This is a genomic window from uncultured Nocardioides sp. (assembly GCF_947488025.1).
In the GTDB taxonomy this organism is placed as follows: Bacteria; Actinomycetota; Actinomycetes; order Propionibacteriales; family Nocardioidaceae; genus Nocardioides.
In genome coordinates this window covers 280926-511611 of the sequence record NZ_CANKYS010000002.1, presented here as the reverse complement: position 1 = coordinate 511611, position 230686 = coordinate 280926, and the positions used below count along the sequence as shown (strand labels likewise).

The 230686-nt window shown below is 71.5% G+C and carries 220 protein-coding genes, 2 tRNA genes and 1 riboswitch (2 of these 223 only partly in view); of the genes, 151 read left to right on the top strand and 71 right to left on the bottom strand.

Annotation, left to right across the window (positions count from 1 at the left end; all coding sequences use genetic code 11):
* On the bottom strand, positions 1-523 hold the 5' portion of the coding sequence (locus Q1B24_RS05850) for a class I SAM-dependent methyltransferase (RefSeq protein WP_299924626.1). 44 nt of this gene lie to the left of the window's left edge; only the first 523 of its 567 coding nucleotides appear in the window; its start codon is at positions 521-523; the stop codon falls past the left edge of the window.
* A gap of 424 nt (positions 524-947) precedes the next feature.
* Between Q1B24_RS05850 and Q1B24_RS05845 the strand changes: the two genes are divergently transcribed.
* The 5 genes from Q1B24_RS05845 to Q1B24_RS05825 are packed head-to-tail and all read left to right on the top strand — an operon-like array spanning position 948 to position 5911.
* Positions 948-1088 carry a hypothetical protein gene (locus tag Q1B24_RS05845; protein ID WP_172259057.1) on the top strand — a complete coding sequence of 47 codons (141 nt, stop codon included), beginning with the start codon at positions 948-950 and terminating at the stop codon, positions 1086-1088.
* A gap of 10 nt (positions 1089-1098) precedes the next feature.
* A complete protein-coding gene (locus Q1B24_RS05840) occupies positions 1099-2187 on the top strand; it encodes a 3-isopropylmalate dehydrogenase (protein ID WP_299924622.1) in 1089 nt (362 codons plus the stop codon).
* Positions 2188-2222: 35 nt separating this feature from the next.
* Positions 2223-3311, top strand: a complete 1089-nt coding sequence (locus tag Q1B24_RS05835; RefSeq protein WP_299924620.1) for a branched-chain amino acid aminotransferase — start codon at positions 2223-2225, stop codon at positions 3309-3311.
* Entirely contained in the window at positions 3308-5173 is a 1866-nt protein-coding gene (gene nhaA / locus Q1B24_RS05830) for a Na+/H+ antiporter NhaA (protein ID WP_299924617.1), read from the top strand. The genes Q1B24_RS05835 and nhaA overlap by 4 nt, the downstream gene beginning before the upstream one ends.
* 57 nt (positions 5174-5230) lie before the next feature.
* Positions 5231-5911 (top strand): DUF2306 domain-containing protein, encoded by a 681-nt coding sequence (locus Q1B24_RS05825; protein WP_299924614.1) that lies wholly within the window; start codon positions 5231-5233, stop codon positions 5909-5911.
* On the opposite strand, the gene Q1B24_RS05820 is transcribed toward Q1B24_RS05825, so the two are convergent.
* From Q1B24_RS05820 to Q1B24_RS05810, 3 genes are read right to left on the bottom strand one after another with little or no spacing between them, the layout of a single operon-like run.
* Entirely contained in the window at positions 5887-6531 is a 645-nt protein-coding gene (locus Q1B24_RS05820; RefSeq protein ID WP_299924611.1) for a response regulator transcription factor, read from the bottom strand. The genes Q1B24_RS05825 and Q1B24_RS05820 overlap by 25 nt on opposite strands.
* Complete coding sequence (locus Q1B24_RS05815; RefSeq protein WP_299924609.1) at positions 6528-7673, bottom strand: histidine kinase; 1146 nt, start codon at positions 7671-7673, stop codon at positions 6528-6530. Before Q1B24_RS05815 ends, Q1B24_RS05820 begins: the two co-directional genes overlap by 4 nt.
* 59 nt (positions 7674-7732) lie before the next feature.
* Positions 7733-8077, bottom strand: coding sequence for a TraR/DksA C4-type zinc finger protein (locus tag Q1B24_RS05810; RefSeq protein WP_299924607.1), 345 nt, complete (start codon positions 8075-8077; stop codon positions 7733-7735).
* A gap of 88 nt (positions 8078-8165) precedes the next feature.
* Between Q1B24_RS05810 and Q1B24_RS05805 the strand changes: the two genes are divergently transcribed.
* From Q1B24_RS05805 to cimA, 4 genes are all read left to right on the top strand, one after another.
* Positions 8166-9890 carry a protein kinase gene (locus Q1B24_RS05805; RefSeq protein WP_299924604.1) on the top strand — a complete coding sequence of 575 codons (1725 nt, stop codon included), beginning with the start codon at positions 8166-8168 and terminating at the stop codon, positions 9888-9890.
* Positions 9891-9961: 71 nt separating this feature from the next.
* The gene (locus tag Q1B24_RS05800; RefSeq protein WP_299924601.1) at positions 9962-10519 is read left to right on the top strand and encodes a DUF5709 domain-containing protein; all 558 of its coding nucleotides are present in this window, start codon (positions 9962-9964) and stop codon (positions 10517-10519) included.
* A gap of 143 nt (positions 10520-10662) precedes the next feature.
* Entirely contained in the window at positions 10663-11697 is a 1035-nt protein-coding gene (locus Q1B24_RS05795; RefSeq protein ID WP_299924598.1) for a zinc metalloprotease, read from the top strand.
* A gap of 347 nt (positions 11698-12044) precedes the next feature.
* Positions 12045-13625 (top strand): citramalate synthase, encoded by a 1581-nt coding sequence (gene cimA, locus Q1B24_RS05790; protein WP_299924595.1) that lies wholly within the window; start codon positions 12045-12047, stop codon positions 13623-13625.
* Between the two features lie 12 nt (positions 13626-13637).
* On the opposite strand, the gene Q1B24_RS05785 is transcribed toward cimA, so the two are convergent.
* Positions 13638-14228: a TetR/AcrR family transcriptional regulator gene (locus tag Q1B24_RS05785; RefSeq protein ID WP_299924592.1), complete on the bottom strand. Its 591-nt coding sequence runs from the start codon at positions 14226-14228 to the stop codon at positions 13638-13640.
* Between the two features lie 72 nt (positions 14229-14300).
* On the opposite strand from Q1B24_RS05785, the gene Q1B24_RS05780 reads away from it, so the two are divergent.
* Both Q1B24_RS05780 and Q1B24_RS05775 read left to right on the top strand, forming a co-directional pair.
* Positions 14301-14855, top strand: coding sequence for an NAD(P)H-dependent oxidoreductase (locus tag Q1B24_RS05780; RefSeq protein ID WP_299924589.1), 555 nt, complete (start codon positions 14301-14303; stop codon positions 14853-14855).
* Between the two features lie 20 nt (positions 14856-14875).
* Entirely contained in the window at positions 14876-16285 is a 1410-nt protein-coding gene (locus Q1B24_RS05775; RefSeq protein ID WP_299924586.1) for an amidase, read from the top strand.
* A gap of 15 nt (positions 16286-16300) precedes the next feature.
* Here the strand turns inward: Q1B24_RS05775 and Q1B24_RS05770 are convergent, their stop codons facing one another.
* From Q1B24_RS05770 to Q1B24_RS05760, 3 genes are read right to left on the bottom strand one after another with little or no spacing between them, the layout of a single operon-like run.
* Positions 16301-16909, bottom strand: coding sequence for an energy-coupling factor transporter transmembrane protein EcfT (locus Q1B24_RS05770; RefSeq protein WP_299924583.1), 609 nt, complete (start codon positions 16907-16909; stop codon positions 16301-16303).
* Between the two features lie 10 nt (positions 16910-16919).
* Complete coding sequence (locus Q1B24_RS05765; RefSeq protein WP_299924580.1) at positions 16920-17609, bottom strand: ABC transporter ATP-binding protein; 690 nt, start codon at positions 17607-17609, stop codon at positions 16920-16922.
* A complete protein-coding gene (locus Q1B24_RS05760; protein ID WP_299924577.1) occupies positions 17606-18223 on the bottom strand; it encodes a biotin transporter BioY in 618 nt (205 codons plus the stop codon). The genes Q1B24_RS05765 and Q1B24_RS05760 overlap by 4 nt, the downstream gene beginning before the upstream one ends.
* A gap of 116 nt (positions 18224-18339) precedes the next feature.
* Between Q1B24_RS05760 and Q1B24_RS05755 the strand changes: the two genes are divergently transcribed.
* Positions 18340-18891, top strand: coding sequence for a TetR family transcriptional regulator (locus tag Q1B24_RS05755; protein ID WP_299924574.1), 552 nt, complete (start codon positions 18340-18342; stop codon positions 18889-18891).
* Positions 18892-19026: 135 nt separating this feature from the next.
* Here the strand turns inward: Q1B24_RS05755 and Q1B24_RS05750 are convergent, their stop codons facing one another.
* Entirely contained in the window at positions 19027-19635 is a 609-nt protein-coding gene (locus Q1B24_RS05750; protein ID WP_299924571.1) for a pentapeptide repeat-containing protein, read from the bottom strand.
* Between the two features lie 52 nt (positions 19636-19687).
* Between Q1B24_RS05750 and Q1B24_RS05745 the strand changes: the two genes are divergently transcribed.
* Both Q1B24_RS05745 and Q1B24_RS05740 read left to right on the top strand, forming a co-directional pair.
* Positions 19688-20329 carry a sulfotransferase family 2 domain-containing protein gene (locus Q1B24_RS05745; RefSeq protein WP_299924569.1) on the top strand — a complete coding sequence of 214 codons (642 nt, stop codon included), beginning with the start codon at positions 19688-19690 and terminating at the stop codon, positions 20327-20329.
* A gap of 10 nt (positions 20330-20339) precedes the next feature.
* Positions 20340-20750 (top strand): hypothetical protein, encoded by a 411-nt coding sequence (locus Q1B24_RS05740; protein ID WP_299924565.1) that lies wholly within the window; start codon positions 20340-20342, stop codon positions 20748-20750.
* A gap of 10 nt (positions 20751-20760) precedes the next feature.
* On the opposite strand, the gene Q1B24_RS05735 is transcribed toward Q1B24_RS05740, so the two are convergent.
* On the bottom strand, positions 20761-21657 hold the full coding sequence (locus tag Q1B24_RS05735) for a 3-methyladenine DNA glycosylase (RefSeq protein ID WP_299924562.1): 897 nt from the start codon (positions 21655-21657) through the stop codon (positions 20761-20763).
* 83 nt (positions 21658-21740) lie between these two features.
* Between Q1B24_RS05735 and Q1B24_RS05730 the strand changes: the two genes are divergently transcribed.
* The 17 genes from Q1B24_RS05730 (at position 21741) to Q1B24_RS05650 (ending at position 45676) form a co-directional block, all read left to right on the top strand.
* Positions 21741-23102, top strand: a complete 1362-nt coding sequence (locus tag Q1B24_RS05730) for an aminotransferase class V-fold PLP-dependent enzyme (RefSeq protein ID WP_299924559.1) — start codon at positions 21741-21743, stop codon at positions 23100-23102.
* Positions 23103-23150: 48 nt separating this feature from the next.
* Positions 23151-23963: a fumarylacetoacetate hydrolase family protein gene (locus Q1B24_RS05725; protein WP_299924556.1), complete on the top strand. Its 813-nt coding sequence runs from the start codon at positions 23151-23153 to the stop codon at positions 23961-23963.
* 7 nt (positions 23964-23970) lie between these two features.
* Positions 23971-25449 (top strand): glutamate--tRNA ligase, encoded by a 1479-nt coding sequence (gltX, locus tag Q1B24_RS05720; RefSeq protein ID WP_299924553.1) that lies wholly within the window; start codon positions 23971-23973, stop codon positions 25447-25449.
* Positions 25450-25453: 4 nt separating this feature from the next.
* Complete coding sequence (locus Q1B24_RS05715) at positions 25454-26458, top strand: CPBP family intramembrane glutamic endopeptidase (protein ID WP_299924550.1); 1005 nt, start codon at positions 25454-25456, stop codon at positions 26456-26458.
* A 72-nt stretch (positions 26459-26530) separates the two neighbouring features.
* A tRNA-Gln gene (locus tag Q1B24_RS05710) sits at positions 26531-26602 on the top strand.
* Positions 26603-26690: 88 nt separating this feature from the next.
* A tRNA-Glu gene (locus Q1B24_RS05705) sits at positions 26691-26766 on the top strand.
* 98 nt (positions 26767-26864) lie between these two features.
* On the top strand, positions 26865-28286 hold the full coding sequence (gene xylB / locus Q1B24_RS05700) for a xylulokinase (protein WP_299924547.1): 1422 nt from the start codon (positions 26865-26867) through the stop codon (positions 28284-28286).
* 105 nt (positions 28287-28391) lie between these two features.
* A complete protein-coding gene (locus Q1B24_RS05695) occupies positions 28392-29663 on the top strand; it encodes an ROK family transcriptional regulator (protein ID WP_299924544.1) in 1272 nt (423 codons plus the stop codon).
* A complete protein-coding gene (locus Q1B24_RS05690) occupies positions 29660-31171 on the top strand; it encodes a sugar ABC transporter ATP-binding protein (protein ID WP_299924541.1) in 1512 nt (503 codons plus the stop codon). The genes Q1B24_RS05695 and Q1B24_RS05690 overlap by 4 nt, the downstream gene beginning before the upstream one ends.
* 122 nt (positions 31172-31293) lie before the next feature.
* Positions 31294-32247 (top strand): ABC transporter permease, encoded by a 954-nt coding sequence (locus tag Q1B24_RS05685; protein WP_299924538.1) that lies wholly within the window; start codon positions 31294-31296, stop codon positions 32245-32247.
* 99 nt (positions 32248-32346) lie between these two features.
* Positions 32347-33423, top strand: a complete 1077-nt coding sequence (locus tag Q1B24_RS05680; RefSeq protein WP_299924536.1) for a substrate-binding domain-containing protein — start codon at positions 32347-32349, stop codon at positions 33421-33423.
* Between the two features lie 189 nt (positions 33424-33612).
* Positions 33613-34806, top strand: coding sequence for a Gfo/Idh/MocA family oxidoreductase (locus Q1B24_RS05675; protein WP_299924533.1), 1194 nt, complete (start codon positions 33613-33615; stop codon positions 34804-34806).
* Entirely contained in the window at positions 34803-35963 is a 1161-nt protein-coding gene (gene xylA / locus Q1B24_RS05670) for a xylose isomerase (protein ID WP_299924529.1), read from the top strand. Before Q1B24_RS05675 ends, xylA begins: the two co-directional genes overlap by 4 nt.
* 261 nt (positions 35964-36224) lie before the next feature.
* Positions 36225-42608, top strand: coding sequence for a ThuA domain-containing protein (locus tag Q1B24_RS05665; protein WP_299924526.1), 6384 nt, complete (start codon positions 36225-36227; stop codon positions 42606-42608).
* Between the two features lie 302 nt (positions 42609-42910).
* Positions 42911-43918, top strand: a complete 1008-nt coding sequence (locus Q1B24_RS05660) for a sugar phosphate isomerase/epimerase family protein (RefSeq protein ID WP_299924523.1) — start codon at positions 42911-42913, stop codon at positions 43916-43918.
* 73 nt (positions 43919-43991) lie between these two features.
* Positions 43992-45128 (top strand): inositol-3-phosphate synthase, encoded by a 1137-nt coding sequence (locus Q1B24_RS05655; RefSeq protein WP_299924520.1) that lies wholly within the window; start codon positions 43992-43994, stop codon positions 45126-45128.
* Positions 45125-45676, top strand: coding sequence for a copper resistance CopC family protein (locus Q1B24_RS05650; protein WP_299924517.1), 552 nt, complete (start codon positions 45125-45127; stop codon positions 45674-45676). The genes Q1B24_RS05655 and Q1B24_RS05650 overlap by 4 nt, the downstream gene beginning before the upstream one ends.
* Positions 45677-45693: 17 nt before the next feature.
* Here Q1B24_RS05650 and Q1B24_RS05645 read toward each other — a convergent pair whose 3' ends face one another.
* Genes Q1B24_RS05645 through Q1B24_RS05630 form a run of 4 tightly spaced genes read right to left on the bottom strand, consistent with a single transcriptional unit; the run spans position 45694 to position 49179 of the window.
* On the bottom strand, positions 45694-46104 hold the full coding sequence (locus Q1B24_RS05645) for a universal stress protein (RefSeq protein ID WP_299924514.1): 411 nt from the start codon (positions 46102-46104) through the stop codon (positions 45694-45696).
* Positions 46101-47645, bottom strand: coding sequence for a tripartite tricarboxylate transporter permease (locus Q1B24_RS05640; protein ID WP_299924511.1), 1545 nt, complete (start codon positions 47643-47645; stop codon positions 46101-46103). The genes Q1B24_RS05645 and Q1B24_RS05640 overlap by 4 nt, the downstream gene beginning before the upstream one ends.
* A complete protein-coding gene (locus Q1B24_RS05635; protein ID WP_299924508.1) occupies positions 47645-48187 on the bottom strand; it encodes a tripartite tricarboxylate transporter TctB family protein in 543 nt (180 codons plus the stop codon). Before Q1B24_RS05635 ends, Q1B24_RS05640 begins: the two co-directional genes overlap by 1 nt.
* Complete coding sequence (locus Q1B24_RS05630) at positions 48184-49179, bottom strand: tripartite tricarboxylate transporter substrate-binding protein (RefSeq protein ID WP_299924505.1); 996 nt, start codon at positions 49177-49179, stop codon at positions 48184-48186. Before Q1B24_RS05630 ends, Q1B24_RS05635 begins: the two co-directional genes overlap by 4 nt.
* Positions 49180-49292: 113 nt before the next feature.
* Here Q1B24_RS05630 and Q1B24_RS05625 point away from each other — a divergent pair, with 113 nt between their 5' ends.
* Together Q1B24_RS05625 and Q1B24_RS05620 are read left to right on the top strand one after the other, a co-directional pair.
* Positions 49293-50912 carry an ATP-binding protein gene (locus Q1B24_RS05625; RefSeq protein WP_299924502.1) on the top strand — a complete coding sequence of 540 codons (1620 nt, stop codon included), beginning with the start codon at positions 49293-49295 and terminating at the stop codon, positions 50910-50912.
* Complete coding sequence (locus tag Q1B24_RS05620; RefSeq protein ID WP_299924498.1) at positions 50909-51601, top strand: response regulator; 693 nt, start codon at positions 50909-50911, stop codon at positions 51599-51601. The genes Q1B24_RS05625 and Q1B24_RS05620 overlap by 4 nt, the downstream gene beginning before the upstream one ends.
* Before the next feature lie 22 nt (positions 51602-51623).
* Here the strand turns inward: Q1B24_RS05620 and Q1B24_RS05615 are convergent, their stop codons facing one another.
* Positions 51624-52094, bottom strand: coding sequence for a hypothetical protein (locus Q1B24_RS05615; RefSeq protein WP_299924495.1), 471 nt, complete (start codon positions 52092-52094; stop codon positions 51624-51626).
* Complete coding sequence (locus Q1B24_RS05610; RefSeq protein ID WP_299924492.1) at positions 52085-52672, bottom strand: sigma-70 family RNA polymerase sigma factor; 588 nt, start codon at positions 52670-52672, stop codon at positions 52085-52087. Before Q1B24_RS05610 ends, Q1B24_RS05615 begins: the two co-directional genes overlap by 10 nt.
* A gap of 152 nt (positions 52673-52824) precedes the next feature.
* On the opposite strand from Q1B24_RS05610, the gene Q1B24_RS05605 reads away from it, so the two are divergent.
* From Q1B24_RS05605 to Q1B24_RS05585, 5 genes are read left to right on the top strand one after another with little or no spacing between them, the layout of a single operon-like run.
* Positions 52825-53295: an Asp23/Gls24 family envelope stress response protein gene (locus Q1B24_RS05605; protein WP_299924489.1), complete on the top strand. Its 471-nt coding sequence runs from the start codon at positions 52825-52827 to the stop codon at positions 53293-53295.
* The gene (locus Q1B24_RS05600) at positions 53285-53593 is read left to right on the top strand and encodes a hypothetical protein (protein WP_299924486.1); all 309 of its coding nucleotides are present in this window, start codon (positions 53285-53287) and stop codon (positions 53591-53593) included. The genes Q1B24_RS05605 and Q1B24_RS05600 overlap by 11 nt, the downstream gene beginning before the upstream one ends.
* The gene (locus Q1B24_RS05595; RefSeq protein ID WP_299924483.1) at positions 53590-53988 is read left to right on the top strand and encodes a hypothetical protein; all 399 of its coding nucleotides are present in this window, start codon (positions 53590-53592) and stop codon (positions 53986-53988) included. The genes Q1B24_RS05600 and Q1B24_RS05595 overlap by 4 nt, the downstream gene beginning before the upstream one ends.
* The gene (locus tag Q1B24_RS05590; RefSeq protein WP_299924480.1) at positions 53985-54161 is read left to right on the top strand and encodes a DUF2273 domain-containing protein; all 177 of its coding nucleotides are present in this window, start codon (positions 53985-53987) and stop codon (positions 54159-54161) included. Before Q1B24_RS05595 ends, Q1B24_RS05590 begins: the two co-directional genes overlap by 4 nt.
* The gene (locus Q1B24_RS05585) at positions 54154-54522 is read left to right on the top strand and encodes an Asp23/Gls24 family envelope stress response protein (protein ID WP_299924477.1); all 369 of its coding nucleotides are present in this window, start codon (positions 54154-54156) and stop codon (positions 54520-54522) included. The genes Q1B24_RS05590 and Q1B24_RS05585 overlap by 8 nt, the downstream gene beginning before the upstream one ends.
* A 38-nt stretch (positions 54523-54560) precedes the next feature.
* Here Q1B24_RS05585 and Q1B24_RS05580 read toward each other — a convergent pair whose 3' ends face one another.
* Entirely contained in the window at positions 54561-54863 is a 303-nt protein-coding gene (locus Q1B24_RS05580; RefSeq protein ID WP_299924474.1) for a hypothetical protein, read from the bottom strand.
* Positions 54864-54873: 10 nt separating this feature from the next.
* On the opposite strand from Q1B24_RS05580, the gene Q1B24_RS05575 reads away from it, so the two are divergent.
* The 4 genes from Q1B24_RS05575 to Q1B24_RS05560 all read left to right on the top strand — a co-directional run bounded on the left by Q1B24_RS05575 (position 54874) and on the right by Q1B24_RS05560 (position 57719).
* Entirely contained in the window at positions 54874-55071 is a 198-nt protein-coding gene (locus tag Q1B24_RS05575) for a hypothetical protein (RefSeq protein WP_299924471.1), read from the top strand.
* Positions 55068-55655 carry a hypothetical protein gene (locus Q1B24_RS05570; protein WP_299924468.1) on the top strand — a complete coding sequence of 196 codons (588 nt, stop codon included), beginning with the start codon at positions 55068-55070 and terminating at the stop codon, positions 55653-55655. The genes Q1B24_RS05575 and Q1B24_RS05570 overlap by 4 nt, the downstream gene beginning before the upstream one ends.
* A 65-nt stretch (positions 55656-55720) precedes the next feature.
* A complete protein-coding gene (locus Q1B24_RS05565; protein ID WP_299924465.1) occupies positions 55721-57235 on the top strand; it encodes an AlkA N-terminal domain-containing protein in 1515 nt (504 codons plus the stop codon).
* 1 nt (position 57236) lies between these two features.
* The gene (locus Q1B24_RS05560) at positions 57237-57719 is read left to right on the top strand and encodes a methylated-DNA--[protein]-cysteine S-methyltransferase (RefSeq protein WP_299924463.1); all 483 of its coding nucleotides are present in this window, start codon (positions 57237-57239) and stop codon (positions 57717-57719) included.
* Here the strand turns inward: Q1B24_RS05560 and add are convergent.
* Both add and Q1B24_RS05550 read right to left on the bottom strand, forming a co-directional pair.
* Positions 57716-58747, bottom strand: coding sequence for an adenosine deaminase (add, locus tag Q1B24_RS05555; protein ID WP_299924460.1), 1032 nt, complete (start codon positions 58745-58747; stop codon positions 57716-57718). The genes Q1B24_RS05560 and add overlap by 4 nt on opposite strands.
* A 90-nt stretch (positions 58748-58837) precedes the next feature.
* Positions 58838-59560, bottom strand: a complete 723-nt coding sequence (locus Q1B24_RS05550; protein WP_090972091.1) for an IclR family transcriptional regulator — start codon at positions 59558-59560, stop codon at positions 58838-58840.
* A gap of 84 nt (positions 59561-59644) precedes the next feature.
* Between Q1B24_RS05550 and leuC the strand changes: the two genes are divergently transcribed.
* The 3 genes from leuC (at position 59645) to Q1B24_RS05535 (ending at position 62539) form a co-directional block, all read left to right on the top strand.
* Positions 59645-61057 (top strand): 3-isopropylmalate dehydratase large subunit, encoded by a 1413-nt coding sequence (leuC, locus tag Q1B24_RS05545; protein WP_299924454.1) that lies wholly within the window; start codon positions 59645-59647, stop codon positions 61055-61057.
* A gap of 50 nt (positions 61058-61107) precedes the next feature.
* Entirely contained in the window at positions 61108-61707 is a 600-nt protein-coding gene (leuD, locus tag Q1B24_RS05540; protein WP_299924452.1) for a 3-isopropylmalate dehydratase small subunit, read from the top strand.
* A 115-nt stretch (positions 61708-61822) separates the two neighbouring features.
* On the top strand, positions 61823-62539 hold the full coding sequence (locus Q1B24_RS05535; RefSeq protein WP_299924450.1) for an HU family DNA-binding protein: 717 nt from the start codon (positions 61823-61825) through the stop codon (positions 62537-62539).
* A 48-nt stretch (positions 62540-62587) separates the two neighbouring features.
* On the opposite strand, the gene cofC is transcribed toward Q1B24_RS05535, so the two are convergent.
* Complete coding sequence (gene cofC / locus Q1B24_RS05530; RefSeq protein WP_299924448.1) at positions 62588-63250, bottom strand: 2-phospho-L-lactate guanylyltransferase; 663 nt, start codon at positions 63248-63250, stop codon at positions 62588-62590.
* Positions 63251-63382: 132 nt separating this feature from the next.
* Between cofC and Q1B24_RS05525 the strand changes: the two genes are divergently transcribed.
* Together Q1B24_RS05525 and Q1B24_RS05520 are read left to right on the top strand one after the other, a co-directional pair.
* Positions 63383-64174, top strand: coding sequence for a lysophospholipid acyltransferase family protein (locus Q1B24_RS05525; protein WP_299924445.1), 792 nt, complete (start codon positions 63383-63385; stop codon positions 64172-64174).
* Complete coding sequence (locus Q1B24_RS05520) at positions 64171-65172, top strand: NAD(P)H-dependent glycerol-3-phosphate dehydrogenase (RefSeq protein ID WP_299924442.1); 1002 nt, start codon at positions 64171-64173, stop codon at positions 65170-65172. Before Q1B24_RS05525 ends, Q1B24_RS05520 begins: the two co-directional genes overlap by 4 nt.
* Before the next feature lie 209 nt (positions 65173-65381).
* Here Q1B24_RS05520 and Q1B24_RS05515 read toward each other — a convergent pair whose 3' ends face one another.
* Positions 65382-66467 carry an aminotransferase class I/II-fold pyridoxal phosphate-dependent enzyme gene (locus Q1B24_RS05515; protein WP_299924439.1) on the bottom strand — a complete coding sequence of 362 codons (1086 nt, stop codon included), beginning with the start codon at positions 66465-66467 and terminating at the stop codon, positions 65382-65384.
* 32 nt (positions 66468-66499) lie between these two features.
* Here Q1B24_RS05515 and Q1B24_RS05510 point away from each other — a divergent pair, with 32 nt between their 5' ends.
* Positions 66500-67657, top strand: a complete 1158-nt coding sequence (locus Q1B24_RS05510; protein WP_299924436.1) for a D-alanine--D-alanine ligase family protein — start codon at positions 66500-66502, stop codon at positions 67655-67657.
* A gap of 3 nt (positions 67658-67660) precedes the next feature.
* Here Q1B24_RS05510 and Q1B24_RS05505 read toward each other — a convergent pair whose 3' ends face one another.
* On the bottom strand, positions 67661-68188 hold the full coding sequence (locus Q1B24_RS05505) for a DUF3515 domain-containing protein (protein WP_299924433.1): 528 nt from the start codon (positions 68186-68188) through the stop codon (positions 67661-67663).
* Entirely contained in the window at positions 68185-68421 is a 237-nt protein-coding gene (locus tag Q1B24_RS05500; RefSeq protein WP_135840790.1) for an Lrp/AsnC ligand binding domain-containing protein, read from the bottom strand. Before Q1B24_RS05500 ends, Q1B24_RS05505 begins: the two co-directional genes overlap by 4 nt.
* Positions 68422-68538: 117 nt before the next feature.
* On the opposite strand from Q1B24_RS05500, the gene Q1B24_RS05495 reads away from it, so the two are divergent.
* Entirely contained in the window at positions 68539-69501 is a 963-nt protein-coding gene (locus tag Q1B24_RS05495; protein WP_299924430.1) for a thiamine-phosphate kinase, read from the top strand.
* Between the two features lie 171 nt (positions 69502-69672).
* Here the strand turns inward: Q1B24_RS05495 and rpmB are convergent, their stop codons facing one another.
* On the bottom strand, positions 69673-69858 hold the full coding sequence (rpmB, locus tag Q1B24_RS05490) for a 50S ribosomal protein L28 (RefSeq protein ID WP_056602600.1): 186 nt from the start codon (positions 69856-69858) through the stop codon (positions 69673-69675).
* Positions 69859-70001: 143 nt separating this feature from the next.
* Between rpmB and Q1B24_RS05485 the strand changes: the two genes are divergently transcribed.
* From Q1B24_RS05485 to Q1B24_RS05440, 10 genes are all read left to right on the top strand, one after another.
* Complete coding sequence (locus Q1B24_RS05485; RefSeq protein WP_299924416.1) at positions 70002-71717, top strand: DAK2 domain-containing protein; 1716 nt, start codon at positions 70002-70004, stop codon at positions 71715-71717.
* Between the two features lie 17 nt (positions 71718-71734).
* A complete protein-coding gene (locus Q1B24_RS05480) occupies positions 71735-73942 on the top strand; it encodes an ATP-dependent DNA helicase RecG (protein ID WP_299924413.1) in 2208 nt (735 codons plus the stop codon).
* 61 nt (positions 73943-74003) lie between these two features.
* The gene (gene rsmD, locus Q1B24_RS05475; protein WP_299924410.1) at positions 74004-74573 is read left to right on the top strand and encodes a 16S rRNA (guanine(966)-N(2))-methyltransferase RsmD; all 570 of its coding nucleotides are present in this window, start codon (positions 74004-74006) and stop codon (positions 74571-74573) included.
* Between the two features lie 54 nt (positions 74574-74627).
* Positions 74628-75113: a pantetheine-phosphate adenylyltransferase gene (gene coaD / locus Q1B24_RS05470; protein ID WP_299924407.1), complete on the top strand. Its 486-nt coding sequence runs from the start codon at positions 74628-74630 to the stop codon at positions 75111-75113.
* Between the two features lie 109 nt (positions 75114-75222).
* Positions 75223-75789, top strand: a complete 567-nt coding sequence (locus Q1B24_RS05465; RefSeq protein ID WP_299924404.1) for a YceD family protein — start codon at positions 75223-75225, stop codon at positions 75787-75789.
* Positions 75790-75848: 59 nt separating this feature from the next.
* The gene (gene rpmF, locus Q1B24_RS05460) at positions 75849-76034 is read left to right on the top strand and encodes a 50S ribosomal protein L32 (protein ID WP_129454709.1); all 186 of its coding nucleotides are present in this window, start codon (positions 75849-75851) and stop codon (positions 76032-76034) included.
* A gap of 7 nt (positions 76035-76041) precedes the next feature.
* Positions 76042-76791 carry a ribonuclease III gene (rnc, locus tag Q1B24_RS05455; RefSeq protein ID WP_299925114.1) on the top strand — a complete coding sequence of 250 codons (750 nt, stop codon included), beginning with the start codon at positions 76042-76044 and terminating at the stop codon, positions 76789-76791.
* Positions 76792-76794: 3 nt separating this feature from the next.
* A complete protein-coding gene (mutM, locus tag Q1B24_RS05450; protein WP_299924392.1) occupies positions 76795-77676 on the top strand; it encodes a bifunctional DNA-formamidopyrimidine glycosylase/DNA-(apurinic or apyrimidinic site) lyase in 882 nt (293 codons plus the stop codon).
* Positions 77677-77769: 93 nt separating this feature from the next.
* Positions 77770-77964 (top strand): hypothetical protein, encoded by a 195-nt coding sequence (locus Q1B24_RS05445; RefSeq protein WP_299924389.1) that lies wholly within the window; start codon positions 77770-77772, stop codon positions 77962-77964.
* A gap of 59 nt (positions 77965-78023) precedes the next feature.
* The gene (locus tag Q1B24_RS05440) at positions 78024-79268 is read left to right on the top strand and encodes an MFS transporter (RefSeq protein ID WP_299924386.1); all 1245 of its coding nucleotides are present in this window, start codon (positions 78024-78026) and stop codon (positions 79266-79268) included.
* A gap of 6 nt (positions 79269-79274) precedes the next feature.
* Here the strand turns inward: Q1B24_RS05440 and Q1B24_RS05435 are convergent, their stop codons facing one another.
* The gene (locus Q1B24_RS05435; RefSeq protein WP_299924383.1) at positions 79275-80339 is read right to left on the bottom strand and encodes a methyltransferase domain-containing protein; all 1065 of its coding nucleotides are present in this window, start codon (positions 80337-80339) and stop codon (positions 79275-79277) included.
* 59 nt (positions 80340-80398) lie between these two features.
* Between Q1B24_RS05435 and Q1B24_RS05430 the strand changes: the two genes are divergently transcribed.
* A complete protein-coding gene (locus Q1B24_RS05430; protein ID WP_299924380.1) occupies positions 80399-81760 on the top strand; it encodes an FAD-linked oxidase C-terminal domain-containing protein in 1362 nt (453 codons plus the stop codon).
* A gap of 28 nt (positions 81761-81788) precedes the next feature.
* Positions 81789-82895, top strand: a complete 1107-nt coding sequence (locus Q1B24_RS05425) for an alanine--glyoxylate aminotransferase family protein (RefSeq protein ID WP_299924378.1) — start codon at positions 81789-81791, stop codon at positions 82893-82895.
* A 17-nt stretch (positions 82896-82912) separates the two neighbouring features.
* Here Q1B24_RS05425 and Q1B24_RS05420 read toward each other — a convergent pair whose 3' ends face one another.
* Positions 82913-83551 (bottom strand): hypothetical protein, encoded by a 639-nt coding sequence (locus Q1B24_RS05420; protein WP_299924375.1) that lies wholly within the window; start codon positions 83549-83551, stop codon positions 82913-82915.
* A gap of 127 nt (positions 83552-83678) precedes the next feature.
* Between Q1B24_RS05420 and smc the strand changes: the two genes are divergently transcribed.
* From smc to ftsY, 5 genes are all read left to right on the top strand, one after another.
* The gene (smc, locus tag Q1B24_RS05415; RefSeq protein ID WP_299924372.1) at positions 83679-87233 is read left to right on the top strand and encodes a chromosome segregation protein SMC; all 3555 of its coding nucleotides are present in this window, start codon (positions 83679-83681) and stop codon (positions 87231-87233) included.
* Positions 87230-87685, top strand: coding sequence for a thioesterase family protein (locus tag Q1B24_RS05410; protein WP_299924369.1), 456 nt, complete (start codon positions 87230-87232; stop codon positions 87683-87685). Before smc ends, Q1B24_RS05410 begins: the two co-directional genes overlap by 4 nt.
* A 103-nt stretch (positions 87686-87788) precedes the next feature.
* The gene (locus Q1B24_RS05405) at positions 87789-87965 is read left to right on the top strand and encodes a hypothetical protein (RefSeq protein ID WP_172259152.1); all 177 of its coding nucleotides are present in this window, start codon (positions 87789-87791) and stop codon (positions 87963-87965) included.
* A 68-nt stretch (positions 87966-88033) separates the two neighbouring features.
* Complete coding sequence (locus Q1B24_RS05400; RefSeq protein WP_299924364.1) at positions 88034-88948, top strand: class I SAM-dependent methyltransferase; 915 nt, start codon at positions 88034-88036, stop codon at positions 88946-88948.
* A 13-nt stretch (positions 88949-88961) separates the two neighbouring features.
* On the top strand, positions 88962-90116 hold the full coding sequence (gene ftsY / locus Q1B24_RS05395) for a signal recognition particle-docking protein FtsY (protein WP_299924362.1): 1155 nt from the start codon (positions 88962-88964) through the stop codon (positions 90114-90116).
* Between the two features lie 84 nt (positions 90117-90200).
* On the opposite strand, the gene Q1B24_RS05390 is transcribed toward ftsY, so the two are convergent.
* Together Q1B24_RS05390 and Q1B24_RS05385 are read right to left on the bottom strand one after the other, a co-directional pair.
* Positions 90201-93221, bottom strand: a complete 3021-nt coding sequence (locus Q1B24_RS05390) for a glycosyltransferase (RefSeq protein WP_299924359.1) — start codon at positions 93219-93221, stop codon at positions 90201-90203.
* Positions 93211-94155 carry a rhamnan synthesis F family protein gene (locus Q1B24_RS05385; RefSeq protein ID WP_299924356.1) on the bottom strand — a complete coding sequence of 315 codons (945 nt, stop codon included), beginning with the start codon at positions 94153-94155 and terminating at the stop codon, positions 93211-93213. The genes Q1B24_RS05390 and Q1B24_RS05385 overlap by 11 nt, the downstream gene beginning before the upstream one ends.
* 213 nt (positions 94156-94368) lie before the next feature.
* Between Q1B24_RS05385 and Q1B24_RS05380 the strand changes: the two genes are divergently transcribed.
* The 5 genes from Q1B24_RS05380 to Q1B24_RS05360 all read left to right on the top strand — a co-directional run bounded on the left by Q1B24_RS05380 (position 94369) and on the right by Q1B24_RS05360 (position 100344).
* Complete coding sequence (locus Q1B24_RS05380; RefSeq protein ID WP_299924353.1) at positions 94369-95700, top strand: ammonium transporter; 1332 nt, start codon at positions 94369-94371, stop codon at positions 95698-95700.
* Positions 95697-96035, top strand: coding sequence for a P-II family nitrogen regulator (locus Q1B24_RS05375; protein WP_210438240.1), 339 nt, complete (start codon positions 95697-95699; stop codon positions 96033-96035). Before Q1B24_RS05380 ends, Q1B24_RS05375 begins: the two co-directional genes overlap by 4 nt.
* 25 nt (positions 96036-96060) lie before the next feature.
* Complete coding sequence (locus tag Q1B24_RS05370; protein ID WP_299924343.1) at positions 96061-98283, top strand: [protein-PII] uridylyltransferase; 2223 nt, start codon at positions 96061-96063, stop codon at positions 98281-98283.
* 118 nt (positions 98284-98401) lie between these two features.
* Complete coding sequence (gene ffh, locus Q1B24_RS05365; RefSeq protein ID WP_299924340.1) at positions 98402-99985, top strand: signal recognition particle protein; 1584 nt, start codon at positions 98402-98404, stop codon at positions 99983-99985.
* Entirely contained in the window at positions 99982-100344 is a 363-nt protein-coding gene (locus Q1B24_RS05360) for a hypothetical protein (protein ID WP_299924337.1), read from the top strand. The genes ffh and Q1B24_RS05360 overlap by 4 nt, the downstream gene beginning before the upstream one ends.
* 9 nt (positions 100345-100353) lie before the next feature.
* Here Q1B24_RS05360 and Q1B24_RS05355 read toward each other — a convergent pair whose 3' ends face one another.
* Positions 100354-108030 carry a DUF4082 domain-containing protein gene (locus tag Q1B24_RS05355; RefSeq protein WP_299924335.1) on the bottom strand — a complete coding sequence of 2559 codons (7677 nt, stop codon included), beginning with the start codon at positions 108028-108030 and terminating at the stop codon, positions 100354-100356.
* Positions 108031-108191: 161 nt separating this feature from the next.
* Here Q1B24_RS05355 and Q1B24_RS05350 point away from each other — a divergent pair, with 161 nt between their 5' ends.
* Positions 108192-109274 carry an amidohydrolase family protein gene (locus Q1B24_RS05350; RefSeq protein WP_299924332.1) on the top strand — a complete coding sequence of 361 codons (1083 nt, stop codon included), beginning with the start codon at positions 108192-108194 and terminating at the stop codon, positions 109272-109274.
* 62 nt (positions 109275-109336) lie between these two features.
* Here the strand turns inward: Q1B24_RS05350 and Q1B24_RS05345 are convergent, their stop codons facing one another.
* Positions 109337-109645: a hypothetical protein gene (locus Q1B24_RS05345; RefSeq protein WP_299924329.1), complete on the bottom strand. Its 309-nt coding sequence runs from the start codon at positions 109643-109645 to the stop codon at positions 109337-109339.
* A 118-nt stretch (positions 109646-109763) separates the two neighbouring features.
* Between Q1B24_RS05345 and Q1B24_RS05340 the strand changes: the two genes are divergently transcribed.
* The 13 genes from Q1B24_RS05340 to Q1B24_RS05280 all read left to right on the top strand — a co-directional run bounded on the left by Q1B24_RS05340 (position 109764) and on the right by Q1B24_RS05280 (position 120355).
* Complete coding sequence (locus tag Q1B24_RS05340; protein WP_299924326.1) at positions 109764-110420, top strand: GNAT family protein; 657 nt, start codon at positions 109764-109766, stop codon at positions 110418-110420.
* 191 nt (positions 110421-110611) lie between these two features.
* Complete coding sequence (gene rpsP, locus Q1B24_RS05335) at positions 110612-111154, top strand: 30S ribosomal protein S16 (RefSeq protein ID WP_299924323.1); 543 nt, start codon at positions 110612-110614, stop codon at positions 111152-111154.
* Between the two features lie 5 nt (positions 111155-111159).
* Positions 111160-111402: an RNA-binding protein gene (locus tag Q1B24_RS05330; protein WP_299925111.1), complete on the top strand. Its 243-nt coding sequence runs from the start codon at positions 111160-111162 to the stop codon at positions 111400-111402.
* A 208-nt stretch (positions 111403-111610) separates the two neighbouring features.
* Entirely contained in the window at positions 111611-112192 is a 582-nt protein-coding gene (gene rimM / locus Q1B24_RS05325; RefSeq protein ID WP_299924320.1) for a ribosome maturation factor RimM, read from the top strand.
* Positions 112189-113367 carry a tRNA (guanosine(37)-N1)-methyltransferase TrmD gene (gene trmD, locus Q1B24_RS05320; protein WP_299924317.1) on the top strand — a complete coding sequence of 393 codons (1179 nt, stop codon included), beginning with the start codon at positions 112189-112191 and terminating at the stop codon, positions 113365-113367. The genes rimM and trmD overlap by 4 nt, the downstream gene beginning before the upstream one ends.
* 199 nt (positions 113368-113566) lie before the next feature.
* Complete coding sequence (gene rplS / locus Q1B24_RS05315; RefSeq protein WP_299924314.1) at positions 113567-113917, top strand: 50S ribosomal protein L19; 351 nt, start codon at positions 113567-113569, stop codon at positions 113915-113917.
* 147 nt (positions 113918-114064) lie between these two features.
* Positions 114065-114832 (top strand): signal peptidase I, encoded by a 768-nt coding sequence (lepB, locus tag Q1B24_RS05310; RefSeq protein ID WP_299924311.1) that lies wholly within the window; start codon positions 114065-114067, stop codon positions 114830-114832.
* A 41-nt stretch (positions 114833-114873) separates the two neighbouring features.
* Positions 114874-115575: a ribonuclease HII gene (locus tag Q1B24_RS05305; RefSeq protein ID WP_299925108.1), complete on the top strand. Its 702-nt coding sequence runs from the start codon at positions 114874-114876 to the stop codon at positions 115573-115575.
* A complete protein-coding gene (locus Q1B24_RS05300; protein ID WP_172259171.1) occupies positions 115572-115880 on the top strand; it encodes a DUF2469 domain-containing protein in 309 nt (102 codons plus the stop codon). Before Q1B24_RS05305 ends, Q1B24_RS05300 begins: the two co-directional genes overlap by 4 nt.
* Positions 115881-116198: 318 nt before the next feature.
* Complete coding sequence (locus Q1B24_RS05295) at positions 116199-116600, top strand: YraN family protein (RefSeq protein ID WP_299924301.1); 402 nt, start codon at positions 116199-116201, stop codon at positions 116598-116600.
* Complete coding sequence (locus Q1B24_RS05290; protein ID WP_299924298.1) at positions 116600-118201, top strand: YifB family Mg chelatase-like AAA ATPase; 1602 nt, start codon at positions 116600-116602, stop codon at positions 118199-118201. The genes Q1B24_RS05295 and Q1B24_RS05290 overlap by 1 nt, the downstream gene beginning before the upstream one ends.
* A complete protein-coding gene (gene dprA / locus Q1B24_RS05285; protein ID WP_299924295.1) occupies positions 118198-119373 on the top strand; it encodes a DNA-processing protein DprA in 1176 nt (391 codons plus the stop codon). Before Q1B24_RS05290 ends, dprA begins: the two co-directional genes overlap by 4 nt.
* A gap of 28 nt (positions 119374-119401) precedes the next feature.
* Positions 119402-120355 (top strand): tyrosine recombinase XerC, encoded by a 954-nt coding sequence (locus Q1B24_RS05280; protein ID WP_299924292.1) that lies wholly within the window; start codon positions 119402-119404, stop codon positions 120353-120355.
* A 123-nt stretch (positions 120356-120478) separates the two neighbouring features.
* Here Q1B24_RS05280 and Q1B24_RS05275 read toward each other — a convergent pair whose 3' ends face one another.
* Positions 120479-121051 carry a M23 family metallopeptidase gene (locus tag Q1B24_RS05275; protein WP_299924289.1) on the bottom strand — a complete coding sequence of 191 codons (573 nt, stop codon included), beginning with the start codon at positions 121049-121051 and terminating at the stop codon, positions 120479-120481.
* A gap of 431 nt (positions 121052-121482) precedes the next feature.
* Here Q1B24_RS05275 and rpsB point away from each other — a divergent pair, with 431 nt between their 5' ends.
* The 10 genes from rpsB (at position 121483) to Q1B24_RS05225 (ending at position 130053) form a co-directional block, all read left to right on the top strand.
* Positions 121483-122526, top strand: coding sequence for a 30S ribosomal protein S2 (rpsB, locus tag Q1B24_RS05270; RefSeq protein WP_299924286.1), 1044 nt, complete (start codon positions 121483-121485; stop codon positions 122524-122526).
* Between the two features lie 115 nt (positions 122527-122641).
* Positions 122642-123454 carry a translation elongation factor Ts gene (gene tsf / locus Q1B24_RS05265; protein ID WP_299924283.1) on the top strand — a complete coding sequence of 271 codons (813 nt, stop codon included), beginning with the start codon at positions 122642-122644 and terminating at the stop codon, positions 123452-123454.
* Positions 123455-123591: 137 nt separating this feature from the next.
* Positions 123592-124311, top strand: a complete 720-nt coding sequence (gene pyrH, locus Q1B24_RS05260) for a UMP kinase (RefSeq protein ID WP_299924280.1) — start codon at positions 123592-123594, stop codon at positions 124309-124311.
* A 62-nt stretch (positions 124312-124373) separates the two neighbouring features.
* On the top strand, positions 124374-124928 hold the full coding sequence (gene frr, locus Q1B24_RS05255; RefSeq protein ID WP_299925105.1) for a ribosome recycling factor: 555 nt from the start codon (positions 124374-124376) through the stop codon (positions 124926-124928).
* Between the two features lie 10 nt (positions 124929-124938).
* Entirely contained in the window at positions 124939-125847 is a 909-nt protein-coding gene (locus Q1B24_RS05250) for a phosphatidate cytidylyltransferase (RefSeq protein ID WP_299924277.1), read from the top strand.
* Positions 125847-126623, top strand: coding sequence for a sugar nucleotide-binding protein (locus Q1B24_RS05245; RefSeq protein WP_299924274.1), 777 nt, complete (start codon positions 125847-125849; stop codon positions 126621-126623). Before Q1B24_RS05250 ends, Q1B24_RS05245 begins: the two co-directional genes overlap by 1 nt.
* Positions 126620-127132 carry a histidine phosphatase family protein gene (locus Q1B24_RS05240; RefSeq protein WP_299924271.1) on the top strand — a complete coding sequence of 171 codons (513 nt, stop codon included), beginning with the start codon at positions 126620-126622 and terminating at the stop codon, positions 127130-127132. The genes Q1B24_RS05245 and Q1B24_RS05240 overlap by 4 nt, the downstream gene beginning before the upstream one ends.
* 78 nt (positions 127133-127210) lie before the next feature.
* On the top strand, positions 127211-127558 hold the full coding sequence (locus tag Q1B24_RS05235) for a hypothetical protein (protein ID WP_299924269.1): 348 nt from the start codon (positions 127211-127213) through the stop codon (positions 127556-127558).
* Between the two features lie 53 nt (positions 127559-127611).
* Entirely contained in the window at positions 127612-128736 is a 1125-nt protein-coding gene (rlmN, locus tag Q1B24_RS05230; RefSeq protein WP_299924266.1) for a 23S rRNA (adenine(2503)-C(2))-methyltransferase RlmN, read from the top strand.
* 105 nt (positions 128737-128841) lie between these two features.
* Complete coding sequence (locus Q1B24_RS05225) at positions 128842-130053, top strand: glycosyltransferase family 1 protein (RefSeq protein ID WP_299924263.1); 1212 nt, start codon at positions 128842-128844, stop codon at positions 130051-130053.
* Here Q1B24_RS05225 and Q1B24_RS05220 read toward each other — a convergent pair.
* Positions 130016-131125, bottom strand: a complete 1110-nt coding sequence (locus Q1B24_RS05220; RefSeq protein ID WP_299924259.1) for an LOG family protein — start codon at positions 131123-131125, stop codon at positions 130016-130018. The two genes, Q1B24_RS05225 and Q1B24_RS05220, sit on opposite strands and share 38 nt — an antisense overlap.
* A gap of 56 nt (positions 131126-131181) precedes the next feature.
* On the bottom strand, positions 131182-132090 hold the full coding sequence (locus tag Q1B24_RS05215) for an RIO1 family regulatory kinase/ATPase (protein ID WP_299924256.1): 909 nt from the start codon (positions 132088-132090) through the stop codon (positions 131182-131184).
* Positions 132091-132277: 187 nt separating this feature from the next.
* Between Q1B24_RS05215 and Q1B24_RS05210 the strand changes: the two genes are divergently transcribed.
* The 8 genes from Q1B24_RS05210 to Q1B24_RS05175 all read left to right on the top strand — a co-directional run bounded on the left by Q1B24_RS05210 (position 132278) and on the right by Q1B24_RS05175 (position 140213).
* Positions 132278-133717 carry a M1 family metallopeptidase gene (locus tag Q1B24_RS05210; protein WP_299924253.1) on the top strand — a complete coding sequence of 480 codons (1440 nt, stop codon included), beginning with the start codon at positions 132278-132280 and terminating at the stop codon, positions 133715-133717.
* A 2-nt stretch (positions 133718-133719) separates the two neighbouring features.
* Entirely contained in the window at positions 133720-134328 is a 609-nt protein-coding gene (locus Q1B24_RS05205) for a hypothetical protein (protein WP_299924250.1), read from the top strand.
* Positions 134329-134374: 46 nt separating this feature from the next.
* Positions 134375-135460: a 1-deoxy-D-xylulose-5-phosphate reductoisomerase gene (dxr, locus tag Q1B24_RS05200; RefSeq protein WP_299924247.1), complete on the top strand. Its 1086-nt coding sequence runs from the start codon at positions 134375-134377 to the stop codon at positions 135458-135460.
* A gap of 37 nt (positions 135461-135497) precedes the next feature.
* The gene (locus Q1B24_RS05195; RefSeq protein WP_299924244.1) at positions 135498-136844 is read left to right on the top strand and encodes an RIP metalloprotease; all 1347 of its coding nucleotides are present in this window, start codon (positions 135498-135500) and stop codon (positions 136842-136844) included.
* A gap of 171 nt (positions 136845-137015) precedes the next feature.
* Positions 137016-138167 carry a flavodoxin-dependent (E)-4-hydroxy-3-methylbut-2-enyl-diphosphate synthase gene (gene ispG / locus Q1B24_RS05190; RefSeq protein WP_299924241.1) on the top strand — a complete coding sequence of 384 codons (1152 nt, stop codon included), beginning with the start codon at positions 137016-137018 and terminating at the stop codon, positions 138165-138167.
* A gap of 58 nt (positions 138168-138225) precedes the next feature.
* Complete coding sequence (locus Q1B24_RS05185; RefSeq protein ID WP_299924239.1) at positions 138226-139077, top strand: GNAT family N-acetyltransferase; 852 nt, start codon at positions 138226-138228, stop codon at positions 139075-139077.
* 87 nt (positions 139078-139164) lie between these two features.
* Positions 139165-139758 carry a sigma-70 family RNA polymerase sigma factor gene (locus Q1B24_RS05180; RefSeq protein WP_299924236.1) on the top strand — a complete coding sequence of 198 codons (594 nt, stop codon included), beginning with the start codon at positions 139165-139167 and terminating at the stop codon, positions 139756-139758.
* Positions 139755-140213 (top strand): hypothetical protein, encoded by a 459-nt coding sequence (locus tag Q1B24_RS05175; protein WP_299924233.1) that lies wholly within the window; start codon positions 139755-139757, stop codon positions 140211-140213. The genes Q1B24_RS05180 and Q1B24_RS05175 overlap by 4 nt, the downstream gene beginning before the upstream one ends.
* A gap of 15 nt (positions 140214-140228) precedes the next feature.
* On the opposite strand, the gene Q1B24_RS05170 is transcribed toward Q1B24_RS05175, so the two are convergent.
* Complete coding sequence (locus Q1B24_RS05170; protein WP_299924203.1) at positions 140229-141503, bottom strand: S8/S53 family peptidase; 1275 nt, start codon at positions 141501-141503, stop codon at positions 140229-140231.
* Positions 141504-141583: 80 nt separating this feature from the next.
* Here Q1B24_RS05170 and Q1B24_RS05165 point away from each other — a divergent pair, with 80 nt between their 5' ends.
* Entirely contained in the window at positions 141584-144166 is a 2583-nt protein-coding gene (locus Q1B24_RS05165) for a CHAT domain-containing protein (RefSeq protein ID WP_299924200.1), read from the top strand.
* An 82-nt stretch (positions 144167-144248) separates the two neighbouring features.
* On the opposite strand, the gene Q1B24_RS05160 is transcribed toward Q1B24_RS05165, so the two are convergent.
* On the bottom strand, positions 144249-145223 hold the full coding sequence (locus tag Q1B24_RS05160; RefSeq protein ID WP_299924196.1) for a hypothetical protein: 975 nt from the start codon (positions 145221-145223) through the stop codon (positions 144249-144251).
* 120 nt (positions 145224-145343) lie between these two features.
* Here Q1B24_RS05160 and Q1B24_RS05155 point away from each other — a divergent pair, with 120 nt between their 5' ends.
* The 6 genes from Q1B24_RS05155 to Q1B24_RS05130 all read left to right on the top strand — a co-directional run bounded on the left by Q1B24_RS05155 (position 145344) and on the right by Q1B24_RS05130 (position 153759).
* Complete coding sequence (locus tag Q1B24_RS05155; RefSeq protein ID WP_299924193.1) at positions 145344-147122, top strand: proline--tRNA ligase; 1779 nt, start codon at positions 145344-145346, stop codon at positions 147120-147122.
* Positions 147123-147355: 233 nt separating this feature from the next.
* Positions 147356-148009 carry a hypothetical protein gene (locus Q1B24_RS05150; RefSeq protein ID WP_299924190.1) on the top strand — a complete coding sequence of 218 codons (654 nt, stop codon included), beginning with the start codon at positions 147356-147358 and terminating at the stop codon, positions 148007-148009.
* Positions 148010-148164: 155 nt separating this feature from the next.
* Positions 148165-149727: a hypothetical protein gene (locus Q1B24_RS05145; protein ID WP_299924187.1), complete on the top strand. Its 1563-nt coding sequence runs from the start codon at positions 148165-148167 to the stop codon at positions 149725-149727.
* A complete protein-coding gene (locus tag Q1B24_RS05140) occupies positions 149724-152525 on the top strand; it encodes a hypothetical protein (protein WP_299924184.1) in 2802 nt (933 codons plus the stop codon). The genes Q1B24_RS05145 and Q1B24_RS05140 overlap by 4 nt, the downstream gene beginning before the upstream one ends.
* A complete protein-coding gene (locus tag Q1B24_RS05135; protein ID WP_299924181.1) occupies positions 152522-152959 on the top strand; it encodes a hypothetical protein in 438 nt (145 codons plus the stop codon). The genes Q1B24_RS05140 and Q1B24_RS05135 overlap by 4 nt, the downstream gene beginning before the upstream one ends.
* 59 nt (positions 152960-153018) lie before the next feature.
* Positions 153019-153759 (top strand): HAD family hydrolase, encoded by a 741-nt coding sequence (locus tag Q1B24_RS05130; protein WP_366916431.1) that lies wholly within the window; start codon positions 153019-153021, stop codon positions 153757-153759.
* Between the two features lie 225 nt (positions 153760-153984).
* On the opposite strand, the gene Q1B24_RS05125 is transcribed toward Q1B24_RS05130, so the two are convergent.
* Entirely contained in the window at positions 153985-154419 is a 435-nt protein-coding gene (locus tag Q1B24_RS05125) for a ferritin-like domain-containing protein (protein WP_299924175.1), read from the bottom strand.
* Positions 154416-154931 (bottom strand): hypothetical protein, encoded by a 516-nt coding sequence (locus Q1B24_RS05120; RefSeq protein WP_299924172.1) that lies wholly within the window; start codon positions 154929-154931, stop codon positions 154416-154418. Before Q1B24_RS05120 ends, Q1B24_RS05125 begins: the two co-directional genes overlap by 4 nt.
* Positions 154932-155047: 116 nt before the next feature.
* Between Q1B24_RS05120 and rimP the strand changes: the two genes are divergently transcribed.
* The 8 genes from rimP to Q1B24_RS05080 all read left to right on the top strand — a co-directional run bounded on the left by rimP (position 155048) and on the right by Q1B24_RS05080 (position 163384).
* Entirely contained in the window at positions 155048-155563 is a 516-nt protein-coding gene (rimP, locus tag Q1B24_RS05115; protein ID WP_299924169.1) for a ribosome maturation factor RimP, read from the top strand.
* Positions 155563-156558: a transcription termination factor NusA gene (gene nusA, locus Q1B24_RS05110; RefSeq protein WP_299924166.1), complete on the top strand. Its 996-nt coding sequence runs from the start codon at positions 155563-155565 to the stop codon at positions 156556-156558. Before rimP ends, nusA begins: the two co-directional genes overlap by 1 nt.
* 132 nt (positions 156559-156690) lie before the next feature.
* Positions 156691-157038, top strand: coding sequence for a YlxR family protein (locus Q1B24_RS05105; RefSeq protein ID WP_299924163.1), 348 nt, complete (start codon positions 156691-156693; stop codon positions 157036-157038).
* Positions 157039-157138: 100 nt separating this feature from the next.
* Positions 157139-159961, top strand: coding sequence for a translation initiation factor IF-2 (gene infB / locus Q1B24_RS05100; RefSeq protein WP_299924160.1), 2823 nt, complete (start codon positions 157139-157141; stop codon positions 159959-159961).
* Positions 159962-160095: 134 nt separating this feature from the next.
* Positions 160096-160593, top strand: coding sequence for a 30S ribosome-binding factor RbfA (gene rbfA, locus Q1B24_RS05095; protein WP_299924158.1), 498 nt, complete (start codon positions 160096-160098; stop codon positions 160591-160593).
* The gene (truB, locus tag Q1B24_RS05090; RefSeq protein ID WP_299924155.1) at positions 160593-161450 is read left to right on the top strand and encodes a tRNA pseudouridine(55) synthase TruB; all 858 of its coding nucleotides are present in this window, start codon (positions 160593-160595) and stop codon (positions 161448-161450) included. Before rbfA ends, truB begins: the two co-directional genes overlap by 1 nt.
* 21 nt (positions 161451-161471) lie before the next feature.
* The gene (locus Q1B24_RS05085) at positions 161472-162407 is read left to right on the top strand and encodes a bifunctional riboflavin kinase/FAD synthetase (RefSeq protein WP_299924152.1); all 936 of its coding nucleotides are present in this window, start codon (positions 161472-161474) and stop codon (positions 162405-162407) included.
* Positions 162404-163384: a hypothetical protein gene (locus Q1B24_RS05080; RefSeq protein ID WP_299924149.1), complete on the top strand. Its 981-nt coding sequence runs from the start codon at positions 162404-162406 to the stop codon at positions 163382-163384. Before Q1B24_RS05085 ends, Q1B24_RS05080 begins: the two co-directional genes overlap by 4 nt.
* A 102-nt stretch (positions 163385-163486) precedes the next feature.
* Here the strand turns inward: Q1B24_RS05080 and Q1B24_RS05075 are convergent, their stop codons facing one another.
* From Q1B24_RS05075 to Q1B24_RS05060, 4 genes are read right to left on the bottom strand one after another with little or no spacing between them, the layout of a single operon-like run.
* Entirely contained in the window at positions 163487-163729 is a 243-nt protein-coding gene (locus Q1B24_RS05075; protein ID WP_299924146.1) for an HPr family phosphocarrier protein, read from the bottom strand.
* Positions 163730-163777: 48 nt separating this feature from the next.
* Positions 163778-165919 (bottom strand): fructose-specific PTS transporter subunit EIIC, encoded by a 2142-nt coding sequence (locus Q1B24_RS05070; RefSeq protein WP_299924144.1) that lies wholly within the window; start codon positions 165917-165919, stop codon positions 163778-163780.
* Entirely contained in the window at positions 165916-166881 is a 966-nt protein-coding gene (locus Q1B24_RS05065; protein ID WP_299924142.1) for a 1-phosphofructokinase family hexose kinase, read from the bottom strand. Before Q1B24_RS05065 ends, Q1B24_RS05070 begins: the two co-directional genes overlap by 4 nt.
* On the bottom strand, positions 166878-167645 hold the full coding sequence (locus tag Q1B24_RS05060; protein ID WP_299924139.1) for a DeoR/GlpR family DNA-binding transcription regulator: 768 nt from the start codon (positions 167643-167645) through the stop codon (positions 166878-166880). Before Q1B24_RS05060 ends, Q1B24_RS05065 begins: the two co-directional genes overlap by 4 nt.
* Before the next feature lie 103 nt (positions 167646-167748).
* Here Q1B24_RS05060 and ptsP point away from each other — a divergent pair, with 103 nt between their 5' ends.
* From ptsP to Q1B24_RS05040, 4 genes are all read left to right on the top strand, one after another.
* Positions 167749-169440, top strand: coding sequence for a phosphoenolpyruvate--protein phosphotransferase (gene ptsP, locus Q1B24_RS05055; RefSeq protein ID WP_299924137.1), 1692 nt, complete (start codon positions 167749-167751; stop codon positions 169438-169440).
* A 55-nt stretch (positions 169441-169495) separates the two neighbouring features.
* Positions 169496-171232, top strand: coding sequence for an alcohol dehydrogenase catalytic domain-containing protein (locus Q1B24_RS05050; protein WP_299924134.1), 1737 nt, complete (start codon positions 169496-169498; stop codon positions 171230-171232).
* A gap of 139 nt (positions 171233-171371) precedes the next feature.
* A complete protein-coding gene (locus Q1B24_RS05045) occupies positions 171372-172889 on the top strand; it encodes a PTS mannitol transporter subunit IICB (protein ID WP_299924131.1) in 1518 nt (505 codons plus the stop codon).
* 158 nt (positions 172890-173047) lie between these two features.
* Entirely contained in the window at positions 173048-173482 is a 435-nt protein-coding gene (locus Q1B24_RS05040; protein ID WP_299924128.1) for a PTS sugar transporter subunit IIA, read from the top strand.
* Positions 173483-173600: 118 nt separating this feature from the next.
* Here the strand turns inward: Q1B24_RS05040 and Q1B24_RS05035 are convergent, their stop codons facing one another.
* The gene (locus Q1B24_RS05035; RefSeq protein WP_299924125.1) at positions 173601-175751 is read right to left on the bottom strand and encodes a molybdopterin-dependent oxidoreductase; all 2151 of its coding nucleotides are present in this window, start codon (positions 175749-175751) and stop codon (positions 173601-173603) included.
* A 130-nt stretch (positions 175752-175881) separates the two neighbouring features.
* Between Q1B24_RS05035 and Q1B24_RS05030 the strand changes: the two genes are divergently transcribed.
* The 4 genes from Q1B24_RS05030 (at position 175882) to Q1B24_RS05015 (ending at position 180588) form a co-directional block, all read left to right on the top strand.
* Complete coding sequence (locus tag Q1B24_RS05030; protein WP_299924122.1) at positions 175882-176148, top strand: DUF6458 family protein; 267 nt, start codon at positions 175882-175884, stop codon at positions 176146-176148.
* A gap of 172 nt (positions 176149-176320) precedes the next feature.
* Positions 176321-176596, top strand: a complete 276-nt coding sequence (rpsO, locus tag Q1B24_RS05025) for a 30S ribosomal protein S15 (protein ID WP_056906479.1) — start codon at positions 176321-176323, stop codon at positions 176594-176596.
* Between the two features lie 342 nt (positions 176597-176938).
* The gene (locus tag Q1B24_RS05020) at positions 176939-179176 is read left to right on the top strand and encodes a polyribonucleotide nucleotidyltransferase (protein ID WP_299924111.1); all 2238 of its coding nucleotides are present in this window, start codon (positions 176939-176941) and stop codon (positions 179174-179176) included.
* A 98-nt stretch (positions 179177-179274) separates the two neighbouring features.
* Positions 179275-180588, top strand: coding sequence for a pitrilysin family protein (locus tag Q1B24_RS05015; RefSeq protein WP_299924108.1), 1314 nt, complete (start codon positions 179275-179277; stop codon positions 180586-180588).
* Positions 180589-180787: 199 nt separating this feature from the next.
* Here Q1B24_RS05015 and Q1B24_RS05010 read toward each other — a convergent pair whose 3' ends face one another.
* Positions 180788-181303, bottom strand: coding sequence for a class I SAM-dependent methyltransferase (locus Q1B24_RS05010; protein ID WP_299924105.1), 516 nt, complete (start codon positions 181301-181303; stop codon positions 180788-180790).
* 79 nt (positions 181304-181382) lie between these two features.
* On the opposite strand from Q1B24_RS05010, the gene dapB reads away from it, so the two are divergent.
* Entirely contained in the window at positions 181383-182150 is a 768-nt protein-coding gene (dapB, locus tag Q1B24_RS05005; RefSeq protein WP_299924102.1) for a 4-hydroxy-tetrahydrodipicolinate reductase, read from the top strand.
* Between the two features lie 156 nt (positions 182151-182306).
* Here the strand turns inward: dapB and Q1B24_RS05000 are convergent, their stop codons facing one another.
* The 5 genes from Q1B24_RS05000 to Q1B24_RS04980 form a co-directional block, all read right to left on the bottom strand.
* Positions 182307-182603 (bottom strand): AzlD domain-containing protein, encoded by a 297-nt coding sequence (locus Q1B24_RS05000; RefSeq protein WP_299924099.1) that lies wholly within the window; start codon positions 182601-182603, stop codon positions 182307-182309.
* On the bottom strand, positions 182603-183334 hold the full coding sequence (locus Q1B24_RS04995; RefSeq protein ID WP_299924096.1) for an AzlC family ABC transporter permease: 732 nt from the start codon (positions 183332-183334) through the stop codon (positions 182603-182605). The genes Q1B24_RS05000 and Q1B24_RS04995 overlap by 1 nt, the downstream gene beginning before the upstream one ends.
* Before the next feature lie 45 nt (positions 183335-183379).
* On the bottom strand, positions 183380-183607 hold the full coding sequence (locus Q1B24_RS04990) for a hypothetical protein (protein ID WP_299924093.1): 228 nt from the start codon (positions 183605-183607) through the stop codon (positions 183380-183382).
* A gap of 117 nt (positions 183608-183724) precedes the next feature.
* Positions 183725-184294, bottom strand: coding sequence for a GNAT family N-acetyltransferase (locus Q1B24_RS04985; RefSeq protein ID WP_299924090.1), 570 nt, complete (start codon positions 184292-184294; stop codon positions 183725-183727).
* Positions 184295-184304: 10 nt separating this feature from the next.
* Positions 184305-184886: a DUF3043 domain-containing protein gene (locus Q1B24_RS04980; protein ID WP_299924087.1), complete on the bottom strand. Its 582-nt coding sequence runs from the start codon at positions 184884-184886 to the stop codon at positions 184305-184307.
* 193 nt (positions 184887-185079) lie between these two features.
* On the opposite strand from Q1B24_RS04980, the gene Q1B24_RS04975 reads away from it, so the two are divergent.
* Genes Q1B24_RS04975 through Q1B24_RS04955 form a run of 5 tightly spaced genes read left to right on the top strand, consistent with a single transcriptional unit; the run spans position 185080 to position 188840 of the window.
* Entirely contained in the window at positions 185080-185886 is an 807-nt protein-coding gene (locus tag Q1B24_RS04975; RefSeq protein ID WP_366916427.1) for a PspA/IM30 family protein, read from the top strand.
* Positions 185883-186161: a hypothetical protein gene (locus tag Q1B24_RS04970; RefSeq protein WP_299924085.1), complete on the top strand. Its 279-nt coding sequence runs from the start codon at positions 185883-185885 to the stop codon at positions 186159-186161. Before Q1B24_RS04975 ends, Q1B24_RS04970 begins: the two co-directional genes overlap by 4 nt.
* A 13-nt stretch (positions 186162-186174) precedes the next feature.
* Entirely contained in the window at positions 186175-187089 is a 915-nt protein-coding gene (gene htpX, locus Q1B24_RS04965) for a zinc metalloprotease HtpX (protein ID WP_299924082.1), read from the top strand.
* Positions 187090-187101: 12 nt separating this feature from the next.
* Positions 187102-187674: a hypothetical protein gene (locus Q1B24_RS04960; RefSeq protein WP_299924080.1), complete on the top strand. Its 573-nt coding sequence runs from the start codon at positions 187102-187104 to the stop codon at positions 187672-187674.
* Positions 187671-188840 carry a GAF domain-containing sensor histidine kinase gene (locus Q1B24_RS04955; RefSeq protein WP_299924077.1) on the top strand — a complete coding sequence of 390 codons (1170 nt, stop codon included), beginning with the start codon at positions 187671-187673 and terminating at the stop codon, positions 188838-188840. Before Q1B24_RS04960 ends, Q1B24_RS04955 begins: the two co-directional genes overlap by 4 nt.
* A 231-nt stretch (positions 188841-189071) precedes the next feature.
* Here the strand turns inward: Q1B24_RS04955 and Q1B24_RS04950 are convergent, their stop codons facing one another.
* Positions 189072-190256 carry a winged helix DNA-binding domain-containing protein gene (locus tag Q1B24_RS04950; protein ID WP_299924074.1) on the bottom strand — a complete coding sequence of 395 codons (1185 nt, stop codon included), beginning with the start codon at positions 190254-190256 and terminating at the stop codon, positions 189072-189074.
* Positions 190257-190275: 19 nt separating this feature from the next.
* Positions 190276-191448 (bottom strand): quinolinate synthase NadA, encoded by a 1173-nt coding sequence (gene nadA / locus Q1B24_RS04945; protein WP_299924071.1) that lies wholly within the window; start codon positions 191446-191448, stop codon positions 190276-190278.
* A 123-nt stretch (positions 191449-191571) separates the two neighbouring features.
* On the opposite strand from nadA, the gene Q1B24_RS04940 reads away from it, so the two are divergent.
* Entirely contained in the window at positions 191572-192798 is a 1227-nt protein-coding gene (locus Q1B24_RS04940; RefSeq protein ID WP_299924068.1) for a glucose-1-phosphate adenylyltransferase family protein, read from the top strand.
* Positions 192799-192841: 43 nt separating this feature from the next.
* Here Q1B24_RS04940 and Q1B24_RS04935 read toward each other — a convergent pair whose 3' ends face one another.
* Both Q1B24_RS04935 and Q1B24_RS04930 read right to left on the bottom strand, forming a co-directional pair.
* Positions 192842-193729, bottom strand: a complete 888-nt coding sequence (locus Q1B24_RS04935) for a GNAT family N-acetyltransferase (RefSeq protein ID WP_299924065.1) — start codon at positions 193727-193729, stop codon at positions 192842-192844.
* Positions 193726-194142 carry a hypothetical protein gene (locus Q1B24_RS04930; protein WP_299924063.1) on the bottom strand — a complete coding sequence of 139 codons (417 nt, stop codon included), beginning with the start codon at positions 194140-194142 and terminating at the stop codon, positions 193726-193728. The genes Q1B24_RS04935 and Q1B24_RS04930 overlap by 4 nt, the downstream gene beginning before the upstream one ends.
* Before the next feature lie 55 nt (positions 194143-194197).
* Here Q1B24_RS04930 and Q1B24_RS04925 point away from each other — a divergent pair, with 55 nt between their 5' ends.
* A complete protein-coding gene (locus tag Q1B24_RS04925) occupies positions 194198-195280 on the top strand; it encodes a glycerate kinase (RefSeq protein ID WP_299924060.1) in 1083 nt (360 codons plus the stop codon).
* Positions 195281-195371: 91 nt separating this feature from the next.
* Positions 195372-195731 carry an iron-sulfur cluster insertion protein ErpA gene (gene erpA / locus Q1B24_RS04920; RefSeq protein WP_207081919.1) on the top strand — a complete coding sequence of 120 codons (360 nt, stop codon included), beginning with the start codon at positions 195372-195374 and terminating at the stop codon, positions 195729-195731.
* Positions 195732-195995: 264 nt separating this feature from the next.
* On the opposite strand, the gene Q1B24_RS04915 is transcribed toward erpA, so the two are convergent.
* Positions 195996-196250, bottom strand: a complete 255-nt coding sequence (locus Q1B24_RS04915; protein WP_299924048.1) for a hypothetical protein — start codon at positions 196248-196250, stop codon at positions 195996-195998.
* A 64-nt stretch (positions 196251-196314) separates the two neighbouring features.
* On the opposite strand from Q1B24_RS04915, the gene Q1B24_RS04910 reads away from it, so the two are divergent.
* A complete protein-coding gene (locus tag Q1B24_RS04910; RefSeq protein WP_299924045.1) occupies positions 196315-197301 on the top strand; it encodes a carbohydrate kinase family protein in 987 nt (328 codons plus the stop codon).
* 107 nt (positions 197302-197408) lie between these two features.
* Here the strand turns inward: Q1B24_RS04910 and Q1B24_RS04905 are convergent, their stop codons facing one another.
* Both Q1B24_RS04905 and Q1B24_RS04900 read right to left on the bottom strand, forming a co-directional pair.
* On the bottom strand, positions 197409-197666 hold the full coding sequence (locus tag Q1B24_RS04905) for a sulfurtransferase TusA family protein (protein WP_299924042.1): 258 nt from the start codon (positions 197664-197666) through the stop codon (positions 197409-197411).
* Positions 197663-198790, bottom strand: a complete 1128-nt coding sequence (locus Q1B24_RS04900; RefSeq protein WP_299924039.1) for an aminotransferase class V-fold PLP-dependent enzyme — start codon at positions 198788-198790, stop codon at positions 197663-197665. Before Q1B24_RS04900 ends, Q1B24_RS04905 begins: the two co-directional genes overlap by 4 nt.
* Positions 198791-198978: 188 nt before the next feature.
* Between Q1B24_RS04900 and coxB the strand changes: the two genes are divergently transcribed.
* The 4 genes from coxB to Q1B24_RS04880 all read left to right on the top strand — a co-directional run bounded on the left by coxB (position 198979) and on the right by Q1B24_RS04880 (position 203366).
* Positions 198979-199854 (top strand): cytochrome c oxidase subunit II, encoded by an 876-nt coding sequence (gene coxB / locus Q1B24_RS04895; RefSeq protein ID WP_299924036.1) that lies wholly within the window; start codon positions 198979-198981, stop codon positions 199852-199854.
* 83 nt (positions 199855-199937) lie between these two features.
* Positions 199938-201632 carry a cytochrome c oxidase subunit I gene (gene ctaD / locus Q1B24_RS04890; RefSeq protein ID WP_299925103.1) on the top strand — a complete coding sequence of 565 codons (1695 nt, stop codon included), beginning with the start codon at positions 199938-199940 and terminating at the stop codon, positions 201630-201632.
* Complete coding sequence (locus Q1B24_RS04885; protein WP_299924033.1) at positions 201629-202027, top strand: cytochrome c oxidase subunit 4; 399 nt, start codon at positions 201629-201631, stop codon at positions 202025-202027. Before ctaD ends, Q1B24_RS04885 begins: the two co-directional genes overlap by 4 nt.
* Before the next feature lie 109 nt (positions 202028-202136).
* Entirely contained in the window at positions 202137-203366 is a 1230-nt protein-coding gene (locus Q1B24_RS04880) for an Ig-like domain-containing protein (RefSeq protein WP_299924030.1), read from the top strand.
* A 201-nt stretch (positions 203367-203567) separates the two neighbouring features.
* Here Q1B24_RS04880 and Q1B24_RS04875 read toward each other — a convergent pair whose 3' ends face one another.
* The 4 genes from Q1B24_RS04875 to Q1B24_RS04860 are packed head-to-tail and all read right to left on the bottom strand — an operon-like array spanning position 203568 to position 207964.
* Positions 203568-205334, bottom strand: coding sequence for a ubiquinol-cytochrome c reductase cytochrome b subunit (locus Q1B24_RS04875; RefSeq protein WP_299924027.1), 1767 nt, complete (start codon positions 205332-205334; stop codon positions 203568-203570).
* Positions 205331-206383, bottom strand: a complete 1053-nt coding sequence (locus Q1B24_RS04870; protein WP_299925100.1) for a Rieske 2Fe-2S domain-containing protein — start codon at positions 206381-206383, stop codon at positions 205331-205333. The genes Q1B24_RS04875 and Q1B24_RS04870 overlap by 4 nt, the downstream gene beginning before the upstream one ends.
* 56 nt (positions 206384-206439) lie before the next feature.
* Positions 206440-207312 (bottom strand): cytochrome c, encoded by an 873-nt coding sequence (locus Q1B24_RS04865; protein WP_299924024.1) that lies wholly within the window; start codon positions 207310-207312, stop codon positions 206440-206442.
* A 46-nt stretch (positions 207313-207358) separates the two neighbouring features.
* A complete protein-coding gene (locus Q1B24_RS04860; RefSeq protein WP_299925097.1) occupies positions 207359-207964 on the bottom strand; it encodes a heme-copper oxidase subunit III in 606 nt (201 codons plus the stop codon).
* Between the two features lie 110 nt (positions 207965-208074).
* Here Q1B24_RS04860 and Q1B24_RS04855 point away from each other — a divergent pair, with 110 nt between their 5' ends.
* Genes Q1B24_RS04855 through Q1B24_RS04845 form a run of 3 tightly spaced genes read left to right on the top strand, consistent with a single transcriptional unit; the run spans position 208075 to position 210482 of the window.
* Positions 208075-209064: a cytochrome c oxidase assembly protein gene (locus tag Q1B24_RS04855; protein WP_299924021.1), complete on the top strand. Its 990-nt coding sequence runs from the start codon at positions 208075-208077 to the stop codon at positions 209062-209064.
* Complete coding sequence (locus Q1B24_RS04850; RefSeq protein WP_299924018.1) at positions 209057-209473, top strand: hypothetical protein; 417 nt, start codon at positions 209057-209059, stop codon at positions 209471-209473. Before Q1B24_RS04855 ends, Q1B24_RS04850 begins: the two co-directional genes overlap by 8 nt.
* A gap of 4 nt (positions 209474-209477) precedes the next feature.
* Complete coding sequence (locus Q1B24_RS04845; RefSeq protein WP_299924015.1) at positions 209478-210482, top strand: glycosyltransferase family 2 protein; 1005 nt, start codon at positions 209478-209480, stop codon at positions 210480-210482.
* Here Q1B24_RS04845 and Q1B24_RS04840 read toward each other — a convergent pair.
* Positions 210451-211380 (bottom strand): hypothetical protein, encoded by a 930-nt coding sequence (locus Q1B24_RS04840; protein WP_299924011.1) that lies wholly within the window; start codon positions 211378-211380, stop codon positions 210451-210453. The two genes, Q1B24_RS04845 and Q1B24_RS04840, sit on opposite strands and share 32 nt — an antisense overlap.
* On the bottom strand, positions 211377-212195 hold the full coding sequence (locus tag Q1B24_RS04835; RefSeq protein ID WP_299924008.1) for a class I SAM-dependent methyltransferase: 819 nt from the start codon (positions 212193-212195) through the stop codon (positions 211377-211379). The genes Q1B24_RS04840 and Q1B24_RS04835 overlap by 4 nt, the downstream gene beginning before the upstream one ends.
* A 38-nt stretch (positions 212196-212233) precedes the next feature.
* Between Q1B24_RS04835 and Q1B24_RS04830 the strand changes: the two genes are divergently transcribed.
* The gene (locus Q1B24_RS04830; protein ID WP_299924006.1) at positions 212234-213340 is read left to right on the top strand and encodes a glycosyltransferase; all 1107 of its coding nucleotides are present in this window, start codon (positions 212234-212236) and stop codon (positions 213338-213340) included.
* On the opposite strand, the gene Q1B24_RS04825 is transcribed toward Q1B24_RS04830, so the two are convergent.
* Complete coding sequence (locus tag Q1B24_RS04825) at positions 213319-214725, bottom strand: hypothetical protein (RefSeq protein ID WP_299924003.1); 1407 nt, start codon at positions 214723-214725, stop codon at positions 213319-213321. The two genes, Q1B24_RS04830 and Q1B24_RS04825, sit on opposite strands and share 22 nt — an antisense overlap.
* Positions 214726-214748: 23 nt before the next feature.
* Here Q1B24_RS04825 and trpD point away from each other — a divergent pair, with 23 nt between their 5' ends.
* Positions 214749-215777, top strand: coding sequence for an anthranilate phosphoribosyltransferase (trpD, locus tag Q1B24_RS04820; RefSeq protein ID WP_299924000.1), 1029 nt, complete (start codon positions 214749-214751; stop codon positions 215775-215777).
* A 7-nt stretch (positions 215778-215784) separates the two neighbouring features.
* Here the strand turns inward: trpD and Q1B24_RS04815 are convergent, their stop codons facing one another.
* From Q1B24_RS04815 to Q1B24_RS04805, 3 genes are read right to left on the bottom strand one after another with little or no spacing between them, the layout of a single operon-like run.
* The gene (locus tag Q1B24_RS04815) at positions 215785-217191 is read right to left on the bottom strand and encodes a hypothetical protein (RefSeq protein ID WP_299923997.1); all 1407 of its coding nucleotides are present in this window, start codon (positions 217189-217191) and stop codon (positions 215785-215787) included.
* Positions 217167-217796, bottom strand: coding sequence for a hypothetical protein (locus Q1B24_RS04810; protein ID WP_299923994.1), 630 nt, complete (start codon positions 217794-217796; stop codon positions 217167-217169). Before Q1B24_RS04810 ends, Q1B24_RS04815 begins: the two co-directional genes overlap by 25 nt.
* Positions 217797-217839: 43 nt before the next feature.
* A complete protein-coding gene (locus Q1B24_RS04805; RefSeq protein ID WP_299923991.1) occupies positions 217840-221805 on the bottom strand; it encodes an Ig-like domain repeat protein in 3966 nt (1321 codons plus the stop codon).
* Between the two features lie 334 nt (positions 221806-222139).
* Here Q1B24_RS04805 and Q1B24_RS04800 point away from each other — a divergent pair, with 334 nt between their 5' ends.
* Complete coding sequence (locus tag Q1B24_RS04800) at positions 222140-222418, top strand: Lrp/AsnC ligand binding domain-containing protein (protein WP_299923988.1); 279 nt, start codon at positions 222140-222142, stop codon at positions 222416-222418.
* 4 nt (positions 222419-222422) lie between these two features.
* On the opposite strand, the gene Q1B24_RS04795 is transcribed toward Q1B24_RS04800, so the two are convergent.
* The gene (locus tag Q1B24_RS04795; protein WP_299923985.1) at positions 222423-224213 is read right to left on the bottom strand and encodes a DEDD exonuclease domain-containing protein; all 1791 of its coding nucleotides are present in this window, start codon (positions 224211-224213) and stop codon (positions 222423-222425) included.
* A 102-nt stretch (positions 224214-224315) separates the two neighbouring features.
* On the opposite strand from Q1B24_RS04795, the gene Q1B24_RS04790 reads away from it, so the two are divergent.
* The 4 genes from Q1B24_RS04790 to Q1B24_RS04775 all read left to right on the top strand — a co-directional run bounded on the left by Q1B24_RS04790 (position 224316) and on the right by Q1B24_RS04775 (position 227418).
* Positions 224316-224591, top strand: a complete 276-nt coding sequence (locus Q1B24_RS04790; RefSeq protein WP_299923982.1) for a hypothetical protein — start codon at positions 224316-224318, stop codon at positions 224589-224591.
* A gap of 10 nt (positions 224592-224601) precedes the next feature.
* The gene (locus tag Q1B24_RS04785; RefSeq protein WP_299923979.1) at positions 224602-225843 is read left to right on the top strand and encodes an NYN domain-containing protein; all 1242 of its coding nucleotides are present in this window, start codon (positions 224602-224604) and stop codon (positions 225841-225843) included.
* A 67-nt stretch (positions 225844-225910) separates the two neighbouring features.
* Entirely contained in the window at positions 225911-226117 is a 207-nt protein-coding gene (locus Q1B24_RS04780) for a hypothetical protein (protein ID WP_268112511.1), read from the top strand.
* A 118-nt stretch (positions 226118-226235) separates the two neighbouring features.
* Positions 226236-226395: riboswitch (cyclic di-AMP (ydaO/yuaA leader) on the top strand.
* A 96-nt stretch (positions 226396-226491) separates the two neighbouring features.
* Complete coding sequence (locus tag Q1B24_RS04775; RefSeq protein WP_299923972.1) at positions 226492-227418, top strand: C40 family peptidase; 927 nt, start codon at positions 226492-226494, stop codon at positions 227416-227418.
* Between the two features lie 526 nt (positions 227419-227944).
* Here the strand turns inward: Q1B24_RS04775 and Q1B24_RS04770 are convergent.
* The gene (locus Q1B24_RS04770; protein ID WP_299923969.1) at positions 227945-228205 is read right to left on the bottom strand and encodes a hypothetical protein; all 261 of its coding nucleotides are present in this window, start codon (positions 228203-228205) and stop codon (positions 227945-227947) included.
* On the opposite strand from Q1B24_RS04770, the gene Q1B24_RS04765 reads away from it, so the two are divergent.
* Positions 228206-228667 (top strand): hypothetical protein, encoded by a 462-nt coding sequence (locus tag Q1B24_RS04765; protein WP_299923966.1) that lies wholly within the window; start codon positions 228206-228208, stop codon positions 228665-228667.
* Between the two features lie 111 nt (positions 228668-228778).
* Here Q1B24_RS04765 and Q1B24_RS04760 read toward each other — a convergent pair whose 3' ends face one another.
* The 4 genes from Q1B24_RS04760 to Q1B24_RS04745 form a co-directional block, all read right to left on the bottom strand.
* A complete protein-coding gene (locus Q1B24_RS04760; protein ID WP_299923963.1) occupies positions 228779-228949 on the bottom strand; it encodes a Flp family type IVb pilin in 171 nt (56 codons plus the stop codon).
* A gap of 83 nt (positions 228950-229032) precedes the next feature.
* Positions 229033-229215 carry a Flp family type IVb pilin gene (locus Q1B24_RS04755; protein ID WP_299923960.1) on the bottom strand — a complete coding sequence of 61 codons (183 nt, stop codon included), beginning with the start codon at positions 229213-229215 and terminating at the stop codon, positions 229033-229035.
* A 177-nt stretch (positions 229216-229392) separates the two neighbouring features.
* Entirely contained in the window at positions 229393-230040 is a 648-nt protein-coding gene (locus tag Q1B24_RS04750; protein WP_299923957.1) for a response regulator transcription factor, read from the bottom strand.
* A protein-coding gene (locus tag Q1B24_RS04745; protein ID WP_299923953.1) for a histidine kinase crosses the window boundary here: on the bottom strand, positions 230015-230686 show its 3' end. Its footprint extends 900 nt past the window's final position; only the last 672 of its 1572 coding nucleotides appear in the window; its start codon lies beyond the right edge, outside the window; the stop codon is at positions 230015-230017. Before Q1B24_RS04745 ends, Q1B24_RS04750 begins: the two co-directional genes overlap by 26 nt.

Sequence of the window (230686 nt, the reverse complement as noted above, 5' to 3'; positions counted from 1 at the left end):
TCACCTCGACCGCGGTGAACCGCTCGTCGGTGAGCCACTGCTCGCGCAGCGTGTCGACGCGGCCGTAGGTGATCGGCGGCCACGACTCGCACGGAGCGAAGTCGTCGAGCACCACGATGCCGCCGGGCTCGACGAGGTCGATGACGGCGTCGACGCCCACCTCGGACGGCGTGCCGGAGTCGAGGAAGAGCAGGGAGAAGGGGCCGTGCTCGCGCAGCACGCTCCAGTCGGCCGCGAGCACCTCGACCTTCGCGTCGTCGGTGAAGATCGCAGACGCCGCGCCGGCCAGCGACTCGTCGAGCTCGGCGGTGAGGATCCGCGCCCCGTTGCGTACGCCGCTGCGCAGCCACGCGGTGCCGACGCCGCAGCCGGTGCCGAACTCGGCCATCGTCCCGCCCCGCGTCGCGGCGAGGGTCGCGAGGAGGCGCCCGGTCTCGTTGCGGCAGAACGCGACGTAGCCGGCCTGGCGGCACACGTCGAAGGCGCGCTGGACGATGTCGGGGAGATCCGGAGGAGCAGACATGAGGTCGCCGAGTCTGTCACTCCTCGTCCGTGATCCCACTGGACGGTCCGGCGTCTCACGATCTGACACGTTCACGGAAACCCCGTGCGGCGGCCGCTCCGCCGGTCGTACAGTCGTCCCATCATGCGGAGCGTGTTCGTACTTATCGATCGCCGCGGCGAGGCCTGACAGAGAGGCCACCTCGTCGCGGTGTTCGGCGTTGACGAGGTTCCGCCGCCCGGCCTTTCGCCCCTCCGCCGAGCGCCTGCTCGGCCGAGCTCGAAGCCACCGCCTTCGCGGCGGGTCCGCCGCAGTCCTGCGCGATCCGCACGCTCGTCGGCCGGCAGCCGGGCCCGGGCGATCCCCGACGTCCTGCTTCCCTCCCCGCCGCGGTGTCGGCGGCTTCGGGCTCACCCCACCACCAGTCCACACAGGAGTGAGACCCATGTACGCGATGTATCCCGACACCTGGGGCCCGGCGGCCCACGACCCCGAGAACCCGCGCAGCGCCGAGAACACCGCGGTCGCCGTCCAGACCGCGCTTGACCTGCGAGACGGCGGCGGCCAGCGTCCGGACGACAACTAACGTTCGCCGCATGCCTGACTCCGCGCAGACCCCAGCCGCCCGCGACACCGGGAGCCCGACCCTCGCCGTCATCCCCGGCGACGGCATCGGCCCCGAGGTGACGGCCGAGGCCCTCAAGGTCCTCGAGGTCGCCGCGCCGGTGAAGTTCGAGCCGACGCGCTACGACCTGGGCGCCGAGCGCTACCTCGCGACCGGCGAGGTGCTGCCCGACTCGGTGCTCGCGGAGATCCGCGAGCACGACGCGATCCTGCTCGGTGCCGTCGGTGGCAGGCCCAACGACCCCAACCTGCCGCCCGGCATCCTCGAGCGCGGCCTGCTCCTCAAGCTGCGCTTCGAGCTCGACCACTACGTCAACCTCCGCCCCTCGCGCCTCTTCCCGGGCTCGGTCTCACCCCTGGCCGACCACGTGCTGGGCAAGGGCGACATCGACTTCGTCGTCGTGCGGGAGGGCACCGAGGGCCCCTACACGGGCAACGGCGGCGCCCTCCGCGTCGGCACCCCGGCGGAGGTCGCGACCGAGGTGTCGGTCAACACCGCGTACGGCGTCGAGCGGGTGGTCCGGGACGCCTTCGCCCGGGCGGAGAAGCGGCCGCGCAAGAAGATCACGCTGGTCCACAAGACCAACGTCCTGGTCAACGCCGGCTCGCTCTGGTGGCGCCTCTTCGAGCAGGTCGCTGCGGAGCACCCCGACGTCACGACCGACTACATCCACATCGACGCGGCCATGATCTTCATGGCCACCGACCCCGCCCGCTTCGACGTGATCGTCACCGACAACCTCTTCGGCGACATCATCACCGACCTCGCCGCCGCCATCACCGGCGGCATCGGGCTGGCCGCCTCCGGCAACGTCAACCCCGACCGGACCGCCCCCTCCATGTTCGAGCCCGTCCACGGCTCGGCGCCCGACATCGCCGGGCAGCAGAAGGCCGACCCGACCGCCGCGATCCTCTCCGGCGCGCTCCTGCTCGACCACCTCGGCCACGCCGATGCGGCCGCCGCGATCGAGGCGGCCGTGCTGGCCGACCTCACCGAGCGCGACCCGGGCACGAGCCGTCGTACGAGCGAGGTCGGGGACGCCATCGCCGCCCGCCTCTGAGAGCCCGCCGACGGGTTCTGGAATAGGTTGACCCCATGCAGATCAGCACCACCGCCAACCCCGCCCCCGTCGACGACGCCCGGCTCGCGGAGATCCTCGCGAACCCCGGGTTCGGCCAGCACTTCACCGACCACATGCTCACGGTCGAGTGGACGCCCGAGGACGGGTGGCACGCCGCGCGCATCGAGCCCTACGGCCCGCTGACCCTCGACCCGGCCACCGCGGTGCTGCACTACGCGCAGGAGACCTTCGAGGGGATGAAGGCCTACCGCCACGACGACGGGTCGGTCTGGACCTTCCGTCCCGACCAGAACGCCGCCCGGATGGTGCGCTCCTCGCAGCGGCTGGCCTTCCCCGAGCTCCCGGTGGACGACTTCGTCGCCTGCGTGGACGCGCTCGTCGAGGCCGACCAGCGGTGGGTCCCCGACAACGCCTCGGGCGGGGGAGAGGGCGAGAAGTCGCTCTACCTGCGGCCCTTCATGTTCGCCTCCGAGGTCTTCCTCGGGGTCCGTCCCGCGCAGCACGTGACCTTCATGGTCATCGCCTCGCCGGCGGGCGCCTACTTCAAGGGCGGCATCAAGCCCGTCAACCTGTGGCTGTCGGAGACCTTCACCCGCGCCGGTCGCGGTGGCATGGGCGCGGCCAAGACCGGTGGCAACTACGCCGCGTCGCTCGCCGCGCAGCGTGAGGCGATCGAGCAGGGGTGCGACCAGGTCGTCTTCCTCGACGACCAGGAGTTCCGCTACATCGAGGAGCTCGGCGGGATGAACCTCTTCTTCGTCCATGCCGACGGCCACATCGTCACCCCCGAGACCGGGACGATCCTCGAGGGCATCACCCGCGCCTCGATCATCGAGCTGGCCGGCAAGCTCGGCCACGCGGTGGAGGAGCGGAAGTTCTCCATCGACGAGTGGCGCGACGGCGTCGCGTCGGGGGAGATCACCGAGGTGTTCGCGTGCGGCACCGCCGCCGTCGTCACCCCCGTCGGTGAGCTGCGCTCGCCGCACGGCATCACCCCCGCCCCTGCCAGCACCGAGCTCACCATGCAGATCCGGGACGCGCTCGTCGGGATGCAGTTCGGGCGCGCCGATGACACCTTCGGCTGGATGCACCGGGTCGTGTGAGCGAGGACCAGTCCTCCTGCACGGGGTCGGCGGCGTTCGAGGCGCAGAGCTCGCGCTCGCTGCGCGACTTCATCCGGACCGAGTCCGGCTCCGCCGGCATGCTCGTGGTCGCCGCGCTCGTCGCGCTGGTCTGGGCGAACTCGCCGTGGTCGCAGTCCTACGTCGACCTCTGGCACACCGAGGTGTCCCTCCGGTTCGGTGACGGCGGCCTGTCGATGGACCTGCACCACTGGATCAACGACGGCCTGATGGTCGTGTTCTTCTTCGTCATCGGCCTCGAGGTCCGCAAGGAGTTCGCCATCGGGGAGCTCGTCGACCGCAGTCGCGTCGTGGTGCCGCTCGTCGCCGGTGTCATGGGCATGCTCGTGCCGGCCGCGATCTTCCTGGCGCTCAACCCGTCCGGCGAGGCCGCTGCCGGCTGGGGTGCCGTCATCGGGACCGACACCGCCTTCCTGCTCGGCGTGATGGCGCTGGTGGGTCCAGCGGTGTCGACGCAGCTGCGGATCTTCCTGCTGACGCTCACCGTCATCGACGACATCGTGGCCGTCAGCGTCATCGGGGTCGTCTACTCCGACGACCTGTCCCTCGGCGCCCTGGCCGTCGCCGCGGCCTGCCTGCTCGTGCTGGTGGGTCTCGATCGCGCGGGTGTGTGGCAGGCGGCGCCCTACGTGCTGGTGGTGCTGGTGCTGTGGTTCGCCACGCTGCAGTCCGGCGTGCACGCTTCGATCGCCGGCATGCTCAGCGGCCTGCTCGTCCCGGCGCTCGACCCGCGCCGGTCCGACGTCGAGGACGCCGCTCGGAGCTTCCGCGCCTTCCGGCAGTCGCCGATGCCCGGCGTCCAGCGGGCCGCGCGCCGGTCGCTGACGCGCGCCATCTCGGTCAACGAGCGACTGCAGGAGGCGCTGCACACCCCGACCAGCCACGTCGTCGTACCCGTGTTCGCGCTCGCCAACGCGGGGGTCGACCTGCGCGACGGCGTCCTGGGCGACGCCCTCGGCTCGCGGCTGATGTGGGGCATCGTGCTGGGCCTCGTCGTCGGCAAGGCGCTCGGCATCTTCCTGGGCGCCTGGACGAGCGTCCGCCTGGGCTGGGGCCGACTGCCGCAGGGCGTCGGACTCGGTCACACCCTCGCCGGCGGCGCGCTCTCGGGCATCGGGTTCACCGTGTCGCTGCTCATCATCAGCCTCGCCTTCGAGTCCTCCCGGCTCCAGGACCAGGCGCGCGTCGGCGTGCTGCTGGCCGCCGCGCTGGCGAGCCTGGCCGGCTGGCTGGCCTTCCGCTTCGCTGCCCGCTTCCTCGGCCAGCGCGACGCCGCCCTGCCGACCCACCTCAGCCGGCCGGTCGATCCGGCGTACGACCACATCTCCGGACCGGTCGACGCCCCGCTGACCCTGGTGGAGTACCTCGACTTCGAGTGCCCCTTCTGTGCCCGGGTCAGCGGGGTCGGCAACGAGCTCCGCGCCCACTTCGGCGACCGGCTGCGCTACGTCACCCGGCACCTGCCGCTGCCGGTGCACCCGCACGCCGAGCTGGCCGCGCTGGGCGCGGAGGCCGCGGCCCGCCAGGGTCGCTACTGGGACATGCACGACGTGCTCTTCGCGCACCAGGACGAGCTCGAGCTGGCGGACCTCGTCGGCTACGCCGCCGACCTCGACCTCGACGTCGAGGCGTTCCTCCGCGACCTCGAGGACGAGGACCTGGCCCGGCACGTCGCGCACGACGTCGCCTCGGCGGAGGAGAGCGGCGTGCGCGGCACCCCGACGTTCTTCGTCGGCGACACCCGCCACATCGGTCCCCACGACGCCCGGACGCTGATCGCGGCGCTCGAGGCGGCGACGCCGATGACTCGGCCGATCGGCTGATCCGCGCCGGCCTGCGGGCCGATGTGTCGTACGCCCGGCGAGACGAGGCTCGTCGCCATGACGACGACCTCCTCCGACCGCACCGGCCCACCGGTCGCCCGACCCCGTCCCCGCCGCGAGTGGTGGATCCCCGCGAGCCTGCTGGCGCTCACCTTCGTGCCGGTGGTCGCGGGGGCCGCCCGGCTGGTGGACCTGTCATCGGGACGCACGAGCGAGAACGCCCGCTTCTTCGACCTCCCGGTCCCGGTCGTGGTGCACATCATCGGAGCGACGACGTACTGCGTGCTCGGTGCCTTCCAGTTCATGCCGTCCCTCCGTCGCCGACGTCCGCGCTGGCACCGCTGGAGCGGTCGCGTGCTCGTCCCGGCCGGCCTCGCTGCCGCCGTGAGCGGGCTGGTGATGGCGGTGTCCGACGACCTGCCGGTCCACGACAACGCCGCGCTCATGTGGCTCCGACTGGTGTTCGGCACCCTCATGGCGGTCGGGCTCGTGCTCGGCCTCGCGGCGATCCGCAGTCGCGACGTGCGCGGCCACCAGCGGTGGATGGCGAGGTCGTACGCCGTCGCGCAGGGCGCGGGCACGCAGGCGCTCGTCCTCGGGCCGATGGTCCTCGTCGACCAGCCGGGCGGTGCCCTCAAGGCGACCGGGATGGGGTTCGCGTGGGTGCTCAACCTGGCGGTCGCGGAGTGGTTGGTGCGGCGCTCGCAGGCGCGTCAGTCGAGCCGTCGGGTCTGGTAGGCCCACAGCGCGAGCTCGACCCGGTTGCGCACGCCGAGCTTGGCCATGAGCGAGCCGAGGTGCGTCTTGACGGTGCTGAGCGAGATGTAGAGCTCGGCGGCCACCTCGTGGTTGGTCAGGCCGCGGGCGACGGCGACCAGCACCTGCTCCTCCCGTTCGGTCAGGGGCGTCGTGGGCTGCGGGGGAGTGTCACGGCCGGCGAAGCTGCGCAGCAGGCGCGTCGTCACGGTGGGCGCGATCAGGGAACCGCCGTCGGCCGCCGCCCGCACCGCGTGGGTGAGCAGCTGGGGGCCGCAGTCCTTGAGCAGGAAGCCGCGCGCGCCGGCGAGCAGCGCGCCGTAGACGTAGTCGTCGAGGTCGAAGGTGGTCACCACGACCACCGCCATCGGGTCGGCGACGTCCGGTCCGGCCAGCGCGCGCGTCGCCTCGATGCCGTTGAGCCGGGGCATGCGGATGTCGAGCAGGCACACGTCCGGACGCAGCGCACGCGCCTGCTCGACGGCGTCCTGGCCGTCGACGGCCGTGGCGACGACCTCGATGCCGTCCTGGGCGCCGAGGATCATCGCGAGCCCGGTGCGGACGATCTCCTGGTCGTCGGCGACCAGCACGCGCAGGGTCATCGGACCTCCTCGAGCGGGAGCCGCGCGGTGACGCGCCAGCCGACCAGCGGGGCCAGCGACCCGGCCTCGAGACGGCCGCCGAGCAGGGCGGCCCGCTCGGTCATCCCGGCGATGCCGAACCCGTCGCCGCTGCCTGTCGACCCGCGACCGTCGTCGGTGACGACGAGCTCGACGCAGTCCGGCTCGCGGGCGACCCGCACCTGGACGAAGGTGGCGTCACGGGCGTGCCGGCGGGCGTTGGCGACCGCCTCCTGGGCGATGCGCTGGAGCGCGGCGGCGGCGGTGGGGGACAGGCCGTCGAGGTCGCCGTCGACCGCGACCTCCACCGTCGGTCCGGGTCCGCTGCTCGCCAGGCCGAGGAGGTCGTCCAGCGGTCGCTCGCGCGGCTCGTCGTCGGTCCGGAGCATCCGCAGCACCTTCCGGGTCTCGGCCAGCGTGCGCGTCGCCTCCTCGTCGATGCGGCGCAGGGCGTCCGCTGCCGCCTCGGGCTGCCGGTCGGCGACGGCGAGGCCGGCCTGCGCGCTGATCGCGATGGCGGTGAGGTGGTGGGCGACCGTGTCGTGGAGGTCGCGGGCCAGACGCTCCCGCTCGAGACGGCGTACGTCGTCGAGCTGCCGGGTGCGCAGCATGGACCGGGCGCGGCCAGCGGCGCCCAGCGCGACGGCGGCCACGACCACCGCGGTGCCGCCGATGCGGTCGGCGGCCGACACGTCCTGCGACACGAGGGAGATGCTCGCGACGACGAAGAAGAGGGTGAGACCCTCAGCGGCGCCCGCCCCCGACGCCCACCGGGCGAGGCTGTAGGGGATGAGGAGTGCCACGACGGCGGTGTTGAGGTCGCCCGGCGCCGACGCCGCGGTGGTCGACGTCACCACGAGCAGCGCCAGCATCACGGCCGCGAACGCTGACACCGTCAACAGCGGCATGGTCCGGCGCACCAGCAGCGTGGGCAGCCACGCCAGGAAGCCGGCGAGCGACAGCCACCGGAACGGCAGGTCCGTGCGCAGCACCGCCACCTCGATCACGGCCACGACGGCCGCCACGACCACGAAGGCGTAGTCGAGGGGCCCGGCCGGGCGGGCGTCCGGCGCCGCGGGCAACCGCCACACGGACAGGACCAGAGATCGGACGCGGGTGAGCACCCGAGCACGGTAGTGCGCTCTCGCCGTCCGCCGGATCGGCCGGATGGCCGAGGGGCAGCTCACGGCCGCCGGGACGCACAGTGGATGCAGGTGCGCGCGGCGGGCAGCGCGTCGAGTCGCGCGTCCCCGATCGCCGACCCACACACTTCGCAGGTGCCGTAGACGCCCGCATCGACCCGGGCGAGCGCGGCGTCGAGCTCGGCGAGGTGGTGTCGCACCTGGCGCACGAGCGCGCCGATCTGGGACCTCTCGAAGGCGATGGTCGTGCCCTCGGGGTCGTGCTCGTCGTCGGCGTTGGTGTCGAGGGACGCCGCGACGACCGCGTCGTAGTCACCGGTCAGGCTCGCGAGGCGCTGGATGGTCTGCTCGCGCTCGTGCTGGAGTCGCTGCCGGGGGTCGTCCACCACACCATGGTCGCCCACGGGGCCGACAGCGCCCCGCCGCGCGTGCCGGGATCGGGGCGCACCGCGGCTTCCGCCGTATCCTCGTGCCGTGACGACGTCCCCGAAGGCGCCGCCGCCCGGGCTCACCGTCGGCGGCTACGCGCTGCGCGCCCGCCTCGGCGAGGGCGGCATGGGCGTGGTGCACCTCGGGCAGAAGCCCGGGGAGCGTCCGGTGGCGATCAAGGTCCTGCGACCGCACGTCGTCGGCGACGACGAGGCGCGGCGCCGGCTGGCGCGCGAGGTGAGCTCGCTGAGCCGCATCCGCAGCCGTCGCATCGCCGAGATCGTCGACGCCGACCCGTTCGGCGAGATCCCCTTCGTCGCCACGCGCTACGTGCCCGGCCTCTCGCTCCACGACCACGTGCAGGAGGAGGGGGCGCTGCAGGGCGCCGACCTGCTCTGGTTCGCCGACTGCCTCGCCGAGGCGCTCGAGGCGGTCCACTCCGTCGGGGTGCTGCACCGCGACGTGAAGCCGTCCAACGTGATCATGGAGGGCCGCACGCCGATCCTGATCGACTTCGGCCTGGCCCGCGTCGCCGAGGACTCGCGGATCACGATGAACGGCTGGCTGCTCGGCACCCCCGGCTACCTCGCCCCCGAGATCCTCTACGGCGACGACGCCACCGCCGCGTCCGACGTGCATGCCTGGGCCGCCACGGTGGCGTACGCCGGCACCGGTCGCGCGCCCTACGGCCGCGGGCCGTCCGTGGCGGTGATGGACCGCGTCCGGCGTGGCGAGCACTACCTGACCGGCCTGGACCCCGTCGTGGTCGAGCTCGTCGAGGAGGCGCTCGCACCCGACCCCGCGGACCGGCCCTCGCTCGAGGAGGTGCGCGACTGGCTCGAGGACCTCGGGACGCCCGCGGCCGAGGAGCGCCACCACGAGGCGAGCCCGGTCACGCTGCCCTACGTCGCCGGTGTCCGCCAGGACCTGGAGGCCCCGACCCGTGTCGGCAGCGCGGCCGCGCTGGCGGAGCCGGTCCCCGCCGCGCTCCACGCGCCAGAGGGCCACGAGCCGGTCCATGAGCCGGTCGACGAGCCGGTCCACTGGTCCCACGACTGGGACCGCCCCGAGCACGACGACACCGTCGGGTGGGGCGACGCCGGGACGCTCCCGCACCGCCAGACCCGCGTCCTCCCGGACGGTTCGACCGAGCACGTGACCGACTACGGACCGCCCGCCCGACCGCGCGTGCCCGCCGGCCAGCGGATGCGCCGCTCGCTCACGCTCCTCGCGGCCGGTGGCGTCGTCGCCGGCGCGATCACCTTCGCCCCCTACGTCACGCTCGCCGTCCTCTTCGTCCTCGTGTGGCTGCTGCGCAGCGGCTCGCTGGCCGCGGCGTCCGCCGGCAACCGCCGCTACCGTCGCGGCGCGAGGTGGTACGACGGCATCCAGGTGCTGCTCGCCGCCCCGTGGCACGCGGTGGCCGGTCTCGGCGGCTCCCTCGTGCTCTTCCTCTGGAGCGCCGGGATCGCCTGCGCGGTCGCGCTCCTCTGCTTCGCGGCGTCGCTGTCGCTGACGACCTCGCTCGCCGTGATCGGCGCGATGTTCGCGCTGTCGACCTGGTGGGGGCCGGGGTCGGAGCGGCTGCGCTCGCCGGTCCACCGCCTCGTCGACCCGCTCGCTCGTCGCGGCGTGCCGTGGCTGCTCGTCACCCTGCTGGTCGCCGCCACGGGCTCCGGCCTCGGTGCCGCGGCGTCGGCGCAGGGCACCAGCTGGACGCCGTACGACGCCGCCCCCTTCTCCGACGTGAGGCTCCCCGGCTGGCTGTGACGGACCTCGCCGTTCAGGTGGGCCCTCACGGGGTACCTAGCGTGCCCACGCACCTGACAGCAGGAGGACCGATGAGCTCCGACCAGCCCGACATCGCCACCGAGATCGGCACCGACCCGGCAGTGGACGTCACCGGGGACAGCACCGACAACGAGAGCTACCACGGCTACAGCGTCGACGACGAGAACCAGCCCCAGGGCGACGGCGACAGCCTCGTCGACGACCGGGGTCTCGCCGAGCCGCTGGACGAGGGCTACTCGCCGCCGGAGAAGTGGTCGGCGGCGCAGGGCTACGGCAACACCCCGCTCGAGGAGATCCAGGGCGAGTCGCTCGACCAGCGGGTCGACCAGGAGGTCGCCGAGCCCGACCCGTACGAGGTCGCCGACGAGGAGGCCGCGCGTGGTGACCTGGCCGCGATGGTGGCCGAGGACTCGAGCGAGGGCGAGGCCGTCCAGGCCGACGTCGAGGGCGCCGAGGGTGAGCGCGCGGGACGCCTGGTCGCCGCGGACGAAGGTGTGCGGACCGACACCGAGAAGGACCTCGTCGCCGAGGACGTGGGGATCGACGGTGCCGCGGCCGGCGCCGAAGAAGCGGCCGTGCACGTGGTCGAGGACCCCGACCGACCGTAGGCGACGACCACGAGAGCCCCCGACCCGAGGTCGGGGGCTCTCGCGTCGTCCCGACGGCCTGCTCCACCCGAAAGTGGGTCTTCTCCCGACCCGCCGCGCGGGCATACGGTCCCCTCAACCGACTCACGTGAAGGGGACCCCCCATGCGCCTCAGCAGCACCCCTGCCCTACGACGCCTCGGCGTCGCGGCCACTGCCCTCGCCCTCGGGATGGGCATGTCGACGCCGTCGTTCGCGGCGCCCGCCAAGGACAAGGCGACCGACTGCATCGACTACGGCGAGATCGCAGCCGCGCCGGCCGGCACCATCCCGCGCGACGACCTCCACGTCGTGCACAAGGACCCGCTCGCCCAGGCGGCGAAGGCGCGCACGACCTCGCGCAGGTCCGCCAAAGGCAAGCCCGGCACGACAGTGTCGGCCGCTGCGTTCGAGCCCGTCACCGTCCCGGTGCGCTTCCACGTGATCGCCAAGGACCGCGGCCAGGAGGGCGGCGACCTCTCCCGTGCCCGCATCGACGAGCAGATCCGGGTGCTCAACGAGGCCTACGCCCCGCACGGCTTCTCCTTCGAGCTCGAGGAGGTGACGCGCACCTACGAGCCGCAGTGGTTCAACCTGATCTCCTCCAACGGCGCCGAGCCGCGCTACTTCCGCGGTGGCGGCAAGGAGGTGGCGATGAAGAAGGCGCTCTACGGTGACAGCACCTCGGAGACGCTCAACATCTACTCCGCCTCGCTCGGCCAGTCGCTCCTCGGCTGGGCCTACTTCCCCTCCGACTTCGACGTCGAGGCCACGGCCGGCAACCCGCTCCCGCAGTACCGCGACGGCGTCGTCGTCGACTACCGCAGCCTGCCGAGCGTCCCGGGCGACACCGGTGACACCAGCGTCTACCCGACCTACGGCGAGGGCGACACTGCGACCCACGAGGTCGGCCACTGGCTCGAGCTCTACCACACGTTCCAGGGCGGGTGCGCCGAGCCGGGTGACTACGTCGCGGACACCGCCCCCGAGGCGTCGCCTGCCTTCCAGTGCCCGGTCGGGCGCGACACGTGCGCCGGCGGGGGACTCGACCCGATCACCAACTTCATGGACTACACCTACGACTCCTGCATGACCCAGTTCACCAACGGCCAGGCCACTCGCATGCAGATGGCGTGGACGGAGTACCGCGCGCTCGGGTGACCTGACGGTCCGGTCACGACCGGCGGAACTGTACGAGAACTGTGCGGGTCGCTGGTCGTGGTCGGCGTCGGCCGGAGACGGTGGACTGGCCCACATCCGGGGGGATGCACGGGCCCCGGGCGTCACTCGTGGGGGGCGGCGCCCGGGGCACGCGTGTGCGTGCCGACCGGATGCCGAGACGTACGTCTCAGGGGTGAGGGATCGGTGGCACCATGGACTCGTGACCACCTGCACCACCATCATCATTTCCTAGCGCGACGGGACCCCCGCCGCGCCTACCTCCTGCACCCCAGGAGGTTTTTTTCTGCCCCACCGCCGCCCCCACACTCGCGACCGAGAGACCTCCGATGGACCTGCACGGCTCGTTCCACGTCTACGACACCACCCTGCGCGACGGCGCCCAGCAGGAGGGCCTCAACCTCTCGGTCGCCGACAAGCTGTCCATCGCCAAGCAGCTCGACGGCCTCGGCGTGGGCTACATCGAGGGCGGCTGGCCGGGGGCGAACCCCAAGGACACTGAGTTCTTCCGCCGCGCCCGCGACGAGCTCGACCTCGAGCACGCGCGGCTCGCGGCCTTCGGTGCGACGCGCCGGGCCGGCGTACGTGCCGCGGACGACCCGCTCGTCGCGGCCCTCCGCGACTCCGGGGCTGGCGTGGTCACCCTCGTGGCGAAGTCGCACGACCGGCACGTCGAGCTCGCCCTGCGCACCACGCTCGAGGAGAACCTCGCGATGGTGCGCGACACGGTCACGCACCTGCGCGAGGAGGGCCAGACGGTCTTCCTCGACGCCGAGCACTTCTTCGACGGCTACCGCGCCAACCGGGCCTACGCCCTGGAGGTGCTGCGCACCGCCGCCGAGGCCGGCGCCGAGGTGGTCGCGCTGTGCGACACCAACGGCGGCATGCTGCCCGACTGGGTCTCCGACGTCGTGCTCGACGTGGTCGGGACGACCGGCGCCCGGGTCGGCATCCACGCCCACAACGACAGCGGCTGCGCGGTGGCCAACTCGCTGGCCGCCGTCGCCGCCGGCGCGACCCACGTCCAGGGCTGCATCAACGGCTACGGCGAGCGGACCGGCAACGCCGACCTGGTCACCGTCGTGGCCAACCTCGAGCTCAAGCTGGACCGCGCCGTCCTGCCCCAGGGCCTGCTCCGTGAGGCCACCCGCATCGCCCACGCGGTCGCGGAGGTCACCAACGTCCCGCCGGCCTCACGCCAGCCCTACGTCGGCACGTCCGCGTTCGCGCACAAGGCGGGCCTGCACGCGAGCGCCATCAAGGTCGATCCCGATCTCTACCAGCACCTCGACCCGCTCGTCGTCGGCAACGACATGCGCCTGCTCGTCTCCGACATGGCAGGGCGCGCCTCCATCGAGCTCAAGGGCCGCGAGCTCGGCTACGACCTCTCCGACGACAGGGAGCTCGTCACGCGGGTGACCGAACGCGTCAAGGCGATGGAGCAGCGCGGCCACACCTTCGAGGCAGCGGATGCCTCGTTCGAGCTGCTGCTGGCCGAGGAGGTCGAGGGCACCCGGCCGTCCTACTTCGACGTCGAGTCGTGGCGCGTGATCACCGAGACCCGGACGCAGGGCGAGGCCGTCTCCGAGGCGACGGTGAAGCTCCGGGCCGAGGGGGTGCGCTACGTCGTCACCGGCGAGGGCAACGGCCCCGTCAACGCCCTCGACGCCGCGCTGCGCGAGGCCATCGGCCAGGCCTTCCCCGAGGTCGCGAAGTTCGAGCTGATCGACTACAAGGTGCGCATCCTCGACCAGGGGCACGGCACCGACGCGATCACCCGCGTGCTCATCGAGACCACGGACGGGGAGTCGTCGTGGGTCACCGTCGGTGTCGGCGCCAACGTGATCGAGGCGTCGTGGGGGGCGCTCGTCGACGGGCTCACCTTCGGGCTGCGCCGCCACCACCGCTGAGGGGCGGCAGGGTCAGGCGCCGACCACGCGGCGTACGAGGTCGTCCCACCCGGCCTCGATCCGCTCGAGCGCGATGTGCTCGGCGTTGACCTGCTGGTCCAGCACGACCATCTCCAGCGGCGCGAGGAGCGCGGTGGCGAGCATCAGCAGGTCCCCGGTGACCCCGAGCTCACCCAGCAGGTAGCGGACGTGCATGTTGGCGAACGAGACGGCGGCAGCCGACCGGGCGCCGGGACGACCGGCGGCCGCGATGAGCTCGGCGTGGGTCAGGTTGGTCCGCAGGCGGGAGTGCCCGAAGGCGAGCAGCCGGTCCAGCGGTGGGGCGCCGGGCCCCAGCGGCGGCGGACCCGAGATGACTTGTCCCTGCCACGCCGTCTCGGACTCGTTGAGCACCGCGGCCATCAGCCCCTCGCGGCTCTCGAAGCGCCGGAACAGGGTGCCCTTGCCGACCCCCGCCTCGGCGGCGACCGTGTCCATCGTCACGCACCCGACCCCCCGCGTCCGCACCAGGCGCAGCGCCGCTGCGAGGATCGCCTCGCGGTTGCGCGCCGCGTCGGCCCGCTCCGGCGCGGGCTCGTCGGCCAGCGGCAGCAGGTGGGTCACCCCGCCAGCCTAGGTCTCGAGAAACATCGGCCGCACCGGAATAGAAGCGGACCGCGGTCCGTTTCGACGGGTATGACCACTCAGAAGCAGACCCGTGTCGCCGTCCTCCTCGGCTCCAACCGCGCCGGCTCGCTCAACCGTCGCATCGCCGAGCACCTCCGCGACCACGCCCCCGCAGGTGTCACCGTCGACGTCGTCCAGGGCCTCGACGCCGTCCCGTTCTACACCGAGGAGCTCGACGGCGACGCCGCGCCGGCCGCCGCCACCGCCCTGCGTGAGGCCGTCGCCGGAGCCGACCGCGTGCTGGCCGTGACGCCGGAGTACAACGGCACCATGCCGGCCGTCCTCAACAACGCCATCGACTGGCTCTCGCGCCCCTACGGCCAGGGCGCCATCGTCGGCAAGCCCTTCGCGGCCATCGGCGCCACCCCCACGCCGTACGGCGGCAAGTGGTCGCACGAGCACGCCCGCCACTCGGCCACCATCGCCGGCGCCGTCGTGGTGGAGGGCATCGTCGTCGACGAGCCCGCCCTCGAGGGCGACCCGCTGCAGGACGAGGCGGCCGTGCAGCGCTTCCTCGGCGCCCTCGACGCCCTCGTCGCGCACGAGGTCGTCGTCGCCGCCTGACGGGCGCTAGGTTCGGCCGTGTGCTCCACGACCTGACCGCGCTCGAGCAGGGTGACGCCGTACGCCGTGGCGAGGTGTCGCCGCTCGAGCTGGTCGAGCACTACGCCGGCCGTGCCGGCTCGATCGAGGTGGGCGCCTTCATCACGCCGACGCACGAGCTGGCGCGTGAGCACGCGCGACGGCTGACCACCCAGCTGGCGGAGGAGGGGCGCCCCCCGGACGCAGGTCCGTTGTGGGGCGTCCCGACGGGCATCAAGGACCTCCATCCCACGGCCGGGGTCCGCACCACCTTCGGCTCGGCGGCGTACGACGACTTCGTGCCGGATGCCTCCGACGACCTCGTCCTCACCGTCGAGGCCGCCGGCATGCCGAGCCTGGGCAAGACCAACACCCCGGAGTTCGGGTCGCCCTGCTACACCGAGCCCGACGTCGCCCCACCGGCCGTCACGCCCTGGGACACCTCGCGCACCGCCGGCGGCTCGTCCGGTGGAGCCGCGGCGGCGGTCGCCGCCGGGCTGCTGCCGGTCGCGCCCGGGTCCGACGGGGGCGGGTCGATCCGGATCCCTGCCTCGTGCTGCGGCCTGGTCGGTCTCAAGCCCTCACGCGGACGGATCAGCGGAGCGCCCCGCTACGGCGACCCCGTGGGGCTCGCGACCGCCGGGACCCTGGCCCGCACGGTGCGCGACGCCGCCGCGCTGCTCGACGTGCTGGCAGGCCGCCGGGTCGGTGACCCCTACTGGGCGCCCGAGCCCTCGGGCACCTTCCTCGAGGCGTGCGACCGCGCGCCGGGACGGCTCCGGGTCGCCCGCTTCATCGCACCGGTCATCGCCGACGTCGACGTCCACCCGGCGTCGGTGGCCGCGTGGGACGACGCCTCCCGCCTGCTCGAGTCGCTCGGCCACGACGTCGAGGACGTGCCCGTGCCCATCCCGCGCGACGCCGTGGCCGACTTCGAGACCTGCTGGGCGGTGCTGACCGCCCTGTCGCCCGCACCGCCCGGCCGCGAGGACCGGCTGCGTCCGCTGACCCGATGGCTGGGCGGTCTCGGCCACGCCGTCAGCGGACCCGACTTCGGGCTCGCGATCGGCCGCCTGCGGCAGCACGCCGCGGCCGCGCTCGCCGCGCTGGCGTCGTACGACGTCGTCCTCACGCCCACCCTCGCGAGCCCGCCCGTCCAGGTCGGGGCGCTGCGCGACGACGCCGACCCGGCCCGCGACTTCGCCGACCAGAAGGCCTTCACGCCGTGGACCAGCGCCTGGAACGTGACCGGCATGCCGGCCGTGTCGTTGCCGCTGCACTGGACCGACGACGGCCTGCCGGTCGGCGTGATGCTCGCCGCGCGACCGGCGGAGGAGGAGCTGCTGCTCTCCGTGGCCGCGCAGGTCGAGACCGCGGCGCCGTGGGCCGATCGGCGGCCACCCGGCTGGTGACCGGCTGACGCCGGCTCAGTCGCCGATCCCGCGCGCATGCAGGGCGTCACCGGTGTCGCGCGCCCGCGCGACCACGCGGACCACGAACGGGATCAGCCGGGCCCGCGGCGAGCGCTCCAGCCCGCGCGCGAGCGCCGCATCGCGTGACTCCTCGGCGAGCGCGATCGTCGTGGGGATGGCGCGGAGCATCAGGGAGAACGCCAGCGCCACCGCCTCGGGGTCGACGCCCACCCGGCGCAGCGGCCGCAGTCCGCGCGCGACCGCGTCCATCACCTCGTCGACCGGCGTGGTGACGGTCATCGTCGTGGCGAGCAGGATGAGGGTGACCAGGTCGCCGACGACCTCGATCGCGCGCGGCCAGCCGTTCTGCCAGACGGTCCATGCGCCGAGGACCGCCGCGGTCAGCAGCAGCCAGCGCATCGCGCGCAGGGTGAGGCCGAGCCGCGCGCCCGACCAGACCAGCAGAGCCGCGGCGACGGCGACGAAGACCAGTGCCGACACCGGACCCCGGGCCGCGACCACCACGATGCTGGCCACCATCAGGCCGAGCAGCTTGGCGCCGGCCGGGAGCCGGTGGAGCACCGTCGTTCCCGGTTGGTGCAGGCCGAGGAGCTGGGCGCTCATCGTCGGGTGGTCATGCGGTCGCCCGGTAGTGGTCGAGGACCGCGGACGGGTCGCCGTCGCGCTCCACCCTGCCGTCGCGGACCAGCAGCACCCGGTCGCACCGGGCGGCCAGGTCGAGGTCGTGGGTGACGACGACGACCTGCTGCTCGAGGCCGAGCAGCAGGTCGCCGATGCGGCGGCTGTTGCCGAGGTCGAGCAGGGTCGTCGGCTCGTCGGCCACGAGGATCGACGGCTCGGTCGCGAGCACCCCCGCCAGGGCGAGGAGCTGTCCCTCGCCGCCGGAGAGCCCGTGCACGCTGCGGTCCCCGAAGCCGTCCAGGCCGAAGTCGGCCAGCACCCGGTCGGCCGCGGCGAGACGCTCGGCCTTGTCGGGGTGCGTGCGCCGCAGCGACAGGGCGACGTCCTCGCGGGCGGTCGGCATGACGAGCTGGGCCGCCGGGTCGGTGAACACGAACCCCACCCGGCGGCGTACGTCCCGGCCGTCTCGCGCCACGTCGAGGCCCTCGACCACCACCCGACCGGTCGACGGCCGGACGAGCCCGTTGAGGAGCCGCGCGATCGTCGACTTCCCCGACCCGTTGGGGCCGACGAGCGCGACCCGGTGCTCGGTCAGCTCCAGCGAGGTCTCGTGGAGGATGCGCCGCTCGCCGTCGTGGGTCGGGACCGAGACGGTGACCTGTTCGAGACGGATCCCGCTCACGCGGTGGGCGTGCCCTCGGGCTGGCCCTGGTCGGCGGGCTCCCGCGTCGTCGGGCGGTCGAGCAGGTCGGGGAAGGCGCGGTGGACAGCGGTGGCGACGAGCGCCATGGCGATGTTCTTGAGGACGTCGCCGATCCAGAAGATCTTGTCGACGTCCCAGGCCTGGGCCCAGGTGAGGTCGGCGCGCAGGACGAGGCCGGCCATGCCGAGGGTGTGGATGCACAGCGCCGAGCTGACGATCCCGGCGCAGAAGATCGCGACCGGGCTGACCAGCGAGCGGCGGGGGAGTCGTTCGACGATGGCGCCACACAGGCCGGCCGCCAGCGGGAAGCCGATCAGGTAGCCGGCCGTGGGGCCGGTCAGCACGGCGAGACCGGCCGCCCCGCCGGAGAAGATCGGCAGCCCCGCCGCGCCCGCCACGACGTAGAGCAGCACGGCGAGGAAGCCGCGCCGCATGCCGAGCACGGCGCCGGACAGCAGCACCGCGAAGGTCTGCAGGGTGATCGGCACGGGTCCGGCGACCTTGATGGCCGGCAGCAGGGCGCACACCGCGACGAGGGCCGCGAAGGCGGCGATCAGGGCGACGTCGGTGCCGGGGTTGCGGCGAGTGCTCATGGGGTGTTTCCTCTACCTGAACGGTGATCAGTTGAACGGCGTTCAGGTTAGGGTCGCCGGAGCGTCGCGTCAACGCCCGGCGCCGAGGGAGCCGGAGCAGAGGGAGGGGGTACGTCGTGCCGCACCGCCGCGCGGACGTGCTCGAGCAGGCCGTCACCCTGCTCGACACCCACGGGCTCGCCGCCCTCACCATGCGTCGCCTCGGCGCGGAGCTCGACGTCCAGCCGAGCGCGATCTACCACCACTTCCCGAGCAAGCAGGCGCTGCTCGCGGCCGTCGCCGACGAGATCCTGGCCCGCGGCGCACGACCCCGTACGGCGTCGGAGTGGCCCGACCGGCTGCGCGAGGTGTGCTCCGAGCTGCGGCACGCGATGCTCGCGTGCACCGACGGCGCCGACGTCGTCGCGACGGCGTGGGCCTTCGGCCTCGGTGCCGCCGCACCGGTGGCGGAGCTGGAGAAGGTGCTCACCGAGGCCGACGTGCCCGCGGAGCTGGTTCCCGTCGCCTCGCGCACCCTCGTCCACTACGTCTTCGGCCACGCCTTCGAGGAGCAGACCGCCCGGCAGGCCGTCGGCCTCGGCGCCGTCGAGCGCTCGCTCGACTCCCTGCCCGACTTCGACCTCGGGCTCGACCTGGTCATCGACGGCCTGCGGGCCCGCCTCGTCTGAACGTCGCCGCCGCCCCACCCTCGTCATCGTCGGTATCTAGGGACGAAATGGTGGCCACCAGGTCGGTTTGCCTACCGTTTCGTCCCTAGATACCGCCCGGGGGCCGGGGTCAGCCCGTCGTGTCAGCCCGTCGTGTCAGCCCGACGTGTCGACGTCAGCGCCGTGCAGCTCGGCGAGCAGCACGGCGCCGGCGAGGTCGAGCCGCGTCCGCTTCAGCTCGGCCGCCGACAGGTCGACGCCGTCGAGGCTCGCACCGCGCAGGTCGGTGCGGTCGAGCCTCGCCTGCCGCAGCACGGCGCGGTCCAGCCGGGCCCGGGCGAGCGAGGTCAGGGTGAGGTCCGACATCGACAGGTCGGCCTCGCGGAGGTCCACCCCGGTGAGGTTGAGGCGGGAGAGGTTGGCGCCGCGGATCGTCACGCCGAGCCACGACCCGCCGACGACGGTGAGCGGGCGCAGGGTGCACTCGGCGAAGACCGAGCCGACCAGCTTGCACCCGTCGAGCGTCGCGTCGAAGAACGACGTACGCCGGAAGTCGCACCCGACGAAGGCGGTGGCGGTGTGGACCGAGGCGTTGAACCGCCCGCCGTGGAAGGTGCACCGCTCGAAGGTGGCCCCCGACGTCGTGGTCTCGGAGAGGTCGACGTCGGTGAAGGTGCAGTCGACGAAGCGTGCGGCGCCGAGGTCGTCGCCGTACCAGTCCTCGCCGCGGACGTGCTGGCCGGTCGCTGTCCGGGGCTCGGTCACGGCGCCCACCGTAGTCGTGGGGCCGGGGGGCCGGGACGGATAGGGTCGTCCCGTGATCGCGTCCCACCAGCACCGCTTCATCTTCCTCAAGACCCGCAAGACGGCGGGCACGAGCGTGGAGATCGCGTTGTCCAAGGTGTGCGGACCCGACGACATCATCACCGAGATCAGCCCCGAGGACGAGGAGCTCCGACAGGCCGCCGGGGGACGTCCGCCGCAGAACTTCCAGTCCCCGCCGCTGCCGCGCAAGGCCTACAACCACATGGGCGCCAAGGCGACCCGCGACCTCGTCGGCCCCGACGTCTTCGCCGACTACTTCACCTTCGCGATCGAGCGCAACCCGTGGGACGCGGTCGTCTCGCTCTACTTCTGGAAGTACAAGGACCGGCCCGAGCTGCCGGACTTCGAGGCCTACGTCCAGGAGATCTGGATCGAGCAGCTCGCCAACAACCGTCGCCTCTACCGCATCCGCGGCAAGATGGCGCTCGACCGCGTGCTGCGCTACGAGAACCTCGACTCCGAGCTCCGCGACGTCTGGGAGCACCTGGGGCTGCCCGGTGAGCCGGACCTGCCCCGCGCCAAGGGCAACGCCCGGCCGGCCGGTCACTACCGCGAGCTGTACACGCCCGCCTCCAAGCAGCGTGTCGCGACGGTGTTCGCCGACACCATCGACGCCTTCGGCTACGAGTTCTGAGGTGGTGCCCATGACGTCGACACCCGGTCCCCGGTGGGCGAGCCCGACCACCGCGGTGGTCGTCGGCGTCGTGGCCGCCTTCGCCATCGCCACGCCCATTGCGATCGAGCTCGACGCACGGATCGACCGCACCCGGCCGATGTACGACGACCGCGGTCAGATGGAGTGGCTGCAGTACCAGAGCGTGCTGTCCACCGGGCAGGGCGTGGCCCTCGACCTCGCCGCCGGAGAGTCGGCGGACGTCGCCGGCGAGCAGTTCACCCCGTCGGCCGGGGTGGACGTCGAGGTGCGCACCGAGGTCGCCGACCGTCCGTGCGTCCGGGTGAGCAACGACCACGGCGACGTCTCGGAGTGGGCGTGCCTCGACCCCGAGAGCCCGCCCGTCGACCCAGACCCCGAGGTCGTCGACCCCGCCGTCTGAGCGCGCGAGCTCAGCCCGGCACGGCCGCCAGCAGCCGCTCGCACTCCTCGACCAGCCGCGCCCGCAGCGGAGCACCGCGCTCGGCGAACTCGCGCTGCGCCTCGACGTACGCCGCCTTGCCCTCCGTCGTCTCGATCCGCACCGGCTCGAAGCCGAGGTCCGCGAGGTCGTAGGGCGCGGCGCGCATGTCGAGCACCCGGATGTCGCGGGCCAGCTCGAAGCAGTCGGCCACCAGGTCGCTGGCGACCATCGGCGTGAGCCGGAAGGCGTGCTTGTAGAGGTCCATCCCGGCGTGCAGGCAGCCGGGCTGCTCGAACGCGGGCCGGTCGTCACGCGCCGGCTGCAGGGTGTTGAGCGGGCGGGCGGTGGGGGTGAAGAAGCGGAACGCGTCGAAGTGCGAGCAGGCGATCCGGTGCGACTCCACGACCGCGTCGGTGCCCTCGGCGCCGAGGCGCAGGGGCCAGTCGTGCCGGGTGCCGTGCTGCGCCGAGCGGTGCACCATCGCCCACTCGTGCAGGCCGAGGCAGCCGAGCTGCGGCGCGCGGGCGGCGGTGGCGGTCAGCAGTGCGTGCAGCTGGGTGAGCAGCGGCCGCTGCGAGGCGACGTACGCCTCCGCGACCCGGGTCGTGTGCGCAGCCCCGTGGCGATTGCTACCGCGACCGCACTCGACCTGCTCGTAGCCCTTGAGGCCGGCGTGGTCGTCGGCGTCCTCGAGCGCAACGCCGAAACCGGGGTGCCAGCGGCGCAGCTGGGCGGGCCGCTGGGAGTAGTAGGTGAAGAGGAAGTCGTGGACGGGGTGCTTCACCTGGTCGGCACGACGGGTGAGGTGCGGCTGGACGAAGTCGTCGACGCGGGCCGCGTGGGCCTCGGCGAGGGGACGCCACTCGGAGGTCGACAGCACGTGCACTGCGCCAAGGCTAGTGCGGGGGAGCGGTCGCCGCCGCTTCGAGGCCCTCGACGTGCGGCCGATGCTGGGTGGACACTGCCGGGATGGATCGCACCGCCGGCCTCGAGAGGGCGTACGCGCACGCGCTCGGGTGGCTCGACTCGCTCGCCGCGCGACCGGTCCCGCCGGCCATGACCGCCGAGCAGGTGCTCGCCCGCCTCGACCGGCGCCTCCAGGACGGGCCGACCGACCCTGCGGCGGTCGTCGACGAGCTGGCCGAGGCGTGCGAGCCCGGGCTGACCGCGATGTCCGGTGGACGGTTCTTCGGCTTCGTCATCGGCGGCACGCACCCGGCCGCCCTGGCGGTGGACTGGCTGGTCAGCGCGTGGGACCAGAACTCCGGGCTGCGGATGCTGACGCCGTCGCACTCCGCGGTCGAGGACGTGGCGGAGGCCTGGGTCGTCGACCTGCTCGGCCTCCCGGCCGGCAGTGCCGTCGGCTTCGTCACCGGGGGCACGATGGCCAACTTCACCTGCCTCGCCGCCGGGCGTGACGAGGTGTTGCGGCGGGTGGACTGGGACGTCGCCGAGCGCGGGCTGGTGGGCTCGCCGGGCGTACGCGTCCTGGTCGGGGCCGAGCGCCACGACACCATCGACCTCAGCCTGCGCTACCTCGGGCTCGGTGCGCCCGAGCCGGTGGCCGTCGACGACCAGGGACGCATCGAGGCGGCCGCCCTGGCAGCAGCCCTCGACGCGGGTGACGGACGTCCGACGGTGGTGTGCCTGCAGGCGGGCAACGTGCACTCCGGTGCGTTCGACCCCTTCGACGCGGCGATCGCTGCCGCCCACGACGCGGGCGCGTGGGTGCACGTCGACGGTGCGTTCGGCCTCTTCGCGGGCGCCTCGCCGCGCCACCGCCACCTCCTGGCAGGCGCCGACCGCGCCGACTCGTGGGCGACCGACGCCCACAAGACCCTCAACGTGCCCTACGACTGCGGGCTCGCGATCGTCCGCGACCGGGCAGCCCTGCGCGCCGCCATGGGCATGCACGGCGACTACCTCATCCACGACGCCGCGGGCGAGCCGTTCGACAAGGTGCCCGAGATCAGCCGGCGCGGTCGCGCCTTCCCCGTCTGGGCGGTGCTCCGGGCACTGGGGCGCGACGGCGTGGCCGAGCTCGTCGACGGCTTCTGCGACCACGCGGCCGCCTTCGCCGAGGGGATCGCGGCGATCGAGGGCGCGCAGGTCCTCAACGACGTGGAGTTCACCCAGGTGTGCGCCTCCTTCGGCGACGACGAGCGCACCCGGGCCGTGGTCGACGCGATGCTCGCGGAGGGGACGGCCTGGACCACCGGCTCCCGGTGGCACGGCCAGGCGGTGCTCCGGGTCAGCGTGAGCAACTGGTCCACGACCTTCGACGACGTCGCCTCCAGCCTGGCCGCGCTGCACCGCGCGGCGGGCCACTAGCCGCTCCCGACGTCGTCGCGCCTCCTGTCGGTTGGATAGCCTCGGGGCATGCGCATCTGTCGGTTCAGCACGGGCGAGGAGCCCCGCTTCGGCGTCGTCACCGGTGAGGTCGACGAGTTCGGCCAGCCCGCCGAGGACTCGGTCGTCGTGGCCCTCGCCGGCGACCCTCTCTATGCCGGGGTCAAGCTGCTCGAGGAGGAGCACAAGCTCAGCGACGTACGCCTCCTCGCGCCGATCATCCCGCGCAGCAAGGTCGTCGGCATCGGTCGCAACTACGCCGCGCACGCCGCCGAGATGGGCAACGACCTGCCCACCGAGCCGCTGATGTTCCTCAAGCCCAACACGTCGGTGGTGGGTCCCGGCGACCCGATCTTCTACCCGTCGCAGACCAGCAACCTCCACTACGAGGGCGAGCTGGCGGTCGTGATCGGCCGCATCTGCCGCGACGTGCCGGCCGAGCAGGCCACCGACGTCATCTTCGGCTACACCATCGCCAACGACGTGACGGCGCGCGACCTGCAGCGATCCGACGTGCAGTTCACGCGCGCCAAGGGGTTCGACTCGTTCTGCCCGATCGGGCCCTGGATCGAGACCGACCTCGACCCGCAGGCCTTCGCCGACGGTCGTGAGGTGCAGACCTACCTCAACGGCGACCTCGTGCAGGACGGCTCGACCGCCGACATGATCTTCGACGTGCCGACCCTCGTCGCCCACGTCTCGTCGGTGATGACCCTCCTGCCCGGCGACGTCATCCTGACCGGCACCCCCGAGGGTGTCGGGCCGATGGAGGTCGGCGACGAGGTCGAGATCTCGATCGCCGGCATCGGCGCCCTGACCAACCCCGTCGCCCAGAGGAATTGAGCACTCGATGACCACCCCCGACCGCCGGCCCGTCCGCGTCCGCATGGCTCCGTCCCCGACGGGGTCGCCGCACGTCGGCCTCGCCCGCACCGCCCTCTACAACTGGGCGTTCGCGCGACACCACGGCGGCACCTTCGTCTTCCGCATCGAGGACACCGACAAGGCGCGCAACACCGAGGAGTCCTACGACTCGCTCATCGACCTCATGCAGTGGCTCGGCCTCAGCTGGGACGAGGGCGTCGTGGTCGGTGGGGCCCACGGTCCCTACCGCCAGTCCGAGCGCACCGAGATCTACGCCGACGTGCTCGCCCGCCTGCGCGAGTCGTCGTACACCTATGACTGCTTCTGCACGAACGACGAGGTCGAGGCGCGCCGCAAGGCGAGCGGCTCCAAGGTGATGGGCTACGACGGTTTCTGCCGCGAGCTCAGCGACGAGCAGCGGTCCGCCTTCGAGGCCGAGGGCCGCTCCTCGATCGTCCGTTTCCGGATGCCCGACGGGTCGATCACGTGGGACGACCTGGTCCGCGGCGACATCACCTTCGAGACCGAGCACGTGCCCGACTTCGCGCTGTGCCGCGCCAACGGCGACCCGCTCTACACCCTCACTGCGCCGGTCGACGACGCGACGATGGAGATCACCCACGTGCTGCGCGGCGAGGACCTGCTCTCCAGCACCCCCCGCCAGGTCGCGCTCTTCGACGCGCTCAAGGAGCTCGGCGTCGCGAAGGAGACGCCCGCGTTCGGCCACCTGCCCTATGTCATGGGCGAGGGCAACAAGAAGCTCTCCAAGCGCGACCCGCAGGCCCACATGGCGCTCTACCGCGAGCAGGGCTTCCTGCCCGAGGGGCTGCTCAACTACCTCGCCCTGCTGGGCTGGGCCATCGCCGCGGACCGCGACGTCTTCTCGCTCGAGGAGATGGTCGAGAAGTTCGACATCAAGGACGTCAACCCCAACCCGGCGCGCTTCGACCTCAAGAAGGCCGAGGCCATCAACGCCTCGCACATGCGACTGCTCTCGATCGACGAGATCACCCACCGCGTGCTGCCCTTCCTCAAGGAAGCGGGCGTCGTGGGCGACCCGGTGACCGACGCCGACGCCCAGATGCTCGAGCTGGCGATGCCTCTGGTGGCCGAGCGGATCAACAAGCTCACCGAGGCCGCGCCGATGCTCGGCTTCCTGTTCGTCGACGAGGCCGACTTCGAGCGCGACCCCGCCGACGTCGCCAAGCTGCTCGACGAGACGGGCCGCGGCGTCGTCCAGGCGTCGTACGACGCCCTCTCGGGGCTGCACGAGTGGTCGACCGCGGCCATCGAGGAGGCGCTGCGCGTGGCGCTGATCGAGGGCATGGAGCTCAAGCCCCGCGTGGCCTTCGGTCCGGTGCGCGTCGCCGTGACCGGCAAGCGCATCAGCCCCCCACTGTTCGAGTCGCTGGAGCTGCTGGGCCGCGAGCGCAGTCTCGCGCGCCTGCAGTCGGCCCTGGCCTGACGCCGTGCCTGCACCGCTGGCCCCCGACTTCCGGCCGCGCTACCACGAGCTGCACCGGGTGGGCCGACCCGGCTGGTGGCGCTCGGTCGTGGGCGTCGTGCTGCTCCTCGTCCTGGTCTTCGCCGTCGTGCCGCTCGTGGTCGGGGGCATCGCCTTCGTGCTGCTGCTCGCCACGGGGAGCAGCGCGAGCGAGGCCTCGACCGTCCTCGACGTGACGGCGGAGGCGACGCCCGCGGGGCTCGCCCTGCTCAACGTGATCCTCGCCGCGGCGATCCCGCTGACCTTCCTGGTCACCTGGTGGCTGCACCGGCTCAAGCCGCGCTGGGTCTCCTCGGTGGCGCCCCGCCTGCGGTGGGGCTACCTCTTCGTCTGCCTCGGCCTGTCGGTGGTGGCGCTCCTCGCCTCGCTCGGCGTGGCGATGCTGCTGCCCGTGCAGTCCGGCGACATGCCGACGAGCACGGTCAACGACTTCACCTCGCAGACGCGCGACTTCATCCTCGTCATCCTGCTCCTGACCCCGCTCCAGGCCGCAGGCGAGGAGTACCTGTTCCGCGGCTACCTCACCCAGGCCTTCGGATCCTTGGTGTGGGCCAAGCAGCTGTCACAGGCGCTGGCCGTGCTGGGACCGGCGCTGATCTTCGCGCTCTTCCACGGCCTGTCGCAGGACTGGCCGGTCTTCTTCGACCGGTTCGCCTTCGGCGTCGTCGCCGGCATCCTCGTCATCCGCACCGGTGGACTCGAGGCACCGATCGCGATGCACGTCCTCAACAACTTCCTGGCCTTCGGGCTCGCCCTCGCCTTCGGCGACCTGACCACGGCTCTCAACGCGGAGGGCGGCAGCAGCTGGTGGACGATCCTCTCGACGCTGACGCAGTCCCTGGTCTACCTGGGCCTCGCGACGTGGGTGGCGCGGGCGACGGGTCTGGTCACCACAGGACCGCCCGTCGGGGGAGCGTTGCCGCCTGCCGGTGGGGACCCCGTTTTGGCCGTGCCGCCACCCCGCGTGTAACGTTCGGGATCGGTTCCGCAAGGAATCACGTGGGGTCGGGACGATCGCAGGCCGGTCGAACTGATACCCCCATGGGGTATGGTGTAATTGGCAACACGGCTGGTTCTGGTCCAGTTGTTCTAGGTTCGAGTCCTAGTACCCCAGCGGATCCGCCCCACCAGGGGCCGGATTTGGTGCGGAACTCCAACTTCGGTAGAGTTTCGCTCCGCTGCTCCAGGGCAGCAACATGCAAGCCCCCGTCGTCTAGCGGCCTAGGACGTCGCCCTCTCACGGCGGTAACGCCGGTTCAAATCCGGTCGGGGGTACCAACGCATGGAAGGGCCCGGTCTTCGGACCGGGCCCTTCGTCGTCGTCGGGCCCTTCGTCGTCGTGGGGCGGTGCGCCCGGTGGGCTAGCATCCGCGCCCATGACTGACGGACCCCGGCTGGTCGCCGGCATCGACTCATCCACCCAGTCCTGCAAGGTCGTCGTCCGCGACGCCGCAACGGGCGCGCTCGTGCGGCAGGGGCGCGCCGGTCACCCGGACGGCACCGAGGTCCACCCCGACCACTGGTGGGCCGCGCTGCAGGCGGCGGTCGCCGAGGCCGGAGGCCTCGACGACGTGGCGGCGATCAGCGTCGGTGGCCAGCAGCACGGCATGGTCTGCCTCGACGAGGACGGTGCCGTCGTACGCCCTGCGCTGCTGTGGAACGACACGCGTTCGGCCGGCGCCGCGCGCGACCTCGTCGACGAGCTCGGCGGCCCGGAGGAGGGCGGTCGTGCCTGGGCCGAGGCGGTCGGCGTCGTGCCGGTGGCGTCGTTCACGGTGACCAAGCTCCGGTGGCTCGCCGAGCACGAGCCCGACAACGCCCGACGAACGGCCGCGGTGTGCCTGCCCCACGACTGGCTGACCTGGAAGCTGTCCGGGAGCACCGACCTGCGCGACCTCACGACCGACCGGAGCGACGCGAGCGGAACGGGCTACTGGTCGGCCCCGACCGGTGCCTACCGGACGGACCTCCTCGAGCGCGCCTTCGGCGCCGTGCCCCACCTGCCGCGCGTGGTGGCCCCCGGCGAGGTCGCCGGCACCGCGGGCGACGCGGTCCTCGGTGCCGGTGCCGGTGACAACGCGGCCGCCGCCCTGGGGCTGGGGGCGGGGGAGGGCGACGTCGTCGTCTCGATCGGCACCTCCGGCGTCGTCACCGCGGTCACCGGCACTCCGGCCGTCGACCCCACCGGTTCGGTGGCGGGCTTCGCGGACGCCACCGGGCTCTACCTCCCGCTGGTCGCGACCCTCAACGGCGCCCGGGTGCTCGACGCGGCCGCGCGCCTCCTCGACGTCGACCACGACACCCTCTCGCGCCTGGCACTCGAGGCCCCCTCGGGTGCCGGCGGCCTGGTGCTGGTGCCCTACCTCGAGGGTGAGCGCACCCCCAACCTCCCCGACGCGACGGGCTCACTGCACGGGCTCACGCTCGCGACGGCCACCCGGCCGGCGCTGGCACGGGCGAGTGTCGAGGGGCTGGTCTGCAGCCTCGCCGACGGCCTCGACGCCGTGGTGGCCACCGGCGTCACGCCGTCGCGGGTCCTGCTCGTCGGCGGGGCCGCCGCGTCGGAGGCGGTGCGCACGGTGGCCGCCGAGGTGCTCGGTGTTCCCGTCGACGTCCCGCCGCCGGGGGAGTACGTCGCCGACGGTGCCGCCCGGCAGGCAGCGTGGGCCGCGTCGGGCGCGGACGCACCGCCGGAGTGGGTGCGCGAAGGGACCCGGCGCTACGCCGCGGACCCGGTGCCGGCCATCCGCGAGCGCTACGCCGACGGTCGGTCGCGACACCTGGACCGGACCACCTGACATTTCTGCGTCCCGGTCCTTGACGTGACGCCCGTCACCGACTTAGTTTGGCGGTCCGTCAAACTAACTGGGTGACCGAGGTCACACGCAGGATCGAGGACGCTGATGTCGCAGGTGCGGGACGGCTGGTCGACGACCAGCACCGGGGGTGCCGACCAGGGCACCGTCCGCCGCGCGAACCTGTCGCTCGTGCTCCGCAGCCTCCGCGAGGGCGGTGCCCGGTCGCGAGCCAGGCTCGCCGCCGACCTCGGTCTCAACAAGGCGACCGTCTCCAGCCTCGTCACCGAGCTGCGGGAGCGGGGCCTGGTCCGCGAGGGCAGCGCCGAGCGCGGCTCGGTGGGGCGCCCCGGCACGATCGTCGAGATCGACGGCGCCGGCGCCTACGGCCTGGGTGCGGAGATCAACGTCCACCACGTCTCGACCCGCGCGGTCGACCTCGCGGGCACCGTCGTCAGCGAGCGGCGTACGTCGGTGGACACCCGCGGCCTCGAGCCCGACGAGGTGGTCGACCGGCTGGTCGAGCAGCTCAACGGCACGCTGGCTGACCTCGCCGCCCTCGGCGCGACGCCGGTGTCCGCGGTCGTCGGGGTCGCCGGGCTGGTCGACCGCGACCTGGGCAACGTCTCCGTCGCCGCCAACCTCGGGTGGCAGGGCGTCGGGCTGGCCGGGCTCCTGCGTGCCAGGCTCGACGACCCCGCCTACCTCCTCGAGGTGGACAACGAGGCCAACCTGGCGGCCGTCGCCGAGGCGACTCCCGGCGACCCCGAGCGTCGCGACATCCTCGTCATCCACGGTGAGGTCGGCATCGGTGGCGGCATCGTCGCCGACGGCCGGCCCTACCCCGGACGCCGGGGCTACGCCGGCGAGTTCGGGCACATGGTCGTCGACCGCGACGGCAGCGTCTGCGGGTGCGGTCGCACCGGCTGCTGGGAGACCGTCATCGGCCTGAGCCACCTGATCGACCTCGCCGCCGCCGGTGACGACGACCTGCTGCGCTCACCCGTCCTCGACCTCGAGGGCAAGGTCGAGGAGATCAGCCGCCGCGCCGCCGCCGGCGACGAGCGCACGCTCGCCGCGTTGAGCGAGGTCGGCCACTGGGTCGGCGTCGGCGCCGCCGTCCTCGCCAACGTGCTCAACCCAGGCATGATCGTCCTGTCGGGCTACCTCGGCGAGATCGGCGAGTGGATCCGGGCCGAGGTCGAGGCCGAGCTCGCCTCCGGGGTCCTGGTTCCCGACGCGGGCGGCACGCGCATCGCGCTCTCCGAGCTCGGCTTCTCGGCCGCGGTCCACGGCGCCGCCGCGGTCGCCATCGACCACGTCTACGACGACCCGACGCTGGTGCCTCGGGTCGTCCCCACCCTGGAGGTGATGTCATGAACGACACCCCGCTGCTGACGATGCGCGGCATCGTCAAGCGGTTCCCCGGAGTCCTCGCGCTCGGTGGCGTCGAGCTCGAGGTCCGCGCCGGGGAGGTCCACTGCCTGCTGGGCCAGAACGGCGCGGGCAAGTCCACGCTGATCAAGGTCATCTCCGCGAGCTACCAGCCCGACGAGGGGGAGATCCTCTGGGAGGGCAAGCCCGCCGCCCTGTCGACGCCCCAGGCCTCGATGGACCTCGGGATCTCCACGATCTACCAGGAGCTCGACCTCGTCCCCGACCTGAGCGTCGCCGAGAACATCTTCCTCGGTCACGAGCTGAGCACCGCCGGCTTCAGCCAGCGGGGGGAGACGATCCGTCGGACGCGTGAGCTGCTGGCCCGCCTGGGCCACTCGGAGATCCCGCCCACCCGCTCGGTCGGCCGGCTCTCGCCCGCCGCCCAGCAGATCGTCAGCATGGCCCGCGCCCTGTCGCAGGACACGCGCCTGCTGATCCTCGACGAGCCGTCCGCGGTGCTCGACCAGGGCGAGGTCGACAACCTCTTCCGCGTCATCCGCAACCTCACGGCCGAGGGCGTCGCCGTCGTCTACATCTCCCACCGCCTCGAGGAGATCCGCCAGATCGGCGACCGGATCACGGTCCTCAAGGACGGCAGCACCGTCGCCACGGGCCTCGACGTCAACCAGACGCCCACCAGCGAGCTGATCAAGCTGATGACCGGCCGCGCCATCGAGTACGTCTTCCCGCCCCGCGGTGACGCGCCGGCCCCGACCGGTGACCCGGTCCTCGAGGTGATCGGCCTCGAGCTCCCCGGCGTCTTCACCGGCGTCGACCTCAGCGTCCACGCCGGCGAGATCGTCGGTCTCGCCGGTCTCGTGGGCGCCGGCCGCTCGGAGATCCTCGAGACCCTCTACGGCGCGCGCCGTCCCTCTGCCGGCAGCGTCCGGGTCGCGGGCCGCGAGCTGCGCCGCGGGTCGGTGCCTGCCGCGGTCAAGGCCGGAGTCGGGCTCGCCCCGGAGGAGCGCAAGAGCCAGGGCCTGCTCCTCGACCAGGCCATCTACCGCAACATCACCGTGTCCACGCTCGGACGCTTCAGCCGGCTCGGCATGCTCGACAGCCGCTCCGAGCGCAAGCGCTCCGCCGAGGTCGCGGAGTCCCTCGACGTCCGCCCGGCCGGGGTTGATCGCCTCGTGCGCCTCCTGTCGGGCGGCAACCAGCAGAAGGTCGTCCTGGCCCGGTGGCTGATGCGCGAGTGCCGCGTGCTGCTCCTGGACGAGCCCACCCGAGGGGTGGACGTCGGCGCCCGTGCCGAGATCTACACCCTCGTCCGCTCGCTGGCCGACTCCGGCGTCGCCGTCGTGGTCGTGTCGAGCGAGGTAGAGGAGGTGCTCGGTCTCTCTGACCGGGTCCTCGTGGTCCGCGAGGGCCGTGTCGTGCACGAAGGTCCCGCGGACGAGATCGACGAGTCCCGCGTCCTGGACCTGGTCATGGAAGGAAAGGTCGCATGAGCGAGCAGAGCACGAGCCCGGACAGGGGAACGGCGGCCAACACGGTCGCGCCCTCGAGGGACACGGTCACGGTGGAACGAGCCGCCTCGGAGTCCGGACGTGGAGCTGACGGCGGAGGGCTGATGAGCGGCCCGTTCGGGCGCAACCTCGGTCTGGTCGTCGCACTCCTGCTGATCTGCGCAGCCGGGATCATCACCGCGGGCGACCGGTTCGCCAGCATCGACAACACCCTCACGATCCTGCGCTACGCCTCCACCATCGGCGTGGTCAGCATCGGGATGACCTTCGTCATCACCGGTGGCGGCATCGACCTGTCGGTGGGGGCGATCCTGGCCCTCTGCTCGGTCTGGGCCACGACGTTCGCCACCCAGACGATGGCGCAGGACACGCACTGGATCCTCATGGTGTTCGTCGCCCTGGCCGTCGGCTCCGCCTGCGGGCTCGTCAACGGCATCGTCATCGCCTACGGAAAAGTCGTCCCGTTCATCACGACGCTGGCGATGCTGGCCGCCGCCCGCGGTCTCGCCGAGATCATCTCCGAGCGGCGTACGCAGATCGTGACCGTGGACGGCTTCAAGGACTTCTTCTCCGCAGACATCCTCGGCGTGCCGTTGCTCGTCATCATCTTCGCGGTCGTCTCGGTCGCCGGTTGGGTCCTGTTCAACCGGACGACGTTCGGTCGCCGCACGCTCGCCGTCGGCGGCAACCCCGAGGCGGCCCGCCTGGCCGGCATCAACGTCAACCGGCACACCGTGATGCTCTACGTCCTGGTCGGCTTCTGCTGCGGACTCGCGGCGCTCATGCTGGTGAGCCGCACCACCACCGGCAGCTCCACGCACGGCACGCTGCTCGAGCTCGACGTGATCGCGGCCGTCGTCATCGGCGGCACCCTGCTGACGGGTGGTCGCGGCACGATCGTCGGCACCGTGCTGGGTGTGCTCATCTTCGCCACCCTCGGCAACGTGTTCACCCTCAACAACCAGGACACCTCGACCCAGGCGGTCGCCAAGGGCCTGATCATCGTCGTCGCGGTCCTGCTCCAGCAGCGCCTGGCTCGCAACGCGACCTCCACCTAGCCACCCGCACTCGGAACCACCGCACCACCACGCCGGCTCGTCTCGGAGCGCCGGCCGCAGCACCGCACCCATCGAGAACACACACAAGGAGCACGACACATGCGACTGCGCACTCCCCTTCGACGGCACCAGAGCCGCCGCTACTCCGGCCTCGTGGTCGGCGCGGTCGCCGTCCTGTCCCTCGCCGCCTGCACCGGCAGCGCCGAGGATGCCGCTGACGACGAAAACAGCGGCTCCGACTCGGCACCGGCCGCTGCCGACGGCAGCAACGACGAGGAGGGCGACCAGGTCACCATCGGCTTCTCGGCACCCGCCGCGGACCACGGCTGGATGGCCGCCATCACCAACAACGTCCGCGACCTCGCCGAGCAGTACCCCGACATCGACCTCCAGATCGCGGAGGGGACCAACGACGTCAACCTGCAGATCAGCCAGGTCGAGACCTTCATCAACGACGAGGTCGACGCGATCGTCCTGCTCCCGTTCGACGGTGCTGCGATGACGCCCGTCGCGATGAAGGCGATGGAGGCCGGCATCCCGGTCATCAACGTCGACCGCGAGTTCGACGACCCCAACGCCGCGCGTGTCACCGTCCTCGGTGACAACTACGGCATGGGCGTCTCGGCCGGCCAGTACGTCTGCGAGCAGGCCGGTGGCAACAAGGACGCCATCGTCGCCGAGATCGCCGGCATCGACTCGCTGCCGCTCACCCAGGACCGCAGCCAGGGCTTCGAGGACGCGCTGTCCGAGTGCGGCCTCGACGTCGACGCCCGCCAGGCCGCCGAGTTCACCGTCGAGAGCGGCGAGGAGGTCGCGGCGAACCTGCTCCAGGCCGAGCCGCAGATCGACTACCTCTGGAACCACGACGACGACCAGGGTGTCGGCGTCCTCGCCGCCATCGAGAACGCCGGCCGCGACGAGTTCATCATGATCGGTGGCGCCGGCTCGGCCAACGCCATGCGCGCGATCCAGGAGGACAGCGGCGTGCTCAAGGCGACGGTCATCTACCCCTCCACCCAGGGTGCCGACGGCGTCAAGCTGGCCCGCCTCCTGGTCCAGGGCAAGGCGATGAGCGACCTCGTCGAGGTCGAGGTGCCCCGCACCGTCCAGCTCTACGCCCCGGTCGTCACCTCGGACAACGTCGACGAGTTCATCGACTCGGCCTTCGAGTCCTGATCGGTCCCGCGGCGGCTCCCCACCGGGAGCCGCCGCGGCACCCCGGCGCCACCCCCGAGCACCGCACCGAGACACCACATCTGAGCGACCGTCACGACCCGGGTCCGCCGCCCGTCGGCACCCGGGCCCTATGAGCCGCGCCCCGACACTCCAGTCCCGACCCCGACCAGCCCAGAACGAGGAGGTCCGATGACCACCACTCCCGACGCCCCCGACAGCCAGCGTGAGCTGTCGGTCGGCATGGTGGGCTACGCCTTCATGGGCGCTGCGCACTCGCACGCCTGGCGCACCGCCCCGCGGTTCTTCGACCTCCCGCTCCGCCCGCGCATGCGCGCCGTCGCCGGACGCGACCCTCAGGGCGTCCGGGCCGCCGCCGAGCGCCTCGGGTGGGAGTCCACCGAGACCTCGTGGCAGGCCCTCGTCGAGCGTGACGACATCGACCTCGTCGACGTCTGCACCCCCGGCCACACGCACGCCGAGATCGTCATCGCCGCCCTCGAGGCCGGCAAGCACGTCCTGTGCGAGAAGCCGCTGGCCAACAGCGTCGAGGAGGCCGAGGCGATGACCCGCGCCGCCGAGGCGGCCGCCGCCTCCGGCGTCCGCGCGATGGTCGGCTTCACCTACCGACGCGTGCCCGCGATCGCCCTGGCCCGCCAGCTCGTCGCCGAGGGCCGGCTCGGCACGCTGCACCACGTGCGGGCGCAGTACCTCCAGGACTGGATCGTCGACCCGCAGGCTCCGCTCTCGTGGCGCCTGGAGAAGGACAAGGCCGGCTCCGGATCGCTGGGCGACATCGGCGCCCACATCATCGACATCACGCAGTACATCACCGGCGACACCATCAGCCGCGTCAGCGGCCGCCTGCGCACCTTCGTCGAGGAGCGCCCGCTCCCCAGCGAGCACTCCGGCCTCTCCGGCACGGCCGGCTCGGGCACCGGCAAGGTGACCGTGGACGACGCCGCCACCTTCCTCGCCGACTTCCGCGGGGGAGCGATGGGCGTCTTCGAGGCGACCCGCTTCGCGTCGGGCCGCAAGAACGCCATCCGCATCGAGGTCAACGGGTCGAAGGGCAGCATCGCCTTCGACTTCGAGGACATGAACGTCCTCCACTTCTTCGACGGCACCGAGGACGCCCGCACCGCCGGCTTCCGCCGGATCCTCGTCACCGAGCCGCAGCACCCCTACGTCGGCGCGTGGTGGCCCCCGGGCCACGTCATCGGTTACGAGCACGGCTTCATCCACCAGGCCGTCGACCTGGTCCGCGACATCGCGGCCAACAACGACCCCTCCCCATCCTTTGCCGACGGACTCCAGGTGCAGCGCGTCCTGGCCGCGGTCGAGACCAGCTCTGACAACGATTCGTGGCAGGAGATCCCCGCATGACCGACTACACCCCTTCCCCTGAGGACAAGTTCTCGTTCGGCCTCTGGACCGTGGGCTGGCAGGGCACCGACGTGTTCGGCCCCAGCTCCCGCGCGCTGCTGGACCCGGTCGAGGCCACCTACAAGCTCGCCGAGCTCGGTGCCGCCGCCGTCACCTTCCACGACGACGACCTCGTCCCCGACGACGACAAGCGCGACGCCGTCCTCGCGCGCTTCGAGAAGGCGCTCGCCGACACCGGCCTCGCCGTCGAGATGGTGACCACGAACCTCTTCGGACACCCCGTGTTCAAGGAGGGCGCGCTCACCGCCAACAACCGCGAGGTGCGGCGCTACGCGCTCACCAAGGCGCTGCGCAACATCGACCTGGCGGCGTCGCTGGGCGCGAAGACGTTCGTGCTCTGGGGCGGCCGCGAGGGCGCCGAGCACGGTGCCGGGAAGGACGTGCAGGCCGCGCTCGACCGCTACAGCGAGTCGCTCAACCTGCTCTGCGCCTACGTCAAGGAGCAGGGCTACGACATGCGGTTCGCCCTCGAGCCCAAGCCCAACGAGCCGCGCGGCGACATCCTGCTCCCGACCATCGGTCACGCCCTCGCGCTCATCTCCGAGCTCGACGACCCGGACATGGTGGGCCTCAACCCCGAGGTGGGCCACGAGGAGATGGCCGGGCTCAACTTCGCCCACGGCATCAGCCAGGCGCTCTGGCACGACAAGCTCTTCCACGTCGACCTCAACGGCCAGCACGGTCCCCGCTTCGACCAGGACCTGCGCTTCGGCGCGGGCAACGTGCGCGGCGCCTTCTGGACCGTCGACGCCCTGCTGGGCGCGGGCACGGGCAAGGCCTACGACGGCTACGTGCACTTCGACTTCAAGCCCCCGCGTGCCGAGGCCGAGGACGGTGTCTGGGAGTCCGCCCGCGGCTGCATGCGCAACTACCTGATCCTGCGCGACAAGGTCCAGGCCTTCCGTGCCGACCCCGACGTCGTCGCGGCCCTCGAGGCGGCCGAGGTCGGCATGCTCCGCACCCCGACCCTCGCCGAGGGGGAGTCGCTCGCCGACCTCCGCGCGGCGTCGTACGACGTGGAGGGCCTCGGCGCGCGCAGCGTCGGCCAGGAGGCACTCGACCAGCTCGCCCTCGAGCACCTGATGGGCGTGCGCTGAGGAGACCCCGAGGCCCGGCGGGCGCCGAACCCGCCGGGCCCCACCACCCGAACCACCGTCCGTCCGAACCACCGTCCATGCACCACCGATGCACCACCTGACGCACCACCGATCCACCGCACCACCGCGTGACAGGGGCCGAACGCCCGGGGACCCGCCCCGGAACTGATGGAGCGCACATCCGTCACCACAGAAGGGATCGTGATGAACAGACTCATCACGCGACTGCAGAGGCGCTCTCGCGTCGCAGTCGGCTCCAGCATGGCCTTGCTCGTGTCGCTGCCGCTGGGCGCGGGCATCGGGCTGGCCTCCTCGGCAACCGCGGCGCCGAGCACCGAGCGCGCCGCCGCCACCGCCCCCGAGGCGTCGGCCACCGACCGGACCGAGAAGAGGAAGAAGAAGGAGTCCGCGACCACCCTGGGCGACGCGGTCCCGTGGACCGCCGACCCGGCGGCATCGGCTGCGGCGGCCGCGGAGGAGTCGTTCGACGCACTGGTCTTCTCCAAGACCGCGGCGTTCCGCCACGGGAACATCGACGAGGCCACCACCGCCATCCAGGGGCTGGCGGCCGACAACAACTTCACGGTGACGGTCACCGAGGACGGCACCGCCTTCACCGACGCCAACCTCGAGCAGTACGAGGTCGTCATCTTCCTGTCGACCACCGGTGACGTGCTCAACGATGCCGAGCAGGGTGCGTTCGAGCGCTACATCCAGGCCGGTGGCGGCTACGCCGGCATCCACGCCGCGTCCGACACCGAGTACAGCTGGCCGTGGTACGGCGAGCTCGTCGGCTCCTACTTCAACAACCACCCGCCGGGCACCCCCACGGCGACCGTCAAGGTCGAGGACCCCGCGCACCCCTCCACCGCCGGCATCGAGTCGCGCTGGGAGCGCACCGACGAGTGGTACAACTTCCGCACCAACCCCCGCGGCAAGGTCCAGGTGCTCGCCTCGCTGGACGAGTCGACCTACGCCCCGGGCACCGGAGCGATGGGCAACGAGCACCCGATCGCGTGGTGCCAGGACTACGACGGCGGCCGCAGCTGGTACACCGGGATGGGCCACACCGAGGCGTCGTTCACCGACGCCAAGTTCCTCAAGCACGTCCTTGGCGGCATCGAGACCGCGGCCGGCGTGGTCGACTCCGACTGCAAGGCCACCCTGGAGCCGAGCTTCGAGAAGGTCGCGCTCGACGAGAACACCTCGAACCCCATGGAGCTCGCCATCGCCGACGACGGCCGGGTGTTCTACGTCGACCGCAACGGCGACGTGAAGATCATCCTGCCCAACGGCAACGTGGTGACCGCCGGCAACATCCCGGTCTACACCGGGCAGGAGTTCGGCATGCTCGGCCTCGCGCTCGACCCGGACTTCGCCACCAACAACTGGGTCTACCTGTACTACTCGCCCGCGGGCTCGGTGGCCACCGACCGCATCTCCCGCTACACGATGTCGGGCAACACGTTGCAAGTCGACACCGCCACGACGATCCTCGACGTGCCGACGCAACGTGAGCAGTGCTGCCACGCGGGTGGCGCGATGGAGTTCGACAACGACGGCAACCTCTACCTCGCCACCGGTGACAACACCAACCCGTTCGACTCCGGCGGTTACACCCCGATCGACGAACGGCCCGGCCGCAGCGCCTGGGACGCCCAGCGCACGTCTGCGAACTCCAACTCACTGATGGGCAAGGTGCTGCGCATCAAGCCCCTGGCGGCCGGCGGCTACAGCATCCCGGAGGGCAATCTCTTCGACGAGGCCGAGGACGCCGACGACAAGACCCGTCCCGAGATCTACGCGATGGGCTTCCGCAACCCGTTCCGGATCGGCCTCGACGAGCAGAACAACAACCTGCTCGTCGCCGACTACGGTCCGGACGCAGGCTCGGTCAGCGCCACACGTGGGCCCAACGGGCGCGTCGAGTGGAACATTCTCGACGAGCCCGGCAACTACGGCTGGCCCTACTGCGTCGGCGACAACACCCCCTACAACGACTACAACTTCGCCAGCGGCACCGCCGGCGCGGCCTTCGACTGCGCCAACCCGGTCAACGACTCGCCCAACAACACGGGCCTGACCGACCTGCCGCCGGCGAAGGCGGCCGTCATGTGGCAGAGCAACAACGCCTCGCTCACCGGCACGCCGGAGATCGGGTCCAGCGGTGGACCGATGACCTCGGGCACCTACTCCTACGACCCCGACCTGGCCTCCGACCGCAAGTGGCCCGCCTACTTCGACAGCAAGGCGATCTGGGCCGACTGGAACAACAGCCGGCTGTTCACGGTGCAGCTCAACGAGGCCGGGACCGACGACGCCGACATCAACCGCTTCCTGCCGAACCTGCCCATGCGGCGTCCGCACGCCCTGCAGTTCGGGCCTGACGGCGCGCTCTACATGATCGAGTGGGGCAGCGGCTTCAACGGCAACAACACCGACTCCGGCATCTACCGGATCGACTACGTCGAGGGCAACCGTGCGCCGGTGGCCAGGGCCACGACCGACAGGACGTCGGGTCCCGCGCCGCTGACCGTGCAGTTCGACGGCACGACCTCTTTCGACGCCGACACCGGTGACGCCACGGGCCTGACCTACGCGTGGGACTTCGACGGCGACGGCACCACCGACGCCACCACCCCGACGGGCAGCTGGACCTACACGGAGGCGGGTGACTACACCGCGCGCCTCACCGTGACCGACGAGGGAGAGCGGACCGGCACGACCAACGTCGACATCACGGCGGGCAACACCGCCCCGACCGTCGAGTTCGTCCTGCCCCCGGACGGCGGCTTCTTCGAGTTCGGTGACTACCTGGAGTACGAGGTCGAGGTGAGCGACCCCGAGGACGGCACGATCGACTGCGACCGCGTCGTCGTCCAGCCCGGGCTCGGCCACGACCAGCACTCGCACGACTACGAGCAGTACCGGGGCTGCAGCGGCACCCTCGCGCTGCCCGGTGACACCGGCCATGTGGGCGCCAACATCTTCGGCACCATCAAGGCCACCTACACCGACAGCGGTGCCGGCGTGGCCGGCGAGCTGACGGGCGTCGACGGCATCATCCTGCACACCAAGAAGAAGGAGGCCGAGTACTTCGACCGCACCGGTCGCACCGGGGCCAACACCTCGGGCACCCCCGGCGTCACGACCCAGACCACGACCGACACCGACGGCGGCCAGAACGTCAACGGAGTCGAGACCGGTGACTGGTTCGCCTGGGACGTGATGAACCTGACCAACATCACCGGCGTCTCGATGCGTGCGGCCTCCACCACGGCCGGCGCGGCGTTCGAGATCCGGCAGGGTTCGCCCACGGGCACCGTGATCGGCACGCTGGACGTGCCCAACACGGGCGGTGCTCAGACCTACCAGGACGTGTCGACCACCTTCACCGGAGCCTCGACCGACAGCGAGCCGCTGTTCGTCGTGGCCACCACGGGTGGCGCCAACGTCAACTGGCTGCGCTTCAACGGCCGGGGCGTCACGGACAACCAGCCCCCGGCCGTCTCGATCGAGGCCAGCACGACCAACGGCGAGGCACCCCTGCCCGTGCAGTTCACCAGCACGGTCGAGGACGCCGACGGTGACATCCCTGTCACCTACGCGTGGGACTTCGGGGACGACACCAGCTCCACCGACGCCAACCCGAGCCACACCTACACCACGCCGGGCACGTACGTCGTCACGGCGGTCGTGACCGACTCGCGCGGGGCGAAGACCACCCGCACGCTGGAGGTGAGGGTCAGGGCAGCGCAGGACATCTGCTTCAGCGGTCGCTCCGACGACTTCGTGGGAGATGCCCTCGACACCGAGCGGTGGAACCGGAGCGTGCGCGTCGACCAGGCGCTCACCGTGGCCGATGGGACGCTCAACATCCCGCTGACCAACTCCGACATCTACCAGGGCACCAACACCACGCCCAACATCGTCCTCCAGGACCTGCCGGGCGGGGCCTTCGAGGTCACGACCAAGCTCACGCTGCCTGCCGTCCGCGGCTACCAGCAGGGTGGCCTGATCGTCTACGGCGATGACAACAACTACCTCAAGCTCGTCTACTCCGGTCGTTCCACGGCCGCGGCGGGCAGCAAGGCGGCCAACGTCATCCAGTTCGCCAAGGAGGTCAACGGCACGGCATCGGAGTCCAACTCCACCGCCCTCGGCGCGGACTTCCCCGACACCGTGTGGCTGCGGATGACGAGCACCGACGGCAACGTCGTCACTCCGACCTACAGCACAGACGGGGCCACCTGGCTCCCCATCACGACGTCGAACGGCACGGCCGCTCCCCGCGACCTGTCCGGCATCACCGCACCGAAGGTCGGCCTGCTCGCCCTGGGCAGCACGGCAGCGGGTGCGGCCGACAACATCACTGCCGAGTTCGACTACTTCACCCTGACCCCTGACGACACGGCCGTGCCCTGCACCGAGCCCTGCGTCGTCGAGGAGTTCAACGGCCAGTCCCTGGCGTCCCCGCCGTGGACCGTCGTACGACCGAGCGGGAACCTCACGGTCTCCGACGGCTCGGTGAAGATCCCGATGGAGGCGACCGACCTCTACCAGACGACGAACACCGCCCGCGACCTGGTCCTCCGTGACCTGCCCGAGGGTCCGTTCGTCGCCACGACCAAGGTCACCGCACCGATCAACAGGTCCTACCAGTCGGCAGGCCTGCTCATCTACGGAGACGACGACAACTACCTCAAGCACGTCTTCCAGGGACGCAGCGGGGACCCCGACGCCGCGTCCAACATCATCCAGACGGCGCGGGAGACCGCAGCCAGTGCCGTCGAGACCAACACGCCGGGCCTCGGGGCGGAGTTCCCGACCACCGTGTGGCTGCGGCTGACCAGCGAGGACGGCATCGAGGTCCTCGGCAGCTACAGCACCGACGGTGAGTCGTGGACGGACATGGACGCCGGCTACAGCATCGCCGGCCTCACCGACCCGAAGATCGGCCTCCTCTCCGCCGCCAACCAGACGGCCGGAGCCGGGATCACGGCGAGCTTCGACTTCTTCACCCTCGGTGAGGACGACACCTGCGAGCCGGGTGGCGAGGAGCCGGGCGACACCACGTCACCGACGACGACCATCTCCGTCCCGGACGCCACCGGCCAGGCCGGCTGGTACACCACGCGGCCGTCGTTCACCCTGGCCGCTGCCGACAAGACGGACGGGTCGGGCGTCGCCTCGACCGAGTACCGCATCGCCGGGGGCGACTGGACGCCCTACACCGGTGCCGTCCAGGTCACGGGTGAGGGTTCGCGCCTGGTCGAGTACCGCTCGACCGACGAGGCCGGCAACGTGGAGGCGACGAAGTCGCTGACGGTCAAGATCGACACGGTCGCACCGACCGCGACGATCACGGTGCCCGACGCCACGGGCCAGGACGGGTGGCACACCAGCCGTCCGTCGTTCACCCTGGCGGGCACCGACGCTGCGGGCGGGTCGGGCCTCGGCTCGATCGAGTACCGCATCGACGGCGGGGACTGGATGCCCTACTCCATCGCGGTCCCGGTGACCGGCGAGGGTGAGCGCCTGGTCGAGTACCGCTCGACCGACGTGGCGGGCAACGTCTCGGAGCTCGGTTCGGAGACCGTCAAGGTCGACACCGCTCCTCCGGTCGTCACCACGGCCGAGACCGGCAGCACCACCAAGACGGTCACGCTGACCGCCACCGACGCCACCTCGGGTGTGGCAGGCATCGAGTACCGGATCGGCGACGCCACCACGTGGAGCGCGTACGACGCCCCGCTGACGTTCGACGAGCCGGGGACCTACCTGGTGCGCTACCGCGCGGCCGACAAGGCGGGCAACACCGCGGGCGGACAGCTCGAGGTCGTCGTCAGCGAGCCGGGTGAGCCGGTCGAGCCGGCGAAGCCGTCGGTCACCATGACCACGGCACCCGCCGCGGCCAACGGTCGTGCCAACTGGTTCACCGCACCCGTCACGGTCACCCTCGCGGGTGCCGGCGGCGAGGGTCGGGTCTCGATCCAGTACCGCATCGACAACGGCCCGTGGACGGCGTACACCGCGCCGTTCAAGGTCAGCGCCGACGGCGTCACCCGGGTCCAGGCCCGGGCCACCGACGCCGCCGGGACGACCTCGGCGATCGAGACGACCACCATCAAGATGGACGCCACGGCGCCCATGGTGGCCGTCGACGGCATCGCCGACGGCGCCAAGCTCGACGTCGCCGCGGTCCGGACCGCACGGGTCACGGTCTCCGACGCCACGTCGGGTGCCGCCGAGCAGGTGGTCCGACTCGACGGAGAGGTGGTGAACGCTCCGGTGCGCCTCGACGCGATGTCGCTGGCACCGGGCCGTCACACCCTCGAGGTCACCGTCCTCGACGAGGCCGGCAACCAGGCCTCGCAGGCGGTCACCTTCCGGGTGGTGGTCCGGTCCTACGGGAAGGTCAAGAAGCTCGTCAACCGACTCGACGACCAGGGCCTGGTCGGTCCGAAGCTGGCCAAGAAGCTGAAGAAGCAGCTCCAGGCCGCCAACCGTGCCGACCGTCGCAAGGACGCAGGGCAGGCCGTCAGGTCGCTCAAGCGCTTCGAGCGGCTCGCCTCCCGGGTGGGCGACAAGGAGGTGAGGCTCGCACTCAAGCGCCTGTCGCGCACGCTGAAGTCGCAGCTGTAGGCGCCGGCGAGCACGAGGACGTCCGACGTCGGGCGGCTCGGCCACCACAGCACCCTCGGGTGAGGTGAACCGGCGCGTACGCAGGATCGGCCCTGCGTGCGAGCCGGAGGCCGGGCCCCCGACCGGGCGGGGAGTGGTGCCGCAAGACGCCGCCCCCAAGCGGCCGGTGCCGGGACACGGCGCTCCGTCCCGGCACCGGTCCGCGCCGGCCGACCGGCCACCAGATAGCACTGGACCACCCGCACGACCCGCACCATCCGCACGACCAGCCGAAACGCACCACCACTACCTGAGGAGCACACATGCCACGCCCCGTCACCCTGTTCACCGGCCAGTGGGCCGACCTGCCGTTCGAGGAGATGTGCAAGCTCGCCTCCGGCTGGGGCTACGACGGCCTCGAGCTGGCCTGCTGGGGCGACCACTTCGACCCGTGGGCAGCGGTCGAGGACGAGTCCTACGTCCCGGCCAAGCTGGAGATGCTCAAGAAGTACGACCTGCAGGTCTTCGCGATCAGCAACCACCTCAAGGGCCAGGCGGTCTGCGACGACCCGATCGACGCCCGCCACCGCGACATCCTCCCCGACCGCATCTGGGGCGACGGCGACGCCGAGGGCGTGCGCCAGCGCGCCGCGGAGGAGATGAAGATGACCGCGCGCGCCGCGCGCAAGCTCGGGGTCGACGTCGTCGTCGGGTTCACCGGGTCCTCGATCTGGAAGTACGTCGCGATGTTCCCGCCGGCCTCCCAGGCGCTCGTCGACGCCGGCTACCAGGACTTCGCCGACCGGTGGAACCCGATCCTCGACGTCTTCGACAGCGAGGGCGTGAAGTTCGCCCACGAGGTGCACCCGTCCGAGATCGCCTACGACTACTGGACCACCGTGGCCGCGCTCGAGGCGATCGACCACCGCGAGGCGTTCGGCCTCAACTGGGACCCCTCGCACTTCGTCTGGCAGGACCTCGACCCGGTCGGCTTCCTGTGGGACTTCAAGGACCGGATCTACCACGTCGACTGCAAGGACGCGAAGAAGCAGGTCGGCAACGGTCGCAACGGTCGCATGGGCTCCCACCTGGCCTGGGCCGACCCGCGCCGCGGGTGGGACTTCGTCTCGACCGGTCATGGCGACGTGCCGTGGGAGGCGTGCTTCCGGATGCTCAACACGATCGGCTACGACGGCCCGATCTCGGTGGAGTGGGAGGACGCCGGCATGGACCGTCTCGTCGGCGCTCCGGAGGCGCTCGAGTTCGTGCGGCGGCTGGCGTTCGACGCCCCGGCCGCGTCCTTCGACGCGGCCTTCTCGACCTCGTCCTGACCCACCGGACGTCCACCTGGACGTCCACCTGAACGTCCACCGTGCCCCCGCCCACCAGTCCGAGGAGGACGACATGAACACCACGCCCGAGGTGACGGCCAGGACAGGCGTGTGGTTCGTGGGTGCGCGGGGCTCGGTGGCCACCACAGCGGTGGTCGGTGCGTACGCCGTGGCGCATGGCCTCGCACCGACCACCGCTCTCGTGACAGAGCTGCCGGACCTGCGGCCCGACGGCCTGCCGCCCCTGGCGGGCCTGGTCTTCGGCGGCCACGACGTCAGCGCCCAGTCGCTGCTCAAGCGGGCCGAGGAGCTCGCGGCCGGCGGCGTCGTCCCGACAGCCCTGGTGGACGCCGCCCGCGCCCACCTCGAGGCCGTGGACGCCGACGTACGACCCGGCCACGCGGCTGGGTCGGCCACCGCCGCCGAGGCGGTGGAGCGGCTCGCCGCCGACATCGCCGACTTCCGCGACCGGCACCGGCTCGACCGCGTGGTCGTGGTCGACGTCGCCAGCACCCAGCCGCCGGTCCCCGACCCCGACTCGATGACGGCCGTCGACGACGCGCTGCCGGTCGGGGCCGTCTACGCGCTGGCGGCCTTCCGCGCCGGCGCGTCCTTCGTCTCCTTCACCCCCAGCCCGTGCCTGCGGCTGCCGGTCGTGGTCGAGGCGGCGCGACGCGGCGGCCTGCCCTGGGCCGGGTGCGACGGCAAGACAGGGGAGACCCTGCTCAAGTCGGCGCTCGCGCCGATGTTCGTGATGCGCGCCCTCGACCTGCGGTCGTGGACGTCGGTCAACCTGCTCGGCGGTGGCGACGGTGCGACCCTGGCCGACCCCGAGGCGGCGCGGAGCAAGACCGTCGCCAAGCGCAGTGGCCTCGACGCCATGGTCGGCCGGGCGGTCCCGGGGCCGATGCACATCGACCAGGTCGAGGACCTGGGGGAGTGGAAGACGGCGTGGGACCACGTCCGGTTCGACGGCTTCCTCGGCACCCGCATGACGCTCCAGCTCACCTGGGAGGGGTGCGACTCCGCGCTCGCCGCGCCGCTGGTCCTCGACCTCGCACGGCTGGTGTCCGCCGCGCACGCGGTCGGGCGGACCGGTCCCCTCCCCGAGCTCGCCTTCTTCTTCAAGGACCCGGTGGGAGGCACCGAGCACCGGCTGGCCCAGCAGTGGGACGACCTCGTTGCCTGGCGCCACGGGCTCGAGGCATGAGCGCCACACCACCGCCGCGCGCCGGACGCGTCGCCGCCGTCCTCGCGAGCCTCGCCGCCGTCCTGGCGCTGCTCGCGTGGGCTCCGCCCGCAGCGGCGCACGCGGAGCTGCTCTCCTCCGACCCCTCGGAGTCCGGGGTGCTGGAGGCGCTGCCCTCGCGCGCCATCCTCACCTTCTCCGGTGCGGTCAGCGAGGTCCACGAGGTCACCGTGACCGGGCCCGACGGCAGCGTCGCCAACGGCGACGCCACCTCGGTCGGGGCGGAGGTCCGCCAGAACCTGTGGGCGGGGCCCGACGGCGCCTACACCCTCACCTACGACGTGCTGTCCACCGACGGTCACGAGATCGCCGGGGAGATCAACTTCGAGATCGGCGGCGGCACCCTCGCTGGAGACGAGGAGGCCGCGGCAGGCGCGTCCTCCTCGTCCGACACCGCCCCGGAGGGCGTGCTCCGCGGCGTCGTCGTGCCGGCAGCGGTGGTGCTGCTGTCCGGCGCCTGTGCGCTGGTGCTGTGGCACCGACGTCGGGCTCCCGGCAGCACCACCTGACCGGCGCGCGGATGCAGCTAGTCGGCCGGCTTGACCGCCAGCACGGCGCAGTCCGCGCCGAGCAGGATCCGCTGGGCGACGCTGCCCATCAGCAGCTTGCCGACGGGAGAGCGGCGGCGCAGGCCGATCACGACCAGGTCGGCGGCGACGTCCTCGGCGACCGCGAGGACCTGGTCGCCGACGTCGGCGCCCATCGAGCGGCGTACGTCGACCGCGACACCCGCTGCGCCCAGCTCGGTCGCGAGTGCGGCGAGCTGGTCCTCGTCGGCATAGCGCTCATCGACCAGGGCATCACCCCGAGTGGCGTTGACGACGACGACACGTCCGTCGCGGAGCCTCGCCTCCTCCACGGCGCGGTGCAGCGCCGCCTCGCCGTACTCGTCGGGGGACCAGCCCACCACGATCGTCACTGCGTCCTGCTGGCTCATCGCACCTTCTCCTCTTCGTCGGCGGGGGCCTGGAGCTCCTCGGCCACGGCGGCCGGGGTGGGGCGGATCCGACGGACCGCCAGGGGAGCGACCACGGCGATCGCGACGACCACGTAGATCGCGATGGCGAGGGGCTCGCTCCACAGGCCGGAGACGTCGCCTCCGGAGATCGCCATCGCCTCACGCAGCTTGAGCTCCATGAGTGGGCCGAGGATGACGCCGAGGATCAGCGGCAGCACCGGCAGTGCGAACCGCCGCATCATCAGTCCGAGCAGGCCGAGGAGCAGCAGCAGGAACAGGTCGAAGGCCTGCAGGTTGGTGGCATAGGCGCCGAGCGCGGCGAAGAACAGGATGCCGGCGTAGAGCTGGGGCCGGGGGATCCGCAGCAGCTTGGCCCACACCGGGGCGAGCGGCAGGTTGAGCACCAGCAGCAGGACGTTGCCGATCAGCAGGCTCGCGAGCAGCGCCCAGACGAGGTCGGGCTGGTCGGTCATCAGGCTGGGTCCGGGCTCGATGCCGTAGCCCTGGAAGGCGGCGAGCATGACCGCGGAGGTCGCCGTCACCGGCAGGCCCAGGGCGAGCAGCGGCACGAAGGTGCCGGCGGCCGAGGCGTTGTTGGCCGCCTCCGGGCCGGCGACGCCCTCGATCGCACCCCGGCCGAACTCGTCCTGGCCCTTGCGCGCAGCGATCCGCTTCTCGGTGATGTAGGACAGGAACGTCGGGATCTCCGCGCCACCGGCCGGCACCGCGCCGAACGGGAAGCCGTACGCCGTGCCGCGCAGCCACGGGCCCCACGACCGCCTGAGGTCCAGGCGGCTCATCCACGGACGACCGACCGGGATCACGTGCGCCGGGCTGCGTCGCAGGTGGGCGGCCACCCAGAGCGCCTCGCCGAGGGCGAAGATGCCGACCGCCACCACGACGACGTCGATCCGGTCGGCGAGCAGCGGCTGGTCGAAGCTGAGCCGCGGCTGCCCGGTGTTGAGGTCGAGGCCGACGAGGCCGATGGTGAGCCCGATGAACAGGGCGATGAAGCCGCGCAGCGGCGAGCCGCCGAGCACGCTCGTCACCGACACCATCGCGAGGACCATGAGCGCGAAGTAGGACGGTGCCCCGATCTCGACGGCCACCGATGCGAGCGCCGGGGCGAAGAAGACCACGAGGAGCGTGCCGATCGTGCCCGCGACGAAGGAGCCGATGGCCGCGGTGGCGAGTGCCTGCGCGGCCTTGCCTGCCCGCGCCATCAGGTTGCCCTCGAGCGCGGTCATCACCGACGCCGACTCACCCGGCGTGTTCAGCAGGATCGCGGTCGTCGAGCCGCCGTACATGCCGCCGTAGTAGATGCCGGCGAACATGATGAAGGCGGCGACCGGGTCGAGGCCGTAGGTCACCGGCAGCAGCAGCGCGACCGCCATGGCCGGGCCGATGCCCGGCAGCACGCCGACGAAGGTGCCGAGCAGCACGCCGATGGCGCAGTACATCAGGTTCTCCGGGGTGAGGACGGCTCCGAAGCCGCCCATCAGCAGGCTGAGGTTGTCCATCAGAGCACCCCGTCCAGGATCCCGGCGGGCAGGATGACGCCCAGGCCCTCGTGGAAGGCGTACCAGCTGGTCACCGACAGCACGAGGCCGACGATCACGTCACGCACCAGGGTGCGGCTGCCGAGCGACCAGGCCGATCCGACGAAGAGGATCGCGCCGCTGATCGCCCAGCCCAGGGACGAGACCGTCAGGACCGTGAACATGAAGACGCCGACCAGCTTGAGGACGGTGACCCAGTCGGCCGGCTGGCGCAGGTCGACGTCCTCGCCGCCCTCGGCCTCCGGGACGTCGCCGCGCAGGGTCGCGAGCACCAGCAGCCCGCCGAGGAGGACGGTCACGGCGCCGATGACGTAGGGGAAGACGCGCGGCCCGACCGGGTCGCCGAAGCCGATGCGCAAGGTGGTCGCGTCGTAGACGGTGTAGGCGCCGACGACGACCAGTGCGGCCGCGAGGCCGAGCTGCGCCATGTCGCGCCGGGGCTCGGCCGCCGGGGCGGCGGGTGCGCCCGGGGTGTCCGGGTGGGTGTCGAGTGGTGTGCTCACAGCAGGTCCAGCTCCTCGAGGGTGGTGGCGACGCGCTGGTCCTGTTCCTTCAGGAACTGGGTGAAGTCGTCGCCGGTCTTGAACTCGTCGATCCAGCCGTTGTCCTCGAGGGCCTGCTGCCACTCGGGGGTCTCGTGCATCTCTTCGAGCATCGCGATGAGCTCGTCGCGCCGCTCCTCGCTGATGCCGGGGGGCGCCCACACGCCGCGCCAGTTGGTGAAGACCAGGTCGATGCCGGCCTCCGTGAGGGTGGGCGCCTCGCTGATGCCCTCACCCTTGAGCCGCTCCTCGCCGGACACGGCCAGCAGCCGCAGCTCGCCGGACGAGAGCTGGCCCTCGAACTCGCCGACGCCGGAGAAGCCGACGTCGATCTTGTTGCCGAGCAGGGCGCTCGTCAGCGGACCGCCACCGTCGTAGGGCACGTAGGTCACGTCGCGCGGGTCGACGTCCACGGCGCTGGCGAGCTGCATCGGGAACAGGTGGTCGGGGCCGCCCGGGGAGGACCCCCCGCCGACGACGATGGCGGCCGGGTCGTCCTGCCATGCCTGCACGAGGTCGTCGATCGTCTCGTACGGCGAGTCGGCGGGGACGAGGACGCCCTCCTGGTCCTCGATGAGCTGGGCCAGCGGCGTCGCGTCGTCCATCGCGTAGGGCGCACCGAACGAGTAGAGCGACCCGACCACGCCGAGGCCGGCGGTCATCAGTGTGCGCTCGTCGCCGTCGGCGTTCATCAGCCGCGTCATCGCGACCGACCCGCCGGCGCCGATCACGTTGGTGACCTCGAACGAGCCGCCGGTGATGTCGCCGTTCTCCATCACGGCCACCGCCGCGCGACCGGTCTGGTCGTAGCCGCCGCCCGGGCTGTTGGGGATCAGCATGGTCAGGTCCTGGCTCTCGTCGCCGCGGGTCACCCCGCAGCCGGTCGCCAGCACCAGCGCGCTGCCGAGGGCCACCACCGTGGCGATGGCCCGCGTCGTCCTTCGGCGCCTCATGTGCACTCCGCTCTGTCGTCTCTGTCGGCGGCCCTCGCAGGTCCGCCCACGACGATGGTGGAGACTGCGTGTGGTGCCCGTCACGCTTGGGTAAGCAATGGAGGTTGTGGAACTTGTGGTCACGTTCGCGCTGGTGGCCGGCGACCCTCGCCGGGCAGTTCCTGGTGCTGCAGCTGACGGTGCTCCTCGCCGTCGTGGCCCTGGCGAGCATCGTCTCGGTGCAGCAGAGCGACGCGGACTTCCGTGACACCCGCGGTGCCCGGCTGCGCGCGGCGGCCGAGTCGATGGCCAACATCGAGCCGGTGCGCGACCCGTTCCTGGAGGGCGTCGTCGAGCGCCGGCGGGCCTCGCTGACGTCGTACACCCAGCAGGTGCGCACCAGGGTCCAGGCCAGCGGTGTCTACCTCACCGACCCGGACGGCGTCGTCCTGGTCAGCAGCGACTTCGGCGGCCGCGAGCGACGGATCGACCTCGACGACAGCACGGTGCAGCAGCTGCGCACGTGGACCGGTGACGTCGACGACTTCGGCACCCCGTCCATCGCCGCGCAGGTGCCGATCATCGACGACGAGGGCGAGCTCGTCGGCATCGCGATGGTGGCCGAGGAGTACCCCACGTGGGGCGAACGGGCCCGCAGCGTGCTGCCGGACCTGCTGACCTTCGCGGGTCTCGGTCTCAGCCTCGGCGTCGCCGGCGCGTTCCTGCTCTCGCGCCTGATCCGGCGGCGTACGCGCGGCCTCGAGCCGGCCGCCATCGCCGCCCTCGCCGACCAGCGCGAGGCACTGCTTCACTCGATCCGCGAGGGGGTGGTCGCCGTGTCGGACGACGGCACCGTCACCGTGCTCAGCGACAGCGCCCGCGAGCTCATCGGGCTCGAGGGCGACGTGGAGGGACGGCGGGTCGACGACCTGGACCTGGATCCCGCCGTGCGCGACCTGCTGGCCGACGACGCCGAGATCCGCGACCACGTCGTGGTGCTGGGGGAGCGGGTGCTGGTCGTGAACCGCAACCCGGTCGTCGAGGGCGGGCGCCGGGTCGCCTCGGTCACCACGCTGCGCGACCGCACCGAGCTGCTCGCGCTCCAGAGCGAGCTCAGCGCGCGCGAGTCGATCACCAACACGTTGCGCGCCCAGACGCACGAGTTCCACAACCAGCTCCACACGATCTCCGGGCTGGTGCAGCTGGGGGAGTACGACGAGGTGTCCCGCCTCGTCGGCACCCTGAGCCGGCGGCGCCGCGACATCTCCGACGCCGTGACGGCGCACGTCGAGGACCCCGCCGTGGCCGCGCTCCTCATCGCCAAGACCAGCCTCGCCGCGGAGCGCGGGGTCGGCCTGGTCATGGCCCACGACAGCGACCTGCCCCGCCTCGACCCGGAGGCGTCCACCGACGTCGGCACGGTGCTGGGCAACCTCGTCGACAACGCCGTCGACGCCTCCGTGTCGGTCGGCGGCACGACGGTCGAGGTCGACGTGCGTCTCGACGGTGACGTCGTACACCTCGCCGTCGCCGACACGGGGCCCGGCGTGCGGCCCGAGATGGTCGGCGAGATCTTCCGCCGGGGCTGGAGCACCAAGGCCTCGACCGCGGAGGGGCGGGGTGTCGGACTGGCGCTGGTGCAGGTGGTCTGCGAGCGTCGGGGCGGCGCCGTCACCGTCCACCCCGGCCCGGACGGCTCGGGCGCGGTGTTCGAGGCGCAGCTGCCGGGTGCGGAAGTGGGAGTGCAGGCATGACGGGTCCGGCTGGGGCACTGGGCGTGCTCGTCGTCGACGACGACTTCATGGTCGCGCGCATCCACACCCAGTTCGTGGAGCGGACCGAGGGTTTCGTCGTGGTCGGGGTCGCCAGCAGCGGCCAGGCCGCGCTCGACGACACCGCCCGCCTGCGACCCGACCTCCTGCTGCTCGACGTGCACCTTCCCGACATGACCGGCATCGACGTGCTGCGGCGGCTGCGTGCGGCCGGCGACGACGTGGGGGTGCTGATGGTCACCGCGGCCCGTGAGGCCGACACCGTCCGGGCGGCCGCGTCCGGCGGGGCGGTGCACTACCTCGTCAAGCCGTTCGACTACGAGGACCTGCAGGTGCGCCTCGAGGCGTTCCGCGCCGCCCAGCTGGCCCTCTCCGGCACGGGTGCGCCCGGCCAGGACGACATCGACGCGGTGTTCGGGGCGGCCGCTGCCGCGCCGGCGACGGCCGTGAGCCTGCCGAAGGGGCTCAGCCCGGAGACCGCCGAGGCCGTGCACGACGCGCTGCGCGGCGCCGGCGAGCTCTCCGCGGCGGAGTGCGCCGACCTCGTCGGCATCTCCCGCGTCTCCGCGCGCCGCTACCTCGAGCACTTCGTCGCCCGCGGCGTCGTCGTCGTGCGGCTGCAGTACGGCGGAGCCGGGCGCCCCGAGCGTCGCTACCGGCCGGCCGGCTAGCTGCAGGAGGTGCGGTGCGGCCTCAGGACAGGCGTACGTCGCCGACGACGACGTCGGTCACGGCCACGTCGACCGGCGCCCGGGTGCCGGGGCCCAGCAGGTCGGACACGATCACCTCGACCAGCGCACGCACCTGCTCGACCGCGGCCGGAAGCTCGGTGCCGTAGGCGCAGACGAGGTCGATCTCGACGCGTGCCAGGCGTTCGTCGTCGCCGACGGTCAGGTCGATGCGCTCCGGTGTCGCGTCCGCACTGCGCCCCAGCGCCTCGCGCAGCCGGGAGCGCACGACGCGCGAGGCGACGTAGGTGCGCGAGCCGTGCTCGTCCTGGTCGGTGGTGCCGTCGGCAGCGACCACGACGACGGGCCGCGACGGGGTCACGGTCGCGTGGATGCGTCGCTTGACCGAGCGCGACACCGACTCCCAGTCCTCCGGCTCCTCCGCCCGAGCAGCGGCCGCCGCCCGCTCGAGGGGGCCGGTCTGACTCAACGCCATCGTGCCATCCTCTCTGCCAGCTGTCGGCGGCCGCGGTGCAGGTGGCCCCGCACGCTGCCGACCGTCGTCCCCATGGTCCGTGCGATCTCCTCGTACCCCAGACCCTCGACCTCACGCAGCAGCCAGGCCGCGCGCTGGTTCCACGGTAGTTCGTCGAGCGCTCGCTGCAAGGCCTCGAGCAGTTCGGCGTCCAGCACGTCCTGCAGCGGGTTGTCGCCGGACGCCTCGATCACGCGCGAGATGAGCTCGTCGTCGATCGGCGTCGGGCGCCGGTGCCGCTGCAGGTCCACGGCCCGTCGGTGCACCAGCCGGAACAGCCACGTCCGGATCGACGAGTCGCCGCGGAACGTGTCGAGGCTGCGCCACGCCGAGATGAACGCCTCCTGCACCACCTCGCCCGCGTCAGCCTCGCTCCCGCCGACCAGGCGTCGGGCGTAGCGCAGCATCGACGGTCCGTGCCGGTCGACCAGTGCGCCGAACGCGTCGTCGTCCCCGAGCCGGGCCGCGCGCACCAGTGCCACGTCGGAGGCGACCCCCGTGTCGTCCTGCGCGACGACGGGGGAGTGGTCAGTGGGCACGCGGGGAGTCTGCCCGGTTGTCCAACCTTTGTCCAAGGCTAGGCCGACGTGACGGGGCTCACGCCATCTCGGGCGTGACGACGAGCGAACTCGATACGACCAACCCGTGTCCCGACCACCGCGGAACGGGAGCACGTACGAACGGAGAGACCATGACCGAGAAGCAGACGCCGACCACGCCGGCCACGACGACGTCCGTCGCGACGACCGGCACCGGCACCGGAGCGCTCGTGAGCGAGCAGGGCAAGACCTCGATCGCCGACACCGTCGTCTCCAAGATCGCCGGCATCGCCGCCCGCGAGATCAGCGGTGTCCACGACCTCGGTGGTGGCACGGCCCGCGCCGTGGGCGCCCTCCGCGAGCGGATCCCGGGCTCGCGCACCAACCTGAGCCAGGGCGTGGGCGTCGAGGTGGGGGAGCACCAGGCCGCCGTCGACCTCGACATCGTCGCCGAGTACGGCGTCGCGATCGCCGACCTCGCCGCGGCCATCCGTCGCAACGTCGTCGACCAGGTCGAGCGGATGACCGGCCTGGAGGTGACCGAGGTCAACATCACCGTCCACGACGTCTTCCTGGAGGGCGACGAGCCGGACGAGGAGCCGGCGACCACGCGTGTCCAGTGAGCCGACCCCGGCCGAGCTCGCCGACCGGGTGGCACGTGCCGTCCTGGCCGTCCCCGGGGTCCACGACCTGCACGGGGGCGTGCTCGGCGAGGTCGCGACCTACCTGCCGGGACGCCGTGTGACCGGCGTACGCCTGCGCGACGGGGACACCCAGGTCCACCTGGTCCTGTCGTGGGGCGCACCGATCACCGCCACCACCGACGAGGTGCGCGCGCGTGTCGCTGCGATCGTCCCGGGCACGGTGCACGTGGCGGTGGAGGACATCGCCGCCCCCGGAGCCGACCCGGGGACCCCATGACCAGCAGCGCCGACCGGACGGTCCGCGAGCGACGTGCCGCGAGGCGTGCTGCGCTGCGGGCCGTCCACCCCGACCTGGGCGGCGACACCGAGGCGTTCATCGACGTGATGCGCGCCTTCGAGCAGCCCCACCCCGCCGGGGTGGGAGCAGGGTCGGGAACGACGCCGGAGACGGCTACGGGGGTGGCCCCCGGCGTCGGCGCTGCTGCGGCGGGCCCGGGCGCGGGGTGCGCCCGGCCCGCCACCAGCACGGTCACCGTCACCACCACCCTGCGCTCACGCACGTCGCGCCGGGCCCGCCGGGCCCGCCGCCGGCTGCGCGGCCTCGCCGCGCGTCACCGCCCGGCGTCGTGGCCCGCGCGCCACTACACGTACCTGTCAGAGGAGCGAGCATGACCACGTCCACCCTGGGCCTCATCGCAGGCCTGTTGCTGACCATCGCCATCACGACGGGCGGCCTGACCGGGCTGCTCCTGGCCGTGGTCCTCGGGACCGTCGGCTACCTGGTCGGCGGCCACGTCGACGGCGAGGTCGACGTCCGATCGCTCGTGCGAGGTCGACGTGAGTGAGGTGGCCGAGCGCAGCACCACGACGCCCGTGGCCGAGGGGCGCGGCAGCCTCAACGTCCGCGCGCAGGCCCTCCAGCACATCGTCGAGACGGTCGCGCTCGAGGTACCGGGGGTCCGTCGGACCGACGGCGGCCTGGCCGGTGTGCGTTCCGGCAGCCCGCGCGCCTCGGTGCGCGTGCGCGGCACCAACGCCCGCGTCCAGATCGAGGTCGCCTGTCAGTGGCCGGCTCCCGTGAACCGGATCGCCACCGACGTACGACGCCACGTGCTCGACCGTGCGTCCGAGCTGAGCGGGGTCCGCCTCGCCTCGGTCGACGTCACCGTCAGGCTCGACGGCACCGACGACAGGAGGACCTCATGAGCAGCCGCACCGATCGCGCCCTGGCGCGACCGCCCGTCTCACCCCACCGCGCGGTGGCCATCGGCGTCGTCGTGGCGCTCGCGCTCGTCGGCGTCGCCGTCGTCGCCGTCCGAGACCTCGCCGTCGCCCAGGGCTGGGCCACCGGTGAGCCCTGGCTGGGCGCTGGCGTCCGCAGCCTGGACGGCCTCGAGCCGTCTGCCGGCGTGCTGGCCGTCGCCACCGCCGTCGGCGTGCTGGGTCTGCTGCTGGTCCTCGCGGGCCTGCTGCCGGCGAAGCGGCGACGTGCCGGCTGCCGGCGACGCCCGCCTCTGGTCGAGCCCTTCGGCGATCGCCGAGGTCACCCGCGGTGCCGTGGACCGGTCCCAGGGCGTGGTGGCGGCGCGCGTGGCTCGCTCGTCGCGGGGCCGCGTGGTCCTCGACGTCGTGACCCGCGACGGCGCGACCGACACCGCCACCGTGCAGCGGGCACGCGAGGTGGGGAACACCGCCGGCAGCGCACTCGGCGCTCGCCGCGTCGACGTACGACTCGTCGAGGAGGAGATCGCATGACCACCCGTCGCACCCGCGGCACCGACCGCTCCGTCACCGTCCTGCTCGGCCTGGTCCTGCTGGCTCTCGCACTCCTCGCGTGGGAGTGGCGCCTCGACCTGACCGGCCGGCTCGGCGGCACCCTGCGGACGTCGGACGCCGATCCGGTGCTCGACAGCACCTGGTGGCCCTGGGCCTGGGCGGCCGCGGGCATCGCCCTCGGCCTCGTCGGCCTGGCCTGGCTGTCCTCGCACCGCCCGCGGCTCACCCGCGGCACCAGCCGGCTCGCCGGGAGCGACCCGAGCGGACGGCTGGAGGTCGACCGGTCCTCGCTCGCCTCCACCCTGGCCGGGCGCTGGAGCGACCTGGCCCCGGTGACCGGCGCGCGCGGTCGCGTGCTCCCGGACGCACCCGAGGTCGTCGAGCTGTCCGCGCACGTGGAGGTGGAGGCCGAGGCCGACGCCCTCGTCCAGGCGGCCGGCCAGCTCGAGCGCGAGGTGGCAGAGGCCTTCCCCGACGACGCGGTCCGGGTGCGGTTCCTGCTCCGGGGCCCGGCGCGCCAGCCGCTCACCCGGCGCACGACTGATATCGCCGTACAGGAGTAGGAGCGGCTCACGGCGGTGTCCGTTTTCCGCTGGTGCCGGGTGCGCGCGGGTGACAGGCTCGGGTCATGACACCGACCGGGCACCTCGACACCGAGGCCTGCTACCGCGCCGTCCGCAGCCGGGACCGCCGCTTCGACGGGGTCTTCTACACCGCAGTGCGCACCACCGGCATCTACTGCCGTCCCTCGTGCCCGGCGCGGACCCCCGCGCCCGGCAACGTCACGTTCCACCCGACCGCGGCGAGCGCGCACGCCGCCGGCTACCGCGCCTGCAAGCGCTGCCTGCCCGACGCGACGCCCGGCAGTCCGGAGTGGGACGTCGCCGCCGACGTCGCCGGGCGCGCCATGCGCCTGATCGCCGACGGCCTCGTCGACCGCGAGGGCGTCGACGGGCTGGCCCGCCGGGTGGGCTACACCCCGCGCCACCTGGGCCGGCTGCTGACCCAGGAGCTCGGTGCGGGACCGCTGGCCCTGGCACGGGCGCGTCGGGCGCAGAGCGCGCGGGTGCTCATCGAGACCACCGACCTGCCGCTCACCGACGTCGCCTTCGCGGCCGGCTTCGCCAGCGTCCGGCAGTTCAACGAGACGCTCCGCGAGATCTACGCGTCGTCGCCCAGCGAGCTGCGCGGTCGCCGGAGCGGCACCCGCAGCGCCGGCGCCGTCACCATGCGGCTCCCCGTCCGCACCCCCTTCGCCGGCGGCCGGCTGCTCGCCTTCCTCGCCTACCACCTCGTGCCGGGTGTCGAGGTCGCCGGACCCGGCTGGTACGCCCGGACGCTCGACCTGCCCCACGGCAGCGGCACGGTGGTGGTGGAGCTGACCGACCTGCCCGACACGTCCGACCGCCCCGGCGGTGGGACCGGCTTCGTGACCGCCGAGTTCCGGCTCGAGGACCTGCGCGACACCGCGGCCGCGAGCGAGCGCGTACGCCGGCTGCTCGACGCCGACTGCGACCCGCGTGCCGTGGACGGCCACCTCGGGGCCGACCCGGGCCTGGGGCACCTCGTGGGGTCGACGCCCGGTCTCCGCGTGCCCGGTCAGGTGGACGGCGACGAGACGGCGATCCGCACGGTCATCGGCCAGCAGGTCAGCGTGACGGGCGCTCGCACCGTCGCCGGTCGGCTCGTCGCCGCGCACGGGCGGCCCCTCGAGTCGGACGTGCCGGGGCTGACGCACCTCTTCCCCGACGCCGCGTCGCTCGCGGCCGCCGATCCCGCCACCCTGCCGATGCCTCGCGCGCGGGGCCGGGCGCTGGTCGGGCTCGCCGCGGCGCTCGCCGAGGGGAGGGTGCTGCTCGACCGCGGCCCCGACCGCGACGACGTACGCCGCGCGCTGCTCGAGCTGCCCGGCATCGGGCCGTGGACGGCCGACTACGTGGCCATGCGGGCGCTCGGGCATCCTGACGTCTTCCTGCCCACGGACCTGGCGGTGCGCCGGCTCCTGGGCGAGCTGGCCACGTCCGGCAGCGGCGAGCCCGATCCCGACCGGTGGAGGCCGTGGCGCTCCTATGCCCTGATGCACCTGTGGAACACCCTGATGCCCGACACCCCTGCGCCGCCCCGCGCCGATGAGGAGAACTGACATGTGGACCGTGATGCCCTCGCCCGTCGGCGACCTGCGCGTCGTGGAGCGCGACGGCTCGATCGTGGCGATCGAGTTCTCGCCGTTCCGGCAGCCGGCCGACGGGCGCCCGCTCGGTGCGCGCTCCGACGACCTCCCGGTGCTCGTCGAGGCGGTGCGGCAGCTGACGGCGTACTTCGACCGTGAGCTCACGGACTTCGACCTGCCGGTGGCGCCGGTCGGCACCGACTTCCAGCGTCGGGTGTGGACCCAGCTCGGGCTGATCGGCTACGGCGAGACCGCGTCCTACGGGGAGATCGCGGGTCGCCTGGGCATGACCAACGCGGCCTCCCGCGCGGTCGGACTGGCCAACGGTCGCAACCCGATCCCCATCGTGGTGCCGTGCCACCGGGTCATCGGCGCCAACGGCACGCTGACCGGCTACGCGGGCGGACCCGAGCGCAAGCAGCAGCTGCTCGAGCTGGAGCAGGACGCGCTCTTCTAGACCCGCGGCCCCTCGGCCATCACCACCCGGGCGCGCAGGTCGGCCTTCTCCGACTCGTCGAGCCAGCTCGCCTCGATGCCGTCGAGGGCGACCTCCACCATCTGGTTCCAGCCCCAACCGAAGGCCTCGGCCACGGCGGCGTACTCCCGACCGAGGTCGAGGTCGCTCAGCGCCGGGTCGTCGGTGTTGACGGTCGCGAGCAGGCCGGCCGCACGCATCCGCGGCAGCACGTGGTCCTCGAGGCGGTCGAAGCAGTGGGCGATCACCACGTTGGAGGTCGGACAGACGGTGATCGGGATGCGTTCGTCGACCATCTGCGCGGTCAGCACGGCGCTGTCGAGGACCGGCACGCCGTGGTCCAGCCGTTCGAGCCCGAGGGCGTCGAGACACGCGGCGACCTGCTGCGCGGTCGAGTTCTCACCCTGGTGACCGGTCAGCCGGAGGCCGGCGGCGCGCGCCACGTCGTAGGCCGGCGCGTAGGTCGTGGAGTCGACACCGAGCTCGGTCGAGTCCATGCCGACGCCGATCACCCGGTCCGTGCCCGGCGACCGTGCCGACCTGAGCCCGACGAGCTCCTCGACGAGCTGGCGGCCGGCCTCCGGGCCGAACGCCCGGTCCATGTCGGCGATCAACCGACACGTCGTACCGGTCTCGGCCTCGGCGGCCGCCAGGCCTTCGTCGAGCCCCGCGACGATCGCCGCGAGCCGTTGACCGCCTGCGAGGTGGCGCGCCGGGGTGAAGAAGCACTCCTGGTGCACGACGCCGTGCCGGGCGCTGTCGGTGACCGCCTCGTAGGCCAGGCGCGCCCAGTCGTCCCGATCGACGAGGGTCGACTGGACGAGCCAGAAGACGGCGAGGAACTCGTCGAGCGAGGAGTAGGTGTAGAGGTCCGCGGGCTCTGCGGTGGGGAGCGGCACGCCGTTCTTCCTCGCCAGCTCGACCACGGTCGTCGGCCGCATGGTGCCTTCGACGTGGCAGTGCAGGTCGACCTTGGGCAACGCCTCGAGTGCGCGCGCAAGTCCGTCCATGGGCCGCATCGTCCCACCGGCCCGACGCCACGTCACCGCTCCTGCGGAGCGGTCTGGACCCGTGGACGGCGTCAGGCGCCGAGCCGGCGGCTACTCAGACGCGGCGCGGCGCAGCGACTCGGACAGCCGATCGGCCGCGGCGAGCACGGCGGGCGCGTGCATCCGGCCGGGCTGGCGGGACAGGCGCTCGAGGGGGCCGGAGACCGACACCGCTGCGATGACCTTGCCGCCGGGGGAGCGGACGGGGGCCGAGACCGAGGCCACGCCCTGCTCGCGCTCGCCGACCGACTGCGACCAGCCGCGTCGGCGGATGCCGGACAGGGCGGTGGCGGAGAAGGCGGCGTTCTGCAGGCCGCGGTGCATCCGCTCGGGGTCCTCCCACGCGAGCAGGATCTGGGCGGCGGAACCGGCGTTCATGGTGAGCTGCGAACCGACCGGGATCGTGTCGCGCAGGCCGGACGGGCGTTCGGCGGCGGCCACGCACACGCGGTGCTCGCCCTGGCGGCGCCACAGCTGCGCGGACTCGCCGGTGATGTCGCGCAACCGGGCGAGCACGGGCCCGGCAGCGGCGAGCAGGCGGTCCTCGCCGGCAGCCGCCGACAGCTCGGCCAGCCGCGGTCCGAGGACGAACCGGCCCTGCATGTCGCGGGCGACGAGGCGGTGGTGCTCGAGGGCGACCGCGAGGCGGTGCGCGGTCGGCCGGGCCAGGCCGGTGCCCGCCACCAGGCCGGCCAGGGTGGCCGGTCCGGCCTCCAGTGCTGCGAGCACGAGCGCGGCCTTGTCGAGTACGCCGACGCCAGATCCGTTGTCCATATGCCGATATTCTCATCTCAGAGAGTGGGATGCAAGAGGTAGCGTCGTCCCACCGCACGCGGCAAAGGCAAAGGAGTTTGTGTCATGGGCAAGACCCTGTCCGAGAAGGTCTGGGACGAGCACGTCGTCCGGAGTGCCCCCGGGGAGCCCGACCTCCTCTTCATCGACCTCCACCTCCTCCACGAGGTGACCTCGCCGCAGGCCTTCGACGGCCTCCGCCTGGCGAACCGGTCCGTGCGCCGTCCCGACCTCACCCTGGCGACCGAGGACCACAACGTGCCCACCCTCGACTGGGACAAGCCGATCGCCGACCCGGTGAGTCGCACCCAGGTCGAGACGCTGCGCAAGAACTGCGCTGACTTCGGCGTCCGCCTCCACCCGCTGGGCGACGTCGAGCAGGGCATCGTCCACGTCGTCGGCCCGCAGCTGGGCCTCACGCAGCCGGGCATGACGATCGTGTGCGGTGACTCCCACACCTCCACGCACGGTGCGTTCGGTGCGATCGCCTTCGGCATCGGCACCTCCGAGGTCGAGCACGTGCTGGCCACGCAGACCCTGACGCAGGCGCGCCCGAAGACGATGGCCGTCACCGTCAACGGCAGCCTCCCCGACGGCGTCACCGCCAAGGACCTCGTCCTCACCCTCATCACGCACACCGGCACCGGCGGCGGGCAGGGCTACATCGTCGAGTACCGCGGCCAGGCCATCGAGGAGCTCTCGATGGAGGGCCGGATGACGGTGTGCAACATGTCGATCGAGTGGGGTGCGAAGGCAGGACTGATCGCTCCCGACCAGACCACCTTCGACTACATCGAGGGCAAGCCGGAGGCGCCGAGGGGTGCCGACTGGGACGCCGCGGTCGCGCACTGGAAGACGCTGCGCACCGACGACGACGCCGTCTTCGACAAGGAGATCGAGCTCGACGCCTCCACGATGACGCCGTTCGTCACGTGGGGCACCAACCCCGGCCAGGGCGCGCCGCTCGGTGCGACGGTCCCGAGCCCCGACGACTTCGACGAGCCCAACGACAAGGTCGCGACCGAGAAGGCCCTGCAGTACATGGGTCTCGAGGCCGGCACGCCCCTGCGCGAGGTCAAGGTCGACACGGTGTTCGTCGGCTCCTGCACCAACGGTCGCATCGAGGACCTGCGCCTCGCGGCGTCGATCCTCGAGGGCCGCACCGTCGCCGCCGACACCCGCCTGCTCGTCGTGCCCGGCTCGGTCCGCGTACGCCTCCAGGCCGAGGCCGAGGGCCTCGACAAGGTCTTCATCGCCTCGGGCGCGGAGTGGCGCGGCGCGGGGTGCTCGATGTGCCTGGGCATGAACCCCGACCAGCTCGCACCGGGTGAGCGCAGTGCCTCGACGTCCAACCGCAACTTCGAGGGTCGGCAGGGCAAGGGCGGTCGTACGCACCTCGTCTCGGTGCCCGTCGCCGCCGCCACCGCCGTGCGCGGCACGCTCTCCTCGCCCGCCGACCTGCCCGCCCTCGCTGGTTGAGGAAGTCGCGCAGCGACTGTCTCGAAACCGTTCTGAACCAGGAGCTCCCGATGGACAAGTTCACCACCCACACCGGCGTCGGTGTGCCGCTCAAGCGCAGCAACGTCGACACCGACCAGATCATCCCGGCGGTCTACCTCAAGCGGGTGACGCGCACGGGCTTCGAGGACGGACTCTTCGCGGCCTGGCGCAACGATCCCGACTTCGTGCTCAACAACCCCGTGTACGCCGGTGGTTCCGTGCTCGTCGCGGGTCCCGACTTCGGCACCGGCAGCTCGCGCGAGCACGCGGTGTGGGCCCTGCAGAACTACGGCTTCCAGGCCGTCATCTCCTCGCGCTTCGCCGACATCTTCCGCGGCAACTCCGGCAAGGCAGGGCTCCTCGCGGCGCAGGTCGACGAGAAGGTCGTGCAGCGCCTGTGGGACTGGCTCGAGGACAACCCGGGTGGCGAGATCACCGTCGACCTGGAGAGCCGCACCGTCCGCGCGGGGGTGGGCGAGGGCGCCGTCGAGGACTCCTTCGACATCGACGACTACACGCGCTGGCGTCTCCTCGAGGGTCTCGACGACATCGGCATCACCCTGTCCCACGACGCCGACATCACCTCCTTCGAGGCGGGCCGACCGAGCTGGAAGCCCGTCACGGCCTGAAAAACCCCTACAAACAGGGGCTTTGGTGATTGTTCTCACCCTTCCATGTGCCTAGCGTGCCTTGAGAAGGTCGAGCACGAGCTCGGCGTCCGAGGTTCATTGGGAAGGGAAGCTAGTGAACAAGTCAGAGCTCATCGACGCGCTCGCCGCGCGTTACGAGGGGAACCGCAAGCAGGCGGCCCATGCACTGGAGTCCGTGCTCGACACCATCACCCGCGAGGTGGCCAAGGGCGAGAAGGTCGCGATCACCGGCTTCGGCTCGTTCGAGAAGGCCGTCCGCAACGCGCGCTGGGTCCGCAACCCGCAGACCGGCGAGCGGATGAAGTCGAAGAAGAAGGCCGTGCCGAAGTTCTCCGCCGGCAAGGAGCTCAAGGACGTCATCTCGGGCGCCAAGAAGCTGCCGAAGCTGACCGCCGCGACGATGCCCAAGCCGCCCGGCGTCCGGGCTGCGGCCGCAGCCGTGACCGGCGCTGCCGCCAAGAAGTCCGCACCGGCCAGGTCGACTGCCTCCAAGGCGGCCGCACCGGCCAAGAAGACCGCGACGAAGGCGGCCGGCACCGCCAAGAAGTCGACGGCCAAGAAGTCCACCACCGCGAGCACCGCCAAGAAGGCGCCCGCGAAGAAGACCGCCACCAAGGCCGCCAGCAAGTCGACCGCCAGCAAGTCGACGGCGAGCAAGAGCACGGCCAGCAAGAGCACCGCGAGCAAGAGCACGGCCAGCAAGACGGCGGCCAAGAAGGCCCCGGCGAAGAAGACGCCGGCCAAGAAGGCTCCGGCCACCAAGAGCACGGCCAAGAAGACGACGGCGAAGAAGACCGCGAAGAAGTCCTGACGCAGCTCCTTCGCTGCAGTCCTGCTGCAGCCGCGTGACACGGGCGGGTCACCCCGAGTGGGTGGCCCGCCCCTCGCTTGCCCGCGTCGTGTGCGGACCGACCCCGGCGAGCAGGGCCGCGCCGAGGTCGTCGGGGTCGTCGACGTCCGTACGCACGCTGGTCGCGGTGGTGCCCACCTCGACGGCGCCGGCTGCCTCGTGCCGCGTCGCGGACGCGACACCGAACGACGGGTCGAACGCGTCGGCAGGAGCGGCGTACAAGGTGGTGCCCCGGCCGGTGTGGTCGCGCACGAAGGCGACCCGGCCGGCAGCGACCTGGTCGTGCACCTCGCCGAGCACCCCGGCGAGCTCGACGGGTCGCACGCCCGGCAGGTCGGCGCACAGCACCACGGGCACCGCGCCCGGCCAGCGCCGCGCGACCTCGGCGGCCGCCTGCACGAGCGTGGCGTTGAGGTCGTTGCTCACGCCGTCCGGGATCACCTCGCAGCCGAGGGTGCGCACGGACGCAGCGAGTCGGTGGTCGTCGGTGACGACGAGGACGGCGTCGACGCCCGGCGTGGCGGTGGCGGCCTGGACCGTGTCGAGCGCGAAGGCCTCGGCGAGGTCGCGTCGCTGGTCGTCGGGAAGCCCGCTCAACCGCGACTTCCCGTAGGTGGGCGGCTTGACGGGTACGACGACCACGCAGCGCGCGGCCCGGGGATCGGCGGACATCGCGATGATCCTCCCACCCGGGACCAGCGTGCCGGTGGGGTCCCCGCACCCCGCCGACCGAGTAGCCTGCTCGCGACGCAGGGAGCGTCCGGGCCTGGCCCGCGAGCACAGCACGAGGGGAGGGGATGTCGGGTGCGCGTCAGGAAGCTCGAGCAGAAGCGCGGCTGGGCCATCACGGTCGCCGCGACGATCCTCAAGCCGACGCTGCTCAGCGCCACCTCCCGCACCTGGATCGACGGCGAGAAGATCCCGGCCACCGGCGGCTGCATCGTGGTGATCAACCACATCTCCCACGTCGACCCGTTGCTCTCCGCGCACTTCGTCTACGACCACGGCCGCCTGCCGCGCTACCTGGCGAAGTCCGGGCTCTTCGCCAACAAGTACCTCGGCGGCTTCCTGACCTCCGCGGGCCAGATCCCGGTCGAGCGGCTGAGCCGCAACGCGATCGGCGCGTACGACGCCGCGGTCAAGGCCATCGGCGACGGCGAGTGCATCATCGTCTACCCCGAGGGCACGCTGACGCGCGATCCCGGCCTGTGGCCGATGAAGGGCAAGACCGGCGCCGCCCGGCTCGCGCTCGCCACCGGCTGCCCGGTCATCCCGGTGGGCCAGTGGGGCGCGCACGAGGTGCTCCCGCCCTACACGAAGAAGCCGCACCTGGTCCCGCGCAAGAACATCGTGATGAAGGCGGGGGACCCGGTGCCGCTCGACGACCTCCTCGCGCTGCCGTCGTCGACCGAGCGGACGGCGCGAGCGACCGATCGCATCATGGACGCGATCACCGAGATCGTCGCCGACATCCGCCACGAGACACCGCCCACGCAGCGCTACGACCCCCGCAGCAGCGGCGTACGCGAGATCGGCAACCCGCACGACACCGCCCACGACGGGGCACACCGGACGAAGAGGAAGCGCACCCGATGACGAAGATCGCAGTGTTCAGCGCCGGGTCGTGGGGCACCGCGTTCTCGCTGGTGCTGGCCGACGCCGGCAACGACGTGTCCCTGTGGGCACGCCGCGGGGAGGTCGTGGAGGCGATCAACGAGCGCCGCGAGAACACCGACTACCTCCCGGGCATCGAGCTCCCGCCGTCGATCTCCGCGTCCACCGATGCCGAGGAGGTCGCCGCCGACGCGGACGTCGTGGTGCTCACCGTGCCGTCCCAGAGCCTGCGCGAGAACCTCACCGCCTGGGCGCCGATCCTGCCCGAGAAGGCCACGCTCGTCTCGCTGATGAAGGGCGTCGAGCTCGGCTCGCTCATGCGGATGAGCGAGGTGATCCAGGAGGTCACCGATGCGTCGGCCGACCGGATCGCCGTCATCAGCGGTCCCAACCTGGCGCGCGAGATCGCCCGCCGGGAGCCGGCCGCGTCCGTCGTCGCCTGCGTCGACGAGGAGCGCGCCAAGCACCTCCAGGCCGTCACGCACGGACCGTCCTGGCGGCCCTACACCTCGGTCGACGTGCTCGGCTGCGAGATCGGCGGCGCCTACAAGAACGTCGTGGGCCTCGCCGTCGGCATGGCCGTCGGGCTGGGGTTCGGCGACAACACCACCGCCTCGGTCATCACCCGCGGGCTCGCCGAGACCGCCCGCCTGGCCACCGCGCAGGGCGCCAACCCGCTGACGCTGATGGGCCTCGCCGGCCTCGGCGACCTCGTCGCCACGTGCTCGTCGCCGCTGTCCCGCAACCGCACCTTCGGGGAGCGCCTCGGCCAGGGCATGACGACCGAGGAGATCTACGCCTCGACCCGCCAGGTGGCCGAAGGTGCCAAGTCCTGCAAGTCACTGCTCGAGCTGGCCCGCCGCACCGGCGTCGACGCCCCGATCGCCGAGGCCGTCGACGCGGTCGTCGACGGCAAGATGACCGCGCACGACATGATGAACTCCTTCATCGCCCGCGACACCAAGCCCGAGCTGCACTGATGAGACGCCCAGCTCCGACCGAGGAACGAGGTCGGGGCGTGGGGGCGGCCAGATTGAGCAAGCGACGCGACTGAGGAACGAAGTCGCACGAGCGCGCCGAAATCCGGGCAGCCGAGAAGCAGCCTCCGCCAGCCGGGGTTTCGAGACGGTCGCTGCGCGACCTCCTCAACCAGCGATGGGTCGGCGACCTCCTCGACCAGCGGTCGTCGCTACCCCACACACCCGTCGAGCGCGGCGCGCAGGTCGTCCCAGAGGTCCTCGACATCCTCGATGCCGACGGAGAGCCGGACGAGGCCGTCGGGGATGGTGGCGGCCTCGGCCTTCCAGCGGCGGCGACGCTCGAGGCTCGACTCGACACCGCCGAGCGAGGTGGCGTGGATCCACAGCCGCGTCTTGCGGCTGAGCAGGTCGGCGGCCATCTCGCCCTGGGCCAGGACGATGCTGACGATCGCGCCGAAGCCGGGGTAGCGCACCTCCGACAGTGCCGGGTGCTCGCCGAGTCGGCGTACGAGCTCCTGGGCGTTGGCCTGCGCGCGCTCGACCCGCAGGTGGAGGGTGCGCAGCCCGCGCAGCGTCAGCCACGCCTCGAACGGACCCGGGATGGCGCCCACGAGGTCGCGGCGTCCCTTGAGCACGGCCCACAGGTCGTCGTCGCGGGTGATGATCGCGCCCATCTGTACGTCGGAGTGGCCGGCGAGGTACTTGGTCGCGGAGTGCACGACGAGGTCGACGTCGTCCTCGAGCGGACGCTGCAGCAGGGGAGTGGCGAAGGTGTTGTCGACGACGACGTAGGCGCCCGCCTCGTGCGCGGCCTTCGTGATCGTGGGGATGTCCGCGACCTCGAGGGCTGGGTTGGTGGGCGACTCCAGCCACACGAGCGCCGCGCCGTCGCACGCCGCGACCACCGCGTCGGTGTCGGTGATGTCGACCATCTCGGCCGTCAGCCGACCGCGCGACTCGAGGTCGGCGAGCTGCATGATCGTGCCGGTGTAGCCGTGCCTGGGCACGACGACCTTGCCCTCCGCGCCCACCAGGTCGAGCACCGTCGCGACGGCGGCCAGGCCCGAGGCGAAGGTCAGGCAACGACCACCCTCGAGGGCGCCGAGCGCGTCCTCGAGCGCCGTCCAGGTCGGGTTGCCGTAGCGGCCGTACTCCACCTCGCCGCCGGCGACGTAGGTCGCGGCCATGGTGATCGGGGTGTTGAGCGGGGCGTCGGGGACCTTGTCCGGCCGGCCGGCCGTGACGGCGATCGTGCCGGGCCGGAGGGGGGAGCCGGAAGTCGTGTCTGCAGCCATGCGCGCCAGCGTAGGTGGATAGGGTCGAGGCGATGAACCACACCTCCCCTGACAAGACCGCCGACCCCGCCACCGACCCCACCAGCCGCAAGCCGCGCGTCGCAGTCGTCTTCGGGGGCCGCTCCTCCGAGCACGGCATCTCGTGCGTGACCGCGGGGAGCGTGCTGGCCGCGATCGACCGCGAGGCCTACGACGTCGTGCCGGTCGGGATCGCCGCCGACGGCCGGTGGGTGCTGGAGAGCGACGAGCCCACCCGGCTCGCGATCCGCGGCAACGACCTGCCGCAGGTCGACGCCGGCAGGTCGCCGGTGGCCCTGATGGGCGCCGCCACCGGCACCGACCTCGTCGTCGCCGAACCGGCCAGCGTCCCGTCGGTGATCGGCGAGGTCGACGTGGTCTTCCCGCTGCTCCACGGCCCGTGGGGCGAGGACGGCACCCTGCAGGGGATGCTCGAGATGGCCGGCGTGCGCTACGTCGGCTCCGGGGTGCTCGCCTCCGCGATCGGGATGGACAAGGCCTACATGAAGGTCGTCCTGCAGGCCGCCGGCCTCCCGGTCACCCCCGGCATCGTCGTCACCCGCACGGAGCACGAGCTGGACGCGGTCGGCGTACGCGCCCGGGTCGAGGCGCTCGGGTTCCCCTCCTTCGCCAAGCCGGCGCGGGCCGGGTCGAGCATGGGGATCAGCAAGGTCCACGACGCCTCGGAGATCGACGAGGCCCTCGAGGAGGCCTTCCGGCACGACCCCAAGGTCCTGGTCGAGCAGTCGATGGAGGGCGCACGCGAGGTCGAGTGCGGCGTGCTCGGCACGCTCGAGGGCCCACCGGAGACCTCGCGGCCCGGTGAGGTGCGCACCGGCGGCGACCACGAGTTCTACGACTTCGAGGCCAAGTACCTCGCCGACCAGCACACCGAGATCGACATCCCCGCCGACCTGCCGGCCGAGACCGAGCAGGGGCTGCGGGCGATGGCCGTGCGCGCCTTCGAGGCGCTGTCGTGCGAGGGTCTCGCGCGCGTCGACTTCTTCGTGATGCCCGACGGCTCGCTGGTGATCAACGAGCTCAACACGATGCCGGGCTTCACCCCGACCTCGATGTACCCCCAGCTCTGGGCCGCCACCGGGATGTCCTACCCCGACCTCGTCGACCGGCTCGTCCAGCTCGCGCTGCGGCGTGACACCGGCCTGCGCTGAGCCCTATAGGCAGGAGAGCCCCTCGCCGAGGTGCTCCGTCAGCGCCGGCGCCAGCTCGGCCAGCGCCTGGTCGATCCCCTCGGTGCGGTAGTCCGCCGGCACCGAGACCTCGACGTGGGGCCGCAGGCTCAGGGCGATGGGGGTCGCGTCCTCCGACAGGTCGGAGAGCTGGTCGTCGGGGACCCACCAGCCGACGCCCTCGATGACGTTGCACTCGGCGGTCGGCTCGTAGTCGCCGGGCTCGGGGGCCCCGCACGTGAGGACGTACGCCGGATCGCCCCAGGCCGCGCCCAGCGCGTCGGCCGGCTCGACCTCGCGCCGCTCGAGCCCCGCGAGGGTGTCGGGGAGGTCGGCGACCAGGGACTCGCACGCGGCCCGGTCGGCCCCCGAGAGGTCCGCGTCGTCGATGGTCGGGGTGCTGCTGCACCCCGCGACGACGAGCACGAGCAGGGCGGCTCCGGACGCGACGACGCCCCGGCCCGAGGACGGACCGAGGCGTTGACGCAGGTGCACGTGGGCCGGACGGCTCAAATGTGGACGACCGGGCAGGTGAGCGTGCGGGTGATGCCGTCGAGGTTCTGCACCTTGGAGACGACGAGCTTGCCGAGCTCGTCGACGTTCTTGGCCTCGGCACGGACGATCACGTCGTAGGGACCGGTGACGTCCTCGGCGAGCGTGACGCCGTTGACCTGGGCGATGGCCTTGGCCACCTCGGCGGCCTTGCCAACGTCGGTCTGGATCAGGATGTAGGCCTGGACGACCATCGTGGACTCCTCGGTCTCGTTCATCGGGTGTGACCGGCACAACCTACCGCGCCGCGCACCGGCCCCGACAGGGGATGGGTGACAGTGGTCACGGCCCCCGTCTGGTGGGATGGGCCCATGGCACTTGCAGCGGACGCAACCCTCGGCGAGGCAGGCGAGTTCGGCCTGATCGCCGAGCTCATCGCCCAGTCGGGTGAGACCTTCGAGGGCGACGAGCACGTGCTCGTCGGACCCGGTGACGACGCCGCCGTGCTGCGCATCAAGCACGGCCACGTGGTGGTCTCCACCGACCTGATGGTCGAGGGCCGGCACTTCCGCCGGGACTGGGCCAGCGCCGACGACGTCGGCCACCGGGCGGCCGCCCAGAACCTGTCCGACGTCAACGCCATGGGCGGCACCGCGCGCCACCTCACGATCGGCCTCGCCGCTCCGGCCGACCTCCCGGTCGCCTGGGCGCTCGACTTCGCCCGCGGCTTCGCCGAGGAGTGCGCGAGGGTCGGTGCCACCGTGGTGGGCGGCGACGTCACCCGTGCCGAGCAGGTGATGATCGCCGTCACCGTGCTGGGCCAGTGCAGCCAGGCGCCCGTCCTGCGCTCCGGCGCCCAGCCGGGCGACGTGCTCGCGCTCACCGGTCGGCAGGGGTGGGCCGCAGGCGGTCTCGCGGTCCTCGGTCGCGGCTTCCGCTCCCCGCGCGTGCTCGTCGAGGCCTACCGCCGCTCGGAGCCGCCGTACGCCGCGGGCAAGCAGGCGGCCGAGGCGGGCGCGAGCGCCCTCATCGACATCTCCGACGGCCTGCTCGCCGAGGCCGGCCACCTCGCGGAGGCCAGCGGCGTCGCCATCGACGTCCGCAGCGGCGCGTTCGAGATCCCCGAGCCGCTCCAGGCGGTCGGCGCGGCGCTCGGTGCCGACCCGCTGCAGTTCATCCTCGGCGGCGGCGACGACCACGCCCTGCTGGCGACCTTCCCCGACGTGGCCTCGGTGCCGGCCGGCTGGCAGGTCGTCGGCGAGGTGACCGAGGGGGAGGGCGTCACCGTCGACGGCGGGGCCTACGACGGCCCGACCGGGTGGACCCACTTCTGAGCCGACCTGGCGGGGGAGTCCGACACCTCGGGGGGTGGACAACCCCCTCCACGTGGCGGACTCCCCGCATGAGCGGGGAGTCCCCAGGAGCGAGGTCCCCGAAAACTATCGGGGAACGACGAAGCCCCCGTCGCAGCAGCGACGGGGGCTCTCGACGAAGAAGACGTCAGGTCAGCGCGAGACCTTGCCGGCCTTGAGGCAACCGGTGCAGACGTTGAGGCGCTTGGGCGTGCCGTTGACGGTTGCCCGGACGCGCTGGATGTTGGGGTTGAAACGACGCTTGGTGATCTTGCGCGACCAGGGACGGTTGTTTCCGAAGCCCGGCTTCTTGGCGCAGATGTCGCAGACGGCAGCCACCGTGCACTCCGATCCGTTCGAGGTTGATAGATGTTCACGAGGCCCGCACCCCGCAGGAAGCGGCAGCAGGCAACCGCGCAAGAGTAGCCGAGGACCTGCGGGGAGATGAAATCGCAGGGGCCGTGGGTGCCGGGCACTACCCTGTGGCGCGCACCACATCGTACGACGAGGCAGCCGCACGACCCACTCTTCGAGCAGACACCCGGGAGCAGACCGACGCGATGGAGCACGTCACCCACGGCATCACGCTGGACGGCGTCGCGCGCTTCGTCGAGATCGCGACCGACGCGCTGTCCTCGGCCCGCGAGGAGATCGACGCCCTCAACGTCTACCCGGTGCCCGACGGCGACACCGGTACCAACATGTTCCTCACCGTGTCGGCCGCCCGCGACGCGCTGCGCGAGGCCCGGGCGGGGGATCCCGAGCTCTCCCTCGGCGACGGCATGGCGGTGCTCGCCCGGGCCGCGCTCATGGGCGCGCGTGGCAACTCCGGGGTGATCCTCAGCCAGATGCTGCGTGCCTACGTGCACCACCTCGCGGGCGCCGCGATCGCCGACAAGCCGGCCGAGACGATCGCCGCGGCGATGGCCGAGGCGACCGAGGCCAGCTATGCCGCTGTGGGCACACCGGTCGAGGGCACGATCCTCACCGTGTCACGCGCCGCCTCCGACGCGGCGCTGGAGGCGGCCGGTCGCGGGGCGCGCACCCGCGACGTCTTCACCGAGGCGGCAGCAGCCGCCCGGGCCGCCCTCGCCCGCACGCCCGAGCAGCTCGACGTGCTGGCCCACGCCGGGGTCGTCGACGCCGGCGGTCGTGGGCTGTGCGTCGTCCTCGACGCCGTGGAGACCACGGCGACCGGTCGGCGACCCACGCCCTGGTCGGCTCCGATCGGCACCCATCTCATCCCGGTGGCCACGACGGCCCCCGGTGACGACCTCACCGAGGACGGTCCGGGCTACGAGGTGATGTACCTGCTCGACGCCGGCGACGCGCAGGTCGCCGACCTCCGCGCGACCCTCGCCACGCTCGGGGACAGCCTGGTGGTGGTGGGCGGCGACGGCCTGTGGAACGTCCACGTGCACGTCGACGACGTCGGTGCCGCCATCGAGGCCGGGATCACCGCCGGGCGACCGCACCGCATCCGCGTCACCCACTTCGCCGACCAGGTCGCCGGCCGGCGGCGGACCTCGACCCGCACGGGCCGAGGGGTGGTCGCGGTCGCGGCCGGGCCCGGACTGACGGCCCTCTTCGAGTCGGCGGGCGCGGTCGTGGTCACCGGGGGACCCGGGCGACGCCCCTCCACCGGCCAGCTGCTCGAGGCGATCGTCTCGTGCGGCGCGGCCGAGGTGGTGGTGCTGCCCAACGACGGCGACACCGTGCGCGCCGCCGAGATCGCGGCCCGGACGGCAGAGGCGGAGCACGACGTCGCCGTCGAGGTGATCCCGACCCAGGCACAGGTCCAGGGGCTGGCCGCGATCTCGGTCCACGAGCCCGGTCGCGCCTTCGACGCCGACGTGCGGGAGATGACCGCGACGGCCCGCCACGCCCGTCATGGCGCCGTGACCATCGCCGCCAGGCGTGCCATCACGATGGCCGGTCCGTGCGAGCCGGGCGACGCGCTCGGCGTGATCGCCGGCGACTTCGCCGTCGTGGGAGCCGACCTCGAGACCGTGGCCGACGAGGTGCTCGAGCGGTTGCTCGCCGGCGGTGGCGAGCTGGTCACGATCGTCTCCGGCGAGGGCGGGGTCGAGCTCGCCGACCGCGTCGCCGCACGCGTGGAGCAACGACATCCGACCGTCGACGTCGCCGTCCACGACGGCGGCCAACCCCGCTACCCGTTGCTCGTCAGCGTCGAGTGACCGGCCAAGATCACCCCATGGTCGCGATCACCCCGGACAGCCCGATCGGCGCGGTGTTCGGCAACAGCCACAAGAAGCGCAAGCTCGCCGAGGAGGGCCTGGGCCTGACGACGGTCGGCGACCTGCTGCGCCACTTCCCGCGCCGCTACGTCGCCGCCGCCGAGCTGTCGGAGGTCGCCACGCCGGTCGTGGGCGAGCAGCTGACCATCGTGGGTGAGGTCCGGTCCTGCGAGAGCGCGCCGTTCACCAGCGGCAACCGCCGCCAGTTCCGGACGACGGTGCGCCTGCGCACCGACGGTCCCGACTTCTCGGTCACCCTGTTCAGCCCCTACGCCAACCAGGCCGAGCGCCACGAGGCGCAGTTCCGTCCGGGCAGCCGGGCGATCTTCACCGGCAAGGCGAAGCAGTTCCGGGGCAGCTGGCAGCTCGAGCAACCCCACGGCTTCGCCCTCGACGGTGACGAGGCCGTCTCGCTGAGCAGGCTCATCCCGATCTACCCCCTCACCGCCAAGCTCTACTCCTGGGACATCCAGAAGGTCGTCACGGCCGCGCTCGACCTCGTCGCCGGCGTGCCCGACCTGCTCACCCCCGAGCTGCGCGAGCGGTTCGGGGTGCTCGACGTGATGCAGGCGTTGCGCTGGATCCACGCCCCCGACGACTGGGCGCAGGTCGGAGCCGCCCAGAAGCGCTTCCGCTTCGAGGAGGCGCTGGTGCTCCAGCTCGTCCTCGCCCGGCGCCGGGCGGCCCACCGCGCGCAGGGCGCGCGGGCCCGCACCCTCCGCGACGACGGTCTGCTGGCGGCCTTCGACGCGCGGCTGCCGTTCGAGCTCACCGGCGGGCAGCGGGAGATCGGTGACCTGGTCGCCGAGGAGCTCGGCCGGGACCACCCGATGAACCGGCTGCTCCAGGGCGAGGTCGGCTCGGGCAAGACGCTGGTCGCCCTCCGCGCGATGCTGCAGGTCGTCGACTCCGGCGGGCAGGCCGCGCTGCTCGCCCCCACCGAGGTGCTCGCCCAGCAGCACCACCGCTCGATCTCCGCGATGCTCGGTGACCTCGCCCAGGGAGGCATGCTCGGCGGCGACGCCGACGCGACCCAGGTCGTGCTGCTCACCGGGTCGATGGGCAAGGCGGCCCGCCAGGAGGCGATGCTGCGCATCGTCACCGGCGAGGCCGGCATCGTGATCGGCACCCACGCCCTCCTCGAGGACAAGGTGCAGTTCGCCGACCTGGGCCTGGTCGTCGTCGACGAGCAGCACCGCTTCGGCGTCGAGCAGCGAGCAGCGCTCACCGACAAGGCCGGTACGCCGCCCCACGTGCTCGTGATGACGGCGACCCCGATCCCGCGCACCGTGGCCATGACCGTCTTCGGCGACCTCGAGACCTCCGTCCTCACCGAGCTCCCGGCCGGTCGCGCGCCCATCCAGACCAACGTCGTCCCGCTGGCCGACCAGCCCTCGTGGATCGACCGGGTCTGGCAGCGGGTGCGCGAGGAGGTCGAGCAGGGCCACCAGGCCTACGTCGTGTGCCCCCGTATCTCCGGCGACGCCGGCGAGGAGGGCGAGACCGACCAGCTCGACTTCGACGAGGACGGCGCCGACATCACGCCCCGGCGTCCCCTCGCAGCGGTCGAGGACGTCCACGCCGAGCTGGCGGCGGGCCCCCTGGCCGGGGTCCGCACGGCCGTGCTGCACGGACGGATGGCACCCGACGACAAGGACCGCACGATGAGGGCCTTCGCGGCAGGCGAGGTCGACGTGCTCGTCTCGACCACGGTCATCGAGGTGGGGGTCGACGTCCACAACGCCACCGCGATGGTGCTCCTCGACGCCGACCGGTTCGGTGTCTCGCAGCTGCACCAGCTGCGCGGTCGGGTCGGTCGGGGCGGGCTGCCCGGACTGTGCCTGCTGGTGTCCCACGCCGACCTCGGCACCCCCGCCCGCGACCGCCTCGACGCCGTCGCCGCGACCACGGACGGCTTCGAGCTGAGCCGCGTCGACCTCGAGCAGCGTCGCGAGGGCGACGTGCTGGGCGCCCACCAGTCGGGATTCAGGTCCGGCCTCGTCACACTTCGGGTATTGCGCGACGAGAAGACGATCGTCCGCGCCCGAAACGCCGCCGAGGCGTTACTCTCCGAGGATCCTGCGCTCGCAGGGGCGCCCGACCTGGCCGACGCCGTCGCCGAGGTGGAGCGTTCAGCAGCGTCGGCCTACCTGGACAAGGGCTGAGGCAAGGGCCGGAACAAGGGCCGGGACAAGGGCTGGACGGAGAAGGGCACAGCACGGGGACATGACTCGGATCATCGGGGGAACGGCGGGGGGCCGCCGACTGGAGACCCCGCGCGGACAGACGACCCGCCCCACGAGCGACCGGGTGCGCGAGGCCCTCTTCTCGGCCATCGAGTCGCGCACCGGCTCGCTCGACGGTCTGCGCTTCCTCGACCTCTACGCCGGCTCCGGCGCGGTCGGGCTCGAGGCCTGGTCGCGCGGTGCGGGCGTCGTGACGATGGTCGAGCAGGACCGGCGCACGGCCGCCCTCATCACCCGCAACGCAGCCACGCTCGGCTTCGCCCGGGCCCGGGTGGTGGCCACCTCGGTCGCGGCGTTCCTCGCCTCGCCGCCCGCCGCGCCCTACGACATCGTCTTCTCCGACCCGCCCTACCCGATGTCCGACGAGGACGTCGACGCCGACCTGGTCGCGCTGGTCGCGCACGGCTGGCTCGTGCCCGGCGCCCTGGTCGTCGTCGAGCGAGCAGCGAAGCGCACGGTGCTCACCTGGCCGCCCGGCACGGAGGAGGACCGCACGAAGCGCTACGGCGAGACCGCGCTTTGGTACGGTCACGCCACCCCGGCCCCCTGATCCCGAGAAGGGACCAGGAGCCCCGCCAAGTCCCAGCTCGAAGGAAGGACGCCCGTGCGTCGCGCTGTCTGCCCCGGGTCGTTCGACCCGGTGACCAACGGCCACCTCGACATCGTCGCCCGAGCAGCGACGCTCTTCGACGAGGTGGTCGTCGCCGTCGGCGTCAACATGAGCAAGAACCGGTTGTTCACCCCCGACGAGCGCATCGCGATGCTGCGCGAGGCCACCGCGGAGATCGCCAACGTGCGGGTCGCCGGGTTCGACGGTCTCATCGTCGACTTCTGCCGCGAGCTCGAGGCGGTGGCGATCGTGAAGGGCCTGCGGGGGGCGGGCGACTACGAGTACGAGCTGCCGATGGCGCAGATGAACTCCCACCTGACCGCCGTCGAGACCGTCTTCCTCCCCGGCGCCGTCGGCAACGCGTTCGTCTCCTCGAGCCTGATCCGGGAGGTCGCGGCGCTCGGCGGCGACGTACGCGGGCTGGTCCCCGAGCCGGTCCGCGAGCAGCTCGTGGCGCGGCTCGCCGAGCGCGCGTCCTGACCCCGGGGAGACCCACCGCTCCCCGCGAGCCGAGGGTCGTTTTGCCCCGTCGGTGGGGCGGCGGATACGATTCCGAGGTTGTGTTGGTGTCCAGATGTGGGAGCTCGTCGTGAACAGCCTGGACCCGAGGGCGCCGCTCGTGCTCGATACTCGCGAGCTCGGCCGCCGCCCGGGGTCCCAGCGTGAGCTCGAGCTCTCCGTTCCGGCGCCGGCACAACTTGGCATCGAAGTCCTCTCTGTCCCCGAAGGATCGCCGGTCGAGCTCGACCTGCGGCTGGAGGCGGTCATGGAGGGCGTGCTGCTCACGGGCACGGCCACGGCCGCGCTCGAGGGGGAGTGCGTGCGGTGCCTGCAGCAGATCGAGGACGAGGTCCACGTGACGCTGCAGGAGCTCTACGTCTACCCCGACCAGCACGACAAGGCCACGGAGCACCAGGACCGTGACCTCGACGACGAGACCAGCCGGCTCGAGGACGACCTGCTCGACCTCGAGCCCCTGCTGCGGGACGCGGTGGTGCTCGCACTACCGTTCCAGCCGCTGTGCATGGACGATTGCCCGGGATTGTGCACCGAGTGCGGTGCGCGACTCGCGGACGACCCGGACCATGCGCACGACGCGCCGATCGACCCGCGCTGGGCAGGGCTGCAGCAGATCCAGCACGACCCCCAGGACTGACTCCACCGGAAATCCCCGGGCGGAGAAGCAAGCAAGCCACACGTTAGTAGGAGACCACCATGGCTGTTCCGAAGCGGAAGATGTCGCGCAGCAACACGCGCCACCGCCGTTCGCAGTGGAAGGCCGTCGCGCCGACCCTCGTGACGTGCGCCAACCCCGCCTGCGGCTCCAAGCACCTCCCGCACCGCGCGTGCGGCCAGTGCGGCCAGTACGGCGCCAAGGCCGACCGTCGCCAAGTTCTCTGATCGTCCTCTGACCACCGACGAGCTCCGCGCAGCGCTCGGTGATCCGGTCCTGGATCCCGAGCTGCTGCAGCGTGCCCTGACGCACCGCTCGTTCGCCTACGAGAACGGGCAGATCCCGACCAACGAGCGCCTGGAGTTCCTCGGGGACTCCGTGCTCGGGGTCGTGGTGACCGAGACGCTCTACCGCGCCCACCCCGACTTCAGCGAGGGCCGGCTGGCCAAGCTGCGGGCGGCGGTCGTCAACGCCCGCGCCCTCGCGGACGTGGCCCGGCAGATGGGTCTCGGCCAGCACATCAAGCTCGGTCGCGGCGAGGAGACCACCGGCGGACGCGACAAGGCCTCCATCCTCTCCGACACCGTCGAGGCGGTGATCGGTGCGATCCACCTCAGCGGTGGCATCGACGAGGCGGCCAAGGTCATCCACCTGCTCTTCGACCCGGTGATGGAGGCTGCGGCGTCCATGGGCGCCGGCCTCGACTGGAAGACCTCCCTGCAGGAGCTCTCCGCCGACCTCGGGCTCGGCGTGCCGGAGTACCTCATCGAGGACGACGGCCCCGACCACATGAAGACCTTCGTCGCGCGGGTCCGCGTCGGCGAGCAGGTCCTCGGCAACGGCAACGGCCGCTCCAAGAAGGAGGCCGAGCAGGGCGCCGCCGAGACCGCCTACCGTGAGATCGAGGCCGCGCACGCCGACGGGCGGCCCGCGCCGGAGGTCACTCCGGCCGTGACGCAGGCCGTCACCGGCTCCGACGCCTGAGCCGTGCCCGAGCTCCCCGAGGTCGAGGTCGTCCGCGCCGGCCTCGAGCGCCACGTCGTCGGCGCCACCATCGAGGCCGTCGAGGTGCTCCACCCCCGGCCCGTCCGTCGCGACCACCGCGGGTCCACCGGCTTCGCCGCCGCCCTGGTCGGGCAGCGCATCGTCGCCGTGCGCCGCCGCGGCAAGTACTTCTGGCTCGCGCTCGCCAGTGGCGACGCGCTCCTGGGCCACCTCGGCATGAGCGGGCAGATGCTCCTCCACGAGCCCGGTGCCCCCGACGAACGCCACCTGCGGGTGCGCTTCGCGCTCGTCACGGCCGACCCTTCGACGGGCTCAGGACGACGCGGCGGCCGCATCGAGATGCGCTTCGTCGACCAGCGCATGTTCGGCGGCCTCGTCGTCTCGGCAGGTGGCGCGGAGCTGCCGACCGAGATCGTGCACATCGCCCGCGACCCGATCGACCCCGCGTTCGACGACGACGAGTTCGTACGCCGCGCGCGACGACGTACGTCCGCCGTCAAGCGGCTCCTGCTCGACCAGGGCCTGGTCTCCGGGGTCGGCAACATCTACGCCGACGAGGCGCTGTGGCGCGCGCGCCTGCACGGCGAGCGGCCGGGCGACCGGCTCACCGGCCCGGTGCTGCGCGGCCTGCTCGGCCACGTCCGCGACGTGATGGGCGAGGCGCTCGCCCAGGGCGGCACCTCCTTCGACGCCCTCTACGTCAACGTCAACGGCGAGTCCGGCTACTTCGACCGGTCGCTCGACGCCTACGGCCAGGAGGGGGAGCCGTGCCGCCGCTGCGGCACGCCGATCCGCCGGGTGGCCTTCATGAACCGGTCGTCGTTCTTCTGCCCGCGCTGCCAGCGCCCGCCCCGCGCGCGCTGAGCACGGTCGCATTGACCCGCCGCCGGAGCGGTGGGACTCTTGTAGACGGCCGGTTCGCCGGCCCGTCGATCCGTCCTTGTCGAAAGGTTCCCCATGGCCAAGGCGCTGTTGGGTCATCTGAACAGCGATGCGCGGACCACGACGGCACTCGCCGTCGAGAACCGCCGACTCCGGCGTCGAGTCGTCGACCTCGAGGCGCTCGTGCTGCGCCTCCAGGCCGACAACGACCGCCTGGCGACCGCCGCCCGTGAGGCGGAGCTCCTCGTCGAGGACCTCCAGCCCGTCTGACCCCGCCCCCTCGACATCGCGGTGCAGTGGGGCGGCCGCGCACGTAGGGTCACGTGCTTGTGACCCGCCTCGTCGAGACCGTCTTCCCCTCCCGGCTCGGCACCGGGTTCCGCTGGCTCGTCGGGTCGTCGTGGGTGACCAACCTCGGCGACGGCGTGCTCATCGCGGCCGGCCCGCTGCTCGTCGCCTCCCAGACCCGCGACCCGCTGCTCGTCGCGGCGGCCATGATCGCCCTCCAGGTGCCGTGGCTGCTCGTCGGGCTCGTCGCCGGCGCGCTCGCCGACCGGCTGGACCGGCGCCTGGTCATGATGACCGCCAACGCGGTGCGCGGTCTCGTGCTGGCCGGGCTGTGCGTCGTCATCGCGACCGGGCAGGTCGACATCGGGCTGGTCATCGTGGCCATGCTCGCCCTCGGCACCGCGGAGACGTTCGTCGACGCCACGGCGGGCACCCTCACGCCGATGCTGGTCGACAAGCGCGACCTCGGCATCGCCAACTCGCGGCTGATGGCGGGCATGATCACCGGCAACCAGCTGGTCGGGCCGGCGGTCGGGGCACTGCTGTTCTCGGTGGGCATGGTGTGGCCGTTCGTGCTCACCGTCGCCTGCATCGCCGCCGGGGTGGTGCTCGTGTCGCGGATCGGCACGCCGCCGGGCGCGGTGCGCGGCGACGTGGACACCCACATCCGGCAGGACATCGTCGACGGGGTGCGCTGGCTGATGGCCAACCCGCCCGTGCGCACCCTGGCCGTCATCATCGTGGTCTTCAACGTCACCTGGGCGGCTCCGTGGTCGGTGCTCGTCCTGTGGGCCCTCGAGCGGGTCGGGATCGGGGAGGCCGGGTTCGGCCTGCTCACCTCGGCGGCTGCGCTGGGCGGCCTGCTCGCGACGTTCTCCTACGGCCGTCTGGAGCGGCTCGTGCCCCTGGCCACGCTGATGCGGGCGGTCCTGCTGGCCGAGGTGCTCTTCCACCTCGCCATGGCGCTCACGACCTCGCCGTGGGCGGCGTACCCCCTGATGTTCTTCTTCGGCGCGTACGCCTTCGTGTGGGGGACGCTGTCGCAGGCGGTACGCCAGCGAGCGGTGCCCCAGGAGCTCCAGGGGCGCGTCGGCTCGGTCTACATGGTCTGCGTCATGGGCGGGATGCTCCTGGGCGGGCTGCTCGGCGGTCTCATCGCCCGGGAGTGGGGCCTGACCGCGCCGTGGTGGTTCGCCTTCGCCGGCTCGGGCGTCACGCTGGCGCTGGTGTGGCGCTCGCTCGCCCAGATCGCCCACGCCGACGAGGCAGCGACCGCCGCGGCCTGACCGGGGTCAGGGGCGGCGCAGGCGCCGCTCGAGACGCGTGAGCACGCCGGGCCGGTCGGCGCCAACGGAGGACCCGGCCGCCACCGCGCGGTCGCGCTGCCGTCGGGCACGGTCGCGTGCGGCTCGCACCCGGGTGAGCCGCTCACGCGTCTCCGCCAGCCGCTGCTCCACGTCGGCCAGCTGGTGGGCGGGCACCAGGTCGTCGTCGCGGGCGGCCGGCGACTCGTCGGGCAGCTCGGCCCGCAACCGGCCGAGCGCGGCCCGCGCCTCCTCGGCGGCGACCTCGGGCTCGCGCCTGCGGTCGAGGCGTCGCAGGGTCGCGTAGAACTCCTGCTCGCCCACCCGCGTGGCCGTGAGCCGCTCGACGGCGAAGTCCACCTGGCCGAGGGCGAGCAGGTCGTCCATCAGGTCGGCGAACCCCCGGGGCGTCAGCGGCCAGACGTGGCAGTCGACGTAGTCGCCGGCCTGCTGCCGCGCGAGGTGGCGCCGGACGTCGTCGATCGGGTGCAGGCCCTGCGTGGGGGGCTGCACACCGGCCCACGCCTGCTCGGCCGACAGGTCGACGGCCCGCATGAAGTGGTCGAGCACCGCGCGCACCGAGGGCGTGCGGTCGCCGTCGAGGTGCGCCTGGACGACCTGGCCGACGGTCGTGGGGGAGCGGTGCACGTCGAAGCAGTAGCGGCGGTCCGGGACGGCCAGGAGCAGAGCACCGTCCCAGGTGAGCACCTGTGCGACGTCGCGCAGCCAGCCGAGCATGTCCGGCACGTGCTCGATGACGTGGCTGGCCACGACGTGCTGGAAGGGCGCACCCTCCGCGACCGCCTCCGCGAGGGTGGACACGGTGCCGTCGGGTCGGGTGAGCCAGTAGTGCTGCTCCGGGATCGCGTCGGGGTCGACGGCCGGGTTGCCGTCGTAGTGGGCGACCAGGCCCGCGCGGTCGACGACGTCGACGTAGCGGACGTCGGCGACGTCCGGGCTGACGACCGGGTTGGCGAGCGGGCCGATCTCGAGGCACCGCCCCTGCCCGAGGTCGGCGTCGCCCAGGATCCGGGCGCGGCGTGCGGCTCTCATGCCTGCCGACCCTAGGTCGTCGTCCGGCCGAACCTCCGCACCCGTGCCACGATGGGCGCGTGGATGCCCTCGCCGAGCTCGTGGAGTCCCTGCCCGACGGTGTCGTCGCGACCGACCCGGCCACGGTCGCCACCTACCGCCACGACTGGTCGCGCGACGTCGGGGCCGGCACCCCGGCCGCCGTGGTGCGTGCGGAGGACGCCGCACAGGTGCAGGTCGCGGTGCGGTGGGCGGCCCGGCACGGCATACCGGTCGTGCCGCGCGGAGCCGGGTCCGGCCTCTCGGGCGGAGCCAGTGCCGTCGACGGTGGCATCGTGCTGAGCCTCGAGCGGATGCGGGCGATCGAGATCGACGCCGACTGCCAGGTCGCGGTCGTCGAGCCGGGTGCCTTCAACGCCGAGGTGAAGGTCGCCTCGCGCGAGCACGGCCTCTGGTACCCACCCGATCCGTCGTCCTACGAGATCTGCTCGATCGGTGGCAACGTGGCCACCAACGCGGGCGGCCTGTGCTGCGTGAAGTACGGCGTCACCACCGACTACGTCCTCGGCCTCGACGTCGTCCTCGCCGACGGCACCCTGGTCACCCTCGGCGGCAAGCGGATCAAGGACGTCGCCGGCCTCTCGCTGCTCAAGCTGTTCGTGGGGTCGGAGGGCACGCTCGGCATCGTCACGCGGGCGATCCTGCGCCTGGTGCCGCTGCCCCTCCCGCCGGCGACGCTCGTGGCGTCGTTCGCCTCGGTCGTGGCTGCGGCGGAGGCCGTCGTCGCCGTACGCCGTACGCTGCGGCCCTCGATGATGGAGCTGATGGACCGGGCCACGATCAACGCGGTCGAGGACTTCTCCCCGCGCGGCCTCGACCGGACGGCGGGGGCGCTGCTGGTCGTGCAGTCCGACGCCCCGGGCGAGGCCCGCGTCGCCGAGATCGCGGCCGTCGAGGCGGCCTGCGTCGCGGCCGGGGCGACCGAGGTCGTCCTCACCGACGACCCGGCCGAGGGCGAGATGTTCGTCGAGGCCCGGCGGATGGCGTTCCCCGCCGTGGAGGCCCGCGGCAGCCTGCTGCTCGAGGACGTCGGGGCAGCGGTGCCGCTGCTGCCCGACCTCCTGGCCGCGGTCACGGACATCGCCGCACGCCACGACGTCGAGATCCCCACCGTCGCCCACGCGGGCGACGGCAACACCCACCCGATCATCGTCTACGACGCCGCCGACGCGGACTCCGAGCGCCGGGCGCGCGCCGCCTTCGACGACATCCTGCAGGCCGCGATCCGGCTCGGCGGGACCATCACCGGCGAGCACGGGGTGGGGCGTACCAAGAAGGCTGCCCTGCCCGACCAGCTCGGGGAGGACGTGATGGCGCTGTCCCGGCGGATCAAGGACGCCCTCGACCCGGCGGGCATCCTCAACCCGGGGGCGGTGCTGTGAGGCCGATGGGTCGTCTAGGTTCGGTCCCATGATCCGCGAGCGCCACCTCTTCGGTCCCGGCCCCTCCAACCCCTACCCGGAGGCCACCCGCGCCCTGGCCGAGCCGCTGCTGGGGCACCTCGACCCGGAGTTCCTCCGGGTCATGGACGAGACCTGCGGCATGCTCCGCACCGTCTGGGGCACCGACAACGCACGCACGCTGCCGCTCAGCGCCACGGGCTCGGCCGGGATGGAGGCGGCGTTCGTCAACACCGTCCATCCGGGTGACGTCGTCGTGGTCGCGGTCAACGGGCTCTTCGGCCAGCGGATGACCGACGTGGCCGCGCGCTGCGGTGCCGAGGTCGTCGCGGTCGAGCACGAGTGGGGCCAGCCGGTCGACGTGGACCGCGTGCTGTCCGCGCACCCCTCACCCGCGATCGTCGCCGCCGTGCACGCCGAGACCTCGACGGGCGTCCGCTCCGACATCGCCGCACTCGGCGCCGGGCTCCGCTCGCAGGGGAGCGACGCCCTGCTCCTCGTCGACGCGGTCACGTCCATCGGCGGCATCGAGCTGCGCGCCGACGACTGGGGCGTCGACATCGGCTACGCCGGCACCCAGAAGTGCCTCGGCGTCGCCCCCGGCCTGGCGCCGTTCACCATCAACGACCGCGCGTTCGAGCGCCGCGTCGAGAAGCCGCGCTCGTGGTACCTCGACCTCGGCATGCTCGGCGGCTACGTCGGCGAGGCCGGCGTGAAGGGCGGCCAGCGGACCTACCACCACACCGCACCCACGGCGATGGTCGCCAGCCTCCACGGCGGTCTCACCCGGATCCTCGAGGAAGGGCTCGAGGCCGTGTGGGCGCGTCACCAGGAGGCCGGCGACGCGCTCCAGGCCGGGCTCCAGGAGATGGGACTCGAGCTGTTCGCCGCCGAGGGCAGCCGCCTGCCCGACCTCACGACGGTCCGCGTGCCCGACGGCGTCGACTCCGCGGCCGTCCGCACGGAGCTGCTCGACCGCCACGGCATCGAGATCGGTGCGGGGGCGGGGGAGTACGCCGCCACGGTGTGGCGCATCGGCCTGATGGGCCGCAACGCCCGACCCGACGCCGTGCTCCTCGTGCTGGCGGCGCTGGAGGACGTCCTGGGGCGTGCGTGACCCGGATCGCCGGCCGGTCAGCGCAGGCGACCGACCGCCAGCCGGCCGAGCGCGAGGACGCCGCGCGCCGGCGGGCGTACGTCGGTGTAGCTCACGTCGAGCACCGAGACGGTGCGGCCGACCCGCACCGCCAGCACGCGCCGCCAGTCGACGGACCCCCGTGAGAACCAGCCGATCAGCATCCCGGCGGACTCGTCGCCGACCAGCGGGGGGAACCAGGCACGGTTCTTGAGGCGGACGTCGCTGCCCTCTCCGTCGTCGGTGTCGACGTCGCCCACACAGCGCTTGCTGAAGTCGCGGTAGCGGTGCAGGAGGGCGCGGGCCTGGCGCACCGAGTCGAAGCGGACGAGGTTCTGGTCGACGAGCGACACCGAGCGGCGACGCACACCCGGGGAGACGCTGCCCTGGATCCGGCTGCTGCCGCGCACGACCGCGCCCCGGTCCTCGCAGCCGCGGGGTGCGAAGACGGGGGACCGCATGACGGTGCGCAGTGGGTCGCGCATGTCGGGGTGGACGACCATGTGGTCCTCGACCGTGAGGAGGTCCTGGCGCGTCAGCGGCTGGGGCGGTGCCGGTGCGGCGGTGCCGGGGGAGGGCGCGAGGAGCGCGGCGAGGACGAACAGGGCTGCTGCCAGGGGTGCGAGCGGGCTCCGCATCGCCCCAGCATGGCCGGGTGCCACGCCGCGCGCAACGGCCTCCGTCGGCGACCTGTGTCGTAGGGTGAGCCGCGCTGAGCTTCCCCAGTTGTCAGTGGCCGTCTCTCGACCCGGTGAGGAGCCCGCGTTGTACCTGAAGAGCCTGACCCTCAAGGGGTTCAAGTCCTTCGCGTCCTCGACGACCATGCAGCTCGAGCCGGGCATCACGTGCATCGTCGGCCCCAACGGCTCCGGCAAGTCCAACGTCGTCGACGCGCTCGCCTGGGTGATGGGTGAGCAGGGCGCCAAGAGCCTGCGCGGCGGCAAGATGGAGGACGTCATCTTCGCCGGCACGTCCGGACGTCCGCCCCTCGGTCGTGCCGAGGTGCAGCTGACCATCGACAACTCCGACGGCGCCCTGCCGATCGACTACGCCGAGGTCACGATCAGCCGCACGATGTTCCGCAACGGCGGCTCGGAGTACGCCATCAACGGCAGCGGCTGCCGGCTGCTCGACGTGCAGGAGCTGCTCAGCGACTCCGGCATCGGCCGCGAGATGCACGTGATCGTCGGGCAGGGCCAGCTCGACTCGATCCTGCACGCCACCCCGGAGGATCGCCGCGGCTTCATCGAGGAGGCTGCCGGCGTCCTCAAGCACCGCAAGCGCAAGGAGAAGGCGCTCCGCAAGCTCGACGCGACCGACGGCAACCTCACCCGCCTCGCCGACCTGCTCTCGGAGATCCGTCGCCAGCTCAAGCCGCTCGGGCGCCAGGCGGAGGTCGCGCGTCAGGCGCAGACGGTCCAGGCCGACGTGCGCGACGCCCGCGCCCGCCTGCTCGCCGACGACCTGGTCACCGCCCGTACGGCCCTCGAGACCGAGCTCGCCGACGAGTCGGTGCTGCTCGAGCGGCGCGAGGAGGTCGAGGCCCAGGTCGCCGCGGGACGCGAGCAGGAGGCACGGCTCGAGGCCACGCTGCGCGACGACCTGCCCCGGCTGGCCGCCGCGCAGGAGACCTGGTTCGCCCTGTCCGGCCTGAAGGAACGGCTGCGCGGCACGGCCTCGCTCGCCGACGAGCGCATCCGCAACGCCGCCGGCGCGGCCGAGGGCGACACCGTCGACTCCGGGCGCGACCCCGACGACCTGGAGGCCCAGGCCGAGCGGGTGCGCCGCCAGGAGGCCGAGATCGCCGAGCAGGTCGAGCAGCAGCGGGCGTCCCTCGACGCTGCCGTCGTCGCCAAGCGCGCGGCCGAGGAGGCCGCGGCCGAGGAGGACAAGCGCATCGTCGGCCTGCAGCGCGCCGCCGCCGACCGGCGCGAGGGGCTCGCCCGGCTCACCGGCCAGGTCAACGCCCTGACGTCCCGCTCGGAGGCGGCTGACGCGGAGATCCAGCGGCTCACCGATGCCCGCGAGGAAGCCGTCACGCGCGCCGACCGGGCGCAGCGCGACTTCACCGCCCTCGAGACCCGGGTCGCCGGCCTCGACGCGGGCGAGGAGGGCCTCGACTCCGAGCACGAGGACGCGGTGGCCGCCCTCGACGAGATCGAGGAGCAGCTCGCCAAGGCCCGCGACGACGCCCAGCAGGCCGAGCGTGAGCGCGCCGGCCTCGTCGCCCGTCGCGACGCGCTCGAGATCGGGCTCAACCGCAAGGACGGCGCCGGGGCGCTGCTCGCCGCGACCGACGAGGTCGGAGGACTGCTGGGCTCGGTCGCGGCGCTCCTCGACGTCGACCACGGCTACGAGACGGCCGTCGCGGCCGCGCTCGGCGCCGCCGCCGACGCGGTCGTCGTGTCCGACGCCGGCTCGGCCGTCGACGCCATCGCCCACCTCAAGCACGACGACCTCGGTCGCGCCGGGATGCTGCTCGGCGGCGCACCGGCCGCCGACCGCGACTGGCCGGCGCTCCCCGACGACGCGGCCTACGCCGTCGACGTGGTGTCCGCGCCCGACGACGTACGCCCCGCGCTGGTGCGGCTGCTCCACCAGGTCGCCGTCGTCGACGACCTCCCCGCCGCCCGGCGGCTGGTCTCCGACCTCCCCGATGTCGTCGCCGTGACCCGCGAGGGCGACCTGCTCGGTGCCCACTTCGCGGCCGGCGGCTCGTCCAGCCAGCCGAGCCTGATCGAGATCCAGGCGGCCGTCGACGAGGCCGGCACCCGGCTCGCCGAGGCGACCGCCTCCGCCGAGCGGCTCGGCTTCGAGATCTCCCGCCTCGAGGCCGCCCGTCACGACGCCCTCAAGCGCGTCGACGTCGCCCTCGCCAAGCTCCACGAGTCCGACGCCACCCTCGCCGCCGTGGCCGAGGAGCTCGGTCAGTACGGCTCCCAGGCCCGCGCCGCCAAGGGCGAGGCCGAGCGGCTCGAGCGCGCCATCGCCACCGCGCAGGAGGCCCGCGAGGCCGCCCTCGCCGGGCTCGTCGACCTCGAGGCGCGGCTCGCGGCCGCCCAGGACGTCACCGACGAGGAGCCCGACACCGCCGAGCGCGAGCGGCTCGCCGCGGCGGCCCGGGACGCCCGGCAGGCCGAGATGGACGCCCGCCTCGCGCTGCGCACCGCCGAGGAGCGGGCCCGAGCGCTCCACGGTCGCGCCGACTCCCTCCTGCGCGCCGCGCAGGCCGAGCGCGAGTCGCGGGCCCGCGCCGCCGAGCGCCGGGAGCGGCTGATCCGCGAGGGCCGGGCGGCCGAGGCCGTGGCGTCCGCCGTCCGCGTCGTCCTCCACCAGCTCGAGCGCTCGGTCATGCTGGCCGCCGACGAGCGCGCCGCCGTGGAGGAGTCCCGGCAGGGGAGCGAGCAGGAGCTGATGGCCGTGCGCACCCGGCTGCGCGACCTCGGTCGCGAGCACGACGAGCTCGTCAGCTCGGTCCACCGCGACGAGATGGCCCGCACCCAGCAGAAGATGCGCATCGAGCAGCTCGAGGAGCGTGCGCTGGAGGAGCTCGGGCTCGACCCCGACGGCCTGGTGGGCGACTACGGCCCGACCACGCCGATCCCGTTCACCGGCGAGGTGCCCGAGGGGGAGGAGCCGCCGGAGCCCACCGCCTTCGTCCGCGAGGAGCAGGTCAAGCGCCTGCGGTCCGCCGAGCGTGCGCTGTCGATGCTCGGCCGGGTCAACCCGCTCGCCCTGGAGGAGTTCTCGGCGATGGAGGAGCGGCACAAGTTCCTCACCGAGCAGCTCGAGGACCTCAAGCGCACGCGCAAGGACCTCCTCGACATCGTCCGCGAGGTCGACAGCCGCGTGGAGCAGGTCTTCACCGAGGCCTACGCCGACGTCGAGAAGGCCTTCGACCAGACCTTCGCCCGGCTGTTCCCCGGGGGCGAGGGGCGCCTGGTGCTCACCAACCCCGGTGACATGCTCACCACCGGCGTCGAGGTCGAGGCCCGCCCGCCGGGCAAGAAGGTCAAGCGGCTCTCGCTGCTGTCCGGCGGCGAGCGGTCGCTCGTCGCGGTCGCCTTCCTGGTGGCCCTCTTCAAGGCACGGCCGTCGCCGTTCTACATCCTCGACGAGGTCGAGGCGGCGCTCGACGACACCAACCTCGGCCGCCTGCTGGAGATCTACGAGGAGCTGCGCGAGAACTCGCAGCTGCTCGTCATCACCCACCAGAAGCGCACCATGGAGGTCGGGGACGCCCTCTACGGCGTCACGATGCGCGGCGACGGAGTCTCGGCCGTGATCAGCCAGCGACTCCGTGACGCGGAGTCCGCGTGAGCCGCACCCCCCGCCCCACGCGCTCCGACTACGTCGCGTGGCGCACCGCGACGACCCGCTGGCGCGACGACGACGCCTACGGGCACCTCAACAACGCGACCTACTACGAGCTGTTCGACACCGCGGTCAACGCCTACCTCTACGAGGCGACCGGGGTCGACGTGCGCGCGCTGCCGCAGATCGGGGTCGTCGCCGAGACCGGGTGCCGCTACTTCCGCGAGATCGGCTTCCCGGACCCGATCGAGATGGGCCTCGTGGTCGACAAGGTGGGGACGAGCTCGATCGTCTACCGGATCGGCCTGTTCCAGGGCGCGTCCGACGAGGCGGCCGCCGAGGGACGCTTCGTCCACGTGGACGTCGACAACTCACGCGGCGCCGGCGGCCGGCCGGCGACCCCGATGCCCGACGTCGTGCGCGCGGCCGTCGTACCCCTGCTCCGCCCGCAGGGGTGAGCGTCCTCACCCCGACGCGCCCGGGGCGGGCGCCGACGCGAGACGGCCACCTGTCGTGTGCCACCGTGGAGGAGAACCGCCCGGCCCACCTCGGAGGAACCCCGTGCTCGCGATCGTCCTGATGATGTCCCTCGGCGTGCTCGTCGCCGCGGCCGTGGCTGTGTACGTCGCCTACCCGCACCGTGGCGAGGAGATGCCGGTCGCTCCCCAGCTCGGCGACGCCATGCGCAAGGGTGTCGACGCACTGCCGACGCTCGAGGACTCCGAGTCCCGCGTCTGACCCCTGCGACCGGGTGACCCCCGGCGTGGCGCCTCGCGGCGGCCTGCCCGCGGACTAGCGTGCGAGAGGTGACCGGCTCCCGCCAGGACGTCCCCACGGGCTACTGCGCGGCCTGCGGGACGATGGTGTCGCGCAGCTTCCGGCCCGGGCCCGACGGGCGTCCGGATGCGAAGTGCCCCCGGTGCGGCAGCCTCGAGCGGCACCGCTTCCTCTCGCTCCTGCTCGGCGTCCTGTCGCCCGAGCTGCGCGACCTCGACACGGTGGTCGAGATCGCGCCCTCGCGGCAATCGAAGGTGCTGCTCCACCGGCTCGAGGCCCGCCGCCGGGTCAGCCTGGACGCCGGCTACGACGCGCGCGACGTCGACGCGCTGGCCAGCCTGACCCACCTCCCGCTGCGCGACGGCTCGGTCGACCTGCTGGTCTGCTACCACGTGCTCGAGCACGTCCCGGACGACTGCGCGGCGATGCGTGAGATCTCGCGGGTGCTCAGCCCGCGCGGGATCGCGCTGCTCGAGGTGCCCATCAGGACCGGCGTCGCGACCGACGAGGACCCCTCGGCGACGCCCGAGGAGCGCACCCGGCGCTTCGGCCAGCACGACCACGTGCGCTGGTACGGCGACGACTTCGACTCGCGCCTCGCGGACGCCGGCCTGGCGTCGGTGCGGGTCACCCCGCCGGCGCTGGTGGGGGAGTCGGCGGTGCGGTGGTTCCGGCTGATGCCCCACGAGGTCGTGTGGGTGGTGCACCCGGGGCAGGGGACCGCCTCGCCGATGCTGGCCGGAGGCGCCGGGTCCGGGCTGACCGCCGCCTTCGACGCGGTGCTCGCCGACCTGGCGAAGGCCCAGGGTTGGCTCGCGCGCGAGCGTGAGCGGGCCGACCGGCTCGTCGCCCAGCGCGACGACCTGCGGGCTCGGCTGGCGGTCCAGGACCCTCGTCGGGAGGCCGGGGTGCTCACCCGCCTCCGGCGCGTCGTGGCCCTCTGATTGGATTGGCCCCATGGGTGACTGGCTCTATCTGATCATCGCCATCGCGGTCGTCGGCGTGCTCACGCTCGCCGGGCTGCTGACGTCCGGACGCCGGCGCAAGGAGGTGCCGCCGCCCACAGGCCGCACCGACGTCATCGCGCCGCCCCCGACCGAGTCCGACGTCGCGACCGGGGCACCGCCGGAGCCGGCGGTCGACACCGCCGAGCCGGTCGTCGAGGCCCCGGCCGAGCCGGTCGTCGAGAAGCCGGAGAGCACGGCGTCGCGCCTCGTGCGCCTGCGGCAGCGGCTCTCGCGCTCGCAGGGCGGGCTCGGCAAGGGGCTGCTCGCGCTCCTCAGCCGTGAGCGCCTCGACGAGGACACGTGGGAGGCGATCGAGGACACGCTGCTCACCGCCGACGTCGGCGTCGCGCCCACCCAGGCCCTCGTCGAGCGGCTGCGCACCCGCCTGCGGGTCGAGGGCGGCACCTCGCCCGACGCCCGCGAGGTGCTGCGCGAGGAGCTCATCGAGCTCGTCGGCACCGACCTCGACCGCCGCGTGCAGGTGACCGGCACCGACGGCAAGCCCGGCGTGGTGCTCGTCGTGGGCGTCAACGGCGCCGGCAAGACCACTACCGTCGGCAAGATCGCCCGCATCCTGGTCGCCGAGGACCTGTCGGTCACCCTCGGTGCCGCCGACACGTTCCGCGCTGCCGCGGTCGACCAGCTCGCCACCTGGGGCGAGCGCGTGGGCGTCGAGGTCGTGCGCGGCCCGGAGGGCGGTGACCCGGCCAGCGTCGCGTTCGAGGCGGTCAAGCAGGGCGTCGACAACGGCGTCGACACAGTGCTCGTCGACACGGCCGGCCGCCTGCAGAACAAGGCCGGCCTGATGGACGAGCTCGGCAAGATCAAGCGCGTCATCGAGAAGCAGGCCGACGTCACCGAGGTGCTGCTCGTCCTCGACGCCACCACCGGCCAGAACGGGCTCATCCAGGCCCGCGTCTTCAGCGAGATCGTCGACGTCACCGGCATCGTCCTCACCAAGCTCGACGGGTCCGCCAAGGGCGGCATCGTGGTGCAGGTCCAGCGTGAGCTCGGCGTGCCGGTCAAGCTCGTCGGTCTCGGCGAGGGCCCCGACGACATGGCGCCGTTCGACGCGGCCGCGTTCGTCGACGCCCTGCTCGGCTGAACCTGTCAGGCCCTGCACGGGCCGACATCTTCAGGGAGGGCCTGACGACCCGCCCTCCGGGGCCTGCACGGAGCTCGTACGCCGTCAGCGGCGCGCGAGCAGCGCGCGCACGGCGTCGTCGATCAGGGTCTCGGCGCGCTTGTCGAAGCTGTGCTCGGCGATGATCCGGGTCGCGATCTCGCGCCGGGCGGCGTTGTCGGGGAAGGCGTCGTAGGGCGGCTCCACCAGGCGCGCCAGCTCGTGCTCGTTGTCGAAGGGCAGCACCAGGCCGGAGAAGATCTCCTCGAGGCCGTCGATGCGGTCGCTGAGGATCCGGGCGCCGCAGGCGGCAGCGTCGAAGAGCCGGTTGGAGGCGAAGCTGTCGCGCCGCATGTCGAGGTGGTGGTCGTTGAGCACGATCCCCGCCGAGGCGTAGAGCACGCCGACCTCACGGTTGTCGACGCCGCCGGAGGCGATCTGGTCGCGCTCGACGAAGTCGGTCCAGTCGTTGCCGTGCAGGGTGAGGTCGGCGCCGATCGCGAGGGCGCTGCGGACGGCGTACCGGTAGATGCCACGCGAGTTGCCGACGAAGAGGAGCGCCGGACCGGTGTCGGGCTCGGCCCGGTCCGGGTGGAACCAGCGGGTGTCGGTGCACTGCAGCAGCGACGTGACGGGCGTGCCCCACTCGCGGCTCACGCGTTCGGACCAGCTCGTGCTGGCGGCGTACACGAGGTCGAAGCCGGCGACCTCGTCGGGCGTGATCATGTCGGGGTGGCTGATGATCCACTCCACGTTGAGCAGGCCCGGTCGCGGCGTGACGCGGTCCAGGCCCCGGAGCACGAGCAGGACGTCGTCGTGGTCGCGTGAGTCGCGCTGCCGGGCGTCGCGACGGTCGACGGCGACGTGCTGACCGCGGCGCTCGAGGGCGTCGGCCAGCGAGCGTGCGAAGTAGGTGTCGCCCCACCGGTCGCCGCGCTGGGCGGCGGGCGCGGCGATGTCGACGGCCCACCGCAGGCGTGGGGGCGACTCGCGGATGCCCTCGACGGCCCGCACGACGAGCTCGGGGACCAGGACCGACGGTGCGGTCCGGTCCTCGGGGTCGGCGGCGACCCGCCGGCTCCGCTCGTCGGTGACCTCGAGGCCCGCTGCGCGCAGCCGGTCTCGCGACTGGTCGGCCGGCGGGGGCGGTCCGGCGAGGACGGTGGAGCGCAACGACGACATGGCGCCGATGAGCCGTTCGGGCTCGGCGTAGGCGGTGCGGGAGGTGATCACCGCGTCGGGCACGAGCACCGACCCCCCGCGTCCCGCGCGGTGGGCCCGCAGGCCGAGGTCTGTCTCGGCGAGGGCGGAGTGGTAGCGCGCGTCGAGCCCGCCCAGCGCGACGGCCGTCTCGGTGCGCAGGGCCACCACCGGCCCGGCCGGGGCAGGGATCTCGCAGCAGCCGATCCGGAGGGCGTCGCTGGTCGGCAGGCCGGCCAGGAACAGCTCGGGGTGGGGGTTGTCGGATCTGAAGCGCGCACCGGCGCTGAGCACGACGCCGTCCAGGTCGACGACCAGCGGCTGCACCAGGCCGACCCCGGGCTCGCGCAGCACGCCCGCGAGCCGCTCGGCGATCGGCTGGCGCGGCGGCATCGCCTCGGGCCGGACCAGGACCACCGTGCTGCCGGTCGCGTGCGCGAGGCCGACGTTGGTGGCGACGGACATCGAGACCGGGGCGGGGACCGAGACGAAGCGGGCGCCGGAGATCACCGTGGCGATCGAGGCGGCCAGGACGTGGTGGGCCCGGCGCATGCGCACGCCCACGAGCACCAGCTCCGCCCCCTCGCGCGGCACGGAGCCGAGCCACTCCACGGTGCGCCGCGGCTCGGGCCCCAGCGGCATGACGTGGCTGACCACGGCCTCGTCCGTCGCGCGGGTCGCGGCGGCGTCCCAGTCGACGAGCTGGCGCTCGAGGACGACGGAGTCCCAGTCGTCGGCGAACCCGGTCTGCGGGGGATCGGGGCGCCGGAGGACGGGTACGTCGACCGCGAGCGGCTCGTGGTCGCGGGTGAGCCGCAGCACGAGGTCGCGCTCCACCGCCCCGTCGAGGCCCTCGTCGAAGCCGCCGACGTCCTTGACGGCGTCACGCCGCAGGAGCGCGGTCGCGAGGTCGACCGGGCGCCCGCCGAGGAGCTCGTGCCGCGAGCGGGCCACCGCCCCGGCGCCCGCCACCACCGCTGCCGCCCCGCTGTCGTGGGCGTGCGCCAGCAGGTCGCCGAGCATGTCGGGGAGCCACTCGCGCCCGAGCGGGAGGAAGGCGACGTGCTCGGCGGTGCCGTGCTCGAGTGCCACGTTGAGGGCGCGGGCCTCCCCGCAGCGCGACTCGCGCACGACGGTGATGCGGTCGTCGAAGGCCGCCACGCCCTGCAACACGGCGGCGGTGTCGTCGACGGAGCCGCGGTCGACGGCCACGAGGTGCCAGTCGGTGAAGGACTGCGCCTGGAGCGAGGCCACGGTGCGGTGCACGAGCGGGCCGGTGTCCTGGGCGGCCATCACCACGGTCACCGCAGGCGAGGTCACCGCAGGCGAGGTCACCGCAGGGGAGGCTCGCAGCGAGTCGGGGAGTGCGGGGGTGGGGCCGACGAGCTGCGGACGCTCCCGCACCACCTCCTCGCGCCACTGCGTCGCGGCGTCGATGGCGGCGGCACGGTAGGTGGACCACGAGACCTTGCGGGGCAGGATGCGCGTGGGCAACGGGGTGCCCGGCCCGGACGCCGAGAGCCAGTAGGACAGTGCGCCGTAGGGGTGGTGCCGGGCCTCGGGGTAGGCCGCGAAGATGATCCGAGGGTCGACCAGCGGGTGGGGCGCGATGCGGTTGCGGCGCCGGCGCTCGGCGACGTACCAGAGCACGGGGTGCTGGCCCGCGCGCTGCCAGGAGCGGCGGCGGCCGATCCACTGGGCCTCGAAGAGCGGGTGGGGCGAGACGTCACCCGCCGCGACGACGGCGCGGGCCGCCTCGAGGGGCGAGCCGAACGTGGCGCCGAGCTGGGCAGCGACGTAGTCGACGTCGACGAGCCCGGAGGCGACCATCACCTCGGCGGCGTCGTCGAGCCGCACCTGGCTCGGACGGCGACGCTCACCGCGCATCGGAGTACCTCACCCTCGGGAAGAGCGGCTCGAGGGCCAGTGGCGTGGGCAGCAACCGCTCGGTGTCGCGCAGCGGGTAGTACTGCGCGGTCTCCTCGAGGAAGTCGCGCACGCCCTCGAAGCGCTGGGGGAAGCGGCGCTCGCAGAGCTCGAGCAGTCGCTTGGCGTCGAGGTTGTAGGGGTCGTAGCGCAGGGTGTCGATCTTGACGTAGGGGAGCCGGGCGTCGTCGAGCACCCGGTCGGCCAGGCTGCGCGCGGGGTTCCACGGCTCGTTGGCCCGCTCGCGCCACTCGCGGACCTCGGCGCGCGTGCGGGGGAAGTGGGAGCGGTGCGCGGCCCACCAGCGCATCCGCTCGCGGGCGATGCGCCGGTCCTCCGACGTCTCGACGAAGTAGGTGTCGGAGACGAAGCCGGCGTCGTAGAGGCGCTTCGACATCCCGATCTCGTAGCGCCGGATGACCTGCCGACGCTTGGAGATCGGCTCCATCTCCTCCCAGAACGCGGTGAACGCGCGCGAGGAGACGACCCACGGCCGGAACGCGACGAAGAAGGACTGGATGTGCGGCGCGAGGCGCTCGGCCGCGGTGAGACCCCAGAAGTCACACGGGCGGGTCGCCATCTCGTCGAAGACCGGGGCGTAGGAGTCGAGGGCGAACACGTAGGTGTCGTTGCACACCACGACCTCGTCGTAGGCCGAGAGGTCGCCGGCGGCGTCGAGGCCGACCTTGTAGCTGAAGAAGTCGTAGCCGTAGTTGGCCCGCTCCACGACGACCGCCCGCTCGTTGAGCCAGGCGCGCGCGGAGTCCTGCAGGTCGGCCGTCGTGCAGACCAGCAGGGTGTCGACCGACGCGGCCAGCGCCTCCACCTGACCACGCACGTGGGGCCGCAGCTCCCCGGCGACGTCGTAGTGCGCCATCACGGCCAGTCTGGACACGGCCGAACCCTAACAAGGCGCCGTCCGGCGTCGATCCGTTCACACACCCGTAACACGAGGGTCCATTCCGTTGCGTGCACGCAACATCCGTCGCGGCCCGGTGAAACCTCGCCCGCACAGGCTGCGGGTCAACACGTGGGCACCGTCATGACACCGGCGTCATGGCCCGGGTGCCCACCCCGTTTCGTTTCGTGCTCGAACTCTGGAGGTCCTGTGGACGGCTATTACGCCTTCATGCTGGTGGCGACTGCCTTCGTCCTGATGATGACGGTGCCCGCGCTGGCCCTGTTCTACGGCGGCATGTCGCGGTCGAAGTCCGTGCTCAACATGATGATGATGTCCTACGTGGCTGCCGCCATCGTCGGCATCCTCTACGTCGCCGTCGGCTGGTCGATGGGATTCGGCGGCGACGGCACCTTCTTCGCCAACCCCTTCGAGCTGCTGTGGCTCGACGGCGTCACCACCGACACCTACATCGGCGTCATGTTCCAGATGACCTTCGCGATCATCACGGCCGCGCTGATCAGCGGCGCGGTCGCCGACCGGCTGAAGTTCTCCGCCTGGGTGGTGTTCGTCCCGCTCTGGTCCGTGATCGTCTACTTCCCGATGGCCCACATGGTCTTCAGCTGCACCGAGGACTCGCTCGTCTGCGGCCGCATCGGCGCCCAGGACTACGCCGGCGGCACCGCGGTCCACATCAACGCCGGCGTCGCGGCCCTCGTGCTCGTGGTGCTGCTCGGCAAGCGCATCGGCTGGCCGCGCGAGCAGATGCGCCCGCACAACCTGACGCTCACCATGCTCGGCGCCGGTCTGCTCTGGATGGGCTGGTACGGCTTCAACGTCGGCTCGATCGTCTTCGCCGGCGAGGAGGGCGAGGCGTTCACCGAGCGCTTCATGTCCGAGACCGGCCGCACCTTCGCCAACACCACGCTGGCCACCATGGCCGCCATCCTCGGCTGGCTGCTGGTCGAGCGGCTGATCCACAAGAAGGCCACGTCCCTCGGTGCCGCGTCGGGCATCGTCGCCGGCCTGGTCGCGATCACCCCCGCCGCGGGCGCGGTCAACCTCTCCGGTGCCGTGGCGATCGGCCTCGCGGCCGGTGCTGTCTGCGCCTGGGCCGTGGGCCTGAAGTACAAGCTCGGCTACGACGACTCGCTCGACGTGGTCGGCGTGCACCTGGTCGGCGGCGTCGTCGGCACCGTCCTGATCGGCGTGTTCTCCACGGCCGAGGGCGCTGGCGGGGTCGACGGACTGCTCTACGGCGGCGGGTTCGGCTCGCTCGGCGACCAGACCCTCGGTGTGGTCGTCGCGGTCATCTACTCCGGCGTCCTGACCGCCCTCATCGCCCTGGCGATCAAGTACACGATGGGTCTGCGCCTCGACGAGGAGGACGAGGTCAACGGCATCGACCTCGTCGCGCACGGCGAGTCGGCGTACGACCTGCACAGTGGCACCAGCGGCGGCGGCAGCGTCCTTGCGGCCTCCACCGCGCCCGCCGCCGCACCCACCGCCACGAACACCAAGACCGAAGGAGCCAGCGCATGAAGCTCGTGACCGCGGTGATCAAGCCGCACAAGTGGGAGGACGTCCGCGAGGCGCTCGAGACCTTCGGGGTCGCCGGGATGACCGTGTCCGAGGTCAGCGGCTACGGCCGCCAGAAGGGCCACACCGAGGTCTACCGCGGGGCGGAGTACGACATCGCCCTCGTCCCGAAGATCCGCATCGAGATCGTCGTCGACGACGCCGACGCCGACGACGTCGTCGGGATCGTCGTCAAGACCGCGCAGACGGGTCGGATCGGCGACGGCAAGGTCTGGGTCAGCCCGGTCGAGACCGTCGTCCGGGTCCGCACCGGCGAGCAGGACGCGTCCGCGCTCTGATGGCGACCCTCTCGGGGATCCTCCAGTGACCGCAGCAGATCGACAGACCAGGGCCACCTCGGCCGACGAGCTCTGCCGGGAGGCGTACGCCGCCTCCGGCGGGCCCGTCACCGGGGTGGCCCTGGTCGCCGTCGGGGGCTACGGCCGGGGCGAGCTCGCCCCGCACTCCGACCTCGACGTCGTCCTGGTCCACGACGACGGGGTCGACCTCGGCGACCTGGGTGCCACCCTCTGGTACCCGCTGTGGGACTCCGGGCGCCGCCTCGACCACTCCGTCCGCTCGATGGGCGAGGTGCTCGAGGCGGCGACCGACCTGCGGGTCGCGCTCGGGCTGCTCGACGCCCGGCACCTCGCCGGCGACCCGGGGCTCAGCCTCCGGCTGCGTACGACGATGCTGGCCGACTGGCGCCGGCAGGCCCGGACCCGGCTCCCGGAGCTCAAGGTGATGACCCGCAAGCGCCACGACGTCACCGGCGAGCTCGCGCATGCCTCGGTGCCCGACGTGAAGGAGGCCGAGGGCGGCCTGCGGGACGCCGGCGTGCTGAAGGCGATCGAGGCCAGCTGGCTCGTCGACGCCTCCACCCCGGCGCTCGAGGCCGCGCGGCAGATGCTCCTCGACGTCCGCGACGAGGTGCAGGACCTCGCCGGCCGACCGGCCGACCGCATCGCGCCCGAGATGTGGGAGCCGCTGGCCCAGCGCCTCGGGCTCGCCGACGCCGGGGCGGCCCAGCGCCACGTGCGCTCGCTCGGGCGCCGCATCGGGCACCTGTCACGCCTGGCGTGGCGGCGTACGGACGCCGTGATGGCCCGGTCGACGGGGGAGCGGGGGCGCCGCACGCCCGCCCTCGAGCGGATCGCCCCCGGCATCGCCCTCTCGCGCGGCGAGGTCGTCCTCGACGCCGGCACCCGACCGGGTGACGACCCCACGCTGCTGCTCCGCGCCGCGGCGGAGGCCGCGAGCCGCGACGCGGTGCTCGCGCCCACCACCGCCGCCCGCCTCGTGCGGGAGGGTGCCCCCCTGCCCGTGCCGTGGCCGGCTCCCGCCCGTGACGCGCTGGTCCGCCTGCTCGCCAGCGGGTCGGGGCTGCTGCCGGTCTGGGAGACCCTCGACGAGGTCGAGGGCATCGAGACGTTCCTGCCCGAGTGGGAGCAGATCCGGCTGCTCCCGCACGCCTCGGCGATCCACCGCTTCACCGTCGATCGTCACGTGGTCGAGACGTGCGCGGAGGCCGGGGCCTTGATCCGCACCGTCCGCAGGCCGGACCTGCTCCTGGTGTCCGCCCTGCTGCACGACATCGGCAAGGGCTCGCTGCAGGACCACTCGGTGGCCGGCGAGCCCCTGGCCCGCAAGGTCGTGGCCCGGATGGGCTTCACCGACCTCGACGCCGAGGTGGTCGCGTCCCTCGTGCGGTGGCACCTCCTCCTCGCGGACCTCGCGACCACCCGCGACCCCGACGACCCCGCCACCACCGCCGAGCTGCTCACCCACGTCCCCGACGCGGCCAGCCTCGAGCTCCTGCGCGCCCTCACCGAGGCCGACGCCAGGGCGGCCTCACCGGCGGCCTGGACCACGTGGCGGGCGTCCCTGGTCGACCGTCTCGTCTCCCGGGCCGGCCACGCGCTCGGCGCCGAGATCGCGCAGGTCGCCCCGGTCGGGTCGCTGCCCGTCCCCGACGCCGTACGCCGTGACCCGACCGCCGTGTCGGTCGAGGTCACCCCGCACGAGGTGGGCGCCACCGTCACCGTGGTCGCAGCCGACCGGGTCGGCCTGCTCGCCGACGTCGCCGGCGGCCTCGCCGCGCTGCGGGTGCCGGTGCACGCCGCCCGCGCCTGGTCGCAGGTCGACGCCGAGGGCGAGTGGGCCGTCAGCGCGTGGGAGGTGCCCGACGCCTACCTCGACGCCAGCGTCGTGCGCGAGCGGATCAGGCGCGTCGTCGAGGGGACCCAGCGGCTCCCCGACCTGTCCGCGCGACCGGACGGCGAGCTGCCCCCCATCGTCGAGGTCCGTCCGGACGCCTCCCGCGCCTCGCTGGTGCTGGAGATCCGCACCTCCGACCGCCCCGGCGTGGTCCACCGCGTGCTCACCACCCTTGCCGGGCTGGGGCTGACGGTCGCCTCCGCCCACGTCTCCACGCTCGGGCCGCAGGCGGTGGACGTCTTCTACGTCCAGGAGGTCGGCGGGGTGCGCCCGACGGAGGAGCGGGCCGCGGCCGCCGCCCACGCCGTACGCACCGCGCTCGGCGGCTGACCTCGGGGGGTCGACCTCGTCGGCTGAGCCCGGACGGGGTGCGGCCGTTAGTCTTGGTCGTCGTACCAGACCGTGCTCCACCCTGATCCACCACCGATGCGAGGGACAGACCCACACCGTGTTCGCCACACTCTCCGACCGCCTTGCCGACACCTTCAAGAACCTCCGCGGCAAGGGCCGGCTCTCCGAGGCCGACATCGACGCCACCGCGCGCGAGATCCGCATCGCGCTGCTCGAGGCCGACGTCGCCCTGCCGGTGGTGAAGGAGTTCGTCGGCGCCGTCAAGGAGCGGGCCCGTTCCGAGGAGGTCAGCGGCGCCCTCAACCCGGCGCAGCAGATCATCAAGATCGTCCACGACGAGCTCGTGACGATCCTCGGCGGTGAGACGCGCCGCCTGCGCTACGCCAAGAGCGGGCCGACCGTCATCATGCTCGCCGGCCTCCAGGGCGCCGGCAAGACCACCCTCGCGGCCAAGCTGGCGCTGTGGCTCAAGGAGCAGGACAAGACGCCGCTGCTCGTCGCGGCCGACCTCCAGCGCCCCAACGCCGTCCAGCAGCTCGAGGTCAACGGCGAGCGCGTCGGCGTGCCCGTCTTCGCCCCCGAGCCCGGCAACGGCACGGGCAACCCGGTCGAGGTCGCGCGGGCCTCGATCGAGGAGGCGAAGCGCAAGCTCCACGACGTCGTCATCATCGACACGGCCGGCCGCCTCGGTGTCGACGCGACGCTCATGCAGCAGGCCGCCGACATCCGCGACGCGGTGCAGCCCGACGAGGTGCTCTTCGTCGTCGACGCGATGATCGGCCAGGACGCGGTCACCACCGCGCAGGCCTTCCTCGACGGCGTCGGCTACGACGGCGTGGTGCTGACCAAGCTCGACGGTGACGCCCGCGGCGGTGCCGCGCTGTCGATCCGCTCGATCACCGGCAAGCCGGTCATGTTCGCCTCCAGCGGCGAGAAGATGACCGACTTCGACCTCTTCCACCCCGACCGGATGGCCTCGCGCATCCTCGACATGGGCGACATGCTCACCCTGATCGAGCAGGCCGAGAAGGCGTTCGACTCCGAGCAGTCGCTCAAGGCGGCCGAGAAGCTCGCCACCAAGGGCGGCTTCACGCTGGAGGACTTCCTCCAGCAGATGATGCAGATCCGCAAGCTCGGCTCGATGACCAAGATCATGGGGATGCTCCCCGGCATGGGGCAGTTCCGCGACCAGCTCGAGAACTTCGACGAGCGCGAGATCGACCGGATCCAGGCGATCATCCAGTCGATGACGCCGGCCGAGCGCGACAACCCGAAGATCATCGACGGCTCGCGCCGTGCCCGCATCGCGGCCGGGTCGGGCCGCCAGGTCTCCGACGTCAACCAGCTCGTCGACCGCTTCTTCGAGGCCCGCAAGATGATGGAGTCCATGGCCAAGGGCGGTGGCGTGCCCGGGATGCCCGGGATGCCCGGCATGCCGGGCATCGGCGGCGGGAAGCGGGCCGGTGCCCGCCAGGCCGCGCAGGCCGGCAAGGGCAAGAAGGGCAAGAAGCGCGTCTCGGGCAACCCCGCGAAGGCCGCCCAGCAGAAGGCGCAGCAGAAGGCGGCGTCGGCCGACAAGTCCGCCAACCCCTTCGGCAACCCCGACGGCGCCGACGTCGACTACGAGAAGGCCGCCGAGCAGCTCAACCTGCCGAAGGACTTCTCGCAGTTCCTCAAATGACCTCGACGCTGGTCGTCGACGGGGCCAACGTCGTCGGGTCGGTGCCGGACGGGTGGTGGAAGGACCGGGCCGGAGCAGCGCGGCGCCTGCACGAGCGGCTCCTGGTCGCCGACACGGCGTACGACGAGATCGTGCTGGTGCTCGAGGGGCAGGCCAAGGGCGGCGTGAAGGCCGGCCGGGACGCCCACGTGCGCACGGTCCATGCCGCGCGCGACGGGGACGCCGAGATCCGGGAGCAGGCGCGCCGTGCGGGCGAGGCCGGTGGCCACGTGGTCGTGGTGACCGCCGACCGGGCGCTCGCCGCCAACGTCGCGCCGGCGCAGGTGCTCAGCCCGTCCTGGCTGCTCGACCGGCTGTGACGTCGAGGCTCAGTGTCCGGCGCCACCACCGGTGCGCGTGATGCCGATGCCGCGCACGACGGGCAGGGACGTCGTGGACGCGGACAGGTGCACCGCGTACTGCACGTAGCGGCCCTCGAGCCCGACCTCCACCCCTGGCGCCGCGAGCCGCCAGCCCGACCACGTGCCGTCCGGGCTCGGCCGGTCGCCGGACCGGACCCGCACCAGGATCCGTGAACCGGCCGGTTCGTCCCGATCGAGGACCAGCCGCTTCCAGGCCGCCTTGCGCCCGGAGTCGACGACCCGGGAGGTGTAGGTGCCCGAGCCCCGCCCGGTGAGGGTGAGGGAGCCCAGTCCCTGGTCGTCGAGCCGCATCCGGCCGTCGGTCCCGCCGGTGCGGAAGTCCTCCACGGTGAACATCGCCAGGCCGGGCGCGAGGGACCGGAACCGCGTCGTCCGGGCGCGTGCGACGTTGCCGGCGCCGTCGCTCGACCTGACCCGGACGGTGTAGGTGCGGCGCGCCGCGAGGCCCGTCACCACCACGACGTGCCGACGCGACAGCCGGGCGTCGAGCCCGAGGCCACGAGGGATGCGGCCGGACCGGCCGTAGCGCACCCGCGAGGTGGCCGGCTCGTCCGTGCGCCAGGTGATGCGGGCCGTGCCGTCCGGCATGGGTCGGACCCGGACGTCGCGGATGCGGGGTGCTCGACGGTCCGGGCCAGGCGTGGTGAAGGTCGCCGGTGCGGTGCCCCTTGCCGGCCACCGCACGACCTCGCCGTCCGGGCCTCGCGACTCCACCACGTAGTGGTAGCGCGTCGCCGGGTCGAGGCCGTCGAGCTCGGCGAGGTGCTCGGTGGTGCGTCCGTTCACGACCACCGCGTCGCCCAGGTCCGCCGGAGAGGTGCCGAGCCGCACCACGGTCGTCCCGGGGTCGCTCGTCGTCCATGCGAGCGAGGTCGCGCCTGCGTCGTCGGTGGTGGCCCTCGCGGCGGTGACCTGGTTGGTGCCGCCGCCCGGGGTGTACGTCGCCTGGTGGGCGCCGCCCACGGCCGGGAACACGGCGTACTGCTGGCCCTTGACGGTCATCGTCGTGAACGGGACGGCCGTGCCGCCTCGGGTGACGGCGCTGAGGGTGGCGCCTCCCGGCCCCGCGGTGGGCAGCATGGCCGTGAGCCCGGTCGCGCCGGCACCGACTCCGACGGTGAAGGAGAGCGCGCCGCCGCTCCAGCTGAGGCCCGAGAACGAGGAGGCGTTGCGCCCGTCGGTCCAGGTGAGCAGCTGGCGGGCGGCGATCACCGGCACGTTGCGTGCCTGCGCCGACGCCAGCACCTGGGTGTCCTCGAACGTCGAGGCCGCGTCGGTGTGCAGGTTGGCGGTGAAGGCGCCGTAGTAGCCCTGGCTGCCGAGCGCGCGGTCGAGCAGGGTGTTCGGGGTGAAGGGATAGGTCTGACCGGACTCATCGGTCATCTGCGTCGCCGCCTGGTAGACGTCGATCATCGAGCCGTCGGTGTCGGCGAACCGCATCGGCATCCCGGACCCGGTCATGAAGCCCGGGCGGTCGGCGATCCACGAACCCGGGTAGTAGTAGTAGTTGGTGTCGAGCCGGATCCCCGAGGCGAGCTCAGCCTTCGGCTGCGAGGCCCAGTCGCTCCAGACGATGCAGTGGTAGCGGCTGGTCGTCGGCGAGGGCAGCGACGTGTACTTCGCGCGCCACGTGCCGAGCTGGCTGGTGTAGGTGTCCTCCAGGGCCTGGTACGACGTGAAGTTGGTGCAGTTGCTCTGCGGGTGCAGCCCGACCTCGAAACCCTGCGTCTGGAAGCCGGCCGCCTGGGCGTTGGTCATCGGCGTGCTGGGGAAGATGTAGGACGAGAACCGTGGGCACTCCCAGCGGGCGACGGAGCAGCCCGACGGGCTCGCGGACGCGTAGGTGCTGAAGCGCCCGGGCGTGCCGCCGTTGCCGTGGTCGTCGCCAGTGGCGACGACCACGGCCTTGTGGGTGCCTGGGAAGTACCAGAAGCGAGGCACCGGGAACCGGTCGCGTGCCGTGACGGTGACGAGGTTGGCCAGCAGCCGCTGCTGCTCGTCCGCCTGCGGGATGTGCGCCTTGGCCAGGTTGACCCAGTCGGTGGCGGTGCCGCCGAAGAAGAGGTCGTTCGACCGGTTCGGCGTGGCGCCGTCGCGGTCCTGACCGGCCCAGGCGAGGTTGCCCTGACGCGTGGCGATGACCGAGCGGGCCAGGTCGTACGCCAAGGTGGCGACCTGTCCGCCGTTGCTGCCCACGCTCCGCAACGTCACGGCGGGCAGCCCGGTGCTGGTCGTCGCATTGGAGTACAGCGTCGCCACGGCTGTGGCGCCGTTGAGGGAGTAGCGGTTCGCGGTGCCGTGGAACTGCATGGTGTCGGTGGTGATGCCCGCGCCGGGCTCCGTCGCGGCGTCGACGGCGATGTAGCCGTCAGCCACCGTCCCCGACTGCGCCGTGATCCCGGCGAGGCTGTGGAGGCGGCTGTCGGGTCGCATCGTGACCAGGTTGCCGCCCGCGTTGACCCAGTCGGTCAGGGCCGTGACCTGGACGTCGGTGAGGGTCACGTCGCCGAGGACGACCACGGCGTAGGGCGCGAGGGTCGTGGCGCTGAGGGTGGAGACCCGCACGTTGGCGAACTCGTTGAGGCCCTCCGCTCGCAGGATCTCCGACAGGTAGGACGACGACGGATTGCCGGTGCTGGTGACCACCGCGATCGGCCCGCCCGGTCCGTCCTCGATCCCGGGCGGCGGCTCCGCCGCCGTCTGGAACGACCACGAGACCGGGGCCATGGTGTTGCCGGCGGCGTCACGGGCGCCGCTCACCTCGACCGTGTAGGAGGCGGTGTAGGTGAGGTCGGTCGTGGGCGTCAGGGTCGCCGTCGACGTGCCGTTGTCGTACGCCGTAGCGGACGGCACCACCTGGCCATCGGCCGTCCTCAGCACCATGGAGACCGAGGACCCGGTGACGAGCTCGTTGAACGTCGCGCTCGGGCGCGCACCCACGGCGACGCCGGTCGCGTCAGGAGCCGGGACGCGGGAGACCACCGTCGGCGGGACCGTGTCGTTGGCCTGTTCGGAGAAGACGACGTCGACCCAGTAGTTCTCGCTGTTGAAGGACTGGTTGGGGAACGTGCTCGGTGTGGTGGTGTAGCGGTAGAGGCCGTTGCCTCCGTCGGTGCCGTTCTGCAGGGCGGTCAGCGGGCCCCGTGTGGTGCCGCTGCTGGCGAAGTAGCCGCTGTTGACGGCGTAACGGCTGGGGGTGAAGTACGACGCCACGTACGTGGTGTTCGCGTTGACCGGGATCGGAGAAGCGAACGTGGCCTGCTGCCAGCCGCTCGCCGACTCGCTCGTGAAGGTCACCTGGCCCAGCCGGGTCCCGGATGCGGTCCACAGCGAACCGACGTGGGTGCCAGTGCTCTGGGTCGGCTTGTAGTACCGGATGCCAGTGACGTACCCAGCGGTGCTGGTACGGAGCTTCACGCCGAGCTCCACCGCGTTGGTGTCTGGGTCGGTGCCCGCCGGCGTGGCGGTCGACGGCCAGATCGTGCACGGGCAGCTCGAGGTCGTGGCGGCGGTGGTGAAGGTCCACGACACCGGGTCCATCTGGTTGCCCGCTGCGTCACGGGCGCCGCTCACCGCGGCGGTGTAGGTCGTGCTCGCGGCGAGGTTCGCCGTCGGGTCCAGCGTCGCCGTGCGGCTTGCTGCGTCGTACGACGTCGTCCCCGCGACGAGCGCGCCACCAGGAGTCCGCAGCTCGAAGGTGACCGTGCTCGCCTGGACCGGTTCGCTGAAGGTCGCCGTCGGGCTGACGGCCGTCGACACCCCGCCGGCGCCGGAGAGGGGGGAGCGGCTGCTGAGCGTGGGCGTGGTCGTGTCCGGTGCGTCGGTGGTGAAGCTCCACGAGACCGGGTCGATCACGTTCCCGGCGACATCTCGGACCCCGGTGACCGTGGCGGTGTAGGTAGTGCTCGCTGCGAGGGCCGCGCCCGGGTCGAGCGTCGCGGTGCGGGTCGCGGCGTCATAGGTCGTGGCGCCGGTGACCAGGGCGCCGCCGGGCGCGCGGAGCTCGAGGCCGAGGGTCGACTGCTGCACCGGCTCGGAGAAGGTCGCGGTCACGTCGGTCCCGACCACGACGCCGGTTGCGTCGGGGGCGGGGGTCCGTGCGGTCACGGTGGGCTTCGTGGTGTCGGGGCCGTCCTCGAAGACGACGTCGACCCAGTAGTTCTCGCTGTTGAAGGTCTGGTCCGGGAACGTGCTCGGCGTGGACGTGTAGCGGTAGAGGCCGTTGCCGCCGTCGGTGCCGTTCTGCAGGGCCGTCAGCGGCCCTCGGGTGGTGGCCGAGGTGGCGAAGTAGGCCGAGTTGGCCACGTAGCGGCTGGGTGTGTAGTACGAGGCGACGTAGGTGGTGCCGGCGGTGACTGCGATCGGTGTCGCGAAGGTCGCCTCCTGCCAGCCGCTCGCCGTGCCGCCCGTGAAGGTGACCTGGCCCAGTCGCGTGCCCGTCCGGGTCCACAGGCTGCCGACGTGGGTCCCGGTCGACTGGCTGGGGCGGTAGTAGCGGATGCCGGTGACGAAGCCGTCACTGCTGGACCGGAACTTCACTCCCAGCTCGACCGAGCTGGTGTCGGGGTCCGTGCTGGCCGGGACTGCGGACGACGGCCAGATCGTGCACGGGCACCCCGACGTCACGGCGGTGGTGGTGAACGACCACGACGCCGGGTCCATCTGGTTGCCCGCGGCGTCCCGGGCGCCGCTGACCGTGGCCGTGTAGGTGGTGTTGGCCGCCAGGTTGCTGCTCGGGTCGAGGGTTGCCGTGCGGGTCGGGCCGTCGTACGTGGCGGTGCCGGCGACCAGGGCGCCGCCGGCGCCACGGAGCTCGAAGGTGACGGACGCCGGTTGCACGGCCTCGCTGAACGTCGCCGTCGGCGAGACCCCGAGCGCCACCCCGGTGGCACCGGTCGCCGGGGTGCGCCCGGACATCGTGGGACTCGTCGTGTCCGGCGTGTCGGTCGTGAAGGACCACGTGACCGCGTCCATCTGGTTGCCGGCGGCGTCGCGGGCGCCGTCGAGCGCCACGGTGTACGACGTGGTGGCCGCCAGGGCCGACTGCGGGTCGAGGGTGACGGTCCGGGTCGCCGCGTCGTACGACACCGTTGCGGGCACCACGGTGCCACCGGGGGCACGGACCTCGAAGGCGATCGTGGACTGCTGGACCGGTTCGGAGAAGGTCGCTGTGACGTCGGTGCCGACCGGGACCGCGGAAGCCCCCGGTGCGGGCGTCCGGGAGCTGACGCTCGGCTTGGTGGTGTCGTTGGCCTCGGTGAAGACGACGTCGACCCAGTAGTTCTCGCTCTGCCAGGTCTGGTTGGGGAACGCGCCGGGCGTCGTGGTGTAGCGGTAGACGCCGTTGCCGCCGCTGACGCCGTCCTGCAGCGCCGTGAGCGGTCCCCGGGTGGTGCCGGCGTTCTGGAAGTAGCGCGAGCTGACGACGTACCTGGTGGGCGAGAAGTAGGAGGCGACATAGGTCGTCCCAGCGGTGACCGGCACCGGGGTGGCGAAGGTGGCCTGCTGCCACCCGCTGGCGCTCTCGTTGGTGAAGCTCACCTGCGCGAGGCGGGTGCCGGTGCTCGTCCAGAGGGAGCCGACGTGGGTGCCCGAGGTCTCGGTGGGCTTGTAGTAGCGGATGCCCGTGATGAGCCCGTCGACGGAGGTGCGGAACTTGACGCCGACCTCGACGGGATCGCGATCGGGGTCGGTGCGGTCCGGGGTCGCGGTGCCGGGCCAGATCGTGCACGGGCACGAGGTGGGCGCGGTCCCGACGGTGACGCTGGTGGTCGCGGCCGTGCCGAGGTTCGCGCTGTCGTCCACCGCGCGTGCACGCAGCGTCGACGCTCCCGAGGTGGACGGCGTGAAGGTGTAGCTCCATGACCCACGTCCGGTGGCCCGCCGCCACGTCGCCCCGTTGTCGGTCGACACCTCGACACCGCCGATGCGGCCGCCACCGCTGTCCGTGGCTGTCCCGCTGATGGTCACGGGTGAGCCCGCCGGGAGCGTGGCCCCCGACGCCGGCGAGGTGATGGTCGTCGTGGGTGCAGCGGAGTCCGTCGACGCCGTGGCGGTCGTCAGACCGGGCCGGAGCGTGTCCGGTTGGACCCCCATGTCGGCGAAGAGGTTCACCGTTGCCTGCTGCGCCGCCGTGTCGGGCGCGGCCGAGCCGCGGTCGTGGTTGCCGTCGAGCGCCCACGCCCACTGGATGGTGCCGGCACTGAAGACCAGGGCGCCGCTGGCGGCCCGGTACGTCGTCATCGCGTGGGTGGCCTGTCCCTGGCCGTAGGAGCTGCCCTGGTCCTGGAGACGGTCGCCGCTGCCGGTGGTCTGCGACACCCGGAACGTGCCCGGCGGCCGGAACCCGTTGTCGGGGTCCTCGTCCCACTCGTAGCCGATGACGTTGTCGCCGATCGTCGTCGTCGCACCGGCCGCCAGTGTCGCCACGCGGGTGTTGCGCCAGAACCGCATCTGGCCGTCCGCCTGGCCCACCACCATGTCGATCGCGCAGCAGTTCATCGCGAACCAGGTTCCGGTCAGGCCGTTCTCAGGGCGACCGCCGTCTGCCGGCGGGCTGAACCTCGGGTCGCGCCACGTGCCGGTCCAGGTGTTCTGCTGCGGGTCGATCTTGGCGTTGGCGAGCGTCTCCTTGTAGGACACGAGCGTGCGGTGCGAGGTCCCGGAGCCGTCGATGCTGGACTCCCACCGGGTCTTCCAGAACATCTCGTTGCCGGAGAAGAAGGCCAGGTCGACGCCGGCGTCGCGGGCCGCCTCGACGTTCGCCCGCTGGGTGCCGGACCAGTACTCGTCGTGCCCGACGCTCAGGAACGCCTCGTGCTCGAGGAGCTCGGCACCGCGGCGGTCCGTGTCGACGCCGGAGCTGTAGCTGACGTCGTACCCGTTGGCCTCGAGGAACCGCACCGTCGGGTACTCGGCGTTGAACACCCAGTCCTCGGGCGCGTTGCCCCGCGTCGTGAAGGGGCGGTTGTAGCTGACCTTGTAGGCGCGTCCGGCCGGTGCGCCGGTGTACAGGCTGTTGCCGCCGTAGGTGTTGTAGGCCTGCCAGGTGGTGTCGGAGGTCTGGAACAGCAGGTCCGACCCGCCGTCGTCGTCGCGCACCACGAAGAAGACGTGGCTGGCGCCGGCGGTGCCGTCGGTGCGCACCAGCCGCGCGAAGTAGATCCCCGAGACGGCAGTGGTCGGCACGGACCAGGCCGCGTTCTGGGTCCAGTTGCCGCAGTCGACCAGGCCCGTTGCGACGTCGTTGCGGCAGTTGGGTTGATTGGTGAGAACGGTGGGAGTGACGGTCGCGACCCGTCGAGCGCCGTCGCCGCCGTAGTAGCCCATCCGGTAGATGTCGAGCCGGTACGACGTCGCGCTGGTGTCGACCTTGAAGCCGATCGTCTGCCCCTGGTCGACGCTCATGTCGGTCGCGAAGCCTTGGATCGAGGTGGACCCGGCGCCGGTGATCCCCCACTCGCTCTCAGGACTGCCGGGGAGGGTGTTCTCGCACGCCACCGGGTTGGCCACGGGTGGGTCGCACGGCGCGGCCGCTGCGGGCGTCGCTGCGGTGACGATGGCGAGGGCGGTCGACGCGAGGATGAGCGTCACCAGCACGGCAAGACGTCGAGGTACGGGCACGGCAACGCTCCTTCTCCCGGCCCACGGACCCTTTGCGTCCCGAGGATCGATCGCCGCGGACACCGTGCCCTCCATCGTGGTTTCGCTGTCGTCCGACGTCATGCCCATAACTGGGCATCGGCGCGCGCCGGTCCTCAGGGCGTGCGGATAGCGTGCCGACCATGCCCCTCGAGCCAGCCCAGCGCTTCCGCGGACCGGTCCTGCCCGACGGCGAGTCGCGCGACCTCTACGTCGTCGACGGCCGCATCACCTACGAGCCCCAGGCGGGGGCCGACACCGCGGCGGAGGGCTGGATCGTCCCGGGCCTGGTCGACGCGCACTGCCACCTCGGTCTCGACGACTTCGGCGCCACCGACGACACGGACACCGAGCGGCAGGCGATCGCCGACCGGGACGGTGGGGCGCTGCTCATCCGTGACGCCGGCTCGGCAGCCGACACCCGCTGGATCCACGACCGCGACGACCTGCCTCGCCTGATCCGGTGCGGGCGGCACATCGCCGCGACGAAGCGCTACATCCGCGGCTACGCCCACGAGGTGGAGCCGGCCGACCTGGCGTCGTACGCCGCCCAGGAGGCCCGCAACGGCGACGGCTGGATCAAGCTCGTCGGCGACTGGATCTCGCGGGACGAGGGTGACCTCACGCCGTCGTTCCCGGCGCAGGCGTTCGCCGACGCGATCGCGGCCGCCCACGCCGAGGGCGCCAAGGTGACGGCTCACTGCTTCGGCCACGGGGTGCTGCCCGGCCTGATCGAGGCGGGCATCGACTGCATCGAGCACGGCACGGGGCTCACCGAGGACCTCATCGACGCGATGGTCCAGCACGGCACCCGGTTGGTGCCGACCGTCATGCAGCTCGACAAGTTCCCCGAGCACGCTGCGGCCGGGCAGGAGAAGTTCCCGGCGTACGCCGACACGATGACCGACCTCTACGCGCGCATGCCCGCCACGATCATGGCGGCCTACGAGGCGGGCGTGCCGATCTACGCCGGGTCGGACGGCGGCGGCATCAGCCGCCACGGCAACATCGCCGGTGAGATCGAGGCACTCGTACGGATCGGGATGCCCGCCCACGACGCGCTCGGCGCGGCCAGCTGGCGTGCCCGCGAGTGGCTCGGGGTCGACGGTCTCGTCGAGGGCGCGTCCGCCGACTTCGTCGTCTACGACCGCGACCCGCGCGCCGACCTGTCCGTGCTCCGCACGCCGACGGCGATCGTGCTGCGCGGGCGTGCAGTCGTCGGCTGACCGCACCGACGACGAAGGGCGGCCACCCGTCCGGGTGACCGCCCTTCGGAGAGCGACGGTGATCAGGCGGTCGCGGCCTCGCCGTCGAGCTCGGCCTGGGCGGCCTTGACGTGCTCGCGCACGGCACGGAGGTCGGCCTTGGTGCTGGTGGCCGTGATCTCCAGCGCGGCGGCCTCCGCGGCCGCGAGGTGCGTCACGGCCTCCGCGTCGGCGGCTGCGGCCTCCTCGAGGCCCTCCACCTTCCTCACGACGTTGACCACGATGCGGAAGTTCTCCACGCGGAAGGAGCGCAGCTCCTTGCGGACGGCCCGGGTGTCGACGGTGCTGTCGGCCGCCTCGACCGAGGTCCGCAGGTCGGCGAGGGTGGTCATCTCGTGGGGTCACTTCGAGCCATGGCCCGAGCCTCCGGTGTGTGGTATCCGCACGCCGGACGACTGCCGGCACCAAACCGATTTGAGCAGCGGTGCCGCGGCGGGGTGGGATGGGCGCGTGAGCACCCTCGTCGACCTCTTCCCACCTCTCGGCCTGCACGTGCAGGCCGGCCCGCTCGAGCTGCGGGGCCTGTCCGACGAGCTCATCCTCGAGCTGTGCGACCTCGCTGAGCAGGGCATCCACCCCCCGGACGAGATGCCGTTCTACTTCCCCTGGACCGCCGCCCCGCCCGGTGAGCTCGCCCGCAACACCGCTGCGTACCACTGGGGCAAGCGCTCCACCTTCTCGCCGGATGACTTCTGCCTCGACCTCGCGGTGCTCCTCGACGGTCGGGTCATCGGCGCACAGGGGGTCGCGGCCCGGAACTTCCCTGTGACGAGGACGGGGGAGACCGGGTCGTGGCTCGGGCGCGAGTTCCAGGGTCGCGGGTTCGGCACGGCCATGCGCCGGGCGATGTGCGAGCTGCTCTTCGACCACCTCGGCTTCGAGGAGATCACCTCGGCGGCCTTCGTCGACAACCCGGCGTCGCTCGCCGTCTCGCGCAAGGTCGGCTACCGACCCACCTCGGTGAGCCGGCTCAAGCGGCGCGAGGGCGAGCTCGCGCTCAACCAGGGCCTCGTGCTGACCCCCGACGACCTCGTCCGGGACGCCGAGCCGATCCGCGTCACCGGGGCCGAGGCCGTGCGCGCGTTCATCGGCCTGGGCGCCGCCTGAGCCCCGGGCGTACGCCGTCCGCGCACCGGATTGGTCGCGCGCGGCCACCGTCTGGCAGAATCGTCCCTCGTGTCCTGCGCGTCCGGACCCTCTCATCCGAGCGACGCAGTGCCCTTCGAAGGACCAGCACCGGTGACCCCACCTGGGAACGGTCCCTCACCCACGACAATTCCTGAGGAGACACCACAAACGTGGCCGTCAAGATTCGTTTGAAGCGCCTGGGCAAGATCCGGGTGCCGCAGTACCGCATCGTCGTCGTCGACTCGCGCAAGAAGCGCGACGGTCGGGTGCTCGAGGAGATCGGCAAGTACCACCCGAAGGAGGAGCCCTCCTTCATCGAGGTGACCTCCGACCGCGCCCAGTACTGGCTCGGCGTGGGCGCACAGCCCTCCGAGGCCGTCGAGGCGATCCTCAAGGTCACCGGTGACTGGCAGACGTTCAAGGGCCTGCCGGGCACCGAGGGCACCCTCAAGGTCAAGGAGCCCAAGCGCTCCAAGCTCGACATCTTCAACGAGGCCCTCAAGGAGGTGTCCGCCGAGTCGAAGGGCTCCGCGACCACCACCAAGAAGAAGGCCGACAAGAAGGCCGACGAGCCGGCCGACGAGCCGGCCGCCGAGGCGCCTGCCGAGACGCCCGCCGAGGTCCCGGCCTCCGAGACCCCCGAGGGTGCCGCCGACGCTGCTGAGGCCGCCGAGACGGTGACGGCCGAGGACGCCGGCAAGAGCGAGGCGTGAGCGACGTGCTCGCCGACGCTCTCGAGCACCTGGTGCGCGGCATCGTCGACCACCCCGACGACGTCACGGTCCGTGACAAGCAGCTGCGTCGAGGCTCGATCCTCGAGGTCCGGGTCCACCCCGACGACCTCGGCAAGGTGATCGGCCGCAACGGCCGCACCGCGACCGCCTTCCGCACCGTCGTCTCGGCCCTCGCCGGCCGCGGCGGCGCGCGGGTGGACTTCGTGGACACCGACCGCCGCCGGTAGCACTTGGCACCGACTGCAGGCGGCAGCACCGCTTTCCACTCCGACCCGGCAGGGATCTCTGATCCTTGCCGGGTCGGTGTCATTTCTCGACGAGTGGGGAGCTTTGCCATGACATATCACGCACGACCTTCCCCATTGATCCCGCGCGCAGCCCCTCGCGGTTGAGTCGCTGGGAGACTCACCGGCGAGTCCCTCTACCCTGAAACCCGTGAGCGATCAGGAGCAGCGGGACATCGAGGTCGTGGTCGGCCGCATCGGCAAGCCCCACGGCATCCGCGGCGAGGTCACCCTCGACGTACGCACCGACGAGCCCGACCGGCGCTTCGCCCCCGGTACGACGCTGCGAGCAGAGGCACCGGCCGGTGCGGACCGGCGTCCGTCGAGCCTCACGGTCGCACGCGCCCGGTGGCACCAGAGCACGCTCCTGGTCACCTTCGAGGAGCTGGCCGACCGCAACGCCGCGGAGGCCGCACGCGGCACCGTGCTCCACTCCACCATCGGCCGCGACGAGACCCCTGAGGATCCCGACGAGTTCTACGACCACCAGCTGGTCGGCCTCGAGGTCGTCGACGTCGACGGCAGGACGCTGGGCACCGTCAAGGCCCTGGTCCACGGCTCGGCGCAGGACCTGCTGAGCGTCAGCACGACCGACGGCCGCGACGCGCTGGTGCCGTTCGTGACCGCACTGGTCCCCGAGGTCGACCTCGAGGCGGGCCGCGTCGTGGTCGCCGACCGTCCGGGCCTGGTGTCGCCGTTCCCCGACGAGGTGACGGACGAGGCCGGGTCGTGAGGATCGACGTCGTCACGATCTTTCCCGACTACCTCTCCCCGCTGCAGCTGAGCCTGCCCGGCAAGGCGCGCGCGAAGGGGTTGCTCGACGTCGAGGTGCACGACCTGCGGCGGTGGACGACCGACCGCCACCGCACCGTCGACGACACGCCCTACGGCGGCGGTGCCGGCATGGTCATGAAGCCCGAGCCGTGGGGGCAGGCCCTCGAGGCGGTCGCACGAGGCGCCACCATCGTCTTCACCACGCCCAGCGGGGAGCCCTTCACGCAGGCGCTGGCCCACGAGCTGAGCGAGCAGGAGCACCTCGTCTTCGCGTGCGGGCGCTACGAGGGCATCGATCAGCGGGTCATCGAGCACGCCGCGACCCTCGGCACCGTGCGGGAGGTCTCGCTCGGCGACTACGTCCTCAACGGCGGCGAGGTCGCCGCGCTCGCCATCACCGAGGCGGTCGTGCGGCTGCTGCCCGGCTTCATGGGCAACGCCGAGTCGCTGGTCGAGGAGTCGCACGCCGACGGCCTGCTGGAGTACCCCGTCTACACCAAGCCGGCCACCTGGAACGGGCGTGACGTCCCGGACGTGCTGCTGTCCGGCGACCACGCCCGGATCGCCGCCTGGCGCCGGGAGCAGGCCGAGCAGCGTACGGCCGCCCGCCGCCCCGACCTGCTGCCGGCGACGGGACTCGTCGGCGCCCTCGCCGACCTCGACGTGCGCCCGGCCGTCCCTGCCGACGCGGGCGAGCTCTACACGCTGCAGCGTGCCTGCTGGCTCCAGGAGCTCGAGGCCAACCCGGGCGTGGAGATCCCGGCGCTGCGCGAGTCGCTCGACGACGTACGCCGTGGGCTGGGGGAGTGGACCGTCATGGTCGCTCGTGAGCCGAGCTCGGGCCGTCTGGTCGGAGCCGTCCGGGGCCGCGTCGACGCGCACGGCGAGTGGGACATCGGCCGCGTCATGGTCGCCCCGGACCTCCAGGGCCGGGGCCTCGGGCGCGCGCTGCTCGAGCTCGTCGAGGGGCTCGCTCCGGCCGAGGTGACGACGTACGTCCTCTTCACCGGCGCCGGGTCGACCGACAACCTGCGGATGTACAAGAAGGCGGGCTTCCGGCTGCGGGCCGACCGGAAGGCCCCGCCGGGTGCCGTCGTGCTCACCAAGGACGTCCGGAAGCGGATTTCACGCTGACGGCCGCGCTCTGGCAGACTTCGCTCCTGGTCCGCTCGAGGCCAGGGTCGCCCGGATGCATCACCCGATGCACCGCGCCGGGGTCCCGCCGTACCGCACCTGCCACAGGGGGCGCGCCGGCCGGCCGCACCGAGCACCAGCCAAGTCCATCACCACCACGATCCGCGGCTGACCTGTGGCACTCGCGAGGAGCAACGTCATGACCAACGTCATCGCCGACCTCGGCACCGCCCTCAAGCGCGACGACGTCCCGGCCTTCCGCGCCGGCGACACCGTCAAGGTCCACGTCAAGGTCATCGAGGGCAGCCGCTCGCGTGTCCAGGTCTTCCAGGGCGTCGTGATCCGCGTCCACGGTTCGGGCATCGGTCGCACCTTCACCGTCCGCAAGGTCTCCTTCGGCGTCGGCGTCGAGCGCACCTTCCCGCTCAACTCCCCGATCTTCGAGAAGATCGAGGTCGTGACCCGCGGCGACGTGCGCCGCGCCAAGCTCTACTACCTGCGCAACCTGCGCGGCAAGGCTGCCAAGATCAAGGAGCGCCGCGAGGCGTGATCCGTCGCACCGCGCCGCGAGGCGTCGGTTCGACCAGGGACTCGTTAGTCTCTGCGAGTGACTTCTGATGGCCGCGGTTCCTCGTCCCTCTCAGCGGGCGAGGAACCGCGGTCGTCGCGTGTGGGGGACCAGTCGGAGGATGGCGCGATGAGTGGTCGCAACCAGCAGGTGCCGGAGCAGAAGACCGGTCGCGGCAAGCGCAAGCAGCTGCCGCTGTGGCAGGAGACGATCCTGCTGCTCGGCGTCGCGCTGGTGCTCGCGATCGTCATCAAGACGTTCTTCGTCCAGGCCTTCTACATCCCGTCGGAGTCGATGGAGCCGGGTCTGATCCTCAACGACCGGATCCTGATCCAGAAGGTGTCCTACTGGGGCGACGGCGAGCCCGAGCGTGGCGACGTCGTGGTCTTCAAGGACCCGGGCGGCTGGCTCCCGCCCATCGACTCGGCCGGTCCCACCAACCCCGTCGCCAAGGTGATGGCCAAGGTCGGGCTCTACCCGACCGGCGGCCACCTCGTGAAGCGCGTCATCGGTGTCGCCGGCGACACGATCGAGTGCTGCGACGGCCAGGGGCGCCTCATCGTCAACGGGCAGCCGCTCGACGAGTCCGACTACGTCAAGCGGGGCGGCGCGACCTGCAACGGCCCGATGCCGACCAACGGCGCGTGCGACGAGAAGTGGACCGTGGGCCCGATCCCAGACGGCCACATGTTCGTCATGGGCGACAACCGCTCCCGCTCCGCCGACAGCTCGCAGAAGATGTGCCAGTCCGACGAGACCGAATGCGTCCCCGGGGACGAGTTCGTCCCCGTCGACCTGGTCGTCGGCAAGGTCTTCGTGCTGCTGTGGCCGGCCGACCGCTTCCGCTGGAACGCCCGTCCGTCCACGTTCGAGGACGTGCCGGACCCGACCCCGTGACGCTCTCCTCCCAGCCGCCGCCCGGGCCGCTGCCGGGCGGGGTGACCGTACGTCGTGACGCCGGGATCTACGGCTACGAGCGCGCGCTGCGCCGCGCCGGGCTGGACCCGATCGCCGGCGTCGACGAGGCCGGGCGGGGCGCGTGCGCCGGACCCCTCGTCGCGGGCGCCGTCATCCTCCCGCCGGGCAGGTCAGGCATCGTGCCGGGGCTCGCCGACAGCAAGCTGCTCACCGAGGCCGCCCGTGAGCGCGTCTACGCCCAGGTCGTCCGCCGGGCGCTCGCGTGGTCGGTCGTGGTGATCGACAACGAGGAGTGCGACCGGCTCGGCATGCACGTGGCCAACCTCGAGGCGCTGCGGCGCGCGGTGGCCCGCCTCGGCACGCGTCCGGCGTACGTCCTCACCGACGGGTTCCCCGTCGACGGCCTCGGCGTGCCGGGCCTGGCGGTGTGGAAGGGCGACCGCGTCGCCGCCTGCATCGCGGCCGCGTCGGTCGTCGCGAAGGTGACCCGCGACCGGCTGATGGTCGGGCTGCACGACGAGTGGCCCGACTACGACTTCCGCACCCACAAGGGCTACATCACCGCCGACCACGAGGCAGCGCTCGCCCGCCTCGGTCCGTGCCCTCTCCACCGGAGGCGTTTCGTCAACGTGCGGCGCGCGGCGGGTCTCGAGCCGGTAGCCGAGGACGAGGTGGCTAGGGTCGGGATCGAGCCGGACAGCACCACCGAGGAGGACCGATGAGCGCCGAGGATCTCGAGAAGTACGAGACCGAGATGGAGCTCACCCTCTATCGCGAGTACCGCGACGTCGTGGGCATCTTCAAGTACGTCGTGGAGACCGACCGCCGCTTCTACCTGTGCAACCAGGTCGACGTGAAGGCTCGTTCGGAGAGCGGCGACGTGTTCTTCGAGGTGTCGATGACCGACGCCTGGGTCTGGGACATGTACCGGCCGGCGCGGTTCGCCAAGAACGTGAAGGTGCTGACGTTCAAGGACGTCAACGTCGAGGAGCTCGCGCCGCAGGACATCGACCCGCCCAAGGACTGACCTCGCTCGTCTGTCCGGGGACGGCTCGGCACTGACCGGGGACTCCCCGCTCGAGCGGGGAGTCCGCCACTTGGCGGCCGTTGCAACCCCCACGAGGTGTCGGACGACCCCTCCAGGTCGAGCCACCCGGCGCCGGTGACCGGTAGTACGCCGACGGGCGGCGTGGCGGGGTCGACGCGAGCCGATGGCCACGAATCGTCCACAGGCGGCTCCCAGCAGCCGTCCTCCACAGCCGTCGCACGACGCGGGCCGCCACGGTCGGTGCGTCACGGTGTGCTGGTGCCTTCCCGATCCCGCACGACCCGGAAGGCACCCACGATGGCCCGACGAGCTGCAGCTTCTCCTTTCGCCCTCGACCCCGCGGCCGAGCACCGTCGCCGGCTCGGCGAGCGCGGCGAGTCCATCGCGGCGCGACACCTGTGCGGGCTCGGGCTCGTCCTGCTCGACCGCAACTGGCGTTGCGACGCGGGCGAGATCGACCTGGTGCTGCGCGACGGCAACGTCCTGGTGATCTGTGAGGTCAAGACCCGCAGCTCCACCGACTACGGCGAGCCGCTCGAGGCAGTCGACCAGCGCAAGGCCGACCGGCTGAGGCGGCTCGGGGCGCGGTGGCTCCTCGCGCACGACTGCCATCCCGACGACGTCCGCATCGACGTGGTGGGGGTCCTGACGCCCCGCGGCCGGCCGGTCGAGGTCGAGCACGTCGAGGGGGTCGGCTGATGGCCTTCGCGACCGCTCGCTCGCTGGCGCTCAAGGGCGCCGACGGCCACGTCATCGACGTCCAGGTCGACGTGTCCCCGGGCCTGGTCAGCACCACGATCGTCGGCCGGGTGGACAAGACCCTGTCCGAGGCGCGCGACCGGGTGCGGATGGCGATCAACAACGACTGCGGACGGTGGCCGTCGACCAAACGGGTGACGATCCTGCTCGCGCCCGCCGACCTCCCGAAGAGCGGCACCCACTACGACCTCGCGATCGCGATGGCGGTCATGGCTGCAGACAAGAAGCACGACGAGCTGACGCCCGACCTGCTCGACGGCTGGGCGTTCATCGGCGAGCTGTCCGTCGCCGGGGCGCTGCGCCCGGTGGCCGGGGTGCTGCCCATGGTGATCGCCGCCGCCGCCCACGGCATCACCCGCGTCTTCGTGCCCGAGCCCCAGGCGGGCGAGGCCGGCCTCGTGCCCGGGATGACGGTCTTCGGTGTGAGGTCGCTGGCGCAGGTGTCCGCGGTGCTCCGCGGCGCCGAGGTGCCCGAGGCCGACCCGGTCGTCGGACCGTCGTCCAGCCCCCTCGCGACCTGGCGCGGGGAGGACCGTCTGGCCGAGGTCGACCTGCGCGACCTCGACGGGCTCGAGGACGTCCGCTACGCCGTCGAGGTCGCCGCTGCGGGCGGTCATCCGACGATGTTGATCGGCCCGCGTGGCACCGGCAAGACGTCGATCGCCGAGCGCATCCCGACGATCCTGCCCGACCTGACGACCGAGCAGGCGCTCGAGGTGACGGCGCTGCACTCGGTCGCGGGCGTCCTCCCGGAGGGGAGCGGGCTGGTGCGCCGTCCGCCGTGGTTCGCCCCGCACCACTCAGCGAGCGCCGCCAGCGTGCTGGGAGGCGGCACCGGACGGGTCCGGCCGGGCCAGGTGAGCCTGGCCCATCACGGTGTGCTCTTCCTCGACGAGTTCCCGCACTTCCGGGCCGACGTGGTCGAGGCGATGCGGCAGCCGCTCGAGTCGGGGGAGGTGACGATCGCCCGCGGCGAGGAGTCGGCCACCTACCCCGCCCGCTCGCTGGTGGTCCTGGCCGCCAATCCGTGTCCGTGCGGCAACTTCCACGGCCTGTCCGGCGGCAGCTGCGACTGCAACGAGGTGCAGCGCTCCCACTACCGCCGCAAGCTCACAGGTCCGATCCTCGACCGGGTCGACATCTGGATGGACGTACGACCACAGGGCCGGCGCCGGGGGGCGTCCTTCGGCCCCGAGCCGGAGTCGTCCGCGGACGTGCGGGCCCGGGTGGTCGAGGCGAGGCTGCGCCAGGCCCGTCGCTTCCGCGACTGCGCGTGGCTGCTCAACGCGTCCTGCCCGGGCCCGGTCCTGGTGGAGCGGTGGCCCCTGGAGCCCGGGGGCCAGCGGCTCATCGACAAGGAGCTGTCCGACGGCAAGCTCACCCGGCGCGGTCTGACTCGCGTGCAGCGACTGGCCTGGACGGTGGCCGACTGTGCAGGGGTGGCGAGGCCGGGCGAGCGCGAGGCCGAGATCGCGTTGGTGCTGCGGTCCGACGACAGCGCGCGCTCCCTGCCGGCGCGCGTCGTGCGAGTGGCGTCATGAATGGCGCACACCTGCGGTCCGCGCCGCCCGGCGACGAGCCGACGAGCCAGGTGCCCGAGGCCGAGCGCCTCGCCCGGGTGGCCCTGAGCTGCGCGGTGGAGCCCGGCGACGGCACCACGTCGTCGCTCGTCCGCCAGATGGGCGCGGAGCGCGCGCTGGAGAAGTCGCGGGCCGCGACCGGGGGCGAGCCCGGGGAGATGCTGGCGCAGAGGCTGGCCGAGGTCGACGCGGTCCGCCAGCTCGACCAGGCCGCGCGGTGCGGCATCCGCTTCCTCGTCCCGGGCGACGCCGAGTGGCCCACCAGTCTCGACCAGCTCGACGACGCCATCACCGTGGACGGGTTCGGAGGCACGCCTCCGGGTCTCTGGGTGAAGGGTCCGATGCCCCTCACCGAGCTCGCCACCTCGGTCGCCGTCGTCGGCTCACGAGCGGCGTCGGTCTACGGCGTGGAGATGGCCCGCACGGTCTGCGAGCACCTCGCGCTCTCCGGGGTGCCGGTCGTCTCGGGCGGGGCGCTCGGCATCGACTTCGAGGCTCACGACGCCACGCTGTCCGCCGACGGCACCACGGCCGCCGTCCTGGCCTGCGGGGTGGACCGGGTCTACCCCCTGCAGAACCGGCCCCTCCTCCAGCACCTCGCCGCCGAGTTCGCTGTCGTGTCCGAGCAACCGCCGGGGTCGGCGCCGACGCGGCCGCGCTTCCTGGCCCGCAACCGGCTGATCGCCGCCATCACCAGCGGCACCGTCGTGGTCGAGGCGGCCCTGCGCAGTGGCGCGCTCAACACCGCCGGGTGGGCCGAGAGCCTGCTCCGCCACGTGATGTGCGTGCCGGGTCCGGTCACCAGCTACACGTCCCGGGGCGTCAACAACTTCCTGCGTGAGGGCCGGGGCACCGTGGTCACCCACGGTTCCGAGGTGCTCGAGCTCATCGGTGCAGCGGGGGAGCACCTCGTCGACCCGCCGCGGGGTGAGGAACGGCCGCGCGACGGGCTGACCCCGACCGAGCAGAACGTCGTGGAGTGGGTGCCGGTCAGCGAGTCGGCACAGGTCGACTCGATCTCACGCCTGTGCGGGCTCCCTCTGCGCACCACCGAGGGGGCTCTGCGCCGGCTGAGGTCGAAACGGTTCGTCCAGCTCACCGACGACGGCTGGCGGCTCGCGCCTGACGTGTGAGACGCCGTCGTCCGCCTACGCTGCGGGGGTGAGCAAGCCCGAGGCCGCTGCGCAGGACGGCGGGGAGGATCTTCCCGAGTCCTTCGTCCGCCTCCTCGGCGACTACGAGCGACACCTCGTCTCCGAGCGCGACCTCGCCCCCCACACCGTGCGCGCCTACCTCGGCGACATCGCCGGACTGCTCGACCACTGCCAGCGGCTCGGCGCGAGCGACGTGGCGGACCTCGACCTGCGCGCGCTGCGCAGCTGGTTGGCAAGACTGCAGACGACGGGCCGCAGCCGGACCACGATCGCGAGACGCGCCACGGCCGCCCGGGTCTTCACCGCCTGGCTGCACCGGACCGGACGGCTGCCGACCGACCCCGGCGCCGCGCTCGGATCGCCCAAGAAGCACAAGACCCTCCCGCCGGTCCTGCGTGCCGACGAGGCCGAGTCGCTCATCCGGTCGGCCGCCGACCTCGCCGACGACGGCACCCCGGTCGGTGTGCGCGACGTCGCGATGCTCGAGCTGCTCTACGCCACGGGGATCCGCGTGGGTGAGCTCGTCGGCCTCGACATCGACGACGTCGACGACGAGCGCCGGGTCGTGCGCGTCTTCGGCAAGGGCCGCAAGGAACGCTCGGTGCCCTACGGCACCCCGGCCGGGCGGGCGATCGACCGCTGGCTGACCGCGGGTCGCCCGCGCCTGCTCGTGGCCGGCTCGGGTCCGGCGCTCTTCCTGGGGGTGCGCGGCCGGCGGATCGACCAGCGCGCGGTCCGTGACCTCGTGCACCGCCGCATCGCCGACGTACCCGGCGCTCCCGACATCGGGCCGCACGGCCTACGCCACACGGCCGCCACCCACCTGCTCGAGGGCGGCGCCGACCTGCGCTCGGTGCAGGAGCTCCTCGGCCACGCCTCCCTCGCGACCACCCAGCTCTACACGCACGTCACGACCGACCGGCTGCGCAAGGCCTACCAGCAGGCCCACCCCCGCGCCTGAGCGCTGGACGGGCGGGCTTGGGAGCGTCGTGCGAAGTCGCACCCATAGGTGCTGATCGGGATGACGCTCGCCGGGGTGGCGGAGGTCGCGTCGGCGGTCCCGATGGGACGGGGGAGGGGCGGCTCAGGCGACCCAGTCCACCGGGCGGCGCCAGCGCGCGAGCGGAGGGCTCCACGGCAGCCGGACGGTGGCCGGCTCGTCGCGCCACAGCGGGAGCAGGCGCACCGGGCCACCGCCGACGAGGGACAGGGGGTCGAGGTAGGTCTTGTCGTCGCCGTCGCCCTCCACGAGCCCCCAGTGCAGGCAGGCGGAGGGGAAGCAGTGGCTGTCGGTCACCACCAGGCGGCCCAGCACGTCTCCGGCCGCCACCTCCTGCCCGCGCTCGACCGACGCCACGACCGGCTCGTACGTCGTACGTCGACCGCCGTGCAGCACGGTGACGACGGGCTTGCCCCCGATGGAGCCGGCGAAGCCGACCGTCCCGGGCAGGGCCGCGTGCACCGACTGGCCGGGGGAGCCGGCCAGGTCGACGCCGCGGTGGCCGGCGGCGTAGGGGTGGGGCGGTGGCTCGAAGTGACGGACGACGTCGGGACGGGGCTCGAGCGGCCACACGCCGGCCGGCTCGTCGGGGCCCGCGTGCACCGGCCCGGTGACGCCGAGCACCAGCAGGATGACCACTCCGAGGACGGTTCGCATCAGCCGATCCTGTGCCGGGCCCGGACGCTGCGCGAGCGGCGCCGACGACGGCTGTGGACGACGACCCCCACACCCCGTCTGTGGACGTCCGACGGACGGGGGATCCACGCTCGGACCACGCTCGGAGGAGCCGCCGGCAGTGATTCGCCTCGCAGGGAACCTCTGGCCTACGATGTGCGGAGCAGTCCACCCGGACTGACTTCGCACGCTCGCCGACCGTGCCCGGGATGCTCCTCGATCCCGGACCACCCGCGGGCGTCGGTCCTCAGTTCCCGCCAGCACCACCGGCGGGATCGGACCGGCGTGCGAGCGTCAGGGCTCCCGGCACCCGCCGGGCGCAGCAACTGAAAACAACAGGAGTCCGCTCCCGGTCCGCACCTGCCAGAAGGTCGGGCACATCGGCGAGCGACTCCGTCATCACAGGAGAACCCATGGCAGTCGTCACCATGCGCCAGCTGCTCGAGAGCGGCGTCCACTTCGGTCACCAGACCCGTCGTTGGAACCCCAAGATGAAGCGCTTCATCATGACCGAGCGCAACGGCATCTACATCATCGACCTGCAGCAGTCGCTCGCCTACATCGACCGCTCCTACGCCTTCGTCAAGGAGACCGTCGCCAAGGGCGGCGTCATCATGTTCGTCGGCACGAAGAAGCAGGCCCAGGAGGCCATCGCCGAGCAGGCGACGCGCGTCGGGATGCCCTACGTCAACCAGCGCTGGCTGGGCGGCATGCTCACCAACTTCCAGACCGTGCACCAGCGGATCAACCGCCTCAAGGAGCTCGACGAGATCGACTTCGACGACGTCGCGGGCTCCAACCGCACGAAGAAGGAGCTCCTGCAGATGCGTCGCGAGCGCACCAAGCTCGACAAGACGCTCGGCGGCATCCGTGACATGACCAAGGTCCCCTCCGCGGTGTGGATCGTCGACACCAACAAGGAGCACCTGGCTGTCGAGGAGGCCCGCAAGCTGCGGATCCCGATCATCGGCATCCTCGACTCCAACTGCGACCCCGACCTGGTCGACTTCCCGATCCCGGGCAACGACGACGCCATCCGCGCGGTCGGCCTGCTGACCCGCGTGGTCGCCGACGCCGTCGCCGAGGGCCTCATCGCCCGCTCCGGTGCCAAGGCCGGCGACGCCGACGAGTCCGTCGGTGCCGAGGAGCCCCTCGCCGAGTGGGAGCGTGAGCTCCTCGCCGGTGACGCCGAGAAGGCTGCCGCGACCGCCACCGGCGACGCCGCCGCCGAGACCCCGGCCTCCGAGGCCACCGGTGCCGCTGCCGAGGCCCCGCAGGCCGAGGCTGCCGCTGACGCTGCGACCGACGCCCCGGCCGACGCCGCCACCGAGGCGCCCGCCGAGGCCCCCGCCGAGGCCCCCGCCGAGACCGAGGCTGCTGCCACCCAGGCGCCCGCCGAGACCGAGGCCGCTGCCGCTGAGGCGCCCGCCGAGGCCGAGGCCGACAAGAAGGACTGATCAGGTCTCGCCGGCCGCGGGCTCACGTCCGCGGCCGGCGCCCTGAGTCGTCCCGCCCACCGCCGGGTCGCCCCGCGCCACCCCGCGAAACCCCTGGATCGAAGGAAGAAGGACCATGGCCAACTTCACCGCTGCCGACGTCAAGAAGCTCCGTGAGCTGACCCAGGCCGGGATGATGGACTGCAAGAAGGCGCTGACCGAGACGGACGGCGACTTCGACAAGGCCGTCGAGCTGCTCCGCGTCAAGGGTGCCGCCAAGGCTGCCGCCCGCGGTGCCGAGCGCGAGACCGCTGCAGGCCTCGTCGCCACCTCCGGCAACGCGCTGGTCGAGCTCAAGAGCGAGACCGACTTCGTCGCCAAGAACGAGGAGTTCATCGCCAAGGCGCAGCAGATCGCCGACGTTGCCGACTCCGTCAAGGCCGCCGACACCGAGGCCCTCAAGGCCGCCGAGCTCGACGGCAAGACCGTCGGCGAGGTCGTCCAGGACCTGGCCATCACCATCGGCGAGAAGATCGAGCTGGGCGACGTCGCCTACTTCGAGGGCACCACCGTCACCTACATGCACAAGCGTGCCGCCGACCTCCCGCCCGCCGTCGGCGTGCTCGTGGAGTTCGAGGGTGACGAGACCGCCGCCCGCGCCGCCGCGATGCAGATCGCAGCGATGAAGGCCCAGTACCTCACCCGCGACGAGGTCCCCGCGGAGATCGTCGAGTCCGAGCGCTCCATCGCCGAGCAGAAGACGCGCGAGGAGGGCAAGCCGGAGCAGGCGATCGCCAAGATCGTCGAGGGCCGTCTCGGCGGCTTCTACAAGGAGATCGTCCTGCTCGAGCAGGAGTCGGTCACCGAGTCCAAGAAGTCGGTCAAGGCCGTCCTGGACGAGGCCGGCACGACCGTGAAGCGGTTCGCCCGCTTCGAGGTCGGCGCCTGAGCCAGCTCCACCTGATCACCGACGAGGGGTCGTACGCCACCGGCGTACGGCCCCTCGTCGCGTGCGGGGTGGCGCGGGTTCGTCGGGCCCCGTCCGTTCCGGTAGGTTTCGGATGACCTACCCAGGCGCGCGAAGGGATGCACGTGGCGTACAAGCGAGTCCTGCTCAAACTCTCCGGTGAGGTGTTCGGCGGAGGCGAGGTGGGGTTGGACCTCGACGTCATCAACGCCCTTGCCGGCGAGGTGGCCGAGGTCGCCAAGTCGGGCGTCCAGATCGCGATCGTCGTGGGCGGTGGCAACTTCTTCCGCGGCGCCGAGCTCCAGCAGCGCGGCATGGAGCGTGCCCGCGCCGACTACATGGGCATGCTGGGCACGGTGATGAACTGCCTCGCGCTCCAGGACTTCATCGAGAAGCACGGCGTGGAGACGCGCGTGCAGACCGCCATCACGATGGGCCAGGTCGCCGAGCCCTACATCCCGCGCCGCGCGATCCGCCACATGGAGAAGGGCCGCGTCGTGATCTTCGGAGCCGGCGCCGGCATGCCGTTCTTCTCCACCGACACCGTGGCCGCCCAGCGGGCGCTGGAGACGCGCTGCGAGGTGATCCTGATGGGCAAGCAGGGTGTCGACGGGGTCTACGACTCCGACCCCAAGACCAACCCCGACGCGGTGAAGTTCGACCAGCTCAGCTACGACGAGTACCTCGCGCGCGACCTCAAGGTCGCCGACGCCACCGGTATCGCCATGGCCCGCGACAACAAGATGGACATCGTCTTCTTCAACCTCTCCACCGCGGGCACGATCGGGCGCGCGGTGCGGGGTGAGAAGATCGGCACGCTGGTGAGCAGCACGGCCTGACCGGGGCCGACCACCTGCCTGCGCACCCGCACCACGACGTACGAGGAGAGAGAGCAACCGTGATCAACGACGTCATGAAGGACGCCGACGCCAAGATGGGCAAGTCCGTCGAGGCGACGCGCGAGGAGTTCGCCGCCATCCGGGCCGGCCGTGCCAACCCGGCCATGTTCGCCAAGATCACGGCCGACTACTACGGCACCCAGACCCCACTGCAGCAGCTGGCGAGCTTCACCTCCCAGGACGCGCGCACCATCTTGATCCAGCCCTTCGACATCGGCGCGATGGGTGCCATCGAGCGGGCCATCCGCGACTCCGACCTGGGGGTCAACCCGGCCAACGACGGCAAGGTGCTGCGCTGCGTCTTCCCCGAGCTGACCGAGGAGCGCCGCAAGGAATACATCAAGATCGCCAAGGCGAAGGCCGAGGACGGCCGCGTGTCGGTGCGCAACATCCGTCGCACCGCCAAGCAGGGCCTGGAGAAGCTCGAGAAGGACGGCGAGGTCGGCAAGGACGACGTCACCGGCGCGGAGAAGCGTCTCGACACGATGACCAAGACGCACACCGACAAGATCGACGAGCTCCTCAAGCACAAGGAAGCCGAGCTCCTCGAGGTCTGAGCGCCCACCGATGACCTCTTCCGACCCGTCCGCACCGGACGCGCCCGAGCCGCCGTCCGAGGCGATCAAGAAGGACCACGGCCGCGCCGGTCGCGACCTTCCCACCGCGATCGGCTCGGCGGTGGTCCTGGTCGGGGCGATCCTGCTGTCGCTGCTGTTCTGGAAGACCGCCTTCATGGCGATCGTGGCCGCAGCCGTGGTCGTGGCGATCTGGGAGCTGCACAAGGGCCTCGGGGCCAAGGACATCGACATCCCCGAGCAGCCGCTCATGCTCGGTGGCGTCGTGATGGTGGTCGTCGCCTACTTCTACGGCGCCCCGGCGCTGGTGACCGCGACTGCGGTGACGGCGCTGGTGATCATGCTGTGGCTGTTGCGGCGTGGAGTCGACGGCTACGTCAAGAACGCCACCGCGGCGGTCTTCACGCTGGTCTACGTCCCGTTCCTCGGCTCGTTCGTGGCACTGCTCCTCTCCGAGGGTGGCCACAACCCGGCGTTCGGCCTCGACGTCGACGACCAGGGGGTGCGCGGCATCATCACCTTCATCGCCATCACCGTCGCCTCCGACACCGGCGGCTACGTCGCCGGAGTGCTGTTCGGCAAGCACCCGATGGCACCGGTCATCTCGCCCAAGAAGTCCTGGGAGGGCTTCGCCGGGTCCATGGTCGCGACCATCGCGGTCGGCGTCTGGCTGGTGTCCTCGTTCCTGGGCGGTGACTGGTGGGTCGGCGTCCTCCTCGGGGTGATCGCCGCGGTCATGGCGACCCTCGGCGACCTGTGCGAGTCGGTGATCAAGCGCGACCTCGGCATCAAGGACATGAGCCAGGTCATCCCCGGCCACGGCGGCCTGATGGACCGCCTCGACTCGCTCCTCGCCACGGTCGCGCCGATCTGGCTGGTCCTCTACTACCTCGTCTTCTGATGCGGCTGCTCGTCACGGGCGGCCGCACCGGCTACCTCGGCCGGCACGTGGTGGCGGCAGCCATCGGGCACGACGTGGTCGCGGTCGGCTCGGCCGACTGCGACGTCCGCGACCGGGCCGCCGTCGACGAGCTGCTGGCAGCGCACCGGCCCGACGCCGTCGTCCACACGGCCTACGTCCAGTCCGACTGGGACGTCACCGCCACCGGTGCGGCGCACATGGCGATCGCGGCGCGCGCCCACGGCGCTCGGCTGGTGCTGGTGTCCAGCGACGTCGTCTTCTCCGGCGCCGACGTGCACTACGACGAGGCCGCTCCGCCCGACCCGATCACCGCCTACGGCGCGGCCAAGGCGGCAGCGGAGACGACCGCGCTCTCGGTCTGCGACGACGTCGTCGTCGCGCGCACCTCGCTCATCCTCGGCGACGGGGCCTCCCAGCACGAACGCCTCGTGCACGCCCTCGCCGCGGGGGCGGAGGGTGCGCTGTTCGACGACGAGGGGCGGTGCCCGGTGAACGTCGGCGACCTCGCCGCCGCGCTGGTCGAGCTGGCCACCGGCACGCATCAGGGCGTGCTGCACGTCGCGGGTGCCGACGCGGTGAGCCGGCTCGAGCTCGGCCGCCTCATCGCCCGCCGCGACGGCCTGGAGCCCGACGTGCTGCGCGGTACCAGTCGCGCCTCGTTGCCCGGCCCGGTCGACGTACGCCTCGACTCCTCGCTGGCGGCGTCCCTGCTCACCACCCGCCTGCGCGGAGCGAAGGAGTTCCTGGCCCCGTGACCCTTCACCTCGTCCGCCACGGACGCCCGGCCATGACCCCCGGTGTGCCCGCCGCCACCTGGGACCTCGACCCCACGGCGTACGACGACGTGTGGGCGCTGCGCTCCTCGGGCCTGCTCCCGTCGCGGGCGGCGTGGTTCACCTCGCCGGAGCCCAAGGCGGTGCAGACCGCCCAGCTGCTCTCGGATGCGGAGGTCGGTGTGCTCGACGACCTCCGCGAGCACGAGCGGACGGGGGAGTGGGTGGACGACTTCGTCGGAGCGGTGCGTCGCGCCTTCGAGCACCCGGACGTGGCTGCGCTCGACGGCTGGGAGCCGCTCGACGCCTGCCGGGAGCGGGTCGTCGCCGCCGTACGCCGGGTCCTCGACGTGCACGGCAGCGACGACGTGGTGCTCGTCGGCCACGGCACGGCGTGGACGCTGGTCGTCGCGGACCTGACCGGCGAGCCGCCGGACCTCGAGCGGTGGGCGGGGCTCGCGATGCCGGACCTGCTGGTCGTCGACGTCTGAGGGACAGGTCGTCCCTGCCACCGAGCGGACCCGCGTGCCCAGCGCCGGTCGCCGGCGCCGAACGCCTAGGCTGGTCCCGTGGAGACAGAACAGGTCCGGGAGCCCGCGGAGGCTCCCGAGGAGCAGCTCGGGTGGTGGCACCACAGCCACCCCACGTTCGCGGGCATCACCGGCTTCTTCGCCGGGATGCTCTTCGTCACCGCCCTGCCGGGCGCCTTCGCGGGGCTGCTGCGGCTGCTGTTCAGCTATGAGACCGCGGAGCGGTTCTTCCCGTTCGTGCTCCTCGCGCTGGCCCTGCCGATCGCGATGCTCGTGATGCGCAAGACCCGTCGCTTCGCCCAGTTCATGTTCGTGGGCATGATCGTCACCGCTCTCGTCGTCGGTGGCGTCGCCTCCCTGGTCCTCTACTTCATGGTCGACGCCTGACGCCCGACCCGCTGAATGGCCCCCGCGCCCGGGGGATGGGAGGATCGGGGGCGATGACCGAGCCGATCAAGACCCTTCCCCTCGTCATGGACGAGCCGCGCGGCCGCAAGAAGCCGCCGCCACACCTGGCCGACCTCGACGAGGCGGGCCGCAAGGCACGCCTCGAGGAGATGGGCCTGCCCGGCTTCCGGGCCAAGCAGCTCTCGAACCACTACTTCGCGCGCCTCGTCGACGACCCGGCCGAGATGACCGACCTGCCCGCCGGCCAGCGCGACGACCTCGTCGCCGCGCTGCTGCCCGACCTGATGACGCCGCTGCGCACGATGGAGGCCGACCGGGGCACCACGCGCAAGACGCTCTGGAAGCTCTTCGACGGGGCGCTGGTCGAGTCCGTGCTCATGCGCTACCCCGACCGCGCCACGATGTGCGTGTCCAGCCAGGCCGGCTGCGGCATGGCCTGCCCGTTCTGCGCCACCGGGATGGGCGGCCTGCAGCGCAACATGTCGACCGCCGAGATCGTCGAGCAGGTCGTCGCCGGCGCCCGTTCGCTGGCCCGCGGCGAGGTGCCCGGCGGGCCGGGTCGCGTGTCCAACGTGGTGTTCATGGGCATGGGTGAGCCGCTCGCCAACTACAAGGCCGTGGTCGGTGCCGTACGTCGCCTCACCGACCCGTCGCCTGCCGGTCTCGGCATGAGCGCCCGCGGCATCACCGTCTCGACGGTGGGCCTCGTGCCCCGCATCCGGCAGCTCACCGAGGAGGGCATCCCGGTCACCCTCGCCCTCAGCCTGCACGCCCCGGACGACGAGCTGCGCAACGAGCTCGTGCCGATCAACACCCGCTTCTCGGTCGCCGAGACCGTCGAGGCGGCGTGGGACTACGCCCGCGTCACCAAGCGACGCGTGTCCATCGAGTACGCCATGATGCGCGGCATCAACGACCAGGCGCACCGCGCCGACCTGCTCGCCGACGTGCTCAACTCGTACGGCGACTGGGGCTGGGTGCACGTCAACCTGATCCCGCTCAACCCGATCGAGGGCTCGAAGTGGACGGCGTCCGACCCGGCCGACGAGCGGGAGTTCGTCCGCCGCCTCGAGGCCAAGGGCATCCCGACCACGGTCCGCGACACGCGCGGGCGTGAGATCGACGGGGCCTGCGGCCAGCTCGCGGCCAAGGAGTGACCCGGGCGGCAGCCCGAGGGGTGGTCCCGGAGCGTCGGTGACCGTTCACGTGTCGTCTGCCCGGGTGGGACGTGGCGTTGCGGCGCGCTCCCTAGCGTCCGTGGCATGGACCTGCTCGAGAGGCGGCGTCGCAGCCGCACCGCACCGGCCACCCTCGTCCACCTCCCCGGCGACCGTCACGCCTCCGCACCACGGCTCCGAGTCCTCGTGGTCACCGAGTCCTTCCTGCCCCAGGTCAACGGCGTCACGAACTCCGTGCGCCGGGTGCTGGAGCACCTGGCCGCCGAGGGCCACGCAGCCGAGCTGGTCGCGCCCACCGGCCCGGCGACGTACGCCGGCTTCCCCGTCACCCACGCGCGGGGCGCCAGCCTGCCGTTCTACGCGGACTTCCGGATCGGTCTGGAGACCCGTCGGCGGCTGCGCTCGACGATGGAGCGGTTCCGCCCGGACGTGGTGCACATCGCCTCACCCGCGACGCTCGGCCGCCAGGCCGCGCGGGCGGCCCGGTCGCTCGACATCCCCACGGTGGCGATCTACCAGACCGACCTGGTCGGCTTCGCCCAGCGCTACGGCGTACCGGGCGGCGCGCGGACCATGGAGGCGCTGACCCGCCGGATCCACCTCGGCGTGGACCGCACCCTGGCCCCGTCCACCGCGAGCATCGACCAGCTCGCCCGCCTGGGCGTGGACGCCGTCGCCCGCTGGCCCCGCGGTGTGGACCAGGTGCTGTTCACTCCGGCCCGGCGCGACGAGGCCCTCCACGCCGAGCTCGCCCCGCACGGCGAGGCGCTCGTGGGGTACGTCGGTCGCCTGGCCGCCGAGAAGGAGCTCGAGCTGCTCGTCCACGTCGACCGGCTCCCGGGGGTGCGCCTCGTGCTGGTCGGCGGCGGACCCGAGGAGGCCCGCCTGCGGACGCTGCTCCCCGGTGCGGCGTTCCTCGGCGTCCTGCACGGCGACGAGCTCGCCCGGGCCTACGCCACCCTCGACGTCTTCGTGCACACCGGCCGCCACGAGACCTACTGCCAGTCCGCCCAGGAGGCCCTGGCCAGCGGCGTCCCGGTGGTCGCGCCGCGCTCGGGTGGGCCGATCGACGTCGTGGCCGACACCGTCGCCGGCCACCTCTACGAGCCCGGTGACGCCGCGGAGCTGGTGGCGCACGTCGAACGTCTCGTCTCGCACCCGGTGCTCCGGCGCAGGATGGCGCTCGCCGCCCGCCAGAGCGTGCAGGGGCGGACCTGGCAGGCGGTCAACGAGCTGCTCGTGGACCACTACCGCGACGTCATCGCGCCGGCAACGACCCGCCGTCGCGCCGGCTGAGGGTCCGGCGCACCACCTCGACGGCCTCGTCGACGCTGTCGACGAGGTGGACGTGCGGCTCCATGACCCGACCCGCGGCCAGCGCCTTCAGCAGCGGCCACACCGGCAGCTCCTCGGTCCAGTAGCGACGTCCGAGCAGCACCATGGGAGCCACGGCGGTCCGACCGGCGTAGTAGTTCTCGCAGGCGTCCTGGAAGATCTCCTGCACCGTGCCACCCGCGCCCGGCAGGAACACGATGCCCGCCGTGCACACCTCGAGCAGCAGCGCCTCGCGTGGGGCGTTGGCGAAGAACTTCGCGATCGAGGTGGCGAAGACGTTGGGCGGCTCGTGGCCGTAGTGCCACGTGGGGATGCCGAGCGACTCCCGGCCGTCGGTGGTATCGCCCACCACGTCGAGGGCGACCCGCGCCCAGGCGCCCACGTCGGGCTGGAACGAGGGAGCCGTGGCGAGACGGGCCAGCGCGCCGTCGAGGCCGTCGGGCAGGAACGCACCCAGGTTGGCCGCCTCCATGGCCCCCGGCCCGCCGCCGGTGGCCACGGTCAGGTGGTCGCCCAGCGCGTGGCCGAGTCGGGCGGCCGCGGCGTACGCCGTGCTGCCGCGCTCGAGGGCGTGCCCGCCCATGACGCCCACGACGTCACGGTCTGCCACCCACGCGGCCAGGGCCGCGTCGACGTGGTGGTCGTGCAGCGCCATCGCGAGCGCGTCCTCGGGACTGGTGCCGTGCCGCGACCAGGCGTAGGTGCGCGCGTCGAGGGTGTCGTCGTAGCGCGGTGCGTCGTAGAGGTCGCCGGGGGAGTAGAGCGTGGCCCGGTAGGTGTCGACCGGGATGCCGGGGATGTCGGGCAGCACGATCGCTCCGGCACGGCGTACGTCGTCGTCGTAGCCGTCGGCGAACTCGCAGCCGAGGAACAGGGCCTGGCCCAGCGACCGCTCCAGCAGCGCCGGTCCGCGCTCGGTCAGGTCGAGCCCGACCACGCGCCAGCCCGTGAGCGACTGCGCACCACCCGCCAGCCTCCGGTCGAGGTCGGCCAGGGTCGTGACGTCGACGACGCGTCCGTGGGAGTGCTTCACGGGGCCAAACCTAGGGTGCTCGCCCTCGAGCCTCCTGACCCGAGGGCGACCCTGCCCTAGAAGGCGTGCGCCATCAGCTCTCCGAAAAGCTCCTGCTCGTCGACGGCCAGCCCGCGCGAGCGGAACCACGCGCACATGTTGGCGCAGTCGCGCAGCAGGAAGTCCATGCCGCGTGGGTTGCCGACGAGGTCCACCATCTGCGGCAGGTCGATGATGACCAGCCGCTCGCCCGCCGCCAGGGTGTTGTACGGCGACAGGTCGCCGTGGACCAGGCCGGCCTGGACGAGCGTGGTGAGCGCGTCGCGCAGCTGCTCGTAGAAGCCCTCGACGACCGAGCGCTCGGGGCGGACCTGGGCCACGCGCGGCGCGGTCTCGGTCTCCCCGTCGACGGCGACCGTGATCCACTCCATGAGGATCTCGGTCTCGTCGATCTGCACCGGGTAGGGGACGGGCAGGCCGAGCTCCCAGCAGCGACGCAGGGCGTTCCACTCCGAGACGGCCCACTCGCCGGCCGCGACCTGCTTGCCCCACGTGGACTTGCGCTTGAGCGCGCGGTTGTCGCGGGAGCGCTTCATCGATCGGCCCTCGGTGTAGGAGGCCGCCCGGTGGAAGGTGCGGTGGTCGGTGTCGCGGTAGCGCTTGGCGGCCATGACGACGGCGGTCTGCGGGCGGTGCGGGTCCTCGCGCTCGAGGAGGAAGACGTCGGCCTCCTTGCCGGTCTTGAGGACGCCGAGCTCGGTGTCGATGGCCCCGCTGGAGGTCACGACCCAGTCGGGGCGCGGTTCCGGACCCTTCATCAGGGCCTCGAGGTCCTCCCAGCGGGACCAGCGCTGACCCTCGCCGAGCTCGTCGGCGTAGGTGTCGTAGGTGAAGACGAACGACTCGTCGATGCCCTCGAGGGGCGACCGGTCGTCAGGCCGGAGGAAGTCCTCCGGGAAGGAGTGGTCGGTGTGCAGGTGGGACAACGTGGGTGCTCCGTGTGTGCGAGAGGTGGTCGGCGGGCAGGCCGAGGACAGTCATGGACATGTCACGGCTCCTCTCGGGTCACGGGGCACCGACGTGCGGGTGCACGCGGCGGGCTGGTGTCGCCGGCGCCATCGTCCACGAGCACGTTGCGCCCCGCAACTGAATTGATCGCGCTAGGTTCGGACGATGACCACGCGAGCGATCTCCCAGCCCCTGCTGTCCGTAGCACTGCTGGCGACCCTCGCGGTGGGCCTCACCAGCGTCCCGGCCACCGGTGAGATGCGGGCCGCGGCGCCCGTCGACGGGGCGTCCGGGATCGGCGACCCCTACTGGCCGCTCGACGGCAACGGTGGCATCGACGTGGCCACCTACAAGATCTCCAACCGCTACGTCCTCGACACGAAGCAGCTCAGCGGCCGCACGGCGATCGAGCTGACGGCGACCCAGGACCTCGCCAGCTTCTCCCTCGACTTCCTCCTCAAGGTCTCGACGGTGACCGTCGACGGCGAGAAGGCGCGGTTCGCGAAGACCGACGGCGGGCACGAGCTGCGGATCACCCCGGACCGCCCGCTCGCGGCCGGCAGCAGGCACACGGTCGTGGTGTCGTACGACGACCGCCCGGCGCGACACTCGTACGCCGGGGAGCGGAACTGGCTGGCCAGCAAGCACGAGGTCATCACGATGAACGAGCCGCACATGGCTCCGTGGTGGTTCCCCGCCAACGACCACCCGCTCGACAAGGCCGTCGTCGACGTCAAGGTCCGCGTGCCCAACGGCCGCGAGGTCGTCTCCAACGGCAAGCTGCGCGACCGCGAGGTGGGCAGGACGTCGACCCAGTGGCACTGGCGGGCCGACGAGCCGATGGTGCCCTACCTCGCGTTCTTCGCCGCGGGCGACTTCGCGATCGAGAAGGGCACGCACCGCGGGCTGCCGTGGCTCGTCGCTGTCTCGGAGCGCCTCGACGAGCGCGACCAGGCGGCCAGCATGCGGCTGATGAAGAAGACCCCGACCGTCGTCGCCGGGCTCGAGAAGGACCTCGGCGACTACCCCTTCTCGGTCGTCGGCGGCATCACCACCGGCCTCAACCCGGGCTTCGCCCTGGAGAACCAGACCCGGCCCACCTACCCCGCGGTCGGCGCGAGCGCGACCAGCCTCGTCGTCCACGAGCTCGCCCACCAGTGGTTCGGTGACGACATCGCGGTGGAACGCTGGTCCGACATCTGGCTCAACGAGGGCTTCGCCACCTTCATGGAGTGGCGCTGGACCGAGACGCGCGGCGGGCGCTCCGGCGCCGCGATCCTGCGCAACTACTACGACAACGTCGACGCGACCTCGGCCTTCTGGCAGGTGGTGGTCGGCGACCCGGGTGCGGCCAAGGTCTTCGACGGCGCGGTCTACGGCCGCGGCGCCATGACGCTGCAGGCGCTGCGCAACCGGGTCGGTGACGACGTCTTCTGGCAGGTCGTCCGCACCTGGATCCGGGAGCAGCGCGGCGGCAACGGCTCCACCGCGGAGTTCGAGGAGATGGCCGCCCGGGTGAGCGGGCAGGACCTGGGCGCCTTCTTCGACGCCTGGCTCCGCACGCCCGCGAAGCCGGCCGCCACCGCCGACAACGGGCTCGGCTGACGATGACGAGCGACACGACGGACGTGACCTGGTTCCGGGCGCCCACCGACGACCACCCCGGCCTCCTCAACGCCTGCTACAACGCCCTCGACCTCCACGTCGTCCGCGGCCGTGCCGACGACGTCGCGGCGCACCTCGACGGCTCGGAGCGCACCTTCGCGTGGCTGCTCACCGAGGTCGCCGCGTGCGCCGGGGTGATGCGTGCCTTCGGCGTGGACGTCGGCGACCAGGTCGCTGTCGGGTCCCTGCCCCAGGGCGCCGGCGTCGTCACTGCGCTCGCGGCCGCCCGCGTCGGCGCGCTGGCGCAGTACGACGACTCGCCCGGCGCGACCGGGAAGGTGGTCGTCCGCAGCGGCCCGGACGGTGTGGTGTTCGCGGTCGACGAGGAGGCCGTCCCGTGGGACGTCGCCATGCGCGCCGGCCGCACCGACCCGTCCGGGTGCGCCGACGTACCCGGCGACGCGGTGCTCGCCCGGCACGGTGCGGACACGCTCATGGTCCTGGCCGCCCTCGGCGCGTCGGACGACCACACGCTGCCGGTGCCGGCCGGAGCCACGCTCGTCGAGGTCGGCGGGCTGAGGTTCTGGTCGTTCGACGCGCCGCTGGGCTGAGCCCGGCACCCGCGGTCCGCGCACGCGGCCCTGACAGACTGGCGCGGTGACTGCCCGCGACATCGTGATCCTCGGCTCGACCGGGTCCATCGGCACCCAGGCGCTCGACCTCGTCCGCGCCCACCCCGACCGCTTCCGGGTCGTCGGGCTCACCGCCGGCGGGTCGAACCCCGAGCTGTTCGAGGCGCAGGTCGCGGAGTTCGCACCGGCGTACTCCGGGCTGGGGGAGGAGGCGTCCGCCGAGGCCGCCGGGCGACCGTGCGACGTCGTCCTCAACGGCATCACCGGCGCGGTCGGGCTCCGGCCCACCCTCGCGGCCCTCGACGCGGGCACCACGCTCGCCCTGGCCAACAAGGAGTCGCTCATCATCGGCGGCCCGCTGGTCAAGGAGCGCGCGCGACCGGGGCAGATCGTGCCGGTCGACTCTGAGCACAGCGCCATCGCCCAGAGCCTGCGCGCCGGCTCCGCCGAGGAGGTGCGACGCCTCGTCCTCACCGCGTCCGGCGGCCCCTTCCGCGGACGCACGGCGGACGAGCTGGCCGACGTCACGCCCGAGCAGGCCCTCGCCCACCCCAACTTCGCGATGGGCCGCGTCATCACCACCAACTCGGCGACGCTCGTCAACAAGGGCCTCGAGGTGATCGAGGCACACCTGCTCTTCGACATCCCCTTCGACCGGATCGACGTCGTCGTCCACCCGCAGCAGCTGATCCACTCGATGGTCGAGTTCGTCGACGGCGCCGTGGTGGCCCAGCTCGGCCTGCCGACCATGCTGGTCCCGATCTCGCTCGGGATGGGCTGGCCCGACCGGGTCCCGGACGCCGAGACGCCGATCGACTGGACGAAGGCCGCCGACTGGCGCTTCGAGCCTCTCGACGACGTGGTCTTCCCCGCCGTCACCCTCGCCCGGACCGCGGGGGAGCGGGGCGGCACCGCGCCCGCGGTCTACAACGCCGCCAACGAGGTCGCCGTCGACGCCTTCCACGAGGGCCGGCTGGGATTCCCCGACATCGTCGCCACGGTGGCACACGTCCTTGAGCGCCACGACGTACCATCGAAGGAGCACCTGTCCGTCGACGACGTCCTCGCCGCGGACGCCTGGGCGCGAGCCGAGGCCGCGTCCCTCATCTGACGCCCCACCCGACCCCACCCGAGAAGGACCTTCACGCATGTCCGCCCTGCTCTACACCTTGGGTGTCGTCGCCTTCGTCCTGGCGATCCTCGTCTCGATCGGGCTGCACGAGTTCGGGCACCTCGTGCCGGCGAAGAAGTTCGGCTGCAAGGTGCCGCAGTGGTTCATCGGCTTCGGTCCCACGGTGTGGAGCAAGCAGATCGGCGACACCGAGTACGGCGTCAAGGCGATCCCGCTCGGCGGCTACGTCAAGATCGTCGGGATGCTGCCCCCGGGCGCGGAGGACCTCGTCGAGGAGACGACGTACGACGAGGACGGCGAGGCGGTCCACAAGGTCCGTCGATCCAACACGGGCATGTTCACCCAGCTGATCTCCGATGCCCGCGCCGCGGAGTGGGAGTACGTCAAGCAGCACGACACCGACCGGCTGTTCTACCGCCTCGTGTGGTGGAAGAAGGTGATCGTGATGGCGGGTGGGCCGATGGTCAACATCGCCATCGCCTTCGGGCTCTTCACGCTGCTCTTCGCGACCTACGGCAACCCCCGCGACGAGGTCGTCGAGCCCGTCGTGGCCGCCGTCCCCGAGTGCGTGGTGCCGGTCGAGGACCAGGGCCGGGCCTGCACCGCCGACGACCCGCCCACCCCCGCCAAGGAGGCGGGGATCCGCCCCGGCGACGAGATCCTCAGCTTCAACGGCACGCCCTTCCGTGACTGGGACAGCTTCCAGTCGCAGATCCGCGCCAACGCCGACGGCGACGCGGTCATCGAGGTCCGCCGCGGTGACGAGCAGCTCACGCTGACGACCAACACGACCGTCACGCTGCGCCAGACCTCCATCGAGGACCGCACCCTCACCGAGGTCGGCTTCCTCGGCGTGCAGCCGGAGTCCCGCCTCGAGACCGGCGGCCTGCTCTACACGACCGAGCAGATGGGGACGATGACCGTCGAGACGGTCCAGGCGCTCGGCCAGCTGCCGGTCAAGGTCTACGAGGTCGGGCGAGCGATCGTCGGGCTCCAGGAGCGCGACCCCGAGAGCCCCGTGTCCATCGTGGGCGGCGGACGGTTCGCCGGGGAAGCCGCGGCGAGCGAGGCGTTCCCGCTCACCGAGAAGATCGTGACGCTGCTGTTCCTCATCGCGAGCTTCAACTTCTTCATCGGCATGTTCAACTTCGTGCCGCTGCTGCCCCTCGACGGCGGCCACATCGCCGGTGCCCTCTACGAAGGCCTCAAGCGCGGCCTCGCCCGGCTCCTCGGGCGTCCGGACCCCGGTCACGTCGACGTCGCCAAGCTGCTTCCGGTGGCCTACGTCGTGGGGCTCGCGATGCTGGTGATGGGCGTGGTCCTCATCGTCGCGGACATCGTCGTACCCCTGCGCCTGAGCTGAGCGAGCCGGCCCAGGCCGCCCGGGTTGGTCGGGGGGTGGTCCACACCACTCCGTGATCGACGGACAGGGCTACCGGCCTCTGGAATCCTGCGGGGGTCGCCGCTGCCCGGGCGTGCGCGGGAGGCGTGCCCGAGCAGCGGTGTCCTGCCGTCCGGCCCGTACGATGAGGCCATGACTTCTGTCGGCCTGGGCATGCCCGCCCTCCCGCCCCCCGTCCTGGCACCGCGCCGCAAGACCCGCCAGATCAAGGTGGGGTCCGTGGGCGTCGGCAGCGACTCGCCGATCTCGGTCCAGTCGATGACCACGACGCTGACCTCCGACGTGAACTCGACCCTCCAGCAGATCGCCGAGCTCACCGCCACGGGCTGCGACATCGTGCGCGTGGCGTGCCCGAGCCAGGACGACGCCGACGCGCTGCCGGAGATCGCGCAGCACTCGCAGATCCCGGTGATCGCCGACATCCACTTCCAGCCGAAGTACGTCTTCGCCGCCATCGACGCCGGCTGCGCGGCCGTCCGGGTCAACCCGGGCAACATCCGCAAGTTCGACGACCAGGTCAAGGGGATCGCCCGGGCCGCCAAGGACCGCGGCACCTCGATCCGGATCGGCGTCAACGCCGGCTCGCTCGACAAGCGCATCCTCGACAAGTACGGCAAGGCCACGCCCGAGGCGCTCGTCGAGTCGGCCGTGTGGGAGGCGAGCCTGTTCGAGGAGCACGACTTCCACGACTTCAAGATCTCGGTCAAGCACAACGACCCCGTCGTGATGGTGCGCGCCTACGAGCTGCTCGCCGAGGCGGGCGACTGGCCGCTGCACCTCGGCGTCACCGAGGCCGGCCCCGCCTTCCTGGGCACCATCAAGTCCGCGGTCGCCTTCGGCCACCTGCTCAGCAAGGGCATCGGCGACACCATCCGCGTCTCGCTGTCCGCGCCGCCGGTCGAGGAGGTCAAGGTCGGCCTCCAGATCCTGGAGTCGCTCAACCTCAAGCCGCGCCGCCTTGAGATCGTCTCCTGCCCGTCCTGCGGTCGCGCGCAGGTCGACGTCTACAAGCTCGCCGAGGAGGTCACCGCCGGCCTCGAGGGCATGGAGGTGCCGCTGCGCGTCGCCGTCATGGGCTGCGTCGTCAACGGTCCGGGTGAGGCCCGCGAGGCCGACCTCGGTGTCGCCTCCGGCAACGGCAAGGGCCAGATCTTCGTCAAGGGCGAGGTCATCAAGACCGTCCCGGAGTCGCAGATCGTCGAGACCCTCATCGAGGAGGCCATGCGCATCGCCGAGGGCATGGAACCGATCGAGGGCGCCGAGGCCAGCGTCAGCGTCTCCTGACGGCCTCAGCGGGTGGTCCCGCTGGTCCCGCGACCTCGCACACCCCTAGGCTCAGAAGGTGTTGAGGACCCGCGAGCAGGTGCGCGTGCTGGGCCCGGGCGACCGGGACGCCTTCATCGCGCTCGCGGAGCAGGACCCGGTCGTCAACGTCTTCGCCGACTACCGCGCCCGCCTCACCAATCTCGACGAGCGCTGGCTCGGAGGTCAGGTGTGGGGCCGCTTCGACGGGGACCGGCTCGTCGCGGGCTGCCACCTGGGGGCCAACCTGGTCCCGGTGCAGTGCACTCCCGACGACGTGGGTGCGTTCGCCGACGTGGCGCTGCGCCGCCGCAACACCGTCGGCACCATCGTCGGACCCGCTGACGTGGTGGCCGCGCTGTGGGAGCTGATCGAGCCGCGCTGGTCCAGGCCCCGCGAGCTCCGGCTCGACCAGCCGCACCTCGAGATGGGCCGGGTCCCGACGATCGCTGCGGACCCCCACGTGCGGGTCACCACGCCGCTCGACCTCGACGTGCTCTACCCCGCGTGCGTGGCGATGTACACCGAGGAGGTCGGCGTCTCCCCGGAGAACGACGCGGGCGGGGGAGACCTCTACCGCGCGCGGATCCAGCAGCTGATCGGCCGGGGCTGGTCGATGGCGAGCTTCGACGACCAGGGCGTGGTCTTCAAGGCCGAGGTCGCCTGCGTGACGCCGTACGCCGCCCAGGTGCAGGGCGTGTGGGTCCGTCCCGACCGCAGGGGCGAGGGGCTGTCGAGCAGCGGCATGGCGGCCGTGGTCTCCCACGTCATCGGCTCCGGCATGGCGCCGGTCGTCTCGCTCTACGTCAACGAGTGGAACACCCCCGCGCGGGCGGCGTACGCACGGGTCGGGTTCGTGCAGACGGCGACCTTCGCGACGCTGATGTTCTAGTGCTGGAGCCGGCCGAAAAACATTTGTCCGAGGTGTATCACGCAGGGGTGTACGCGCACCTGAGCTGACATGGGGACAATGGTCGTCATGTCAGAGGACCGAAGGACTGAGGGGCAGTCCGAGCAGTCACCGTGGGACATGGCCAGTGGGGCGTTCATCGCCTGGCGTTCGGGGGACGCCGGAGCGATGGACGAGCTGGTGACCACGATGACGCCGATCCTGTGGCACGTGGTGAGGGCCTACGGCCACGACCGTCAGAGCGCCGAGGACGTGGTCCAGGCGACCTGGCTCGGTTTCGTACGGCTCCACCGGACCATCGAGGACCCACAGGCGGTCGCGTCCTGGCTGATCACCTCAGCCAGGCGCGGCGCCGCCGCGCAAGCCCGGGCCGCACGACGTGCGACCCCGGTGCAGGACGAGACGCTGCACGCCGCCCTCCCGGATGCGGAGTCGGCCGAGGCGTCCGCCGTGCGCGACGACGAGGCGGCACGGCTCTGGGGGGCCGTGGCGTCCGTCGACGAACGTTGCCGCAAGCTGCTGAGAGTCGTGGCCTTCATGGACCGCCCCGACTACCAGTCGATCAGCCAGGACCTCGACATGCCCGTCGGGAGCATCGGCCCCACCCGGGCCCGGTGCCTGGCCAAGGTCCGGACCGCCCTGATGAAAGGAGGCGAGCGATGACTGATGGGGACGCCGCTCTCCTCGAGGAACTGCGTGACATGTGGATGACCTACGACCCGCCGCCGCCCGGCCTCGTCGCGACGATGATCGCCGCCGTCGCTGCCGCCGACCTCGACGAGGAGTGGGAGATGCTCACCCTGGTCCGTGACTCGCGTGACGAGCCCGCTGCCCAGGTGAGGGGGCTCGCCACGTCGCGGATCCTCTACTTCACCGCCGCCGAGGGCTGGTCGCTCGACGCCGAGCTCGACGAGGGCCAGGTGCGCGGACAGCTGCTGGACTTCGACGGTGACATGGGGACCGTCGAGGTGGTGGTCGAGACGACCGACGGGCAGAGCTGGACCACCGGCCTCGACGAGGTGGGGTTCTTCGCCCTCGTCGCGGAGCCGACCGGTTCGGTCCGCTTCACGGTGCGCGACGGCGACCGCTCGGCGACCAGCCGCTGGATCGAGCTCTGAGGCGCCGGCCCTTCCTCAGGGGTGGGGGTAGGGCTGGCGCAGCTCCATGTGGGGGCCCACCAGCGGGTCGGAGTCGTAGACCGCGCGGGCGAGCACCGCGTCGCGGGCATCGGCCGCTGACGAGCCGGTCTCGCTGATCTCGCGGGCGATCAGGCCGGCCACGATCGGTGCCGCGAAGGACGTGCCGCTCCACCGCGCCAGACCGGTGCCGAACACCCGCACGTCCCCCTTGTTGGGCGTCTCGTGGCATTCGAAGGTGCCGTCGGGGAACGCGTTCACGATGTTGCGGCCGAGCGCGTAGACGTCCGCAGAGACGCCGTAGTTGGAGAAGGACGAGACGCGACCGTCCCGGTCGAGCGAGCCCACGCCGACGGCCCAGGGGAAGGCGGCAGGCCAGAACGGTGCTGCCCACGAGTCGTTACCGGCTGCCGCGACGAGCACGCAGTCCTCGCCCTTGAGGTGACGCCGGTAGAACCGCGAGAAGGCGATCGACGGCAGGTCGAGGCGGGTGCGGCAGCCTGCGGACAGGTTGATCACCTGCGGCTTGCGGGCCATGGCTTCCTCGAGCTGGCGCACCATCTCGGACTCCAGGATGCCGCCACCGCCCACACCGCCGATGGCGAAGCCCTCTACGAACACCGTCGTCAGGGGCGCCATGCAGCGCACGACCCCGGCGATGAAGGTCCCGTGCCCGGCGTAGGGGCGCAGGTCCGGACCGTTGAGCTCGTCGTCGCCGTCGACTCCCTTGAGCCAGGGCGTGCGGGGGTCGTTGCCGGACGGAGGGTTCCAGCCGGTGTCGACGACCACGACGCGCACGTCGTGGCCCTCGTCCTGCGGGGCGACCGGCGGCCACGGCTCGGTCAGCCCGGTCTCCTCGGGCTCCACAGCCGGGCATGCGGTGCCGCCTCCGGGGGACACGTGGACCCAGTGGTCGGGTGACGCGAGGCCTTGGCGCAGGCCGCCTCGTTCCAGCAGCTCGAGCACGTCGGGCACCGACTCGCCACCGGAGCGCTCCGCCAGCACGTAGCGCACGAGGTCGCCACCCAGCAGGAGCACGTCGTCGCGTCGGGGGGGCTCACCCAGGATGTCTTTGTCGAGCCGCGCGACAGCCGCCTCGAACTCGTCCACGTCCTCGGCTCCCACGAGCACGTGGTCGGGATGGAAGAGGTAGGTGAAGTCCGCGGGTGCCTCCGTGTCCCAGGCCACCTGTCCGTCGTTGGCCTCGCGAAGCTCGCGGAGCTGGTCGGTGCTGCGTCGCCGTCGGTCGTCACCGATCTTCCAGTCGCCCATGGCACGACGCTAGTGCTGTACAGGCGGCCCTGACGAGGGTTTCGCCACAACTTGATGGTCGGATCGGCAAGGATGACGGTGTGGACCGGGTCGACGCGGAGGAGCTGCTCCGCACGCTCTTCGCCGATCCGGCGGGTGCCAGGCGCACCGCGTTGAGGGAGCTTGTGTCCGACCCGGACCCTGCACTGGCATCGATCGGCCACCAGGTGGTCGGCATCGTGCAGCGAGACCTGGGTGAGACCGAGGACGCGCTGCTCCAACTGCGGAGGGCCGTCACACTGGCTCGCCGGACGGACAGAGAACGAGAGGCCGACGTCAGGGCGACGCTCGGTGTGACGCTCGTCCAGGCGGGGCGCACGCGGGACGGTCTGTCGCAGCTCGACCGTGCGGTCGCCACGCTCGGCGGCGTGCCGCTCGCACGAGCTCTGGTGAGGCGAGCCCGTGTGCTCAGCTTCAACCTCGAGAAGGTCGAGGAGGGTGCAGCCGACCTGGCTCACGCCCTCCGGCTGCTGGACGGGTCGGGAGACGAGGTCTGGCGAGCGCGTGCCCTCAACCTCGAAGGAATCACCCGGGGATGGCTGGGCGACCTCGACGCCGCGCGCCGCAGGTTCACGGAGTCGCTCGACGTCTACACCGCGCTCGGGATGGGCTGGGATGCTGCCAACGCCGTCCAGAACCTGGGCTGGGTCGCGTCGCTCGAGGGTGACCTGCCGCGGGCGTTGGAGCGCTACGCCGAGGCGAGCAGCAGGTTCGATGACCTCGGCATCACCAGCGTCGACCTCGTCTACGACCAGTGCGGCGCCTACCTCGCCGCAGGCCTCGCCGCCGATGCCCTCGGCATCGTGGAGCGTGCCCTCTCAGCGCGCCCGCTGGCCGAGGTCGAGCGGGCCGACGTGCTGCTCGTACTGGCCGGGGCGGCCCATGCAGCCGGCGACCACTCGCGTGCCCGATCGGCTGCGGAGGACGCGTGCCGGCTCTACCGGCGACATGGTCAGGAGCAGCACTGGGTGAGGGCCGAGCTGATCGCGATCTGGGCGCGTGCTGACTCAACGGATCGACCCGACCGACTGCTCCGCCGACTCGAGTCCCTCATCGACGCGGCCCGGATGCGCGCCGCTCCTGAGCTCCCCCAGGCCCTGCTCCTCGGCGCCCGGGTCGCCCGCCGCGTACGTGGTCCTCGGGCCCTGCGCCTGCTGGACGGCTGGCTCGAGGAGGCTGCGGTCTTCCGCCACGCATCTCTCGGCACCACCCGGGCATTGGGCTGGCTGGCCGAGGCTCGGCGGCGCGAGGTCGCCGGGCAGGTCGGTGGTGTTCTGCGAGCGTGCGAGCGCGGCCTCCTCGCGCTCGACGAGCATGCTGCGACCTTCGGCAGCCACGAACTGCGGGCGTTGTCCTCCCGCCACGGCGCGGACCTCGCCGAGCTCGGCACCCGCACGGCCCTGCGGTCGGGTGACGCCCGCCAGCTGCTTCGGTGGTCCGAACGCTGGCGCGCTACTTCACTGGCGCTGCCGGCGACCGCGTCCGGCCATGACCCGGAGACGGCCGCTGACCTCGCGGCGCTGCGTGCGCAGCACCAACGGCTGGCCGAGGCGCGGGTCGCAGGCGCCCCGGTCGAACGCCTCGAGGCGCGCGCGACGCGCTTGGAGCAGGCTGTCCGCCAGCGGCTCTTCCACGCTCGAGGTGGTGAGCGGACCGCGGACTCGTTCGACGTCCCCGCCCTGCTGGGTGCGCTGGCAGAGGACGACACCGTCCTGGTCGAGCTGACCGAGGTGGACGGCGTCCTGCACGCACTCGTGGCGGGTCGCGGCCGCGTACGCCGTCGTGTGGTCGGTGACGCCGCAGCCGCTGCCGCCGCGGTGGACTTCGCACTGTTCACGCTCCGCCAGGCCGCGCGTGGGCGGCGGGCGCAGCTCGACGTCGCCGGCGCCCGGCTCGAGCGTGCCCTGCTCGGGAGCGCGCTCGACGGGGTCGGGGACCAGCGGGTCGTGGTCTGCGCCCCGGCCGCACTCCAAGGCGTCCCGTGGGGGCTGCTGCCGGCGCTGGCGCGCCGACCCGTGACGGGCACCCCGTCGGCGCGGCTGTGGCTGCGGGCTCGTACCTCGAAGCCTGCCGACGACCGTCGGGTGATGCTCGTCGGCCCGGGTCTCGGGAGCGGCGGCGCCGAGGTGCCGGCCGTGGCGGCCGACGACCCGCAGGCCCAGGTGCTCGACGGCGATGAGGCCACCGTCGCCGCTGCGCTCGTCGCGCTCGACGGGGCGGCGCTGGCGCATGTCGCCGCACACGGTCACTTCCGCGAGGACAGCCCGCTCTTCTCCTCGCTCACGATGGCCGACGGGCCCCTGCTCGTCCACGACCTCCAGGGGCTCGAGCGGCCGCCGCACCGGGTGGTGCTCTCGGCCTGCGAGTCGGGTGTCATGCAGCCCGTGGGCGACCAGGAGCTGCTCGGCCTGGCGGCCGCGCTGCTGTCCATGGGCACCGCCGGCGTCGTCTCGAGCCTCGCCGAGGTCGACGACGCCGCCACCGTGGAGGTGATGGTCGCGCTCCACGCCCGGCTCCGGCAGGGCGGTGGGCTCGGAGACGCGATGCTCGCCGCCCGCGAAGCGGCCGGCGGCGACCCCGTGCTCGCCGCCACCGCCGCGTCGTTCACCGTCCTGGGGACCTGAGCACCACGCGATACCTGAGGACATGGTGAACGTGGTTCGACCACGAATCCGTTCATCGTGTCCTCAGATATCCGGCGAGCGGTCAGGGCGTGCGGACCTTCACCGGGTCGGTCGCGTTCTCGCAGGCGTCGAGCGTGCAACGTACTGTCGCGGACTTCCGCTTGCCGTTGACGTTGAGCAGCAGCGTGCCCGGCGACTCCCAGCCCCAGCTGCCGAACCAGTTCGTCGAGTACGTCGCCAGCCGGGTGCCGTCGACCTCGCGCAGGCGGATCTCACCGGGGCCGAGCCCGTCGGTGAGGATGTGGAAGGTGAGCATCTCCGTGCCGTCGGGGGAGATGGCGGCGACCCGGTCCCGGCAGGACCTCCAGACCTTCACGTTCGGGCGGCTCAGCCGCACGAGCTGCATGCAGCCGCCGAGGTACGGGTCCTTCGTGTAGGTCACGAGCAGGTCGTGCTCGATGCTCGCGGTCCCGGTGAGCCTGCGGGTCAGCGGGCGGCGTACCTCGTCGCGGCCGAAGTTCCACCAGAATGTCCGCGTCGTGGTCCGCACGAGCACCTTCGCGCCGCTCGACGCCACGACCTCGGGCCAGCCTCCGAACGTGCGGGACGCGACCTCGGTTCCGTCGACGACCGCCCACACCTTGACCGTCGCACGCGACCTCCCGGTGTCGGGGACCCCGAGGAGCGAGCTGCCGTCCTCGGTGACCTGGACGACTGCCGGGTCGACGCCGCGAAGCACGGTGCGCACGGTGCCGTCGGGCATCACGTGCACGACGCGGCCGCCACGGCGTTCGCCCACGGCGTTGGTCCGGTGCGTCCCCACCATCCAGCCGCCCGACGACGCTCCGATGATGCGCGCCTCCGTGCCGGGCAGCTCGATGCGACGCTCGCCGTCGACGAAGACGCCGTCCTCGATGTGGGGCACGGCGATGTCGGCGCCGCGCGCCAGCCGCTGCGGCTGCAGCTCGACGGTGGGTGCCGCGGCCTGGGCCGGTACGGCGAGCGCGGCGCCCACCGTCAGTGCCGAGATGAGTGCTGTGGCCGTCGTACGACGCATGGATCTCCCCCTGGGGTGTGTGGTCCTGGTACGGAGACGTCGCGGGACGGACCGTGGTTGCGCGGCCGGCGTACGAATCTGGTTCGCGACGCCATACGGCCCACCCCTATCGTTGCGCCCATGACCGGCCGCCTCCTCCGCATGTCGACCCTGTTCGTGCGCACCCTGCGCGACGACCCCAACGACGCCGAGGTGCCGAGCCACAGGCTGCTCGTCCGCGCCGGCTACATCCGCCGGGCGGCGCCCGGCATCTACACCTGGCTCCCGCTGGGCCTGCGGGTGCTCCGCAAGATCGAGGACATCATCCGCGAGGAGATGGACGACATGGGCGCGCAGGAGCTGTCGTTCCCCGCCCTGCTGCCCAAGGAGCCCTACGAGGCCACCGGTCGCTGGGCCGACTACGGCCCCAACATCTTCCGGCTCCAGGACCGCAAGGGCGGCGACTACCTCCTCGGGCCCACCCACGAGGAGATGTTCACCCTGGTCGTGAAGGACCTCTACTCGTCCTACAAGGACCTGCCGCTCTCGATCTACCAGATCCAGACCAAGTACCGCGACGAGGCACGGCCCCGCGCCGGCCTGCTGCGCGGTCGCGAGTTCATCATGAAGGACTCCTACTCCTTCGACATCGACGACGCCGGGCTCGAGGAGTCCTACCAGAAGCACCGCGACGCCTACATCCGGATCTTCGACCGGCTCGGCTTCGAGTACGTCATCGTCAAGGCGACCTCGGGCGCGATGGGCGGCTCGGCCAGCGAGGAGTTCCTCGCCAAGGCCGAGGTCGGCGAGGACACCTACGTCCGCTGCACGCACTGCGACTACGCCGCCAACGTCGAGGCCGTCACCGTCCCGGCCCCGCCCGCGCTCCCGTACGACGACGCGCCCGCCGCGCACGCCGAGGACACTCCCGACACGCCGACCATCGACACCCTCGTCGCCCACCTCGACGCGGCCCACCCCCGCGAGGACCGTCCCTGGACCGCGGGCGACACCCTCAAGAACGTGATGGTCGTCCTCAAGCACCCCGACGGCACCCGCGAGCCGCTCGCGATCGGCGTGCCCGGCGACCGCGAGGTCGACCAGAAGCGACTCGAGGGCCAGCTCGAGCCGATCGAGGTCGAGGCGATGGACGAGGCCGAGATGGCCAAGCACCCCGCCCTGGTTAAGGGCTACATCGGCCCCGAGGTGCTGGGGGAGGAGTCCAAGTCCGGGATCCGCTACCTCGTCGACCCCCGGGTCGCCGAGGGCACCCGCTGGGTCACCGGCGCCAACGTCCCGGGCTCCCACGTGCTCGACCTCGTGGTCGGCCGTGACTTCACCCCCGACGGCACCATCGAGGCCGCCGACGTGCGCGACGGCGACGCCTGCCCCAACTGCAGCGAGGGCACCGTCGAGTCCGCCCGCGGAGTCGAGATGGGCCACATCTTCCAGCTCGGCCGCAAGTACGCCGACGCGCTCGGGCTCAAGGTGCTGGACGAGAACGGCAAGCTCGTCACCGTCACGATGGGCTCCTACGGCATCGGCCCCTCGCGCGCCGTGGCCGCCATCGCCGAGGGCACGCTCGACGACATTGGCCTGTGCTGGCCGCGCAACGTCGCCCCCGCCGACGTCCACATCGTCGCCGCCGGCAAGGACGAGACGATCTTCGCCGCCGCCGAGGTGCTCGCCCAGGACCTCAAAGCGGCGGGCGTCGAGGTGCTCCTCGACGACCGCACCGGCAAGGTCAGCCCCGGCGTGAAGTTCAAGGACGCCGAGCTGATCGGCGTGCCGACGATCGTCACCGTCGGCCGCGGCCTGGCCGACGGCAACGTCGAGGTCCGCGACCGCCGCACCGGCGACCGCGAGGACGTCGCCGTCGGCTCCGCGGTCGCGCGGATCACCGAGATCGTCCGCAGCTAGGTCCACCGCGTGCGCTGGTCGAGGAGGGACGACGTCCCGTCACGAGACCTTGAAGCGTGGCGCGAGCACCTCGTCGCGATCCGTCCGGACGCCGACGTCGGCGAGGCCGACTGGTGGGAGACGGACTGGCCCGACGGCACCCCGGCCGCCGTCGGGTTCATCATCCCGCGCGGCTTCGAGGCGTACGCGCGGGTCCTGCACCCGGCGTGGCTCCGCGACGACACGGGACACGCGTGCGCTGGTCGGAGGTGGCGGCCGAGTGCGGCACGACGCTGCACCCAGAGGCGCAGTGGCACCGGATCGCCGGCGGTCGCGACCTGGACCCCCGCGGTGCAAGTGCCGACCCCGAGCTGTGGCCGGGCGAGGCGCCGGCGCGCGGCAACCTCGAGCGCCCCGACCTCGAGGCGCTGGCCGACGTGCTCGGCCGGTACACCGCGATGCCCGGGCGGACGTTCGTAGGTTTCTGGGTGGGCTACGGAACCTGGCCGGCGGCGTGGTCCGGCATGCCGACCGCCCCGATGACTCCGTGCGAGTGCCACCTCTTCGACCGGCCGCTGGCCGACGTGCCGACGCTGTGTGCAGAGGCCCCGGCCCTTGCGTACGCCCTCGGCACGCCGACCGGCGTCAGCACGGTCGTCGATGGTGGGCGCCCACCCACGCCTGACGAGCAGTTCGAGATGTGGGCTCCGCACCAGTGGCAGTCGCCAAGCGCGTGGTGGCCAGCCGACCACGCCTGGGCGACCTCGAGCGTCATGGATCTCGACTCGACCCTGGTGGGCGGCAGCCGAGCCCTCGTCGACGACCTGCTCGCCGACGACCGTCTCGAGGTCCTGCCGTGGCCGGTCGACGGATCCCTGTGGTCCGACGCCGACACGATCAACGCGTGATCGTGGAGGATCCGGGTCACCTGGTGGCTCAGATCCTCCACGATCCCGCTGCTTGCCCCCGATAGGTTCGCGCCCATGGCTCACACGCGCATCGAGGCGGTCATCTTCGACTGGGTTCAGTCACATCTGTCGGTGTCGAAAGTTAGCCTTCGGACGTGCCATCTCACAGCCATGCCGCACGAGGGTGGGCCCTCGAACGCCACGACTTCCGTCGTCCCTCGCTAGACCTGCCTGCGGTCCTCGGTGCGGACTCGCTCGTGGAACTGGCGCGCCGAAACAAGGCCGTGGACGGCACACCGGTTTTGGTCGACCCCAATGGCGGAGTGGACGTGATGATTCTCCGGTACCTGCGCGGGGATGCATTTCGGAAACTCGCTGCCACAAGTCAGGACCGGTACCTGCAGAGCCTGCGCTTGTGGCTCAACTTCCTGACGCGAATCGACGAGCGGTGGGATTCCGCCGATTTCGAGACGCTCGCCGCTTTCAAGGAATGGCGCATAACTGATAATCGAAATAGTCGACGTGTGCGCGAGGGGTCATGGTCCGCAGACAAGGCAGCGTTGACCCACTTCTACCGCCACATCGGTATTGATCCCGACCATCGTCGAGCACTCGGCATCGAGGACATCGCCCGACTGGAGGATAGGCGCGGCGACGCCGTGGACGACTTGCTTCGCGACGGTCTGAGCCCTGGCGGTCAGAACGTCTCGAACGTCCGCTGGCTAACCCCTGCCGCCTACGCTCAGTGGCGCAACATGGGCCTTCGCGGGTTCAGCCTCGACAACCTCCCACGCGGCGGATTGGGACTTCAGTTCGAGGACCGGAACCATGCCTTCGCTGACGGCATGTATGGATCAGGGTGCCGCCGACGTGAGTGGGCCAGCCTGCTGACCCTCGAACTTCCGCACCCGGAGGCTGGACGACGGTACAACCGCTTGACCCTCGGACAGAAGGTCGCCAAGGGCGAGCGCACCTACCGGAAGGTCCTCATCGAGCGACAGGACCTGCGTCGCATCCACACCTACATCGAGGACGGGTCCCGGCGTGAGTCGGTGGCGCGCGGACAGCGCTCTGGTGCCTACGACCGCGTAGCCGGGCGCATCGACGTACTGGACTTCCGGCCAGCCAGCCGTCAGGTCAAGACGGGCGACCGCACGTGGGTCAGCCTCGACCTGTGCACCATCGAAGACCGGCAGCGCATGTTCATCCAAGGCCCCGACGGCTGGGAGCCGCTGTGGGTTTGGCTCGGGGCTGACGGCGAGCCGCTGACCTTGAAGCGATGGAACAGCATCTTCAACGAGGCCAGCGCGAGGATGGCGCGCACCCTTGCCAAGGCCGGTGTGGCAGCCGACGGGCTGTGGTGCACCCCGCACATGCTGCGCCACAGTTTCGCGTTCAAGTGGTTCTGCTTTTTCGAGTCCACCTACCACCTTCGCCTGCAACACCTCACGGATGACGAACGGCGTGACTACCGAGCGCAGTTCGGGGACACATGGTTTCTGATCGCGACGCTGCTTCGCCACAGCGACCCCAACACGACCCGGCGCTACTACCTCGCGCCGTTCCAAGAGGTCCACATCGACGCCATGCTCGCGCTCATCGACCCCGACGAACGCGAGGTCCTCACTGAGCGACTGTCTGCTGTGGCTGAGCACGACCCACGGGTCCACGCTGCACTCGACCTTGTCCGACCAGGTCGAGAGGGGATGAACGCGTGAGCACGACGCCAGGCCGCTACGCCGAACTGCCCGAGCCCGGCTGGCGGCCAGAGACGCGCCGCACTAGCCCTACCACGGTGCTGTTCCTCAGCGAAGATGGTCAGGACCGGAAGGTCTTCAACTTCGGTTCGCTCGACTGCTCGGAAGCCGTGCAGGTGGCGTTCGCTGACGCCTTCGAGCGCGCCACAGGGCCCGGCGGGACCCGCCGCACCGTGCCGTCGGCGGGCACGCTCCGCAGCGCCGTGGCTGCGTTGATTGCGTCCCTCGTCGACAACGGACGACGACCCAACCAGGCGAGCGACATCACCCCCGCCGACATCAGCGCGTTCCGTCTGTCGCACGACGCCAAGGCCGCTCGCAACTACCTCAGTAGCCTGCGGCTACTCGCAAGACATGGTGCGTTCAGCGAGGACACGAAACAGGCGCTCATCGGTCGCTCGTTGCCCGCCGAGCCCCACAGGGTGACTGAGAGTTACGACGACTCGCTCGTGCGCCGCATCGAGCGAGTCGCCCGATCGGACATCAGGGCAGCCCACCGGCGTATTACCGAGGCACGGGCACTCGTGCAGCGGTACCGCGACCGGGAACTGGCAGCGGAAGACGACCCCGCACTGGCGGCAGCCCTCGACGACGCGCGACGCAATGGCATGCCCTCTCAGCACCTCGCGACGGCGTGCGGAGAATCGCCTCGCGCCATCGCCGAACGCCTCCACCTCAACCGCGACGAGTGCACCGCCTTCCTGACGCTGCTCGTCGCGCTGACCGGAGCCAACGCGGGGACAGCGATGAAGTGGCCCGCGAAGCACTTCCGCGCCGACGCCATCGACGCTGACGACCCCACCATCGCGATCGTGCGCAGTAGTAAGCCGCGACTCGGCAAACGGAGCCGGTTCAACCGGGTGCTGGTCGACCTTCTCGCCGAGGAGGACCTGCCGGGGTTGGCTCGTGCGTCAGTCAAGCGGCTCGCACCGAAGACCATCCACAGCGAGGTCATCGGACTGTCCGCACTGTCGCACTGGCTCACGGACCAGGGCATCTCCCGACTCAGCGAGGTCAACGACGACCTGCTTGACGACTGGCTGCATCACGTCACGACGGTGGTTCCGGCCGCGCAGGCGCGCGTCAAGCGACCGATGCTGCTGTGCGTGCAGCGGCTCGCCGCTCACGCCCACCGACTGCCCCCGGCTGCGCGGCTGAGCAACCCCTTGCCGTGGGACGGCAGGTCCGTGGACGACCTGCTCAACGCACCCAAGCGTGACCGAAGCGGCAACCTGACCCCGCGCATCAACGAGGCCACCATGACGGCGCTGCTGCGGTGGTGCCTGCTTTTCGTCGAGCAGGTCGGGCCACAACTCCAGGTCCTGCTGGCGGTCGCCGCTGCCAACCCTTCTGCGCATCAGGTCATCAAGCGGCCGGTGACCGGTCCCAAGTGGCAAACCCGGATGACCAGGAAGGAGGCCGCTCGGCTGATCGCCGAGCACATCGAGCGGCTGAAGTGTGAAGCCGGAACGCTGCCCGGCAAGCCGGACGGCACCCCGAACTGGGCAGAGGTCTCGCTGGCGGCTGGGCTGCGGGCCGAGACCCTGTACCGGAACACCGCCCTTCGCCAGCCGTACCTCGACAGCCAACTCCCCGTGGCCCACAAAGGAATCGGGGACATCACCCTCGACCTGGACGGCACGACGTGGACCTCCGAACCGCTGAGCCGCCAGCAACTGTGGACGTGGAACAAGATGGTGCACGCCGCCGCGTTCGTCGTCATCGCCTACCTGTCCGGCATGCGGCCGGGAGAGGTGCTCAACCTCAAACGCGGATGCATCGAACGCGATGACCGGCTCGGCATCATCAAGGTCTGGGGACTCGCGTGGAAGGGCGTGACCGACGATGGGGGCAAGATCGCCGAAGGTGAACTTCGCCGCGTCCCATGGGTAGTCACTCCGGCGGTGGCTGACACCGTCGCGCTGCTCGAAGCGCTGTCCCCAACCGACTACCTCTTCCCACCCGCCTACAACAACAGCCAGGACCGCTCTGCCGAGCACCACTCCCGAGCAGGCGGCGCGATGAACGAAGACATCCGTGAGTTCATCGCCACAATCAACGAGACCTACGGCAGTAGCGGCGAGCCACCCATCCCGCCCGACGACCATCACATCCACGCCGCACGGTTTCGTCGCACGCTCGCCTGGTTCATCGTCCGGCGTCCGCGGGGGCTTGCCGCAGCGGCAGTCCAGTACGGGCACCTGTTCACCGGCATCACAATGGGCTACGCGGGCTACGCAGACGCAGGCTGGACCGATGACCTCGCGGTCGAGCGGCTACTCGCGGCAGTGGACCAAGCAGTCGAAGACGACCAGCGCCTGACCAACGGCGAGGCCGTGTCCGGCCCCGCCGCCGACGAGTACCTCAGCCGGGTGCGCGGCGCAAAGCGTGCGTTCGCGGGCCGGGTCATCACTGCCGCTCGGCAGGCTCGCAACCTGCTCCAGTCGGAAGACCTCAACGTGCACCACGGTGACGGCATGACCTGCGTCTTCGACCTGCTCACCGCAGCGTGCCAACCCCGTGCCGAGGACGACCGTGTCGTTCCCGACCTACCTGGCTGTGTTGCCACCTGTCGCAACATCGCCCGGACCGACCGCGACATCGAAGCACTCCAGTCAGACCTTGCCGAGGTCGAGACCGACCTCAACGACCCGGCATCGCCACAGCCCCTGCGGGAGCGACTGTCCGCGCGCCGGGACCAGTTGCAGACCCTCATCGGCGACCACCTCACCCAGCCCGTGGACGGAGACTCAGCATGACGCGACAGTGGGTGCGACGAGACCACGACGCAGAACGAGCAGCCATCGCGGATGCCATCGAACGCATCCTGTCGGGCGTGACTGCCGACAGTCAGCCGCCCACGGTCACCGACCTGGCGGAGGCCGCCAACCTCCGCCGCGACTATCTCTACGAGCACAAGGACCTGCTGGCACAGTTCAAGTCGGGCGTCGCTAAGAAAACGGGAAAGTCGGCGCGACTCATTTCCGTCGAAAAAGAATTGCGCGAGCAAAAGGAAAAAGCGAAATCTCTGCAATCTGAAATCGCGCAACGAGATGAAGAGATTCGAGTTCTTCGCCTTCTCCTCGCGGAGACCTCGTTGGAACTCGACGACCTCAAGACCTCGGTCCGCCGGACGGAGCAGGCACAGGGCGGAGGCCGTGTCGGGCTCAGCGCGGTGCCGTCGGCGGACTGAACCCGCCAAACTGCCGGGCGGGAAGGGGAGGGCTCACTCGCTTGTGGCATGGCTGTGGGGTGGCACGCCCGGAGACTAACTTTCGACACCGACAGACTAGGGATAGAAATTGGGGCGGCACGCTGACCCGGTGGCACGACGTGGACTTCCACGCCGAGTCGCTGGCCCTCGCGGAGGCGGTCCGTCGTACGCCCTCGCCCGACGACGACCACCACGCGCACGCCGAGCGCCTGCACCGCGCGGGTGACGTCGTGTGGGGGCGCAGCCGCGACCACCAGCAGAGCGCCACCATCTCCGACCTCTTCGCCGAGGCGGGGCTCGACCACGAACCCGACCTGTTGAGCGCCTACTACGAGTTCTGGGAGCCGCACACGCTCACCGATCCCGAGGTGCGGCCGATGTGGGAGGAGCTGCGCGCGACCGGGCTCAAGGTCGGCGTGCTGTCCAACACCGTCTGGCCCCGCGAGTGGCACGTCGGCTTCTTCGAGCGGGACGGGGTGTACGACCTCGTCGACGGCGACGTCTACACGAGCGAGGTCCCGTGGACGAAGCCGTCCCCGCTCGCCTTCGGCGCCGCGATGGAGGCCGTCGGGGTGAGCGACCCGGCGGCGTGCGTCTACGTGGGGGACCGGCTGTTCGACGACGTGTGGGGTGCCCACAACGCCGGCCTCCGGGCGATCCACGTCCCGCACAGCACGATCCCCGTCAACCAGGTCGGCCACACCGAGGGGGAGCCCGACGCGACGGTCACCTCGCTGAGCGAGATCCCCGCCGTCGTACGGCGTCTCGACGCCTCCTGAGCGTGACATTTCTGCAACTTCGTGCGTTGCAGGAACATGCAAGCGGTACATGCTTTCGGATCGCCCGGATCGAATGCATGATTGTGCATGTCGCTCCACCACCCCCACAGGTTGGGCGACACAGGGTGATGCTGACCAACCCCATGGAGCGGTCCGCGTCCTCGGCCTTTGGGAGAGATCTCGGGACTTTCCCAAAGGCTGAGGCCGCGGGCCGCTTTCCCTGTCTCACGGCTGGTCGAGCTCGGGTGCTCCCGGCCACGTCTCGGCGGTGCTGCCCAGACGGAGCTGCCAGACCGCGGACCACGTCGCCTCGGTGAGCGCCCACTCGCGCACGGAGCCGCTCGACTGCGCCACCAGCGCGACGAGGACCTCGACGCTCCCTGCCTCGAGCTCCGCTGCGGCGCGGGCGAGCTGTGGAGGACGGAGCAGCGCACCGTCGAGGTCGTAGGCCGCGTCGGCAGCGACGGGGTCCCCTCCGGCGTCGCCCACCATGAGCCGCAGCTGGTCGCGGCGCGCCCGGTGGCGGCGGTAGCCGGCCGTCATCGTCTCGAAGAGCTCGGGTGAGGTCGCCTGCGACGTCCGCGCGCCGAGCACCCCGTAGGCGTAGAGCGCGGCGTGCTCGTCGGCCAGCGTCGTCTGGAGGGCGTCGAGGACCGTCACGGACCCTCCACGCCGGTAGTCGGGTCGGCGAGCGCAGCCCCGTGCTGGGCGGTGGACGCGGCCATGCTGGCCAGCACCCGGGCGAGGTCGCCGCTGGCCGCGCCGACGCAACCGCGGCGCACCTCGCGCAGCAGGCGCTGCTCCGAGCGGCGTACGACGCCCAGCGCGCGGGCCCGGTCGCCCGCGATCGTCGGCGGTGCCGGCGCGGGGACGTCGGTGTCGGCGACCGCGCCGGCCAGCACCTCGAGGTGGGCGGCATGGGCGGTCGCGACCGGTTCGAGCAGCGGCGTCAGGTCGGGCACCGAGAGGGTCGCCGCCTCCACGACCGACCGGGCGCGGACCAGCGCGGCGACGACCGCGGCCACCAGCTCCGAGTCCTCCGGCGGGGGCGGCGTCGGTGCCGCGGTCCCGCCCGCGCGGGAGGGCGGGTCGATGTCGCAGGCGGCCAGCGCCAGCGGGGAGGCGAGTGCCGCGCCCACCGTCGTACGACGGGTCAGTGGGCGTCCGGGCACCCCCTGACCCTATCCGCCCGGCTGGCCGGTCCGGACCGGCCGCCGGTGTTTGTCGCGGCCCACCCGATGGCGGCTATCGTGGTCCTCGGACAACTACACAAGGAGGTCGCAACCCGATGAGCACCCCCCACCAGGACGCCACCCGGGACCGCATCGAGGCGGAGCTGGTCGACCCCTTGCGAGCGATGGCGCTCGACGTCGAGGCCGTCGAGGTGACGCCCGCCGGCAAGCGCCGGGTGCTGCGCGTCGCCGTCGACAAGGACGGCGGAGTGACCCTCGACGACGTCGCCGAAGCGACGCGCGAGGTCTCCCGGGTCCTCGACGAGTCCGACGTGATGGGCGAGATGCCCTACACGCTCGAGGTGACCTCGCGCGGCGTCGACCGTCCCCTCACCCTGCCGCGCCACTGGCGGCGCAACGAGGACCGCCTCGTCAAGGCCACGCTCGCCGACGGGTCCAGCCTGACCGGCCGCATCCTGTCCTCCACGGAGGACTCGGTGACCCTCGAGGTCTCCGGCACGAAGCGCGAGGTCGCCTACGCCGACGTGGCCAAGGCGCTCGTGCAGATCGAGTTCAACCGCAAGACCGGCAAGACCGACAAGCACGACGAGCACGACGAGAAGGACGACTGATGGACATCGACCTGAGCATCCTGCGCATGCTGGAGCGGGAGAAGGAGATCTCCTTCGAGGTGCTGGCCGAGGCCATCGAGCAGGCCCTGCTCACCGCCTACCAGCGCGCGACCGAGTCCTCGCACCCCGCGCGGGTCGAGCTGGACCGCAAGACCGGTCACGTCACCGTCTGGGCGCGCGAGCTCGACGAGGACGGCACGGCCGGGCCGGAGTACGACGACACCCCCCAGGGGTTCGGCCGCATCGCGGCGACGACCGCCAAGCAGGTCATGCTCCAGCGGCTGCGCGACGCCGAGGACGAGAAGACGTTCGGCGAGTTCTCCGGCAAGGAGGGCGACATCATCTCGGGCACCATCCAGCAGGGGCGCAACCCCGACGACGTCATGGTCGACCTGGGCAAGCTCGAGGCCATCCTGCCGATCAGCGAGCGCGTGCCGGGGGAGAAGTACGTCCACGGCGAGCGCATCAAGTGCCTGGTGACGTCGGTCCGCAAGGGGATGCGCGGCCCCCAGATCACCCTGTCCCGGTCCCACCCGACGCTGGTCAAGCGGCTCTTCGCCCTCGAGGTCCCCGAGATCGCCGACGGCACCGTCGAGGTCGCCGCCATCGCCCGCGAGGCCGGTCACCGCACCAAGATCGCCGTGCACTCCACCGTCCCCGGGGTCAACGCCAAGGGCGCCTGCATCGGTCCGATGGGCCAGCGCGTGCGCAACGTGATGAGCGAGCTGCACGGCGAGAAGATCGACATCGTCGATTGGGCCGAGGACCCGGCGGAGCTGGTGGCGCACGCCCTCTCGCCGGCCCGCGTGACTGCCGTGGAGATCGTCGACCTGGCCGCGCGCTCGTGCCGCGTCGTCGTACCCGACTTCCAGCTCTCCCTCGCCATCGGCAAGGAGGGGCAGAACGCCCGCCTCGCCGCCCGCCTCACCGGCTGGCGCATCGACATCCGCTCCGACGAGGCTCCCGCCCCCGATGAAGCGACCAACGACGAGTGAGGAACGAGCTCGGCGTGTGGGGTCGACCAGGTTGAGCAAGCGACGCGACTGAGGCACGAAGTCGCACGAGCGCGTCGAAACCAGGCCACGTGCGCCCAGTTCGTAAACCACTGGCCGCACCGGCTAGAGTGGATGCCAGTGGCCACCACGTCTGACACCTCTGCGCCCGGACCCGTCCGGACCTGTGTGGGTTGTCGGGCGAAGGCCGCTGCGAGCGAGCTGCTCCGCGTGGTCGCAGGCTCGGACGTCGAGGGCAGACCTGCCCTGGTGCCCGATCCGGACCGCCGGGCACCAGGCCGTGGGGCGCACGTGCACCCCACGTCCGAGTGTTGGCAGCTCGCGGTGCGACGCCGAGCGTTTCCCCGGGCCCTCCGCTCGGGTGAGGGGCTCAGCACGGCGCCGGTGGCCGACCACCTCGCCGAGATCCACCAGTCCGATTCACCGCAGCACCGACCAGAAACTGGAGCACACAGCTCATGAGCACTCGATGAGTAACTCGTAATGAGTGTGCACACCCACTAGCTGCTCCGTTTCCCCTCCACCTTCTGGGGTCACGGACCAGAAGGAGTAGTAAACAACCGTGGCAAAGACCCGAGTCCACGAACTCGCCAAGGAGTTCGGAGTCGAGAGCAAGTTCGTTCTCGAGAAGCTCAAGGAGATGGGGGAGTTCGTCAAGTCGGCATCGTCGACTGTCGAGCCGCCCGTCGAGATGCGCTTCAAGAAGCAGTACGGCGACGAGCTGAAGGCCGCAGCGGCCTCCGCGCCCGCCGAGACCGCGGCGCCGGCCGACAAGCCGGCCGCCAAGAAGGCCGCGCCCAAGCCCGGCCCCAAGCCCGCACCGGCACCCGCCGCGACCGAGGCCCCGGAAGCGCCTGAGGCCCCTGCGGCCCCGGCTGCCGCCGAGGCACCGGCCGAGGCACCCGCCGCCGAGACCGCGGCTCCCGCGGAGCCGGCAGCACCCGCTGCCAGGCCCGGCCCCAAGCCCGGTCCGAAGGCGCCTGCCGCCGAGCCCAAGGCTCCGCCGGCCGAGCCCGAGGCACCCGCTGCCCCGGCCGCGAAGGCCCCGAGCCCGGCGCCCCGCCCGGTCGGTCGCCCCGGCGCACCGCGCCCGGGCAACAACCCGTTCGCCCCGAGCCAGGGCATGGGCCAGCGCCCTGCCCCGCGCACCGGTGGCGACGACAACCGCCCGCCGCGTCCCCCGGGCGCTGGCGGCGGCAGCGAGGGACGTCCCGGCATGCCGCGTCCGAACCCGGCGATGATGCCCAAGTCCCCGGCCGCGTTCGGCAACGGTCCGGGCGGACGTCCGGCCCGTGGTGGCCCCGGTGGCGGCCCCGGTCGTCCGGGTGCCCCCGCTCGTGGCGGTGCCCCGGGTCGTCCCGGTGGCGGTGGCCCCGGTGGCGCCCCCGGTCGTCCCGGCGGCTTCGGCCCGTCCGGTGGCGGTCGTCCCGGTGGCGGTCGTCCCGGCCAGCGTGGCCAGACCCAGGGTGCCTTCGGTCGCCCCGGTGGTCCGTCGCGTCGTGGTCGCAAGTCGAAGCGGGCACGTCGCCAGGAGTTCGAGGCCATGGACGCCCCGACCCTGGGTGGCGTGCGCGTCCGCAAGGGCAACGGCGAGACCGTGCGGCTGCCGCGCGGCGCGTCGCTGACCGACTTCGCCGAGAAGATCAACGTCGACGCGGCCGCCCTGGTCCAGATGCTGTTCTCGCTCGGCGAGATGGTCACCTCGACCCAGTCGGTCGGTGACGAGACGTTCGAGCTGCTCGCCGAGGAGCTCAACTACGTCGTCCAGATCGTCTCCCCGGAGGACGAGGACCGCGAGCTGCTCGAGACGTTCGACCTCGAGTTCGGCGCCGACGAGGGCGACGAGGCCGACCTGGTCGTCCGTCCGCCGGTCGTCACGGTCATGGGTCACGTCGACCACGGAAAGACCAAGCTCCTCGACGCGCTGCGTGACGCCAACGTCGTCGACAAGGAGGCCGGTGGCATCACCCAGCACATCGGTGCCTACCAGGTCCACACCGAGGTCGACGGCGACGACCGTCGCATCACCCTCATCGACACCCCGGGTCACGAGGCGTTCACCGCCATGCGTGCTCGTGGTGCCCAGGCCACCGACATCGCGATCCTGGTCGTCGCGGCCGACGACGGCGTCATGCCGCAGACGGTCGAGGCGCTCAACCACGCCAAGGCGGCCAACGTGCCGATCGTGGTGGCGGTCAACAAGATCGACAAGCCGGAGGCCGACTCGACGAAGGTCCGCGGCCAGCTCACCGAGTACGGCCTGATCCCCGAGGAGTACGGCGGCGACGCGATGTTCGTCGACGTCTCGGCCAAGGCCGGGCTCAACCTGGACAAGCTGCTCGAGGCCGTCGTCCTGACCGCCGACGCGTCGCTCGACCTGCGCGCCAACCCCGACCAGGACGCCCAGGGCCTCGTGGTCGAGGCACACCTCGACCGCGGTCGCGGTCCGGTCGCCACGGTGCTCGTCCAGCGCGGAACCCTCCGCGTCGGCGACTCGATCGTGGCCGGTCCGGCCCACGGTCGCGTGCGTGCCATGCTCGACGAGCACGGCCAGGAGATCACCGAGGCCGACCCGTCGCGGCCGGCGATGGTGCTGGGCCTCTCGGCGGTGCCGGGTGCGGGCCAGAACTTCATCGTCGTCGACGACGACCGCATGGCCCGCCAGATCGCCGAGAAGCGCGAGGCGCGCGAGCGGGCGGCCATGCAGGCCAAGCGTCGCGTGCGCCGCAGCCTCGAGGACTTCATGGCCTCCATGGAGAAGGGCGAGAGCCAGGAGCTCAACCTCATCCTCAAGGGCGACGTGTCCGGTTCGGTCGAGGCGCTCGAGGACGCGCTGTCGCAGATCGACGTGGGCGACGAGGTCTCCCTCCGCGTGATCGACCGCGGTGTCGGTGCGATCACCGAGACCAACGTCGACCTCGCGGCCGCCTCCGACGCCATCATCATCGGCTTCAACGTCCGCCCGCAGGGCAAGGCGAGCCAGATGGCCGACAAGGAAGGTGTCGAGATCCGCTACTACTCGGTCATCTACCAGGCGATCGAGGAGATCGAGGCGGCCCTCAAGGGCATGCTCAAGCCCATCTACGAGGAGTCGACCCTCGGTCAGGCGGAGATCCGCGAGATCTTCCGCTCGTCCAAGGCCGGCAACATCGCGGGCTGCATGGTCACCTCCGGCCTCATCCGCCGCAACGCCAAGGTGCGGGTCCTGCGCGACGGAGCGGTGGTGGCCGACAACCTCGACCTGTCGTCGCTGCGCCGCGAGAAGGACGACGCGTCCGAGGTCCGCGAGGGCTTCGAGTGCGGTCTGGTGCTCCGGAACTTCCAGGACATCAAGATCGGCGACATCGTCGAGGCGTTCGAGATGCGCGAGATCGCGCGCACCTGATCACCGAGCGGGCACTTCGTGCCCGTCCGCGTCACCGACCGGGCGCTTCGTTCCCCTTCACCGGGAACGGAGCGCCCGGTCACCGTCTGTGACGGGCATGAAGCGCCCGGTCACGAGTAGGAGAGACTAGGTTCATGACCAACCCACGCGTGCGCAAGATCGCCGACCGGATCCGGGTGATCGTCGCCGAGATGCTCGAGCGCCGGATCAAGGACCCCCGCCTCGGCTTCGTCACCGTCACCGACGTCCGCGTGACCGGCGACTCCCAGCAGGCCTCGATCTTCTACACAGTGCTCGGCACCGAGGAGGAGCTGGCCAGCACCGCCGCCGCCCTCGAGTCGGCCAAGGGCGTGATCCGCTCCGAGGTCGCCAAGCAGCTCGGCATGCGGATCGTGCCGTCGCTGACCTTCATCCCCGACGCCCTCCCCGAGAACGCCCGCGCGCTCGACGAGGTGCTCGAGCGCGCCCGCCAGCTGGACGAGGAGGTCGCGGCCCGCCGCGTCGAGGCCTACGCCGGAGAGCCCGACCCCTACAAGAAGCCGCGCGTGGTCGAGGACGACCTCGACGACGACGAGCAGGTCGCGCTCGACGACGGCTCCGACCTCGGTTTCGACGAGGATGACCGCGCCTGATGGTCGACCCCGGTCTCGTCGTCGTCGACAAGGCCCCCGGCATGACCTCGCACGACGTCGTGGCCCGGGTCCGCCGGCTCGCCGGCACCCGCAAGGTCGGCCACGCCGGCACGCTCGACCCGATGGCCACGGGCGTCCTGGTGCTCGGTGTCGACCGCGCCACCCGGCTGCTCGGCCACCTCATGCTGACGGAGAAGGCGTACGACGCGACGATCCGCCTCGGCGTCTCGACGACGACCGACGACGCGGAGGGTGAGGTCACGGCGACCCACGCGGTCGACGGCGTGCGGGAGGACGTCGTACGCGACGAGCTGGCGCGGTTCGTCGGACACATCGAGCAGGTGCCGACTGCCGTCTCCGCCATCAAGGTCGACGGCAAGCGGGCCTACGCGCGGGTGCGCGACGGCGAGCAGGTCGAGCTCAAGCCGCGCCCGGTCACCATCCACGAGCTGGTGGTGCACGAGGTGGCGCTCCCCGAGGTCCGCATCTCGGTGCGGTGCTCGTCGGGCACCTATATCCGCGCGATCGCCCGTGACCTCGGGGCGGCGCTCGGGGTGGGCGGGCACCTGACCGCGCTGCGGCGCACCGCAGTCGGCCCCTTCGACCTCTCGGTCGCCCGCACCCTCGACCAGCTGGCCGACGACTTCTCGATGCTGCCGATCGCCGACGCCGCCCGGGCGAGCTTCGCCTCGGTCGACCTCGACGACGAGCAGGCCGGCCACGTGCGCGTCGGCCGCGGTCTCGACGTCGTCCTCCCCGGCGAGGGGCCCCACGCGGTCTTCGCGCCGGACGGCGAGTTCCTCGCGCTCTACGAGCAGCGCGGCGAGCAGGCCCGCCCGGTCGCCGTCTTCGTCTGAGCCCGCCAGTAGGCTTCGCGGGTGCAGATCTGGCGAGACGTCGACGACGTGCCGGCCGACCTCGGCCGCACCGTGGTGAGCATCGGCAACTTCGACGGCGTGCACCTCGGTCACGCCCACGTGCTGCGCGAGGCGCGCACCAGCGCCGCGCGGCTGGGCATCGACACGGTGGTGGCGGTGACCTTTGACCCCCACCCGATGGCGGTGCTGCGTCCCGAGCACGCCCCGCCCACGCTGACCTCGATCCACACCCGGGCCCGGCTGCTCGAGGACGCTGGCGTCGACGCGATCCTGGTGGTCGGCTTCGACCGCGAGGTCGCGTCGTGGTCGCCGCAGGAGTTCATCGACCGGATCCTCGTCGACGCGCTGCACGCCGGCGCGGTCGTGGTCGGCTCCAACTTCCGCTTCGGCAACAAGGCGGCCGGCGAGGTCGCCACGCTGGTCGAGGCAGGGGCCTCGCGCGACTTCGAGACCGTCGGCGTGGCGCTCGACGGCGGGCCCCAGGTGTGGAGCTCGACCTACGTACGCCAGTGCCTGGCCACCGGTGACGTCGCCGGCGCCGCCGAGGCGCTGGGCCGCCCGTTCACCGTCCGCGGCACCGTGGTCGAGGGGGACAAGCGCGGCCGCGAGATGGGCTACCCGACGGCCAATGTCCCAATCCCGCCGGTCGACGCCGCCCCGGCCGACGGCGTCTACGCCGGCCGGCTGACCCGCCTCGACACGGGGGAGACCTATCCCGCCGCGATCTCCGTCGGCACCAACCCGACCTTCGACGGCGAGCGCGACCGTCGCGTGGAGTCCTACGTCCTCGACCGCGACGACCTCGAGCTCTACGGCGTCGAGGTGGAGGTGGCGTTCGTCGACCGGCTGCGCGGCATGGTGAAGTTCGAGGGCATGGAGGCGCTCGTCGAGACCATGCACGACGACGTACGCCGGGCGCGGGACCTGCTCACGTGACGAAGGACCGGACCGCCGTCGAGGCGTGGTTCCTGGCCCACGGCCTGCCCTACTTCGTCGCCGAGGAGCGTGCCGCGGCTCGGGCCGGGCTGCGACCCCGCCGCCTGGTGTCGCTCGCCCTGGTCCTCGCGCTGCTCGCCGCGGGCGTCGCCGCCGTGGCGTGGGCCACCGGGACGTCGTACGCCGCCGGGCCGGCGGTGTGGATGTCGGTCGCCGGTCTCGCCCTGCTCTGGTACGCCGCGACCGCGCTGCACGCCGGGCCCATCCTGGGCTTCGCGCTGTCCCGCACCCTCGGTAGCGTGCGCTTCCTGGTGCCGATGGCCTCGCGCGCGCTCCCGCTGCTGCTCGTCTTCGTGACGTTCCTCTTCGTCAACGCCGAGGCCTGGCAGATGACCACCAACCTGCCCTTCGGGCTGCTGTGGGTCACCGTGCTGCTGATGTTCGGCCTGGCGGTGCTGTTCCTGCTCGTGCGGCTGCCCGAGGAGGTCGACCGCGTGGACGACGAGGTCGACGACGACTTCATCGTGCGCGCGTGCGCCGGCACGCCGCTGGAGCAAGCCAGTCGCGAGGTCGCGGCGGACCCGCGGATCGACCCGCAGGAGCACGCCCAGGTCTCGGGCTTCGAGCGGTGGAACCTGATCCTCGTGCTGCTGGTCATCCAGTCCGTCCAGGTGCTGCTGCTCGCGGTGACCGTCTTCGTGTTCTTCATGCTGTTCGGGTCGCTGGTGATGGAGACCGAGACCCAGCTCGCGTGGACCGGGGCCAAGTCGGTCGGGGAGGCGCCCTTCCTGTCCCACGTGTCGCTCTCGCTGGTGAAGGTGTCGCTGTTCCTGGCCTCGTTCAGCGGCTTCTACTTCACCGTCTCGGCCGTCACCGACGACACCTACCGGCGCCAGTTCTTCTCCGTCGTGGAGAGCCAGCTCGAGCGGGCCGTCGGGATGCGCGCGGTCTACCTGGCGACGCGCGAGCGCGCCTGACGTACGACCCGCACGCGCACGTGGGCGGTGCGTGAGACAGCATCCCGGCGGGCCGGAACATGTCCCACGCACCGCCCACGCGGTGCTCTGACGGGCCTCAGCTCACGCGTCGAGGTCCTGCTCGACCAGGGCGGCGATGGTGTCGACGGCGGCCTGGTCGTCGCCGGCGACCTCGACCGTGTCGCCGTTGCCGGCGCCGAGGGTCATGATCATCAGCGAGGAGCTGGCGTCCACGCCGTTGATCGTCACCTCCGAGCCGAGCTCGGCGGCCTTCTCGGCGATGAGCGCGGCGGGACGGGCGTGGAGGCCGACGGCGGAACCGACGACGACTGACTTGCTGGGCATGGTTCTCCTTGGGTGGGTTGGTCGGGCTGCTGCGGACGGGTGGAGGGGTCAGACGGTCGCGACGTCGGCGTCGCTGGAGCCCATCGACTTGAGGGCGATGACGGCGATGGCACCGACGATGACACCGGCGACCAGGGCGATCAGGTAGCCCAGGACGTTCTCGACGGCGAACAGCACGAAGATCCCTCCGTGCGGTGCGCGCACCCCGACCTCCATCGCCATCGACAGCCCGCCCGTGACGGCGCTGCCCGCCATGATGCCCGGGATGACGCGCAGCGGGTCGGCCGCGGCGAAGGGGATGGCGCCCTCGGTGATGAACGACAGACCCAGGAGCCAGCCGGCCTTGCCGTTCTCGCGCTCGGGGACGTTGAACAGTCCGGGGCGTACGACGGTGGCCAGGGCGAGGGCGATCGGCGGGACCATGCCGGCCAGCATGACCGCGGCCATGATCTGGAGCTCGGGTGCGTCGCTGGCCAGCGACGCACCGCCGACACCGACGGCGGCGAAGGTGTAGGCGACCTTGTTGAGCGGACCGCCCATGTCGAAGGCCATCATCAGGCCCAGGACCACCCCGAGCAGGATCGCGCTGCTTCCCGACATCGAGTTGAGCCCCTCGGTGAGCTGCTCCATGAGCCAGGAGATCGGCCTGCCGAGCACGATGAGCATCGCCAGGCCGGCCAGCACCGATGCGAACAGCGGGATCACCAGGACGGGCATCAGGCCGCGGGCCCAGGTCGGCACCTTCCAGCTCGCGATCCAGTGCGCCGCGATGCCGGCCAGGGTGCCACCGATCATCGCGCCGATGAACCCGGTGGCCGGGTAGGCGACACCGTCGGAGGTCTGCACGTTGAAGAGGTTGGCGGACAGCCCGCCCAGGACGAAGCCCGGCGCGATGCCGGGGCGGTCGGCGATGGCGTAGGCGATGTAGCCCGCCAACGCGGGGAGGAACAGCGCGAAGGCCGTCTTGCCGATGATGAAGAAGAGCGCGCCCAGGTAGGCCATCAGCCCGGAGTTGAACAGCGCGTGCTCGAGTCCGAGCTCCTCGGGGTCAGGGAGGTTGAAGATCCCGTAGTTCACCGCGATGTCGCCGTAGGGGCCGACGATCTCGTAGCCGCCGAGCAGAAAGCTGAGCGCGATGAGCAGACCGCCCGCGGCCACGAAGGGGATCATGTAGGACACGCCGGTCATCAGGACCCGCCGGACGCGACCACCCCATGACTCCGCGGCCCCGTCGCCGCCCCCGTCGCCGCCCGAGGCCTCGCCCTCCACGCGAGGCGCGCTCGCGGGATCGGCGGCGTAGCGCAGGGCCTCCGCGATCATCGCGTCGGCGTCGTCGATCGGGCGCTTCACGCTCGAGCTCACCATCGGCTTGCCGGCGAACCGGCCGCGGTCGCGGACGCCGACGTCGACGGCGAAGATCACCGCGCCCGCGCGCGCGATCGTGTCGTGCGGCAGCGGCTTCGCACCCACGGAGCCCTGGGTCTCGACCTGGAGGTCGACCCCGGCTCGCTCGGCCGCGGCCTCGAGCGCCTCGGCTGCCATGTAGGTGTGGGCGATGCCGGTCGGGCAGGCGGTGACCGCGACGAGGGACGTCGCTGCGGCCGGAGCTGCGGTGGCCGTCGCGGCAGGAGCAGCGGTGCTCGGGGCCTCGCCGGGCGCGGTGGTCTCCCCGCCGCCCGGAACGGCCGCGCCGGAGGGCGCGCCCGACGCCGGGGCGGCTGCCTTCGCCGCCGGTGCCGGCTCGCCCAGCTCGTGGGCGACGACATCGACGACCTCCTCGATCGACTCCGCCGATCGCAGTGCGTCGGTGAAGGCGGGCTTGACCAGTGCACGGGCCAGCTTGGTGAGGATGGTGAGGTGGTCGGCGTCGCCCCCGGCGGGTGCGGCGATCAGGAACGCCAGGTCGGCGGGGCCGTCCTTGGCGCCGAAGTCGACGGGCGGGTCGAGCCGGGCGAAGGCGAGCGTCGGGACCTCGACCCCCTCGGTCCGGCAGTGGGGGATCGCGATGCCACCGGGCAGCCCGGTCGCCGAGGTGGACTCGCGCGCGAACGCGTCCTCCACGAGCTGGTCCTTGTCGGTGGCCCGGCCGGCGTCGTCGACGACGCCGGCAAGGGCGCGGATGACGTCGTGCTTGTCCGGGCCCCAGTCCGCGCCGAGGCGGACGAGGTCGGTGGTGATCAGTGCGGTCATGCTGTGCCTCCCAGTGAGGGGGTCAGGGCGGTGACGCCGACCAGCTCCGTGCGGAGCTGGGACGGCTGGGGGATGGTGGTGCCGGGGAGACCTGCGGCGGCGCTGCCGTAGGCGACGGCCAGTGCCAGGCGCTCCGGGGCAGGGAGGCCCCGGATGTCGCCGAGCAGGTAGCCGAAGAGGCTGGAGTCGCCCGCACCGACGGTGCTCACGACTGTGGTGGGGGGCGGGGTCGCGTGCCAGGCGCCCTCGGGCGTCACGAGCACGGCACCGTTGCCGCCGAGGGTGGCCAGCACGGCGCCCACGCCGCGCTCGATGAGCTGGCGGGCGGCCGCCGCCGTCGCCCGGGGGTCGGACTCCAGCTCGTCGGCGTCGCCGCCGGTGAAGGAGGCGAGCTCCTCGCCGTTGGGCTTCATCAGGTCGGGAGCCGAGTGCGGCAGGGCGTCGACGAGCGCCTGGAGCGGGGCGTCGCTGGTGTCGACGGCCACGCGACCGCCCACCTCGCGCAGTCGTCGTACGAGCTCGGCGTAGAAGCCGGCCGGGGCCCCTGCGGGCAGGGAGCCGGCGAGGACCGTCCAGTCGGCGCTGGAGGCACGGACCAGCACGGCCTGGGCCATCAGCTCGAGGTGGAGGGGGAGCACCTCGGCACCGGGGGAGTTGAGCTTGGTGGTGGTGCCGTCGGGCTCGGTGATGGTGAGGTTGACGCGGACGTCGCCGGCCGGGCGCACCGGCCGGCAGTCGATGCCCGCGCCGAGCAGCTCGATGACGAAGGCGTCGTCCTTGGCGGCGGGTACGACGGCGATGCTGGGGATGTCGGCGCTGACGGCCGCGCGGGAGATGTTGACGCCCTTGCCGCCCGCCTGCGAGGTCACCGACGCCACCCGGTGCACCTGGCCGCGGGACAGCTCGCCGTCGAGGGCGACCGTGCGGTCGATGCTGGGGTTGGGGGTCAGGGTCAGGATCATGCGACCACCACCTCGATCCCGGCGCCCTCGAGGGCGCGTCGGTCGGCCGGCTCCACGTCGCTGTCGGTGACCAGCACGTCGAGGCTGTCGAGTGTCGCGAAGCGCACGGCCGTCTCCACGCCGATCTTGGTGGAGTCGGCGAGCACCACCGTCTTGCGGGCGCAGGCGATCATCGCGCGCTTGCTGGCCGCCTCGTCGCTGTCGGGGGTGGTGAGTCCGTGCCCGACGGTGAGGCCGTTGGTGGCGACGAAGGCGACGTCGGCCCGCAGGTCCGCCAGGGCGGCGACCGTCTCCGCGCCGACCGCGGCGTGGGTGGTGGGTCGGACCTTGCCAGGCAGCAGGTGGAGCTCGATCTGCGGCAGGCCGGCCAGGCGGGTGGCGACGGGCACGGCGTGCGTGATGACGACGAGCCGGTGGTCGCGGGGGAGCGCGGCGGCGAAGCGCGCGGTGGTGGTGCCCGCGTCGATCACGACGACCGAGTCCGGCGGTGGCAGCAGGGCGACGGCGGCATTGGCGATGGCCTCCTTGGCCTGCGTGTTGGACTGGTCGCGCTCCCCGATGCCTGATTCGATGACGGTGAGCGAACCGGCGGGCACCGCGCCACCGTGGACGCGGCGGACCAGCCCCATCCGGTCCAGCGTGGACAGGTCGCGGCGCACGGTCTCGGTGGTGACCTCGAACTGCTCGGACAGCTGGACCACCGACAGCCGGCCGCGCCGACTGATCAGGTGGGCCATCGCCTGCTGGCGCTCTTCCGCGTACATCGGATCGGTCCTCCTCCACGGGCGTCGCCGGGTGATCTGTGTATGTGTTGTTTTAGTCCCGAATGTGTTGCTTGTCAACCACGCGATGTCTTACGGTGTGTCCATGACCACATCCGCGCAGTCGCCCGCGAACACCCTCAGCGGGACCCCGGTGGTGCCGGGCGTCGCCGCCGGCCCGGTCCTCCACGTGCACGGCGAGGTGTCGCCGGACGCGATCGCGCGCTTCGGCGACGGCGACTTCCCCGACGCCGACGCCGCGCTGGCGGCGTACGACGACGCGGTGGCCGTCGTCGCGGAGACCTTCTCCAGCAAGGCAGCGTCCGCACAGGGTGCTGCGGCCGAGGTGCTCACCGCGAGCGCCGGCCTGGCGAAGGACAAGGGCCTGCGCTCCGGCGTCGCGAAGAACCTGCAGGCCGGGCAGGGGCCCGTCGCCGCGGTTCAGGGTGCCGTCGAGCAGTTCGTCACCATCTTCACCAACATGGGCGGCCTGATGGCCGAGCGGGTCACCGACCTGCGCGACATCGAGCGGCGCGTGGTCGCCCACCTCGTGGGCGAGCCGGCCCCCGGCGTCCCCACCCCGAGCGAGCCGTCGATCCTGGTCGCCGAGGACCTCGCGCCCAGTGACACCTCCGGTCTCGACCCCGAGCTGGTCACCGCCCTGGTCACCGAGCGCGGCGGCGCCACCAGCCACACCGCCATCATCGCCCGCCAGCTCGGCATCCCGTGCGTCGTCGGCGCGGCCGGTGTCATGGAGCTGCCGGCCGGCACGTTCGTCGTCGTCGACGGCGAGGCCGGCACCATCGAGCAGGGCACCGATCCGGATGCTGCACGCTCGCGCGTCGAGGAGAGCCGCCGCGTGCGCGAGGAGCTCGCCAGCTGGAGCGGGCCCGCCGCGACCTCCGACGGGATGCCGGTGAAGCTGCTCGCCAACGTCGCCGACGGTGCTTCCGCCGCCTCCGCGGGTGGCGAGCCCGTGCAGGGCGTGGGCCTGTTCCGCACCGAGCTGTGCTTCCTCAACCGCAAGGACGAGCCGAGCGTCGAGGAGCAGGCCGACATCTACGCCGAGGTCCTCTCTCCCTACTCCGACGGCCGCTACGTCGTCGTCCGCACCCTCGACGCGGGATCGGACAAGCCGATCGCCTTCGCGACGCAGGAGGGCGAGGAGAACCCCGCCCTGGGTGTGCGCGGCCTGCGGCTCAGCTTCGGCAACCCGGCCCTGATGGACCGCCAGCTCGACGGCATCGCCGCCGCGGCCGAGCGCACCGGCACCGAGACCTGGGTGATGGCGCCGATGGTCGCCACCGTCGCCGAGGCGGCGGACTTCGCCGCCAAGGTCCGCGAGCGCGGGTTGAAGGCCGGGGTGATGGTCGAGATCCCGAGCGCGGCGCTGCTCGCGCACCGGATGCTCGAGGTGGTGGACTTCCTGTCCATCGGCACCAACGACCTCACCCAGTACGCCATGGCCGCCGACCGCATGGCCACCGACCTCGCGCACCTCACCGACCCCTGGCAGCCGGCCGTGCTCCAGCTGATCGCGATCACCGCCCACGCCGGCACCGAGGCCGGCAAGCCCGTCGGTGTCTGCGGCGAGGCGGCCGCCGACCCGCTGCTCGCCACGGCGCTCATCGGGATGGGGATCTCCTCGCTCTCGATGGCCGCCCGCGCCGTACGCCCTGTCGGCGCCCAGCTCGGCAAGGTCAGCTTCGAGACCTGCGAGGCCGCGGCCGAGGCCGCCCTCGGCGCACCCGACCCGATGGCCGCCCGCGCCGCGGTCCGCGAGCTGCTCGGGCACTGAGACCCGGGCCCAGATCCACCGTCCACCTCGACGTCCACCTCACCACGGAGGAAGCATGACATCACCGTACGACCGCTACCGCGCGGCCGATCTCGACCTGCCGGAGCGCTCCTGGGCCTGGAACCTCTACGGCGCGGGCGAGGAGAGCATGGGCAAGGACGGCCAGCCCGAGCTGCTTCCCGTCCCCGAGCCCGATGCCGACCACATGCTCGTCCGCATCGACAGCGTGGGCCTCTGCTTCTCCGACGTGAAGATCATGCGCCAGGGCGGCAGCCACCCCAAGCTCTACGACCGCGACCTGTCGAAGGAGCCCACCCGGCTGGGGCACGAGGTGAGCCTCACTGTCATCGAGGTCGGCGACAACCTCGCCGACCGCTACCACGCCGGCCAGCGGCTGGCCGTGCAGCCCGACATCTACCAGGACGGGAAGAGCACGGCCTACGGCTACACCATCCCCGGCGGTCTGATCCAGTACCACCTCATGGGTTCGGAGATGCTCGACACCGACGACGGTGCATGCCTGCTGCCCCTCCCCGACACGATGGGGTACGCCGAGGCCTCCACGCTGGAGCCCTGGGGTTGCGTGATGGCCGCCTATACCCAGCGTCGCCGCCTCGAGCCGAAGGTCGGCGGGACCATGTGGATCATCGGCCGTCCCGGCGACGAGCGCGACTACCTCTTCTCCTCGGGCCTGGATGCTCCGGCCACCATCGTGATGACCGACGTGCCGGCCTCGGTGGCCGAGCTCGTGGAGCGCACCTCCGCCACCACGGTCGTACGCAACGGCATCGGTGTCGATGACTTCCAGGCGCTGGCGGACGAGCTGACCGTCGGCGCCGGCTTCGACGACATCGTCATGCTCGATCCCCGTTCGGCGGCGACGGTGGGAGCCGTGGCACAGCGCATCGCCCGGCGGGGCACCCTCAACATGGTCGGCGAGACCGCCCTGGACGGCCTGGTGGACACCGACGTGGGCCGTCTGCACTACGACTACACCGCCTACCTCGGTGGCCGGGGTCCGGACATCGCCTCCTCCTACGGAGAGGCGCGCAACCGCTGTGACCTGCGTCCGCAGGGCACCACCGTCTTCGTGGGCGCCGGCGGCCCCATGGGACTGATGCACCTCCAGCGGGCCATCCAGCAGCCCGACGGTCCCCGCACGATCGTCGCCACCGAGGTGAGCGACGAACGCCTGAAGAGCCTCGAGGACCGTCTGGCCCACCTGGCGGAGAGCAACGACTGCGAGCTGCTCACCTTCAACTCCCAGACCGCGGAAGAGTCCCTCCACGACTTCGTCATGCGGATCACCGACGACCAGGGGGCCGACGACGTGGTGGTCAGCGTCCCCATCGCAGACGTGATGGCCGAGGCCGACACCGTGATGAACGCCGACGGCATGCTGGTCTTCTTCGCCGGTGTCCCCAACGGCACGCTGGCACCGCTGAACCTGAGCGCGGTCTACCTGGACAACGCCCAGTACACCGGGACGTCGGGACTGACGATCCACGACCAGCAGCAGGTGGTGGACCTGGCCAACCGGGGCGACCTCTCGCCGGGCTCCATCGTCGGCGCCGTCGGAGGCATGCGGGCGGCCAAGGACGGCCTCCAGGCGCTGATCGACGGAAGCTACTCCGGCAAGGTCCTGATCTTTCCCCAGATCCACGACCTCCCCCTGATGGGGCTCGACGAGCTGAGGGAGGAGCTGCCGGACGTCGCCGCGAAGCTCGGACCCGGCGGCACGTGGAACGGCGAGGTGGAGAAGGCGCTGTTCGACAGTCAGCTGAGCGGCTGAGTCGCGGGCCCGCTGGGTAAAAACCACACGGTCGGGCACCAATCGTGCCCGAATGCTTGGCAACATGCCCGAACGTGCGGTTTAATCACGGCATCATGTGATGGGGGTCACCCCCTGAGTTCGACTGGAGGACACCAGCATGGCCACGACATTCACGGCCCCGACCGGTTCCGGTGCGCGGGTCCGCATTCAGAAGTTCGGCACGTTCCTCTCCAACATGATCATGCCGAACATCCCGGCACTGATCGCGTGGGGACTCCTCACCGCCCTGGTCATCGACGTCGGCTGGCTGCCCAACGCCGACCTGGCCACGATGGTCGGCCCGATCATCCACTACGCCCTGCCGATCCTCATCGCCGCAACAGGCGGCCGCATGGTCCACGGCGACCGCGGTGCCGTGGTCGGTGGCTTCGCGGTGATGGGTGCCATCGCCGGGTCGGACCTGCTGGTGGCGAACTTCAACGCCGACCTGCCCGCGGACGCCGCCCCGCTCGGTCAGGTGCACATGTTCATCGGCGCGATGATCCTCGGCCCCCTGTCGGCCTACGCGATCAAGCGGGTCGACGCGCTCTGGGACGGCAAGATCAAGGTCGGCTTCGAGATGCTCGTCAACATGTTCTCGGCCGGCATCGTGGCCTTCCTGATGGCGATCGTCGGGTTCTGGGTCGTCGCGCCCATCGTCAACGAGGTCATGGAGGTCCTCGGCAACGCGGTCGAGTGGCTCGTCGACAACAACCTGCTGCCGCTGACCTCGCTCGTCATCGAGCCGGCGAAGGTCTTCTTCCTCAACAACGCGATCAACCACGGCGTGCTCACGCCACTGGGTCTCGCCGAGGCCGCCGAGTCCGGCAAGTCCGTGCTGTTCCTGCTCGAGGCGAACCCCGGCCCGGGCCTCGGCCTGCTGCTCGCCTACACGTTCTTCGGCCGCGGTGTGCCGAGGGCGACCGCCCCGGGTGCCGCGATCATCCAGTTCTTCGGCGGCATCCACGAGATCTACTTCCCCTACGTGCTGATGAAGCCGCGCCTGATCCTCGCCATGGTCGCCGGCGGCATGACCGGTGTCGCGATCAACGTGGCCTTCGACGTGGGTCTCCGCGCACCGGCGGCCCCGGGCTCGATCTTCGCCGTCTACGCCCAGACGGCGAGGGGTGACTACCTCGGGGTCACGCTCGGCGTCTTCGGTGCCGCTGCCGTCACCCTCGTCGTGGCTGCGTTGCTGCTGAAGATGGACAAGAGCGAGGACGAGGGTGACCTGAGCGCCGCGACCGCCCAGATGGAGGCCAACAAGGGCAAGAAGTCGTCGGTCGCCAGCACCCTGACCGGTGGCGCGGCCGCCGCTGCCACCGCCACCGCCACCGCCACCCGCGAGATCCGCAACATCGTCTTCGCCTGCGACGCGGGGATGGGGTCCTCGGCGATGGGAGCCTCCGTGCTCCGCAAGAAGATCCAGGACGCCGGACACCCGGAGGTCACGGTCGTCAACAAGGCCATCGCCAACCTCGACGACAGCTACGACCTCGTGGTCAGCCACCAGGACCTCACCGACCGGGCACGCCAGAAGACACCGTCCGCCGAGCACGTCTCGGTCGACAACTTCATGGCCAGTCCCCGCTACGACGAGATCGTGGCGATGGTCCGCGACAACAACCCGACCTGACGCTCCGCGTCAGGGTCCGACGGTCGAGCCCGGCCCTCCCCGCGGGGGCCGGGCTCGACCTCCGACCACGACCCGCCGCCGCGCGCGTGTGGTCTCATGAGTTCCACCCCACCGACTGAGCTCCACCCAACCGACACTGCGAGGAAGAGGGACGCCAGATGAGTGACGTACTGAGCAGGGAGGCCATCGTGCTCGGTGGCCAGGCCACGGACCGTGACGCAGCGATCACCGAGGCCGGACGGCTGCTGGTCGCGAGCGGCGCGGTCGACGAGGCCTACGTCGACGCCATGCACGAGCGGGAGACCTCGGTGTCCACGTTCATGGGCAACGGCCTCGCCATCCCGCACGGCACCAACGAGGCGAAGACGCTGATCCGCCACACCGCGATCTCGTTCGTGCGCTACGACGAGCCGATCGACTGGAAGGGCAGCCCGGCCCGCTACGTCGTCGGGATCGCCGGCGCGGGAGACGACCACCTGACCGTGCTGCAGGCGCTGGCCGGTGCCTTCACCGACGACGCCAGCATCGCTGCGCTCGACGCCGCACAGACCCCCGACGACGTCCTCGCCGTGCTCGGCGACGTCAGCGCCTGACGTACGGCGCAGCACCTCCGCATCCCAGCGGTCCCGGTAACGGGTCCGAACGACCACTCGCGCCCCCGCCGATGGGGCGGGAGTGGTCATTTCGGGCAGTTACCGGGAGGGGCGGTGCTCAGCAGGCGGTGACCGCGACCGGTACGCCGTTGAGCGCGGCGTTGCCCGACACGTCGAGCAGCTCGGGGTCGGTGAGGTCGTTGACCGAGACGCCCGGGACCTCGCGGCTGCGTGACATCAGGACGCCCTCCGCCGCGTGCCCGTAGCCGTGGGGGAGGGACACCACGCCCGGCATCAGGTCCTCGGACGCGGCCACCTCGACCTCGACCGACCCGACGCGCGACGTCACGCGCACCCGGGAGCCGTCGGCGATGGCGCGCCGCGCCAGGTCGTCGGGGTTCATCAACAGCTGGTGGCGCGGCCGGCCGCGCGTCAGCCGCTCGGAGTTGTGCATCCATGAGTTGCAGTCGCGCTGGTGGCGACGCCCGATCAGGACCAGCTCGTCACCGGTGGGAACGGGTACGGCGGCGAGCCTCGCGACGTCCGCCACCACGAGCGCGGGCGCCAGGTCCACGCGCTTGCTGCGCGCCGGGAGACGGCCCGGCAGCTGGCCGCCCCGCAGCGGGCCGAGGTCGATGCCGGCGGGTCGGGCCCGCAGCTTGGTGAGCGTCACCCCGCTCGACCCCCGGCGCAGCAGCTGCCCGATCAGGAAGGTCGGGCTGGCGGTCAGCCGGGCGCGCTGGACGAGCCGCTTCTTGAGCGGGGCCTTGCGCTCCAGACGAGCGGCCGTGCGGAGGGTGATCTCGCGGAAGATCTGCCAGTCGTGGCGCTGGTCGGCCTCCTTCTCGAACACCGCGGGGGTGAACCGGGCCGTGTTGCGCACGGCCAGGAGGTGGAAGACCAGGTCGTAGTGGTCGCGCTCGAGCGCGGTGGTCGGCGGCAGGATCACGTCGGCGTGCCGGGTGGTCTCGTTGACGTAGATGTCCACCGCCGCCATGAAGTCGAGGCCGGGCAGCGCGGCGTCGAGCCTCGCGCCGTCGGGTGTCGACAGGACCGGGTTGCCCGCCACCGTGAGCAGGGCGCGCACCTGGCCCTCGCCGGGCGTCTCGATCTCCTCGCGCAGCGCCGCCACCGGCAGCTCGCCCGCGGTCTCCGGGAGCCCGCGGACCCGCGAGCGCCATGCGTCGTGGTGCCCGCGCCCGATGAGACCGGTGCCGACGGCGTCGATGGCCGGCGTGGTGAACATGGCCCCGCCGGGCCGGTCGAGGTTGCCGGTGATGACGTTGAGGCAGGTGACCGCCCACTGGCACACCGTGCCCCACGGGCCGGCGGACACCCCGATCCGGCTGTAGACGACGCCGGACTCGGCGGCCGCCAGCTCGCGCGCGAGCCGGCGGACCTCCGCGGCCGGCAGCCCGCTCATCGCCTCGGCGCGCTCGGGGGTGAAGTCGGCGACGAGCGCGACGACCGTGTCGAGCCCGTCGACGTACGACGGCACGGTGGGCGCGGTGTCGGGGGCGGTGTCGGGGGCGGCGTCGGGGGAGGCCTCGGTGGTGAGGACGTGCAGCATCGCGAGCAGCACCCACGCGTCGGTGCCCGGCCGGACGAAGTGGTGCTCGTCGGCGACCTTCGCGGTCTCGGTGCGGCGCGGGTCGAGGACGACCATCCTGCCGCCGCGCGCCCGCAGGTCGCGCACCCGCTGCGGGAAGTCGGGGACCGTCATCAGGGAGCCGTTGGAGGCCATCGGGTTGCCACCGACCACCAGGAACCACGAGGTGCGGTCGATGTCGGGGATCGGCAGGAAGAGCTGGTGGCCGAAGACGAGGTGGGCGACGAGCTGGTGGGGGAGCTGGTCGACCGAGGTGGCGGAGTAGCGGTTCCTGGTGCGGAACGACTTGAACATCGCGGTGCCGTGCGTCATCGACCCCAGGCTGTGGGCGTTGGGGTTGCCGAGGTAGACGCCGAGCGCGTCGTCACCGTGCTCGTTGATCACGCGCGCGAGGTGGTCGGCGACGAGGTCGAACGCCTCGTCCCAGCCGATCTCCTCCCACCGGGCGTCTGCGCCCTCGCCGACGCGGCGCACGGGTCGACGCAGCCGGTCGGGGTCGGCGTACACGTCGGCGATCGCGACCCCCTTGGGGCAGACGTGCCCGCGGGAGAGGGGATCGGCCTTGTTGCCGCGCACCCCGACGACCTCACGTCCCTCGATCGTCAGCTCGAGGCCGCAGATCGCCTCGCAGAGGTTGCAGACGCCGATGCGCTTCTCCATGCGAGCGATCGTCGCACGTCGCCCCCCCCGCGGGGGGATGACATCGGACCGGTCACGCGCCAGACTCTGCCCCGCCCGGTCCAGACCGCCTCGGTCGCCGGGCGGCATCCCCGACAGAACGGAGCACGACATGGGTTACGGAGGGCCGATCGGCCTCATCGTCATCGGACTGGTCCTGGCGCTCGCCTTCAACGAGCAGCAGGTGGGTCCCCTCGAGGTCATCACGCTGGGCTGGATCCTCGTCGTCGCCGGCGTGCTCTGGCTCGTGTTGACGATGGTCCAGCAGAACACCAAGCGGCGCCACACCACCACCGCCACCACGACCGACGCGCAGGGCCGCCAGGCCTCGACGCAGCGCACCAGCGAGTCCGACCCGCCGGCCCCGCCGGCCGTCTGAGCCGCTCGTAGGTCTCTCGTCGCGCGGCGCGGATTGGGCCCGTGGTCCAGCGTCTCGATATGATTCTGCGGTTGCCCAGCAGGGCGACGACGCCGTCACGACGGCCGCGGAACCAGAGTGCCCCGGTGAACAGGCCCGGGCGCGCCGCGCAACGAGAACCGAAGGAGCCCCCATGTCGATTGGTACCGACGCGGAGACCAAGAAGAAGATCATCGCCGAGTACGCCCTGACCGAGGGTGACACCGGTTCCCCCGAGGTCCAGATCGCGCTGCTCAGCCACCGCATCTCGCACCTCACCGAGCACCTCAAGACGCACAAGCACGACCACCACAGCCGTCGTGGACTGCTGCTCCTGGTCGGCCAGCGCCGTCGCCTGCTCAACTACCTCCAGAAGACGGAGATCGAGCGCTACCGCTCCATCGTCGAGCGCCTCGGCCTCCGCCGCTGAGCGACGCCATGGCCGCGTCCTGGCTGCGTTGTCGTCGCTCGACGACCGCTTCGCTCCCAGGTCGCCTTCGCTCCTCCGCCTTGCCAGGCCACGCCCCTGACGCCGCTCAGTCGGGTGTGGCCTGGCACATGGCTATCGTGAGCACATAACTTCATACACACCCAACAGGAGCGACCCGCCTCGTCGCCCGGTCCTCGGTAGTGGCCTTCAGATCCCCAGCCCCCGGCTGGCAGATCTGCGGGCCTCGATCGAAGACCGGCCCCGCGGGACCTTCGATGGTCCACCACATGAGGGGTGGACGCCGCGGATCGCTCCGCGAAGAGAAAGCAGGATCCTGCTTCCATGAGTGAACCCATCATCTCCGCTGTCGAGACCGTCCTCGACAACGGCAAGTTCGGCCAGCGCACCGTCAAGTTCGAGACCGGCCTGCTGGCCCGTCAGGCCGCCGGCTCCGTCACGGCCTACCTCGACGACGAGACCATGCTGCTCTCGGCGACGACCGCGGGCAAGACGCCGAAGGACCACTTCGACTTCTTCCCCCTGACCATCGACGTCGAGGAGCGGATGTACGCCGTGGGCCAGATCCCCGGCTCCTTCTTCCGCTCCGAGGGTCGCCCGGGCGAGGACGCGATCCTCACCTGCCGCCTCATCGACCGCCCGCTGCGCCCGACCTTCAAGAAGGGCCTGCGCAACGAGGTCCAGGTCGTCATCACCGTCATGGCGCTCGACCCCGACCAGCCCTACGACGTGCTGGCCATCAACGCCGCGTCGCTGTCCACCCAGCTCTCGGGCCTGCCGTTCTCCGGCCCCGTCGGCGGCGTCCGCGTGGCGCTCATCGACGGCCAGTGGGTGGCCTTCCCGAGCCACTCGCAGCTCGAGTCGGCCGTCTTCGACATGGTCGTCGCCGGTCGCGTCACCGACACCGGTGACGTCGCCATCATGATGGTCGAGGCCGAGGCTCCCGAGGAGACCATCGCCCTCATCCAGGGTGGCGCCCAGGCGCCGACCGAGGAGGTCGTGGCCAGCGGTCTCGACGCCGCGAAGCCCTTCATCAAGCAGCTGGTCGAGGCGCAGGCCCAGCTCGCCGCCGAGGCCGCCAAGCCGGTCCAGGACTTCCCGGTCTTCCTCGACTACGAGGACGACGTCTACGCCGCCGTCGAGGCCGCCGCGAAGGACGACCTGACCGCCGCCATGCAGATCGGCGACAAGCAGGAGCGCGAGTCGCGCACCGACGAGCTCAAGGTCGCCCTGCTCGAGAAGCTCGCCGACCAGTTCGAGGGTCGCGAGAAGGAGCTCGGCGCCGCGTTCCGCTCGGTCACCAAGAACGTCGTGCGCGAGCGCGTCCTGCGCGACAAGGTCCGCATCGACGGCCGCGGCCTCGCCGACATCCGTCCGCTGCATGCCGAGGTCGACGTGATCCCGCGCGTCCACGGCTCCGCGCTGTTCGAGCGCGGCGAGACCCAGATCCTGGGTGTCACCACCCTCGACATGCTCAAGATGGAGCAGCAGCTCGACACGCTGTCGCCGGAGAAGCACCGTCGCTACATGCACAAGTACGTCTTCCCGCCGTTCTCCACCGGCGAGACCGGCCGCGTGGGCTCGCCCAAGCGTCGCGAGGTCGGCCACGGCGCCCTGGCGCGCCGCGCGCTGCTGCCCGTCCTGCCCACCCGCGAGGAGTTCCCCTACGCGATCCGCCAGCTCTCCGAGGCCATGGGCTCCAACGGCTCCACCTCGATGGGCTCGGTCTGCGCCTCGACCCTGTCGCTGCTGCAGGCCGGTGTGCCGCTCAAGGCCTCCGTCGCCGGCATCGCGATGGGCCTCATCTCCGGTGAGATCGACGGCGAGACCCAGTACGTCGCGCTCACCGACATCCTCGGCGCCGAGGACGCGTTCGGCGACATGGACTTCAAGGTCGCCGGCACCCGCGAGTTCGTCACGGCCCTCCAGCTCGACACCAAGCTCGACGGCATCCCCGCCGAGGTCCTGGCCGCCGCGCTGACCCAGGCACGCGACGCGCGCCTGGCGATCCTCGACGTGATGGCCGAGGCCATCGACGCGCCCGAGGAGATGTCGGTGCACGCGCCGCGCATCATCACCGTGCGCGTGCCCGTCGACAAGATCGGCGAGGTCATCGGGCCCAAGGGCAAGGTCATCAACCAGATCCAGGACGACACGGGCGCGACGCTGTCCATCGAGGACGACGGCACGGTCTACATCGGTGCGACCAACGGTGAGGCCGCCGAGGCTGCCAAGGCCGCGGTCAACGCGATCGCCAACCCGACGATGCCCGAGGTCGGCGAGCGCTACCTCGGCACCGTCGTGAAGACGACCAACTTCGGTGCCTTCGTCTCGCTGATGCCTGGCAAGGACGGCCTGCTGCACATCAGCAAGCTGCGCTCCCTCGCCGGCGGCAAGCGCGTCGAGGCCGTCGAGGACGTCCTGGCCGTGGGCCAGAAGGTCCAGGTCAAGATCGCCGAGATCGACGACCGCGGCAAGCTGTCGCTGGTTCCCGTCGTCGAGGAGGACGAGGCCGGCTCCGAGGAGTCCGCCGACGCCCCCGAGGCCACGGACGCCGAGTGACCTGACGCTCCTGCTCCATCCACGACCGGTCGGCCGTCAGGCCGGCCGGTCGTGGCGCTTCACCCCGTTCCACCCATGCTCCGCCCGGAAGGACCTTCGTGCAGAAGAACGGCACCACCCGCACCCTCCACACGGTGAAGGACGCCGACGGCGCCGTCACCTCACGCGTACGACGTACGGTCCTGCCCAGCGGCCTGCGGGTCGTCACCGAGCAGATGGCCGGCACCCGGTCGGCGAGCATCGGCGTGTGGGTCGCGGTCGGCTCACGCGACGAGACGCCCGCGCTGCACGGCTGCTCGCACTTCCTCGAGCACCTGCTCTTCAAGGGCACCCCGGAGCGCACGGCGATGGACATCTCCGTGGCGCTCGACGCGGTAGGAGGGGAGTTCAACGCCTTCACCACCAAGGAGTACACCGTCTACCACGCGCGGGTCCTCGACGAGGACCTCGGCACCGCGGTCGACGTGCTCGGCGACATGGTGACCGCCTCGACGATCGCCGCGGCCGACGTGGAGGCCGAGCGCGACGTCATCCTCGACGAGATCGCGATGCACGACGACGACCCCGACGACGTGGTGCACAACCTGTTCGCGCAGCAGGCGTGGGGCGACACCCCGCTCGGTCGTCCGATCGCCGGCACCGAGGCCTCGATCACCGCGCTGACGCGGGCGCAGATCCACCGCTTCTACCGGCGCCACTACCGCCCCGACAACATGGTCGTGTCCGTCGCCGGCAACGTCGACCACGCGACCGTCGTACGACAGGTCCGCCAGGCCTTCGGTCGCGGCGGTTTCCTCGAGGGCGAGGCCGACCCGACCCCGTCGGAGCAGTCCGAGCGCGCCCGCAAGGTGCAGCCCGGCGAGACGCGCACCGTGCGTCCGCAGGAGCAGGTCAACCTCGTCCTGGGTGTCAAGGGACTGACCCGCACCGACCCGCGCCGCTACACCCTCGGCGTGCTCAACACGGCCCTCGGCGGTGGCACCTCGTCGCGGATGTTCCAGGAGGTGCGCGAGCTGCGCGGCCTGGCCTACTCGGTCTACTCCTTCGCCACCCACCACGCCGACGCCGGCGTCGTGGGGGTCTCGGTCGGCTGCCTGCCGGGCAAGTACGACGCCGTGCTGGAGACCGTGCGCAACGAGCTCGCCAAGGTCGCGGCCGAGGGGCTGACCGACGAGGAGGTCGAGCGCGGCAAGGGCCAGCTCAAGGGCGGCCTGGTGCTCGGGCTCGAGGACTCCGGCTCGCGGATGTCGCGCATCGGCAAGGTCGAGCTCGTCCACGACGAGCTGCTCACCATCGACGAGGTCGTCGCGCGCATCGAGGCCGTCACGACCGAGGACGTCGCCGCCCTCGCGCACGAGCTGTTCACCCAGCCCGAGCTGCTCGCGGTGGTCGGCCCGGCCGCTGCTGGTTGACCCGTTCGCCGCTGGTTGAGCGTGCCTGCCGCTGGTTGAGCAGCGAGCGAAGCGAGCGTGTCGAAACCAAGGCCCGCTTGGGCTGGGGCTGCTTCTCGGCTCTCCGGGTTTCGACACGCGGGTCACGGCTTCGCAAGCTCAGCCGTGCCGCTTGCTCAACCACCATCAGCGCAGTCCGTCGCTGCGCTCCGTGCTGCGCTCACCTGCGCGCGATGATCCCGATGACCGGGGGAGCCTTCTGCTCCACGACGCTGACCCGGAAGCCGCCGCGCAGGAGGTTCTCGGAGGCCTTCTTCACGATGTTGGGCACCAGCTCGGGGCGGGCGGCCTCATAGAAGAGGTAGACCGCACCGCCGGGGACGACCCGCTCGTGGAGCAGGGCGACCTCGTCCTCGCAGGCGCGGACCCAGAACAGGTTGACGTTGAAGGCGAAGACCTTGTTGAGGCGCTTGACCGGGACGCGCAGGGTGGCCAGGTCGATCTGGCGTACGACGAGCCGGCCGGCGTCGACGTACTTCTGGTTGCGGCGCTTGGTGCGGTCCACGCCCGACTCGGACCGGTCGATCGCGAACAGCTTGCCGGTCTCGAGCCGGGCGCAGATCGCCTCAGCGCCGGCTCCGGGGCCGCAGCCGATCTCGAGGACCTGGTCGCCCGGCTGGACGTCCATGAGGTCGACGGCCCACTTGATGCGCGGCGGGATGGACGAGGCAGGCATGGGCCACAGCCTGCCAGACGCCTGTGCGCGAGTCAGCCACCGCCACTCACCGATACGCGCGGCCGATACGGTTGGCCGCGTGAGCACTGGAGACGAGGCACAGGTCCGGGTCGGCGTGCTGGGCGCGCGGGGCAAGGTCGGCTCGGAGGTCTGCCGGGCCGTCGAGGCGGCGCCCGACACCGAGCTGGTGGCCTCGGTCGACGCGGGCGACGACGTCGAGGAGCTCGCCCGGGCAGGTGCCGAGGTCGTCGTGGACTTCACCCACCCCGACGTCGTGATGGACAACCTGCGCTTCTGCATCGAGCACGGCATCCACGCCGTCGTCGGCACGACGGGCTTCGACGAGTCGCGGCTCGACCAGCTCGAGGCCTGGCTCGCCGACGCGCCGGGGGTCGGGGTGCTCATCGCGCCCAACTTCTCCATCGGAGCGATCCTGATGATGCGCTTCGCTGCGCAGGCCGCCCCCTTCTTCGAGTCGGTCGAGGTCGTCGAGCTGCACCACCCCGACAAGGCCGACGCCCCCTCCGGCACCGCTCGGCGGACGGCCGAGATGATCGCCGCGGCCCGCCGCGAGGCCGGCAGCGCCCCCATGCCCGACGCGACGTCCACCGGACTCGTCGGCGCTCGCGGCGCCGACGTCGAAGGCGTCCGGGTGCACGGGCTGCGGGTCCGCGGGCTGGTCGCGCACCAGGAGGTCGTGCTCGGCACGGCGGGGGAGACGCTGACCATCCGTCACGACTCGCTCGACCGGGTCTCCTTCACCCCCGGCGTGCTCACGGGCATCCGCGCCATCGGTGACCACCCGGGCCTGACGGTCGGGCTCGACGCCTTCCTCGACATCGGCTGACCCCGGCCGGCGTAACCCGGCGCGAGGACCGTTCGTTGGTCGGACGCGGGGCCGCTCGGGCCCCCGGCTCGGCCCAGCACGACGCTGTGGCCGCCGCCTGGAGCGCCGTCCCGGTCGGCTGACCACCCCAGCCGATCCACGGGGAGAGTGGGGGCGTCAGACGAGGCGAGTCACAGCCGCCACGACCGACGCCCCCACGACCACGACCAGGAAGGGCATCCGCAGCAGCAGCGCCACCACGGCGAAGCCGAGGCCGAGGGCCCGCGCGTCGAGCGTCAGCTCGGAGCCCGACGAGAACGTCTGCACGGCGACCAGGGCGGCGAGCAGCGCCACCGGGATGAGGTCGGCCACCCGCTCGACCGTGGGGTGCTCGAGCACCCGCTCGGGCAGCGACAGCCCGGCGAGCTTGAGCAGGTAGCAGCCGACACCGGCCAGCAGGACAGCGGTCCACATCAGCGGTGGCCCCCCGCGACGTCGTCGGGACCGGGAACCTCGGTCGGGTCCTGCCTCTTCCCGATGACCCCCACGAGCAGGGCCACACCGCCCGCGGCCAGCACCGGCACGCCCGCAGCGGTGATCGGCACCATCGTCAGCGCCACCGCCGCGGCGAGCACCGCGACGAGGACGTTGCGACGGTCGCGCAGCCGGGGCCAGAGCAGGGCCAGGAACGCGGCGCCGACGGCCGCGTCGAGGCCGAAGGTCCGGGGGTCGCCGACGGCGTCCCCGGCGAGCGCCCCGGCCGCGGTCGCGAGGTTCCACAGGACGAAGACCGAGACGCCGGTGGTGAGGAAGCCCAACCGGACGCCCTCCCTCGTGCCGCGGCTGACACCCATCGCGGTCGACTCGTCGATCAGCACGTGGGCGGCCGCCGCCCGCCGCCACCCGCGCCACCGCAGCAGCGGGGCCATCCGGAGGCCGTAGAGGGTGTTGCGGGTGCCGAGGAGCAGTGCCGTGGCCGCACCCGACAGAGGCGCGCCACCCGCGGCCACGACACCGACGAGCGCGAACTGGCTGGCCCCGGTGAACATCAGCAGGGACAGGACGCACGTCTGGGCGATGCTCAGGCCCGAGGCGACCGACACGGCACCGAACCCGAGCCCGTAGGCCCCGGTGGCCAGCCCCACGGCGAGGCTGTCGCGGACGATGGCGCTCCGCTCACCGGGGTCGAGGACGGCGTCGGACACGCCCCGAGGCTAGGTCATGCCACGGCCGTTCCCGGTGGCGCGTCCTCAGTGCAGACGACGGCGTACGCGAGCGGTCCGGCCCTGCCGCTGGTGGAAGTCGTGGACCAGCACGAACCCCGCCGCGACGCCGGCCGTGGCCCCGGCGACGAGCCCGACGCGGAGGTTGAGCGGGATCTCGGGAACGGCGACGAACCAGAGACCGATGCCGACGCAGACGACGAGCGCGGCGATGACGAGCACGAACCTGTGTAGTGCGGGAAGCGGACCTAGCATCTGGACCCCCGTGGTCTGCCGGCGAGGTGGCCGGTCACTCCATGGTGACGCGCGTCACAGGAAAAGCAAGCGCCTCAGGGGTGGATTGCAGGATCGGTCGCCCAGGCCGGGTCGGCGTCAGGCGATCGCGGTGTGGAGGCGCACCTGCTTGACGGTGGTCGCCCCGGTGCCGTCGAGGTCGAGCTCGCGGTGGGCGGTGTCGGCTGCCCAGCCGGCGTCGGTCAGGAAGGTCCGCAGGGCGTCGTCGCCGGCGTTGACCCAGGTGACGGCCCGGGTGAAGCGGTCGGCAGCGAGCGTGTCGACGGCCGCCTGGAGCAGTCGGGAGCCGTGTCCCTTGGCCCGCTCGGCGGGGTCGAGCGTCACCTCGGCGAGCTCGCCGTCGGCCACCGGGTCGCAGTCGGGGTCGGCCGCCGGCGAGGTCAGGGCGAAGCCCACCACGCGGTTGCGCTCGAGGGCGACGAGGACCCGGTTGCGGGCGTCGGCGGGCCGCGACATCGCCTCGCGCCACTGCGCGGCCACGGCGTCGACATCGGTCGGGAGGACCTCTGCCGGCAGCAGGCCGGCGTAGAGGTCGGGCCACGCGCGGACCTGGACGGCCGCGATGGCCGCGGCGTCGTCGGCCCAGGCGACGCGTACGGACACGTCGGCGCTCGGGCCACCGCCTGCCGGCGGGTGCTGGTGCGACATCAGCGTGCGCTCATCGATAGGTCTCGGGGAGCTTCTCGCCGATCTTGACCTGCGCCTTGGGCAGGCGCAGGAACTTCATCTGCAGGGAGCGCATGGCGGCGTAGAGCGTGGTGCCCTTGGTCGGCTCGTCGGGGAAGCGGCGAGCGAGCTCGCGGCGCAGGCGGAAGCGCAGCATCACGATGTCGAACACGATCACGAGCAACGTGGTGAACAGGACGGTGTTGCCGAGCTGGACCATGCTGCTGTTGCCGGAGTAGCCGAGGATCATCGACACGATCAGCAGCGGGATCATCAGCTCGATGAACGAGAAGCGCGAGTCGACGAAGTCGCGGATGAAGCGGCGTACGGGACCGCGGTCACGGCTGGGCAGGTAGCGCTCGTCGCCGGTCTTCATCGCGTCGCGCATCTTGCGGGAGCTGTCGCCGCGTGCGGCTCGCTGCGCCGCGGCCTGCTCCTTGCGCGTGCGGGGCACCTTGGCGCGGGCGCGGGCGGCTGCCTCGGCCTCCTTGCGCGTGGGCGTGGGTCGACCCTTGCCACCCGCCTTGTCGTCGGTGGTGGGGGTCTCCGGCTCGGAGTTGGTACGACGGAACACGCGTGCTGCCTTCACATGGCTACGAGAGGTACGGACGGGCGGATCTGGTGGTGGAGCCAGCCTATCGCCGCGACCCGCCGGGCGCGGCGTCGAGGGACGCCCAACCTCCGACTTGCCCTACCTCCCACTTGCCATTGGTCCTAGGGTGAGAACGTCACTCCAGTCGCATGCCCAAGAGAGGGTCTCCACCCCGATGAGTCTCATGAAGCGCATCAGCCTGATCTTCCGCTCCAAGGCCAACAAGGCCCTGGACAAGGCGGAGGACCCCCGCGAGACCCTCGACTACAGCTACCAGCGCCAGCTCGAGCTCCTGTCCAAGGTCCGTCGCGGCGTGGCCGACGTCGCCACGAGCCGCAAGCGCGTCGAGCTCCAGGTCAACCAGCTCGAGCAGCAGGCCGCCAAGCTGCAGGGCCAGGCCGAGAAGGCCATCGGCGCCGGTCGTGAGGACCTGGCCCGCGAGGCGCTGACCCGCAAGTCCGGTCTCGCCTCGCAGATCACCGCCCTCAAAGAGCAGCAGGCCACGCTCCAGGGCGAGGAGGAGAAGCTCGTCCTGGCGCAGCAGCGGCTGCAGGCCAAGGTCGAGGCCTTCCGCACCCGCAAGGAGACCATCAAGGCCACCTACACCGCGGCCGAGGCGCAGACGCGCATCGGCGAGGCGATGTCGGGCATCGGCGAGGAGATGGGCGACGTCGGCCTCGCCATCCAGCGTGCCGAGGACAAGACCGCCCAGATGCAGGCGCGCGGCCAGGCCATCGACGAGCTGATCGCCTCCGGCGCCCTCGACGACGCCTCGCAGCTCAACGCCGGCGACGACATCACGCGCGAGCTCGACGCCCTCAGCTCCGGGTCCGACGTGGAGGCCGAGCTGGCCCGGCTCAAGGCCGCCAGCACCCCCCAGGCCATCGAGTCCGGTGACGAGGGCGGCGACATCCTCGCGGCCGAGCCCGACGCCGTACGCACCGAGGGCGAGGGCTCGGGCAGCGAGGGCGGACGGGCATGATCGTCCGCATCCTCGGCGAGGGTCAGTACGACCTCGACGACCACGCGCTCGACGCCCTCAACGGCCTGGACAACCAGATCGAGCAGGCCATCGAGTCCGGCGACGAGGACATGTTCCGCACCGCGCTGCACGGGCTGCTGTCGGCCGTGCGCGCGAGCGGCACCCACCACTCCCTCGACTCGCTCGACGAGTCCGACATGATCCTGCCGCCGCCCGACGCGACGATCGACGAGGTCCGCGAGCTCCTGGGCGACGACGGCCTCATCCCCGGCTGAGACGCCACGAGCGGTGGCCACCTCACGCTTCATCAAGGACTCCGGGCTGACCGCCCGGATGACCCTCACCATGTTCCTGCTCGGCGCGCTGTTCGTCGGGCTCGTGGTGACCGTCATGGCGTTCGTCAGGAGCCCCGGCGGCGCCGTGCTCGTCGCGGTCATCGCGATCGGCATGGCGTTCTGGCAGTGGTGGAGCTCCGACAAGGTCGCCATGCGCGCGATGCGTGCACGCGAGGTGACGCCGGAGGAGGCACCGGAGCTGCACGGCATGATCGACCGGCTCTGCGCGCTCGCCGACATGCCCAAGCCGCGCGTCGGCGTGTCCCAGCTCGACATGCCCAACGCCTTCGCCACCGGTCGCTCGCCCGAGCGTGCCGTCGTGTGCGTGACGACCGGCATCCTGCAGACCCTCGACACCGAGGAGCTCGAGGCCGTGCTGGCCCACGAGCTGAGCCACGTCGCCCACCGCGACGTGCTCGTGATGACCGTCGCGTCCTCGGCCGGCATCGCCGCTGGGCTGCTGATGCGCTTCGCCCAGTTCGGCGGGATGAGCCGCTCGCGCAACAACAGCGCGCTGCCCGCCCTCCTGGTGGCGGTCGTCGTCAGCATCGTCGTCTACGCCGTCAGCTTCGTGCTGCTGCGCCTGCTCTCGCGCTACCGCGAGATGAGCGCCGACCGGGCCGGTGCCTACCTCACGCTCAAGCCCGGTGCGCTGGCCAGCGCCCTGCAGAAGATCAGCGGTGAGGGCGCCGCGACCCCGCAGCGCGACCTGCGCGCGAGCAGCGCAGCAGGCGCCGCGAGCGCGCTGTGCATCGTCCCCGCGCTCCACGGCGGGCTGGGCGGCCTGATGGCGACGCACCCGCCGCTGCAGCAGCGGCTCGAGCAGCTGGCGCGCATCCAGGCCGAGCTCAGCCGGCCGACCGGCTGAGGGCGAGGCGACATGGGACTGTGGGAGGCGATGCGTGGTCGGACGCAGCCCAAGCGCAACAACCTCGACGCGCTGTTCCACGTGCCGAGCGCGGCGATCACGCTGCAGACCGCACTGGGCTTCGAGCCCACCGGCACCGGGTCCGTGTGCTACCGCTCAGCCGCCGGCGCCGCCTTCGCGCAGACCCAGGCCGATGTGCTCGCGCTGATCCGGGACGACGCCGAGGCGCCCGACGTCGAGGTCACCCAGGACGACTTCGGCTTCACCTGGCTCGTCGTCGAGGGCGACAAGGGCGACATGCCCGGCCTGTGCACCGACCTCCACGCCGTCAACACCACGCTCGAGCTCAACGGCTTCGAGTCCGGGCTGCTGTGCTCGCTGGTGCCGTTCGCCAACGCGTCCGGCCAGCGGTTCGGCCTGACCTACCTCTACAAGCAGGGCACGTTCTACCCGTTCGCCCCCACCGGGGAGCAGACGCGTGACACGCTGCTCGAGCTGTCCGTGCGTGACCTGCTGGGAGAGGAGCTGCCGATGGAGCCCGACCTGCAGAGGTGGCTGGCGGTGTGGAAGGCCCCCGGCCTGTGAACCCCGGCGAGACCCGCGACCGCTCGCTCGCGGCGTACGACGTCCTCGACGGTCGGCCGCGCCGGGAGCTCGACTCCCTCGTGCAGCTCGCCGCCCAGGTGGCCGGCGTGCCCTTCGCCGCGGTCAACCTGCTGAGCTCCCACTCGCAGCACCAGGTCGCGACGGCCGGTTTCGAGGGCACGGAGTCACCGATCGACCACTCGATGTGCCGGCTGGTGGTGGAGGCCGGCCGGCCGATCATGCTCGAGGACGCCGGTGAGGACGTGCGGTTCGCCGAGAACCCGTGGACGACCGGCGAGATCGCCGAGGTGAAGTACTACGGCTCCCACCCGCTCACCACGCCGGCCGGTGTCACGATCGGCACGCTCTGCGTCTTCGACGACCGCAGCCACGAGGTGACCCCGGAGGCCGCACGAGGGCTGGCCCAGCTGGCCGACCGCGTGGTCGACGTCCTCGAGCTCGAGCTCGCCTCGCGCCGGCTCAGCGAGGCCAACGACCGGCTCAGCACCTCGAACCAGCGCCTGGCCCACTTCGCCGGGCAGGTCAGCCACGACCTCAAGAACCCCCTGACGTCGATCTCACTGTCGCTCGAGACGCTCGAGCTCGACGTCGAGGAGCCCGACCAGCTCGACACGCTGGCCCGCGCCCGTCGCGGGGTGGACCGGATGACCGACCTGATCAACAACCTGCTCGAGTTCGCGCAGCAGGGCGAGGCCCCCGGTGAGGACGTCGTGAACCTCGCCGTGGAGCTGCGATCGGCGCTCGACGACCTCGCCGGGCGGCTCGCCCGGGAGCGGGTGGACGTCGGGGAGATGCCCCTCGTGCGCGGCGACGGCGCCCAGCTGCGGTCGGTGCTGATGAACCTGATCGACAACGCAGCCAAGTTCGCCGTTCCCGGGGAGCAGCCCGAGATCGAGGTGGACTCGGTGCCGATCGACGGCCACCACCGGATCGAGGTGCGCGACCGTGGCCGCGGGATCCCGGAGGGCAAGCGCGAACGGGTCTTCGCGCCGCTCGCCCGCCTCGACAAGACCGTCGAGGGCTCCGGCATCGGGCTGGCGACCTGTCGCCGCATCGTCGAGGCCCACGGGGGTCGGATGGGGGTCGACGGCCGCGAGGGCGGCGGGTCCGTGTTCTGGTTCGAGCTGCCCCGCGCCGACGCCTGAGCGGGTCCAGGCGCTCGCCGGACTCCGGCGGATCCCCTCCCGGCCCGGCTCTGGGGCCGCGACGGCGCCCTGCGCGTACTCGTGGGGGAAGTCCGACACCTCGAGGCCGTTGTAACGGCCGCAAAGTGGCGGACTCCCCGCTCGGGCGGGGAGTCCGCCACTGGTAGGGGAAGTCCGCCACCGGTAGGGGAGCCCGCCGGATCCCGGTGTGTCCCGAGCCTGCGCTGGACCTCAGGGCAGCCGGGCGTGCTTCATCTGCCGGGAGGAGTAGACGGTGCCGACCACGGTCCCCTCGAGCCACGCAGTGAGCCGGTGCGCCTCGTGCTCGAGCGCGGCGAGCCCGTCGGGCTCGACGTCCTCGAGCAGCGACAGCCTGACGACGCCCTCCTCGTCCTGGACCCAGCAACCGACGATGCGCCCGTCCCACCACGCGGTGGTGCCGGCGTTCCCGTTGGTGTCGAAGAGGTGGGGGACGTGTGCCGGGTCGAGGTAGAAGCCGCGCGACTTCCAGCCCATCACGGTGGGGTCGAGCGTGGGCAGCAGCGCCGCCCACGGCTCCACCGGACCGACATCGCTGTCGTGGGGGTGGACCCAGCCCGTCGATCCGTCGTCGAGGTCGACCTCGACGGCGCCGAGGTCCGCCAGGGCCCGGGTGACGGCGGTCTTCGTCGAGCCCAGCCACCACTGGATGTCAGCCGCGGTGCCGGGCCCGAAGGTGGTCAGCCACCCACGGACCAGCGCGGCGTAGCCGGCGGCTTCGTCGAGCGGAGGCTCCACGACGCCCAGCCAGTCCTCGGCGGTCGTCCACGTCGGCTTGTTCAGCCGCCAGTGCCCGGCGTTGCGCCCGCGCAGCACCTGCCCCTCGAGCCCGAGGTGGGTGAGCACCCACGGAGCCACCGGCACCGGGCGGTCGTACGGCTTGTCCGTGGTCCCGCCGACCATCCCGGCAAGCTCCGGGAGCTCGGTGCGGAGCTCTGCTGCGGTCGCCGGCCCCGCTGCCAGGCGTACGAGCGTGGCCTCGCGGGCGGCGTCCAGCCAGGCGTCCCCGTCGGGTGCGATGCCTGCCCCGACGATCGCCTTGGCGATGCGCTTGCGCTCCGACGCCGCGACGCGCGCCGAGGCGCTGCCCCACGCGGCGGGCAGCAGGTCACGTGGGAACACGAAGAGGGTCCGGCGCATCGCGAGCTGCTTGACCACCGACCGGGCGTCGTACAGCTCGGAGTCGACGTCCTCGGGCGTGATGCCCTCGGCGCGCGCGGCGACCGCGAGGTGGACGGTGGCCGCCTCGGTCGCGTGCAGGACCGTCATCGCGCGGGTCACCGCGTCGACGCCGGCCAGCCGGTGGGCCGGCGCCAGCGCGTGGCGTACGGCGATGCGGCTGCGGCGCTCGGAGTCGCTGATCCGCCGCCGTGCCATCGTCGTCGCGCCCGGTCGCTCAGTCGCGGTGCGACTTGCCGGGCAGGTCGAGCATCCGCTGGAGCGCCACCAGTGCGTCGGCCTCGGTCTCCGGGTCGACGCTGATCCGGTTGACGACGTTGTCGGCGACGAGGTTCTCCAGGGCCCAGACGAGGTGGGGGAGGTCGATGCGGTTCATCGTCGAGCAGTAGCAGACGTTGCGGTCGAGGAAGACGATCGTCTTGTCGGGGTGGGCGTCGGCGAGGCGCTTGACCAGGTTGAGCTCCGTGCCGATGGCCCAGACCGTGCCGGGCTCGGCGGCCTCGATGGTCTTGATGATGAACTCGGTGGAGCCGACGAGGTCGGCCTTGAGCACGACCTCGTGCCTGCACTCGGGGTGGACCAGGATGTTGATGCCGGGGTGCTTGACGCGGAGCTCGTCGACGACGTCCTCGGAGAAGCGGCCGTGCACCGAGCAGTGGCCCTTCCACAGGATCATGCGGGCCTTCTGGACCTCCTCGGCGCTCAGGCCGCCACCGGGCTGCAGCGGGTCCCAGACGACGCACTCGTCGAGGCCGATGCCCATCTGGAGCACCGCGGTGTTGCGGCCGAGGTGCTGGTCGGGGAGGAAGAGCACCTTGGCGTCGCTCTTCTGCGCGAAGGCCCAGTCGAGCGCGACGTCGGCGTTGGACGAGGTGCAGACCACGCCGCCGTTGCGCCCGCAGAACGCCTTGATGTCGGCGCTGGAGTTCATGTAGGTCACCGGGACGACGGAGTCCTGGATGCCGGCGTCGGCCATGGCGTCCCACGCGTCCTCGACCTGGCGCAGCCGTGCCATGTCGGCCATCGAGCAACCCGCGGCGAGGTCGGGCAGGACCACCTGCTGGCTCGGCGAGGTGAGGATGTCGGCCGACTCGGCCATGAAGTGGACGCCGCAGAAGACGATGAACTCCGCGTCGGGGCGAGCCGCTGCGTCGCGGGCGAGCTTGAACGAGTCGCCGGTGACGTCGGCGAACTGGATGACCTCGTCGCGCTGGTAGTGGTGGCCGAGCACGAAGACCCGCTCGCCCAGTGCCTCCTTGGCCGCCCGGGCCCGGGCGACCAGGTCGGGGTCGGACGCCGCCGGCAGGTCGCCGGGGCACTCGACGCCGCGCTCGGCGTCGAGGTCGCGGCCCTTGCCGAGGGGAAGGAGCGGCAGGTCGACGACGTTCACGCGGGGTCCCCGAGGCGTTGTTCGGGGGAGCGAAGCGGAGGAGAAGAACGTCGTGGGGTGCATCTCATGTCCTCATCCTAGGAGGGGGCGCGGGCCCGTGAGCCCGGGTGCCATGCTTCGGCCATGACGCGACGTGGTGAGGTCCTTGCTCTGGTCCAGGCTGGCGGGCAGGGCTCGCGGATGGACGTGCTGACCCGTGAGCGGGCCAAGCCCGACCTGCCCTTCGGCGGGGTCCACCGGCTCATCGACTTCGCGCTCTCGGGGCTGGTGCACGCCGACCTGGTCGACGTGTGGGTCTCGCTGGAGTACCAGGTCACCTCGATCGACGACTACCTGTCGGGAGGTCGCCCGTGGAGCCTGGACCGCAACCGCGGCGGCTTCCGGCGCATCGTCCCGCAGACCGGCACCGGTCCGGCCACCGAGAGCGGCTTCGCCCACGGCAACGGTGACCTGCTGCTGCGGAACTCCGCCGACATCGAGGCCTTCGGCGCGCGCACGCTCGCGGTCTGCAGCGCCGATCACGTCTTCAACATGGACCTCGGGCCGGTCATCGAGGAGCACATCGCAGCGGGACGGGTCGCGACCGTCCTGACGAGCGAGGTCACCAAGAAGGACGCCTCGGACAACGTCGTCGTCCTCGCGGGGCGCGACGGCACCGTCACGGGTGTGGAGCACAAGCCGTCGCGGCCGTCGTCGGGCACGGTGGCGACCGAGATCTTCCTCTACGACACCGACGTCCTGCTCGAGACGTTGCGCGACCTGCGGCGCGAGCTGTCGGGCGACGCCGAGGACGGCGACAGCGGCATCGGCGACTTCGGCGAGCACCTCCTCCCGCGACTGGTGGAGACCGGGAGGACGGCGGCGGTCCCGCTGACCGGCTACTGGCGCGACGTCGGCCAGCCGGGGCTCTACCTCCAGTCCCACCGCGACCTGCTCGCCGGACGCGTCGACGTGTTCGACCACCCCGGCCGCCCGGTCATCTCCCACTGGCCGGACCGGCCCGCCGCGCGGGTGCGCGCCTCAGCGGAGTGCCGCGACTCGCTGCTGTCACCGGGCGCCGACGTCGCTGGCCTCGTCGTGGGCAGCGTCCTGGGCCCCGGCGTCGTGGTGGAGAAGGGTGCCGAGGTCCACGACAGCGTCGTGATGGAGGACTGCGTCATCCGCGCGGGCTCCGTGGTGCGCACGAGCGTGCTCGACGAGCGCTGCGAGGTGCTCGGCAAGGCCCGCGTGGGCGAGGAGCCGTCGCGCCGGCTCGGTCACGACGACGACCTCGTGCTCGTCGGCCGCGACTCGACGGTGTCGGGCACGGTGGCGGCCGGCGCGCGTCTCGAGCCGGGCTCGACGACCTGATCGACGACCTGGTCGACGGGGTGTCGGCGCTGACCCGCTTGAGCTAGAGCAGCGAGCCGTGGTGCAGGTAGGGCACCGGCGGCTTCATCCGGCGCAGGCACAGGTAGCCGTCGGTGTAGATCGCCATCCGCGCGGCCAGCCCCACGTCGAGCGCCCACGCGTTGGCCGCGGTGATGTGGCGGACCTGGAGCTGCGAGCCGGGCGCCGAGGAGGCCAGCGCCTCCCACATCAGCCCCGACGCCGTACGCCGGTTGGTGGCGGCGACCAGCACGGGAACGCCGTCGTCGTCGACGTAGGCGTAGCCCGATCCGGTCGAGTGGTCGGTGACGACGAGCCGGAACTGCGCGAGCAGCAGCTCGTGGTCACCGAGGTGCGCCGCCCCCCGCGTGCGCCGGTCGACGGAGTCCATCAGGTCCACGTCGCCCGCTGAGCCCTCGCGGACCCGGTCCACGACCGGGATCGCGCTGCGGTCGACCACCCCGGTGAGCATCATCTGCGGGTGCAGGTCGAAGCCGGCGAGCCGGTAGCGGCGTACGGCGCCGGGGTCGGCGCTGGCGGCGAACATGCCGCGCAGGCACCCCCGCCCGTGGTGCATCGCCGCCGCCATCAGCTCGGTGCCGACGCCGCGACCCTGGTGCTCGGGTCGCACGGCGAAGGAGGCGAGGATCCACATCAGCTCGCGCACCCGTGACACCGCACCGCCGACGACCTCGCCGTCCACCTCGGCGACCCAGCAGCCGCCGGGGTCGGTGACCAGCGCCCGCCCGGTACGCCGGATCCAGTGGCCGTTGCGTGTGGCGGGACGTCGTACGGGGTCGGGCCAGGCGCGCTGGTGGGTGCGCGTGTCGACCTCGTGGTAGGAGGTCGCGGTGATCTCGGCGAAGGCCTCGAGGTCCTCCTCGCGCATGGGCCGGACGACCGGCGCGGTCACGACACGTGAGAGGCGTAGCGCTGGAGGAGGTCACCCCAGTGCAGGAACTTCTCACGCAGCTCCTCGGTGCCGGCGGTCCAGCCGCTGTGCACGAGGCGTACCTGCGAGCCCTCGGGAGCCTCGGTGAACCGGACGTCGAGCACCGTCGCCTCGTCCTCGGGGTGCCAGAGCCAGAACTCCTGCGTGTACTCGCCGATCGGGTCCCACTGCATCACCCGGCCCCAGACGTGCTGCTCATCGCCGTGCACGGACGCGACGGGACCGTTGGGGTCGATCGCGATTCCGGTGAAGGTGGGCGGATCAGGGGTGAGCAGGGGGTCCCACCACTCGCCCATCTGGGCTGTGAAGCCGACGAAGGCCTCGGTCGGGGTCGCCGGGACCGTGATCTCGGCGACGATGGGGTCCAAGCTCATGCGACCAGCATGCCCGACGCACCCCGTGGACGGGCATTGCTGGATCATGGCGGCCATGCGCGTGCTGATCGCCCCGGACAAGTTCGCCGGCACCCTGACCGCGGTGCAGGCCGCCGAGGCGGTCGCCGAGGGCTGGCGTCGGCACGCCCCCGACGACCACCTCGACCTGGCTCCGATGGCCGACGGCGGGCCGGGTTTCGTCGACGTCCTGCACGCCGCCCTCGGCGGGTCGCTCGACGCGGTGACCGTCGGCGGACCCCAGGGCGACCCGGTGCCCGCGGTGGTGCTGAGGGTCGGTGACACCGCGTACGTCGAGAGCGCACAGGCCGCGGGGCTGCACCTGGTGTCGGGGCCGGTCGAGACCGCCTCCAGCGCCGGCGTCGGTGAGCTGGTGCTCGCCGCCGTGGCCGGCGGGGCGCGGACCGTCGTGGTCGGGCTCGGCGGTACCGGGACGAACGACGGTGGCGCGGGCGTCCTGGCCGCGCTCGGCGCCGAGGCCGACGGGGTGCTCGACGGGGGAGCCGCGCCCCTGGCGTCGGTGACGACGGTGGACCTGTCCGCAGCGCGCTCGCGCCTGGCCGGCGTCACGCTCGTCGCCGCCAGCGACGTGGACAACCCGCTCACCGGGCTCTTCGGGGCCACCAAGACCTTCGGGCCGCAGAAGGGCGTGGCCGAGGACCGCATCGCGGAGGTGGACGGGTGGCTCGAGGCCTTCGCCACCGCCACGGACCGGCGCACGTCGCTGGAGAAGGGGGCCGGTGCGGCCGGCGGCATCGGCTACGCGCTGCTGGCCCTCGGCGCGACCCGGGAGCCCGGCATCGACCTGGTCGCCGCCGCGGTGTCCCTGGCCGAGCGCGCCCGTGCGGCCGACCTCGTCGTGACCGGCGAGGGAGCCTTCGACTTCTCCAGCCGGGCCGGCAAGGTGCCCTACGGGGTGGCCGCCGTCGCCTCGGAGGCCCTGCGCCCCTGCATCGCCCTCGCCGGCCAGGTGCTGGTCGGTTCGCGCGAGATGCGCGCCCTCGGCATCGAGTCGGCGTACTCCCTCGTCGACCTCGTGGGGGAGGAGCGCGCCCTCGGTGCCCCCGCCGAGGCACTCGCCGACCTCGCCGCCCGCGTCGCGCGCACCTGGTCGCGCTGAGGCCGGGGCAGCTTCGGGCGCGAGCACGGGGAATAACCCTCGGTGTGCGACCATTGAGCCAAGCAGTACCCGAGACTTCTGGAGTGATGAGATGACCGAGCAGGTCGAGACCACCGAGCGCCGCACTGACCAGATCAACCTGTCCGATGTCGCTGCCGGCAAGATCAAGAGCCTCCTCGAGCAGGAGGGTCGTGACGACCTGGCCCTGCGGATCTCCGTGCAGCCCGGTGGCTGCTCGGGCCTCCGCTACCAGCTCTTCTTCGACGAGCGCACCCTCGACGGCGACGTGACCACCGACTTCGACGGCGTGACCGTGGTCGTCGACCGGATGAGCGTCCCCTACCTCAACGGTGCCGAGATCGACTTCGTCGACACCATCGAGAAGCAGGGCTTCACGATCGACAACCCCAACGCCACCGGCTCCTGCGCCTGCGGCGACTCGTTCCACTGATGTGACGCTCGAGGCTGAGCTTGCGAAGCCTCGAAGAGCGGCCAGATTGAGCAAGGCCCGCGACCGAGGAACGAGGTCGCGACGGCCGCGTCGAAATCCATGACACACGAAGGGCCCCCGCCAGCGGCGGGGGCCCTTCGTCGTACGTGTCGGCTGACGCTGCTCCTCGGCTTTCCGGGTTTCGACATGCTCCGTCGCGGCTTCGTTCCTCAGCCGCGGTCGCTGCTCAACCACCAACGATCGAGTCCGCTGGCGCGTCCTCGATCAGTCCAGGTGCAGGTGGAGCGCGTTGGCGATCCGGGCGGCGGCGTCGGAGACGCGGATCTCGCGCTTGCCGACCTCGGCCGGGTAGTCGTCGAAGCGCAGGCTCGGGGCGGGCGACGTGGCGGCCCGGGCCGCGCGCTCGAGGCGGCTCCGGAGGCCGAGGTTGCGGCTGGTCTCGCGGCCGTCGGCGGCCATCTCGGCAGGGGTGCCCAGCTCGTCGCTGAAGAGGGGCGCGGGGCGTCGGGACGTCGTCATGGGCACGACGCTATTGGCTACTGATGCGTATCCCGAGCCGTACTGCGAGGTAGTGTCTCGCGGCGTGTCCCTCCTCGTTGCCGGATCCATCGCGACCGACCACCTGATGTCCTTCCCGGGCAAGTTCGCTGACAGCCTGGTGGTCGACCAGCTCGACAAGCTCTCGGTCTCCTTCCTGGTCGAGGACCTCGAGGTGCGCCGAGGTGGCTGCGCCGCCAACATCTGCTTCGGACTGGGCAACCTGGGCCTGCGCCCGGTGCTCGTCGGCGCGGTCGGCGAGGACTTCGCCGAGTACCGCTCGTGGCTGGAGCGGCACAACGTCGACTGCGACTCCGTGCACGTCTCGGAGACGCGGCACACCGCGCGCTTCGTGTGCACCAACGACACCTCGATGGCGCAGATCGCCAGCTTCTACGCCGGCGCGATGAGCGAGTCGCGCGAGATCGAGCTCAAGCCGATCGTGGACCGCGTCGGTGCCCCGGACTACGTGATCATCGGCCCGGACGACCCGGACGGGATGCTGCGCCACACCGAGGAGTGCCGCCAGCGGGGCTACCGCTTCCTGGCCGACCCCTCGCAGCAGCTGGCGTTCGGCGACGGCGACCTCATCCGGCCCCTCATCGACGGTGCGGACATCCTGTTCTCCAACGAGTACGAGGCGAGCCTGATCACCCAGAAGACCGGGTGGAGTCGCGACGAGATCCTCTCGCGCGTCGGCACCTGGGTGGTCACCCTCGGCGCGGCCGGCGTCCGGATCGACCGCGAGGGCGCGGAGTCGATCGTCGTCGGTGCCGTTCCCGAGATCGCCAAGGTCGAGCCGACCGGCGTCGGCGACGCGTTCCGCGCCGGGTTCCTCGCGGCCCTCACCTGGGGCCTCGGCCACGAGCGCGCCGCCCAGCTCGGCTGCCTCCTCGCCGTCCACGTGGTGGAGAAGATCGGCACCCAGGAGTACGAGATCTCCCGCAGCGCCTTCCTCGAGCGGTGCGCGGCGACCTACGGCGACCAGGCCGCCGCCGACTTCGAGCCCCACCTGCGGACCATCAGGCCCTGATCGAGGACGCGTCAGCGGCCTCGATCGTCGGTGGTTGAGCAGCGACCGCGACTGAGGAACGAAGTCGCGACGGAGCGTGTCGAAACCCGGTCAGCCGGGCGGCACCCTCAGGTGAGACGTCGTACGACGTAGCGCGGCGCGCCGTCGTCCGCGACGTCGGCGCCGACGTAGTCCTGCGCCTTCATCCGGCACCAGGCCGGTACGTCGACCGCGGCGGCCGGGTCGTGGGCGACCACCGCCAGCAGCTCGCCGACCTTGACGTCGCCGAGGTGGCGCGCGAGCTCGATGACCGGCATCGGGCACGGCATGTCCCGGCAGTCCAGCTCCAGCGCGACGTCCCGGGACGGTCCGGGGGAGTCGCTCACAGGCCCACCCGCGACCGGATCTCGGCCACCACCTCGGGCAGCACGTCGCAGAAGGCGTCGACGTCGGCGCGCGTGGTGTCGCGCTGCAGGGAGAGCCGCACGTTGCCGTGCGTGAGGACGCCCATCGCCTCGAGCACGTGGCTGGGCGTCAGTGTCGAGGCCGTGCACGCAGACCCGCTCGCGACGCCGAAGCCCCGCCGGTCGAGCTCGGTGACGAGCGCCTCGCCGTCGACGTAGAGGCACGAGAAGGTCACGAGGTGGGGGAGGCGCCGGTCCGGGTCGCCGACGACCTCGACGTCGGGCACCTCCGCCGCCACCCGGCGGCGTACGACGTCCACGAGCCCGTGCTGGCGCGCATTGACCTCGTCGCGCTCGGCCACGACCGCCTGGAGCGAGGCGGCCGCGGCGAGGACGGCCGGGATGTTCTCGAAACCGGTCGAGCGCTCGTCGACGCGGTCGTCGCCCGGGAAGGGGTTGCGCCAGCGTGCGCGCTTGCGGACCAGCAGGACGCCGACGCCCGCCGGGCCGCCCCACTTGTGCGCCGACCCTGCGGCGGCCGCCCAGCCGGACGGCAGCGGCAGCCGGCCCATCGAGGCGCACGCGTCGGTGAAGAGCGGGACGTCGTTGGGCAGCTCGAAGCGACCGACGTCCTGGAGCGTGCCGACCTCGTGGTTCGCGGTCTGGAGCGCGACCGCAGCGACGCCGGGGGAGCACGCGTTCTCGACGAGGTCGCCGTCGTAGACGCGCCCGTCGCCCTCGACGCCGACCTCGCAGGCCGAGGCGCCCCACGCCACGGCGTGCCGCACGGCGGAGTGCTCCACGGCCGAGTGGACGACCACGGTGCCGCGGCGAGACCCGCGGACCAGGCCCAGCAGCCCGAGGTGCACGGCGTGCGTGCCGCTGGGGGTGAAGGTGACCTCGTCGGGGCGTACGCCGAGCGCCTCCGCCGTGGCCTCGCGCGCGTTGTCGAGCAGCAGCCGTGCCTCGCGGCCGGAGCGGTGCAACCTGCGAGGGTCGGCGTACCCCCGGTCCAGGGCGGCCAGGAGCACCTCGCGTGCCGCCGGGTGCAGCGGCGCCGAGGACGCGCTGTCGAGGTCGGCGGGCCCGGGTGGAGGGGCAGTCACAGGGGCAACTTATGCCACGCGCAGCGCCCTCGGGGTGGGCGGACGGACCCTGACCTGCGCAGATCGGCCGACACCCCACCCTGCCCCGCACGACGCGGCCAGATGGGGATACCCTCTGTCTTGTCGAGAAGGACCGAGAGAGAGGCTCGTCAGTGGGTCTGCAAGTCCCCAAGCTTTCGGGCGCGCCCGTGCGGCGCACCCTGAGGGTCGCGCTGCTGGGCGTGGCGATGCTGGTTCTGGCCGGGTGCTCCGAGGCCGACCAGAACCAGATCCGCAACCTCGCGATGCCCGACCGCGCCAGCGCGCAAGGTCCCTACACCTACGAGCTCTGGAAGTGGGCCTGGGTCGCCGCGATGGTGACCGGCCTCATCGTCTGGGGCCTCATCCTCTACGCCGTGGTGAGGTTCCGTCGCCGCAGCGATGACGAGGTGCCGCGGCAGACGCGCTACAACCTGCCGCTCGAGGTGTTCTACACGATCGCGCCGGTCCTCATGTGCGTCGTGTTCTTCTTCCACACCGTCCGGGTGCAGGACGAGGTCCTCAACATCGACCCCGAGCCCGACATGACCGTCGAGGTTCTCGGCCAGCAGTGGTCGTGGACCTTCAACCACGGTGTGGGCGAGCAGGACACGTCCGCGACGGCCCAGGGCGACGACTTCGCCTACGACTCCTACGTCTACACCTCCGGCACCGGCGCCAAGATCCCGACACTGGTGCTGCCGGTCGACCAGACGATCCAGTTCAACCTCCACTCGCCCGACGTGATCCACTCCTTCGGCGTGCCGTCGTTCCTCGTGAAGCTGGACGTCATCCCCGGACGGGTCAACAGGCTCCAGGTCACCCCGACCGTCGAGGGCACCTACGCCGGCAAGTGCTACGAGCTCTGCGGTGTCTCCCACTCGCGGATGCTCTTCAACGTCAAGGTCGTCAGCCAGGAGGAGTACGACGCCTATCTCGGCGAGCTGGCAGACGCCGGCAACACCGCCGAGCTGCCCATCCTCGGTGGCGACTACGTCCGCGAGCAGGCAGGTCTCGAGGACGATTCGGAAGGAAGCAGCGAGTGAGCGCCCCCACCACATCCCGGCCGGAGGCCGCGACGCCGCCTCCGGAGCCCAGGAAGCGCCTCGGCGAGCAGGCCGTGCGCATCATGACCACCACCGATCACAAGCTGATCGGCAAGATGTACCTGATCACCTCGTTCGGGTGGTTCATCATCGCCGGCATCATGGCGATGCTGATCCGGTCGGAGCTCGCCTACCCCGGCCAGCAGATCGTCAACGACCAGCTCTACAACCAGCTGTTCACGATGCACGGCACGATCATGCTGCTGTTGTTCGCGACGCCCCTGTTCTTCGGCTTCGCCAACGTGATCATGCCGCTGCAGATCGGTGCGCCTGACGTCGCGTTCCCGCGCCTCAACATGTTCAGCTACTGGCTGTTCCTGTTCGGTGGCCTGATCGCCGCGTCCGGCTTCCTCACCCCGGGCGGAGCGGCGGACTTCGGGTGGTTCGCCTACACGCCGCTGTCCGACGCCGTACGCAGCCCGGGCGTGGGCGGTGACCTGTGGATCATGGGTCTCTGGATGGCGGGTCTCGGCTCCATCCTCGGTGGCGTCAACTTCATCACCACGATCATCTGCATGCGCGCGCCCGGCATGACCATGTTCCGGATGCCGATCTTCGTGTGGAACACGCTCATCACCAGCATGCTCGTGATCATGGTGTTCCCGATCCTGGCGGGCGCGCTGCTCTCGCTGGAGGCCGACCGGATCCTCGGGGCCCACGTGTTCGACCCGTCGCACGGCGGCCCGATCCTGTGGCAGCACCTGTTCTGGTTCTTCGGGCACCCAGAGGTCTACATCATCGCGCTGCCGTTCTTCGGCATCGTGTCCGAGATCCTCCCGGTCTTCAGCCGCAAGCCGATCTTCGGCTACGTCGGCCTGGTTGCGGCGACCCTCGGCATCGCGATGCTGTCCGTGGCCGTGTGGGCGCACCACATGTTCGTCACCGGCGCGGTCGACCTGCCGTTCTTCTCCGGCATGACGTTCCTGATCGCGGTGCCCACAGGAGTGAAGTTCTTCAACTGGATCGGCACGATGTGGGGCGGATCCCTGTCCTTCGACACCCCGATGCTGTGGTCGATCGGCTTCCTCGTCACGTTCCTCTTCGGCGGCCTCACCGGCGTCATCCTGGCCAGCCCGCCGCTCGACTTCCACGTGTCCGACTCCTACTTCGTGGTCGCGCACTTCCACTACGTCGTCTTCGGCACCGTGGTCTTCGCGATGTTCGCCGGGTTCTACTTCTGGTGGCCCAAGATGACCGGCCGGATGCTGGACGAGCGGCTCGGCAAGGTGCACTTCTGGATCCTCTTCGTCGGCTTCCACACCACCTTCCTCGTCCAGCACTGGCTGGGTGTCGAGGGCATGCCGCGTCGCTACGCCGACTACCTGCCCGAGGACGGCTTCACCACGCTCAACCAGATCTCCACGGTGGGCTCGTTCCTCCTGGCCGCGTCGACGCTGCCGTTCTTCCTCAACGTCTACCTCTCGGCCAAGGGGCCGAAGGTCGAGGTGGACGACCCGTGGGGCTGGGGCCGCTCGCTCGAGTGGGCAACCAGCTGCCCGCCCCCGCGCCACAACTTCCACATGCTGCCGCGCATCCGCTCGGAGTCGCCCGCCTTCGACCTGCACCACCCCGAGGTCGCGCTCCTCGAGCTGGACGACAACCCGGCCGAGGGCAACGGTGACGTCGCCGACGCACCTGAGGTGCACGGTCGCGAGGAGATGCTCCGCGATCGCGCCGACATGCCGGTCGACGGCACCGACGAGGAGAGGGACCGATGAAGGCCGAGGCATGGATCTTCGGGATCACCACCGTGTTCGTGGCGGTCGTGGCTCCCGGCTACTGGTTCCTCTCCGGGGACTGGACCGGCACCTCCGCGCTCGTGATGACGGCGCTCCTCACCGCGATGATCACCCTCTACCTCGGGTTCCACGCCTCGCGCATGGACCCGCGACCGGAGGACCGCAAGGAGGGCGAGATCGCCGACGGCGCCGGCGAGCTGGGCTTCTTCCCGCCCTACTCGTGGTGGCCGCTGTGGTGCGCGCTCGCCCTCGCGGTGATCGTCTACGGTGTTGCGTTGGCCGCCTGGTGGCTGGTCATCATCGGCTTCACCGCAGGCGCGGTCGTGACCTGCGGGTTCGTCTTCGAGTACTACCGCGGAGAGCACGCCCACTGAGCAACGCCCCTCGTGGCAATTCTGGAAGAGCCCGTCCGCGTCGTACGCTGGACGGGTTCTTCCGTTTCACCGCCCGTCCGGGTGGGCACCTCCAGGGGGGTCATGTCGTATGCGTTCACGCGCGCTCCGGTCCACGCGGCCCGCGCACCGTCGTACGACGGCCGCGGCGGCGCTCCTGACGCTCTCGGCCGGCCTCGCGGCCTGCAGCAGCGGCTCGACGCCCGGTGACGACTCCCCGGGTGGTGCCGAGGACGCTCCCGGCGCCTCCCAGGCCGCCGACCCGGTGGACCCCGTCCGGCTGACGACGAGCTTCCCCGACCCGGCGGCGGTCCCGATCGACGCGCCGGTGACCGTGTCCGCGACCGGCGGCGACCTGTCCGACGTACGCGTGACGTCCGCGGTCGGGCCGGTCGAGGGTCGCGTCGAGGGCGGCACCTGGACCTCCACCACCCGCCTCGAACCGGGCACCGACTACCGGATCGCCGCCTCCGCGACGCGGTTCGACGGCGAGGCCGTCGAGCGTACCCGGTCCTTCCACACCGTCGACCTGACCCTCGACGAGCTGACCTACCCCTCGGTCGCCCCGCTCGACGGCGAGACCGTGGGCGTCGGCATGCCCGTCGTGGTGACGTTCGACCTTCCGGTCACCGACCGGGCACTGTTCGAGAAGCACATGGAGGTGACCAGCACCCCTGCCCAGAAGGGCTCGTGGTACTGGCTGAGCGACCGCGAGGCGCACTTCCGCCCGGCCCGCTACTGGAAGGCCGGCACCGACGTCTCGGTCGACCTCGACCTCAACAGCCTGCCTGCCGGCAACGGGATCTACGGCCAGGAGTCGCGCCGCATCGACTTCAACATCGGTGACTCCGTCGTCAGCCGGGTCGACGTCCGCGCTCACACGATGCGCACCTTCATCAACGGCGAGCTCGCCCGTACGATGCCGATCAGCGCCGGCAAGCCGGGGTGGGAGACGCGGTCAGGCACCAAGGTCATCATCGAGAAGTTCCGCCGCAAGCGGATGAACGCCGCCACCATCGGTGTCGCTGAGGACGACCCGGAGTACTACGACCTCTCCAACGTCCCCTACGCCCTCCGGGTGACCTATTCCGGTGAGTTCCTCCATGGAGCGCCGTGGTCGACGGGCTCCCAGGGCAGCGCGAACGTGTCGCACGGTTGTGTCGGCATGAGCCTTGCCGACGCCCGGTGGCTCTACGACCGCACCAGCCGCGGTGACGTCGTCGAGGTGACCGGCTCGGCTCGCCAGATGACCCTCGAGAACGGCTACGGTGACTGGAACCTCGCTCCGGCCGCCTGGAAGCAGGGCTCGGCGCTCAGCTGAGGTCCCGAGCTTGGTGCCACTGCCCGGTCCGCCCGCCTGGTCGTTGTACGCCGGCGCGCGGGGAGCGGTGGTCCACCCACGCTCGCCTCGCGCAGAAGGTGGCTCACGCACCGCTGCATACGTCGCGAGCGGGCGTCAGGACGAACGACGAGGGCCCGCCGGGATGACTCCCGGCGGGCCCTCGTGCTCGTCGTACGACGATCAGTGGTCGCGCAGCGGCACGTCGTCGGTGTCGCGGAGGCGGTGGTCGTCGAACTGGTGACCGTCGACCGGGTGGTCGAGACCCGACTGGAGCTCGGCCTCGTGCTCGGCGTGGTGGCGCGCCTCCTCGAGCTCGGCGCGCGTGGGCTTCTGCACGTTGTGGCTGTACATCCACGACGACAGCCTGGCCCGCAGCTTCTCCGAGCGCGAGTTGGGGGCGGCCACGCCGGAGGCGTCGGTGTCGCTCCCGACCGTGTAGACCTCGTCGCGGTCGCGTGCGGTGAGCGTGTAGGCGGACGTCTCGTTGATCGGCAGGTGCCGCTCGGCGTACTGGCCCTCGGGCGAACGGGTGATGACGCCCGTCTCGTAGCCGTGGAGCAGCTTCTCGTTGTCGTGGCGCTGCAGCGAGATGCACCAGCGCCGCGTGATCCAGAACGCCAGCGCCGGGCCGAGGAAGATGGCCACACGAATGAAGTACGTGATCTGGTTGATGCTCAGGTCGAGCTTGATGGCGATGATGTCGTTGCCGCCGGCGGCCCAGGCGAGGCCGTAGAAGGTCATCAGGGACACCATGACCGCCGTGCGCGTCGGCGCGTTGCGCGGGCGCTGGAGCAGGTGGTGGTCACGCTTGTCGCCGGTGATCCAGCCCTCGATGAAGGGCAGCAGCATCAGGATGACCAACATCATCGGAGGCACGATGAGGATCGGCAGCATCACGTTCCAGGAGATCGTGTAGCCGAAGATCACCGACTCCCAGCCGGTCGGGACGAGGCGCAGGAGGCCGTCGGGCCAGCCCATGTACCAGTCGGGCTGCGAGCCGGCCGTCACCTTGGTCGGGTCGTAGGGGCCGTACTTCCACACCGGGTTGATCGAGAGCAGGCCGCCCATGATGGCGATGATCCCGAAGACCATGAAGAAGAAGCCGCCGGCCTTCGCGGCGTACACCGGCAGCATCGGGAAGCCGACGACGTTCTGCTCGGTGCGGCCGGGCCCGGGCCACTGCGTGTGCTTGTGGTAGACGAGCAGCAGCATGTGCGCAGCGATGAGCGCCAGCAGGATGCCCGGGATCAGGAGCACGTGGATGATGTAGAGGCGGGGGATGATCGACTCGCCGGGGAACTCGCCGCCGAAGAGCAGGAACGACATGTAGCTGCCGGCGACCGGGGTCGCCTTGAGGAAGCCGTCCGCCGCCCGGACGCCGGTGCCGGAGAGCAGGTCGTCAGGGAGCGAGTATCCGGTGAAGCCCTCGAGGGTGCCGAGGAGCAGCAGCAGGCAGCCGATGACCCAGTTGAGCTCACGAGGCTTGCGGTAGGCACCGGTGAAGGCCACGCGGAGCAGGTGGACCATCATCGAGGCGATGAAGATCATCGCGGCCCAGTGGTGCATCTGACGCATCAGCAGCCCGCCGCGCACGTCGAAGGAGATGTTGAGGGTCGAGGCCATCGACTCCGACATCCCCACGCCGCGCAGCTGGTCGTAGGAGCCCTCATAGGTGATGTGACCCATGGACGGGTTGAACCACAGCGTGAGGAACACACCCGTGAGCAGCAGGACCACGAAGCTCCAGAGGGCGATCTCGCCGAGCATGAAGGACCAGTGGTCGGGGAAGACCTTGCGCAGGTTCTTCTTCATCGCCGTGGCGAGGCCGAGGCGGTCGTCTGCCCACGACGCGAGTGAGCCGGCGGGGCCGGGCTTGGACGCGGTCGCAGCGGTCGTGCCGTTGCTGGTCGCGACCTTGCTGGTGTCGATCCTGGAGTCCGTGCTCACAGCTTCTCACGCTCCCAAAAGCTGGCCCCGATGGGCTCGGTGAAGTCGCTCTGCGCGACCAGGTAGCCCTCGTCGTCCACTGCCAGGGGCAGCTGTGGGAGGGGGCGGGCAGCCGGACCGAAGACGACCCGAGCGTGGTCGGCGAGGTCGAAGGTCGACTGGTGGCACGGGCACAGCACGTGGTGGGTGGTGCGCTCGTAGAGGGAGATCGGGCAGCCCACGTGGGTGCAGATCTTCGAGTAGCAGATGATGCCGTCGACGGTCCACTTCTCGCGCCCCTCGAGCGGGGTGATGTCGTCGGGGTCCATCCGGACGACGATGATCGCGGCCTTGGCCTTCTCGGCCTGCTCCTCCGCGCCGTGGAGCTCGGGGTAGCCGTTCTCCTCGGTCGGGAACATCGCCTCGGCGGTGCCGTTGATGAGGTCGCCCACCTCGACCTCGCTGGCGAGGATGGGCGTGCCGACCACGTCTCGCACCAGACGCATGCCCGGGTCCCAGATGGTGTGGCCGAGCTTGCTGATGTCGAGGGCGTTGCCCGGGGCGAGATCGCGCAGGAGCACGACCGCAGGGAGTCCGAGCACGCCGACGGCGCCGATCATGGTGTTGCGCACGAGCGGACGGCGGCCGATGCCGGCTTCGGCGAGACCGTCGTTGAGCGCCTGGACGGTGGCGTCGCGGTCCTCCTGCGGGGAGGCAGCGGGGTGGCGCATCTCGACCATCTCGTGGTCGGCCATCAGCTTGCGGGCGAGGTGGATGATGCCGGTGCCGATGAGCAGCAGGCTCACGCCGAGGGTGAGGCCCAGGGCGACCGTGGAGGCACCCATGCCGGCGAAGGTGTCCCAGTTGTCGCCGACCTCGAAGGTGAAGTAGGCGACCACGAAGAGGATCGCGCTGATCATCGCAGCGATGAACATCGCGGCGATCTGGCGCTCGGCGCGCTTCTCGGCCTTGGGGTCGACGTCGGTGGGGCGCCAGGTGTGGGGCGGGAGGCCCGGGTCGGCGATCGGCTCGGTCTCGCGGTGCGTGGGCACGTGCGTCTCGTACGGCACCGGGGTGCCGTCGGGCGCGTTGACCGGGTGCTCCGGCGTCGAGGAGTTGTCGTTGCTCACGCGTTCACCTTGCTCTTCTTCGTGCGGGTGGTGTGCGAGGCGATCCAGACCGCTGCGCCCACCAAGCCACCGATACCGACCACCCAGGCGAAGAGGCCCTCGGACACCGGACCCAGTCCGCCCAGCGTGAAGCCGGCGTACTCGGGGGTTTCTTCGAGACTACCGAGGTAGGCAATGACGTCCCGCTTCTCCTCGGGGGAGAGGTTGCCGTTGCTGAAGTTGGGCATCTGCTGGGGCCCGGTGAGCATCGCCTCGAAGATGTACTTGGGCTCGACGCCGTGGAGCGAGGGCGCGTAGCCGCCGCGCGGCATGGCACCACCGGCACCGTTGAAGTTGTGGCACGCAGTGCAGTTGGTGAGGAAGATCTGACCGCCTCGGGAGATGGCCTCCTGGCGCTCCTCCTCCGACAGGTCGTCGATGGAGTAGTCGGACTCGTTGGGGATGGCCGGGCCGGGGCCGAGCGAGGCGACGTACGCCGCCAGGGCAGCGATCTCCTCGTCGTTGAAGACGACCTTCTTGCGCGGAGCCTGCTGGCCCGGGGCAGCCATCGGCATGCGACCGGTGCCGACCTGGAAGTCGACCGCCGCGGCGCCCACGCCGACGAGCGAGGGGCCGAGCTGGTAGCCGTCGCGGACGGTGGGCACGCCCTCGCCGTTCTGGCCGTGGCAGAACGAGCAGCTGGCCAGGAAGAGCTCCTTGCCCTTCGCGACCTGCTCGGTCTCGCTCGGCTGCGAGTCAGCCTGGGCGGGGGAGAAGACCGTGTAGAGGGAGCCGCTGATCAGCAGCCCCAGGAGGAGCACGGCGAGACCCGCAAGAGGTCCCCGACGGTGCCGGGAGAGGCGCCCAGCGGTTCGGTTGAGCAAACGCACTTTTGAGTCCTTGCCAGTTGCGACGGTGATGGCTGTCTGGGCGTGCTTACTGGATGACGTAGATCGTGAAGAACAGACCGATCCAGACCACGTCGACGAAGTGCCAGTAGTAGGACACGACGATGGCGGTGACGGCTTGCTCGTGGGTGAAGCGGCGGGCCAGGTAGGTGCGGCCGAGGACGAACAGGAAGGCGATCAGGCCGCCGACCACGTGGATGCCGTGGAACCCGGTGGTCAGGTAGAACATCGAGCCGTAGGCCGAGCTCGGGATGGTCACGCCGTGCTCGATGAGCTCGGCGTACTCCAGCGCCTGGCCGCCGATGAAGATGGCGCCCATGACGTAGGTGAGGATGAACCACTCGCGCAGGCCCCACTTGGTGAAGTTGAGCAGGCCCCCGGTGCGCCCGACCTGGCCGCGCTCCGCGGCGAACACGCCCCACTGGCAGGCGAAGGACGACGCCACGAGGATGGCGGTGTTGGCTGTCGCGAAGGGAACGTTGAGCAGGGCGGTCTCCTGCGCCCACAGCTCAGGGCTCACCGCGCGGATGGTGAAGTAGGACGCGAACAGCGCCGCGAAGAACATCAGCTCGCTCGAGAGCCAGATGATCGTGCCCACGCTGACCATGCTGGGTCGGTCGTGGTGCCCGTGCAGACGGGAGGCCGGAATCGTCGCAGTTGCTGTCGCCACGCAGACATTATGGCCGTTGGTGGGGACAAGGGGCACCCCGACCCCCTGTGTTGCTCCGTCATAAAGTTCACAGCGTGCTCAACACCCTCCTCGCCCTCTCCGCGGACGCCGCCGAGGTCCTTCCGAGATTCACGCTCGGACGCGTCCTGACGGACTGGGGGATCGACCCGATCCCGTTCGTGGTGACCATCTGGGCGGTCGGGTTGTACGCCGTGGGGGTGGGCGTGCTGCGCCGCCGCGGGGACCGCTGGCCGATCGGTCGGACGCTGTCGTTCGTGGTGCTCGGGATGGGCTCCTTCGCCTTCGCCACCATGTCGGGGCTGGGCATCTACGACACCACGCTCCTGAGCGTGCACATGGTCCAGCACATGGTGCTGTCGATGGTCGTGCCGCTCGCCCTGGCGCTCGGCGCGCCGGTCACCCTCGCCCTGCGCACGCTGCCGGCGACGCCGCGACGGTGGCTGCTGGCGGTGCTCCACTCCCGGGTCGCCAAGGTGCTGGCGTTCCCGCCCCTGGCGTTCGTGCTCTATGTCGCCTCGCCCTGGGCGCTCTACTTCAGCCCGTGGTACGACGCCAGCCTGAGCTCGTCCTTCGTCCACCAGATGATGCACATCCACCTCGTGCTGGTCGGCACGCTGTTCTTCTGGCCGCTGATGGGTATCGACCCGGTCCCCGGCCGGGTCGGCTACCCGTTCCGGGTGCTCCTCGTCCTCATGACACTGCCCTTCCACGCGTTCCTGGGCGTCACGATCATGGGCCAGACGACGCTCATCGGGGAGGAGCACTACGTCGCGCTCCGGGAGGGCCCGATGGGTGCGTGGCTGCCCCCGATGCTCGAGGACCAGCACCTGGCCGGAGGCATCCTCTGGGCCAGCGGCGACCTCATCGGCGTCCTCTTCTTCGGCGTGCTCTTCACACAGTGGGTGCGCTCGTCGATGAAGGAGGCCGATCGCGAGGACCGGCGGCTCGACCTCGCTGAGCGGCGTACGCCGACGGCGCGGCCTGTGACGCATGCCTCGGCGCCGGCGACGGGTGACGACGGTTACGATGCGTCTCGTGACTGAAGCCGCCGCAGACCGTTCGCTCAAGGTCCTCGTCTACAGCGACGACGTGAACACCCGCCAGCAGGTCATCCTGGCGCTGGGTCGCCGTCCGCACCCCGACCTCCCCGAGCTCGAGTACGTCGAGGTCGCCACCGAGCCGGTGGTGCTGCAGAACATGGACCGCGGCGACATCGACCTGGCGATCCTCGACGGCGAGGCCGTGCCCGCCGGCGGCATGGGCATCGCGAAGCAGCTCAAGGACGAGATCTTCCAGTGCCCGCCCGTCGTGGTGCTGACCGGTCGCCCGCAGGACGCCTGGCTCGCCACCTGGTCGCGCGCCGAGGCCGCCGTCCCGCACCCGATCGACCCGATCCAGCTCGCCGAGGCCGTCATCGGCCTGCTCCGCTCCTCGGTCCCGGCCACCTCCTGATGCGGTGAGGCTCGTCGTCCAGATTCCTTGCCTGAACGAGGAGTCCACTCTCCCGTCGGTGCTGGAGTCCATCCCTCGGACCATCGAGGGCATCGATGAGATCGTCGTCGTGGTGATCGACGACGGCTGCACCGACCGAACGGTCGAAATAGCCCGCCAGCACGGTGTAGAGCACTTCGTGCGCCACACCAGCACCCGCGGGCTTGCCCGCTCCTTCCAAGACGGCATCTCCTACGCCTTGGCCCTCGGCGCGGACATTGTGGTCAACACCGATGGTGACAACCAGTACCCGCAGGACCGCATCTGCGATCTCGTGGCACCCGTCCGTGACGGGCATGCGGACGTCGTCATCGCGGACCGGCAAACGGGTCAGATCCAGCACTTCTCGCCGATGAAGAAGGCACTGCAGCGCCTCGGCAGCGGTGTCGTAAACAAAGTTGCGGGCACTGAGCTCCCTGATGCCGCCAGCGGTTTTCGGGCATACTCCCGAGAGAGCCTCATGAGGCTCAACACGGTGACCCGCTTCAGCTACTGCATGGAAACGATCATCCAGGCGGGGAACATGCGTCTCGCGATCGACAGCGTCCCTGTAGTGACCAACGCCAAGACCCGGGATTCCCGGCTGTTCTCCTCGACGCGCCAGCACGTCTGGCGCTCCGGTGCAGCCATAGTCCGTAGCTACATCATGTTCCGACCGTACGTGATTTTTGGTTCGCTAATGGCAGCCTTCGGGGTCCTCGGCCTCGTCCCGTTCCTCCGGTACGCCGTCATCGAGGCCGCGGGCGACGGCGGCGGCCATTTGCAGTCGCTGCTTGTGGGCGCAGTGCTCCTGATCATGGCTTTCCTCAGCGGGATGCTGGGTGTGATTTCTGATCTGATCCGCACCAACCGCATCCTCATAGAAACGACCCTCGAGCACACCAAACGTGCGCGGTTCTCCGCTGGAGAAGATCGTCACGCCGTAGTTGATCCGCTCGTCACCCAAGCCGTGACCGCACCCGCGCCCTGACTCGCAGCGTCTGGGTCATGGCGAGGACGAGGTCTACGCCTATGAGCACAACTCGGGACACAACTGCGACGACGAGGGCGACGGACAAGGGATGCTGCGACGTGAGAGCCAGCACGAGCACCCCTTCACGCGCTCCGGCGCCGGCAGGAGCCATCACCACCAGTACGCCGGCTGCTGACGCGAGGCTGTAGGCGACGAGGGACAGCCCCACGTTCTCCAGCGAGGCCCGAACCGAGGGCGATGGCAGTAGCGCGGAGACGTGCAGGGCGAAAAGTCCGTTGGCGACGAGGCACCACGCGGTCGACGAGACCAGGCTTCTTGTCGACACAGATGGCAGGTCGAGTTCAATACCGAGCCGTCGCGTCAGCCTGCTCGCACGTGACAGGAGACGGTTGAGTACTGGTGGCCACAGCGTGACGGTCAAGGCAGCGGCCATCACGGGAGCCCACGCAATCCACCCCTTGACCGGCAGCACTAGGAGTGCCAATGCCCCGCCCACAGAAAGAGCTACCCAGACTGTCAGGACCAGGTGCACGGCCCCGGCCGAGGACATTGCGGCAGCAGGGAGTCCGATGCTCCGACCTAGAGCGGTTTGAGTCACGATCGGCCACACTCCCCCGGGCAGGTACTTCGTCAGCTGGGAGACCGAGAAGATTGTCCACCCCTCCCGAATGGGCAAGTCGATACCGCACGCGCGAGTTGCGTGAACCCACGAGATCAGCATGGCGCACATCGCGAGCGCAGCGAAGCCGCACGCGGCCGCCAATTGCCACACCGCGAGCTGCGCCGCCGCTTGCGTGACCGCGTCCCGGTCCCTCGCTACGAGCCAGGTGCCGATCGCGACGCAGCCCAGTACGAACGCACCCGTGGCGACGGGTCTCACGTAGCGTGCGGTCACCGTCGGGCGGTCAAGCGTCTGGGGGGTGGGTTGGTGCGAGTGCCACCAGGTTGGCGGTCACCGGGTGTGAGTACCCAAATGTACGTTGGCAAGACGGGTACTAAGGTCCTCCATGCGCGCGGCGGGATCCGGTCCATCGTTGGGGTGATCATGTCTCGGGCGCCGAAGAGGTCGGGGTGTGACAGTACCGGCAGGGTGTAGTCCCAGATGACGAACTCACTGCACATATTTACAAGACCCCGTCTCGTACGAAACCGCTCGTAGTAGTGGTCGCCTCGGCCTGCGAGTCGCATGTAGTGATCAGAAGCTGCGCGGGGCAGCCACGACAGGAAGGGCAGGCGGTAGTGGGGTTCCATGACCCCGAGGCGATTTCCCAAGCCCAGGTAGGCCACGCCTTGTGGAGCCAGCACGCGCTTGATCTCGGCCAAGACCGCGTCCGGATCGACCACGTGCTCGTAGATGTGATTGAGGACCACGACGTCGACCGATTCGTCGCCAAGCGGAAGACGCGATCCGTCGGCGATGAAGAGTCGGTCAGCGCCGTGGACCTCGCGTCGCGCCCACGCCAACGCGGAGGCGTCGATGTCGACACCCATGGCGGTGGCGCCCGTAGCCGCGAGAGCACTCACGGTGAAGCCGGTAGAGGCCCCGATGTCCAACGCCGTAGATCCCGTCAGGTCGTGACGTCCCAGGAAGTGCTGAATGACCTTGACGATCTTCTCGGACTTGACGACTCGCTTGGCGCGGTCCTTGGTCAAAGGCTGGAGGTCGGAGTACTCGTGCTGTGGTTTTCGCTCCGGGTGGGTCTCGGGCACACGACGGATCCTAGCGATCGCCCTGCTAGCGTGCAGCCGTGCGTGTAGCGGTGGTCGGACCTACCCATCCGTTCAAGGGTGGGGTCGCTCAGCACACGACAGTCCTGGCCCGCGCCTTGCATGAAGCTGGCCATGATGTGGAAGTGGTGTCGTGGAAGAGTCAGTACCCGCGCCTGCTGTATCCTGGCGCCCAACATGTGACTGGTCCGCCGGAGATCCAGCCTATCGCCGCCACTCGGCGTCGCCTCCACTGGGCGTGGCCTTGGACTTGGATCTCGGAGGCGCGTCGCCTGCGCGGCGCCGACTTCGTCGTACTTGCGCACGTCACCCCGGTTCAAGTGCCCGCCTACTGGATCCTCCTGCGGCTGGGGGCGCCGCAACGAGGACGTTCGGCGATCATCTGCCACAACGTGCTGCCGCACGAACGGACCGCCCTGCAGCGACCGTTGGTATCAGCACTCCTCTCTCGCGCACAGTTGGTGCTCACCCACTCGGCCGATCAGGCCGCGCTGGCAGCGACGCTAACCAGCAGTACTATCGCATCAGTACCGCTGCCGCCCTTCGGACCGGACTCCTTCACTTCAAGAGGGGCGATGTCCGATCAGGTTCATCGAAGGCTGCTGTTCTTCGGGATCGTCAGGCCCTACAAGGGTCTTGACGTCCTGTTGCGCGCGCTGGCGCAGGGTCCCGCAGGGGTCGAGCTCAGGGTGGCAGGGGAGTTCTGGCACGGGGCGGCAGAGTACACGAATCTCTGTCAACAGCTCGGAATCGAGGACCGCGTCGAGTTCATCCCGGAGTATGTTGCTGCGGAGGAGGTGCCGACGATCTTCGACCGAGTCGACGCGCTGGTGCTTCCGTACCGCACTGCTACCGGTTCCCAAGGCCCCTTGACGGCGTTCGACTTCGGTGTGCCCGTCATCGCGACCGACGTCGGTGCGCTGGCAGAACGCGTCACACCAGAAGTGGACGGACTGGTAGTGCCCCCGGATGATGTGGAGGCACTGGCAAGCGCGCTTGAGCGTTTCTACAGCGACGGCACAGAACTACGATTGCGCAGGGGGGTTCGCCGGTCGGACACATCTGGGATGTGGAGTGATTACCTCGCGGCGCTGGGAGTACAGACTCAGCGTGACTCGACTGCCTGAGGCACGTCGGTCAGCGACGCCTGCGGCGTGCCAGCCCAGATGCGGCAAGCGAGGTAGGTCGCGGCGAGCCCGGTTGCAGCAAAGCCAAGGAGGACGTACGGCTGCTGCACCATGACGGAGAAGAGAGCGTGATGGGTCCACACCTCCTCGGTGGTCGAACCCAGCGTCTGGTTCGCCGCTCCGGCGGCGATGATCAGAGCCTGAAATATCAGCACCGGCGCCAATAGCCGCCGCGCCGCCGGCCCCACGCTTGTTGCGGCGTACGCCAAAGCGGGGGCCGCGCACGCAAGCAGCTCCAGCGTGAGTCGATATCCGTAGAAAGCGTCCCCTCCGCTGAAGCGATTGAGCAGCCCCTGCAGAAGGGTATAGGCAATCCCGCCGAGCAACAGAGCTCTGCTCCATTCCGGCAATGTGGTCCAGCGTTTCAGCAAAGAGGGCACGAGCAAGAGGATGACTGGGGTCCAGACGAGGAGACCTCGCCCCGGCGATACCCAGAAGCCGAGCTGGTTGACGACATCGAGCGTGTGCGTCTCTGCATACTCGCCGAACTTGTCGGTCTCGTACGAAGCCATGGGATTCCAGTCTCCATAGATCCAGCGCGTCCACGCTGCTTGCAGGAGCAGCATCAGACCGCTCGAAGCGCCGATGACAGCTGTGAGCCCAGCGTCCCTGCGGCGCCAGCCGAGGAGAAGTCCGAACACCGCGACGATCACCGCGGCATGCAATCGTCCCCACACCACGACACCGCCGAACAGTCCAACGAGCCACCAGCGCTCTCGCGTTGCGGCCCAACCCATTCCGCAGACACCGACGATCGTGATCGTGTGCGGCCACATACCGTCAGCTGCCACGGTCCACACCGGCGTGCCCAAAGCGAACACAAGCGCACCCAGCGCCGCTTCGCGGGGGGCGAGCCGCTCACGGAGTGTCAGGGCCAGGAGCAGGACGGCAAGGGCTGTTATCAGGGCGGCGGTCACAGCCCCAGGAATCAGGGAGAACGTCTCGCGCCCGAAGAGTGCGTATGCGGGTATGGCGGCCGCGACGGCTCCGGGGGAGCGACCGATGACCTCCTGCCCGTCGGAGCGCTCGATGACCCAGATGTCGCGGCCCGGGTGGTCGTCAATAGGCGGGTATGTCGTGTCGCGGAAGATCGGGTCACCAGCCGACGTCAGTTGCCACGACAGAACATTCGCAGCGGCCACGTCGCCAGAGCCAGTCGAGTAGCTTGCCGTCGCAACAAAGACAGACAGGCAGATGGCAGCGACAACAGACGGCATCCGCCATTCCGACGACGTGCTGCTGGAGTCGTTGGGCGCGGAGGTCTTTGACACGCCTTCATTGTTCACGACAATCGCCTCGCCTGCGGGCAAATCGACGGCGCTCACGCCTCAACCACTAATCTGACACCATGTCTCACACGTGGTCCGACGTCCTCTCCAGGCTGGTCGCCGGTGGCGACTTGACGACCGAGCAGGCGCGATGGGCTATGGATGAGGTCTTCGCCGGCGCGGCCACCCCGGTCCAGCTCGCCGGGCTCGTCGTCGCGTTGCGCGCCAAGGGCGAGACGGTCGAGGAAGTTGCGGGCATCGCCGAAGCGATGCTCGCCGCGGCCAACCCGATCTCTGTGCCCGGCCGCCTGCTCGACATCGTCGGCACCGGCGGTGACCGCTCGATGTCGGTCAACATCTCGACGATGGCCGCGATCGTCGCAGCCGGCGCCGGCGCGCGGGTGGTCAAGCACGGCAACCGTTCGGCGTCCTCGAAGTCCGGCTCCGCCGACGTCCTCGAGGCCCTCGGCATCCGCCTCGACCTCGCTCCCGCGCGCGTTGCCGCGATAGCCGAGGAGGCGGGCATCACGTTCTGCTTCTCCGCCGCCTTCCACCCGGCCATGCGCCACGCCGCAGCACCGCGTCGGGAGCTCGGCATCGCCACGACGTTCAACATCCTCGGTCCGCTGACGAATCCGGCCCGCCCGCAGGCGCAGGCCATCGGCTGTGCCGATGCCCGCATGGCTCCCGTCATGGCGGGAGTGCTCGCCCAACGTGCCGTCGACGCCTGGGTCTTCCGCGGCGACGACGGCCTCGACGAGCTGACGACCACGACGACCTCCACCCTGTGGCGCGTCCGCAACGGAACGGTCACCGAGTCGTCGGTAGACCCTGCGTCCCTCGGCATCGCCCGCGCGACCACCGAGGACCTCCGCGGTGGAGACGCCGCCCAGAACGCCGATGTCGTGCGACGCCTGCTGGCTGGCGCGCAGGGGCCTGTGCGTGACGCCGTGGTGCTCAACGCCGGGGCGGCGCTGGCGGTCTACGACTCACCGGACGCCGACGTCGATGCCGCGCTGGAGGTCGGGGTGGCGAAGGCGGCCAAGGCGATCGACTCGGGCGCTGCGCAGGCCGCGCTCGATCGGTGGGTGGCAGCCACCTCGGCCTGACGTCGGCTCAGGTCTGCGGAGGCACCAGGAACACGAAGTCGTCGTCCTCCTGCTCGACCTCCCAACCAAGGACGTGTTCGAGCGTGTACCCCAGCGGCGACTGCGGGTCGAGCAGCGCGGCCGACACCTGGAGGTCGGCGAGCTCGTCGTCCCAGCCCGGGCGCAGGCGCGTCAGGTCGTAGTTGCGCTGGATCTCCGAGTCCGTGAACACGTCGCCATAACCGTGCATGACGAGCTCGAGATCGGGATGTCGGTAGAGGAGGAACGAGCCGCTGTCCCAGTCGTTGAGAAGCGGGGTGCCGGGTGCCAGCTCGTCGAGCCGATTGTTCACCCAGCTCGGCACGACCGCCACGTCGGAGCGACTCTGCACCACGGGCCAGAGCGCGCAGCAGGCCGTCAGCGTCATCGCCAGCAGGACCAGTCGCTCACGTCTGGCGAACGGGACCTCCGACGGTACGAGGCGTCCCAGGCTCATCGCCAGCAGCGGGGTGAGGATGAGGGCACCGACGACGGTCGTCCGCATCGAGTACAGGCTCCACGCGATCGCCAGCACGGTCAGTGTGACGTGGACCCACGGGACTGGCTTCGACCGGAACCCGCATGTCACCACCACGAGAACCATCGCGGCGAGCACCGCGGAGGAGGGCGAGGTGAAGTCGGGAGCGCCCCACTCGGCGAAGTACTCCGACCTGCTGCCGATCGAGACCAGCGATCGGTAGGTGTCCATGCCGATAGGGGTCAGGGCGGCCACCACGAGGGACGCGAGGGGGATCGTGGCCGCCCGGGCGAGGAACCTGCGGGAGTAGCGGCGTTCGAGCACCATGCCGGCGACAGCCGCAGCCGAGATCGAGATGCCGACCGGCCACATGCCGTGGCACATGGGCCACAGCCAGGCGAGGAGCACCAGCCAGTAGCGCACTCGACCGTCTCGCGAGGTGGCCAGCCATGCGGCGACGGTCACCACCACGAATAGGTAGCTGAGCAGCTGCGGGCGAGCCGTGAACCCCGGGTATGCGGCGATCGTACCGATGACGACAGCGATGCCGGCCGGCAGCGGGTCGACGAACCGGCGGCAGGTCGCGAACAGCAGGACGACCAATGACAGGACCAGGACGCCGGTGCCCCAGATGACGCTGTCGAGCCCCCAGCGATCCACGGACCAGGCCATGGCAGCCTGGGAGAGCCATTGCGTCGGGATCCACTGCGCCGTGTCGAAGACCCCGAGGTTGCCCGGGGAGCTGATCCGCCACCCGTCGAGGAACTCCTGACCGAAGCGCAGGTGGAACCACAGGTCCGCCTGCGCGGGCGGCGCCTGCTGCAGGAGCACGAGGACGACAAGCAGGACGGCAACGACGACGAGCGGTCCGACGCGCCGGACCAGGATCGAGATCATCCGGTCACGTCCAGCACCCACGCGTCGCCACGTGCGGTGAACCCGATGCGTTCGTAGTAGGCCCCCACCATCCCAGGAGGTGTAACCACACGCCGAATGCCTCGACCTGCGAGCAGTCCGCTCTTGCGCCAGACGAACTCGCCGGGCGAGAAGTCACGGAAGCGTGGCGTGACGTAGTCGAGCAGCACGTCGGCAGTGTCGCCGTTCTCCCGCAGGAGCACGACTCCGACGGTCTCGTCGCCCTTCTGGACCAGGAACGCGCCCTGGTCGTCGGACGGGTCGTGGACGAAGGAGGGATTGAACTTGAGGATGTCCGCCCCGTGCACGCGAAGCGTGTGACGGAGGTACTCGTCGGCCGGACCGACCTCGAGCACCTCGAACGCGGTCTCGTCATGGCGGTCGCGCAGGAGCCGGACGATGAACCAGGTGTTGATGGCGACCAGCACGACATTCATGCCGACCATCGGCCATACCTCGAGGGCCGTGTTGAAGACGATGAGCAGCACGCACGCGATCGCATTCAGCACGCGCAGCCGGAGCACGCTCGCCTGCAGGAGGGAGTAGACGAGCAGGGCGCTGCCGCCCCAACCCAGGACGTCGAGCCAATGGTCAGCGAGCCAGGTCACGGCGGGAGACTATCCCCCGCCGTGACCGGTGTGCGGCACTTCGTCACTTCACCACGTAGAGGATGATCCTCTTCGATTTCGAGCCGAAGGTCTGGGCGTTGCCGACGTAGACCACCTGCAGCCGGTGCTTGCCCTTGGGGAGCTTCTTCAGCTTGAGGGCCTTCTTGCCCTTGTGGACGGGCGCCATCGTGAACTGGGCGATCTTCTTGCCCTTGTCGAGGACCTGCACGACGCCGGTCGGCGTGGCGAGCCCGGCGACCGTCACCGTGACGGTCAGCCTCGCCCGCTTGCCCACCTTCACCCGCGACGACTTGAGTGCGCCGGCCGTCGCAGACTTAAGTCGAGCCACCGACACTGCCGCCGTGGTAGCCGATCCCTCGTTGAACCCCTCGGCCGAGCCGAAGACTGCGACCGACAGGTCCTTGCCGGCGTCATCCGTGGTGACGCGGTACGTCGCACTGGTCGCTCCCGGGATGGGGACGCCGGTTCGGAGCCACTGGTAGCGGAACGTGGTCGCCGCGGGGGACCACGAGCCCGGGGCTGCCTTCAGGCTCCCGCCGGGCGTCGCAGAGCCGGAGATGGTGGGAGCGCCGACGTTCTGCAGCGCGCCGCCTGCGGTCACGGCGATCTCGTTGCTCACGGACACGCCGTTCAGGTAGCCGGCCTTGCTGCCCGTGACCCGCAGCGACACCACGCGGGTGTAGTCGTCCGTCGTCAAGGTGTACGTCGGGCCGACCGCGTTCCGGATCGCGGAGCCGTTGCGCAGCCATTGGTAGCTGACCTGCACGTCGGCCTGGTTCCACATCGGCGCCACGCTGGTCAGGGTCTTGCCCACCGACGACCCCTCGGGAGCCGCGATCTGCGTCGGTGTGGTCGCCCGCAGCCCCGCGTCCACGGTGAAGCTCCAGGTGGGGCTCGAGCCGATGCTGTTGCCGGCGACGTCGAGCGCCTTGACCGACCACGTGTACGTCCCGTTGGTCAGGTTGGTGGGAGAGGACCAGGCGGTCGCAGCGGTCGTCACGGCACCCGGGTTGGCGGCGCCACTGGTCACCGGCTCGATGTCGATCGTGTACCTGGTGGCACGGGCCGAGGCCTCGCCGTAGGTCGCCCACCGGAAGGTGGTCCCCATGGGCTGCACGGCAGCCCGGTCGGTGGGACTGGTGAGCTGCACCGGGAGCGGGTCGACGTAGAACCGACCCAGGTCGGACCACCGTCCTGCCTTGCCACCCACGTCGGTTCGCCTCACGCGCCAGCGGTAGGGCTCCGACGAGGGCGGAAGGGGGGTCGCAGGGACGAAGGCCGCCTGCTTGGTCACCGTCCGGAACACCTGGTTTCCCGTGGACGGGACGGTGTCGTCGTTCTTGTAGACCTCGAGCTCCCACGTGGCGTCGAAGTCCTCGGCGCTCCACCGGAACAGGGTGCTGCCCGCTGCCTGGCGGCTGTTGAACGCAGGGCGGGCGACCGGATCGACGACTGCTCGCTCGGGCACCGCCGCAGTGTCGGGATCGAGGTTCGCGGCCGGAGTTGCCTTCACGATCTTGCGGGTCTCGGACCAGGAGAGACGGTTGTTGCTGCCGTCGATCGCCTGGACGCGCCACCACAGGTCACCCTCGGGGTAGGTCTTGGTGAAGGCGGTGTAGGTGGCCTGGTCGACGGTGACGTCATCGATCGTGTTGCTGTCGGTGATGGTCGCCGACTGCGCGACCTGGAGACGGTAGCGCTGCGCAGTCTGATAGGGCGGGACCGTCCCGTCGTACACGGGAGTCGTCGCCTGGTTGGTGAGGTGGTAGTCGGTCCAACGGAACGTCACCTGGTCGCCCAGCGTGGCGTCGGCTGCCGGGGACTCCAGCTCGACCCGCGGCGACACCTTCCGGAACGCGCTGGCCCCCGAGTCGATCTGACCGGAGGGGCCGGGGCCACAGTTGTGGGTCGGCATTACGCGCGCACATGGCCGGATGTACCAGTAGTACGCGGATCCCGACTCGTTGTCGGGCATGGCACTCGGCGAGTGCGACGCAGTGGGCGCGAACCGCGACGCGATCGTCTGCTCACCGTCATAGACGAGGTTGGTGAAGTCGGGGTCCTCGGCGACGTACACCTGGTAGCCGCCGGCGCCCGGCACCGACTCCCAGTCCAGGACGGGGGTCGCCGACATGCCGGTGCAGACTGTCTGCTCGTCGGTCACACCGTTGGTCACGACGAGACGCTTCGCGCAGGTGTGACCCGCATCCACGGACGTCCCGTCGAGCGCCACCTGGTGGCCCGCGGCTCGTACGGGCGCCTCGATGGTGAAGGTGGAGGTCGGTCCCCTACCGAGGTAGTTGCCGGTCTCGTCGTCGTAGGCCTCCACCCACCAGGTCCGGGTGCCCGGCCTGAGGAAATAGGTCGAGAGGTCGGTCACTGCGGGGTAGTAGAGGCGCGTGGACAGGATCGAGGTGGCACTGTCCGGAAGCACGTATCCGGGCGTCTCGGAGACCCGCAGCTTGTAGTAGACGGGGTTGTCGACGGTGGACTCGACAGGTTGCCAGGCAAGCGCGGGGAACCGGGAGGTGATCTGTCCCGATGCGAGGGGCAGCGGCGTAAGCGGTTCGGCTCCCGCCTCGAGCGGAGCCTCCAGCACCCGCACCGAGCCAGCCGTGTAGGTGGGGGAGAAGCGACCGTCGCCGTCGACAGCAGTGATCTTCCACGTGAAGAGGTCGGGGTTGCGCCCGGGGTCGACCTCGTCGTCGTCGGACGGCAGGAGGGCCGTGGGGGTCCAGGACAGCGCGGAGGTCGTCGCGTTCACGGTCCCGGCAGCACCGGTGACGGTGATGCGATAGGCGTTGGCGTCGGGGCTCGGCTGCCAGCGGAAGGTGGGCACCGCGACGGTGCTGCCGTTCGCGGGTGAGACTGGCTGGACGCGACCGCTGTCGTAGACGAAGCGGCCCGTGTCGGAGTACACGCCGTTGACGTTTGCCGGCCCGTCGATCGGCCGGACGCGCCAGTACGTCGTCGTTCCCTGCGATGGCCCGCAGCGGTCACCGTCGAAACCCGGGACGTAGGTCGTGGACTGCGTGGAGCACGTCGCGTAGGTGCCGTTCGTGAAGTACTCGTCACTCCCCACCTCCAGCACGTAGCGCGTGGCGTGGCGCACTGGCGTCCACTGGTAGTAGACGTCGTCGCCGATCGGGCTCGCCGTGGTCACCGGCGGGTGGACCAACGACGGCTTGAACGGCCAGCGCCGGTCGAACACGCTCGGAGAGGCAGGCCACGGAGTGGGCTCCCCCGCGGCGTTGTACGCCCGCACCTTCCAGTAGTACGTGTTGTTGTCGTAGGTCGTCGTGGGGGAGTAGCGGGTCGAGAGGACCTTGCGCTTCTCGATCTGCGTGTTGAAGTCGGGGTCGAGCGCGACCCAGATCTCATACTCCTTGGCTCCCTTGACCGGGTCCCAGTCGAAGACGACGTCCTGCACCTCGACCCGCGGTCGTACGCCGTCGGCCGGGTGTGGGGCGCAGACCAGCTTGGTTTCACAGGTGGCCGACGACGTGACCGACGGCAGCTGGGCGACGTCGTACCTGGCGTAGGTGGTCCACTCGCTCTGGAGCCCATAGTCGAACTTCGCCCGCACACGCACGTGGAAGTCCTCGGTGCCCTGCCGCTCGCCGACGCCCTGCGGGTCGGGCCAGACGTAGGTGGTGGTCCTGACGTCCTTGACGACGCCGCCCACTCCGTCGCCTTCGGCGTCCATCTCGACGTCGTACGAGATCGCGCCCGGGACGGCGTCCCACGAGATGATCGGCGGGGAGACCGGCGGCAGCACTCCGGACGACACCGTCACGTTGGACGGCTTGCCGAGGTCGCCGATGGCCACCGTCGAGCCGGTCCAGCCGCTGGCGCCGGTGCCGTCGATGGCCTGGACCTGCCAGTAGAGCGTGCCGGCGCGGAGGACCCGGGTCGGGGTGTAGGACGTGGCGGTCGTCTCCTGGTTGAAGAGCAGCGATGAGAACGACGAGGTCTCTGAACCCTGCACGCGGTACTTGGTCGCGCCCGGCTGTGGATCCCACGACAGGGTGGGGATGGGCGTCCCGTCGGCCGTCGGGCTGGTCGGCGCCGGCGGTGCGGCGTGTGCCAACGGACCCGGGGCCGCGAGGAGGCCGACACAGAGGCCGGCTACAGCGGCGGCGCGCGCGAATGATCCGACAAGCGTTCGTGACATCCCCGTTGGTCCCCTCGTGGCGTGGCTCAGACGCCGTCACGCTAGGTCGCCCGCACGCTCCCGGGTCCGGAATCGGGTTCCACTAGTCACAAATGACTAGCGGCTCCATCCGATCGGTCGACACGCGCGCTGGCGCTACGGTGAAGCCATGATCACCGCCATCGTCTTCGTGAAGGCCGACGTCGCCCGCATCCCCGAGGTCGCCGAGGCGATCGCCTCGTTGGACGGGGTAAGCGAGGTCTACTCGGTGACCGGCCAGATCGACCTCATTGCTCTCGTGCGCGTGCGCGATCACGAGGACGTCGCCGCGGTCGTCGCCGACAGGCTGAACAAGGTCGAAGGCGTGACCGAGACGGAGACACACATCGCGTTCCGGACGTATTCGAAGCACGACCTGGAGTCTGCCTTCAGCATCGGGCTCGACTAGGACGTCACCGCACCGGGCGGTGGACCGGCGACGGCAGGCGCTGCTCGTCGAACGGCACCAACGAGAGCCGCGACTGGTTGGCCGCGTCGTAGAGGGCGAGGTGTCGGGCTGCTCCGCCGAGCGGGCAGACCCACTCGCCGTCCACGTCGACAAGACGCACGCCCGGTGACTCCAGCCAGCGCAGGATCTTCTCCGATTCCTCAGCCGTCGCGGCCGGCACGGGGCCGGGGGCGTCGCTGACGGTCTCGGCGCTGGCGGCGAGCTCGCGGACATACTGGTGGGCGTCGGCGCCTGGCGGGATCAGGCCGGCCGCGGCGAGTCGACCATGGCGTACGACGTGCACGGACCAGCGGCCGTTGTCCTCCCGTCGCGCGGCGACGATCTCCGGGCAGCGGGTCAACGCCGACAGCCGCTGGGTGCGGGCGGCGGCACGGACGAAGGTCGCGAGCCGATCGCGGTGGACGCCCGCCTCCTCGAAGCGCTCGCGGTCGGCGAGTGCGGTCATGCGCTCGTTGATCACCTCGACGACCTCCTGTGGGCTGCGCAGGAGCGTGTCGCGCAGCTGGCGCACGATCGCGGCGTACGTCGAGGCGTCGGTGGAACCGTCGCAGGGTGACAGGCACCGCCCCATCTCGGCCAGCACGCAGGCCGAGCGAGAAGGGGTCAGGGGCAGGCGCCCGCTGCACTGCCGGACGGGAAAGGTCTCGTGGAGGGCCGCGAGGCACTTCTCGGCCGTCTTCTTGGAGGAGAACGGCCCGAGGTAGTCGGCGTCGTCGTCGAGCACCTTGCGCACCAGGGAAAGCCGTGGCCAGGCCTCGCGGGTGAGCTTGAGGAAGTGCACCTTCTCGGGGAACCGGGACCGCCGGTTGTACTTCGGCTTGTGCTCGGCGATCAGCCGCAGCTCCCGCACCTCTGCCTCGAGGGGTGTCGCGCACTCGATCCCGGTGACGGACTCGGCCAGGCCGACCATCTCTCCTATGCGCGTGCGGGTCTCGGACGACGTGAAGTAGGTGCGGACCCGTGTCCGGAGATCCTTGGACGTCCCGACGTAGAGGACACGCGAGCGGTCATCACGGAACAGGTAGACGCCGGGGGAGTGAGGCAGCCCCTCGGCGAGGTGGCGCTTGCGGCGCTGTGCGGTGCTGACCCGTGCGGAGAACGTCTGGAGCTCTTCGAGGGTGTGGACGCCGAGCCCGCCGAGCCGCTCCATCAGTCCGTGTAGGACGTCGACCGTGGCGCGGGCGTCCGAGAGCGCACGGTGGTTGGGCGTCGTCGTCGAGTTGAAGACCTTCGCGAGCGACGACAGCTTGCAGTTGGGGGCGTCGTCGCGAGTGATCACCCGCCGAGCGAGCTTGGCCGTGTCGAGCACCTCGAACTTCGGCCAGGGTCGGCCCTGCTGCCGGGCGAAGTGCTGGAGGAAACCGACGTCGAACGGCGCGTTGTGCGCGACGAGGACGCATCCCTCTGCGAAGTCCAAAAAGGCCGGCAGTGCGGACTCGATCGGAGGAGCGTCGTGGACCATCGAGTTGCTGATCCCGGTGAGCACCGCGATGAACGCCGGGATCTCGGTGTGCGGGTTGACGAGCGTCTGGAACTCGCCGAGCACCTCGCCGCCTCGGACCTTCACTGCTCCGATCTCCGTGATCATCGACCCCGCCGCGGCGGAACCGCCGGTGGTCTCGAGGTCGACCACGCAGAAGGTGAGGTCTCGCAGGGGCCGGCCCAGCTCGTCGAAGCTGCGCTGCGCCTCCCAACGGGACCTCTCCCGCGACGGACGGTGGGCGGTGGTGCTCATGTCCGACGACGCTAGACGTGGGATCCGACATCGACGCCACGGCGCGCGGACTACGCTGACCGCGCCTCACGACAGACGCCACCAACGACCCGAGGAGACCCCGTGCCCGAGCAGACCAGCGCCCTCCGCGTTCCCGGCGACGGCGAGCGGTGGCGTTGTGCTGGCTGTGGAAACCTCACCCGCTTCGACGTGACACGCACGCGTCGTACGACGGAGTACTGGCACTTCGACCTCGCCGGCGACCACCAGGTCGAGGAGGAGACGGTGCTCTCCGAGGCGGTGGAGTCGGTGTCCTGCCGCTGGTGCGGCCGAAGTGACGCCATCGAGGTCGTGGACCGTGCGTCGGCCGACTCGTCCGCCGACCCGGCCGCCGGGTGACGGAACGACCGTGACCGACCCTGCGGCCCTGCCGGAGCGGCTGCGCCTGCGGGTGGTCGCCCTGGTCTCGGCGGTCCTGCCCTCGATCAGCCCCGTTCCCCCCTCGTTGCGGAAGGTTGCAGGCTTCGCGTCCGCCCGTCGTGCGAGGCTCGGTGGCGGGGCGATCTGGGCTGCGCTCGACGATGACACCTTTCGGGAGCACGCGGCGGTGCAGGTCGCGGCGGTGCAGGCGTCTGTGGACGATCCGGTCGACGCCGCTGCTCGTGCCTGGCTGGCCCGGGACGACGGCTGGGAGGCCGCCGTGGCCGAGGTCGTCGAGTCCCTCGAGGTCGACGAGTCGCGCGACGAGCAGTCGCACGCAGAACAGGCCCGCCTGACCGCACAGGTGGCCGCGCTGCAGGCCGAGCTCGCCGCCGTACGCGCCGAGCACCGCGCCGAGCTCGAGCGCGCCAAGGCCGACCACAAGGTGCTGCGCCAGAGGCTGGGGGAGGCCCGCGGTGTGCTCCGAGCAGCCGAGGAGGCGCGGGACGCGGCGTACGCCGCCCGGGACGAGGCCGCCGCGGCGGCCGAGACGGCGATGCGCACGGCGGAGGCAGACGTACGACGCCTGCGCGCGCAGCTGGAAGAGGCCGAGTCGGGCCTCGCGGCCAGCCGCCGAGACGCGCGGTCCGACCGCGACACGGCCAGCATCCGGGCCCGGCTCCTGCTCGACGCGGTCGTCGATGCCGCGACGGGGCTCCAGCGCGAGCTTGCCCTGCCGCCTGTCAGCGGCACCCCCGGCGACGCCATCGAGTCCAGCCTGGCGGGTGTCGACGCGGCGCCCTCCTCCAGCGCGCCCGCGACGCCGGCGCTGCTGGAGCAGACCCTCGTCCTGCCGCGCGCTCGACTGATCATCGACGGCTACAACGTCACCAAGCAACGCTGGCCGACCGCGAGCCTCGAGGCCCAGCGCAGCAGACTGGTCGCGGCGCTGGGACCGCTGGTTGCGAGGACGGGTGCGGAGACCACCGTGGTGTTCGACGCAGCGGAGTCGACCGCGCGTACGGCGATGCCCGCACCACGAGGTGTCCGCGTGGTGTTCAGCCCAGAGGGCGTCATCGCCGACGACGTGATCCGCCAGCTCGTGGCGGCGGAGCCGCGGGGGAGAGTGGTCGTGGTGGTCAGCGACGACCAGGCGGTGGCACGCGACATCGTCCGAGCGGGTGCGCGGTCGGTGCCGACGCCGGCGCTGCTCGGCGTCATCGGCTCCTAGCCCGACACCCGCCGGTCCGCGACACGCCGCAGAGGCGTTGTCGGTGGCTCCTGTCACCGTTCGGGACATGACGACACGGATCGACTGCGACACCTGCGTGGTGCGCGGCCTGCACTGCCACGACTGCGTGGTGACGGTGCTCCTCGGCCCACCGCCCGAGCTGACTATCGACGACGACGAGATGGCCGCGCTCGACGTGCTGGCCTCGGGCGGCCTGGTCCCACCCCTGAGGCTCGTGGAGCCGGTGAGCGGACCGGTCATCGAGTCGGCCTGAGCCGCGGCGCGACACGACTTCCCACAAGTTGGCCCGAAGATTGGCGACGGCTCCACGCGCGGTTTAGGGTGTGGGCTGACGTCCGTGGCAGTGGGTCACCCGGCCCGCGCGGGCGTCGCGCCGAGTCGTGGACCACGCCCCCGCATCACCCGTGGTCGACGAGCCGGGGAACCACACTTCCCCCTGGGGTGAATCCACTGTGAGGTGCGCTGCGCGAGCGGCGTGAGGAGCAGTGGTAGGCCAGTCGTGCCGAACCCGTCAGCTCACCTGGTAGGCGTACGACACCCCGAGGAGTTCCCCCGCTCGTGGCTCACACCCGCAAGCGAGTTGGCGCGACCGTTCTTGGTCTCTCCGCGATCGCTGCCATCTCATTCGTGCCCGCCACCCCTGCGCAGGCCGACCCCGACATCAAGGACGTCAAGGTCCGCATCGACCACCTCTACCACGAGGCCGAGGCCGCGCAGGAGCGCCTCCACGACGCCAAGCTCGACCTCGCCGACCTGCGGAGTGACCTCAACGGCCTCAAGGCCGACCAGGAGCGTCAGGACGAGCGTCTCGATGCCGTCCGCGACCAGGTCTCCGACGCGGTCGTCCGACAGCTCGAGGGAGAGGGCATCTCGACTGTCGGTCAGATCGTCGTCTCCGACGACCCGGGAGCGTTCCTCGACTCCCTCTCGACGATGTCGTCCTTCAACGACCTCCAGGCCTCGCTGCTGTCCGACTACGACACCGAGCTCGCAGCCCTCGACATCCGGCGCGAGGCCACCGCGTCCCGCACCAAGGAGATCGCGGCGCTCACCGACCAGCTGAGCGCCGAGAAGGAGACGGTCGACGACAAGCTCGCGGAGGCCAAGGACCTGCTGGCCGACCTCGAGGCCGAGGAGCGCGACCGCGTGCTGGCCTCGCGCGGCACCACGACGCGTGCGCCCAGCACGGTCACCGTCCCTGCCTCCGGCCGCGCTGCCGCCGCCGTGCAGTACGCGATGGCGCAGGTCGGTGACGTCTACGTCTACGGCGCGATGGGCGAGAGCGCGTTCGACTGCAGCGGCCTCACCATGCGCGCGTGGGCGCAGGCCGGTGTGTCGCTCCCGCACTCCTCCAGCGCCCAGTTCAGCTCCGGCCCGCGCATCGCCGCGAGCGACCTTCAGCCCGGTGACCTGGTCTTTTACTACAGCCCGATCAGCCACGTCGGCATGTACATCGGGAACGGCATGATCGTGCACGCCGCCAACCCTGGCACCGGCGTCGCCGTCTCGGGCCTCTACTCGATGCCCTACGTCGGCGCGGTCCGTCCTGGCTGACACGCAGACCTCGAAGGCCGGTCGTCCACTCCTGTGGGCGGCCGGCCTTTCGCTGTCCCTCGCTGTCGTCCTGGTGGTCGTCGTCCTCACGCGGGACGGACGTCAGGAGGTTGCGCCGCCGCGGCCCGCTGAGGCGCCCCGCGCGAGCCCGGCGGAGGCGGCGGCCGCCCTGGCCGCCTTCGTCGACGCCATCGACACCCGTGATCGAGCGGCGCTGGAGCAGCTGGCGCCCCCTGACGTGGCCTCAGCAGAGAGACTGCTGGCGGGCATTTCAGTGAACGTCCACTCGCTGGACCTCACCTCCGTCACCGCGCGGTATGTGGACCAGGCGGGGACCGTTTCCCCGGACGGCTCGTGGACCGGGGTGGCAGAGCTGACCTGGAGGCTGCGCGGGTACGACGACGAGCCAGCTCGCAGTGATGTTGCGGTTCGCTTCGCTCCGCACGGCGAGGGGCTCGGCATTGCGGGGTTCGAGGCGCCCACCGCAGACGGCGGTCGGTTGCCGCTGTGGCTGCGCGGGCGGATGTCAGTGGCACGTGCGGACGACGTCCTGGTGGCAGTCGACGGCGGTCGTCGCGACGTCCAGGATGTCCTGGACCGAGCCGTGCGGGGGATCGAGGTCGTACGCCGAGTCATGCCGGGCTGGTCGACGCCCGTCGTGGTCGAGGTCCCCGCCAGCGCGGCGGAGCTCGACGAGACCCTCGGCGCCGAGCCCGGGACGTACGCCGGCATCGCCGCGGTGACCGCGCCGGTCGGGCGCGCGTCCGAAGTCGAGGGGCCCGTCCACGTGTTCGTGAACCCTGACGTCTCCGAAGGGCTGCGGCGCGTGGGCGCGCAGGTGGTGATGAGCCACGAGCTCGTCCACGTAGCGACGGACGCCGTGCGCAGGCCGGTCGAGCCGTGGTTGCTCGAGGGGTTCGCCGACTACGTCGCTCTCCGCGACACCCGGCTGCCGGACCGTGTCACCCTCGGTCGGGCCATCGAGGCGGCGAGGCGGGACGGCATCCCGGAGGCTCTGCCGACGGCGGCCGATTTCGACACGCGCGCCAGCGATCTGCAGGCGCGGTACGAGGAGGCCTGGCTGGCATGCCGGATCATCGCGGAGCGGCTGGGAGAGCAGAAGGTGCTCGATGTGTACCTGGCAGCATCACGCGGGGTTGCGGTCGACCGCGCCCTTCGCCGCGTCGGTCCCACAGTGCGCGTCCTGACCGCTGAGTGGCGCGATCGTCTGCGCGGCCCGGACCGGTGAGGGCGATACGTCCCTCGCTCTCGACGCTCCGAGGGTGTCCGCCAACCTGCAACCAGCGCGTCCGACCGGGCCCCCAGACACGTCAGAGCTCAGGACTGCGCGGCGACCGCGTCACCAGGGCCAGGTGAGCGTGTCGTTGAAGATGGTCAACAGGCTGCCGCCGACGAGGGCGACCACTGAGGCGATCACGGCAGCGATCAGGCTGACGAGCAGTGCGTACTCGACAGCTGTTGCGCCGCGATCGCCGTGAGACCTGGGCGCGAAGCGAGAGTAGAGATCCATGGCAGTTCACCTCGTCCCGTTCTGTGGCAAAGCCGGCGCCGCAACTGGTGCGGCGCCGGCTTCGTATTGATGCTAGCGGCGAATCAGAGCTCGTCGTTGACCGTGCTGAACGCGCCGTCGATGTTGTCACCGAGGAGCACGACCACGCTGACGATGACGGCGGCGATGAGGGCGACGAGCAGGCCGTACTCGACGGCGGTGGCGCCCTTCTCCTCGTCACGCTTGGCGGTCATGAAGAGCTGGAAGGCGATGAACTTCTCGAGCATGATTTCCCCTTGGGTCAGTGTGTTGAGTCTTCGTTCCGAGCCCTTTTGGGGACCCGTCGAGAAGAAGTCTGCCGAGATTGCGGCCTTGTCGAATCGGGTGATCGGCCCCGCATCTGTAGTTCCTTCTGACTATCTCGTCACCACCCGACGAGACTCGATCCGGCCCGCATCGGCTAGTCAGAAGCGCTGAGGGGACGCGTGGTCGAGCAGGCCCATGCGCATGGCGGTCACCAGTGCTTGCGCACGGTTTGCCGCGCCGAGCTTCTGGTAGATGTGCGTGATGTGCGTCTTGGCCGTTGACTCGCTCAGGTATAGGCGCCCAGCGATCTCGCTCGTGCCCAGACCGTCGGCCAGGAGGCCCAGCACCTCGTTCTCACGCGCGGAGAGCCTCGGGGGTGCCGGATTCGTTGCGCGGCGCATCATCGCGCCGCTCAGCCCCGCGCACAGGAACGTCCGCGGAGCCACGGCCGCGTGCTTGGCGGCGCTAACGACGTCCGCGGCGCTCGTGTCCTTGCCGACGAACGCGGACGCACCGGCTTCCATGGCCGCGAAGATCTGGTCGTCCCCCGCGTGCATGGTCAGGACGACCAGGCCCGTGGTCGGGTTCTCGGCGCGGATGGCTCGCACCAGGTCGAGACCGCTGCCGTCAGGCATCTGGAGGTCGGTCACGACGACATCTGGGTCTAGGTCGTTCCAGCTCGAGATGCCTGCGGAGACGCTGCCGGCCTGACCGACCACCTCCATGTCGTCATCACGCTCGAACGCACGAGCCAGACCTTGACGAATGAGCTCGTGGTCATCAACCAGCAGCACTCTGGTGCCCATGGGCAATCTCACTTCCTGACGCGCGGACGGCGGGCGAATGGAGGCGGACGACGGTGCCGCCGCGCGGTCGTGAAACGACTTCCAGATGTGCACCGACCCGCTCTGCGCGCTCACGCATCGTCTGGAGCCCCCAATGGAGCTCGCGCGGCTCGGCCTTTCCGACCCCGTCGTCCTCCACGATCAGGCGCAGGCCCTCACCGTCGGAGCGGAACGTGACCCACAAGTTCTGGGCCTGCGCATGCTTGCGTACGTTTCCGATCGCCTCCTGCGCCACTCGGAGGACCTGCGTCGCTGTCCTGGGAGGCAACGGGTTTCCGGACTCGGCGAGGGAGAGGTGCAATCGGAGATTGCTGGCCTGGCTAACCCCGCGTGCGTAGTCGGCGAGCGATGCGGTCAGTCGACCGTCGGTCACCTCGTGGCGGAGATCGAAGATTGAGAATCGGATCTCCGACACGAGCCTGGTGATCTCCGCTCGCAGCGCCGCGGCGAGCTCGCGTGTGTCTTCCTGGTCGCTCGTCGAAGCGATTTCGTCGACCAGGTAGCCCAGGCCGACGATCTCTTGGGCAACACCGTCATGCATCTCGCGAGCGATGCGGTTGCGCTCCTCCGACGTCGCCAGGCTGCGCACCTCGTCGAAGAGGACGGC

Coding starts and splice junctions, on each gene's coding strand:
- Q1B24_RS05845 (WP_172259057.1), top strand. CDS start 948: ATGTACGCGATGTATCCCGACACCTGGGGCCCGGCGGCCCACGACCCC.
- Q1B24_RS05840 (WP_299924622.1), top strand. CDS start 1,099: ATGCCTGACTCCGCGCAGACCCCAGCCGCCCGCGACACCGGGAGCCCG.
- Q1B24_RS05835 (WP_299924620.1), top strand. CDS start 2,223: ATGCAGATCAGCACCACCGCCAACCCCGCCCCCGTCGACGACGCCCGG.
- Q1B24_RS05825 (WP_299924614.1), top strand. CDS start 5,231: ATGACGACGACCTCCTCCGACCGCACCGGCCCACCGGTCGCCCGACCC.
- Q1B24_RS05820 (WP_299924611.1), bottom strand. CDS start 6,531: ATGACCCTGCGCGTGCTGGTCGCCGACGACCAGGAGATCGTCCGCACC.
- Q1B24_RS05800 (WP_299924601.1), top strand. CDS start 9,962: ATGAGCTCCGACCAGCCCGACATCGCCACCGAGATCGGCACCGACCCG.
- Q1B24_RS05795 (WP_299924598.1), top strand. CDS start 10,663: ATGCGCCTCAGCAGCACCCCTGCCCTACGACGCCTCGGCGTCGCGGCC.
- cimA (WP_299924595.1), top strand. CDS start 12,045: ATGGACCTGCACGGCTCGTTCCACGTCTACGACACCACCCTGCGCGAC.
- Q1B24_RS05780 (WP_299924589.1), top strand. CDS start 14,301: ATGACCACTCAGAAGCAGACCCGTGTCGCCGTCCTCCTCGGCTCCAAC.
- Q1B24_RS05770 (WP_299924583.1), bottom strand. CDS start 16,909: ATGAGCGCCCAGCTCCTCGGCCTGCACCAACCGGGAACGACGGTGCTC.
- Q1B24_RS05760 (WP_299924577.1), bottom strand. CDS start 18,223: ATGAGCACTCGCCGCAACCCCGGCACCGACGTCGCCCTGATCGCCGCC.
- Q1B24_RS05740 (WP_299924565.1), top strand. CDS start 20,340: ATGACGTCGACACCCGGTCCCCGGTGGGCGAGCCCGACCACCGCGGTG.
- Q1B24_RS05730 (WP_299924559.1), top strand. CDS start 21,741: ATGGATCGCACCGCCGGCCTCGAGAGGGCGTACGCGCACGCGCTCGGG.
- Q1B24_RS05725 (WP_299924556.1), top strand. CDS start 23,151: ATGCGCATCTGTCGGTTCAGCACGGGCGAGGAGCCCCGCTTCGGCGTC.
- gltX (WP_299924553.1), top strand. CDS start 23,971: ATGACCACCCCCGACCGCCGGCCCGTCCGCGTCCGCATGGCTCCGTCC.
- xylB (WP_299924547.1), top strand. CDS start 26,865: ATGACTGACGGACCCCGGCTGGTCGCCGGCATCGACTCATCCACCCAG.
- Q1B24_RS05695 (WP_299924544.1), top strand. CDS start 28,392: ATGTCGCAGGTGCGGGACGGCTGGTCGACGACCAGCACCGGGGGTGCC.
- Q1B24_RS05690 (WP_299924541.1), top strand. CDS start 29,660: ATGAACGACACCCCGCTGCTGACGATGCGCGGCATCGTCAAGCGGTTC.
- Q1B24_RS05685 (WP_299924538.1), top strand. CDS start 31,294: ATGAGCGGCCCGTTCGGGCGCAACCTCGGTCTGGTCGTCGCACTCCTG.
- Q1B24_RS05680 (WP_299924536.1), top strand. CDS start 32,347: ATGCGACTGCGCACTCCCCTTCGACGGCACCAGAGCCGCCGCTACTCC.
- Q1B24_RS05675 (WP_299924533.1), top strand. CDS start 33,613: ATGACCACCACTCCCGACGCCCCCGACAGCCAGCGTGAGCTGTCGGTC.
- xylA (WP_299924529.1), top strand. CDS start 34,803: ATGACCGACTACACCCCTTCCCCTGAGGACAAGTTCTCGTTCGGCCTC.
- Q1B24_RS05665 (WP_299924526.1), top strand. CDS start 36,225: ATGGCCTTGCTCGTGTCGCTGCCGCTGGGCGCGGGCATCGGGCTGGCC.
- Q1B24_RS05660 (WP_299924523.1), top strand. CDS start 42,911: ATGCCACGCCCCGTCACCCTGTTCACCGGCCAGTGGGCCGACCTGCCG.
- Q1B24_RS05655 (WP_299924520.1), top strand. CDS start 43,992: ATGAACACCACGCCCGAGGTGACGGCCAGGACAGGCGTGTGGTTCGTG.
- Q1B24_RS05650 (WP_299924517.1), top strand. CDS start 45,125: ATGAGCGCCACACCACCGCCGCGCGCCGGACGCGTCGCCGCCGTCCTC.
- Q1B24_RS05645 (WP_299924514.1), bottom strand. CDS start 46,104: ATGAGCCAGCAGGACGCAGTGACGATCGTGGTGGGCTGGTCCCCCGAC.
- Q1B24_RS05640 (WP_299924511.1), bottom strand. CDS start 47,645: ATGGACAACCTCAGCCTGCTGATGGGCGGCTTCGGAGCCGTCCTCACC.
- Q1B24_RS05630 (WP_299924505.1), bottom strand. CDS start 49,179: ATGAGGCGCCGAAGGACGACGCGGGCCATCGCCACGGTGGTGGCCCTC.
- Q1B24_RS05620 (WP_299924498.1), top strand. CDS start 50,909: ATGACGGGTCCGGCTGGGGCACTGGGCGTGCTCGTCGTCGACGACGAC.
- Q1B24_RS05615 (WP_299924495.1), bottom strand. CDS start 52,094: ATGGCGTTGAGTCAGACCGGCCCCCTCGAGCGGGCGGCGGCCGCTGCT.
- Q1B24_RS05605 (WP_299924489.1), top strand. CDS start 52,825: ATGACCGAGAAGCAGACGCCGACCACGCCGGCCACGACGACGTCCGTC.
- Q1B24_RS05595 (WP_299924483.1), top strand. CDS start 53,590: ATGACCAGCAGCGCCGACCGGACGGTCCGCGAGCGACGTGCCGCGAGG.
- Q1B24_RS05590 (WP_299924480.1), top strand. CDS start 53,985: ATGACCACGTCCACCCTGGGCCTCATCGCAGGCCTGTTGCTGACCATC.
- Q1B24_RS05570 (WP_299924468.1), top strand. CDS start 55,068: ATGACCACCCGTCGCACCCGCGGCACCGACCGCTCCGTCACCGTCCTG.
- Q1B24_RS05565 (WP_299924465.1), top strand. CDS start 55,721: ATGACACCGACCGGGCACCTCGACACCGAGGCCTGCTACCGCGCCGTC.
- Q1B24_RS05560 (WP_299924463.1), top strand. CDS start 57,237: ATGTGGACCGTGATGCCCTCGCCCGTCGGCGACCTGCGCGTCGTGGAG.
- add (WP_299924460.1), bottom strand. CDS start 58,747: ATGGACGGACTTGCGCGCGCACTCGAGGCGTTGCCCAAGGTCGACCTG.
- Q1B24_RS05550 (WP_090972091.1), bottom strand. CDS start 59,560: ATGGACAACGGATCTGGCGTCGGCGTACTCGACAAGGCCGCGCTCGTG.
- leuC (WP_299924454.1), top strand. CDS start 59,645: ATGGGCAAGACCCTGTCCGAGAAGGTCTGGGACGAGCACGTCGTCCGG.
- leuD (WP_299924452.1), top strand. CDS start 61,108: ATGGACAAGTTCACCACCCACACCGGCGTCGGTGTGCCGCTCAAGCGC.
- cofC (WP_299924448.1), bottom strand. CDS start 63,250: ATGTCCGCCGATCCCCGGGCCGCGCGCTGCGTGGTCGTCGTACCCGTC.
- Q1B24_RS05520 (WP_299924442.1), top strand. CDS start 64,171: ATGACGAAGATCGCAGTGTTCAGCGCCGGGTCGTGGGGCACCGCGTTC.
- Q1B24_RS05515 (WP_299924439.1), bottom strand. CDS start 66,467: ATGGCTGCAGACACGACTTCCGGCTCCCCCCTCCGGCCCGGCACGATC.
- Q1B24_RS05510 (WP_299924436.1), top strand. CDS start 66,500: ATGAACCACACCTCCCCTGACAAGACCGCCGACCCCGCCACCGACCCC.
- Q1B24_RS05500 (WP_135840790.1), bottom strand. CDS start 68,421: ATGGTCGTCCAGGCCTACATCCTGATCCAGACCGACGTTGGCAAGGCC.
- Q1B24_RS05495 (WP_299924430.1), top strand. CDS start 68,539: ATGGCACTTGCAGCGGACGCAACCCTCGGCGAGGCAGGCGAGTTCGGC.
- Q1B24_RS05480 (WP_299924413.1), top strand. CDS start 71,735: ATGGTCGCGATCACCCCGGACAGCCCGATCGGCGCGGTGTTCGGCAAC.
- rsmD (WP_299924410.1), top strand. CDS start 74,004: ATGACTCGGATCATCGGGGGAACGGCGGGGGGCCGCCGACTGGAGACC.
- rpmF (WP_129454709.1), top strand. CDS start 75,849: ATGGCTGTTCCGAAGCGGAAGATGTCGCGCAGCAACACGCGCCACCGC.
- Q1B24_RS05445 (WP_299924389.1), top strand. CDS start 77,770: ATGGCCAAGGCGCTGTTGGGTCATCTGAACAGCGATGCGCGGACCACG.
- Q1B24_RS05435 (WP_299924383.1), bottom strand. CDS start 80,339: ATGAGAGCCGCACGCCGCGCCCGGATCCTGGGCGACGCCGACCTCGGG.
- Q1B24_RS05425 (WP_299924378.1), top strand. CDS start 81,789: ATGATCCGCGAGCGCCACCTCTTCGGTCCCGGCCCCTCCAACCCCTAC.
- Q1B24_RS05420 (WP_299924375.1), bottom strand. CDS start 83,551: ATGCGGAGCCCGCTCGCACCCCTGGCAGCAGCCCTGTTCGTCCTCGCC.
- ftsY (WP_299924362.1), top strand. CDS start 88,962: ATGGGTGACTGGCTCTATCTGATCATCGCCATCGCGGTCGTCGGCGTG.
- Q1B24_RS05390 (WP_299924359.1), bottom strand. CDS start 93,221: ATGCGCGGTGAGCGTCGCCGTCCGAGCCAGGTGCGGCTCGACGACGCC.
- Q1B24_RS05375 (WP_210438240.1), top strand. CDS start 95,697: ATGAAGCTCGTGACCGCGGTGATCAAGCCGCACAAGTGGGAGGACGTC.
- Q1B24_RS05360 (WP_299924337.1), top strand. CDS start 99,982: ATGACCTCGACGCTGGTCGTCGACGGGGCCAACGTCGTCGGGTCGGTG.
- Q1B24_RS05350 (WP_299924332.1), top strand. CDS start 108,192: ATGCCCCTCGAGCCAGCCCAGCGCTTCCGCGGACCGGTCCTGCCCGAC.
- Q1B24_RS05345 (WP_299924329.1), bottom strand. CDS start 109,645: ATGACCACCCTCGCCGACCTGCGGACCTCGGTCGAGGCGGCCGACAGC.
- rplS (WP_299924314.1), top strand. CDS start 113,567: ATGACCAACGTCATCGCCGACCTCGGCACCGCCCTCAAGCGCGACGAC.
- lepB (WP_299924311.1), top strand. CDS start 114,065: ATGAGTGGTCGCAACCAGCAGGTGCCGGAGCAGAAGACCGGTCGCGGC.
- Q1B24_RS05300 (WP_172259171.1), top strand. CDS start 115,572: ATGAGCGCCGAGGATCTCGAGAAGTACGAGACCGAGATGGAGCTCACC.
- Q1B24_RS05295 (WP_299924301.1), top strand. CDS start 116,199: ATGGCCCGACGAGCTGCAGCTTCTCCTTTCGCCCTCGACCCCGCGGCC.
- Q1B24_RS05290 (WP_299924298.1), top strand. CDS start 116,600: ATGGCCTTCGCGACCGCTCGCTCGCTGGCGCTCAAGGGCGCCGACGGC.
- dprA (WP_299924295.1), top strand. CDS start 118,198: ATGAATGGCGCACACCTGCGGTCCGCGCCGCCCGGCGACGAGCCGACG.
- Q1B24_RS05275 (WP_299924289.1), bottom strand. CDS start 121,051: ATGCGAACCGTCCTCGGAGTGGTCATCCTGCTGGTGCTCGGCGTCACC.
- rpsB (WP_299924286.1), top strand. CDS start 121,483: ATGGCAGTCGTCACCATGCGCCAGCTGCTCGAGAGCGGCGTCCACTTC.
- tsf (WP_299924283.1), top strand. CDS start 122,642: ATGGCCAACTTCACCGCTGCCGACGTCAAGAAGCTCCGTGAGCTGACC.
- pyrH (WP_299924280.1), top strand. CDS start 123,592: ATGCACGTGGCGTACAAGCGAGTCCTGCTCAAACTCTCCGGTGAGGTG.
- Q1B24_RS05250 (WP_299924277.1), top strand. CDS start 124,939: ATGACCTCTTCCGACCCGTCCGCACCGGACGCGCCCGAGCCGCCGTCC.
- Q1B24_RS05245 (WP_299924274.1), top strand. CDS start 125,847: ATGCGGCTGCTCGTCACGGGCGGCCGCACCGGCTACCTCGGCCGGCAC.
- rlmN (WP_299924266.1), top strand. CDS start 127,612: ATGACCGAGCCGATCAAGACCCTTCCCCTCGTCATGGACGAGCCGCGC.
- Q1B24_RS05225 (WP_299924263.1), top strand. CDS start 128,842: ATGGACCTGCTCGAGAGGCGGCGTCGCAGCCGCACCGCACCGGCCACC.
- Q1B24_RS05210 (WP_299924253.1), top strand. CDS start 132,278: ATGACCACGCGAGCGATCTCCCAGCCCCTGCTGTCCGTAGCACTGCTG.
- Q1B24_RS05205 (WP_299924250.1), top strand. CDS start 133,720: ATGACGAGCGACACGACGGACGTGACCTGGTTCCGGGCGCCCACCGAC.
- Q1B24_RS05195 (WP_299924244.1), top strand. CDS start 135,498: ATGTCCGCCCTGCTCTACACCTTGGGTGTCGTCGCCTTCGTCCTGGCG.
- ispG (WP_299924241.1), top strand. CDS start 137,016: ATGACTTCTGTCGGCCTGGGCATGCCCGCCCTCCCGCCCCCCGTCCTG.
- Q1B24_RS05180 (WP_299924236.1), top strand. CDS start 139,165: ATGTCAGAGGACCGAAGGACTGAGGGGCAGTCCGAGCAGTCACCGTGG.
- Q1B24_RS05175 (WP_299924233.1), top strand. CDS start 139,755: ATGACTGATGGGGACGCCGCTCTCCTCGAGGAACTGCGTGACATGTGG.
- Q1B24_RS05170 (WP_299924203.1), bottom strand. CDS start 141,503: ATGGGCGACTGGAAGATCGGTGACGACCGACGGCGACGCAGCACCGAC.
- Q1B24_RS05160 (WP_299924196.1), bottom strand. CDS start 145,223: ATGCGTCGTACGACGGCCACAGCACTCATCTCGGCACTGACGGTGGGC.
- Q1B24_RS05155 (WP_299924193.1), top strand. CDS start 145,344: ATGACCGGCCGCCTCCTCCGCATGTCGACCCTGTTCGTGCGCACCCTG.
- Q1B24_RS05135 (WP_299924181.1), top strand. CDS start 152,522: ATGACGCGACAGTGGGTGCGACGAGACCACGACGCAGAACGAGCAGCC.
- rimP (WP_299924169.1), top strand. CDS start 155,048: ATGAGCACCCCCCACCAGGACGCCACCCGGGACCGCATCGAGGCGGAG.
- nusA (WP_299924166.1), top strand. CDS start 155,563: ATGGACATCGACCTGAGCATCCTGCGCATGCTGGAGCGGGAGAAGGAG.
- Q1B24_RS05105 (WP_299924163.1), top strand. CDS start 156,691: ATGCCAGTGGCCACCACGTCTGACACCTCTGCGCCCGGACCCGTCCGG.
- rbfA (WP_299924158.1), top strand. CDS start 160,096: ATGACCAACCCACGCGTGCGCAAGATCGCCGACCGGATCCGGGTGATC.
- truB (WP_299924155.1), top strand. CDS start 160,593: ATGGTCGACCCCGGTCTCGTCGTCGTCGACAAGGCCCCCGGCATGACC.
- Q1B24_RS05075 (WP_299924146.1), bottom strand. CDS start 163,729: ATGCCCAGCAAGTCAGTCGTCGTCGGTTCCGCCGTCGGCCTCCACGCC.
- Q1B24_RS05070 (WP_299924144.1), bottom strand. CDS start 165,919: ATGACCGCACTGATCACCACCGACCTCGTCCGCCTCGGCGCGGACTGG.
- Q1B24_RS05065 (WP_299924142.1), bottom strand. CDS start 166,881: ATGATCCTGACCCTGACCCCCAACCCCAGCATCGACCGCACGGTCGCC.
- Q1B24_RS05060 (WP_299924139.1), bottom strand. CDS start 167,645: ATGTACGCGGAAGAGCGCCAGCAGGCGATGGCCCACCTGATCAGTCGG.
- ptsP (WP_299924137.1), top strand. CDS start 167,749: ATGACCACATCCGCGCAGTCGCCCGCGAACACCCTCAGCGGGACCCCG.
- Q1B24_RS05050 (WP_299924134.1), top strand. CDS start 169,496: ATGACATCACCGTACGACCGCTACCGCGCGGCCGATCTCGACCTGCCG.
- Q1B24_RS05045 (WP_299924131.1), top strand. CDS start 171,372: ATGGCCACGACATTCACGGCCCCGACCGGTTCCGGTGCGCGGGTCCGC.
- Q1B24_RS05040 (WP_299924128.1), top strand. CDS start 173,048: ATGAGTGACGTACTGAGCAGGGAGGCCATCGTGCTCGGTGGCCAGGCC.
- Q1B24_RS05035 (WP_299924125.1), bottom strand. CDS start 175,751: ATGGAGAAGCGCATCGGCGTCTGCAACCTCTGCGAGGCGATCTGCGGC.
- Q1B24_RS05030 (WP_299924122.1), top strand. CDS start 175,882: ATGGGTTACGGAGGGCCGATCGGCCTCATCGTCATCGGACTGGTCCTG.
- rpsO (WP_056906479.1), top strand. CDS start 176,321: ATGTCGATTGGTACCGACGCGGAGACCAAGAAGAAGATCATCGCCGAG.
- Q1B24_RS05020 (WP_299924111.1), top strand. CDS start 176,939: ATGAGTGAACCCATCATCTCCGCTGTCGAGACCGTCCTCGACAACGGC.
- Q1B24_RS05010 (WP_299924105.1), bottom strand. CDS start 181,303: ATGCCTGCCTCGTCCATCCCGCCGCGCATCAAGTGGGCCGTCGACCTC.
- Q1B24_RS05000 (WP_299924099.1), bottom strand. CDS start 182,603: ATGTGGACCGCTGTCCTGCTGGCCGGTGTCGGCTGCTACCTGCTCAAG.
- Q1B24_RS04990 (WP_299924093.1), bottom strand. CDS start 183,607: ATGCTAGGTCCGCTTCCCGCACTACACAGGTTCGTGCTCGTCATCGCC.
- Q1B24_RS04985 (WP_299924090.1), bottom strand. CDS start 184,294: ATGTCGCACCAGCACCCGCCGGCAGGCGGTGGCCCGAGCGCCGACGTG.
- Q1B24_RS04975 (WP_366916427.1), top strand. CDS start 185,080: ATGAGTCTCATGAAGCGCATCAGCCTGATCTTCCGCTCCAAGGCCAAC.
- Q1B24_RS04970 (WP_299924085.1), top strand. CDS start 185,883: ATGATCGTCCGCATCCTCGGCGAGGGTCAGTACGACCTCGACGACCAC.
- Q1B24_RS04960 (WP_299924080.1), top strand. CDS start 187,102: ATGGGACTGTGGGAGGCGATGCGTGGTCGGACGCAGCCCAAGCGCAAC.
- Q1B24_RS04950 (WP_299924074.1), bottom strand. CDS start 190,256: ATGGCACGGCGGCGGATCAGCGACTCCGAGCGCCGCAGCCGCATCGCC.
- Q1B24_RS04940 (WP_299924068.1), top strand. CDS start 191,572: ATGACGCGACGTGGTGAGGTCCTTGCTCTGGTCCAGGCTGGCGGGCAG.
- Q1B24_RS04930 (WP_299924063.1), bottom strand. CDS start 194,142: ATGAGCTTGGACCCCATCGTCGCCGAGATCACGGTCCCGGCGACCCCG.
- Q1B24_RS04925 (WP_299924060.1), top strand. CDS start 194,198: ATGCGCGTGCTGATCGCCCCGGACAAGTTCGCCGGCACCCTGACCGCG.
- erpA (WP_207081919.1), top strand. CDS start 195,372: ATGACCGAGCAGGTCGAGACCACCGAGCGCCGCACTGACCAGATCAAC.
- Q1B24_RS04915 (WP_299924048.1), bottom strand. CDS start 196,250: ATGACGACGTCCCGACGCCCCGCGCCCCTCTTCAGCGACGAGCTGGGC.
- ctaD (WP_299925103.1), top strand. CDS start 199,938: ATGACCACCACCGATCACAAGCTGATCGGCAAGATGTACCTGATCACC.
- Q1B24_RS04885 (WP_299924033.1), top strand. CDS start 201,629: ATGAAGGCCGAGGCATGGATCTTCGGGATCACCACCGTGTTCGTGGCG.
- Q1B24_RS04880 (WP_299924030.1), top strand. CDS start 202,137: ATGCGTTCACGCGCGCTCCGGTCCACGCGGCCCGCGCACCGTCGTACG.
- trpD (WP_299924000.1), top strand. CDS start 214,749: ATGTCTCACACGTGGTCCGACGTCCTCTCCAGGCTGGTCGCCGGTGGC.
- Q1B24_RS04800 (WP_299923988.1), top strand. CDS start 222,140: ATGATCACCGCCATCGTCTTCGTGAAGGCCGACGTCGCCCGCATCCCC.
- Q1B24_RS04795 (WP_299923985.1), bottom strand. CDS start 224,213: ATGAGCACCACCGCCCACCGTCCGTCGCGGGAGAGGTCCCGTTGGGAG.
- Q1B24_RS04780 (WP_268112511.1), top strand. CDS start 225,911: ATGACGACACGGATCGACTGCGACACCTGCGTGGTGCGCGGCCTGCAC.
- Q1B24_RS04760 (WP_299923963.1), bottom strand. CDS start 228,949: ATGGATCTCTACTCTCGCTTCGCGCCCAGGTCTCACGGCGATCGCGGC.
- Q1B24_RS04755 (WP_299923960.1), bottom strand. CDS start 229,215: ATGCTCGAGAAGTTCATCGCCTTCCAGCTCTTCATGACCGCCAAGCGT.
- Q1B24_RS04750 (WP_299923957.1), bottom strand. CDS start 230,040: ATGGGCACCAGAGTGCTGCTGGTTGATGACCACGAGCTCATTCGTCAA.